A 230686-nucleotide genomic window follows, 5' to 3' on the forward strand; every position below is an offset into this window, starting at 1 on the left:
GATCAGCATGGGGCTTTTTCTCTGCCTGGCAAATACTTCTGCCAGGCTGAGACAAAAATCTTCAAGCCACCCCGGACAACTTGCCGCTTGCCGCTTGCCGCTTGCCGCTGGGGTTATAGCAGCTTACGCCCCTTGCTCGCTGCAATACGCATACGCAATGCATTGAGTTTGATAAAGCCTGCGGCATCGGCCTGGTCGTAGGCGCCAGCGTCGTCTTCGAATGTGGCAATGGCAGCGTCGAACAGGGAATCATCAGACTTGCGGCCGGTAACGATCACGTTGCCCTTGTACAGCTTCAGACGGACTACGCCGTTCACGTTGGCCTGGGATGCATCGATCATCTGCTGCATCATCACCCGCTCGGGGCTCCACCAGAAACCGTTATAGATCAGCTCGGCATACTTGGGCATCAGGCTGTCTTTCAGGTGTGCGACTTCGCGATCCAGGGTAATGGATTCGATGGCGCGGTGGCCCTTGAGCATGATGGTGCCGCCAGGGGTTTCGTAGCAGCCGCGGGACTTCATGCCGACAAAACGGTTCTCGACGATATCCAGACGGCCAATGCCGTTCTCACCGCCGATGCGGTTAAGTTCGGCAAGCACGGTAGCGGGAGACATCTCCTTGCCGTCGATGGCGCTGATATCACCTTTACGATAGGTCAGCTCGATATAGGTTGGGGAGTCGGGAGCGTTCTCTGGCGACTTGGTCCACTTCCACATGTCTTCTTCATGTTCGGTCCAGGTGTCTTCCAACACGCCGCCTTCATAGGAAATGTGCAGCAGGTTGGCATCCATGGAGTAAGGAGACTTTTTCTTGCCGTGACGCTCGATCGGTATGCCGTGCTTTTCCGCGTAATCCATCAGCTTCTCGCGCGACAGCAGGTCCCATTCACGCCAGGGTGCAATCACCTTGACGCCCGGTTTGAGCGCATAGGCGCCCAGTTCGAAACGCACCTGGTCGTTGCCCTTGCCGGTCGCACCATGGGAGATAGCGTCGGCGCCGGTCTCGTTGGCGATCTCGATCAGGCGCTTGGCGATCAGCGGGCGCGCAATGGATGTACCCAGCAGGTACTCGCCTTCATAGACGGTATTGGCGCGGAACATCGGAAACACGAAATCACGCACGAACTCTTCGCGCAGATCGTCGATGTAGATCTCCTTCACGCCCATGGCCTTGGCCTTGGCACGTGCTGGCTCGACCTCTTCGCCCTGCCCCAGGTCAGCGGTGAAGGTCACGACTTCGCAGTCATGGGTATCTTGCAACCACTTGAGAATTACCGAGGTATCCAGACCACCGGAATAGGCCAGGACGACTTTTTTCACATCAGACATTACGCGCTCCCTTGAAAATTGATCAACGCCACGCACGGGGCGACGGGCAAAGCGCTATTCTAGCGCCCAGCCGGGAGGAATCACAGGGGAGATAGATCAGCTCTTTTCGAGTTTCAGGTTTACGCGACGGTTCAGCGCCCGGCCTTCAGCACTGCGGTTGCTGGCAACCGGGTAGCGATCACCGTGGAAACGCAGGCTGAACAGCTCTTCTGCCACTCCGCGCTCTACAAGGTAATTGCGCACAGCCAGAGCTCTCTGGCGAGCCAACTCCCGATTGTCGAGCCGGTTACCGACGTTGTCCGAATGGCCTTCAAGCACGATACCGGTTATTTCCTCGTCGGCCTGGAGATATTCCAGCGCCGTATCAAGCAGCTGTTTGGCGCTGGCTGATAGGTGAGTCCCGCCGCTGGCAAAGCTGACAACACTATTGGAAATCTGATCGAAATTCATTGGCAGCAATCCGGCGCTGCATTTCTGGAAATCAGTCCAGGCCTGCTGATAACCGATACTGGATACCACCACTCGCACTGGCTCCACTGCATTGGCCCAGGCAGCGCGCTGAATTGTCGGGTGCAACCCACTTGCCAGGCCCGCGAGCATCTGACCTGCCTGCTGCTGTGGAACGCGTATGGCAACCTGCTCGTCAGATACAGCCGTGTAGCCCAGCAACCGGGCCCGCGCCTGGGGCTGCCACATGGGCGCGTCATTGTAGAGCTGCGCCTGACCGGGCCGCATGAGGTTGTTCCAAGCCTTGAGCTCGAATACCGGGCGCTCCCCTGCGCGCCTGACGAACACGGCGTCGCCATAACCGCTGACCGGCTGGGTCAGGCGACATTCGAACTTGTCGCCCTCGACCGACCATTCCACCTCTTCCATGCGCGTCTGAAATGTCAGCGCATGGGCAGGCAGGGCCACCGTCAGCAGTAATGCAATACAGGCTCGAGCCACGGGTTTCTCCGAAAGATGAACTCTTCTCAATGGGTTACATCGGCGAGAAGGCGGAAAACTTTACCCCGTCGGTGTGTAAAATCCGGGGCGCTTCCGGTAGCATTAGCCCATTCAAATTCTCTGGAATACCCGCTGATGACCGACCGCATCACCCTGATCAGGCCGGACGACTGGCACATACATCTGCGCGACAATGATGTATTACCTGACACCGTAGCCGATGCCTCTCGCGTATTTGCCAGAGCAATAGTGATGCCAAACCTGGTACCACCAGTGCGCGACGGCCAACAGGCCGACGCCTACAAGGCGCGCATATTGTCCGCTCGTCCTGCTGGCTCTAACTTCACTCCACTGATGGTGCTCTACCTTACTGACCAGACCAGCCCGCAGATTATCCGCGAAGCCTGGGCAGCGGGTCAGGCCGTCGCCGCCAAGCTCTACCCTGCCGGCGCAACCACCAACTCGCAGTCAGGCGTCACTGCGCTGGAGAATATTTATCCAGCCCTGGAAGCCATGGCGGAGGTGGGAATGCCTTTGCTGGTTCATGGTGAGGTAACCCATGCCGACGTTGATATCTTTGATCGCGAAAAGGCTTTCATCGACCAACAACTGGTGGGGGTGGTCGAACGCTATCCGACCCTGAAGGTGGTCTTCGAGCACATAACCACAGCCGATGCAGTGGATTTTGTACAAAGCGCATCAGGCCGCGTTGCCGCCACCATTACTGCGCATCATCTGCAGTACAACCGCAACCACATGCTGGCTGGCGGGATTCGTCCGCATTTCTTCTGCCTGCCGATTCTCAAGCGCCAACGCCATCAGCAAGCGCTGTGTGATGCCGTGGCTTCCGGTTCCAGCAAGTTTTTCCTGGGAACCGATTCCGCGCCCCACGCCCGGCATGCCAAAGAGGCAGCCTGTGGTTGCGCCGGCTGCTATACCGCCTTTGCTGCCATCGAGATGTATGCCGAAACCTTTGACCACCTGGGCATTCTCGACAAGCTCGAGGGTTTTGCCAGCCTGCATGGCCCTGATTTCTACGGTATGCCGCGCAATACAGACCGGATCACCCTGGTGCGCGACTCCTGGACTGCACCTGAAACCCTGCCCCTGGGTGATCAGGTTATCGTTCCGCTGCGCGCTGGCGAGACCCTGCAATGGCGCGTCGCTTGACCGCCAACCATATTAAGGATCGCTTGTGAGCGAGTTTGAGTTCGACACCGAAGACCAGCAACCCGCAAGTAAAGGGCCCAAGTCGCCAATGGCTTATCGCTTCCGTGGTTTTTTACCGGTGGTGGTAGACGTGGAGACCGGCGGCTTCAACAGCGCTACCGATGCGCTGCTGGAAATTGCCGCCACTATTGTCGAGATGGATGAAGAGGGCATGATCTACCCTGGGGATACGCACTTCTTTCGCGTAGAGCCCTTTGCCGGAGCAAATGTAGAAGCAGCCGCACTGGAATTTACCGGAATCAAGCTGGATCATCCCCTGCGCATGGCAGTGACCGAAGAGCACGCCCTGACGGACATCTTCAAACACGTGCGCAAAGCGGTCAAATCCGCCGGCTGTAATCGTGCGGTGCTGGTTGGGCACAATGCATTCTTCGACCTGGGGTTTCTCAATGCCGCTGTTGAGCGCACGCAGATAAAGCGCAATCCCTTTCACCCGTTTTCCTGCTTTGACACCGCCACGCTGGGCGGCCTGGCGTTCGGCCAGACGGTGCTGGCCAAGGCCTGTTCCGCCGCCGACATCGAGTTCGATGGCCGCGAGGCTCATTCCGCACGCTATGACACCGAAAAAACCGCCGAGCTGTTCTGCAGCGTCGTCAATCGGTGGCGCGAAATGGGCGGCTGGCCACTCGACTGATTCACAACTCTACACATCTATCCGAATCAATAACTTGCCCGCCGTACCAGCGGGCGCTATTTTCAGATAGATGCGCAACAGTCCGCTACACTTCAACAATCGTATCCGTTAACGCTGTTGGATGGGCCACCCGGCCCAGCCGCAACGTGATATCGGCGCCGCCTAACGCGGCTGCCGGCGATAAAAAACCAAAAGAAGGAGCTACCCTCTCATGAAGCGACAATCCCTTACACTGCTGTTTTCAGCGGCCATTGGCCTTGCTGCAATATCCTCAGCACCTGCGATAGCCCAGGAGAAATTTCTCACCATCGGTACCGGCGGCCAGACTGGCGTCTATTACGTTGTGGGCCAGTCGGTGTGCCGCCTGATAAACCGCAATGCCAATGAACATGGCATTCGCTGCAACGCTCCATCTAGCGGTGGCTCCGTTGCCAACGTCAACGCAATCCGCAATAACGACATGCAGATGGGTGTAGTGCAGTCAGACGTGCAATACAAGGCTTACGCCGGCGTGGAAGGCTTTGAGGAAGCGGGCGCCTATGAAGAAATGCGTGCCATGTTTGCTCTGCATGGTGAGCCGCTGACGGTCGTTGCCCGTCAAGACGCCAACATCAAGAACGTCAAGGATCTGAAGGGCAAGCGAGTCAATCTGGGCAACCCCGGCTCCGGTCAGCGTGACACCATGGAAGTCGTGATGGAAGCACTCGACTGGACACGTGATGATTTCGCCCTGGTTTCCGAGCTGGACGCAGCAGAGCAGGCCGCAGCGCTGGGCGATAACAACATTGATGCGATGGTCTATGTTGCCGGGCACCCCAATGGCTCGATTCAGGAAGCAACCACCACGGTCGACTCGGTGATTGTGTCAGTCACAGGTGATGAGATCGACGAACTGATCGAAGAACGCCCCTACTATGCCAAGGCCACGATACCCGGCGGCATCTACCGCGGCAATGAGGATGATGTGCAGACCTTTGGCGTACGCGCCACGCTGGTGACGTCAAGCAAGGTGCCTGACGACATGGTGTATCACACGGTCAAGGCTGTATTCGAAAACTTTGATCGCTTCAAGCGACTGCACCCTGCCTTCGCCACATTGAAGGAAGAGGAAATGATCAAGGAAGGCCTATCCATTCCCCTGCATGAGGGAGCCGTGCGTTACTACAAGGAACGCGGCTGGATGTAATGATGTATTGGCCGCCGGTCATACATCCGGCGGCCAAGCCTGTTCCTCTTAGAAGAAGTAAAACGAACAGCAAGGACGATCATGAGCGAACAAACTACCAAGCGCGACAATCTCAGCAGTGAGCTTGAGGAGCTGGTCGCCACCAGTGATACCGGTGCCCGCAAGCCCAAAGGATTCCCTGGCAAACTGATTGTTTCCGTAGCCGCGGCCTGGTCCCTTTTTCAGCTCTGGATTGCCTCTCCATTGCCCTTTATCGTCGGCTTTGGCGTATTCAACAGCACAGAGGCCCGCTCCATTCATTTGGCCTTTGCCGTTTTTCTCGGATTTCTGTCCTTCCCGGCGTTAAAACATTCGCCACGCGATCGCGTACCCATACCAGACTGGATCCTGGCCTTTGCAGCCTCCTTCTGCGCAGCGTACATCTATATTTTCTATACCCAGCTTTCCACCAGACCGGGCAACCCGACAACGATTGACGTGGTCGTTGCGCTTATCGGCCTGGTCCTTCTGCTGGAAGCTACCCGCCGCGCCCTGGGCCCGCCGCTGATGATTGTGGCCCTGGTATTCATCGTCTACTCCGTTGGTGGTCCATATATGCCGGGCATCCTCGCCCACCGCGGGGTGAGTGTCGATGCACTGGCCAACCACCAATGGCTAACCACCCAGGGGGTGTTCGGCATTGCCCTTGGTGTATCGACCAGCTTTGTGTTCCTTTTTGTGCTCTTTGGTGCATTGCTCGACAAGGCTGGCGCAGGCAACTACTTCATCAAGGTGGCCTTCTCCCTGCTCGGCCACTACAAGGGCGGGCCTGCCAAGGCAGCCGTAGTCGCCTCCGCCATGACAGGCCTGATCTCCGGCTCCTCGATTGCCAACGTCGTTACAACGGGCACCTTCACCATACCCATGATGAAACGAGTCGGTTTCTCCTCGGAAAAAGCCGGGGCCGTTGAAGTGGCCTCTTCCGTAAACGGTCAGATCATGCCACCCGTCATGGGCGCAGCGGCGTTTCTGATGGTCGAGTACGTGGGTATTTCCTACGTCGAGGTAATCAAACACGCGTTTCTACCTGCATTGATTTCCTACATAGCCCTGGTTTATATCGTTCACCTGGAAGCAATGAAAGCCGGCATGCAGGGCCTGGAAAGCAGTAATCCGCCACGTCCGCTGGTACGCAAGATGATCGGTTTTCTGACCGGCCTCATCTTGCTCATGGCATTGTCATTTGCCGTGTATTACGGCTTGGGCTGGCTCAAACCCCTGTTGGGCGAGAGCGCCGGCTGGGTAATAGGTGCCGCATTGTTGGTGGTTTACATTGGGCTGTTGAAAGTCGGATCGCAGTACCCCGAACTGGAACTGGACGATCCCAACTCACCCGTGGTCAAGCTCCCGCAGACCCGCCCTACGGTCATGTCCGGCCTGCACTTTATTCTTCCGGTGATCGTGCTGGTCTGGTGCCTGATGGTTGAGCGACTCTCCCCCGGTCTTTCCGCTTTCTGGGCGACAGTGTTGATGATCGTGATCATTCTCACCCAGCGACCCTTGATTGCCATGTTCCGCGGTCAGAGCAAGCTGGCCAATGACCTGCATCACGGACTTGATGATCTGTGGCAGGGATTGGTGTCAGGTGCGCGCAACATGATCGGTATCGGTATCGCCACCGCCACGGCAGGCATTATCGTTGGCGCCGTTGCGCAGACAGGCGTTGGGCTGGTGCTCGCCGACCTGGTCGAGATCATGTCGATGGGCAATCTGATGCTGATGCTGATGCTCACTGCGGTCTTGAGTCTGATACTGGGCATGGGGCTACCCACTACGGCGAACTACATCGTGGTGTCCGCACTACTGGCACCGGTAATCGTGACGCTGGGCCAACAGAACGGTCTGATAGTCCCGCTGATCGCGGTTCACCTGTTCGTGTTCTACTTCGGAATAATGGCTGATGTGACACCACCTGTTGGTCTGGCTTCCTTTGCGGCAGCTGCGGTGTCCAACGGCGACCCGATTCGCACCGGCTTTCAGGCGTTCTATTACAGCTTGCGTACCGCCGCCCTGCCCTTCCTGTTCATCTTCAATACTGATCTGTTGTTGATCGATGTCGGATTGTGGAAAGGCTTATTGATCTTTGTCGTCGCTACTGTGGCCATGCTTATATTCGCGGCCGGCACCCAGGGCTTCATGATCGTGCGCAACCGCTGGTACGAAAACATTCTGCTGCTTCTGGTGGCCTTCACGCTCTTTCGTCCGGGCTTCTGGATGGATATCGTCCACGACCCCTATCAGTCGATACCGCCCGCAGAAATTGCCCAGGCTCTGAACCGGGTAGATGAGGGCAGCAATCTGCGGATGCAGATCGAGGGTCTGGACGATATAGGCACGCCGCGGCAATTCTATCTGCTGGTGCCCGTTCCTGACGGCGAGACAGGCCAGGAGCGACTGGATGAGCTGGGGCTCACCCTCATACAGGATGGCGACCGAACAATAGTCGATATGGTTACCTATGGCAGTCTTGCTGCGGATCTGGGGTTTGATTTCGACCAGGAAATAACCGAGATTCTCGCGCCGGTTGACCGAGTGGCCAAGGAATGGATGTGGATTCCGGCCTTAGTGCTTTTCATGCTGATCATCGGTCTGCAATGGCGACGCAGGCAACCTGATCAACCGGTCCACGCCTGAGGAGGCCAGCCATGTACAAGAAAATCCTGCTACCCATAGATCTCAACCATGATGGCTCCTGGATCAAAGCCTTACCTACCGCCTTGCAACTATGCCGCGATTACGGCGCCTCGCTGCATATCGTGACGGTGATCCCGGATTTTGGGTTACCGCTGGTGGGTGGGTTTTTCCCCCGTGAATATACCGAAAAGGCAGAGCAAGCGGTTTCTCAGCGACTGAAAGAGTTCGTTCTGGAAAAGATTCCACAGGAAGTTCAGGTGCAACGCATTGTCACCGACGGCAAAACCTACGAAGCCATTCTGCGGGTCGCCAAGCAACTCAAGGTTGATCTGATCGTAATGGCCTCGCACAAGCGCAAGCGTGCCGAGGATTATATTCTCGGTACCAACGCAACGCGTGTGGTACAGCAGTCCAAACGCTCGGTGATGGTGGTGCGTTAAACGATCCTTGCTGGCATAAAAATTGCTTTTTTGCTTGAAAACGCCCTTAGTGGGCTGGCATCAAGCGACAACGGCGTCGTGATCCGGATCGAACCAATCGATCCTGAGCACGGCGTTTTTGTTTGTCCCGGCTTTGATCTGGAGAACAATCATGCAAGACAGCAGTGGTCCACGAGCCGACGCTCTGGCCTGGGTGGCTGGCAGCGACGGCCCGGAAAAGGGTCTGCTGAATATCGGCTATCTGCCGCTCACCGACTCGGCATCGTTGATAGTCGCCGCCACCCAGGGGTTTGGCCAACCTTACGGCCTGACACTGGAGTTGCAGCGACAGGCATCATGGTCAGTACTGCGCGACCGGATTCTGTGCGGCGAGCTCGACGCTGCCCAGAGCCCTTATGGCCTGGTATATGACGTACACCTTGGGTTGGGCGCGCAATGTACACCCATGTCGATACTCATGGGGCTAAATCAGAACGGCCAAAGCATCAATCTTTCAGCGCAGATGCAGCGCTGCGGAGTGACCGATGCTGACGCACTGGCGTCCAAAGTGCACCATGGCAGTGCGCGCCTGCGCTTTGCGCAGACTTACCCGACTGGCACCCATGCCATGTGGCTTTACTACTGGCTGGCAGCCAAGGGAATACACCCCCTGCGGGATGTCGAGTCGCTGGTAGTCCCCCCCTCACTAATGGTGCAACACCTGCAGGCCTCCCGCATTGACGGATTCTGCGCCGGTGAACCTTGGGGTGCGCATGCCATCGAAGAGAATCAGGGATTTACGCTGGCGACCAGCCAGTCGATCTGGCCTGATCACCCGGAAAAAGCCCTCACCACTACTGCCGAATTTGTCGATCAGTACCCTAATACCGCAAGAGCTCTGGTGATGGCGGTTCTGGATGCAAGCCGCTTCATCGACCAGAGTGACGAGAACCGGCGCAGTACAGCACAGCTGATCAGCAGTCCGGACTACCTGAACATACCGGCGGATACACTGCTTCCGAGAATGCTCGGTCAATACGCTGACGGTAACGGTCACACCTGGCAGGATAGCCATCCGCTGCGCTTTCATAACGGCGGACAGGTGAATATGCCTTACCTGTCGGACGGCATGTGGTTCATGACTCAGTTCCGTCGCTGGGGCCTGCTGCGCGAAGATCCCGATTATCTGGCTGTGGCATCCCAGGTACAGCAACTGAAGATCTATCGTGAAGCCGCCAGTCTTCTGGGTATCGAAGTGCCCGATGACGATATGCGCAGCAGCACTTTGCTGGACGACGTAGCTTGGGACGGCTCCAAGCCGGCCGAATATGCGGCAAGCTTTGCTCTGCATGCGCGCAACACAACTGGCTGCCTGGAGGGTATACGGTGAGCCACTATCCATATTCCGGAGACAGCGGCGCATGATGCGCATTTTGCTTATCGACGACACGGCCCGAAAACTGGGTCGCTTGCGCGACTCGCTCAGTGAGGCTGGGTTTGAAGTACTCGATGAGTCCGGACTCTCGGTGGATTTGCCCGCCCGGGTCCAGGAGTGCAAGCCCGACGTGGTGTTGATCGATTGTGACTCACCAGGACGCGACGTAATGGAACAGGTTTGTATGGTGACACGCGATCTGCCCCGTCCTATCGTGATGTTCACCGATGAGCACGACCAGGGCGTGATGCGTATGGCTATTCAGTCCGGGGTCAGCGCTTATATTGTCGAGGGCATTCAGAGCACGCGACTGCGCGCAATTCTCGACGTGGCGATGGCCCGATTCGAGACCGATCAGAGGCTGCGCACGGAATTGCAGGAGCGCGAACGACAACTCAATGAACGCAAACGCATCGAAAAGGCCAAGGGCCTGCTCATGAAGATGAAAAACTGCGACGAGGCAGAAGCTCACACCCTGATGCGCCGCCAGGCCATGAGCCGTCAGCAGAAGCTTTGTCAGGTAGCCGAGCAGATCATAGCGATGAGCGAAATGCTCGGCAATTGAACTTTTAACCCAACTGGCATGCATCCTGCTTCATATCACGCAGGTAGCCAATGGCGGTTGCCCCAAGACAACGACGTCATCTCCGTTCAGAACCCCGGTTCTGGAATGGGGATGGCGTTTTTTTTTGCCTACTGACACTGGGCAAGCGCCCTGAAATAGCGATCAGCGCACACATTGAGGACTAATCGATGAACAACAGTTTCTGGAAGGCCGGCCATACCCCCACCCTGTTTGCGGCATTTCTCTATTTCGATCTCAGCTTCATGGTCTGGTATCTACTGGGCCCTCTCGCTGTGCAAATCGCGACAGATCTGAGCCTGACTGCACAGGAACGGGGCATGATGGTCGCAACACCCATTCTGGCTGGCGCCCTGCTGCGACTACTGATGGGCTTTCTCGCAGACCGCATGTCACCCAAGAGCGCGGGCATAATTGGTCAGCTAGTGGTGATCGTAAGCCTCAGTGCAGCATGGCTGATCGGGGTAGACAGTTACCACGACACGCTGCTGCTGGGCCTGGGTCTGGGCTTCGCCGGCGCTGCATTTGCCGTGGCTTTGCCCCTGGCTTCCCAGTGGTATCCGCCAGAGCATCAAGGCAAGGCTCTGGGAATCGCCGGCGCGGGCAATTCCGGCACGGTGCTGGCGGCGCTTTTCGCGCCGGGGCTTGCTTACCTGTTCGGCTGGCAGAATGTATTCGGTCTGGCACTAATTCCATTGGTCGCGACGCTGATTATCTTCACACTGATCGCAAAAAACGCACCTGACCGCCCCAAGCCCAAAACAGGCAGCGATTATCTGATCGCGCTGAACGACAAGGACAGCTGGTGGTTCATGTTTTTCTACAGCATTACCTTTGGCGGCTTTATTGGATTGGCCAGCGCGCTGCCCGGTTATTTCAGTGACCAGTACGGGCTCAATCCGGTGATTGCCGGTTATTACACCGCTGCCTGCGTCATGGCCGGCAGCCTGATGCGTCCGCTTGGTGGCGCACTGGCGGATCGGATCGGCGGTATTCGATCACTACTGTGTATGTACGGGACAGCCTCAGTGTGCATCGCACTGGTGGGTTTCAATTTATCCAGTTCGGTCGCCGCACTAGCGCTTTTTGTCACTGCAATGCTGGGCCTGGGAGCAGGAAACGGCGCGGTATTCCAGCTGGTGCCACAGCGCTTCCACCGCGAAATCGGTGTGATGACCGGTCTTATCGGTATGGCAGGTGGTGTTGGCGGCTTTGTATTGGCCGCAGGCCTGGGCACGATCAAACAGCACACGGGAGACTATCAACTGGGGCTATGGATGTTCGCCGCACTGGGTCTGCTTGCCCTGCTCGGGCTGGTGGGTGTAAAGCGCCGCTGGCGGACCACCTGGGGATCTTCGGCCATGACCACGGCACGGATATAAACAATGACCCTGCAGTTGCGTGTCGGCGAATCCAGCGCCACCGGGCCTCGTCAGGAAAACCAGGATGCTATTCGCATAGTCACGCCGGCGCCCCACCTTGCGGTCAGCAAGGGGCACCTGATGGCTGTTGCCGATGGTGTCAGCCAGTGCCCGGACGGGGGTCTGGCGGCCCGTGCCACATTGCAGGCGTTGGCGCTTGATTATTACTCCACCCCGGAAACCTGGTCGGTAACCCAGGCGCTGGAGCGGCTATTGAAAGCCCACAACCGATGGCTGCGGGCCAACGGTGGCGGGCAGCCGCTACTGACTACCCTGACCGCCCTGGTATTGAGGGGCCAACGCTACACCATTGCACACATAGGTGACTGCCGAGCCTATCTGCTTCGTAACGGCCAATTGCGACGCCTGACCAGCGACCATGTGTGGGAACAGCCTGGCATGCAGCACGTGCTCAAACGAGCGCTTGGCCTGGACGAGCACCTGGTGATGGATTATCTGGAGGGCGAGTTGCGTGCTGGTGATCGTTTGCTGGTGGTCAGTGACGGCGTCTGGTCGACCAGTGACGATACGTGCATTGGTCGCTGCATGATGGCCAACGAAGACCCGGCCACGGCTTGCAGCCAGCTGATACAACTGGCCCACGATGCCGGTAGCCAGGACAACGCCAGTGCCCTGCTGGTTTGCATCGAGGAGTTGCCGCAGACCAGCCTGGCAGACGCATTGGTGCCACTGAACGAACGCGCGCTGCCGCCCAGGCTCAGGTCGGGACAGCAGTTTGAAAGTTGGCATATTGAGGCGGTACTCGCAGAATCTCGCCAATCGATAGTGTATCGGGTGAAAGATCCGCAACAACAGAGCTGGCTGTTGAAAACCCTGCCCGCACAGCATCATGACAACAACTGCGCCCACCGCGATCTGGTGCTGGAGGAATGGTTCATGCGGCGCTGCGCAGCCCAACAGGTACCAGAACTGCATCCGCTGCCCGGCAGGCGTCATCTGTATTACGTGATGCGCGACTACCCTGGCAAAACGCTGGAGAGGCAAAAGCGCGAGCAAGGTCTGCTCAGTCTGGCTCAGATACAGACACTCGCCCCCGAGCTGGTGCGCGCCGTTGGTATGATGCACCGCCGCAATCTGCTGCACCGCGATATCAAACCCGACAACCTGCACCGTGGCGAAGATGGAGTGTTACGACTGCTGGATTATGGCATGGCGTTCTGCCCCGGGCTTTCTACCTGGGAGCCCAATCACCAGCCCCCGGGCACGCCCAGCTACATCGCCCCTGAGCTATTCAGCGGTGCCGAACCCAGCCCGCAACAGGATATCTACAGTACCGGGGTAACCCTTTATTACCTGATCACCGGCCATTACCCCTATGGTGAGATCGAAGCATTCCAGCACCCACGGTTTACCCGACCCACCCCACCAAGCCGCTACCGGCATGATCTCCCCACCTGGCTGGATGCATGCCTGCTCAAAGCCGTTGAACCCGATCCGCACAGACGCTACGAAACTGCCGAGCAGTGGTTGCTGGCATTGGAGCAGGGAGATCGCCACAGCGTGCAGACCGAGCACATGCCGCTGCTTGAACGCGAGCCGTTGCTGGTATGGCGCGCAATCGCCATCGGCGCCCTGATCATGAATCTGGCGCTATTGGGGGTGATGCTTTACTGAAAACGACCATTGCCATTCCCTGACACCACCCATGCGTCACCAGCGCACCGGCCCAGTGCGCAGCGCCACAATCAAGTGCAAAACAGCTATTCCAAATCACATAAGCCTTTGATTTATGGTCTAAAGCCTGATGGCATAGCCTGTGCATATGTACACTCAAAGGTGCTTTGCGAAGTACCGGCACCACTCACATACAGCAGCTGTCAACGGCGACAGCCTGCTACCCGACCGATCGGGGACCGGACAAAGGCGTCCTACCGCATAGCGCGGTGGGACGCCTTTTTGTTTTGCGCTCACGAAAAGGGGCAGAGAATGCAGAAACTCAAATTGGTAATGGTAGGTAACGGCATGGCCGGGGTACGTACCCTGGAAGAGCTGATCAAATTGGCGCCAGACATGTACGACATCACTGTATTCGGCGCCGAGCCACATCCGAATTACAACCGCATCATGCTTTCACCAGTACTAGCCGGAGAGCAGAGCTTCGAAGACATCATTCTCAACGACCTGGACTGGTATCGAGACAATGGCGTGACCCTGCACACAGGCAGACGCGTGGTAAACATCGATCGCCGGCGCCGTCTGGTGACCGCGGACGATGGCACCGAAGCCGGTTATGACCGGTTGCTACTCGCAACCGGCTCCAACCCATTCATGCCACCCATTCCAGGCAACGATCTTGCTGGCGTGATCGGCTATCGCGACATTGCCGACACGCGGATGATGGTGGGCACTGCCAGAACCCGCTCCCATGCGGTAGTCATCGGTGGCGGACTGCTCGGCCTGGAAGCGGCAAACGGTTTGAACATGCGCGGGATGAACGTCACTGTGGTGCACATCGGTAAAGGCCTGCTCGACCGTCAGCTGGATCTGACCGCCGCGCAGCTGCTGCAGAGCAGTCTGGAACAACGCGGTATCCGCTTCCTCCTGCCGCAATTTACCAGCGAGCTGATCGATGACGGTAAGGGCCGGGTTGCTGCGGTTCGTTTCAAGGATGGCAGCGAAATACGCGCCGATCTGGTGGTGATGGCCGCTGGTGTGCGCCCCCGCACAGAACTCGCGCAAAGCGCAGGACTGGCCTGTGAACGGGGGATTCTGGTCAGCGACACAATGCAGACCTACGATCCAAAAATTTACGCTATCGGCGAATGCGCCAATCACCGGGGCATTGCCTATGGACTGGTCGCGCCTTTGTTCGAACAGGCCCGGGTCTGTGCCAACCATCTGGCGATGCTGGGCTACGGTCGTTATCAGGGCTCGGTCACCGCCACCAAACTCAAGGTTACCGGTATCGATCTGTTCTCGACGGGGGATTTCGGCGCAAGTGAGAATTGCGAAGCCATCACGCTTTCAGACCAGCTCACCGGCAGTTACCGGAAACTGGTCATCCAGGATGACATTCTGATCGGCGCCTGCCTGTTCGGAGATACCGCTGATGCGACCTGGTACCTTGAGTTAATAAAGGAGCGCAGGAACATCAGAAAGATTCGTGACGCTCTGATGTTCGGTAAAACGGTCTGTCATAACATCATCAGTGATACCAATTCCCAAGCCACACCGTCTGAAGTAGGGATTGCCGCCTGATGCGCCGCACAACAGCGTCTACCTGCTGCTACTGTGGCGTCGGTTGCGGCGTGCTGATCGAGCATGACGCAGACACCATTCATGGCGTCACCGGCGATCCCGCCCATCCCGCCAATTACGGACGACTATGCAGCAAAGGATCAACACTGCACAAAACCGGCGACCCGGCCGCACGGGCCCTTTATCCGGAACTGCGCCTGGGCAAGGGCATGGCGCGCAGCCGCACCGACTGGGATACCGCCATGCAGCATGCCGCCCGGGTTTTCGGCCAGACGATTACTGACTTCGGCCCCGACAGCGTCGCTTTCTATATCTCGGGCCAGCTTCTCACCGAAGACTACTACGCGTTTAACAAGCTGGCCCGTGCAGTGGTGGGCACCAACAACATCGACAGTAATTCGCGTCTTTGCATGTCCAGTGCGGTGGTGGGCTACAAGCAAAGCCTTGGCGCCGACTCACCGCCCTGCTCCTATGAAGACATCGAGCAGAGCGACTGTCTGCTGATCATTGGCAGCAATATGGCCTATGCGCACCCAGTGCTTTTCCGCCGGCTGGAGCAGGCAAAAAGCCTGGATCCGGCAAAACGCATTATTGTTGTGGATCCGCGGCGCACGGCTACCTGCGAGCTGGCCGACGTGCACCTAGGCATTCAGCCTGGCACCGACGTGGCCCTGCTACATGGGATCCTGAACCTGCTCATCCAGCAAGACTGGATAGATGAAACCTTTATCCAGACACATACCGGCGGGTTCGATGCCCTGCAGTCACTGGTTGGCGAATACACGCCGGAGCACGTTGCGGGTATTTGCGGAATCGACCCGGAAGCCTTGCGTCAAGTAGCGCAGATGATCGGTACGGCACCCAGCTTTCTGTCCCTGTGGTGCATGGGCATGAATCAATCAAGCGCCGGCAGCGCCAAGAACAGCGCATTGATTAACCTGCACCTGGCCACAGGCAAGATAGGCAAGCCCGGGAGCGGACCTTTTTCGCTAACCGGCCAGCCAAATGCAATGGGCGGGCGTGAAACCGGAAGCCTGTCGAATCTACTTCCCGGCCATCGTGATGCGACCAACGCCAAGGACCGTGCGGAGGTTGCCGACTACTGGGGCATTGAGGCCTTACCCGACTCCCCCGGGCTGAGCGCTATCGAGCTCTTCGAGGCGGTGCGTCGGGGCAAGATCAAAGCGCTATGGATCGCCTGTACCAATCCGGCGCAATCAATGCCAGACCAGACTCTGATCCGCGAGGCACTGGCGCTCTGCCCCTTCGTGGTTGTGCAGGAGGCTTTTGCCACTACCGAGACCTGCCAGTTTGCCGACCTGCTCCTGCCTGCCAGCAGTTGGGGCGAGAAGAATGGCACTGTGACCAACTCCGAGAGACGAGTCAGCCGGGTACGATCCGCGATTCCCGCGCCGGGTGAGGCACGTGCAGACTGGGCCATTGCTTGCGACTTTGCACAGCGACTGGAAAAACAGCTAAAGCCAGATCAACCAAGCGTGTTTGGCTTCCATCAGCCACAGACTCTGTTTGATGAGTTTCGCGGCCTGACTGCCAAGCGCGATCTGGATTACAGCGGGCTCAGTTATCAGCTTCTCGATGCCCTTGGCCCCCAGCAGTGGCCTTTTCTACCCGGTGCAGAGCGAGGTACCGCACGGCTTTACGCCGACAAGCTATTCCCGACTATCGACGGCCGCGCTCGATTTATTGCCGATACTTACAAGACAGTGAAGGAACAACAGAGCACAGATTACCCGTTGATCCTCAATACCGGCCGCCTACGCGACCAATGGCACGGCATGAGCCGCACTGGCACCGCCGCGCAACTTTTCGGCCATGTTGATCAAGCACAGATCAGTCTGAATCCTGCGGACATCGATCGACTGGAACTGCATGACGGGCAACTGGTGCGTGTTACCAGCCGCAGAGGCAAACTGGTTTTACCCGTGGTCGCAGATGAACAGCTTCAGGCTGGTCAGGCCTATATTCCCATGCACTGGGGCGATCGCTTTCTGCGTGGCGGTGGGGTCAATGTGCTCACCCAGCCAGCCTTTGATCCGATGTCCGGCCAACCTGAACTCAAACAGGCTGCGATTCGGATCGAACCGGTATCACTCCCCTGGGACGTGTTCATACTGGTGGAAGGCGACATTCAGGCACGCTTCAGTGCTTTGCGTGACCTGTTCGAAGACCTGGCCTACGCCAGCTTCAGTCTGGCCGGACGCGAGGAGCCAGCCCTGCTGATCCGGGCCGCCAATGAACAGCCCCGCAACACCGAGTGGCTGGCGGAGGTGGACCTTCTACTCGGGCTCGATCAGGTACCGGTATTGGCTTATGACGACCCCCACCTGGCTGTGAGCAAACGTATCAAGATCGAGGGAAGCCGTATTCGAGCGGTTCGCCTGTGCGGCGAAACCAAGGCCCGTGACTGGCTGATCAACCTGTGGCGAAACGGTGAGTCAACCGAGAATCTGCAGCGCTGGTTGCTTGCGCCGCTGAGCGCGCCCCCGGGCGCTACTGCCGCTTCGGTGGAAAAGATCATCTGCAACTGCGTTAACGTCAGCCACAGCCGTATTCAGGCAGCTATCAACAGTGGCATGAACCTCGACAGCCTCAAAGCCGAGCTCGGCTGCGGGACTGAATGTGGCTCCTGCCTGCCGGAGATCCGCAGGTTGTTACCCGCACCCAACGCGCCGGCATCAACCATATGAACCTTTATCCAGACAATCTGTTCTGCGAAGAGAAGACGCCATGACCACATTACAGAACCACACAGCGCCTTTAATCCACCTCGTGGGTGCTGGTCCCGGGGACCCTGAATTGCTGACGCTAAAGGCAGCCCGAATTCTGTCCCGGGCTGAAGTAGTCATGGTCGATGATCTGGTCAACCCGGCCATACTCGAGCACTGCCCTCAGGCCCGGATCATTCGTGTGGGCAAGCGTGGCGGATGTCGCTCCACACCTCAGGCATTCATCAACCGGCTGATGTTGCGTTATGCCCGCCAGGGTAAGCGCCTGGTGCGGCTGAAAGGCGGTGATCCGTGCATATTCGGCCGTGCGGGGGAAGAGGCACAATGGCTGGCCGCACGCGGTATAACATCAGAAACGGTCAATGGCATCACCGCCGGACTGGCGGGCGCGACCCAGTGCGGTATCCCCTTGACGCTGCGGGGCTTGAGCCGTGGCGTCACCCTGGTGACTGCTCATACGCGTGATGACAGCGATCTGAACTGGCAAGGGCTGGCCCAGGGCGGCACCACACTGGTGGTTTATATGGGCGTTGCCAGGCTGCCACATATCCAGCATGGCTTGCTGTCTGGCGGACTGCCAGCCTCAACACCGGTAGCGATGATCGAGCGGGCCAGTTTGCCTGACCAGCGTCAGCATGTGTGCACTCTCGATCAGTTGTGCGCACAGGCTGAGGTTTTCAATCTCCAAAGTCCCGCGGTACTGGTAATCGGAGAGGTGGTTAGCGCATCAACCGCATCAACATTGCTCGCTGGAGAAACGCTCCCAGAATCGGAAATAATCCCTAAAAGCGCGAAGCTGCTGACAATCAGCGCCTGAGCACGGATAACCTGGCCGTCTAGATCGTCCAGGCCTAAAGCCGGCCCTCTGGCCTCTGCCGCCACTGACTGATCCATCGAATCAGGTCACCGAAGGGCATAGGCCTGGCAAACAGATAACCCTGTATCTCGTCACAATCGTGTTTGGCCAGGAAAGCCAGCTGTTCATCAGTCTCCACGCCCTCTGCGATCACTGTAAGCTGCAGGTTGTGCGCGAGACTGATGATGGACTGCACTATCGCTGCGTCCCTGCCGTCTTCGTTTACGTCATCAATAAACGCCTTGTCGATCTTCACCTTGTCGATTGGCAGGCGTTTGAGATAGTTGAGACTGGAAAAACCGGTGCCAAAATCATCAATTGCAATCTTGATGCCCTTGTCCTTGAGCTCCTGGAGGGTGTCGATGGCATCCTCGATATTGTTTAACAGCAGGCCTTCGGTAACCTCCAACTCAAGGCACTGAGGGTCCAGCCCGCTGTCATCCAGCATGCGCTGGATAAAGGCAACGAAGCTGCTGCGTTGAAAGTGCAGCGGAGACACATTTATAGCAACGGCAGCGCCCTCCGTCAGCTTTGTGCACAGCATCACCGCATCCCGGCAGGCCCGTTTGAATACCCACTCGCTGAGGGCAATTATCTGGCCTGTCGCTTCAGCCATAGGGATGAAAATGCTTGGCGAAATCATGCCCCGCTCGGGGTGATTCCAGCGCAGCAAGGCTTCGAATCCACACATCTGGCCATTGTGCACAGCCACCTGTGGCTGGTAATACAGCTCGAACTGGCCCAATTCGATGGCCTGCTGCAGGTCTCCCCGAAGGATCAGACGCTCATGCACCCGTTGCGTCAGATCGTCGGTGTACCACTGATAGTCGTTTCTGCCGTGTTGTTTAGCCTTGTACATGGCCAGATCGGCTTGCTGTATCAGCTGCAGAGGATCGTCATTGACCTTGTCGCCAGACAGCGTGATGCCGATGCTGCACGTCAGTTGCAGGGGCACTCCATCGACATCAAAGGGCCTGGCTATCTGGTCCATGATTCGATCAACAACAATAATCACATCTTCCGCATGGGCCAGATCAGGGAGCAACACTATGAACTCGTCACCACCCATGCGCGCAACGGTATCACCGGGGCGCACAGCCGATTCAAGCCTGCGCGCCACCTGAATCAGTACCTGATCACCCGTAGTGTGACCCAGCGAATCGTTGATCGGCTTGAAGCTGTCCAGATCGACAAAAAGGACTGCCATCTTGCGTTTGTAACGCTGAACCATTTCTCCGCTCTGGCGCAGTCGGTCTTCCAGAATCTGACGACTGACCAGGCCGGTCAGACGATCATGACTTGCACTGTGTGCCAGCTCTTGCTCGTAGGTCTTTTGTTCGGTCAGGTCGTTCTGCACACCGATGAAATGCGTGACAACGCCGTTGTCATCCGGCACCGGCGCCACATAGAGCTCATTCCAGAACATGCTGCCGTCCTTGCGATAATTGCGCAGCACTACCTGTACGTCTCGCAGCCCGCCAATCGCACTACGGACTTCGTTTAGGGCTGGCTGCTGCAGGTCGTCGCCCTGCAGGAAACGGCAATTGCGCCCAAGGATCTCCTCCTCGGCATAACCGGTAAGCGTACTGAAAGCTGCATTGGCATAGATGATCGGCATGTCCGGCTGCATCGCATCAACAATGACGACGCCGTCGATGCTCACTTCAAGGCCTCGCTTCAGTAGGCGCAACTGTTCATCCTGGCGTTTGCGACGGCTGATATCACGAAGCGATATCAATTCCATCGATTGTCCATTCCATTCGGTGGGCGAGCGTTGTACCTCGAGTTCGATCTGGTCACCATCAGCCAGCGTCAACCGGCTCTCGAATCTGACAGGGCCATCATGGGGCAACGCAACAGGAGAACAGTCCGGCCGACCAAGGAAAAGTCTCTCGGCTGACTTGTTGGCGTAATGCACGTCACCCCGTGAGTCAACTACCAGTAGGGCATCACGGGAGTCTTCCAGCAATTGATGAAAGGCCTGTTGTTTCTGTTCGAGCGCAGCTTCCGCGCGAAACTTACCGGTGACATCCAGTGCCAATGCCAGATAGGCCGGACCGCCCATATATTCGAAGGGGTGGGCATGTACCTCCGCATGGAACAGTGAGCCGTCCTTGCGAATATAGCTCCAGACTCCCATCCGTCCGGTCAGATCGCCGTCGCGCAAACGCGGATACAGTTCGACGAAGCGTTTCTTCTCCTCCTCAGAGCGTATGTCGAGAATACTCATACCGAGCAGTTCTGCACGGCTGTAACCCAGCAACTTTACCGTGGCATCATTGACCGCAAGAAAGCGGATGTTGTCGCGACCGAACACCCACATCGGCTCGGGGTTGGACTCGAACAACAAACGATAGCGCGCCTCACTGTCGATCAGCCGGTTGTTGATCTGGGCACGATCGCGGGCATAGCGAATGCTACGCGCCAACATCGGACCGCTGAACTCACCCTTGACCAGATAGTCGGAAGCACCCAGCTCAATGGCACGGGCATCAAGCTCACTGTCGGCAAGACCAGTGAGCAATATCATCGGTATCTGCACGCCCCGTGCGTTCAGGTCACCAATCAAAGCAAGACCGGAGTCTGCACCTAGGCGATAATCGACCAGCAACACATCATGCTCGCGGGACAAACCACGAGCCAAGCCGTCTTCGTAGTGGGCAACCCAATCCAGGCGGAAATGCTGATTAGGTACGTCCGCAAGAAGCTCACGAAGAATGAGATAATCATCTTCGTCGTCCTCGATGAGTAGTAGCCTTAAGGTCTCACCCTGAAGCATCAAGCCTCCCTGATCCGTTGCGACGCCGGCAAGGTAACCAGCTCCAGCCAGTAGTCACCCAGCTTCCCTACAAGCCCGGTTAGTTCACTGTAGGTCACCGGTTTGGTAACAAAGGAATTGGCACCGCGATCATAACTGCCATCCACGTCCTCGCAGGCTGAGGACGTTGTCAGAACTACAACCGGTATGCGACGCAGTTGCGCATGCTGTTTGATAGCACCGAGCGCTTCTCGACCGTCCATGCGTGGCATATTCAGGTCGAGCAGAATCAGATCCGGCATCGGATAACGTGTACTGTCGTCATAGGGTGCCTCGCGCAGCAAATAAGCCATCAACTGCTCGCCGTCATGCACAAAACTCATAGGGCTTTGGGGCCGGATTTCTGCGAAAGCCTCACGCACCAGCAGACAATCATCCTGGTCGTCGTCGGCCACGAGGATATGAAGCAGTCGCTGGGCTGTATCTGTAGTGCTCATGGGTTGGCAAGCTCCAAGGCCCGTTAAACTCTTAGTGTAGACGTCCGCTGGCTCAGCCCCGACATTCCTCGCACGGAACTGGTATGCAACGGCGCTCAAGATACCCTTCCTGCATCGGGCGACTGCTCGTCGCCAACATTCAGAACGTCCTCCGACCGGAAACTGACCCGGAAGATACTGCCGACCCCCGGCCGACTATGTGCGGTAATTTCCGCCTGATGTCGCTCGGCGATCTTGCGCACAATTGCCAGACCTATGCCGGTACCACTGAATTGCTGGCGGTCGTGCAGCCGCTGAAAAGGGTTAAAGATCCGATCCAGGTATTTCTCGTCAAAGCCGATGCCATTGTCGGCAACACATAGCGTCCAGCTACCATTGTCCCCGGCTTCGCCATACACCTTGATCCGTGCAGGCTCGCCCTCGCGGTGAAATTTCAAGGCGTTGCTGAGCAGGTTCTGCAGCATTTGTCCGAGCTGCCGACCGTCGCCCTGCACCCGCGCCAGAGGTTGGCGCTCGATGACCCCACCACTACTTTCAATTGCCGCTTCCAGATCGAGCAGAACACCATCGAGGACCCTGTCCAGCGATACCGGCTGCAGGGCTCCGCCCTGAGTCGTCACGCGCGAGTAGCTGAGCAGATCCTGAATCAGGTTTTGCATACGCCCGGATGCCTGTCGCATGCGCTGCAGATAGTCTTTGCCGGTGTCATCAAGCTGCTCGGAACGCTTTTCCAAGCGCTCGCCGAATGCCTGCACCTTGCGCAGAGGCTCTTGCAGATCATGGGAAGCAATAAAGGCAAAATCCTGCAATTCCCGGTTGCTGCGTTCCAACTCAACCATGGCTGCACGCAGTCGTTCTTCACCCTGTTTGCGTTCGCTTATATCGCGAAAGAATACCGACACACCCTCATCGAATGGATAAGCGCTGATTTCGAACCAGCGTTTGAGATACCGATAGTAGATCTCGAAGTGTTGACTCTGGCCGGTTTCAACCGCCTGGTGGTAATACTGATATATGTCCGAGGTACGGGCTTCAGGAAACGTCTCCCATAAATTGTTCCCCAGTAGCTCTTCGGCTGTATGTTCCAACAGGCTTTCGGCGCGCGGATTGACGTAGGTAAACCGCCACGTGAAATCAACTGAGTAGAAGGCATCAGTAATGCTATCGAGGGTGCTGCGCATCCGGGCTGCCAACCGCTTGAGCTCGTTCTCGGCCTGCACTGAATCACTGATGTCCTGCACCGCACCCTGTACGTGGGAAATCTTACCGTCGCTGCCATGCAGAGCCTTGGCCATAAGGCGTACCCAGATGCGCTCGCCAGAGGCGTTAAGCGCCTCACAGCGCAGCTCGTAGGGTATTCCGCTCTGCATGCAGTGCTTGAGCTTTTCACGCAGTGCCCTGTGATATTCGGGTGCGTACAGGTCAACTACTCGCTCTATGTCAATGACGCTGCCAAAAGGCAATTGGTGGATAGCGCACACTTCGTCGGACAATACGACTTTGCTAGTCTGCAGGTCGATTATCCAGCCCCCGATGCGGGCAATGCTGCCAGCAATTTCAAACATGACGCGATGCTGTTCAAACACCCGGTCCATTGCCCGCTGTTCGGTTACATCACGGGCAACCACGTAAATCACCCGGTCATCGCCGAGAGCGGCATTCAGTTCCAGCATCATCACTGCGCCCGAGGCGTTTCTGACCCGCAAGTCCAGATGTGCCACGCGCTCACCTCGAGCCAGCCGGTTTATCGCGACCTCCGCCTTGGGGCGGTCAGCCGCAATCAGAAAATCCATGTACGGCTGATCGATAATTTCGCCCGGGCGGTAACCCAGTGCCTTGATCATCGCCGGATTTAACTGCACGAATAAGCCTTTGAGGCTGATCATGCAGAACATGTCCAGGGACAGACTGAAAAACTGGTCCCTTTCGGCCAGAGCCTGACCGGCCTCGAGTTCGGCCGTGCGGTCGCGAAGTGTGATCACCCAGCCATCACTGTCATCTCGCCCGCGGAGCGGCACGGCGCGGTAGGCAAAATGCCTTATGTCTTGCCCGACTCGCTGTTCGAACTCCCCGTTCAGACCAGCATCTGTCAGTTGCTCCCAACTCTCCGGGTCAAGTGGCGCGACTTCTGACAACAGCGCCATTTCCCTGCCCGCAGAGATTCCCAACAACGCCAGTGCCGCAGGATTGGCAAAACCAATGACGCCCCGTACGTTGATAGCGATCAACCCCTCCTGCAGGCTGTCGGTGACCGCTTGAGTGAATCCCAATTGCCGCTCCAGGTCATATCGAGCGGCCTTGATGTCGCGCAGATCCTTTGCGATACCAAATACACCTACTACTTCGCCGTCAACAACCACCGGCAGCGTGGAAATATCCAACTCGAGCAGTTCTCCACTCTCACTGAGCAGCCGAGTTTCATAACGCAGGGGCTCGCCCGCCAGGCTGCGGTCAAAATACTGCAGCGATGCTGGCAGCTCCTGCGGCGCTACGATGCCACTGAAGTGGACACCCAAGAGGCTCTCCAGATTCATGCCTGTCAGCGCAAGGCCCGCGGCATTCATGCTGGTAAAAGCACCCGTACGATCGAAGGAAAATACCGCATCAGGGTTGTGGGTAAACAGCGAGCGATAGCGTTGCTCGCTAGTCATCAGTCGAGACTGGTCCTGCTCACGCTCAAGAGCAAGAGCTGCCAGTTGCGTGCACGCCAGCATGACTTTTGGATCGACGCCAAGCAGCCCGACTTCATCACTGTAAAGCGATAAGGTCCCCAGCACCGAATTGTCCTTGCTCATCATTGGCATACACCAGCACGAGCGCAATCCAGCCTTCAGAGCCACCTCGCGATAGTTGGCCCAGAGCTCCGATTCTGCGACGTCATCGACGCGTATTGCTTCACCCCTCCAGGCCGCAGTGGCGCAGGCGCAGGATCCTTCCTCCAGGGCAATGCCATCAACGATCAAACGGTATTCATCTGGCAGGCTTGGCGCACTCAGCACTGCAAGAGTGCCGGATTCGGCACGAACCATGGTTACGGACGCACGGCAGCCCGGCAAACGCCTCTCGACCATCTGGCATACTGCGTCGAGAATCTGCGACAGAGGTTGCAGGGCCGAGATCATACCCAGCACTTCTTTCTGATCCTGGGCAAAACGCTCATCTACAACCAGTGTGCTTATATCCCGACCGACACAGAACAAGGTTTCCGACTCGGAATCCCAGGCTGCAGACCACATCATGTCAATCTGACGGCCATCCTTGTGCCAGAAGCGGTTGCGTGAATTACGCAACACTTTGACCTCATGCATCTTGCTGATCATTCTCAGCGTGCGGGCATCATCATCAGAAACAATAAACTCCATGACTGATCGGCCCTGCATCTCCTCGGGTTGATGGCCAATAATCATTCCAGCAGATTCACTGACCCGCAGGAATCGACCCTGGGCATCGAGCGCACAGAGTAGATCCAGAGAATGGCGCATGATCTGTTCGTTGAACGCGTGCAATTCCGCCTGGTGCTGCATATTGCTGCGCAGTGTTCCTGTCAGCCGCCGCAGAAGCTGGTTGCGATACATGGCGAGGCTAGTCATACGCTGGGTAACCATCAGCAACATGCCAACCAGCAACAGGAAAACGAATTCACCCGCGGCCAGACCATCGCTGCCATCCATTGCGAATTTGCGGCTGATCAGGGAGTGCAATTGCCACGACTCGCTTTGCGCCAGCTCGATGGTGCGGGTATGCATACGCATTAACGTGCCATTTTCAGGCGGCCCGAAGAGTTCATGGCCAGCACGTTCGATCTTCAGCGCAAAAGGCTGCAAATGACTGGTAGGAGCGTCTTCGAGCAAAGTGCGCAAAGCAACACCGGCAGTTAGAAGCCAGGCTTGCCCCTCCAGTCTTAGCGGCATTATCAGAACACCATGTTCGGGTTGTCGACCCGTCAGGAATGCTCGATTCTCCACGGTCAACCCGCTGCCATTGAGCTGCCGCGTCAGCGGCCCCGCATCAGCCAGCATCTGTTCAATTGACGGCGCAGAACCGCCGACTGCACTTTTGAGAAACACGGGGCGTAATTGCTGGTCCACGAGAGCGATCTGACTCAGATCCCCATGGTCGCGCAGGTATCCATAGGCCTCCTGCTCCCACACTGCACTTGAAGGCAGCTCACCACGTAGCTCCCAGCGCTCGCCCATACGCTGCAGCAAGCGCATCCGAGCATTGAGGCTACGCTGCAAATGCTGCTCTGCAGCATCGAGCAGATGTTCGCTGCTGGCTTGAAGATGCCGAATACTACTCTGGGATGTCTGATGCCAGGCAACTCCGGCGGCGAGCGCACTGATCAAACCCAAAAACAGGCCCAGACGTGACAACGAAAGCGAAGTATCAGGGGGCAGCAAGCTCTGTCCGAGTAGGCCCAGACCGATCAGCCCAGTCATGAGCACTGCCATCAGGTTGGCAGAGAACTTGAATCCGACCCAGAATGGAATAACTGTGACCCCGAGCATCCCCAGGATCTGAAATGAGCATACCAACAACATCATTGCCGTAGTAACGCGCATGGCCCAGCGGCCCGGATTGCCGCGGACGAGCATAGCCAGTGCAGGCAACAGCATGACCATTGCCAGACCGCTACGCATACGCATGAAACCGCTGAGTACCGAGACTCCCTGGTCCTCCCCCCCAGCAAGCCAGCTGTGAGCGAGCGTGTAAAGGCACAGCGCTGCAACACCTAACGCTGGCAAAGTCTGCAGCCAGACGGACCGGCTGAGACATCCCAGCAGCAGAATACCAATCAATATTGCCAGGAGTGAGCTGTCAGGTAGCAGCATGACACTGGCAAGCCCAGGGTCGGACTGAAGTAGAAAATCACCGCCCGCAAACATACCCAGCACGACAAGACCGCAGCCGAGCATGAAAAGGTATGTCTGGATGAGAATGACGCGGGTGATCACAGCGACTTCCCGATGGGCAGTCCTGTTTCTTTCTCAAGGTGCCGCGCCAAGGGCGAGAGCACGCGTGCGGATATAGTTTTCATTATTGGACTCCGCAGTCTTTGCAACAGTAGCTTTTGGTAGCATGGCAATGACGCCAACCAAATTATGACGCCATATTACCGCCAATGTACCAAAGTGCTATCAAGCGACGCCATCAATGATTCAGGGTTTGCCGATAATTTTCATATCACTGTCCAGAACAGGCTCTATCAGTGTCCGGCCTTGAACGCCTCAAGCATTCGGCCCATTGCTGCATGTATCGCATTCACCGCTTTCAGGGGTCTGACCATGACCTTGAAGTCGGTAATCTGACCAGTGTCATTCCACTCGATCATGTCTACACCGTTGACAGTCACACCGTCAATTTCCGTCTGAAATTCCAGTACCGCATGGTTGTTCTGCACCACTTCACGCAGGTAGACAAAGTGACCCGGCTCGTTAAGCACCTTCATCGCCGCCATCAGGTACAAGCGAGTGATTTTCTTGCCGGTCTGGGGGGTGTGCACCACCGGCGAATGAAATACCACATCATCAGCGAGCAGCGTATCCAGCCCTGCAGCATCCTGTGTTCGCACGATCGCGTGCCACCGATCAATCACCGTATCCATACTCTTCTCCTCTCTATTAACTGTGCCGCATGGCTATCAAGTACCTGTGGGGGAATCATCTTCGACAGATTCACGCTGCTGGTCGGCCCAGAGTCTGGCATAGGCACCCTGAGCCGCGAGTAACTGGGCATGACTGCCCTGCTCTACCACTTGTCCCTGGTCCAGGACCAGTATGCGTTCGGCATGCACAATGGTGGAAAGCCGATGGGCAATAGCCAGGGTCGTGCGTTTACGCGACACCAGATTGAGCGCATCCAGTATCAGTCGTTCGGCGTGGGTATCCAACGATGACGTTGCCTCGTCCAGAATCAGTATTGGTGGATCCTTGAGCAGCACGCGGGCTATCGCAATACGTTGCTTTTCACCTCCAGACAGCTTCAAGCCACGTTCGCCCACCTGCGTATCGAGGCCATCAGGAAGCCTTCGGACAAATTCCTCCAGTTGCGCCATGCGCAATGCTTGCCAGATTTCCTCTGGGCTGGCATCCGGACGCCCGTAGGCTATGTTGTAGCCGATAGTATCGTTAAACAGCACCGTATCCTGAGGGACCACGCCAATTGCGCGGCGCAGGCTGTCCTGAGTAACGTGACGGATATCTTGTCCATCAATCCGAATCGCACCCTCGGAAACATCGTAGAAACGGAACAGCAATCTTGCCAGAGTGGATTTTCCGGCACCGCTGGGACCGACTATGGCTAGAGTATGCCCGGCGGGCACCCGAAGACTCACACCCTGCAAAATGGGTCGTTCGGCATGATAGGCATGACTGACACTATCAAACTCGACCTCTCCCCCGCTCACCTGAAGCTCGGCCGCATCGGGGGCATCGGCCACCTTGACCGGCGCCTCGAGCAACCCGAAAAGCCGCTCGATATTGGTCAGGGCTTCACGAATTTCACGGTAGATAAAACCCAGAAAACCCAGGGGAATGAACAACTGGAGCATGTAGGCATTGATCATGACCAACTCGCCAAGGGTCATGTCTCCGGCAGCCACCTGATTGGCGGCCAACACCATCATCAGCGTTACCGAACCCGCAATTATCAAAGCCTGGCCCGAATTCAAGGCTGCCAGGGACAGGCGGTTTTTCATCCGCGCCGCTTCCCACCCCTCCAGATGGTGATCGTATTCCCGGGCCTCGAAACGCTCGTTGCCGAAATACTTTACGGTCTCGTAGTTGAGCAGGCTGTCCACCGCACGGGTATTGGAACTGTTATCAAGCTTGTTACTTTCGCGAACAAAGCGGTTGCGCCATTCAGTGCACCATATAGAGAAAGCGCCATACAGCAATACCGAGCCCAACACAGTCAATGCGTACATCGGACTGAAATTGATCAACAGGATGACCGCAATCAATCCGATTTCCAGCAATGTCGGCAGAATATTGAAGACCATGAAGCGCAGCAGAAAGCTGATACCACTGGTACCACGCTCGATATCACGGGCCAGGCCGCCGGTGCGCCGAGATAAATGGAAACCCAGATCCAGCCGGTGCAGATGCTCGAACACCCGCAGTGACACTCGACGCATTGCCCGTTCTGCTACCCGGGCAAATACCGCATCGCGCATTTCCGAAAAGAACACCGAACCAAAACGCAGCAAACCGTAGCCTGCCAACAAGGCCACAGGAACAAGCACCAGGGCATCCGAAGCATCTTCGAAATGCTCGACAATCAGCTTGAGCGCCCATGGCACCGCGACACCGGCCAGCTTGGCAAGCAACAGAAAACCCATCGCCAGCGCTACACGGCCCCGGAACTCGGTAAGGTAGGGGATCAGACTGGTAATAATCCGCCAGTTGACTGGCCCACCGGCATATTGGCTATCTGAATTGGGGCGCACAGGGTTTCCTTCGTAAAAGCTGCAAGCCGCAAGCTTCAAGCTTCAAGCTTCAAGCGGCAAGCGGCAAGCTAAAAGCTGGAAGCTGGAAGCTGGAAGCTGGAAGCTGGAAGCTGTCCGAGTGTGGGAGAGTTCAGCTGCTGACACAAAACAGGGGTCTAGCTTCCAGCTTCAAGCCAAGAAAGCCAAACCCATCACACCCAGCACTTCAACAACTCGGACAACTTGCCGCTTGAAGCTTGAAGCTTGCGGCTTGAGTCCTGCCGCTTGCCGCTTGCTGTATCAGTCTTCGTGCGGAATAGGGTCGCGATTAACGTCCCAACCCACCAGCAGAATGGTGGCAAGCACACCGAACAGCAGGCCTATCCAGGGCTCGAAGAACGCCAGCGCTGCGCCGATAAGCACAACCGTACCCCGGGCAGTATTGTTCTGCGGAATAGCCATTGCCACATAGGCACAGGCGAAGCCGGTTAATACCAGGGTCAGCGAGAGCGCGATACCCAGCAATGGCTGCAGACCCGTGAGCAATGGCAACAGGAAGAAGAGAACTGGAATACCCATCAGATAGTAGGAAGCCAGACCGCTGTGGAGACTATTCATGTTCTCCTTGCCCTGCTTCCAGCGCTGCACGATGATCACCTGAACCCCTGTCCACATGGCCCCCTGGGTCGGGAAGAACGGTGCAGTAATACCCATTACCGCATTACGGATAGCTACGGACAAATGCGTACGGGTGGGGTTGATATCAATATGCTCGTCATGCCGGGCGGTCAGGCCATCACGAATGACTTCATTACCCGTGACCATGTCACCAAACAGAATCACATAGGTGATTATGGCCAGGGGGATGCCCTGCAGGAACATTTCCAGGCTCGGCCAGCCAATTGCGAAGGGTGACATTTGCGCCCACGCATCAGCTACCGGTGGGAATAGAATGCCCCACTGGATATCGTAGGTCACTTCACCGACCAACGGACCCACCACCGCTGCAATAATAAAGCCTGGCAACAGGCCAAGCGCACCAATGATGGCGAATGCCTTGTATTTCAACTTGAGTTTCTGCATCGGCAGAGAAAAAGCGAAGATCAGACAAACAGCACAGGCCAGGGTAATCGCGATAGGTTGCTGCAAGAGAAAGCGTTCGGCATCGTCGATAAACACCCTTTTAAGTGCGGCTATCGCAGCGCCCAGAATAATGCCCGCCTTGAGCGTGTCCGGCAGCCATAGTACGAACTTCTTGCCCAGGCCGGTTATACCCAGAAAGAACAACAACACAGCAAAATTGAGCGACAGTGCGGTCATTGCCTGCCAGCGAGAGACCGGATCGTCATAGCCACCCAGCACATAGGCCAGCACCAGAGGCAATGCCGGCGTGATCCAGCCGGGCGCATAGGGCTCACCAAACACAATGATGGCTGAGGCAATAATCGCGGAGTGGATCATCGAGACGGCAACGGCTTCTTCAAATCCCAGCCCAAAGAATTCCATCATCAGCGGAACCAGCGCCAGGCCGGTTGCAGCGGCAACAAATAGCCCCTGCATGGCTTCCTGCCAGTAGAAACGTGTGTGGTAGAACGGCACGCGAAAGGTAAACGGACCCCAGTGCCAACCTGGCTGTTCGGGTTTTGACATTACAGACTCCATGGGCTCGAATTTTATTGTTTTCAACAATCGCCGGCTTGGGCGTTGTCAGTATCGTGCCCATTATGCAGTCACTCCTGCAAAATGGGCATAGCTTCACTCACTACAAAAAAAACCTAACAAATCGCCAGAGTCGGTTGGCTTGCGTTGCGTCTGCCGCTAGAAGGCCCACAGCATGCAGGCTCCAACGTCAGCCTCGAAGTTTGAGTGGCAATTCAAAGAGACTCCCGGGCCTGTTCACGCATCATCACCAGCATGAATATCACAGCGTTACGGGCTCAAGAACGGCCATTCTCGACCACCGCATCAGCTTGCGCCTCCTCCTTTTCCAGTCTCTGGCGCACTGCATCCGGTGAATTGGTGCCGCGGGCCAACAGGCTGTACAGCAAGGGAATCACAAACAGAGTCAACACCGTGGAAACACTTACTCCGGACACGACCACAATCCCGATGACCGAGCGCGTCTCAGCTCCGGCGCCAAAGGCAATAACCAGAGGGATTGCGCCCGCCACGGTAGTCGCGCCGGTCATGAGAATGGGGCGCAAGCGAAGGGTGCTGGCCTCTACCAGGGCATCATCAAAGGAACGACCCGCATCGCGCAATTGATTGGCGAACTCGACAATCAGAATGCCATTCTTGGCGGCCAGGCCGATGAGCATCACCAGTCCTATCTGGCTATACAGATTCAGGCTGTTATCGGTGATCCACAGGCCGAAAAGCGCGCCGCCGATCGCAACTGGAACACCCAACATGATGATCAGAGGATGGACAAAGCTCTCGAACTGGGCGGCAAGCACCAGGAAAACTACCAACAACCCGAGTATGAAGACAAACAACAAGGAGCCGCCTGCCTTGCGCAGATCCAGAGACTGGCCCTTGTAATCGATCACCAGGGTTTCGGGAAGATGTTCACGGGCCAAGGCTTCCACGTGATCCAGGGCGTCCCCTAGTGCAACACCGTCGGCCAGGGATGCCTCGATAGTGATAGCCCGGTTGCGATTGTAGCGATTGAGGGTGGTGGAGCCGGCGTACTCTTCAATGCTCACCAGGTTGGACAAGGGTATCAGCTCCCCAGTGGTATCCGACCTGACATAGATATTGCTCAGTGAACTGACACTGCGCTGTTCGGAGCGCTCGCCCTCAAGTATCACGTCGTACTCTTCACCATCGTCGATGTAGGTCGTAACCCGCCGTGAGCCGAGCATGGTTTCCAGAGTCCGACCTATATTGCTGATATTGACACCCATATCGGCGGCACTGTTGTAATCAATAGCTATTTCAAGCTGGGGCTGAGTCTCTTTGTAGTCGGAATCGATATTGACCAACCCGGGGTTGTCTTCTTCTATTTTCTCCAGGAGCGTGGCGCGCCATTCCGCTAGTTGCTGATAGTCTCCGGCACCACCTATGACCAGCTGGAACGGCTGCGACTGGCCGCCGGCGAAGCCCTGGCGCATGACCGGAAAGGCACGCACTCCGGTGAGGTTGGCGAGGTCCTTTTGCACGTCGCCCATGATCTCCCAGCCGCCCCGTCGCTGCGCCCAGTCCTCGAGAACAACGATAACGATGCCGGTATTGAAGGTGGTAACGGTCCCAAAGGAGCGCGGTGCGCGTACCAGCAGACGGGTGACCTCCCCCGCCTCCACGTACTTCATCATCCGCGATTCGATCTCATCCATGTAATCAGTCATGTACTCGTAGGTCGCCCCTTCAGGGCCATTAACGATAATGAAGAACGCACCGCGGTCTTCGCGGGGTGTGTATTCCGACGGTAACTGACTGAACAACCAGCCACTGAAACCGAACAGCGCCACCACACCCAGCAGAGACAACCAGCGCCAGCGCAACACTACCACCAGAACGCGGGCATACAGGCGTCTGCTGGTCAGCAGCGTATTGTCCACCCAGCGACTCAGCCGATTTTCACTACCACGGGACTTCAATACCTTGGAGGCCAGCATGGGTGACAGGGTCAGTGCTACGAAGCTGGAGAAAGCCACGGCAGCTGCCATGGTCAGCGCAAACTCGGAGAAAAGCCGACCTATATCGCCCTGCAGGAAAGCAATCGGCACAAACACGGCCACCAGAACGAGTGTGGTAGAAACTACTGCAAAAGCTACCTGGCGCGACCCCCGGTAGGCTGCTACCAGGGGCGTTTCACCCTCTTCATCAATGCGCCTGCGCACGTTCTCCAGGACGATGATTGCGTCGTCGACTACCAGGCCGATAGCCAGCACCAGGGCCAGCAACGTCAGCAGGTTGACCGTGAAGCCGAAAAACAACAATGCAATAAAGGTAGCCGTCATTGACACCGGAACTGTGACCGCGGGAATCAGAATGGCCCGTGGGCTACCCAGAAACACGAAAATCGATAGCACCACCAGCACCAGCGCAATGCCCAGCGTGGTGTAAACCTCCTTTACCGCACCCTCGATAAATACCGAGCTGTCGAAGCTGGGCAAAATCTGCATGCCCTCGGGTAGCGTGCCATTGAGCTCTTCTACCAGAGCCGATGAGACACGGGACACCTCCAGGGTGTTGGCCGTGGACTGGCGCTCCAGACCGATACCAACCATAGGTACCGTGTTGCCGCGAAACAGGTTGCGATCCTCTTCGGTGCCGCGCTCAACCCGCGCCACATCGCCCAGACGCACCAGATAATTATCTGGCCCCCGCGCGATGACCAGCCGACCGAAATCCTCGGCGGTCTGAAAGGAGCGCGCCACCCGCGCGGTAAACTGACGTGTACGGGATTCGATCGAACCGGCTGGCAGCTCGACGTTTTCGGCGCGCAACGCGGCCTCTACATCCGAGGCCGTAAGGTCCCTTGCTGCGAGCGCCTGCCGATCCAGCCAGACCCGCATCGCATAGCGCTGTGACCCGCCCACACGCACGCGGGCAACCCCTTCCAGGGTGGAGAAACGGTCTACCAGATAGCGCTCTGCGTAATCGGTGAGTTCCGGCAGGGTCAGGCGCTCACTGGTCAGGTTCCACCAGATAATGACTTCCTGGTTGGCATCCAGCTTCTGCACTTCAGGTGGATCGGCCTCGGCGGGCAAGTCGTCAAGGATGCCCGATACTCGATCACGTATGTCGTTGGCGGCCTCATTGACATCCTTGTTGATGGCAAAACGGATGGTGATCTGTGAACGACCGTCCTGGCTCTGGGACTCGATGTACTCGACACCTTCCACGCCAGCGATTCGCTCTTCAACGATCTGGGTGATCTGTGAATCCACGACACTGGCCGCGGCGCCCCGGTAGTTGGTTTCCACTGTGACGACCGGCGGGTCGATGTCGGGATACTCCCGCAGTGGCAACATGCTGAACGCAACGAGGCCGAAGATTACCAGCAATAGCGCCAGAACACTGGCAAATACCGGCCGCTTGACCGATGTATCAGAAAGAATCATTGCAGGACTCCGGGGAGGATCAGGGGGCGGCCGAAATCACGGCCCGGGGAGATTCGCCAGGCTCAAGCTCGGCTTTGATGCTGATCGCCTGTCCCGGCTGCAGGCGGAAATTGCCATGCGTCACCACGCTCTGACCACCATCAAGACCCTCGACAATCTCAACCAGGCCTGGCTGCCGGAGCCCAGTCTGCACCTGCTGGCGGCGCGCCACGAAACCGTCATCCTGCGCTTCGACAATCATCACGAATTGATCACGCCCCAAGGGCAGCAACGCCTCTTCGGGGATCATGACCGCATCACGCGGGTCACTGCGCAGGTCGACGGTCATCAACATGCCTGGCTTGAGCCGGCCGTCAGCGTTGTCAATCAAGGCCCGCACACGGATAGAACGAGTAACCGGGTCAACCTCGTTATCGAGACTGGCCACTTCACCCCTGAAAGGCTCATCGCCATAGGCACGACTGGTTGCCGCCAATTTCTGACCAGGGGCAATCTGGGCCATCAGCGTCTCCGGAACACTGAAATCGAGCTTCATAACAGAGTCGTCATGCAGTGTTGCGACCTGCATACCCGGGGCCACCAGAGTACCTACACTGACTTGCCGCAGACCAACCACGCTGTCAAAGGGTGCGCGAATCAATCTGTCTGCCAGTCGCGCCTGGACGGCCTGCAGCTGAGCCCGCGCTATATCCACGGTACGAGTGCGATCATCCAGCTCCTGCCGGGACAGTACCCGGCTTTCGACCAGTTGCCTGGCCCGTGCCAATTGACGCTCCGCATCGGCTAGGCTGACTTCGGCCTCCTGCAGTTGGGCGAGTTGCTCACGATTAGTCAGCTCGACCAATACATCGCCTTCCTTGACTCGCTGGCCATCCTCAAAGCGAATGCGTGAGATTGTGGCGGTAATGTTCGCGCTCACCACGGCCGTCTCATTGGCATTGAGTGTTCCAAGCGCCTCGATGGGGTTGGCGATCTGCCGGGTTTCTGCCTTCACCGCTATCACCGGCAAGGGCGCCTGCTGGGCAAAACCGGCCATAGACCAGACGCTGGTCAGAATCGCCAGCACTGTCTGTCTGAGAGTCAACATCCTGTATTTCCTGTCTTAATTGAGTTGCCTGGAGTTTTCGTCTGCGCTTGAACTATTTATCCATGCTCTCGGCTAGAAAACGATGCATTGCGCCGAATGCACGCTCTGCTACAACGGGATTGTACTCGGCCTTGCCAGGCATCTTTGCAGTGGGGTCTGTAAAGGAATGCACTGCACCGCCGTAGCTGTTCAACTGCCAGTCCACGCCAGCATTGCGCATTTCCTCCTGGAAAGCCTGTACCTGCTCTTGCGGCACATAGGGATCATCAGCGCCATGCAGGACCAGCACCGGGGTACGTATAGCCTTGGCATTCTCGGGGTCGGGGGTATCCAGGTTTCCATGGAACGAAACCACACCCTGCACTGGTGTGCCTGAGCGCGCCAACTCCAGTACCGTGCCTCCGCCAAAGCAGAAACCGATCGCCGCGATATTGTCCACATCCAGCGAGACTCCATCTGCCTGAGCCTTGAACACATCCAGAGCAGCATTGACCCGATCACGCATCATTGCCCGGTCAGCCCGAACACTACCGGCAGCCTTTCCGGCCTCATCGGCATTTTGCGGTCGAATGTCTTTGCCGTACATATCGGCAACAAAGACTATGTATTCACTGCCACCCACACGCTGGGCTTTCTCTACGGCGCCTTCGGTCACGCCCATCCAGTTGGGTACCATGAGCAAACCCGGACGTTTGTCATCTACCGAGTCGTCATACACCAGCATACCCTCGTAAGCCTGACCACCGATTTCATAGGCGACAGGCGTGGACACCATTTCGGCGTTGGCGTGTGCTGCCATACCTGCGGCAGAAGCAATCATTAGCGTGCTGAGCGTCTTTTTCATCGGTCAGTTCCTTGGACGGAATATAAGCATCGCAAGAGGATAGCCTGTGAAGGCCGACTGATGGAGGTTTTCACATAATGTCGAAAACTATTTGTTATCCGTCCAGACAGCAAAAAACCCCGTCTGATGTGATCAGACGGGGTTTTTTGACGAGTGCCAAATGCTATTTGCTGAGTTCAACCAGCAGCGCATTCAAGCGACGCACGTAGGCGCCGGGATCCTGCAAGCTCTCTCCGGCAGCAAGAGCTGCCTGGTCAAACAGGATGTGGCTGAGATCGCCAAAGCGCGCCTCATCCTGCTCCTGATCGAGCTTCTCCAACAGCGGGTGCGCCGGATTGATTTCCATGATCGGCTTGCTCTCGGGCGCTTTCTGGCCAGTCGCTTCGAGTATCTTGCGCATCTGCAGGCCCATGCCGTCTTCAGTGACCACCAGAACAGCCGGAGAGTCAGTCAGACGATGGGAGACCTTGACGTCATCAACGCTGTCCTTGAGCACATCCTTGATACGCTGGACCAGATCGGCCTTGGCCTTGGCGGCCTCTTCCTGAGCCTGCTTGTCTTCTTCGGCATCCAGCTTGCCCAGATCCAGGTCGCCACGGGCAATGTCGACAAACTCCTTGCCACTGTACTCGTTGAGATGACTCATCAACCACTCGTCGATGCGGTCAGTCAGGAGCAGCACTTCGATACCCTTTTTGCGGAAGATCTCCAGGTGCGGGCTGTTCTTCACCTGATTGTAGCGCTCTCCGGTCAGGTAGTAGATCTTGTCCTGGCCTTCCTGCATCCGCTCAATATATGCATCCAGGCTGACGACTTCGGAGTCATCGTTCTGCTGCGTCGAGGCGAAGCGCAACAAGCCGGCGATTTTCTCGCGGTTGGAATAGTCCTCAGCCGGGCCTTCCTTCATCACACTGCCGAAGTTCTTCCAGAAAGTGGCGTACTGCTCAGGCTCTTTCTTGGCCAACTTCTCAAGCATGTCGAGTACACGCTTGGTCAGCGCCGACTTCATACTGTCGATGGCCGGATCCTTCTGCAGAATCTCCCGCGATACGTTCAGTGACAGGTCGTTGGAGTCGACAACGCCCTTGATGAAGCGCAGATACAGGGGCAGAAACTGCTCTGCTTCATCCATGATGAAGACACGCTGAACATACAACTTCAGACCGCGGGGCGCTTCACGCTGGTACAGGTCAAAGGGCGCGCGGGCAGGTACATACAGCAGGCTGGTGTACTCCAGCTTGCCTTCGACCTTGTTGTGGCTCCAGCTCAGCGGATTCTCGAAGTCGTGGGCTACGTGCTTGTAGAACTCCTGGTACTCGTCATCCTTGATTTCGGTGCGCGGACGGGTCCAGAGCGCACTGGCACGGTTGACGGTTTCCCATTCCAGCTCGGCCGGTTGGCTCTCGTCCTCACCCTGTTTCTGCTTGGGCAATTCAATCGGCAGGGAGATATGATCGGAGTATTTCTTGACCACATTACGCAAACGGAAACCATCGGCGAATTCGGACTCGGCCGACTTGAGGTGCAGCACAATACGGGTACCGCGTTCGGCTTTCTCTACGGTCTCGATGGTGAACTCGCCCTCACCCGCCGACTCCCAGCGCACGCCCTGGGTCTTGTCGGCACCGGCACGGCGGGTAAAGACTTCAACCTTGTCGGCAACGATAAAGGCACTGTAGAAACCCACACCGAACTGACCAATCAGACTGGCATCTTTCTTCTGGTCACCGGTGAGCTGCTGCATGAACGCAGCGGTGCCCGACTTGGCAATGGTACCCAGATTTTCGATGACTTCGTCACGGGACATGCCGATGCCGTTATCTTCGATTGTCAGCGTATTGGCCGTTTCATCAGAACTGATCCGGATAACGGTGTCTGGCTGTTCTTCGAGCAACTCCGGCTTGGCAATGGCTTCAAAACGCAGTTTGTCCGAAGCGTCGGACGCATTGGAAATCAGCTCCCGGAGAAAAATCTCCTTGTTCGAATACATCGAGTGGATCATCAGATGCAGCAGCTGCTTGACCTCGGTCTGAAATCCAAGCGTTTCCTTCTGGGCTTCCACAGTCATCTTTGGTTGTCTCCCTATAGATCGATTAGAAACCTTACTGGCAAGGCTTCAGGCAAAACGCGCGACGGCAGGGTCGCGCCGATGTGCCTTTAATGGGGACATTGGCGAGGATTTCAAGGTCGGGGCGACTATCGGGAGGATCTGTACTGAACTTGTAATTGGGCAACATCCGTCGGGCGAAAATGATAATCCACCTGGTTGGCGCCACTGTTCTGCGCCAGCACTATCCGTCGGTCATCGCTGACCGCCTTCAAACGCCCTTCGTAGCGACGTCCAGCCTGGGTAGTCAGCCGCAGTTGCTGACCAATGAAGAATTCTGGCTCATCCAGCACCGCCAGTACGCTGACATCCTGCCATTGCGGGCTGTTCTGCACATCCTGAAGCGGCCGCGTAATGGTCAATTCGGGCTGTGAAGCGGGCGCTGGAACCGCTGCAGGCTGCTGCAGACGAGCTAACCAGTCGGGTGTTGCGGTCAGCCTGGCCTCGCCGTTGAGCAGCGTAGCGGGCTTGGTAGGAAGGTGCAGACGTAACCCTAATTGCACTGCTTCTCCAGGCAGAGGTATCAAGTCCAGGCTCAGGGTGTAATCCTCGGTAACCCTGAGCAGGCCCGGCTGGGTCAACGCGCCTGTATGCCACTGCAGCAGTAGTTCGGGCCAGGGGCCTGTATCCCCCGGTAAGCGATCGATGGTTCGCAGACCGGCCTGAAGCGTGGCAGGGTCGAAGCGCACTGTCAGCGCACGACGTATGCGCTGTGGCGGGCCTTCTTCCATGATCAGGTCATTGCCGCGCCAGAAGATCCGTTCGGGGTTGAAAGGCTGGCCCATCAACTCCCCCTCGATACCTGCGCCTTTATTGGTCGGCGTCGCCCACTCGCCTGCCAGCAACTGAGCGAAGCGCTCCGGTTGCTCGCGCTGCAACAAGGCAGCGCCAGCAAGAACCAGTAGCAGCCCCGATAACATGAGCAACCGCGGCGTACGCGCATATCCACGGCCACGCATGATCAATGTTAGCGGAGCGGCCAGTATTGCCAGCAAAAGGCGACCAATGGGGAGCTTTCTGGCAGCCACCGCCACCCATAGCCAGCCAAGCACTATCAAGAGAAGACCGCTGATGATCAACAAGGCTGGCATGAATACGTGACGCTCCGGACCAGAAATTCGAAGACCAGCTACCCGGTCAACCCAGTTTGAAATGCGCCCTTGCAGTCGCAATGGGCTCACTCGATCGGGTTTGCCAAGCCGTTATCGCCACATTACCCACTCGCCGCCCCTGACGCCATACCTGGCAGGTGGCATAAGTGTCCTTGAACAGTCCTGCACGCAGATAATCAATTGAAAAATCAATAATCTTGGGGAAAACAGAACTGTTCATCGCAATCATCAGGTGCAGCATGGCCGACTGCTCCATGAAACCCGCAATTACTCCACCATGCAGCGCAGGCAAGACCGGGTTACCGATATTGTCCTTGCTGATCGGCAGATGAAAAATCACTTCCTCACCGAGGTGCTTGAGCTCCAGGCCAATCATCCGCGCATAGGGAATGGCTTCGATCAAGGGTGCGTAGTCGCCAGAATCATGTCCTTCACGCATCAACTGTTCTATGTGAACCGGCTGGTCGCTCATACCTTTTCTCCATCGATGCTGCGAGCCAGCGTTCCGTCGGAGGCCGGTCTACCCATGCGCATAAAGGTGCCTACCACGTGAGCAATCGGCTGTTCGCGGTCGTCCTGATAAGCTATGCCACGAGTAAAAATAACGGTTGGGCTGAGTCGATAGCACTCTGCAAAGCCGAATATATCCTTTCCCGGCTCAGCCGGATGCATGTAGTCAATGCGCAGATCAAGCGTCGGGCAAATCTCGAAGTCGGGCAAAAAACACACGGTCGAAATCCCGCAACAGGTATCCATGAGGGTAGTAATCGCACCCCCGTGGACAACACCGGTAACGGGATTGCCAATGATCGAGTCGCTATACGGCAACTTGAGAACAAGGCCTTTCTCATCGGCATGTTCGACACTCATACCCAGCAATTGGCAATGCCGCAGTACCGACAGGAAGTTTTGGCAACGTTTTTCGATATCAGTCATCCGGATTCTCAATCTGAGCACAGGGAATGGGCGGCATAGTACCCATAACGCAGCATAGACTCCAGCGCGGGGAATCTTTGTAGCCGCCATACCGCAACGGAACTATTCCCTGACATATGTGACTAATAGTTGGAATAAATTGGAGATTGAGGGGGTACGCGCATAATCGACCCCGCTTCACTCGCTAGCACAGGGGAAAGCCAGGGCTACCAGGCCTTCTCACGCATATGAGGGAGACACTGTAGCTCACAGACTGTACCCCCCAAACCAGAGGTGTGAAATCAATATCACACATTCAAATCAAGGAGATTGTAATGAAGAAGATAGCCATGACAGCGGTTTTGTTGGCGAGCTTGGGTTTACTGGCCGCGTGCGAACAGGAGCCCGAAGACAAGATGGAATCAGCCGCAGACTCAATGGGTGATGCCGCTGAAGAAGCCGGCGAAGCCATTGAACTCAAGGCCCGCGAGGCTACGGGGAATGAGCGTACCACTGGCGAGAAAATGGAAGACGGCATGGAAGACGCTGGCGAGGAAATGGGCGAAGCCTACGATGATGCAGTGAACTGATCACACCTATGACCTTGCGAGGTCACGACCGATCAGGATGCCCGCAGACCTGATCCGCGTTTTTACAGCTTGCACTCTGACGCTGTAGGAGGCGCGCCTGCACTGGCGCGCCTCTCGTCTATGTATCAGCCTTGATTTTTTTTCACGCTTTCGTTGCGTTGCGATTCTTGGCTCTGCCTGCGTTTAGTCCACTTTGTCCTGCTGCAGCAAGCCACCCGTTGGGCTGTACATCATTGCCGCAAGTATCCGCGAATGAAACTCCCGCTTGTATAACACCCATACAACGCCCGCACTGGTGAGCATGAATAGTAGCGGATTGATAAACCAGGTGAGGCCAGCCAAGGCAAAATAGTAGGCCCTTAACCCCAGGTTGAACTCGTTCCCTGCCATCGAAAGAACTGTGGCCGCTCTCGCTGCATAGGCCTTGCGCTCTATCTCGGATACCTGCTTTTCTCCTACCAGAGGCGCCGATCCAAGCAACACCGAGGCAAAGTTGTATTGGCGCATTCCCCACGAGAAGGTAAAAAAGGCATAGACGAAGATGCCTAGCATAACCAGTAGCTTCATCTCGGACATCTGTCGACTGACGTTGGCAACAAAGGGGATATCATGGAGCAGATTCTGAGCCCGATCAGTAGCCCCCATTACCGTAATAATGCCGGCAAGGATTAGTAGGGTACTGGAAGCAAAGAACGCCGTGTTGCGCTCCAGGTTGCCGATTACGCTGGCATCGGCAATGCGCTGCTCACGCATCAACAGCCGTGACATCCAGTCCTGGCGATAAAGATGCAGGACGCTGGCAAGGCAAGCCGTATCCCGGGCCCTGTGACGCGCATAATGGGTATAGCCCACCCAGCACAGCAGAAACCAGACAAAAGCAAGCATGTTGAGCCATGTAGAGCCGGCATCAGGCAGGGAAAGTTGCGAAAGCATTCAGGCACCTTTTCAGAACCAAAGTTATCAGCACGGTACAATAGATTCGCATACCGTGTTTAGCAGTATAGCCAGCATCGCTTGTTCCGGCAGCAGACACAAAAAACCCTGCCGAAGCAGGGTTTCTATTGGACAGCCAGTGAAGCGTTACTTCAGTGGCCAGCCAGTCAGCTCAGCCAGAGCCGAACCGATGTCTGCCAGCGAACGTACGGTTTTGACACCGGCGTCTTCCAGTGCAGCGAACTTCTCGTCCGCAGTACCCTTGCCACCGGAAATGATCGCACCAGCGTGACCCATACGCTTGCCCGCAGGCGCGGTAACACCAGCAATGTAGGACACAACCGGCTTGGTCACGTTGGCCTTGATGTAGGCCGCTGCTTCTTCTTCCGCGCTACCACCGATCTCGCCGATCATGACGATCGCTTCGGTCTTCGGATCGTCCTGGAACATCTGCAGGATATCGATGAAGTTGGAACCCGGAATCGGGTCACCACCGATGCCTACGCAGGTAGACTGACCAAAACCGGAATCAGTGGTCTGCTTGACCGCTTCATAGGTCAGGGTGCCGGAGCGGGAAACGATACCCACCTTGCCAGGCTGGTGAATGTGACCGGGCATGATGCCGATCTTGCATTCGCCGGGGGTGATAACACCCGGGCAGTTGGGGCCGATCAGGCGCACACCCAGCTGATCACAGACGACCTTGCAGTCGAGCATGTCCAGAGTCGGGATGCCTTCGGTGATGCACACGATCAGTTGGATGCCGCCATTGGCCGCTTCCAGGATCGAGTCCTTGCAGAACGGAGCCGGTACATAGATCACGCTGGCGGTGGCGCCAGTCTGCTCGACTGCTTCACGCACGGTGTTGAATACCGGCAGGCCCAGGTGAGTGGTACCACCCTTGCCCGGCGTTACGCCGCCAACCATCTTGGTGCCGTACTCGATCGCTTGCTCAGAGTGGAAAGTACCCTGTGCGCCAGTAAAGCCCTGGCAGATAACCTTGGTGTCTTTGTTGATCAGGATGCTCATTATTTACCCTCCGCGGCCTTGACGACTTGCTGGGCAGCGTCGGTCAGACTGGTTGCTGCGATGATGTTCAGACCACTTTCCTTCAGTACCTTGGCGCCCAGTTCAGCGTTGTTGCCTTCCAGACGGACGACGACAGGTACCTTTACACCGACTTCCTTCACCGCGCCGATGATGCCTTCGGCAATCATGTCGCAACGAACGATGCCGCCAAAAATGTTGACCAGAACGGCCTTCACATTGGTATCGGAAAGAATGATCTTGAAGGCCTCGGTCACGCGCTCTTTGGTCGCGCCGCCGCCCACATCCAGGAAGTTGGCCGGCTTGCCGCCGTGGTGATTGACGATGTCCATGGTGCCCATGGCCAGACCAGCACCGTTGACCATGCAGCCAATGTTACCTTCCAGCGCAACATAGTTGAGCTCGAACTTGGCCGCGTGGGCTTCACGCGGATCGTCCTGGGACGGATCATGCATAGCGCGCAGCTTGGGCTGACGGTACATGGCGTTGCCATCGATACCCAGCTTCGCATCCAGACAATGCAGATTACCGTCTTCCTTGATCACCAGCGGGTTGATTTCCAGCAGAGCCAGATCGTAGTCGGCAAACAGATTGCCAAGACCAACGAAGATCTGGGTAAACTGCTTGATCTGGTCGCCCTTCAGGCCCAACTGGAATGCCAGATCGCGGCCCTGGTAAGGCTGCGGACCGACCAGGGGATCAACGATCGCCTTGATGATTTTCTCAGGGGTCTCTTCCGCCACCTTCTCGATTTCCACGCCACCTTCAGTAGACGCCATGAAAACGATACGACGGCTGGAGCGGTCGACGACCGCCCCCAGGTACAGCTCCTGGGCGATATCGGTGCAGGACTCAACCAGGATCTTCGCGACCGGCTGACCACTGGCATCAGTCTGATAGGTCACCAGACGCTGACCAAGCCATTTTTCGGCGAATGCCTTGGCTTCCTCTTTGCTCTTGATCAGCTTGACGCCACCAGCTTTACCGCGGCCGCCAGCGTGAACCTGGGCTTTTACAACCCACATGTCACCGCCGATCTTGTCGCAGGCTTCAGCTGCTTCTTCGGGAGTGTCTACTGCAAAGCCTTTTGAAACAGGAAGGCCGTACTCAGCGAACAGCTGCTTCCCCTGATATTCGTGAAGATTCATGCGTATCTACCGTTTTGATCGTGTAGGACTTGCGTTCATAACGCGGGACTACCACCGGAAACAATCCGGTCGCCTGCCTGCATTACCCTTATCACCGGTATGGGGGCTCTGAACAGTTGCCTGGGTCGTGGAATCGCGCCGTTGCGTCCGAAACTACCCGCGCCCTGTTCAGAACCGCCACTGGTGACCAGACCGATTACTCGGTCGGTTTTGCCGCTTCGAAATAATGTCCGGGGGACTGACAGGTACAAAGCAGACCTGCCAGTCACGGGGACGCTATATTACCGCTTCTTACGGTTGGCGACATGTATTGCGTGACCATTCACCGCCAGCGCTGCTTCATGCAGAGCTTCGGAAACGGTCGGATGCGAGAACACCATCATGCCCAGATCTTCGGCACTGGTGCCGAACTCCATGCCGATTGCGCCTTGCTGAACCAGTTCGGCTGCGCCGGGACCGATAACGTGTACGCCAAGTACCCGATCGGTCTTGGCATCGGCAATCACCTTGACCATACCGCCGGTCTCGTTGGCTGCGACCGCTCGGCCGTTGGCGGCAAAGGGGAAGACACCGACATTGACTTCAACGCCTTCAGCCTTGAGCTGCTGCTCGTTCTTGCCGACCCAGGCGATTTCCGGATGGGTATAGACAACGGCAGGTACCAGATCGTAGTTCATCGCGGTCTTGTGACCGGCGATACGCTCGGCGACCATGACGCCCTCTTCCGAAGCCTTGTGCGCGAGCATCGAGCCACGTACTACGTCACCAACGGCATATACGCCCGGGACGCTGGTAGTGCAGTAATCGTCAACGAAGATTACGCCACGCTCGTCCATGTCCACGCCCGTGTCGGCTGCCAGCAGATTCTCGGTATAGGCGCGACGACCTACAGCGACAATCAGCTTGTCAAAGGTCAGCTGTTGCTCGCCTTCGGAATCAGTAAAGGACACAGTTACCTGCTTGCGCTTGACCTCGGTACCGGTTACCCGGGCACCCAGGCGCACCTGCAAACCCTGTTTGGTAAAGGTCTTGAAGGCTTCCTTGGCGATCTGATCATCCGCAGCGACCATGAACTTGTCCAGGGCTTCGAATATCACGACCTCGGCACCCAGGCGACGCCAGACCGAGCCCAGCTCCATCCCAATGATACCTGCGCCGATCACGCCGAGTTTCTTCGGCACGCTGGTGAACTCTAGAGCACCAGTGGAATCTACGATGATGTCGTCGGTCAGGGGCGCAGGGGGAATATCGATCGGGCGTGAACCAGACGCCAGAATCACGTTCTCGGCTTCGTACACAGTGGTTTTGCCTTCGGCATCGGTCACTTCGACCTTCTTGCCTGCCAGCAGCTTACCGTGCCCTTCGATGCTGGTTACACCGTTGGCCTTGAACAGCGCGCTAACACCACCGGTAAACTGTTTGACGATCTTGTCCTTGCGCTCGATCATCGTCTTGATGTCGATGCTCAGGCCCTTGGTCTCGATACCGTGAATCTTGAAGCCTTCCTGGGCCTCATGGAATTTCCAGGAGCTGTCCAGCAGAGCCTTGGAGGGTATGCAACCCACGTTCAGACAGGTTCCACCGAGTGCCTGCTTGCCATCCTTTCCTACGTATTTTTCGATACAGGCGGTCTTGAGACCAAGCTGGGCGGCGCGAATAGCGGCAACATAGCCGCCAGGGCCTGCTCCGATGACGATCACATCGTATTTATCACTCATAACCCAATTCCTCTGTTTGCAGCTGTTAGGGTGTCGCTGCCCCAACGCTCGTGACGTTCAGGGGCAGCTCGCCGCGTGCCGTTTGAAGCGTGCAGCTGTTAAATCAGATATCCAGCAGCAAGCGGGCCGGATCTTCCAGCAGTTCCTTGATCGCTACGAGGAAGCTCACCGCTTCCTTGCCGTCAATCAGACGATGATCATAGGACAAGGCCAGATACATCATGGGCAGGATCACGACCTGCCCCTTCTCGGCCATAGGACGCTCTTGAATCTTGTGCATGCCCAGAATGGCCGCCTGGGGCGGATTAACGATGGGTGATGAGAGCAGGGAGCCGAATACGCCACCGTTGGAAATGGTGAAAGTACCGCCGGTCATATCTTCCATCGACAGCTTGCCATCCTTCGCCTTGCGGCCGAAGTCGGCAATGGTGCCTTCAATAGTCGCAAGACTCATGTATTCGGTATTGCGCAGGATCGGCACAACCAGACCGCGATCGCTGGATACAGCCACGCCGATGTCCTGGTATCCATGGTACACAACATCGCCGCCATCGATTGACGCGTTGACAGCTGGATAGCGCTTGAGCGCCTCGGTAGCGGCCTTGACGAAGAAAGACATGAAGCCCAGGCGGACGCCATTGTGCTTCTTCTCGAACAGTTCCTTGTACTTGCTGCGCAAGTCCATGATTGGCTTCATGTTGACTTCGTTGAACGTGGTCAGCATGGCCATGCTCGATTGGGCATCAACCAGGCGCTCAGCGATACGGGCACGCAAACGGGTCATGGGTACGCGCTTCTCGACACGATCACCTTCAGCCAACGCCGCATTGTCAACAGCGCCGGCCTTGGCGGCAGGCTTGGCAGCCTCGGCAGGTGCCTTGGCCGGTGCGTTCTTCTTCGCCTCCACCGCGTTCATCACGTCTTCCTTGGTGACGCGACCACCCTTGCCAGTGCCTTCGATATCAGCTGGAGCCAGGCCGTTTTCCTCTGCAATCTTGCGCGCAGCAGGCGACAGCATCGGCTCTTCGCCACTTGGCTTGGCATCCTGCGCTGCTGATTTCTCTGCATCGGCAGGCTGACTGGCCGCCTTAGGCTCTTCCTTGGCCGACTCTTTCGGAGTAGCACTGGCGCCGTCATTCAACGAGCCCAGCAGCTCTCCGCTGAGCACGGTTTCGCCCTCGCCCTTGACGATATCGCCGAGTACGCCATCAGCCTCGGCCAAAACTTCCATCACAACCTTGTCAGTTTCGATGTCGACGATCAGCTCATCGCGCTTGACCGCGTCGCCAGGTTGCTTGTGCCAGGTTGCTACGGTGCCGTCGGCAACCGATTCGGGAAAAGTGGGGGCCTTGATTTCAATAGCCATTGTCGATCCTTAAATTAATTCTCTGTTATCTGCCAGATGCTCAAGCGGTAAGCGCGTCTTGCAATAGTTTTTCCTGCTGTTCGGCATGCAGGGACGGGTAACCACAAGCAGGTGATGCAGAGGCTTCACGTCCAGCGTAGTCGAGATACAAATTCTTGACCTTATGTTGGGCAACCACCCGACGCATATGGTGCTGGCTGCAGTACCAGGCACCCTGGTTCATCGGCTCTTCCTGACACCAGACGACTTTTTTCAATGCCTTGTAAGGTGCCAGCACTTCAGCAAGATCGTCTTCCGGGAACGGGTACAGCTGCTCGATACGAATAATTGCAGCATCTTCCAAACCATCCTTGCGACGCTTCTCGAGCAAATCGTAATACACCTTGCCACTGCACAGGATGACGCGCTCGACCTTCTTGGGATCCAGGCTGTCGTACTCTGGAATTACCGTCTGGAAGGAGCCATCTGCAAGATCTTCGAGGCTGGATACGGCCAACTTGTGACGCAGAAGCGACTTTGGCGTAAGAGCAATGAGCGGCTTGCGCAGCGGGCGTATCACCTGACGGCGCAGCATGTGGTAGACCTGTGCCGGCGTGGAGGGTACGCATACCTGGATATTGTGCTCGGCGCTAAGTTGCAGAAAGCGCTCAAGACGGGCAGAAGAGTGTTCTGGCCCCTGCCCCTCATAACCGTGTGGCAACAGCATGGTCAGGCCACACAGACGGCCCCACTTGTGCTCGCCACTGGTAATGAACTGGTCGATCACCACCTGGGCGCCATTGGCAAAGTCACCGAACTGGGCTTCCCACAACACCAGCGCATTAGGCGTGGTGGTCGCGTAGCCGTATTCGAATGCCAATACAGCTTCTTCCGATAGCAGGGAGTCGTAGATATCCAGACGCGGCTGGTTCTCTGCCAGGTTGGCCAGCGGAATGTAGGTGGATCCATCCTTCTGGTTATGCAGAACCGCATGGCGGTGCGAGAAGGTACCGCGGCCCACGTCCTGGCCGGTGATACGCACCGGATGGCCTTCATGCAACAGCGTCGCGTAGGCCATTGTCTCGGCAAAGCCCCAGTTCAGCGGCAAAGCGCCGGCAGCCATCTTGCGGCGATCCTCGACGATCTTGCCGACCTGGCGCTGGATAACCAGGCCATCGGGCAGATCATTAAGACGGTTCGCAAGATCCTGCAAAGTCTTCAGATCGGTGCGCGTATCGTGGCGTGCTGTCCAGGTATGGCCAAGGTAAGGAGCCCAGTCTACGAACGAACTGGTATCGGGTTCCTTGACCAGGCTCTTGACCACGTGGTCACCGTTATCCAGAGCTGTCCGGTATTCCTCTACCTGCCCTTGCACCTCATCGGAACTGAGGGTCCCCTCGTTCACCAGACGTTCGGCATAGATCTCACGAGTGGTTGGATGCTTGGTAATCTTGTCATACATCAGCGGCTGGGTGCCGGAAGGCTCGTCAGCTTCGTTGTGGCCACGACGGCGATAGCAAACCAGGTCGATCACCACATCACGCTTGAACTGCATGCGATAGTCGACCGCCAGCTGAGTCACAAACAATACTGCTTCCGGATCATCGCCGTTGACGTGGAAAATCGGCGCCTGAATCATCTTGGCAACGTCAGTGCAGTATTCAGTGGAGCGCGCATCATCCTGGCGGCTGGTCGTGAAGCCTACCTGGTTGTTGATGATGATATGAATAGTGCCGCCGGTCTTGAACGCGCGGGTCTGGGACATCTGGAATGTCTCCATGACCACACCCTGTCCGGCAAAGGCCGCATCGCCATGGATGCTGATGGGTACGACGCGATCACCGGAGCCGTCGCGGCGACGGTCCTGTCGGGCACGCACCGAACCTTCGACCACCGGAGATACGATCTCCAGGTGCGAAGGATTGAATGCCAGCGCCAGGTGCGTCTCCCCACCGGAAGTCATCACGTTGGATGAGAAACCCTGGTGGTATTTGACATCGCCCGAGCTCAGATCAATCTTCTTTTTCCCCTCGAACTCATCGAACAACTCGCGGGGGTTCTTACCCAGAATATTCACAAGCACGTTCAGACGACCACGGTGGGCCATGCCCAGAACGAGTTCCTGGGTGCCGTAGGAGCCGGAACGCTGAATGATTTCGTCGAGCATCGGGATCAGGCTTTCACCGCCTTCGACACCAAAACGCTTCGTACCCGGAAACTTGGTGCCCAGGTATTTTTCCAGGCCTTCAGCCGCTGTCAGGCGTTCGAGCAGATGCCGCTTGGTAGTGGCTGAGTGCTGAGGTTTGCCTCGCACGCTTTCCAGACGTTGCTGGAACCAGCGGCGCTGATCGGAATCGACAATGTGCATGTATTCTGCACCGAAGGTCGAGCAGTAGGTCGACTTCAGAGCGTCAAGAATTTCCCTGAGGGGCGCTTCTTCCTTGCCAATATGCAACTCACCGGTACGAAAGGACGTGTCCAGATCGGCATCGGTAAGACCATAGTCAGCAAGAGTCAGATCAGCAATTTCATCCCGTTTCCATAAGCCCAAAGGATCCAGGTTGGAACCCTGGTGGCCACGCATACGGAAAGCCTGGATCAGACGCAGTACGTCGACCTGTTTCTTTTCGTGAGCGCTGCTGGTTTGTCCGCCAACCGCTGCGACAGGGCGCCGCTGATGTTTGGCTAGAAGCTGGAAGTGTTCGCGGATCGTGGAATGAGAAACATCAGATCCTGCAAAGCCGTTGGATTGTGGCAACTTTTGAAAATAGCTGCGCCATTCGTCGGCGATGCTGTTCGGATCGTGCAGGTAGAGCTCATAGAGCTCTTCAACATAGGAGGCATTCCCGCCCGACAAATGGGAAGTGCTCCACAGCTGCTGCATTTCGCTGTCTGGCATGCTTGGTCACCCTCTATAAGGGGATACCATCTGGCGCAAAGACCATTAACTGGCAAGAAAACTGCCATCCGTGCAAAACATGCGAAGGCCTGGAGGCGTAATCGCTGCCAATTGACCTGAAATGCCATGTCCTGCGAAACCGGAATATTGCCGGCCCCGACAGATAGTTCGGGTGTTACCCGATAGCCCCTGTTGGTTTAGGTACGCAAACCGCGGCTTTGTGAGCTGCGGTTCGATTAAATTATGACCGGCCTCTTGTAGCAGAGACCGGCCTGGGCCCAACGTTATGCAGACTCTGAAGAATCAGGTACCGCTCTGCAGCAGCATGTTGCGGATGTGGCCGATAGCACGGGTCGGATTCAGACCCTTGGGGCACACATTGACGCAGTTCATGATGCCACGGCAGCGGAACACGCTGAAGGGATCATCCATGGTAGCCAGACGGTCTTCGGTATGGGTGTCGCGGCTGTCCGCCAGAAAGCGATAGGCCTGCAACAGTCCCGCTGGACCGATGAACTTGTCCGGATTCCACCAGAATGAAGGGCAGGAAGTTGAACAGCAAGCACAGAGAATACACTCGTACAAACCATCCAGCTTCTCACGTTCTTCAGGCGACTGCAGGCGCTCGATAGCGGGCGCCGGCGTGTCGTTCTGCAAATACGGCTGAACTTTTTCGTATTGCTTGTAGAAGATGCTCATATCCACTACCAAGTCACGTATGACCGGCAAACCAGGCAATGGACGCAACACCAGCTTGTTGTTTTTAACGACATCAGACAACGGCGTGATACAGGCCAGGCCATTCTTGCCGTTGATATTCATCCCATCAGAGCCACAAACACCCTCACGGCAGGAGCGACGATAGGACATACCCACGTCCTTCTCCTTGACCAGTGCCAGCACGTCAAGGACCATGATGTCCTTGCCGCCAGTGTCGATCTGGAAGTCTTCCATGTAGGGAGCGTTGTCGCTCTCGGGGTTATAACGGTAGACGCTTACTTGCAGCATATCGGTCACCCTTAATAAGTCCGGATCTTAGGTTCAAATGTCGGAACTGTCTTCGGTGTGAAGTTCACCGCCCGCTTTTTCAACTCTTTGGTCGCGGGCATGTACAGGCTGTGACACAGCCAGTTTTCATCATCACGATCCTCATAGTCTTCGCGGGCATGCGCACCCCGGCTTTCTGTGCGCAGGTTGGCAGCAACAGCTGTCGCCTCGGCCACTTCCAGAAGATTTTGCAGTTCCAATGCTTCGATACGCGCAGTATTGAACGCCTGGCTCTTGTCATCGATCTTGACGTTGTTGATCCGCTCGCGCAGATCGGCCAGTTGCTTGATGCCTTTTTCCATGAACTCGCCGGTGCGGAACACACCGAAATAGTTCTGCATGCAGTTTTGCAGCTCTTTACGTAGCGGCGCTACTTCTTCGCCGGTGGTACGACCGTTGAGTGCATCAAGGCGCTTGAGTGATGCCTCGATATCAGACTCGGAAGCGGAGCGATGCTCGATGCCTTCCTTCAGGGCGCTTTCCAGGTGCAGACCCGCAGCACGCCCGAACACCACCAGATCCAGCAGCGAGTTACCGCCCAGACGGTTCGCACCGTGTACCGATACGCAGGCCACTTCACCTACCGCAAACAGACCTTCGATGATCTGGTCCTGGCCGTTGGCGTCCTGTGTGATTGCCTGACCATGAATATTGGTGGGAACGCCACCCATCATGTAATGGCAGGTTGGTACAACGGGGATAGGCGCAGTAACCGGATCCACGTGAGCGAAAGTCTTGGACAGTTCGCAGATACCAGGCAGGCGGCTATGCAGCACTTCTTCACCCAGGTGATCAAGCTTGAGCATCACGTGATCGCCGTCTGGACCGCAACCGTTACCGGCGAGGATTTCCTTGACCATGGAACGGGCAACAACGTCACGACCAGCAAGATCCTTGGCGTTGGGCGCATAACGCTCCATGAAACGCTCACCGTGCTTGTTGATCAGATAACCACCTTCACCACGGCAGCCCTCGGTTACCAGCGTACCGGCACCGGCAATACCAGTGGGGTGGAACTGCCACATCTCGATATCCTGAACCGGGACACCTGCGCGCAGCGCCATACCGATACCGTCGCCGGTATTGATCAGAGCATTGGTGGTGGAGGCATAAATACGTCCCGCGCCACCAGTCGCCAGAACAGTGGCCTTGGCTTTGATATAGGCAGTCTCGCCAGTTTCAATACAGATAGCGACCACACCGACAATCACACCGTCCTGATTCTTGACCAGATCGACCGCATACCATTCGTTCAGGAATGTGGTGTTGTGCTTGACGTTATTCTGATAGAGCGTGTGCAGCAAAGCGTGACCAGTACGGTCGGCGGCAGCACATGTCCGGGCAGCCTGAGTGGGATTGTCCGGCCCCTTGGACTGACCACCAAAGGGGCGCTGATAGATACGACCCTGCTCGGTACGTGAGAACGGAAGCCCCATGTGCTCGAGCTCGAAGACTGCTTCCGGACCTACCGAACACATGTACTCGATTGCGTCCTGGTCACCGATATAGTCGGATCCCTTGACGGTATCGTACATGTGCCAGCGCCAGTCATCATTCGGATCGGCTGAGGCAATAGCACAGGTGATGCCGCCCTGGGCGGAAACCGTGTGCGAGCGGGTCGGGAATACCTTGGTAACCACGGCAGTCTTGTGACCGCCCTGAGCCAGTTGCAATGCAGCGCGCATACCGGCGCCACCGCCACCAATGATGATGGCGTCAAAAGTCAGTGTACGAATGTTAGCCATTTAGATACCCCAAAGAATCTGTACGCCCCAGACGAAGAAGACAAACATCGCAAGCCCGCACACTGCCTGAAATAGGAAGCGCACAGTCGTTGCCCATTTGCCCAATGCCATGGGAGTAAGGTAGTCAGTTGAAATGGTCCACATTCCGACCCAGGCATGAGCGCTAAGGGCCACCAGTGTGAGCAGACTGAAGATGCGCATCCAGTTCTGACTGAACAGACCACGCCACTCTTCATAGCCAAGACCCGGATTGAATACAAGATAACCCAGCAAAAACAGCGTGTAGAGCGCGAGCACTACCGCCGAGACGCGTTGCGCCATCCAGTCATACAGACCACTACGCGACAGGTTGGTGACATTGGTTACCATATCCATACCCCCAGAAGAACAATCACGATGACGGAAATCACAATAACTACCTGCGAGCCGCGCTTGCCGCTCTCCAGGCCCTCACCCACGCCCGCATCCATTACCAGGTGACGAACACCGGCAATCAGATGGTAAAGCAGCGCAGACAACACACCCCAGGTCACCAGTTTGGCGAGAGGGTGTTGAAGGATGGACTGGGCTTGCTCAAATCCGCTTTCGGAATCCAGTGACACATCCAGCAACCACAGCATAAATGCAATGGCGATGAACATGATGATTCCCGAAATACGATGAGCAATCGACGTCCAGGCGGTGACAGGCAGTTTGATTGTCCTGAGATCCAGGTTTACAGGTCTTTTGCTATTCACGGCTATATTCACACTCATGGCCCTTTTATAACTCAGGGCTGGATTATAGGAAGGTGCACTATTATGGGTACCCCAGCGGCCTGTTGCATGACTCTCAAGGAGAGCCAATAAGCCACTTTGCCGGTGGTGGAGTATAGAGACTTGACCCCCTGATTACAATGCAACCGCACCCTTGGAAGGCCCTTGTTACAACACTCCCGGCGTTGGGCGCATGTTTCGAGTGCGCAAATAAAACCTTTTTATCCTCCTGATATCCATTCACTATCTGTAGAATTGACAAACCGATTTATCACCTTATAGTGATGCGGGCCCTGCCTAGGGGGGGCGCATCCTTTCGATACCAGCAAACAGGAGGCCGAAATGGCTGACAAGAAGGCGCAGTTGATGATCGAGGGCAATGCCCCAATCGACCTGCCAGTATATTCAGGCACTCTCGGGCCCGATGTTGTGGATGTGCGTGGACTGACCGCCGAAGGGTTCTTCACTTTTGACCCCGGTTTCATGGCTACTTCGTCCTGCGAATCCAAGATTACCTTTATTGATGGTGAGAAAGGTGTGCTGCTACACCGCGGCTACCCCATCGAACAACTGGCTGAAAATGCCGACTTCCTGGAAACCTGTTACCTGCTGCTCAAGGGCGAACTGCCCAACGATGCAGAAAAGGAAGTATTTGTCAGCACCATCAAGAATCACACCATGGTGCACGAGCAGCTCAAGACATTCTTCAATGGCTTTCGCCGCGACGCTCACCCGATGGCCATCATGTGTGGCGTAGTCGGAGCCCTCTCGGCCTTCTATCATGACTCGCTGGACATCAATGATGCGCATCATCGCGAAATCTCCGCGATCCGTCTGATTGCCAAGATGCCCACCCTGGCAGCGATGGTTTACAAGTACTCCATGGGCCAGCCCATGATGTACCCGCGCAACGACCTGTCGTACTCGGAAAACTTCCTGCACATGATGTTCAACACGCCATGTGAGGAAAAGAAGGTTAATCCGATTCTGGCCAAGGCCATGGATCGCATTTTCGTTCTGCACGCCGACCACGAGCAGAATGCTTCGACCTCGACCGTACGCCTGGCCGGCTCCTCCGGTGCCAACCCCTTCGCCTGTATCGCTGCCGGTATCGCGGCACTCTGGGGCCCCGCTCATGGTGGCGCCAACGAAGCAGTTCTGACCATGCTGGACGAAATCGGTGATGTATCGAACATCGAAAAGTTCATCGCCAAGGCTAAGGACAAGGACGATCCGTTCAAGCTGATGGGCTTCGGTCACCGCGTATACAAGAACTTCGATCCGCGCGCCAAGGTCATGAAGGAAACCTGTGACGAGGTGCTGGCCGAGCTGGGCATCAATGATCCGCAGCTGGAGCTGGCCATGAAGCTGGAAGAGATCGCGCGTAACGATCCCTACTTTGTCGAGCGCAACCTGTACCCGAACGTCGACTTCTACTCGGGCATCATCCTCAAGGCCATCGGCATCCCGGCCTCGATGTTCACCGTGATCTTCGCCACCGGCCGCACGCCTGGCTGGATCGCGCACTGGAACGAGATGATCAGCAGCCCCTACAAGATCGGCCGTCCGCGTCAGCTCTACACCGGCGCCACCAAGCGCGACTACCCAAAGAAGTAGGCCGCAGCTAAAAAAACCCGCTCAGGCGGGTTTTTTTAGCTCCAAGCTCCAAGCTCCAAGCTCCAAGCTCCAAGCTCCAAGCTCCAAGCGGCAAGCGGCAAACGGCAAGAAAAAGCATATGTCCGTGGAATAGCCGGGGCTTGCTTTTCTTGAAGCTTGAAGCTTGAGGCTTGCCGCTTGCCGCTGGGATTACCCCGTCTGCGACTCCCACCATCCTATAATACGCAACGCCTCAACCTGCGAATCACCGCAGACCTCTTCATCTGCCTTAAACCCGGAACACACCGCTGGCCGGTCAGGGTGACCGAAGATGCGGCAGCGGTATTGCTCATCCAGCTGAATACAGACGACACCCGCGGGCTTGCCAGCAGGCATACCCGGGATCGGGGAAGTAATCGAGGGCGCAATGCAGCAGGCCCCGCAGCCAGGTCGGCAGAGCATGGACATGAGTCTTACTTTTCCCGATCCAGGCGGGCGATCAAGCTGGAAGTATCCCAACGCCCGCCACCCATCGCCTGCACGTCAGCGTAAAACTGATCAACCAGCGCGGTCACTGGCAGACGTGCGCCGTTATGCCGTGACTCATCGAGCACGATGGAAAGATCCTTGCGCATCCAGTCCACTGCAAAACCGAAATCAAACTCTCCTGCCAACATGGTCTTGTGACGATTTTCCAGCTGCCAGGATTGCGCCGCTCCCTTGCTTATCACTTCCATGGCAGCCTCTCCATCAAGACCAGCACACTGGGCGAAATGCAGCGCTTCGGCGAGGCCCTGCACCAAGCCGGCAATGCATATCTGATTGACCATCTTGGTCAACTGGCCTGAACCGGCAGGCCCCATCAGCTTAAGCATTTTGGCGTAGCTGTTGATCACCGGGCGGGCAAAATCGAACACCGATTCTTCACCCCCTACCATGACCGTCAGCTTGCCGCTCTCGGCGCCCGCCTGCCCGCCGGAAACTGGCGCATCGAGAAACCCCAGACCGCGCTCCCGCGCCAACCCGGCCATCTCTACCGCGACATCTGCAGATGCCGTAGTGTGGTCGACAATCACAGTGCCGCTGCGCGCACCCTGTAAAACGCCCTGCTCCCCCGTCATCACTTCGCGCAGATCATTATCGTTGCCCACACAGAGCATCACGAAGTCCTGCTCGGCAGCCGCTTCGGCGGGGGTCGGAGCAGCTCTACCACCATATTCGGCTACCCAGGCGTCAGCCTTGGAGGCTGTACGATTGTAAACGCAGACCTCATGGCCCGCTCGCTTGAGGTGCCCGGCCATGGGGTAACCCATAACACCGAGCCCGATGAATGCAATGTTGGCCATAAAGCCTCCGGAAATTGCCGCAAGTTTCAGGCCGGAGAAAAGTCACGGCCGCCCCTGCGGGATATTAGGTTGTGTTGCGCATGATAGCAGTCAACAAGAGGGCACCGGCTGTTTTGCTGTTCACTGCAAATGAAATTGCGAAGGTGACATGTCTTGCTAACAATCTGTACGCCAAGGTCGCCCGTTGTTCATATCAACGCCACGATTTGCAGGCTACCATATGAGAATATTTCTCAAAAAAGGCTAGTTCATGCGCCGCCTCTCTCCCTCGCTCCAGGGCATCCTACTAGGCATCGTTGCCTCTAGCCTGATCGCCTGCAGCCCAGAGCCACCGGAGCAGCGAAAGCAGACCGCCACACCCATTGCCGCATTTGAAGTGACCAGGCGTGACCTGTCTCGGCCCCTCCGGTTGGCGGCGACCGTCGAACCTGCCGTAGTGATAAGCCTCGCCGCAAGGACGGAAGGTACCGTGCGGGAGATTCTGGTTGAGGAAGGAGACCGGGTGGAGGCGGGACAACTCATGGCTCAGCTGGACGTCGCCGAAGCCGCAGCCGAGCTCAGTCGCGCTAAAGCTGTGATGGCGTCTGCCCAGCTGGACTTTACCCGAGCCACGGAATTGAAGCGCCGAGGTGTGGCCAGCCAGATCGAGTATCAGGCAGCCGATGTGGCACTGCAGGTTGCTCGCAGCGAACGTGAGCTGTGGCAGAGCCGCGTTGACTACGGACGTATCGAAGCTCCACGCGACAGTACGGTGGTCATGCGACACATCGAACCCGGCGAGGCTGTCGAAGCGCAAGACACCCTATTTGATCTCGCTGACCTAGATCACCTGGTACTCCGGCCGGGTATCTCCGAGCTGGATGTCGTTCACTTGCAGGTGGATCAATTACTGCCCGTCAGCGTGGATGCCCTGCCCGAGCTGGATCTGGAGGGTCGAATACGGCGCATATTTCCCGCTGCAATTGGCGCCAGTCGCCTGATAACAGTGGAGGTCACGTTGCCAGGCAACGCCTGGGATGAGGGCATACGGCCCGGCTTTCTGGCACGCATCGAGAGCGCAATTGACCGTCGCCCAAACACACTTGTGGTTCCTGCAGCGGCACTTGGCAGTGAAGGAATCCAACAATATCTCTACCTCATCGAAAATAACACCCTGGTGAGACGCGAGGTTGAAATCGGCATCACCCGAGACAGGTGGGTCGAGGTCCTTGGCGGGGTTGAGGCAGGCGACATGGTTCTCGCCAGCAGTCCGATCGACATGCTCGATGGGCAACAGGTACAGATAGTGGCGCAGCATGACTGACTCCCCTCGCGGCTCCGGGTTAACCGGCCTGGCTATCAGACGTCCGGTTGGCACCCTGGCTCTCGCTTCAGTGGTACTGGTGATCGGGCTGTACTTTTTACAACGCCTGCCCATTGATCTGCTGCCCGCGATCGACTATCCGCAGATCAGGGTCAGCGTTGAGTATCCTGGGGTCTCGGCGGAAGTGATCGAGCAGCAGGTGACACGGGTATTGGAGCGCAGTCTGGCTTCGACCGAGAATCTGGTGCGCATCAGTAGCGAGGTAGAGGATAGCGAGACGGATCTGGACCTGACATTCGAGTTCGGCACCGACCTGGATCTGGCGCTGCAGGACGTAGCCCGGGGTCTGGAACAGGCAAGAGCGTTGCTGCCCAACATTGATCCGCCACGTGTGCGAAAGTTCGACCCCGGCCAGGAGGCTGTCTGGCAGGGCGGATTCAGTTCGACCGTACGCAATGAAGCAGCCGTGAATGACTGGATCGAAAACACGCTGACGCCGCAACTGATCGGTATTCCGGGAGTTTCCTCAGTGGAAGCAACCGGCGGCATGGTGCGTGAAATAGAGGTCGTGGTAGACCAGCAGCGCCTGCTGTCCTACGGCATATCAATGGCCGACGTCGGTGCCAGTCTGGCGGCGCAGAACAGGGATTCCGCGATTGGCCGGGTGACGTCAGATCTGTTTGACGTTGCAGCCAAGACTGAAGGGCAGTTTACTTCCCTCGAGCAGATCGAGAACCTGTTACTGCCCCTGCCCCGCGAAGTTTCACGTTATGGCAGCAATATTCGTCTTGATGACGTAGCCGACGTGTTTGACGGCAGCCGGCGCCAACGGGTTTTCGCTCGACTGAACGCAAGCCCCGCATCACAAGTCTCCATCTACAAATTACCCGGCGCCAATACTGTAGCCGTTGCGGACTCGGTACGCGATACGCTCGCCCGCCTGGAGCGCGGCGGCTTCGTTCCACCGGACATTCGCTTCCGCGCAACCCAGGACCCGACCTATTTCATCCGTGGCGCACTGGCCAGCGTCAGCGCCGCGGCGCTGATCGGGGGCAGTCTGGCGATGCTTGTTGTTCTGCTTTTCCTCGGTAGCCTGCGCAAGGGATTTGTCATCGGCCTGTCGATTCCAATCGCACTCATGGCCACCTTCAGTCTGATGGGAGTGAGTGGCCTTACGCTCAACATCATCAGCATGGGTGGTCTCGCACTGGGCGTCGGGCTGTTGCTGGATAACGCCATCGTCATGCTGGAAAACATCTACAGACACCGCGATAGCCTTGGCAAGTCACCCGACGACGCGGCCAGCGATGGTGCCAGCGAAGTGGTGTCTGCAATCACCGCGGGCACCCTGACCAACCTCGCCGCCGTACTTCCCTTCCTGCTAGTCAGTGGTATTGCCGCGCTGGTATTCCGGGAGATGATTCTGACTATAGCCTTCGCGATCATTGCTACCTTGCTCGCAGCGCTTTCACTCGTGCCGACCCTCGCTGCACTCATGGGGAAAATCAGTTTCAAGAGCGGCCTGGAGACCAGCGCTCCAGTTCGTCATTTTGGCCGACTGGTCTCGTACCTGCGTTCAGCTTACTCACGGGTACTCCCTGGCGTATTGCGTTGGCGCTGGGGTGTGATGGCTCTGGCAACCGCGTTGTTGGCATTATCGGCATGGACCTTTACGCAGTTGGGCAGCGAATTCCTGCCGCAACTTGACGACGGCAGCGTGCAGATACGTATTACGCTACCTGCCGGTACGCCGCCCGACCGAACCCAGGAGATATCCCGCCAGGTAGAGCAACTACTGCTTGAGCGCGAACACGTGGATACCGTCTTTACGCTGGCAGGGGGCGCCCTTTGGGGAGGCGTGGTCAGCGAACGCGCCGGCTCAGCCATTTTCCTGATCCAGCTTATCCCCGCTGGCGAGCGGCCTGGAGTATCAGCCGGAATCTGGATAACCGAAGCCAGACAGGCTGTAGCCGCATTGAAACTGCCAGGGGCCACTATCAGCGCGCGGCCACCACAGATCCGTGGATTGCGCTTCACCAGCGACGGCAATGACCTGGTGATTGGCGTCAGCGGCCCGGACCTGGACGAGCTGCAGCGGATTTCCAGTGAAATAGGTCAACGCCTGGAGGGTATTCCCGGACTGGTCGGGCTGGAGACTGGCTCTCAGGATCAGGCTCCTCTGCTACGCCTGTTTGTCGACCGGCAACGGGCAGCGCAATATGGCATGCGCGTAACCGAGGTTGGCGAGGCCATACGCCAGGCCGTAGACGGGCTGGTAACTACTCAATACATAGATGGCGACCAGGAGTACGACATCCGGGTCCGGCTACCCTATGACACCATTGAAAACGCCGAGGACCTGGGAAACCTGAGAATCTCCCGCGGCCAGGACGAACCCGTGCTACTGCGTGATGTCGCTACCCTGGAACTGGGCGAAGGGCCTGCTGAAATCTATCGGGAAAACCAGAGCAGGGTCATGCGGGTGGTGGGCGATATCAACACCAGCATCTCTGATGTGGGCACCGTCATGGCTGAGGTGGAGGCCCGTCTGGCGGATCTCGAGCTTCCCGAGCGCTACAGCCTTATTACTGGAGGGCAATGGGAAACCATACAGGAGACCAACCGGGAAATCGCACTGGTCGTCATGTTGTCCATTTTCCTGGTATTTGTAGTGCTGGCGGTGCAATACGAGCGATTGAGTAATCCGCTGGTGATTCTGGCTGCGGCTCCTTTGGCTCTGGTAGGCGTCAGCCTGATCCTCTGGGCCACATCCACGCCCGTGTCATCACCAGTGCTGATAGGCCTGATACTGCTGATTGGTATCGTGGTCAATAATGCGATCCTTCTGGTCGAATATATAGAACAGGGACGCCGCGAGAGCGATCTGACCGTAGTCGATGCCATAGTCAAAGCGGGTAGCGCCCGACTGCGTCCGATTCTGATGACCACCCTGACAACTGTTCTGGGCATGCTGCCACTGGCTATCGGCCTGGGTGAAGGAGCCGAGATCATGCGTCCTCTGGCACTGACCGTAGTGGGTGGCCTGACGCTGTCGATGGTCCTGACGCTGTTCGTCGTACCCTGCCTTTACATGATCGTCAATGCCACGGCAGAGGGTCTCGGACGACGCCTGACGCGCAGCAATTCCATGGCATGAATGCATTGCCGAGTGCACACTGAGGTCGGCATACTACCCGCCCTAACCACGCTCCGGAGGAGCTCAAAGATGTTCAGCGTCAACCAGTACTTTGAAGGCAAGGTTGCATCCATCGGTTTCCAGCAACCCGAAGGCGCGGCGACCGTAGGCGTGATGGCGCCGGGCGAATATGAGTTCGGAACCAGCCAGCTGGAAATCATGCACGTAATCACCGGACAGCTGACGGTAAAATTGCCGGGAAGCGAGCAGTGGGAAGACTTTGCCGGTGGCAGTCAATTCACCGTACCGGCCAACAGCAAATTCAACCTCAAGGTTGAACAGGATACCGCCTACCTGTGCGAGTACCGCTGAGTCTTGCCTGACCAGGAGCGGTCGTCTTCAGCCGACCGCCTCCTCCACCAGAGCCTTGCCATAATTCTCGAGAAAAACGGGTGGCATGCGTCGGGGTTTGCCCGTCGACAATTCAATGCAAGCGAATGTGGTGCGAGCACGCAATAGCGTGGCACCATCTGATTTGCGGCACAGCTGGAAATGCCGCGTCATCCGCAGCTTGCGGTCCCAGTGGATAATCCAGGTAGCCATGACCAATTCGTCGCCCAGGTAACCCGCCGCCAGATAATCAATTTCATGACGCACCACTGCCATCGCCCGATCCAGCTGCCGATACTCGTCCAGACCGAGGCCCAGCGACATGGAATGACGCCAGGCGCAACCTTCGAGCCAACGCACATAGACCGTATTGTTGGCATGGCCCAGGGCATCTATGTCGTCTGCCTGAACAGTAATGTCCAGGGTATAGGGGTTATCCAGGTCCCATTTCACAATTAGCCACTCCAGCCGGTTATTCCGTAAAGCCGCAAGCATAGCATTTTTGCCGGCTCATACTGGCTTGCGGCCTGGCGGTCCAGAGTCGACACTGGGGAGAATATTCGATGGAAGCGCCCAAATGTTCAAGCACCTGCATTTTCCGATTCTGGTCATTAATCCGCATATCGGGCGTACCGATGTAGCCGGCACGCAGCTCGCGGAACTGTTCACCGCCCTGCGCCTTGAAGGTTTCGAAGTACTGGCTACCGCCTCTACCAATGAAGGCCGGCAGATTGCCGAAGCGCATCGGGGCCTTTCCTGCATCCTGTTCACAGCAGACCAGGAAGGCGATCTGGAGCAGGTGCGCGCCCTATTTCAAGCCGCCCACTCGCGCTCACCGGAGTTGCCTATCATGGCACTCAGTACCAGTCAGAATCTGGATAACGACAAGTTGACCGCGCTGCGCGATCTCCATCAGTTGCGTGGCATCATCTATCTTTTCGAAGACACCCTTCCATTTATTGCCGGCCAGATAGCCCGAACCGCACAAGCCTATCTAAGCAATCTGCTGCCACCTTTCTTCAAGGCATTACTGGATTACACCGGCCGCGCAAGCTACTCCTGGCATTCTCCCGGGCACGGGGGCGGCGTTGCATTTCGCAAGAGCCCGGTAGGCCGCGCCTTCCATGATTTTTTCGGCGAAAACACGCTGCGCTCTGACCTTTCGGTCTCCGTACCCGGCCTGGGCTCGCTGCTTGACCACAACGGTCCGATTGCCGCCGCTGAAGCCAACACAGCACGCACATTTGGCGCCGATCACGCTTTCTACGTGGTCAACGGCACCTCGACTTCGAACAAGATCATCTGGCATGCATTCGTCAGCCGGGATGATGTGGTGCTGGTGGACCGTAATTGCCACAAATCGATACTTCACGCGATCATCATGACCGGCGCGATACCCGTATATCTCACCGGTTCGCGCAATGACTACGGCATCATCGGCCCGATTACCTTGGATTCCTTTGCACCCGACAACCTGAAGCGCCGACTAGCCGAGCACCCACTGCTGCAGGGCCGTGAGGCGAAAATCCGTCTGGCGGTGCTGACCAACTCGACCTACGACGGCCTTTGCTACAACGCGGAACTGATCAAGGACGAACTGGAAGACGCGGTAGACGTATTGCATTTTGACGAAGCCTGGTATGGCTACGCAGCGTTTCACGAGTTTTACGCAGGCCGCCATGGCATGGGCAGCAAGCGCGGCTTTGAACGCGCCAGGCACCCCCTGGTGTTTGCCACCCAGTCGCCACACAAGGTGCTGGCAGCCATGTCCCAGGCTTCGATCATTCTGGCCGAAAACAGCATCGACCAGCAGCTCGACCTGGAGCGCTTCAATGAAGCCTTCATGATGCACACCTCGACCTCGCCCCACTACGGCATCATCGCCTCGATCGACGTCTCCACCGGCATGATGGCGGGTGAACCGGGGCGATCCCTGGTACAGGAAACGCTGGACGAGGCTTTGTCCTTCCGCCGCGCGATGCAGCAGACAGCAGAGCGGCTGGATGAAGACCAGTGGTGGTTCGATGTGTGGGAGCCGGAGGACGCGCTGGAATCGGACACGCTCGAACCACGCGACTGGACACTGGATGCCGACGAAGCGTGGCACGGCTTTGGCGATATGGCCGATAACTATGCCCTGCTGGATCCGATCAAGGTCACGCTACTGACCCCGGGGGTCGAGGAGCACGGCCGCCTGGCCAGGAGCGGTATTCCTGCGACTGTGGTCACCCGTTTTCTCGCTGAGCGCGGGCTGGTGGTAGAGAAGACCGGCCTGTACTCCTTTCTCATCCTGTTCTCTCTGGGCATTACCAAGGGCAAGTGGAGCACGCTGGTATCGGAGTTGCAGGAATTCAAGCGCCTGTATGACAGCAATGCGCCCCTGACAGCGACCCTGCCCGGGGTGGCTGCAACCGGCCATTATCGCGGACTGGGTTTGCGCGAGCTGTGCGAGCAACTGCACGGATTTTACAAGGAGCAGCGAATGGTGCGAACGCTGCGGCATATCTACACCGAACTGCCGGAGATGGTGGTGAGACCCGCCGATGCGTACCAGCAAATGGTGCGCGGGCAGGTGGAGATGGTGCCGCTGGAGCAACTGGCGGGACGCATCAGTGCAGTGATGCTGGTGCCCTACCCGCCGGGTATTCCGGTGATCATGCCCGGCGAGCGCTTCCCCGCCGATAGCAGTGCTATTACCGATTTTCTACAGATAGCTCAGCGCCAGGATACACACTTTCCGGGTTTTGAGAGCGACATCCACGGCTTGCGCAGCATCCACGACAAAGAAGGCGGCAAGGTATTCTGCGTGGATTGTTTAACGCAAATGTGAAGCAAAAAAAAGGACCGACAATAAATGTCGGCCCTTGGTAATGGTGGAGCTATGCGGGATCGAACCGCAGACCTCCTGCATGCCATGCAGGCGCTCTCCCAGCTGAGCTATAGCCCCGTGGTCTTGCGACCCCGGCTCACAATGTGTACCGGTCAAACAATGGCGTCCCCTAGGGGACTCGAACCCCTGTTACCGCCGTGAAAGGGCGGTGTCCTAGGCCACTAGACGAAGGGGACGCAAACCCTTCTCACTGGAGCTGAAACCCCGGTGCAGTGATAAAACAGGTCATCGCAGAGCGGTGACCAAAAAATGGTGGAGCTATGCGGGATCGAACCGCAGACCTCCTGCATGCCATGCAGGCGCTCTCCCAGCTGAGCTATAGCCCCGTCTCTAGGACGGGGCGCATATTATGATTCGTGCACCAGACTGTCAACAGAATTTTACGCAAAACAGCGACTTAAGCTTCAAGCTTCAAGCTTCAAGCCGCAAGTTAAAACCAAGCGGGCGAGCCGCGAGCTCCTTGGGCCGTCTCCTGGCAACAATATGTTGTAGCGCTCGGACAGCTTGCGGCTTGAAGCTTGCGGCTTGCCGCTTATCTAGGGCGCCTCAGCGCGCCAGGAGTTTCTCCCAAGCCTTCGCTTCCTTCTTCGACGTCCCACCCAGCAGCTCCAGAGCCTGCCTGAGACGAAAACGCGTAAGATCCGGCCCGAGGTGGGCCATGGCATCCAGAACCGACACTGACGCGGCCTGTCCGGTGATGGCCGGGAACAACAGCGGCATCAGATCGCGCAGCTTGAGCTGCAACAGCTCGGCAATCTGCTGGATGCTTGCGGTAATATTTTCCTTGTCCCACTGGCGGGTGGCTTCCAGCTTCCAGAGCAGCAACTGCAAAGCCTGACGTACCTCGTCAGCATTGAGCTTCTTGTGCTCGAACAGCACGGCATCGGGATTGACCTTGCCGGCCATGAAGAAGCCGGCCAGGGGTACCAGATCGCTGAACGTTTCGACGCGGCTCTGTACCAGTGGGATCATCGGCTTGAGGTACTCGGGGTTCAATGCCCAGGTCTGTACCGCCTCAGCGAATGCTTCAACGGATAATTCCCGTATCCACTGGCCATTGAGCCATGCGAGCTTGTCCACGTCGAAAATCGGTCCGCCCAGGGACACGCGCTGGATATCAAAATGCGCGACCATCTCATCCAGAGAGAACTTCTCGCTTTCATCCGGCATGGACCAGCCCATACGACCGAGATAGTTCAGCAATGCCTGGGGCAGATACCCCATGCGCTCGTAGAATGTGATGCTGGTGGGATTCTTGCGCTTGGACAGCTTGCTCTTGTCCGGGTTGCGCAATAGCGGCATGTGGCAAAGCTGCGGCATATCCCAACCGAAGTACTGATACAGCAGCATGTGCTTGGGCGCAGAGTTGATCCACTCCTCTCCGCGCAGCACGTGGGTAATCCCCATCAAGTGGTCGTCGACCACGTTTGCCAGGTGATAGGTCGGCAGGCCATCGGCCTTCATCAAGACCTGCATATCGACCTGCTCCCAGGGAATCTCGACCTCGCCACGCAGCATATCTTGAACGCTGCAGATACCGGTCTCGGGAACCTTCATGCGCACTACATGGGGCTCGCCGCTGGCAACGCGCTCACTCACTTCAGCCGCAGGCAGGTGCAGGCACAAACCATCATAACCGGGCGTCTGCTTGTTGGCCGTCTGCTCCGCACGCAGGGCATCCAGGCGCTCGGTGGTACAAAAGCAGCGGAATGCATGCCCGGCACTGATCAACTGCTCACTATGTTCCACATAGATAGCACTGCGCTCGCTCTGGCGATACGGGCCGTGGGGGCCACCGACGTCCGGACCTTCATCCCACTCCAGGCCCAGCCAGCGCAGCGAATCGAGAATCTGCTTCTCCGATTCTGCGCTGGAGCGCACCTGATCGGTGTCCTCGATGCGCAAAATGAATTGACCACCGTGCTGGCGCGCGAAGCACTGATTGAACAAGGCGATATAGGCAGTGCCCACATGGGGGTCGCCAGTGGGAGAAGGCGCAATACGGGTACGGACAGTCATGAATTCTCTCGTAATAGTGAATCGCGGGCGGCTCTGCTGTCAGGGCCAGGCTAACCGGGATCAGGGTTGCAAATCGTCTTGCTCGGCTGCAGATAATATCAGCGGCTCGGCCCCGGCCTCTACTTCCTCACTCAGGTATTTCTCCAGACTCTCGATCATGAAATCGATAAACGCTTTGACCTTCATAGCCTGGAAGCGACGCGAGGGATAAAGGGCGTAGAGTTCAGTCGAAGGCAATACAACCTGTTCCAGAACCCGGCATAGCTGGCCCTGTTCAACGTAAGGCTCGGCTATAAAAGCTGGCACATTGATGATGCCTGCTCCGGCGATCGCCACCTCGCGGGCAAAGGTAATATTGTTCGCGGTGAGTACCGGTGTTATCTGGACACTGACATTTGGCTCGTTGAAATGCCACTTGCGACCGCCATCCATGAGGGTATTGATGCAACGATGCTGGGTCAGATCCTCGGGGCGCTTGGGCATGCCGTGCTGAGCAATATAATCGGGGCTGGCAAACAGCTGTCGAGGGCTGGTCATCATCGGTCGGGCAACCAGACTGGAGTCCTGAAGCCGTCCACGGTGAATCACCACGTCAATACCCTCTTCAACCGGATCTATAGTACGCGTGGTCAGCTCCACTTCCACCTGAATCGCCGGATAGCGGCACATGAATTCGCCCACTACCCGCCCGAGAAACAGTTGGCCAAACTCGATGGGCGAACTGACTCGTAACAACCCCGTCGGCTCACTCTGCAACTGCATGATGGCCTGCTCGGCCTCGGCGAACTCCTGCATGATCTGCCTGCAGCGCTCATAGTAGGCCTGGCCTACCTCGGTTAAACGTAACTTGCGGGTAGTTCTGTTCAGTAATCGCACACCCAGGCGCTCTTCCAGCTGGGCTATACGGCGGCTGACTGTCGACTTCTGCATGTTCAACGTCAGCGCAGCACTGGTGAAGCTGTGACATTCCACTACGCGGGTAAAAATAAGTGCGTCATCCAATCCCATTTTCAACTGTTCCTGTAGTGCAACAAAGTGTCCGGATTCTACCCCCTCTCTAGCGAGGTGCAACAGTGCTAGAGTGCTGGCCAAGAATAAAAATGAGGAAAAACCATGTCAGCCCGAGTGCGCACGCGTCTGTTGTTATTCTTCCTCGTCGCAGGGCTCGTTGGTGGCGCCTTTTTTGCCAATTGGTGGCTTGTCGGGCGACATTACCAGAGCACCGACAACGCTTATATTCACGCCGAGATCGCCCGCGTCAGTAGCCAGTTGGATGCCCAGGTAATCGAGGTACTGGTTGCCGACAATCAACTGGTTGCAGCCGGTGATCTGCTAGTCCGCCTGGACCCGCGGGATTTCGAGATTGCGCTTGCCCATGCACAGGCAAATCTCGCCACACGCCAGGCAGAGCAGCGTGAAGCCCAGTCACGACTGGCGCAGCAAGATAGCCTGATCGCCTCCGCGAAGGCCGATATAGAAGCCCGCCAGGCAGAGCAGAAACGCATACAGCTGGATATCGACCGGATCACGCCGCTGCGTCAATCGGGCTTTGCTTCCGAAGAACAGCTGAGCAATTATCGGGCGCAACGGGACGTCGCCAGGGCCCAGGTGCGCAGAGCAATTGCCGATGCTCAGACTCAGACCCTGACCAAGGACAGCCTGAACGCTGATATCGCCCGCCTGGATGCCATGGTGGCGGCCGCTGAAGCGGACATTCGCGGTGCAGAGCTGGACCTGCAACGTACCGAGATCCGCGCCCCCATTGCGGGCCGTATTGGTCAGCGTAGCGTGCGCGTAGGTCTCAATGCCCAACGGGGCGCCCATCTGTTGGCGTTGGTGCCACAGCAGGCTTTATGGGTCCAGGCCAACTTCAAGGAAACCCAGATCGAGGGCATTCGCCCCGGTCAGGAGGCCATACTCACATTCGATGCCTTTCCCGGTCAGGAAGTACCCGGATACATCGATAGCCTGTTCCCGGCATCAGGCGCTCAATTCAGCCTGTTGCCGCCGGACAATGCCACCGGCAACTTCACCAAGGTAGTGCAGCGTATTCCGGTCAAGATCCTGATCGACGATGCGCACCCGCTCAGCACAAATCTGCGTCCTGGCATGTCAGCCGAAGTGAAGGTGTCACTGCGTGACTGAAGCTGTCGTAGAACGGGTCATTCCGCCACCGTCGCGACGTGACTGGATAGCCATTCTCAGCGCAATTCTGGGCGCCTTCATGGCGATTCTGGACATCCAGATAATCAATTCCTCCCTGCGGGATATTCAGGGCGCGCTCTCGGCCACCATCGAGGAAGGGTCCTGGATTTCCACTTCCTATCTGGTAGCAGAAATCATCATCATTCCGCTGGCCGCCTGGCTGACCATGGTGATGTCCGCACGGCGTTTTGCGGTGGTGATCTCTTCATGTTTTGTTCTTGCCTCACTGCTCTGCTCCCTTGCCTGGAGCCTGGAAAGCATGGTGGTGTTCCGGGTCCTGCAGGGTCTGGCCGGCGGGGCATTGATTCCCTTTGCATTCATGCTGGTGTTGACCAAGCTGCCTCCGCCAGACCGTCCCAAGGGCATGGCCATGTTCGCCATTACGGCGACATTCGCCCCCTCGATCGGACCTACGATTGGTGGCTGGCTGACGCAGAATTACGGCTGGGAATACATCTTCTATATCAACATCGTCCCTGGTCTGCTGATGATCGCGGGGCTTCTCTACGGGCTGGAGAAGTCACCACCGCGCTGGGAACTGCTCAAGCAGGGCGATTATCTTGGCATTCTGACCATGGCCTTGGGCCTCGGTTGCCTGCAGGTGTTTCTGGAGGAAGGTCATCGCAAGGACTGGCTGGAATCGAACCTGATGCTGGCGTTGGCCGTCATTGCCTTCATGAGCCTGGTGACCTTCGTGATTCTGCAGCTGTCCCGACCCAACCCGCTGGTCAACCTTCGACTGTTCAAGGACCGCAACTTCCTGTTTGGCAGTCTGGCCAATATCGGTCTCGGCGTAGGCCTATATGGCACAGTGTTCGTGTTACCCGTATATCTCGCACAGATTCAGGATTACAACGCATTGCAAATCGGTCAGGTCCTGATGTGGATGGGACTACCTCAATTAATGATCATCCCCCTGGTGCCAATGTTAATGCGGCATGTGGATGCTCGTCTGATCTGTGCAACCGGCTTCTCGCTATTCGCCTTCGCCAGTTTCTTCAGCGGCTCCCTGAGTCTTGATTTTGCGGGCGAACAATTCATCGGAATCCAGATTTTCCGGGCCATCGGGCAGCCGATGGTACTGGTACCCATGTCCATTCTGGCTACCGCCATGATCCCGCCATCGCAGGCTGGCTCAGCTTCCAGCCTCTACAACATCCTGCGCAACCTGGGCGGGGCCATAGGCATCGCCGCCCTGGCAACTATTCTCGACAGTCGGGCCAAGTACTATTTCGATTTTTTGCGCGAATCAATCGTGCCAGGCAACCCTGCAGTTCAGGAGCGGCTTGACCTCCTGACCCGTCAGCTCGGTGACCCCCAGGCAGCTTTCATGGTTCTCAATAACCAGGTGCATCAACAGGCGCAGATCATGGCCTATAACGATGCATTTCACCTGATCGGCATCATGTTGGCCTGCTCCATGGTGTTTATCCTGATGGTGCGCCCGATACCCCATGCTCCGCAGGATCCCAGCTGAGTATTGTAATTTTTTTTGATCGCCCTATGGCATTACCCCTGCACAGGAGCTAGCATCTGCCAATTGATGTAAAAAATATGCTACATCTGCTGGTAAATATATAGCCTCGCTAAAAGGGTAACCCATGGCTCAGACGAACCATACCTCCTCGTATTACGCCGCTTCCGCCAATCCGACGCCGGAACGTCCCCCTCTGCAGGGCAGCCACGAAACCGATGTGTGTATCATCGGCGCAGGGTACACCGGCGTATCGACAGCCCTTTTTCTGCTCGAAAAAGGCTTCAAGGTAACCATCCTGGAGGCCGCACGCGTCGGCTTCGGCGCATCTGGGCGCAATGGCGGCCAGATCGTCAATAGCTACAGCCGCGACATCGACGTCATCGAACGCAGCGTCGGTGCCAAGCAGGCCAAGCTGCTGGGCGACATGGCCTTCGAGGGTGCCCGCATCATTCGTGAACGCGTGGCCCGATACAACATTGACTGCGACCTGAAAGACGGCGGTGTCTTCGCGGCGGTTACGGCAAAACAGATGCAGCATCTGGAAGCCCAGAAAGCGCTTTGGGAGCGCTATGGCCATACGCAGTTGGAACTGATGGATACCCGGCGCATACGGGAGGTAGTCGACACTGACGCTTATCTGGGCGGCATGCTCGACATGAGCGGTGGCCATATACACCCTCTCAACCTGGTGCTCGGCGAAGCAGCGGCTGTCGAGTCCCTGGGCGGAGTCATCCATGAGCAGTCACGCGTAATTCGAGTCGTTCAGGGTGCCAGGCCTGTGGTACACACCGAACAGGGGCAAGTGACCGCCGATTTTGTGGTTGTGGCCGGCAATGCCTATCTGGGCGGGCTGATTCCGCAACTGGAAGCCAAATCCATGCCTTGCGGTACCCAGGTGATCACGACCGAACCCCTTGGCGATGCGCTGGCCCAATCCCTGCTCCCCCAGGATTATTGCGTGGAAGACTGCAACTATCTGCTCGACTATTACCGATTGTCTGCCGACAAACGATTGATATTCGGCGGCGGCGTTGTGTACGGCGCGCGTGACCCGGCCAACGTTGAGGCCCTGGTGCGACCCAACATGCTGAAAACCTTCCCGCAGCTCAAAGACGTCAAGATCGACTACGCCTGGACCGGTAACTTCCTGCTCACGCTCTCAAGACTGCCGCAGGTTGGCCGCCTGGATAACAACATCTACTATTCCCAGGGCTGCAGCGGGCATGGTGTTACCTACACGCACCTGGCAGGCAAGATTCTTGCTGAAGCCATCCACGGCCAGTCTGAACGTTTCGATGCCTTTGCCACACTGCCCCATTACCCTTTCCCCGGCGGTCGCCTGTTTCGTGTGCCCTTCACTGCGATGGGCGCCTTGTACTACAAGATGCGCGACCGGATGGGCTGGTGAGTACGGCTGTACCTCGTAGACGGGCGTGACATATTTCACGTTTTAAAGAACGCAAAGGAACTTGAGCCGATTTACAGGATCAATCATCACGATAGCAGCTCGGTTTTAAGAGTATGCTGCGGATGAGGGCCGAACTTTCGGCCCTTTCGGGCGAGCGATTTGTGCAAGCGAATACGCGAACTCAATGATAATAACGAGGATCAGGCTATGACTTTTACCGCATCTACCAGACGTTTTCTCTCGATCATGCTTACTGCATTGTTCCTGCTCACTACCGTGACCAGCGTACATGCCCAGGCATCCATGATCGGTACCCATGATGTCATCAACCAGGAACAGGCAAGTGTTGATCGCGAAGCGCTCAAGGGCATGCTGTCCGATGAAGCTGTGCAGGAAAAAATCGCTTCCATGGGTGTTTCTCCCGAACAGGTAGAGCAGCGCATCAACAGCCTCACCGCTGATGAACTGGCCTATTTCAATGCCCAGCTTGACGAAGCTCCAGCTGGTGCAGGCGGCGGCATTCTTGGTGTGATCGTACTGTTCCTCGTCATCTTCATCATTACTGACCTGTTGTGCGCCACCAACGTCTACAAGTTCGTTAACTGCATCAACCGCTGATCCAGTGCCACGTATCAGGCATCTGATCGTACTGCTAGGGCTGACAGCATTGCTGTCAGCCTGTGCAGGGCGACCCATAGCAATACCCCCACCTGAAGCCTTCGCTGATCTACCCGCGAAACGCCTTCTCCAGCAAGTTCCCTTTTATGCCCAGGATGCCTATCAGTGCGGTCCTGCGGCGCTCGCCATGGTTCTCAACCACCGAGGCGAACAAGCAACACCCGAAGCCCTCAAGGATCGGGTTTACATTCCCGAGCGCAAAGGCACCCTACAGGTCGAACTGGTCGCAGCCGGCCGCGAGCGCGATCTGCTGGTCTATCCCCTGGCCGGGAGACTAGAAGACGTAATAGCCGAGATCGATGCTGGCAATCCCGTGCTGGTCATGCAGAACCTAGCCCTCGACTGGCTGCCCCAATGGCACTATGCAGTGGTCATAGGTTACGACCTGACTGAGCGCGAAATGATTGTGCACAGCGGCCTCAATGAAGCACAGCGTGAACCGTTCGAGGTATTCATGCGTACCTGGCAGCGCGCCGACCGCTGGGCCCTTGTCATGGTGCCGCCAGACACACTTCCCGCTACTGCCGAACCCCTGCCCTACCTTCTCGCTGCCAGCGACCTGGAACAGACAGGCAGGCTTGATAGCGCTGCAACCGCTTATCAGCTCGCTCTGCAACGCTGGCCCGACCAGGCCACAGCGCGTTTCGGTCTGGGCAACGTGGCCTGGGCACAGGGACGCAAGCAGGAGGCCGTGGAGCACTTCCGCACGCTGGTGACCGACTTTCCCGAGCTCGCCGCGGGTTGGAACAACCTTGCATTCACGCTGGAAGCCACAGGCTGTAAAAAGGCCGCAGAAGCGGTCAGACGCTGCTCCCAAGCCGCTGACAAAGACAAGTCTGCATTCCCCCTGTCAACAGCGGGTCAACAATGCCCGATACCCGTTTGTAATTGAATGACATGGCTGCGAAGGACGACACAAATTGGTGTCGCCTGATTTATGCGTCAGATAGGCTCTGAGCGCGCGCGATGTAAACAAAAACACCTGCATGAAAACCCCGCTTTTCATATCGCGAAATTGCATTACTTATTAAAAATAAAATGCGGACCTAACAAATGACGTCAAGTGCAACATATAAAATGTGCGGAACGCTTCACAAACACTGCTAGAGAGCATCTCAGATACGTCAATTTTGCGCCGACCCATCACTGAAAAATAGTCACAATAAAAACAATGAGTTACGTATATTTTTGTAGAAAAAATGCAGGGTCGGACTAATAAAACCCAGGTACATCTATTACCAGCCAGTTTTCTGACGTTAATTTTTGCGCTTATCGATATTTGTTCATAAAGCAAAACAGTTCACAGTTTAACGTCTTGCTACCCCTCCCTCCCGAGAATAGGATACACCCCGTTCACCGCACTAATGCGCAACTTATTGCACAGAGAAAGTGCGCAAAAAGTTGCGCATTCAAACTTTAATGTGCAACTACCTGCGCATATTTTGCGGCTCTAGTATTTAAAGAATATATTCGCCTATCAGATACTCAGCCAAGGATTCGTGCTGTCAGGTATGCGAAGTGTCAGGGAACGACTATCTCAACATGCTCGCAAATCAGTACATCGAACTGGCCAAAACCCCTATCAGCGCCGAGCACTTCTGCGGCGAGGACGTGCGCTACTCTGCAGAATTCGAAGCTCTGGAGTTGGAGCTGGCCAAGATCGACTCCCTGCATGCCACCACCGGCCCGGATTGGAGCGCGATACGTGAGGGCAGCGAAAGCCTCCTTCAGCAACATTCAAAGGATCTTCGTGCAGCCGTATGGCTGACCTGGAGCCTTTACCAGAGTGACTCCTACTCCGGCTTGCAGGCAGGTATCGCCGCACTGGCCTACCTGTGCACACAGCATTGGGAAGCACTTTATCCACGCAAGCCGCGTACTCGACAGGCCGCATTCGGCTGGCTTCTACCCAGGCTTGAACAGGCCATAGCTAAAGGCGCAGATGCCCCGGAACGGATCGAGCCGGCGACGATCAGCGCCCTGAGCGCACAACTCAGAGAACTCGACGCGTGCTTGTCAGCACAGATGGCATCCGGGGCACCGCTGCTTCTGCCACTGTGTCGCCGGCTTGACGAGTTGGCTGCGCGGACTGTGCCGGCAGCGGTTGTTCCGGCTCCGACCGCACAGCAAGCCGCCAGCGCCACGGTTACACCGATCCACCGCCAGGTAAATACTGGACCCGCAGAAATCAGCAATGCCCGGGACGCCCAAAAGGTGCTGCGCGCATTGCAGGACCAGGGTCGTAATCTGTGCGATTGGTGGCTGGATCAGTCTGCCACTGACCCACGCGCGATTCGCCTATCCCGGACGCTACTCTGGCTTCCAATCGATTCATTACCCGAGCACGACGCCCACCAGCAAACGCCCCTGCGCGGCCTGCCTGCAGACCGGCTTGCCGCCTATGCCGAGCGGCTAGGACAAAATTTGAGCCCGGATCAGCGCAGCAAGCTGCTGAGCGAACTGGAAACCAGTGTGGCCAAATCTCCGTTCTGGCTAGATGGCCAGCGCATGGTTTGGGAATGCCTGGAAGCTCTGGGCGCTCACGAGGCCCGCAGCGAATTAGAGGCGCAGGTCCGCCTGTTGCTGACGCGCCTGCCCGGGCTGGAACAGCTGCGGTTTCACGACGGCGACGCCTTCGCAGACGAACAAACGCAGGCCTGGCTGGCCGCCTCCGTCACCACGGTTCCGGATCGTCCAGTCAATGCAGCGATCAACGTCCAAGGCAACCAGCAGGCTCCCTGGGATGAGTCACTGAATACCGCTATCACTCTGACCCGCAAGGATCATCTCAAGGCCGGCGTCGCCATGCTCAAGCAGGGCATGCAGACCGCTAGCAATGAGCGCGAGCGCTTCCACTGGCAGTTCGCACAAGCGCGGCTATGCCACATCGCCAAACATTACGAACTGGCCGCTTACCAACTGGAAGCGCTGGCTCAGACCCTGCAGGAGACAAGGCTCGATCGCTGGGAGCCAGAGCTGGCAATCAGTGTTCTGCAATTACTCGCCGACAGTTATCAGCGTCTGCCGCGCAAGCAGGCCGCGGCAGAACGTCGTCAGGAAGTTTACCAACGCCTTTGCCACCTCGACCTCGAGGCAGCACTCGACCAGACCCCAGGGTCATAAACCCCAATGGAGAACAGCATGGCCAAAGAAGGCTCAGTAGCCCCCAAGGAACGCGTCAATGTCACTTTCACCCCGACCCACGGGGGCGCTCAGGAGGAAGTCGAGCTGCCACTGAAACTCATGGTCCTCGGGGATTTCACCCAGCGCCCGGATGATCGCACCATCGAGCAACGCAAGCCGATCGCGATCGACAAGAGCAGCTTCGATGACGTGCTGGCCAAGCAGGAGCTGAGTCTCGGCTTCACCGTGCCCAATCGTTTGCAAGACGACAGCAACAGCGATGCTTCGCTGAATGTCGATCTGCGCATCAACTCCATGAAGGACTTCAGCCCGACCAGTCTGGTGGATCAGGTTCCGGAACTGCAGAAGCTGATGGAGCTGCGCGACGCACTGGTAGCGCTCAAGGGCCCGCTGGGCAACGCTCCGGCTTTCCGCAAGGCGATCGAAAGCGTGCTCAGTGATGACGCTTCCCGCGACCAGGTTCTTGCCGAACTCGGCCTGACTGCCCAGCCCACGCCTGACAATTGATCATCTGACAAGGACGCCACCATGAGCACCCAAGCAGCAGCAGAGAACGGGCAGCAAGCCGAAGAAACCAGCATCCTCGATCGCATCATCGCGGAAACCCGTCTGACTCCGGACGATGAAGCCTACGGCATCGCCCGGCGTGGGGTTTCGGCATTTATCGGCGAACTGCTCAAGCCGCAGAACGACAAGGAGCCGGTCAAGAAGGCCATGGTCGACCGGATGATTGCCGAGATAGACGCCAAGCTCAGCCGGCAAATGGACGAGATTCTGCACCAGCCCGAGTTCCAGGCTCTGGAATCCGCCTGGCGCGGCCTGCAGATCCTGGTTGATCGCACGGATTTTCGCGAGAACATCAAGCTCGAGATCATCAACGCCTCCAAGCAGGACCTGCTCGAAGACTTCGAAGACAGCCCGGAAATCGTCCAGTCCGGCCTCTACAAGCACGTATATACCGCCGAATACGGCCAGTTCGGTGGCCAGCCGGTCGGTGCGCTGATTGCCAACTACTTCTTCGACCCCAGCTCCCAGGACATGAAGACCCTGCAGCATGTGGCTAGCGTGGCAAGCATGTCCCATGCGCCCTTCATCGCCGCTGCCGGCCCCAAATTCTTCGGTCTGGAAAGCTTCACCGGCCTGCCTGACATCAAGGACCTGAAGGACCACTTCGAAGGTCCGCAGTTTGCCAAATGGCAGGGTTTCCGCGAGCGCGAAGATGCCCGTTATGTCGGCCTGACCCTGCCGCGCTTCCTGCTGCGCAACCCCTACGATCCGGAAGACAACCCGGTACGCAGTTTTGTCTACAAGGAAAACGTCGCCGGTAGCCACGAGCATTATCTGTGGGGCAATACCGCGTTCACCTTTGGTACCCGTCTGACTGACAGTTTTGCCAAGTTCCGTTGGTGCCCGAATATCATCGGCCCGCAGAGCGGCGGCGCAGTAGAGGACCTGCCCCTGCACCATTTCGAAAGCATGGGCGAGATCGAGACCAAGATTCCGACCGAAGTGCTGGTGTCCGATCGCCGTGAATACGAGCTGGCCGATGAGGGCTTTATCGCGCTGACCATGCGCAAGGGCAGCGACAACGCTGCTTTCTTCTCGGCCAACAGCACCCAGAAGGCCAAGTTTTTCGGTAACAGCGAAGAAGGCAAGGCAGCGGAACTGAATTTCCGCCTGGGTACGCAGTTGCCCTACATGTTTATCGTCAACCGCCTGGCCCACTACCTCAAGGTGCTGCAGCGCGAGCAGATCGGTTCCTGGAAGGAGCGCACGGATCTGGAGCTGGAACTGAACAAGTGGATCCGCCAGTACGTCGCAGACCAGGACAACCCCAACCCCGAGGTGCGTGGTCGCCGCCCGCTGCGCGCGGCACAGGTCAGCGTCACCGATATCGAAGGCCAGCCGGGGATGTATCGGGTCAACCTCAGCGTGCGCCCGCACTTCAAGTACATGGGCGCCGATTTCACCCTGTCGCTGGTCGGGAAGATGGAAAAGGAATAACCGATGAGCTACGGCAGCCTGTTCGAGCGTCTGGCCGGTGAAACGACTAGACGCGCCGGTTGGAGTCACGACCAGGCGGTAGTCGCCTCGATCGCCGCGCACCTGGCCAAGATGCTCAGTACCCGTGCGGGCAGTGTTCAGGCCCTGCCGGACTACGGGCTGCCCGATCTGAATGATATGCGCCTGTCGCTGCACGACTCGCTGCAGCAGGCGCGTATCGCGATCGAAAGCTTCATCGAGCGGTACGAACCCAGACTGAGTCAGGTGCGTGTGGTCGCGTTACCCCGCGACCACGACCCGCTCAACCTGTCATTCGCGCTGGAAGGCATGGTCGATATGGATGGTCATCGACGGGCCGTCAGTTTCACTGCGCGGCTCAACGGCAGCGGTCAGGTCCAGGTTCGCTAGAAGGCCCATTTCAGGCCGGAAAGACACCATCAGGTAACACATTTATCCGATCGCCGCGGTCAGGCGATCCGCATTCGTGCACGAGGAAGAGCTGTAAATGTCCTTCAATCATTACTACCAGAGCGAGCTGACAGCCCTGCGTCAACTGGGCAAACGCTTTGCCGAACGCAGTCCGGCGCTGGCCCCGTTTCTAGGGCAGAGCGGTCGTGATCCGGACGTCGAGCGGCTGCTGGAGGGCTTTGCGTTTCTCACCGGGCGGCTGCGGCAGAAGCTCGATGATGAGCTACCCGAGCTCACCCATTCATTGATGTACCTGCTGTGGCCCAATTACATGCGGCCCCTGCCGGCATTCAGCATCCTGCAGTTCGAATCCCTGGACAACCCCGGTGCAGCGATCATGGTACCGCGCGGCACACCAGTGGAATCACGGCCGGTCAAGGGCGTGGCATGTCGCTTCCGAACCACCTCGAACATCGAGCTGACCGCGCTGAACATTCGTCAGGTGGACTACTCGGTCAAGGGTCAGGGCGCATTGCTCAGCGTACAGATGGGCATCAATGGCGGCGCGCGTCTGGTCGACCTCAAGCTCGACCGGCTGCGTCTGCACCTTGCCGGCGAGCGCTACGTCAGCCAGACCCTGTACCTGAGCATGATGCGCCACCTGGAGGACATCCGGATCGTGCTGCTCGACACCCAGGGCAAGCCGCTCAAGGACAGTTTCGGCAAGGAGGTTGCGCCGCTGAAAATAGCCGCAGACCAGTTGCAACCGGCGGGTTTTGCCGAAGACGAGGCGCTGGTCCCCTACCCGGTCAACACCTTCCGCGGTTACCGCTACCTGCAGGAGTATTTCGCTTTCCAGGAGAAATTCCTGTTTGTCGACCTGCATGGCCTCGGCGTGCTGCACAGCGTGCACGAGGACCTGCTCAAGCGTGCCGGCGGCTTCGAGCTGCGCTTCGACCTGCGCCAGACCAGCGCGCAGCGCATCCAGCCCAGCGTCGACAACATTCGCCTGCACTGCACGCCGATCGTTAACCTGTTCTCCCACGATGCCACCCCTATCCGGCTCGATGGACGGCAGGACAAGTACATGCTGCGCCCGGCCGAATACGACACTGCCCAGTGCGGCGTGTTTTCGGTAGACCGGGTGACCGGCTGGAAGCCCGGCGGCATGGGCTACGAGGAATACGTACCGTTTGAATCCTTCGAGCATGACGCCAGCTTCGACTTTCCTGAAGCACGGCCCTATTACAGCCTGCGGCAGAACCCCTCGTTGCTGAATGACGGTATGGATACCTACCTGAGCTTCGGCCAGCGCAGCCTGGAGATACACGAAACCTTGTCCGTCGAGCTGACCTGTACCAATCAGAATCTGCCCCTGGAGCTCGCCCTCGGGGACATTTGCCGAGCCAGCGAAGGTACACCCGAGTTCCTGCGCTTTCGCAACATCAGTGCCGTGACCCCCCATTACGCGCCGCCACTACACCAGGATTTTCTCTGGAAGCTGATCAGCAACATGTCGCTCAACTACCTGTCGCTGGCCAATGTCGACGCGCTCAAGGTCATTCTGGAAACCTACGACCTGCCCAGGCACTACGACCAGCACGCCGCCAAGGTCAGCCAACAGCTGCTCAACGGCCTCAAGGCGATCCAGCACAAACCGGTGGACCGCCTCTATCGCGGCCTGCCGATTCGCGGCGTGCGCACCGAACTGCACATGGACAGCGACGGCTATCTGGGCGAAGGCGATCTGTTTCTGTTCGCCTCGATCCTCAATGACTTTTTCGCACTCTACGCCAGCCTCAATTCCTTTCACGAGCTGGTCGTCAAAAGCACCAAGGGAGAGCTTTACCAATGGACACCACGCATGGGGCAACAGCCCCTGCTCTGACCGAGCTGAGCCGCGGCATTCGCGAGTACAGCCTGTTCCAGGGTGTACTGCTGGTGCTCGATCGGCTCCGGGATGCTCATCCGGACCTGGATGACACCCGGCTCTATCAGTTGATCGAATTCCAGGCCAACCCGAGCATGGGGTTTCCCGGCAGCGATATCGAGCGGGTGGAATACTTCCGCGAGGGCGGCAAGCTGCGTGCGCGGCTACGGGTCAACCTGATCAGCCTGTTTGGTGCGGGGTCGCCCTTGCCCGCGTTCTATGGCGAGCAGGCACTGGGTGATACTGCCGATGGCAATCCCACGCGGGACTTCCTGGATCTGTTCAACGACCGGTTGCAACGTCTGCTGCTGCCCATTTGGCAGAAGTATCGCTATTACTCGCGCTTTGCCAGTGGCGCCCGGGACCCCTTTTCCTCGCAGCTGTTCTCATTGATTGGCCTGGGCGGCGACGCCATCCGCGACCAGCCCGAACTGAACTGGAAACGGCTGCTGCCCTACCTGGGCCTGCTTAGCCTGCGGGTGCAATCGGCCGCGCTGATCGAATCGGTATTGCGCTATTACTTCTCCCACGCCTCGATGCATATCGAACAATGCATCGAGCGTCAGGTGAGCATCCATGAGGGTCAGCGCAACCGCCTCGGACTGGCCAATAGTGCCCTGGGCGAAAGTCTGGTGCTGGGTAATGAAGTGCGTGATCGCGGTGGCAAATTTCGCGTGCATATCCAGCAACTGAGCTGGGAACGCTTCCACGAGTTTCTGCCCTCCGGTACCGGCTACAGCTCCCTGTGCGCCCTGGTGCGTTTCACTCTGCGCGATCCGCTCGACTACGACATACGGCTGCAATTGCGCCCCGACGCCATCCGCGAACCCCGTCTGGATGCGACAACCCCCTGCCTGCTCGGCTGGACCAGTTGGCTTGGCTGTGGCAATGCCGACGCCGCGGTCACCCTAAGCAGCACACCCCATCAAGGACCGATAAACCCATGATCAATGTTGATCTACAGCAACTGGTGCAGGCACTTGACCCGGCCACCCGCCAGGATCTGGAAACCGCGGCCCAGCGCTGCGTCACGCGCAATGGCACCCAGGTACTGGTAGAAGACCTGCTGCTGTGCCTTCTGGAGCGCACCGACAGTCTGCTCAACCGGGCCCTGCTGGATGCCGAGCTGGCCCCCGGCGACTTCGCCGAAGCATTGCAGCCGCGCAGTGAAGACAGCGCCTCGCGCAACCCGGCCTTTTCCCTGGAGCTGGTGCAGTGGCTGCAGAATGCGTTGCTGGTAGCCAATCTGGAACTTGGTCGCACGCAGGTCGATCAGGCAGCGCTGATCCTCGCCCTGTTACGCGAGCCGGCCCGCTATGCCGGCAGCCATCTCTATCCGTTCCTCACTGCGCTCAATGCCGAGCGCCTGTTGGGGTTTGCCCGTGCTTCCCACGCTGAAACCCTGGGGGTGCCGTCACCCGCCGGCACCGGCTCGGCGCTCGAGCGCTTTACCCACAACCTGACTCGACAGGCCCGCGAGGGCAAGCTGGATCCGGTGTTGTGCCGCGATGCCGCTATCCGTCAGATGGTTGATATTCTCGCCCGTAGGCGTAAGAACAATCCGATCGTGGTGGGTGAAGCCGGGGTGGGCAAGACTGCAATCGTCGAAGGCCTGGCCCTGCGCATCGTCGCCGGCGAAGTGCCGCACACTCTTCAGGGAGTGGATCTGCGTTGCCTGGACCTGGGCCTGTTGCAAGCCGGCGCCAGCATCAAGGGCGAATTCGAGAAGCGTTTGCAGGGCGTGATCGACGAGGTAAAAGCCTCGGTCACACCGATCATTCTGTTCATCGACGAAGCCCACACGCTGATCGGTGCCGGCGGCCATGCCGGCAGCGGCGATGCGGCAAACCTGCTCAAGCCCGCGTTGGCCCGTGGCGAACTGCGCACGATCGCCGCCACCACCTGGGGCGAGTACAAACGCTACTTCGAGAAAGACCCGGCCCTGGCGCGGCGCTTTCAGCCGGTGCAACTGCATGAACCCACGGTGGATGAGGCCACCACCATCCTCCGCGGTCTGGCCGGCGTGTATGAACAAAGCCACGGCGTCTATCTGCGCGATGACGCGGTGACTGCCGCTGCACAGCTTTCGGCGCGCTATCTCACCGGCCGTCAGCTCCCGGACAAGGCTGTGGATGTACTGGACACCGCCTGCGCGCGGGTGCGCATCAGCCTGGCCGCCGCTCCGGTAAAACTGGACAGGCTGCGCAACCATATCGCCGAGCAGCAGCGCCAGCACCAGGCTCTGTTTCGGGACTACCAATCGGGCCTGGCAGTCGAGAAATCAGCGCTCAATGATCTGGAGGCTTCGCTGGCACAGGCACGTACCGACGAGCAGGCGTTGCAGGAGCGATGGAAGCTGCAGCGCCGGCTGGTCGAGACACTGCTGGAACTGCGCAAGCAGTGCGCAGACGCCCGGCGCGACGAAGCCGAGTCCGCTCCTGCATTGGACGAACTGGAAAACCAGCTCAAGGCTACCCAGCAGGAATTGCATCAGGCGCAGACTGAAGAAAGACTGGTCAGCCATGAGGTGTGTCCGCGTCTGATCGCCGAAGTCATCAGTCACTGGACCGGCGTGCCCTTGAGTCAACTGGCCCGTGAACACAATGCCGGGGTAGCGCACTTCGCCCAAGACTTGGGAGCGCGACTGCGTGGCCAGAATCAAGCCATTGTGGCCCTGGATCGCGCCATGCGCGCCAGCGCTGCCGGGCTTAATCGCAGCGACGCGCCCGTTGGTGTGTTCCTGCTGGTCGGGCCCAGCGGCGTCGGCAAGACCGAAACCGCCCTGGCACTGGCTGACCTGCTTTACGGCGGCGAGCGCTTTCTCACCACTATCAACATGTCCGAGTTCCAGGAAAAGCACAGCGTCTCGCGTCTGATCGGTGCGCCCCCCGGCTACGTCGGTTTCGGCGAGGGCGGCATGCTGACCGAGGCAGTGCGGCAGAAGCCCTATTCCGTGGTGCTGCTTGATGAGGTGGAAAAAGCTGATCCCGACGTGATGAATGTCTTCTATCAGATCTTCGACAAGGGCGTCGCCAATGACGGGGAAGGTCGGGAAATCAACTTTCGCAATACGTTGATCCTGATGACCTCCAACCTGGCCAGCGAGCAGATTCTGCACCTGTGCCAGAACGGCCAGCGACCCGACGCCGAACAACTCGAGCAGGCCATCCAGCCGACCCTCAGCCGGCATTTCAAGCCGGCGCTGCTCGCCCGCATGCAGATAGTGCCCTATTACCCGGTAGCCGACAGGGTGATGCGCGAACTCATCACCCTGAAGCTCGCACGCTTCGCTCAACGCCTGCAAGGCCGCGATGTTGAGTTCACCCATTGCCCCGCTCTGGTCGAGCATTTTGTCGACCGCTGCACCCAGGGGGAAACCGGCGCTCGTCTGATTGACCGGCTGATTGACCAGCAACTGCAGCCACTGGCGGTGGACCGGCTTCTCGCCGCAATGGCCAGCGGCAAAAGTGTGCAACGGGCCCACGCGACCTTGAATGCTGAAGGAGCCGTGACCTGTGAATTCGCCTGATCTGTCGTCTGCTGTTTCGCCGGACTCATCCCGGATGTTTGCACGGATGGCAGACCCGCTGCGTTATGCCCAGGCGCTGCTTGAACGCTACGCCCTATTCGCCGGCATGACCAGCCGGGACCGGCTGCTCGGCGGCCTGGTCGAAGCCGTTGCAGTACTCAGCGAATCCCAGCTCAGCCAGCTGTATCTGCTGGATGAGACCCACACGCGCCTGACCCTGTGCGCGGAGTACTGTGACGGAACGCTGCAACCGGTGAGTTCTGCCAGTGTGCCCAGCGACTACACCGACGCGCATCTGCTGCAATACTGCCTGTGTCAGGACCAGACGCTGAGCCTGGCGTCCCTGGAGAGCAGCCTGTTCGCTACCGATTTTCTGCCGGCAACCAGCAACCCGTGGCGCAGCTTGCTGTGCCTGCCCCTTAAAAATGACCAAGGTCATGTGATCGGGCTGCTGCTCTGGGCAAATCAACGGGCGCTGGACATGCAGCATTACAGCGACTCACTGGGCCACCTGGGCAATTTTGTAGTGGCCCAATTGCAGTTGTTACAGAACCTGCGGGCACGGCCGATCGACGAACCCCAGACCAGTCTTGCCACCAAGGCCATGCCCCGCGGTTATGGTCTGATCGGTGACAGCCCGCCCATGCGCGCGGTCTATCAGTTGATCGGCAAGGTGCTGCATACCCCAGTCAGCGTGCTGCTCACCGGCGAAACCGGTACCGGCAAGGAATTAGTCGCACGGGCCATCCATGATTGCGGGTCGCGGCGCAGTCAGAACTTTGTAGTACAGAACTGTGCGTCTATCCCCGACAACCTGCTTGAATCCGAACTCTTCGGTTACCGCAAGGGCGCCTTCAGCGGGGCCGATAGCGACCGGCCCGGTCTGTTCGATGCGGCCGACGGGGGTACCTTGTTCCTCGACGAGATCGGCGACATGCCGCTGTCGTTGCAGGCCAAGTTGTTGCGGGTCCTGCAGGAAGGCGAAGTACGACCCCTGGGCAGCATGCAGACGCACAAAGTGAATGTGCGGATTATCGCCGCCACCCATTGTGACCTCAGGGCCCAGGCTGAGCGGGGTCTGTTCCGCGAAGATCTGTTCTACCGCCTGGCCAGTTTCCCGATCGAACTGCCGCCCCTGCGCGACCGCGGCGACGACATCCTGCACCTGGCCCGCCATTTCGCCGCCAACGCCTGCGCATTCCTCGACCGGCCTGCCTGCCGCTGGACCGACCCAGCGCTGGAGCAACTGGCCGGATACGGCTTCCCGGGCAACGTGCGCGAGCTCAAGGGCCTGGTCGAGCGCGCCGTGCTGCTCTGCGAAGGCAACGAGCTGCTCGCCGAACATTTCAATCTCGAAGCCAGCCCCACCAGCAATGTCCGGTTGAGCCTGCGCGAGCGCATGGAGCGGGTCGAGCGCAACCTGCTGGTCGACTGCCTGCGCAAGAACCTCGGCAACCAGACCAGCGCAGCCAATGAGCTCGGTCTGCCTCGCCGCACCCTGTTGTACCGCATGCAGCGGCTGAACATCAGTCCTGCCGAGCTGAAACTCGCAAGGGAGAAGCTGCATGCCCAGTCTGCCACCTGATCGCCGAAACCTGGCGGAAGCCGCCACCCAGTACCCGAGGAAACCGATATGAAGTACGCAACTCTGTGGTCCGCCGCCCTACTGATGCTCGCGATAAGCCTTGCCGGCTGTTCGGCGAATCACAAATTCAATGACGACGAGTACCGCCCCCTGGGCGACCCCAAAGCGACGCGTGACGAATGAACGCAAGGAGCACTGCAGCATGGAACTGATAATGGACCTGGTCGGTAACCAGCAATTCGTCACCGACACGCCCGTAAGCAAGACCTTCAGACAGGCCGGAGGCATGATCGGCCGGGCCGAGGAATGCGACTGGGTCATCCCCGACCGCAAGCGCGTGGTGTCCAGCCGGCACGCCGAGGTGAGTTTTCACGAGGGCTCCTTCTACCTGACCGACACCAGCAGCAACGGCATACTGCTCAAGGCGACCAACACCCTGCTCCCCAAAGGCCAACCCCAGCGTATTGAACATGGCGCGCTGTATGCCTTCGGTGACTTCGACATCCGCGCGAGGATCATTCAGGATCCCGCGGTGTTCAGTCAGGACTTCGGCAAGCCGCAGCCCGCCGGGAGCATCATCCCGGACGACGCCTTCCTGGACCTTGACCCCCTGGCCGCGCTGGACCAGCAGGAGCAGCTCTACGCCGAGTCCGAAGAGCTGGACCTGCTCAACCAACATGCCGGGAGTGACACACAACAGGCTCAGGACCACGCGCGCATCGACATGGTCAACCTGACCGTGCCCGAGCTGGTCGAGCCGCCAGCACCTCCGGTGCAGCAGCGCCCTGCCCCGGCACCCGCGGCCACGCCACTCGCCGACGGGTTCTGGACTCAGTTCAGCGAGGCTCTGGGGATGCCCCTGGACGATATGGACGAGACACAACGTCAGGCCGTCGCTCTGCGCAGCGCCAGGCTGCTGCGCCAGAGCGTCGGCAACCTGCAGCAGAGCCTGCGCAACCGCAACGAACTCAAGGCAGAACTCAAACTGGCTACCACCAGCATCGAGGGCGGCAGCAGCAACCCGCTGAAATTCTGCGCCAGCGCCAATCAGGCGCTGAACGCCATGCTGCGTCCGGGCGTTACCGGGCAGATGCCTGCGGAACAGGCAGTAAACCGCGCGTACCGCGATCTCCAGGCCCACCAGGTAGCCCTGATTGCTGCCAGCCGTGCCGCGGTCAAAGGCATTCTCGAACATCTTTCGCCAGAACAACTGACCCTGCGATTCGAGCGCGAAAATAAATCCAGGCTGAGCACCGCGGGAAGCCGCTGGCGGGCGTATACCCACCTCTATCAGGCTCTGCAGCGCGAAGAGGACTGGAGCCAGAAGCTATTTGCCCGCGACTTCGTGATGGCCTACGAAGAGCAGATTCGACTGATTGCCACCCTGAACACCGACCTCCAAGGATGATATCCATGAAACGCTTGAACACCCTCGCGTTCTGCCTTTGCCTGCTTGCCCTGGCCGGCTGCTCGACCCTGTCGCCGTACTCTGATCTGACCAAGCTGGACCTGACGCTTGAAGGCAGCGCCGAACTCAACCCGGACTTGAATGGACGCCCGTCGCCCATCGTATTGCGTCTTATGGCGCTCAAGCATCCGGTCGCCTTCGAGAACGCAGACTTTTTCTCCCTTTATCAACGTCCACGCGAGGCCCTGTCCCCCGACCTGATTACTGTGGAAGAACTGGAACTGCGTCCTGGCGAGACACGCAAACTGAAACTCTCCGTGGAAGAAGGCACGCGCTATGTCGGCCTCGTTGCCGCCTACCGCAATCTGCCGGAAACCAGTTGGCGCTACGTCATACCCGTGGACGAACAAGAGACAACACAGATCGACCTGGCGCTGGACGCTGAAGGCATCCGGGAACTGCGCACCGACGAGCAAGACAAGCGCAAGGACAGGGACTGAACCATGAGTAACCAGAAAGTTGTCTGGCAGGAAGGGATGCTCCTGCGCCCGCAGCATTTCCAGCAGAACGATCGCTATCATGATCATCAGTTGAAAGCCCGCACCTGCCGCCTTAACCGTTTTGGCTGGGGCTTCTTCCATCTGGAAATCGATACCCAGTTTCTCGGCATGGGCAAACTGGTTATCAGTGAAGCCAGTGGTGTCCTGCCCGACGGCAGTCTGTTCGAGATCGGCAATGGCCGCGAGCCCCTGGCCATGGATGTGCCCGCCAATACCAGCAACACACCGGTTTACCTGGCGCTCCCACTGGTGACCGGCAACCACGTCGAGACCCGGCGTATAGAACAGCGCGACGTGCTTGCCCGCTTCACCAGCCAGGAGGTTCAGGTCGCCGACTCCAATGCAGGAGATAGCAGCAGCAGCCAGGTCAGCTGCGGGCTGCCGGATTTCCGGCTTCTATTAGGCGAGCAGCACAATGAGAATGCCTATGTGAAGCTCAAGGTCTGTGATGTGCTGGACACTACGCCCGACGGCGTTACCAGCCTGGATCCGGACTATGTGCCAGCCTGGCTGTATTTCCATTCCAGCGCCTTTCTCGAATCCTGCCTGACCGAAGTGATCAGCATGCTGGCTCACCGCGGCGATATTCTGGCCGAACGCATCCGCGCCACCGGCAAGGTCAGCGGCGCCGAAGTGGGCGACTTCATGATGTTGCAACTGATCAACCGCTTCGAGCCGGTGCTTCGGCATCTTCAGGGGGTCGAGCAGTTGCATCCTGAACAGGTCTATCGCGAGTTTCTTGGCCTGCTCGGAGAGCTGTCGACCTTTGCCAGCGAGAGCAAGCGCCCGCGTCTGGATAGCCGCTACCAGCACAACGACCTAGGACAGAGCTTCCGCAAGCTGATGGATGCGATCCGCCAGGTGTTGTCGATGGTGCTGGAACAGCACGCCGTCGAGTTGGCGTTGCAGCAGCGCCAATATGGCATTCAGGTGTCGCCGTTGCAGGACCACAAGCTGCTCGGCAGTGCGTCCTTTGTGCTGGCGGCGAGCGCCGATTGCGACTCAGAAGAGCTGCGCCGGCGTCTGCCATCGCACCTGAAGATCGGGCCGGTGGAACGCATCCGGCAACTGGTCAATCTGCATCTGCCGGGGATCAAGGTCAAGCCGCTGCCCGTAGCGCCGCGGCAGATCCCTTTCCACTCAGGCAAAACGTATTTTGCGCTGGAACTCAGTGCCGAAGAGCTATCCCAGCTGGAGCGCTCGGGTGGTTTCGCCTTCCACGTGTCCGGAGATTTCTCCGGACTTGAGCTGACTTTCTGGGCCATCAGGAGCTGAACGCATGATCAGGGAAATGGACTACAGCCAGGATGACCACACCGTCATCCTCAATCGCCAGGGAAGCGCAGCGGCCCAGAGCACGTTGACCGACTTCGCGCCTCCACCGCAGAAATTCGACAAGCTTGAGGAGCGGATGGTCTATGCCGCCCGCCTGCGCCCCACCGAGGACGTGAACCTGGGGATCAACCCTCTGGTGGCGGTGGCATCGGCGCTCCTGTCAGAAATCGTGCGGCTGCAACAGAGTTACGAGCGCGAGGATCTGTACATCCTCAAGGATCGCCTGACCTCCGAAATCAAACGCTTCGAACACCGCGCCCTGCAGGAAGGTGCCGAAAGCAGCCAGGTCATGGCAGCCCGTTACGTGCTCTGTACCGCACTGGATGAAGCTGTGGTCACCACCCCTTGGGGGAACGAGAGCGAGTGGTCGCAGATGAGTCTGCTGAGTAGTTTCCATAACGAGACATTCGGCGGTGAGAAGTTCTTTCAGCTGTTGGAGCGACTCTCGCGAGACCCGGTGAAGCACCTGCCCATGCTCGAGCTGATGTACATCTGCATGTCCCTGGGTTTCGAGGGCAAATACCGGGTGCTGCCACGGGGCATGCTGGAGCTGGACAACATCCGCGACAGTTTGTATCGCCAGATCCGCCAGCTGCGGGGTGACGTGCCACGGGACATCTCGCCCCACTGGGAAGGGCTGCGTGAAACCCGGCGGCGGCTGGTGCGCATCGTCCCCTGGTGGCTGATCACCCTGTTCACCCTGATCTGCCTCGGGGTGATCTACGGGGTATTCACCTGGATGCTCAATGAAGAGCGCGCCGGTGCCATCGCGCCATTCGAAGACAGTCTGCAAATCGAACAGAGCATCGACAGCACTGCACCAGCGGCTGATGCCAACGCCTTGTCAGGGATGAATTGAAATGAAGAACTTTCTTATCAATGTCGGTCGTTTCTTCCGACGCAACTGGGTATGGAGCTTGTGCCTGGTGCTCCTGTTGACCTTGCTGGTGTGGTTTGTCGGCCCGCTATTGGCGGTCAATGATCATCGCTTCTGGGCTTCATCGAGCAGCCGTTTGCTGACTATCAGCTTGCTGTTTCTGGCCTGGGGCCTGGCGATGGTATTCGTCAGTTGGCGCGGTAATGTACGCAAGAAAGCCAACGAAGAGGACGCCGATTACCAGGCGCGGCAGCAGCGGGAGCAACTGGTCATAGAAGAACACATGGCGCTGCACAGCCGTTTCCGCGAGGCCCTGCGTACTCTGCGTCGCTCCAGCCTGTACAGCGGCCACAGCGATCGCCGCCGACGCGAACTGCCCTGGTACCTGGTAATGGGCCCGGAAGGCGCCGGCAAGACCAGTCTGCTGGATTTCTCCGGCCTGGAGTTCCCGCTCAACAAGGGCGACAAACAGCGCCTCACCCGGGATGTCAGCAGTACGCGCTATGCGGACTGGTATTTCGCCGAGCACGCCATCCTGATCGATACCGCGGGCCGCTATCTGACCCACGACGACCCCGAGGTGGATGCCGCCGGCTGGCAAAGCCTGCTGGGCCTGCTACGCAAACGCCGCCCACGTTCGCTCAACGGGGTGTTGATCAGCGTACCGGTCGGCCTGTTGATGAGTGGCTCGGAACTGGAGCTGGAGACCCTGGCACGCCAGACCCGCCAGCGCCTGCACGATATCAATCAGCGTCTGGGCGCCGATGTGCCGGTCTACCTGGTCGTCAGCAAGGCAGACGAACTGGTGGGTTTTGATGAATTTTTCGATCAGCTGTCCCGCGAGGAAAGCGACCAGGTGCTGGGAGTCAGTTTCCGCAAGGGCCAGAACAGCACCGACATTCAGGTGGTGCGTCAGGAGTTCGAAGAGCTGATGCGCCGTCTGAACAGCCAGGTGGTCATGCGCATGCACCAGGAGCGCGACAGCCAGCGCCGTGGTCGCATTCTCGATTTCCCCCTCCGCCTGGGGCAGATCGAAGAGCGCCTGGGGCTGTTTATCGAGCTGGCCTTTTCCGGTAACCGCTACCAGCGCGCCAGCCAGTTACGTGGTTTCTATCTGACCAGCGCTCCGCAGGTGATTGCCGCAGCCCGCGCTCAGCACGGCTCCCTGGGTCAGACGCCGAGTAAAGCACGTGGCAGCCTACCCACCTTCCATGCCAGCCACGGTCGCTTCATCAACAATCTGCTTAGCCGGGTCATTTTCCCCGAGTCAGATCTGACCGGACTCGACCAGCGCGAGGTACGCCGCATCAACTGGGGTCAGCGGGCTCTGTATACGGCCGCCCTCGGCTGTCTGATCGTATTCGGCGTGGTCTGGGGCAACAGCTTTTCGAGTAACCATCAGGGCCTTGAACGCTTGCAGAGCGTAGGCCAGGCGCTGAACCGCCACAAGGCGCTGCTCAGCGATGAGGACGACGCCCTGGGGATATTGCAAGCGCTGGATATCAGTTACGCCGCAACCAGAGTCTTCCCCTCAGAGGATCAGGTCGTGTGGACACAACGCGGCGGACTCTACCAGGGCGAAAAGGTTGCCCCCGCCTTGCACGCGGCCTATCGAGCCGACCTGGAACGCCTGCTACTGACCCGGGTCGGCCAGCAACTCGAGCAGCAGATCAACGACAACCTGACCAATCGCGAGAGTTTGCTCGGCAGCCTGCGGGCCTATTTGATGCTGAATCTGGAAGATCGCCGCGATCCGGTTTTCCTGCAGGACTGGATGGCCAGGGCCTGGTCCTTGGGCTACCCCGGAAACACCGAGGCGCAAAAAGGCCTCAACCGACATTTTGCTCGACTGCTCGGCGACGATTTCACGCCCTATGCGCTGAATGATCGCCTGGTAGCCGACGCCCGGGCGGAACTGCGCAGTGAGTCACTCGCCACGGTGGTCTACCGGATGCTGCGCGAACAGGCCGCCAGCCTCCCTGATTACCGGCTTGCCCAGCATCTGGGTCCACAGGCAGCCTTGCTCACCAGCAATGACAATATCATCCCGGGCTTTTTCACCCGTGATGGTTACAGCCAGACGTTCATGGCCGAAGGTGGTGATCTCGTACGCGAGATCCTGCGCGACAACTGGGTCCTTGGAGAGAGTGATGAGCTCAGTGTGGCTGACCTCAACCGGCTCATGGTCGAGATGGAGCAACTGTACTTCGAAGACTATGCCGGACAATGGGCTGACGCCCTTTCCCGCTTGCATATCGAACCACTAGGCAGTGCGACCGCGGGGGCCAATCAACTGGCGGGCCTCACCGCAGCCAACTCGCCTCTGCTGATGCTCCTGACCGAAGTGCGAGAAAACACCCTGCTGGCGGGCATGCTAGATGCCGATGTGTCGGCCAAGGACCTCACCGGCGCAGCGCAGTCTGCCGGCGTATCCCTGGGACGAAAAGGCCGCCTGGCGGCCATCGCCGCCGAGGAAGCTCAGTCGGTAGCAGCCCAGAGCTTGCCGGCGACCGCACGCAAGAACCTGCAGCGTCAGTTCGAGCCACTGCACCGCCTGCTCGATGAACAGGGGGCTCCCGGTTCCGAGCTCACCAGCACAATGCAGGCGCTCGACGGCTTGAAATTACAGCTGACGACACTCGCCCAGGCCAGCGTGCCGGAGCAGGCTGCATTCAACATGGCCAAGGCGCGAATGCAGGGTCGCCGTGACGCTATCAACCAGCTACGAAACAGTTCCAGCAATCTGCCGCAGCCTCTGGGCGCCTGGATGGAGAACCTCGCTGAGGACAGCTGGATGCTGGTGTTGGGCGATGCCTACACCTATCTCAACCAGCGCTATCGCAGTGAGCTGTTCAACTCCTACACCAGCTCCCTGGGGAAGCGTTATCCGTTTGTCATCGAAAGCGAAAGCGATGTCGTACTGGCGGACTTCCGCGAATTTTTCAAGGAACAAGGCACCGCCGATGTGTTTTTCGACAACTACCTTAAAGCCTTTGTCACCGATAGCAGCGGCGCTTTCAATCTCCGCTGGGTGGATGGCCGCGCCCTGCCGCTATCACGGGAGTTTCTCGCGCAGATGAGCAAGTTGCAGACCATCCGTCGCAGCTTCTTTGCAGAGAACCCCAACGAGCCGCAGATCCTGTTCAAGCTGGAACCGCACTCACTGGACTCCAGCTTGGGACGAGCCAACTTCCGGTTTGGCGCCCAGAACATGGAATACCGGCACGGCCCGATCATCCAGACCGCTTTCCGCTGGCCCGCCAATGATGGTGAAAGTCGCACCAGTTTGACCGTGGAGGACCTGGGTGGCCGGCGTGTGGGAATCGAACAGAATACGGGTCCCTGGTCATTGTTCCGCCTGCTCGACATGATGGAAGTCGCCCACCATACCGACCGCGATGTGCTGATGCTCAAGGCCAACCTGGGGGGCCTGCGGGCCAATTACCTGCTACACAGCCAGCGCTCGCCGAACCCCTTCGATCTGAGTCTGCTGCGCGACTTTTCGCTGCCGGCTCGCCTGTGATGGCCGAGGTGGGAACACGCTGGAAAAGTGCAGCACGCACCGATCGCGGTAAAGTGCGTGCCCGCAACGAGGACGCCGTGCTGGCTCTTCCCGAGCGAGGCCTCTGGCTGGTCGCCGACGGCATGGGCGGCCACCAGAATGGCGCGCTGGCCAGCAGGCTGATCGTAGAGGAAATCGTCGAGTTGCCCGAGGGTGGCAGCCTCGATGACCGGCTGCTGGATGTGCGTGATTGCCTGTATCGCGTCAACCGGTTGCTCGGTCATGAGATCACCATGACCGCAGACAAACCTGACAGCATCATGGGTAGTACCGTGGTCATGCTATTGGCCCAGGGTGAGCGCGCCATATGCGTCTGGGCGGGAGACAGCCGCGGCTACCTCTGGCGCAGCGGCAAGCTCTACCAGTTGTCGCGGGACCACTGCCTGATGCAGGAGTTGATCCAGGAGCAGCAGCTCAGTCCCGCCGAAGCGGCCAGCCATCCCTCAGCCAGGGCGCTGACCAGGGCCGTAGGCGCCAGTGATGATCTGCTGCTGGATATCGTCGACTTTACCATCTACCCCGGTGACACCTTGATGCTCTGCAGTGACGGGCTCTATCAGGACCTGTCGCGTGATGACATCAGCGACGCTCTCAGCCTGGAGTCCACCGAACGGGCCCTGCATAGATTGTTTCGCCAGGCCCTGAGCGGCCCCGCGCGGGACAACATCAGCGCCGTGGTAATCCGCCCATGAGTATTTCGGAGTCCCCCATGATCGAATCTGCCCAGCAACCGTCTTCTGTCCTGACTCGATTGGCCGACAGTCCGCAGCATCGGGTGGCGAACGAGAAAACCCACCGGGTCTGCGAACTGCCGGAGCTGCTCTGCAAGCGTTACAAGATTGAGCGTCTGCTCGGCGTGGGCGGCATGGGCGCGGTCTACCGCGCGCGGGATCTGCTACGCGAACAGTATGGCGATCCCGACCCCTATATCGCCATCAAGACACTGAATGAAGAGTTTGCCGAGTATCCCGACGCCAGCGCCCTGCTCTATACCGAGTTTGCACTGACCAGCCGGCTGCGCCATGGCAATGTGATTCGCCTGCATGCCTTTGATATCGATCCCGCCAGCCAGCGCGCCTTCTTCACCATGGAAGAATTGAAGGGGCCTACGCTGGACCAGTTGCTGGAGCAGCACCCTGACGGGTTGCCCTGGCTCGAATTTCGCAGTGTTGCCCTGCCGTTACTTGAAGCACTGACCTGTGCACACGAGATGGGCGTCCTGCACGGTGACCTCAAGCCCAGCAACGTCATGCTCGCGCGCGATGGGTTGAGGCTATTTGATTTCGGTTTGGGCCAGCCACTCAAGGGGCTGCTCAATAGCCTGCCCCGCCTGAGCCGCAAGCGTATTGCTGCCTGGACGCCACGCTATGCAGCCCTGGAATTGCTTAATGGTGAGCCACTGACCACGGTTTCGGATATCTACGGCATGGCGTGCATTCTTTATGAGCTGTCCAGTGGCATACACCCCTACAGCCGCCTGACCGCCAAGCAGGCGAAAGCCATGGAGCAGGACAAAACCCTGCAAAAACCGGCAAAGCTGCCCGCCCACTGCTGGCCAGCCCTGCGCACCGCCCTGGCCTTCGACAAGGAAAACCGGGAGATAGATGCGCAGAGGTTGCTTGATGCTTTTACTGCGCCCCGACCGAGTTTGCTCCGGCGAATCTGCAGCCGCAGGCCAGGATGAATGATTGGACTTGTGCGCCACAGTGGCGATGGCTGGTGTTGATTCAATAGCCGATTCAGGCACAATACCCGGCCACGTCACAACCCGATTGCCGTCATGACCACTGTCCCCTCCACACCTGTTCTCCGTCGCCCCGGCCCGTCCAGGCGCTTCTGCGTGGCGCCGATGATGGATTGGACGGACAGGCACTACCGGTTCTTTGCCCGGTTGATAAGCCAGCACGCGTTGCTCTACACCGAGATGGTCACCACCGGTGCCGTCATCCACGGCGATCGTTCACGCTTTCTCGGCTTCAACACCGCGGAGCAGCCGCTAGCCTTGCAGTTGGGCGGAAGCAACCCGGCTGAGCTGGCGACCTGCGCAGCCCTGGCCGAAGAGGCCGGTTTTGCCGAGGTAAACCTGAATGTGGGCTGCCCCAGCGATCGGGTGCAAAACAATATGATCGGCGCCTGTCTGATGGCCCATCCCGGTCTGGTGGCCGAAGGTGTGAAGGCCATGTACGACGCCTGCAGCATTCCGGTCACGGTCAAACACCGGATCGGTATCAATGGCCACGACAGTTACGAACAGCTGCGCGATTTTGTCGGCCAGGTCCATGAGGCTGGTTGCGATACTTTTATCGTGCATGCCCGTATTGCGATTCTCGAAGGGCTTTCCCCCAAGGAAAACAGAGACATACCGCCGCTGCGTTATGAAGTAGTGCACCAGCTCAAGGCTGAGTTCCCGCATCTGGAGATTATCCTCAACGGTGGACTGACCGATCTGGACGTGATGCAGCAGCATATGACCGCGCTTGATGGCGTGATGGTGGGCCGTGAGGCCTATCACAATCCCTATCTTATGGCTGACGTAGATCGACGTTTTTACCGCGACGCCAACGCTCGCCCAAGCCGTATCGAGGTACTGCAGTTACTGCGTCCCTATATAGTCGCTCACTTGGAACAGGGCGGGGTAATGAACCACGTAACCCGTCACATTCTGGGCCTTTTCCAGGGCCTTCCAGGGGCACGACATTTCCGTCGTCAATTGAGCAGCGCCCTGCACCAGACAGATGATCCATTGGCGCTTTACGATGAGTTGCTGGCCGACATGACGCAACGGCTGGAGCCTCGGGATTGCCCGCGCCAGCAGGCTTGAGTTAAGGTCAGAGGATATATCCAGAGGGTCTGTCCACAATGCCAAGCAAACTCGAAAGCCTGCGAAAACATACGCAGATCGTTGCCGACACCGGCGACATAGAAGCCATCCGCAAGTTACAACCGGTGGACGCCACCACCAACCCCTCACTTATGCTCAAAGCGGCCCAGCAGGAGACCTACAGTGCCATGCTTGATCAGGCACTCAAGGCTTCGGCCGGCAGTTTTGACCCGGTCGCCGATGCCTGCGACGCCTTTGCTGTTGCCCTGGGCGCGGAAATCACCAAGCTGGTTCCAGGTAGAGTGTCGACCGAAGTCGATGCCCGTCTGTCCTTTGACCGCGCCGCCACTCTGGACAAGGCGCGCCGTCTGATAGAGCGCTACGAAGAAGCAGGCATCACCCGTGACCGCGTACTGATCAAGATCGCTTCTACCTGGGAGGGCATTCAGGCTGCTGCCGAACTGGAAAAGGAAGGCATCCAGTGCAATCTCACGTTGCTCTTCTCATTTGCTCAAGCACAGGCTTGCGCAGATGCCGGCGTCTATCTGATTTCGCCCTTTGTCGGGCGCATCTACGACTGGTATAAAAAGAGTGAAGGTCGCGATTTCCAGGGGATGGAAGATCCTGGCGTGCAATCAGTAGCGCGTATTTACCGCTATTACAAGCAGCACCAGTTCGTCACCGTTGTCATGGGCGCCAGCTTCCGCAACAGCGGGCAGATTGAAGCCTTGGCCGGCTGCGACCGCTTGACTATCAGCCCCGCCCTGCTGCAGCAATTGGCGGAGGATGAGGGTGAATTGCAACCCTCGCCAATCCTCACACAGCCGTCTCAGGACCCACTCAACGCGTTGACTGAAAGCACCTTCCGCTGGGCACACAACGAAGATGCCATGGCCACGGAAAAACTGGCCGAAGGCATCAGGGCTTTTGCGGCAGATCAGGTCAAGCTCGAGCAATTGTTGCGTCTGCGTATGGTGCAGGCCTAGGCAGAAAAATCCAGCACCATATCAGTTGGATTCCAGCGCGCTGACCAGGTCGCGGAAAGCTTCGCGGTTATGGTCGTTGAGGTCCATCAGAATGCGATGGGCCTCAAGCACTTTATCCTTTACCAGGTCCTCCGAAAGCTCCTGACCCGGCAGATCGGCCAGCTCGGTCTCGGTGGGAGTTATTTCGGACACGATATTGAATACCTGATCGAATCCCATGCTTTGCAAAAGCCGGTTCATGTCATCCTGGGTAGACACCAGGGTAGGCAGAAACCCGACCTTCTCTCGAGACAGGATCGATAGCTTGGCCAGTAGGCCCAGGGAGGTACTGTCTATGCCGTCGGTTTCGGTCAGATCAATGATGATGGCGTTAAACGTCAGAACACTGAATATCTTTTCGATATAAGCATCCAATGCGGCGCACAGGGTCAACCGCACATCACCGATGAACTTGAGAACGAACGTGCCTTCGGACTCTGCAAACTGGATCTTGCCAGTAGTCATCATTAGCGGTTCCTGCTCAGTACCATGAGTGAAATGTCATCCGGCATTACCTTGCCCGGCTGCAAGCCGAAACTACCCAGCAGCGCCTGCATGTTGCCTTCGCACTTTTCTACCATCGCTGGCAGATGTGCTTCCTTGTTTCTCAGGGTAGTCCCTTCCACGCAATCGAGCACGCCGTCAGAGCATAAAACCAGACTGAAGGCAGTTGGTAGATCAATCTTGTGGTTTTCATACTGCGCGTCGACGAACAAGCCCACCGGCTTACCTTTACCCTGCAGGTAGGTGGCCTGACCGTTGGCATAGAGCAGCGGTAATGGCAGATGCCCGCCGATGCTATAGGTCAGGGTGTTATCGGTTTCGTCAATTACTCCGCCAAGCATGGTCACGTGTTTGCCAAGTTTGCAGCTGATCAGGCCACGATTGATGTGCCCAAGCACATCAGACGGCAAGAACGCGATGGGGCTGCTGTCACCCTGGCGTCGCTGTTCATAAAGCAGCCGGGTTGTCATGAACTTGAGCAGGACGGTAGCGAACGCGGAGGACGCCCCGTGGCCCGAAACATCAGCCAGATAAAATGCGAGCTGCGTGTCGGATATCCGGAAATAGTCGACAAAATCTCCAGAAAGATACAAGGACGGTATGATTCGCCGCTCGAAGGTGTACTCCCCGCTGACCCAGGGTGATTGGGGCAACATGTTCAGCTGCACCTGATGCCCGGCGGCCTGATCATCCTTGAGCTCCTGCAGACGATTCTCAAGCTCGCTGTTGGCCGCCTCGAGCCGCTCGCGAATACGGCGATTTTCAATACGCAGGCGACTCTGATCCAATGTCCGCTTGACCACGAGTTCGACCATTGCGATATCGAGCATCGGCTTGATCAGGTAGTCCTGGGCGCCGGCACGCAACGCCTCGACTGCCTGGGGCATCTGAGTAGAGGGAGCAATCACGACCAGCGATGCATCCGCGGCTGCCGAAACGGCCTGCAGCACGGATGCAAAACCCTCGGGTTCGGCCAGATGCAGATTGCACAGAACCAGCTCGGGCCGTTGGGCGGAGAACTGCTGCAAGCCGTCGGCCGCGCTCGCGGCCTGCAATACTTCAAAGCCGCAGTTCTGCAATCGAGTGGCGATATTCTGCCGGAAAGCGCTGTCATCATCGATAACCAGCAAGGTCGTGCCAGTAAGCTGCATAGAGTCCCTACGTCAATGCGCGACAGCTCAGCGGGCTGCGGGCCACAGGGTGTGTGTCGAAGCCAGATAACCTGACGTTTTCAAGGGCCAAACAGTACTCCCATCCGCCTGCCCAGGCAACCGTCATGGCATGGTGCCAGAACGCTTGTGCGCAACAGAGCGTAGAACTAGGATAGGGTGGACAGGCGAAACCGGTAAGCACGCTCTCAGGATTCGCTACAGCATAGCCAGCAAGGGAGTTATCGCATGTCGTTCCATGACCAGCAATACAGAGAAAAACGCGATTTCATCCGCATGAAAGTTGAAGCACGGGCAACCCTGACGCTGCAGGAGGGTGGCGAGGTAATTCAGGCAGATTGTCAGGATCTTTCAAGTCAGGGTGTGCAGATCGTACTTGATCGCCCCTTGCCGGAGAACACTCATCTGAGCCTGTCCATCCCCTCCCCGACCCCCGGCCTCCAGGGGCTGGAAGCAGAAGGTCAGGTGATGCGGTGCGAACCGATAGATAGTGGACAGTTCATTGTAGGTGTCTATTTCAACAGCCTTAAATGAGCAATCAGGGGCTTAGAACGGATCTTCGACTTCGCCGTCCTTGACCTGGAATTCGCGATTCTGCAGAAAGGCATTGCGAACGAAACGGTAACGATCGCCCCTGATCAACTTCTCACGTGACAGCAGGCTGGCCCGTGTATCGACCAGAGCGGTACCTATAGCGGTATTCCGGGTTGGTACGTGATCGACCTGTTCGACATAGGTATATCTGGCAAAGCTTTCCGGAATCCTCGAGCCACCATCGCGCACAGTGCTTGGTCCGAGCAGTGGCAATACGATGTATGGACCGCTAGGCACACCCCAGGCTCCCAGAGTCTGACCAAAATCTTCGTCATTGCGTTGCAGGCCCATCTTCGTGGCCACATCGAAAACACCCAGAACACCTACAGTCGAGTTGAGCAGGAAGCGTGCTGTGTCGATACCTGCAGCATGAAACTTGCCCTGCAGGGTGTCGTTTACCAAATTACGGGGCTCACCCAGGTTACTGAACACGTTACTGATGCTGTTGCTTACAGGCTCGGGCACAACACGGTCATAGACTTTCGCTACGGGCTTGAGAGTAAAACGATCAACGGTATCATTGAAGCTGAAGATAGCTCGATTGACTGGCTCCCATGGATCCGGCTCAACAGACTCCGCTGCGTAGTCGTCATAGTCTTCCTGAGCCATGACCCCACCTGCGCCGGCAACGGATACCAATCCGGCAAACACAATAGATACTGTAAATGGCAACACCTTCATTGGGACTCTCCCTGATTCTGGATTCGGCGCGCACGCTTCCCACCTATACCTCTAGCGCTCGCAGAGGGTCAGTGTAATGCAAAAGTCATCGTCCTATCACCGGTTTAACCTGTAACTTCATTTCCCCGCGAGAGCACCAAGCAACAAGACGCCAACGACACAGGCAGCTATAGTGACTTCAGACCATCAATCAAAACAGGAGCAGACAATGCCCGCGCAACAACTGAAGAATCAGCTGGAAGATCTGCAGCGCCTGCTGGCGGAGACCGATCAACCGCTCTCCCCGCAAGAGCGTCAATCGTTACAGCAATTGCATGACCGAATCGAAGCGCGGCTTCTGGCTACCCAGGGCGAGTCCAACCCCGAGGATGCCAATCTGGTTGACAGCGTAAATCTGTCAATCGAGCATTTCTACGCCCGCCATCCGACCGTGGCAGGAACGCTTCAGCGAGTTGTGCAGGCACTGTCGGACATGGGTATCTGAAGCACAACAAGACTCTTTACTGGCGGGCCAACCTCAGATTTTCGGGGAAGCTCGCCGCCGTTGACCTGTATGGGTTGATATCCAACCCTCCGCGACGCACATAGCGCGCATAGACCGACAGCTCGGCCCCCTCACCCAGCAACGGCAACAGATCGGTAAAAATACGCTCCACGCACTGTTCATGAAAATCCGCGTGCTGGCGGAAAGACACCAGATAACGCAGCAGCGAAGCGTGATCCAACCGTTTACCCGCATAGGTAATGGCGACACTGGCCCAGTCCGGCTGGCCGGTTACCGGGCAGTTGGACTTGAGCAGATGGCTGTGCAGCATTTCACGGGCGTAACCGCCAGCATCAGCCAATGCCAGCAATGACGCATCGTACTCGTAGCAGTCGATCCGCACGTCGGCATCATCAATGCACTCCCCGGGCAAATGTGCCATGCCCGTCGCGTGTAACTGCCCCATGGTAAACATGCGCACCATTACAGGCCCCTGCGCCGCCACGCTCAGATCGGACTCCAAGGTGCGTAATACCTCCGCACGGTCCCGAAAGACGGTCTGGTTGAAGGAGTTGAGATACAGCTTGAACGACTTCGACTCGACAATACGTCGGGCCTTGAGAGGAAAAATGAATTCAGCGGCGGCAACTGCCGGCTTGCCCGAGGGGGTTAACCAAGATAACTCATAGCAGTTCCAGATATCCGCGCCATGGAACGGCAGATTATCAGCCTCCAGCCCCAACTCCTGCCATTTCGGTTCGCGCGCAATGGGAAACAGCAAAGATGGCGTGTAAACGCTTACATAGGCACTACTCTTGCCCAGAGGCGACTGCTCAGCGGGGTGCTGGTTCATGATGAATCTCCTTGCAGACAGGCGCAAATCATACTCCGCGCCTTCCCTGCAGGCCACTACTGTCAGTGCCTGTGGCTATTGACGCATACCAATACCACGTGACAGCAGCCAGTAGCTGATCGAATAGAGCAGGACGATGAACACACCCATCAGGGTCAGAGCCACACCTATGGGGATATCCGAAACACCCAGAATACCGTAGCGGAAGGCATTGACCATGTGCAGAATCGGATTGACCATCGACACCTTCTGCCAGAACTCCGGCAGCATGCTGATGCTGTAGAAAACACCGCCCAGATAGGTCAGCGGCGTCAGTACAAAGGTCGGAATGATCGAAATGTCATCGAAGGTCTTGGCGAATACGGCGTTAATGAAACCGCCAAGTGCAAAAACCAGAGAGGTAAGAAAGACCACAGCTACTGTCAGCCCCAGATGCTGAACCTGCAGGCGGGTGAAAAACAGGGACATGATAGTCACGATCAGACCCACCGCCAGCCCGCGTGCAACACCGCCGAACACATACCCCAGCAGGATGGTATGTGGCGAGACCGGAGCAACCATCAACTCCTCGATCGAGCGCTGGAACTTGGTGCTGAAGAAGCTCGACACCACGTTGGAGTAGCTATTGGTAATCACTGACATCATGATCAGACCGGGCACGATGTAATCGATATAGGCGTACCCGTCCATGGTGCCGATACGGCTGCCGATCAGATTGCCGAAAATGACAAAGTACAGGGCCATGGTAATGCCCGGGGGCAGCAGGGTCTGTGGCCAGATCCGGGTAAATCGGCGTATTTCCTTGAACAGGATGGTCTTGAAAGCCACCCAGGTTGTGCGCCAGTGATTCATCGGGCGGCCCCTTTTGCTTTTTCGGTATTTTCATCAACCAGAGCCAGAAACAGTTCTTCCAGCCGATTACTGCGGTTGCGCATGCTGAGTACGTGCAAACCCATCTCGTTCAGCTGGGCAAAAAGAGCGTTGAGCCCCTGACTCTTTTCAACCTGAACCGCCAGCGTATGCTCATCCAGCAGACTGCAGGGATAACCTTTCAGCTCAGGAGGCTCGTCCATGATTGTCTGACAGTCGAGCAGAAAGGTTTCGGTATGCAGCTCGAGCAAGAGTTCGCGCATGCTGGTGTTATGAATGATCTGACCCTGATCAATGATCGCGATGTTCTTGCACAGCTGCTCAGCTTCCTCCAGATAATGGGTGGTAAGCACGATGGTGATGCCACGACCGTTTATTTCCTGAAGAAATTGCCACATCGACCGACGGATCTCGATATCCACACCCGCTGTGGGCTCATCAAGAATCAGGAGTTTTGGCTCATGGATCAACGCGCGCGCGATCATCAATCGGCGCTTCATGCCGCCAGACAGCATCCGCGAAGGCTCGTCGCGCTTGTCCCATAGACCCAGGCGTTTGAGATACCGTTCGGCTCGCTCCCTGGCTTCGCGCAAGGGTATACCGTAATAACCCGCCTGATTGACCAGAATATCCATGGTCTTTTCAAACTGACTGAAATTGAATTCCTGCGGCACAACGCCAATGCAACGCTTGGCATTCATCAGATCGGTATCCAGGTCATGCCCGAATACGCTCACTTGGCCCGAAGACTTGTTGACCAGTGAAGAAAGAATACCGATGGTGGTCGACTTGCCGGCCCCATTGGGCCCCAGCAAAGCAAAAAAATCACCCTGCTGTACCTCCAGATCAACTCCCTTGAGCGCCTGAAAGTCGTTACCGTAGGTTTTGTGCAGGCCTCGAATACTGATTGCTGACGTCATGCATACTTCCCGTCTAGGCATTGGAATGAGCCTATATGGGGTCGCAGCCCCGCAAAATCAAGAGCCCTGTACACAGGTACGCCCCGACAGGCGGGAAACCCCCGAAACCGCGGGTCCCTTCCGCCCTCTTCAAGCACCGCTCTTACCTCCTGCGCTCATTCAGTTACATCAGCCGATTACCCTTGATGGGCTCTAGCGTCTATGCTGGAATCTGAATTTACGTAATCAAGGAGTGTTGAATGATGATCCTGCTATGGCTCGTCGGCCTGGTGCTGGGCATAGCCGTGCTGGCTTACATGCGCGCCGGCCTGCTCAACAGCTGTATCGCTGTTGGCGTCTACTTGCTGGCGATGACGGTATTTTCCTCCGCGCACTGGCTGGTCTACCTGGTGCTATGGGCACTGTTCCTGGGCATCGCAATCCCCCTCAACATGCCAGACTGGCGGCGCTCGGCAATAAGCAAGCCGCTGTTCAAATGGTTCAAGAAGGTGCTGCCACCGATTTCAGATACCGAGCAGGAAGCCCTCGAGGCCGGCACGGTATGGTGGGATGGTGAGCTTTTCACCGGCCGCCCTGATTGGAACAAGCTGCACAGCTTCCCCAAGCCGGTGCTGACCGAGGAAGAAAAGGCGTTTCTTGATGGCCCGGTAGAAGAAGTTTGCCGCATGACAGATGAGTGGGAAGTCACCACTGAATTGCAGGACCTCCCCGAGCCAGTCTGGCAGTACATTCGCAGCAACGGTTTTTTCGGCCTGATCATTCCCAAGGAGTATGGCGGCAAGGGCTTCTCCGCCTATGCACACTCGCAGATTGCCATGAAACTGGCCAGCCGCAGTGGCGACCTGGGCTCCACCGTGATGGTGCCCAATTCACTGGGGCCAGCGGAACTGCTGATGCAGTTCGGCACCGAGGAGCAGAAGAATCACTATCTGCCCCGACTGTCTGACGGGACAGACATTCCCTGCTTTGCATTGACCTCTGCCGACGCCGGCTCGGATGCAGGCGCCATGCCTGACCGCGCAGTAGTATGCAAAGGCCAGTGGGAAGGCAAAGAGGTTATCGGTCTCAGTGTTACCTGGGACAAGCGTTACATCACCCTGGGTCCGGTGGCGACGATTCTGGGCCTGGCGTTCAAGGTTTACGATCCCGAAAAGCTGCTGGGTGACGAGGAAGAACGTGGGGTCAGCCTCGCATTGATCCCCACCGAAACACCCGGCGTGGAAATTGGCAACCGCCATTTCCCGCTGAACGCCGCCTTCATGAACGGACCCAACTCGGGCAAGGACGTCTTCATCCCGCTCAGCTATCTGATCGGCGGCGAGGAGATGATCGGCAAGGGCTGGATCATGTTGATGAACTGCCTGTCCGTAGGACGCTCCATCTCCCTGCCGGCCGGCAGCACCGGCGGAGCCAAGATGGCGAGCATGACGACCGGAGCCTACGCGCGCATCCGTCGCCAGTTCGGCATGCCGATCGGTGAATTCGAGGGCATTCAGGAAGCACTCGGACGCATCGGCGGCAATACCTACGTGATGAATGCCGCACGTACCATGACCGCCGGCGCAGTAGACCTGGGCGAGAAGCCATCGGTGCTGTCAGCTGTGGTCAAGTATCATCTGACCGAGCGGATGCGTCAGTGCATCAACGATGCCATGGACATCCACGGCGGCAAGGGTATCTGCATGGGGCCCAAGAACTACCTGGGGCGTGCGTATCAGGCCGTGCCGATCTCGATAACCGTGGAAGGCGCGAACATCCTCACGCGCAACATGATGATCTTCGGCCAGGGCGCCATACGCTGCCATCCGTTTGTGCTCAAGGAAATGCAGGCCACCCAGGATGAGGATGAGAGCCGCGCACTCAAGCGCTTTGACAACCTGTTGTTCGAGCACATCGGGTTCGCCGTGGGCAATGCCTCTGGGAGCTTCCTGCTGGCCCTTACCGGCGCCCGCTTCGTCAAAACGCCAGGTAACAAGCATACCCGCCGTTATTACCAGCAGCTGTCGCGCCTGGCGGCCTCGTTCGCGACCCTCACTGATGTCACCATGATGATTCTGGGCGGCGAGCTCAAACGCCGTGAGCGCATCTCGGCTCGCCTGGGCGATGTCCTGAGCAATCTGTATATGGCCAGCGCCACGCTCAAGCAGTACCAGGATCAGGGTTGCCCTGAGGAAGACCTGCCGTTTGTACAATGGGGCGTGGAAGATCTGCTGGCCAAGACAGAACAGGCCATGCACGAGATTATTCATAACTTCCCGGATACCCGCATGGGCGTCCTGCTGAGGGTACTGGTGTTCCCGCTTGGACGGCACATGTCGCCACCTGCAGACAGCGTTACCGCCGAAGTGGCCAAAAGGCTGATGACGCCCGGCGCGGCCAGGGATCGTCTCCTCGATGGCTGCTATCAGAGCCAGGACCCTGACGATGTCACGGGCCTGGTCAACGACACCCTGTACAAGGTCATCGCTGCCGATCCGCTGGAAGCGCGTATTGGCAAGGCGATCCACAAGAAGGAACTGGAGATTGCTCCAGGAGCCGATGAAGTGGATGCCGCGGTGGAAGCAGGTGTAATCACTGCCGACGACGCCAAGGTGATCCGCGATGCCAGGGTGGCCCGCGATGCGGTTATTGCCGTGGATGACTTCACCAAGGAAGAGATGACTCCCAAACCCAGGAAACGCAAAGCTACTAGCGCCAAACCGGCGTAAGCAATACTCACCGGCCATCAGCGCCGGTGGGTCCTTTTGCCAGCGCCAGTGCAAGCCAGCACTGGCGCTTTTTGTTAGACTCCGCGGCATAGCCTCAGGAGTCCCACTATGAATCCCGATCTACCCTATCACCGCTATCACATGGCCTTGCTCAAGAGCCTGTTCGACACCCTGCGCGCCCAATCCGTGCTCATGGAGCAGGTGCCCGAAGAGAGTAATATTCTATTTCTGGAGCGCTTTGACGAGATGATCGGCCAACTCGAGGCCGGGGATCACGACGCGATGTATAGCGGACAGGAAATCCTCTGCCAGATCATCAGCCGCTACCCTCAGATCGCACACCTTATACCCCGTGACCTGCTTTGGTATTTCGGGGGCGACTGTCTGCATTTCATGCCCGACGAAGAAATAGCCCAATACCAGTTGATTGACGAACACCGTGCCGCAGCGGAAGAGCGCGGTGAAGAATTCAACTGGGAGCAGGCAAGGCAACTGATTCAGAGCCCCTAAATTCGGATTGCCGGTTTCCCGGGAATGTCGAACTCCATCTCGACGGGTTTGATTTGCTGAACCCTTTGATCGAGGTGGAGCCACGCCCTCACGGGCCGAATAACAGGCACAAAAAAACCGCCTTTCGGGCGGTTTATTTGTTACATATGGAGCGGGAAACGAGACTCGAACTCGCGACCCCGACCTTGGCAAGGTCGTGCTCTACCAACTGAGCTATTCCCGCAAATCTGACGCCGAATGGCGTCCCCTAGGGGACTCGAACCCCTGTTACCGCCGTGAAAGGGCGGTGTCCTAGGCCACTAGACGAAGGGGACATTACCCGGTCTTTCATCATCAGGGCGTTAACCCCGACTTTCTTGCTGAACATTGTTCGCTGCAAGTGGCGCGCATTTTAGGCATGCACTGAATTGTCGTCAACCCCTAAGTCCATCTTTTTCCGGTTTATTTCCCAACCCCTGTGCAAACCTGCTCTGCAACTGCCAACCATCACGGATAGACATTTCTTGTTGCAACTTGACGCCAGTTGGATGACGCCGTGCCACTATTGGGTTAATGTTGACTGATACTAATGTATATCGACTGATTTGCACGCAGCACAGGGACCTGCTGCACAACCAACCGGCAACCCCAGGCATGGGTTTACACCGGGGCACCGCCGGCATCATGCCCGGTGCCAGTTTCCAAGAAGAGAGATTGATCATGTCTCCGTTAGTTATAGGTTTGCTCGTTGCAGGCGGCGTGCTGATTCTGTTGAGCATTGGTTTTATCAGCCACGGCCTTGAGCGCGCACGTATCGAGCGTGCCCGTAGCATTGCCGAACTGGCCTCCCGCCTCAAAGTCTGTCGCAACATAAACGCACATCTTCCCGGCCAATACATGAGCCCGGAACTCAAGGTCCTGCTCACCGGCATCGAAATCAGCCTGCTGGAAAAGCTAACCCGCCTTGACCGCAAGGATGAGCGGGCCAGACAGATGCTCGAGAGTGCGCGCCAGGAACTGAAAAAGCCAGAGGTGAGCGTGGACAACCCGCCACTTAAAATGGAGAGTGAGATTCAGGCCAAGGAAGCGCGGTTAATGCTTGAAAACCTGCTCAGTCTGCTCAAGCAGGCCCAGAAGGACAGCATGATTGATCAACTCACGCTGCAGCAATGGTCTGCCCAGGTTCGTAAGCACCTGCTGAGCACCTCCCTCGAAGTATTCGAAGTGCTGGCCAGACAGGGCATGCGCCAGGGCAAGCCTCGCGTAGCCAAATTGCAATACGAGCGCGCTATAGCCTACCTGCATCAGCAAAATGATCCAGCCCTGGCCGCTCAGGTATTGCGTTTCAAGGAGCTACTCAAACAGGCCTCCGATACCACTGCCCGTAGTGAACAGGCAACGGGAACCGAATCCAGCGAACTGAGTGCCGGTCTACAGGAACTTGAGAAGAACGACGAAGAATGGAAAAAGAAAGCCGTCTACGACGACTGAGCCTACCGATTCCAAAATAGCCTGGGGCTGCTAATACAGTCCAGCTGTGCTCTGCCTATAACCTCAACGGAAGCCTCCCCGCATGGCCCTGACCCTGTACGGCGCAATACTCTCGCCATTTGTTCGCAAGATCCGCATTCAACTCGCTGAACAGGCGATTGCCCATGATCATGTAATCGTTGCACCCATGAGACAGCCCGACTGGTACTTTGACATCAGCCCTCTCGGGCGCATTCCGGCTATCCAGGACGGCGATCTGAAACTGGCGGACTCTGCAGTGATCGCGCAATACCTGGAGGAGGCCTATGGCGGACCCTCCTTATATGGAGAGACAGCTGCCGAAGCCGCGCGGGTCCGCTGGCTGGAAAAATACGCCGATTACGAACTGGCCGCCCACGCCACCTTCACGGTATTTGCAGAGCGGTTCCTCGAACCACTCAAGGGCAACCGGACAAATGAGCAGGCCGTAGCCACAGCTCTGAGTGATCACCTGCCACCGCTGCTTGACTACCTCACCAGGGAATTGAACGGCAAGGCGTTCTTTCTTGGCGATCGCATGAGCATCGCTGATATCGCAGTCACCTCTCAATTGATCAACATGGCCCACGTTGGAGAGTTGATTGATGAGGATCGCTGGCCTTGTCTCTCTTCCCTGCTGGCAAGAATGACCGCACGCTCGAGCCTGAGCAGCCTGCTGCCGGCCGAGCATCAGTTGATTGCCAAACTGGGCAACCGCTAGAGCTGTTGCTCCAGCAACTGACTACCTACCCAGGAACGGGCAAATTGGTAGGCGCAGCGGCCATTGCGATTCCCACGCGATAACGCCCACCGCAAGGCCTGCTTCTGCAAAGACTCGGACCATTCCCATTCAAGATGATGCTCCTTGGCGAGCTGGTCTAACCAATGCTGCACTACCAGCAGGTAATGTTCCTGGGTAAACGGGTAGAAAGACACCCAGAGACCGAACCGGTCAGACAACGCAATCTTCTCCTCGATCGCCTCACCCGGATGCAGCTCTCCGTCCACCATGCTCGCACCGAGATTGTCGCTGCGCTGCTCGGGTAGCAGATGGCGCCGGTTCGATGTGGCGTACAGCAGCAGATTGTCAGGTGCAGCCTCAACCGTTCCATCAAGCACCGTTTTCAGGGACTTGTAGGCACTGTCATCCGCCTCGAATGCCAGGTCGTCGCAGAACAGCAGAAACCGCCAGGGCCTGCCCTCGATCTCGCGCACCAGGGCGGGCAGGTGAAGTAGATCAGTCTTGTCAATTTCGATGAGACGCAAGCCCTTGTCCGCGTACTCGGCCAGGAGCGCACGGATCAGTGACGACTTTCCAGTTCCGCGGGCGCCCCAGAGCAGCGCGTTATTGGCAGGAACACCACGCACGAACTGTCTGGTATTGGCCTCCAGCAAAGCCTTCTGGCGTTCCACCCCCAGCAGGTCGTCAAGGCGCATGTCCTGACTGACAGCCAGCGGCCGCAGCCAGCCTGCGTCACCTTGCGACACCCAGCGCGCAGCGGTCACCGTGTCCCAGTCGACAGACTGATGAACATCATTGACACTCGCTTCCAGCCGATCGACCAGACCCAGAATGCGCTGCATGAATTGCTGCGGAGTAATTTCTGACATACTGGTCTCCAAATAACCGAAGAATGCCACGCATGGAGCGGACTCTCCAGCCAGAGTTGGGCTACCATGAACGGCAGACGACAGTGGCAGGACGCTAATGAACATCCGCTTCACCGACCGCCTCTCCTTCAAGCAGACACGCCTAGGGGTTTTGGCTGCCTTCATCCTCGGCACCCTGCTGGGGCTTGTGCAGGTAATAGTGGACTATCGGGCGCAGAACACAGCTATCGACGAGGAAGTTCGCGCACAGATCAACGTCAGCCTCGGTCCAGCTTCACGAATCGCCTACAACATCGACACCGAGCTGGCCCTGGAATTGGTCAACGGCCTGCTAAAGGCTCCCCCCGTGGTGCGCGCGGAAATCATCGACAACAACGCCATTGCTCTTGCCAGCGTCAGCCGTCCGATGGCGAGCAGCCCCTATCGGGCGGTAAGTGATGCCCTTTTCGACCGCCGCCGTACCTACTCCCGCCCCTTGTATGTCGATCATGCACCGAACGAGCTGCTTGGTTATCTGGTTATTGAAGTCGACACCTTTCATCAGGGTGCCAACTTCCTGCGCCGCGCCGGCCTCACCATGCTGTCAGGATTCATCCTCAGCCTGATCCTCTCCCTGGTGCTGATGGTGCTGTTCTACGGCATGCTGACCAAACCGCTGGTGCATCTGATCGACGATCTGCTGAACATGAAAACCGGCGATGATGACCGCAGCCGGTTACCCTGCCCCGCCCACCACGAGCGTGACGAAATCGGCGCCCTGGTTGAAGTGATCAACCGCCAGCTACAGAGTATCGACGTCAATATGCGCCAGAAGCTGCGTGCCGAGGAGCGTCTGCGTCAGTACCTGGAAGAACTGGAGATCATTGTCGAGGCGCGCACCACCGAGCTGCAGGAAACCAACGCCCAATTGCGCCGCTCCAATCGCGACCTCGAAAGCTCAAGGGAAGAAGCCCTGAGCATGGCCCGCGCACGCTCCTCCTTCCTGGCCAGCATGAGCCACGAGATCCGCACCCCGATCAACGGCCTGCTGGGCATGATTGGACTGACGCTCGACAGCCCATTGAGTAACGAGCAGCGCCAACAACTGACTATCGCCTACGATTCCGGCAAGGTTCTGGTGGAGCTGCTCAACGATATTCTCGATCTGTCCAAATTCGAGGCGGGCAAACTGCAGCTTGAGCAGATTCCTTTTGATCTTGGTGCGTTGCTGGAAGACACTGCCAGCCTGCTATCCCAGAACGCCGGCAAGCGGGAGGTCGAACTCACCTGTAGAATCGACCCCCTTATGCCCGGCCTGGTACTGGGCGATCCGACCCGCATCCGCCAGATCGTCAGCAACCTGCTATCCAACGCGCTGAAGTTCACCGAGCAGGGTCACGTCAACCTGCGGCTCGACCTGGAGCCCACGCTCGCGAGCGGCCATCAGGTACGCATTACCGTGCGCGATACCGGTATAGGTATTGCGCAAAACGCACTGACCAGTATTTTTTCGCCCTTTACCCAGGCTGACGCTCAGATATCGCGTCGTTTCGGTGGCACCGGGTTGGGGCTGGCCCTGTGCAAGAGCATGACTGATGCCATGCATGGCAAACTGGAAGTCGAGTCACGCTACGGCGAGGGCAGCACTTTTACCGTCACCCTGCCGATAACCCTGCACCAGCACGAAGCCAGTTACGATTACCCCAGGCATTGTCGGATAATTATCTGGAGTCACGAAGGCCGCCTGCAGGGCCAGATAATGCTGGAGTTACTGCGCCACTGGAAGATTGACTGCACCTTGCAGGAGTATTCCGATGCGCTGGCGCCCTGTGGGAGCAAAGGCGATGCCGATCTGTGGATTCTGGACCACCCCGACCTGGCCCGATCGCTGGCAAACCAGCAAGCCGGGCTGCCTCGTATCCTGGTCTGCCCCTACCCGGAGCAACTCAGTGGAGCAGATAGCCAGGAGATGGGGATTTGCGCGCAGGTTGCCAGCCCGCCATCGCGAGTGCGCCTGGCGCGAGCGATAGATCGCTGCATGGGCGTTGCAGACCAGGTTCAGGAAACACATTCAAGCCAATCAAAGCCAACCGGTCAGCGGATTCTTCTGGTTGAGGATAATAGTGTGAACCAGCTGGTTGCCCGCGGCATGCTGACGCGCCTGGGCTATGAAGTGGACATTGCCGAGCATGGCGAAGCTGCCCTGGCGCGCCTGGAGCGGGAAGACTTCGACCTGGTACTGATGGATTGCAATATGCCGGTGATGGACGGTTATGAAACCAGTCGACGTATGCGCGAAGACCCCCGCTGGCAGAACATACCCATCATCGCACTGACCGCCAATGCCCTTCATGAAGATCGCCAGCGTTGCGAAGAAGCCGGCATGAACGATTATCTGGCCAAACCTTTCAAGCGCGAGGACCTGCAGGCGTTAATGATCAAATGGCTGGAGGCTCCCGCGGCCGACTGATCCCAGCGACCACGGAACCTGAACCTATCTCAATCGAGCAGGGGCTCAATGTCCCTGGCAATGTCAGCGGGCGCTGTTGAGGGTGCATATCGGGCAATTATCTTGCCCTGGCCGTCTACCAGAAACTTGGTGAAGTTCCATTTGATGCCCTTGCTGCCTAGTAAACCAGGCGCATCGGACTTGAGCTTGCGAAACAACGGATGAGCCTCGCTGCCATTGACTTCCACCTTGGCAAACATGGGAAAGCTGACTCCGTAGTTTTTCTCGCAGAATGCTGCAATCTGCTCTTCATTGCCCGGCTCCTGCCCGCCAAACTGATTACAAGGAAAACCGGCAATCTGCAGGCCCCTTTCACGATAGCTCTGCCATAACTCCTCAAGCCCCTTGTATTGAGGCGTGAAGCCACACTTGCTGGCAGTATTGACTACCAGATAGGCCTTACCACCCAGCTCTCCCAGGGTAATCTCCCGGTTATCGATTGTGGTAATGGGAATCTGCAGCACTTCGTTCTGCTGGGCGTCGCCCGGTGTGTCAGTCATGGTTCGCACTCCTGTCAAAGTTCTGTGACGCTATCAAGCCCGTGGATCCAGCCTGAGAGCAACGGAATTGATGCAGTACCGCAAGCCGGTAGGTGGAGGTCCATCAGGGAATACATGCCCCAGGTGTGAGTCGCAGCGGCTACAGAGCACCTCGGTACGGTGCATGCCGTGGCTGAAATCCTCCACCTCGGTCACTACCTCCTCGCTTACGGGTGCGTAATAGCTCGGCCAGCCACAGCCGGCATCAAATTGAGTCTCGGTATCAAACAGTTCGGCGTCACAGGCAACGCAGTGATAGCGCCCCGGCGTGGTATTGGCATAGTAGGCACCGGTAAACGGCCTTTCGGTGCCCTTGAGCCGGCACACCTGGTATTGCTCGGGGTCAAGCTGCTCGCGCCAGTCCTGCTCGCTCTTCGTGATCTTGTTCATATCTACTCCTCAAGGGGTCGATTCAGACTTTCCCAGTCAGGGCCGCACAACGTATGATGAGGGTTTTACGCCCATTCGCACAGCCCCAGGAAAGCACCATGCAGGTTAGCAAATCGCACAAGTTGGCCAATGTCTGTTACGACATCCGCGGGCCCGTTCTGCGCCATGCCAAGCGCCTTGAAGAAGAAGGCCACCGGATTCTCAAGCTGAACATCGGCAACCCTGCTCCGTTCGGCTTCGAGGCGCCTGAGGAAATCCTGCAGGACGTTATTCTCAACCTGTCCACAGCCCAGGGTTACAGCGATTCCAAAGGGCTGTTTTCCGCACGCAAGGCAGTGATGCACTACACCCAGACCAAAAACATCCCCAATGTAAGCATTGAGGATATTTACCTGGGCAACGGTGTGTCAGAGCTTATCGTGATGGCGATGCAGGCGCTGCTCAATAATGGTGACGAAGTATTGATTCCGGCACCCGATTACCCGCTATGGACCGCCGCCGTGAGCCTGTCAGGCGGTAAAGCTGTTCATTATCTGTGTGATGAGCAGGCCGACTGGTATCCAGACATCGACGATATTCGCAGCAAGATCACCCCAAACACCCGCGCGATCGTGGTGATCAATCCAAACAACCCCACCGGGGCAGTGTATTCCCGTGACATGCTGGAACAACTCGCTCAGGTTGCGCGCGAAAATGACCTGATCATGTTTGCCGATGAAATCTACGACAAGATTCTCTACGACGGCGTCGAGCACGACTCGGTGGCTGCAGTGGCCCCGGACCTGTTCTGCCTGACCTTCAACGGCCTGTCCAAATCCTACCGTATCGCTGGCTTCCGCTCCGGCTGGATGATTATCAGTGGTCCCAAACACAAGGCACAAAGTTATATAGAAGGCCTGGATATTCTCTCTTCAATGCGTTTGTGCGCCAACGTGCCCGCGCAGCATGCAATACAGACAGCACTGGGTGGCTACCAGAGCATCAACGACCTGATTCTGCCCGGTGGCCGCCTGCTGGAGCAGCGCGACACTGCCTGGGAACTGCTGAACGAAATCCCCGGCGTCAGTTGCACCAAGCCCCAGGGCGCGCTTTATCTTTTCCCGAAACTGGATCCCAAGGTCTACCCGATCCATAACGATGAAAAGATGGTGCTGGATCTGCTGTTACAGGAAAAGATCCTCGTCGTGCAGGGTACCGCCTTCAACTGGCCCTGGCCGGACCATTTCCGCATCGTCTCTCTCCCCCGCAAGGACGACCTGGAAATGGCGATCGGCAGGATCGGCAAGTTCCTCAAGCACTACCGCCAGTAGCAACACTACCCAACGCGGAGACAGATGTGGCTGACCTGCATATCGATGACTTCTATCATGATGTTGCCGGCATCCTGCTGGGGCTCTACAACAGCTTCCCGCGGCCAACCACGCTGTTTGTGGCAGACCTGATTGGCGAGCACGAACCAGACGCCTTTGGCGTTCCGGCGCCACGGCACCAGGCCTGCTTCAGCGCCATGCTCTGGCTGGCAGAAGAGGGCTTCCTGCGTTACACCGACGTCATTCGTCAGGAAGCGATAGACCAGTGCTGCCTGACGGAGCGGGCCTTCGTGCTGCTCAGTACCCCGGCCAAGCACATGCTCGATACCAACCTGCCCGCCAGCATAGCCCGCCAACGGGCAACACTGGCGCAACAGTTACGCGACGCCAAGGCAAGCGGCTCGTCTGTTCGCATGGCGGAAACGGCTCATCTTTGCTTCCTTCGATCGCCCGCGCAGGGCCTGCCCAGGGACTCGGTCTAGCACGCAAGTCAGCGCTTTACATGGCCACACGATTTGCAACAGACGGCCTATTGAAAGCCGCCAGAAAACACCCATTATTACCGCTTGAATACTTGGGTAATTGCCGTCGTGGGAAGACGTCGGCAAATACCTCTTTGATCCTTTGAGGAGACTGTAGTCCATGATGCGCATTGTTCTTTTTCTGGCCACCAACATGGCCATTTTGCTGGTAGCCAGCGTAACCCTCAGCTTGCTGGGTATAGGTACACGCGACGCCGCAGGCGGCATCGATCTGACCGGCATGCTTATCTTTTGCGCCCTGTTCGGCTTTGGCGGTGCTTTCGTATCTCTTTTTCTATCCAAATGGATGGCCAAACGCGGCACCGGTGCCCGTGTCATTGAAACGCCGCAGAATCGTCAGGAGCAGTGGCTGGTTGATACCGTCGCCATGCTGGCCAAGCAGGCCAACATCGGCATGCCGGAAGTGGCTATCTTTCCTTCCCGCGCGCCGAACGCCTTCGCTACTGGCTGGAACCGCAACTCCTCCCTTGTAGCGGTTTCGGAAGGCATGTTGCAACGCTTCAGCCCCAATGAAGTCAAGGCCGTGATGGCCCACGAAATTGGACACGTGGCGAATGGAGATATGGTCACGCTTACGCTGATTCAGGGTGTGGTAAACACCTTCGTCATGTTTTTTGCACGCATCATCGGCAGCTTTGTGGACCGGGTGATCTTCAAGAACGAAGACGGTCCCGGATTCGGCTTTATCATTGCTACTATTTTTGCCGAGATCATCCTGGGTATTCTGGCCAGCATCATCGTCATGTGGTTCTCCCGCCAACGGGAATTTCGCGCTGACGCCGCGGCCGCTCAGCTGGCAGGCGCAGGCAACATGATTGCTGCACTTGAGCACCTGCGCTCCGAGCAAGGCGTGCCGGTCGAGTTACCCGGCGAAATGACTGCATTCGGCATCAACGGTGGTCTGCGCAAGGGCCTGGCAGCCCTGTTCATGACCCACCCTCCTCTGGAAGAGCGTATTGCCGCACTGAAAACGGCGGGGTTCAGGTAACACCCCAGCTGCAAGCCTCAAGCTGCAAGTTAAAACCAAAAACCCCCGAAGTCTGAAGCTACGGGGGTTTTTCTTTTGGGTTCGCTTGTAGCTTGCGGCTTGCAGCTTGCGGCTTGCGGCTTGCGGCTTGCAGCTTGCAGCTTGCCGCTGCCTTCAGGCCCGCCAACTCGCCGGATACAACATCTCTTCCCGATACCCGCTCAACACCCTTCGCAGTCCCGTAAGCTCCTGATCGAGTTCAGCGTCGCCACTGTCCAGCAGAAAAGGCCGGCCAGCCAGGGTTTTGAGTTTGGTCTTGGTCGCTACTACCAGCAGGTTATCTGTGCCGACAGCACGCACAACGCGCGGAGATATCTGCTGATTGCCGCGACCCAGGATGTGGCCCTGTCCGCCGATGGCGGTAACCAGAATCCGCCATTCGCCGCCGTTCTGAAGCAGCTCCCACAGCGTCTGCTCAGTCGCATCCACCGCGAGCAATTGGCCGTCCCGCAAAACATCCACACCCAGCAGAGTACCTTCCAGACCCATGGCTTCCAGCAGACCAAGATTGGTCGAGCCGGGACCCATGATCCAGCCGATGTCCGCATCCTCTTCCTGCAACCAGCCGGCGATATCGTCAAGCACCAGGGTCTCGGTCTCACGGCCGCCCTGCTTGACCTGCTGTACGAACCGTCCCTCCTCCGGGATCGCCAGTTCGCCGAAATGACGAGTACGTACCCTTCCCTGACGAAAGGCCTCTTCGTCAATATCTCGCACCTCCGCCTCGCCGAGACGCACAAGCTCGCCACAGACCAGCAGCGACACCAGTTCACCGGCAGCGCGGGGATTGACGGCATAGACTCCGGAGTGAATCTTTACCCCCGCCGGAATACCCAGCGCCAGCTGCCCCGCCGGCACGCTGCTGCAGATGTCCCGTGCGGTGCCGTCACCGCCCGCGAACAGCAGCAAATCAACCCCTTGTGTGACCAGTTCTTCCGCAAGGCGCATGGTGTCCTGAGCGCTTGTGACCCCGTCGCTCAGACTGCCGACCACCTGATGCTCAAAGCCCATTCCGGCGACCAACTCCGCACCCATGGCACCGGGTGCCACCATAAATTCAATACGCTCGGCGTGGGGCAGCACGACTTCCAAAGCCTTGCGAACCCGCTCTATGGCAAGAGGTTTGACGCCCATCGCCAGAGCCTGAGCTGCAACATTATCTGACCCCTTGAGAGCCGCCTGCCCGCCCAGACCGGCGAGCGGATTGATGATCAATCCAATGCGAAAACGTTGTTTGGGTTGTTCTGTCATGACAGTGTAAACCCCGCTGCCAGCAACACATTCTGCACATTCACAGGTAAAACATCCGAGCCAGCAAAAGCCAGCAAACCGGTTTCCCTGCGCAGCGGATACATCTTGCGTAACTGATCAAACCCGGCGCGGCGCTGTGACTCGTCTGCAGCAGTGCGCAGCATATGGCGCATACGGGCGTCATCATCTCGTACGTCATATACCCAGCGTAACGCTCGCGCCAGCAACCAGTCGGCGCAGACCTCAGGATTTACCTGCCACGTCGCCTCACCGGCATTGGGAGCAAGAGCCTCCAGCCGCACCGCAACAGGCTCGCCCGCGAAATCACAGAGTGCAGCATAGATCTGGGCAGTGCCTCGCAGCTTGCCATCCAGGCTGTAACCCGCAATGTGCGGCGTGGCCAGCGCGCAGAGGGCTGCAAGGGCTGGGCTCACCTCTGGCTCGTACTCCCATACATCCAGTGCCACCTGCAAATCAGGACGCTGGGACAGAACCCTGGCCAGCGCCAGGTTATCGATAACCGGCCCGCGGCTACTGTTGATGAACCAGGCGCCCTTTTTCAGCGCCTGCAAACGTTGCTCATCGAACAGATGGCTGGTCGGATACGCACCTTCGCTCGTCAAAGGCACATGGCAACTGATGACGTCCGCTTCAGCAAGCAGCTGATCGATATCGATCAATCCTCTCTCACCGGCATCAGCCCGCGGCGGATCGCAACGCAGACAGCGCACGCCGAGCGCCTCAAGGGTAGTAATCAGGCGGTTTCCCACCTCTCCAACACCTACCACACCTACGGTCTTGCCCCACCACGACTCACCCGTGCGTTCAGCGAGGGTCAGCAAACAACTCAAGACATACTCGACTACACCGCGCGCGTTGCAGCCCGGCGCGCTGGCGACCCGAACCCCCGCAGCAGCCAGACCGGCAAGATCCAGGTGATCTGTACCTATCGTGCAGGTGCCAACGAAGCGCACCGGCGTGCCGGCCAGAAGCTCGGCTGACACCCGCGTCACCGAGCGCACCAGCAATACATCAGCATCAGACACGGCTGCCCTGTCTATGGCCCGACCTGGCATCCGGATGATGTCGCCGAAGGAGGCAAAGAAACCATCAAGCAGAGGAATGTTTTCGTCAGCCACTATGCGCATGAAACGTACCCTGTATCGAAAGCGACAGCAGATGAGCAGTCCGGGAAATAATAGTCCCGTAGCGCAGCAATAAAGCGTGCCGGCCGCTCCGGCAAACCCTCAACCAGATATTGCGTTCGCTGCCGCTGCACTGCGTCAATGAAGGGCTGCGGATCAGTCCGTTCGCCGCCCAGGTTATCCATACTCACACTGAACCGGTGCCCCGCCGCCTCACAAAAAAGCAGCTCAAGGGCCTGGGGTTTGACCTCTACCTGCTCAAATGCCTTTTGCTGATCAGCGTTGCGGCCATCGGGCGCATACCAGTAACCGAAATCCACCAACAAGCGACGCTGCGCGCCAGCGACGCACCAGTGGGCCACCTCATGTAGCGCACTGCGAAAGTAGTCCCGGGTAAAGAGAATACGGTGCTGCAGGTGATGCTCGTCCGCCGGAAGGTATTCGGGCTCCGCACTTCCACCCACCAGCACAGTGTTGTAATCGCCGGAAAAACAGGCGTTGAAGAGGCGGATCAGATCCTGGCAATCGTGAGTCATGGACGGCTGGACAATGTTCGGCAAGTTGTTAGGATGGGTCGCTTTTCCTCGGACTAACCGGCTATGACCACCCGCGAATCCGGCACCTACAGGCGCCGCAGTGTAACAGAATTGCGCTCTCTGATCTGGCTGGCTTTGCCGATCATCGCCGCCCAGATGTCGCATACCCTGCTCGGTTTTGTCGACGCTGCCATGGCCGGCAGGGTCAGCGCCGTGGACCTGGCAGCCGTGGCATTGGGAAACGCATTCTGGATACCCACCTTTTTGTTTCTGACCGGCGTATTGATGATCGTCACCTCCAAGGTGGCAGCCGCCAACGGCAGTGGCCACCTGGCCGATGCCGGCAGTCTGGTACGCCAGGGTGCCTGGCTGGGCCTGATTATCGGTTGTCTCAGCGCAGTCTTTCTCAGCTCGGTTGAACCCATCATGCACTGGATGGATGTCGAGCCACAGCTGATCCCGATTACAGTAGAGTATCTGATAGCAGTAGCGATCGGCTTTCCCGCAGTGGCCCTGTTCCAGGCCCTGCGTGGCCTGACCGATGGGATGTCACAAACCAAACCCACCATGTTGATCGGCTTTCTCGGCCTGGCTCTTAACGTGCCCGCCAACTACGTACTGGTATACGGCAAGCTGGGGCTGCCAGCGATGGGCGCCGTAGGCTGCGGCGTCGCAACGGCGCTGGTGATGTGGTTCATGTTGGGCTGCATGTTGATCTATCTGAAACGCTCGAAACTCTACGCGGTGACCGGACTGTTCGAGCACTTTGACTGGCCGCGCTGGAGTGAGCAGCGCCACCTGTTGGGGCTCGGGCTACCAATCGGTATGGCGCTCTTTGCCGAAACCAGCATGTTCTGCGTGATCGCGCTACTGATCGGCGGTTTGGGGGCGATCGTCGTCGCCGGCCACCAGATCGCCATGAACTTCTCCTCGCTGACCTTCATGGTGCCTTTCAGTCTGGGCCTGGCGATTACCGTACGCGTTGGCCATAACCTGGGCCTCAACGGAGCCCGGGCCGGGCTTTTTGCCGCGAAGATGGGCCTGGGCGTGGCGCTGGTATTTGCCTTCATCGCTGCGGCCATCATGCTCGGCCTGGCCGACTGGATACCCCTGCTCTACACCACCAACCCCGAGGTTATCCAACTCGCCTCGCTGCTGTTTTTCTATGCGGCCCTCTATCAGTTTTCAGATGCGATACAGGTGGCCTGTGCCGGCGCGCTGCGCGGTTACCAGGACACTCGCCTGCCGATGGTGCTGACCATGACCGCCTACTGGGCGATCGGTCTGCCAAGCGGTTACATTCTGGGCCTGACCGACATGGTCGGGCCGGCGCGTGGTCCGGTCGGATTCTGGCAGGGGCTGATTATCGGCCTGACAGCTGCCGCTGTTTTTTTGTCGCTGCGCCTCTACTGGGTCAGCGCAGCGCGCAAACGGCGCCAGCCCTGGGGCAGTGCCGGAAAACTTCGGTAACGGGTGGCTGCTATATGGTTCGGCGCTGCGTGCCATACTCGCGCCATACCAGTTCGAGGAACCTCGATGCGTACGTCGTTGACACTCATAGCCTTGTGCCTGTTATTTGCCGGTTGCGAGCGTTCGCCCCCTGCTGTGCAGCAAATGGACAATTATCTTGAGCGTTTGGGCCGTGTGCTCGAGCAGGAGCACGCTCAGTACGATACCGCGAAGCTGAGCGAGTACCGATTGCCCGAGCGCCGCGAGCGGGTGATCGCCATCGAGCCCCTGCGCATCAGTCTGATTGAACTTCTTGTCGACACACGCAGCTGCAAGGCGCTCCAGCAAAGGGTCAGTGAACGCAACAGCATTCTCGGCAAGGTTATGCCCTGGTCTCACAGGCTGGCCTTTGAAGGTGAATTGATCCGTGCCATAGAGGACTGTGTCGTCGTTCTCTCGGATGACCCCGACCGTGAAGAGCTGATCGCCGAACTGCAGCAACTGGCTGCACAAAAGCGCGCGCAGTTGTCTGCTGTTTTCTGGAATGCCCTGAATGCCAGCGAAGAGTTCGAGTACTACCTACGGTTCGCAGGCGAGCCATTACCCGTTCAGGAACACGCACTGGAAGACCGACAGGGCATTGTGGCTCTGGGGGAACTGGCCCAAATCGGCATGGATTTGCCAGACCAGCTCCCTCCTTCCCAGCCTGAGCTGGAAGCCCATTTTCAGGCCCTGCACCTGAGCGAGCGTAGTAGCCAGTTGATCCACAGCCTGAGCCGAATGACCCATACCCTGGAGCAGGCGACCACCATGCTCGACAGCCCCGCGGCCCTGCGACTATGCCCCATGGGCCAACCAACCTCGCGCTCGCGTATTCTGCTGAACGTCTTCGTGCTGTTTTACGCCGGTGAGATTCAGCCATACATGGCGCAGATCCAACGCCTCGGCCAACCCTGGCAGGAAAACATCACGCATTTGCAAAAAGTACCCGCCATTCCCGTTGCTACCGCGCAGTACCTTGGCACGCTGGTGGGTGAGAATACGGCCTTGTGGGAGCGCTACCAACGCCAACTGACAGCTCACAGTGAAGCCTGGCAGGAGGTGCTGGGGGCATGTCAGTCGCGGCCCGGTCAATCAGGCTGGCAATCAACCGCTGAGGGCTGAAGTCTGTTTACGAATCAGATAGCGGAAAATACCCTCTTCTTCGCTTGTTTCCACCAGTTCGTGGCCAAGAAAGCTGCAAAATCGGGGAATATCCCGTTGGGTGGAGGGGTCTGTGGCCAACACCTCAAGGAGCTCACCATTGTCGATGTCGCGCACTGCGTTGTGCAGCAACATGACCGGTTCAGGGCACATAAGCCCGCGTGTATCGAGTTGTCTGGGGGAAATTGCGTCGTTCATGATCAGCCTGCTGGATAAAAAAGCATTATCCGCAAAAGTGCGCCCCCTTGCCAGCGGCGCCGGGAGCGCCGAAACTATGACTTCTAACATATGACAGAAGCGCCAACCAAGACGCCATTGACACTCGTATCAAGGAATATTTGATGATCAAAGTACTGATCGAACGCGTAATTGCCGAAGGTCTCGAACAGCCCTACGAACAAGCCGCCCGCAAGGTTATCCAACAGGCGATCCAGTCTCCGGGGTTCATTTCCGGCGAGTCATTTCGTGATCTGGAGCGTCCCAACCATCGCATTGTCATGGTTACCTGGCAAAATCGTCATTCATGGGAACGCTGGGAAAACTCCCAGGCCCGCTTCGACAGCATCAGCGCCTTCGCGCCCATGCTGGAGAAGGAAGAACGGGTAACCTTGCTGGAACCCCTGTAAGACTCAGCCAAGCGCCTGAATCTTGAAACTGCCCGCGTGCAACACACGCACGTGGCAGGTCACTTCTTCACGATCGCTATACAGCTGCTTACAGGCAACCGACGCTTTGATCCCCGCCGCGTCCAGGTCCGCTTGCACGTGCTCCATGCACTGCATGACTTCCTGGTAGCGCTGTTTCATCGGCAGCTTGAAGTTGATGATCGCTTCCCGGCACCAGCCCCGGCCTATCCAGCGACCCAGCAGGGCGCTGGATCGAGCGGGCTTGTCGACGATGTCACAGACCATCCAGTGCACCGTTCTCTTGGGTTTGAACATATAGCCATCAGCCTGAATATGTTCAACCTGACCACTGTCCATAAGACTCGGCGCCATGGGGCCGTTGTCGACCGCAATCACGTTCATGTGTCGATTGACCAGCTGCCAGGTCCAGCCACCGGGTGCAGCACCCAGATCGACTGCGGTCATACCCGGCGCCATGCGGCTATCCCACTCATCGCGGGGAACAAAGTGATGCCAGGCTTCCTCAAGCTTGAGGGTGGACCGGCTCGGTGCGTCGCGGGGTACCTTCAAACGCGGGATGCCCATGGGCCAGGGCGCGGCATTGCTGGCCCAGGACCAGCCAACAAACACCCGCTGACCGCTTTCAAAACACAGGTGCAGACGCGGCGCATCGGTTTTCGCCGGCCGCACGAAGCGGGTCTTGGTCAGCGCTGTTTCCAGCGGCCGTGACAGCTTCTTGGTCAGTGCCGCCATCGCCTTGCCATCGTTGGTGTCGGCGGTTTCCAGCCAGACACAAGATGCAATCGGCCCCTTCGAGCAGGCGGTAATGATCGGTGAAATACGGTCTTCCACCGGCACATCCAACCACTCACCCAGAGCCCACTGGCGGGCGAAGATCAGGTCGCGAAAACGCAGTTTGGTCATCAGCCGCTCGGCATCGCCCTCCTGCGGACATACGAAGCGCACCAGCGCGGAGTTGTCCTTGGTAACCGCGTAGCCGGCTATCCCCTTGGCACCCGATAGCTCCTGCATCTCAGCAGCCGTTTCGCCCTCGAATCCGGGGCGGCAGTGCAACAACAACTCGCGCATGTAAGGCTCCAGCAAAATGACCGGTCGCCACTTTACAGGCTACCCGGCAGACTGCGCCAGTTGCTTGGCCACTGTTTGCGACCGGACGTCGGCTAGATTCTTCGAATCGCCCTCACGCAACTGTCGAGCAGCTTCGACCATCGCTGCCAAAGCGGCCTGCGTTTCGGGCCAGGCACGGGTCTTGAGTCCGCAATCGGGATTTACCCACAAGCGCTCTACCGGAATCACCCGCGCGGCCTTGCGGAGCAGTCTGACCACTTCAGCCACCTCGGGAATGCGCGGGGAATGGATGTCGTAGACGCCAGGCCCGATCGCATTGGGATAGGCGTATCCGGAAAAGGCTTCAAGCAGCTCCATGTCCGAACGCGACGTCTCGATGGTGATCACGTCGGCGTCCATGTCGGCAATGGAGTCAAGAATGCCATTGAACTCGCTATAGCACATGTGGGTATGAATCTGCGTGGTATCCGCCACCCCGCTGGCACTAAGCCGAAAAACCTTCGCTGCCCATTGCAGATATCTGGCCTGATCGGCCCCACGCAGCGGCAAACCCTCACGAAACGCCGGCTCATCGATCTGGATGATCGAGATGCCCGCCCGTTCCAGATCCGCTACTTCATCACGAATCGCCAGCGCCAGTTGCCGAGCACTCAGCTCACGGCTGACGTCTTCGCGTGGAAACGACCACATCAACATGGTTACCGGCCCGGTCAACATACCCTTGACCGGCTTATCGGTCAGGCTCTGGGCGTAACGCGCCCACTCCACAGTCATAGGGGCCGGTCGGCTGATATCACCATAGATTATCGGTGGCTTTACGCAGCGCGAGCCGTAACTCTGAACCCAACCAAATCGGGAAAAGGCGTATCCGGCCAGTTGCTCACCAAAATACTCGACCATGTCGTTGCGCTCCGCCTCGCCATGCACCAGCACATCCAGACCCAAGGCTTCCTGCGCATGAATGACGTGGGCGATCTCTGCGCGCATATCGGCGGTGTAATCCTTCCTGTCGATGCGGCCCTGCTTGTACGCCTGGCGGCTGGCGCGAATCTCGCTTGTCTGCGGAAAGGATCCGATAGTTGTGGTTGGCCAGGCGGGCAAGGCCAACAGCTGCTGTTGCAGCGTAGCCCGGGTCACGTAGGGAGTGGCTCTCTGACTATGCTGGGTCCTCACTCGGGTCAATCGCTCGCCAACCGCGGGATCATGAATACGTCTTGATGACTGCCGGGCTCGCTGAACTACAGTGGATTCTGCCAGCGCAAGGCGAATATCGTCATCCTCCGGGCTGACCAGTGCTCGCGCCAGGAGCGCGACCTCGCCCACTTTTTGCGTGGCAAACGCCAACCAACTACGTAACTCATCGTCCAGACGGTCCTCGCGTTGCAGGTCCACCGGGCTGTGCAGCAGAGAGCAACTCGGCGCCACCCAGAGCCGATCGCCCCAGCGTTCCTGAACCTGACGGAGGATATCCAGCGTTGCGTTCAGATCACAGCGCCAGATGTTGCGTCCATTCACCACGCCCACTGAGAGCACTTTGTAGGTAGGCAAACGATCGAGCACGTAGGGAAGTTGCTCCGGCGCGCGCACCAGATCCACGTGCAGACCGTCCACCGGCAAGCTACAAGCCAATCCCAGATTGTCTTCCAGGCCACCGAAATAGCTGGTCAACAGTTTTTTCAGTGGTGCGTACTGCAGTCGGTTATAGACGCTCTCATAGGCAGCCTTCCAGTCGGCCGGCAGATCCAGTACCAGCGCCGGCTCGTCTATCTGTACCCACTCGACCCCCTGCTCCGCCAGGCGGTTGAAGATCTCGACATACACCGGCAGCAATGTGTCGAGCAGTTCCAGCTTGTCGAACACTTCACCCTTGGTCTTACCCAACCATAGATAACTCAGCGGACCCAGCACCACGGGCTTGACCAGATGACCGAGCGCGATCGCTTCGTCGACTTCCTCGAACAATTGGGTCCACTGCAGGCTGAACTTCTGGCCACGAGTGAATTCGGGGACCAGATAGTGGTAATTGGTATCAAACCACTTGGTCATCTCGCAGGCGAAGGTCTGTTTGCCAGTGCGGCTGACGCCGCGGGCCATATGAAACAGGGTATCCAGATCCGGCTCGACATCAGTGGCAAAGCGCTCGGGTACAGCACCCACCATCAGACTGTGAGTAAGCACCTGATCGTACCAGGCGAAATCGCCCACCGGCACCAGGCTCAGACCGGCTTCACCCTGCAGTTGCCAGTGCCGCGCGCGCAATTGGCGGCCGGCTTGCAACAGCTCTTCCTGCTCTAAGTCGCCAGCCCAGAATGCTTCCAGTGCCTTTTTCAGTTCCCGGTCTCGTCCGATACGGGGGAACCCGAGATTGTGTGCCAATGCCATAACGCTCTCCATCCTGTTCATGTGTGGCGACTATGGTCTGCGTTGACGGGAGCTGAATCAAACTCATCCTGTTAATGCTAAACTTCGATTTCACTCATGTTTGAGAGTCCTTCCATGCTCGAAATCCGCCATCTGCGCACGCTGGCAACGCTGCGTGAAGCCGAAAGTCTTGTAGAAGCCGCCGAGCGCCTGCACCTGACCCAGTCCGCGCTTTCGCACCAGATCAAGGATCTCGAAGACCGCCTGGGCTTGCCGCTGTTTGCGCGCAAGAGCAAACCTGTGCGTTTCACCAGTGCGGGTTTGCGCCTGCTGCGGCTGGCAGATAATCTTCTGCCGCAACTTCGTCAGGCCGAGCGCGACCTGCAACGGCTCGCCGGAGGTCAGGCCGGCCGGCTGCACATGGCGATTGAGTGCCATAGCTGCTTTCAGTGGCTGATGCCCACGATTGATCAGTTTCGTAATGCATGGCCGGAAGTAGAAGTGGATTTCGCTTCTGGATTCTTCTTTGCTCCCCTGCCAGCCCTGGCTCGGGGAGAACTGGATCTGGTAGTCACTTCCGATCCAAAGGACATCCCCGGCATCAGCTACGTGCCCCTGTTCGCCTACGAAGCCATGCTGGCAATCAGCAACCAGCACCCATTGATCAGCCGCAGCCATGTCGAAGCGACAGATTTGCGTGAGGAGACGCTGATCTGCTACCCCGTGGATCGCGACAGGCTGGATATCTTCACTCAGTTTCTCGACCCCGCAGGCGTCGAGCCTGTCGCAATTCGCAACGCGGAACTCACAGTGATGATGATGCAGCTGGTCGCATCGGGGCGCGGCGTCTGTTGCCTGCCAAACTGGGCAATGGCCGAATACCTACAGCGTGGTTATGTCAGCGCCAGACCCCTGGGGCAGGAAGGGCTGTTTGGTACCCTCTACGCTGCAGTGAGAGAAGATATGCTGGAAATGTCCTATCTGCAGGACTTTCTCCTGACCGCCAAGGACATCTCCTTCGCCACGCTGGAGGGCGTGAGTGCGAAAATAAGTAAAAGGCCATGAACGATATATTCACTGCTTATGTCTCGTCCTGAGAAGCTTTTTGCCGCTATCCTGACTCAGTCCGGCGGATGACCGGACTATTGGGCCGCAAGAAGCCCTACTAACAACAATAATGAATCAGGAGAGATTCCATGCGTTCCCGCACCCGAACGACCAATATTCCCACCGCTGTTTTGTCCCGCCCCTCTATGTCTACCCTCGCTCTTGCCGTTGTCGGATCCCTGACGTTATCCGGCTGTCTGGGCGGCGGCGGTGGCGCCAGCAGCAATATCATGCCGGCCGGCCAGTTGAGCCTGGCCAACGGCGTGGTGCAGGGCATCGTCGAAGACGATGTACTGGTGTGGCACGGCCTACCCTACGCCCAGCCCCCAGTCGGCGACCTGCGCTGGCGTGCACCTCAGCCAATGGAGAACTGGACAGGGGTTAGGGACGCAACCGAACGGCACGCCGAATGCGTGCAGGCAGAGACCACCACCCAATGGCAGCGCACATCCAATATGGTCGGCAGTGAAGACTGTCTGATTGTCGATGTCTATCGCCCTAACCGCGCTGACTACCAGAACGAGAAATTGCCGGTTTACGTCTGGATCCATGGTGGTTCGAACAACTTTGGTACTGCCAAACAATACGACGGTCGCAACCTCGTCGAAAACTCTGACGTGGTAATGGTCGTGTTGCAGTACCGTCTAGGGCCGCTGGGCTGGTTTTTCCATCCGGACGTCCAGACCGGTGGCGCCGACCCCATCTCCGATTCAGGTAATTTCGGGACCATGGACACGGTTCAGGCTTTGAAGTGGATTCAGGAAAACATCGCCGAGTTTGGCGGTGATCCCGGCAACGTCACTATCACTGGCGAATCTGCAGGCGCGCACAACGTACTTAATCTGATGGTATCGCCCCAGGCCGATAGCGGATTGTTCCATCAGGCCGTTTCACAAAGCGGCGCGATGACCACCCGCAGCACCAACAGTGCGCGCACATCTGCCAACAGCCATATCGAATGGTTGATTCGCCTGCAGGAAGACCGCAAGACACCCAATTCGCCCATCAGCCCCGCCCAGGCCACACAAATGCGCCTGGATATGGAGGCTGCTGGCACACTGAATAACTACCTGCGGGCAGCTGAAGGCCGAGACCTCTATCAGGCGGTATTCAATTACAGTCAGTTGGGCTCTTATGGCGCTATCGAGGATGGTGCTGTGATTCCCGCGGGAGGCTGGATACCGGCCTTCACCAGTGGCAATTTCAACAAGGTTCCCGTTGTGCTCGGTGCCAACGAATACGAGCAGAAGTCCTTCATGCCGCTCTACGGCGGCGCACTTAAAGCATCCCAGTTCGGCGGCAATATTCCCTCCGCGGCCGGCAAGACCTGGCTGGACCTGCTGGATGTGGCCTTCACCGGCAACCAGACCCTCGATGAGGTACTGCCCACCCAGAAGGACAAGGACACCTATGAAATTACCGGTTATCACGGTGGCCGTGCATGGCGCGCCAAATATGTGGATGAACTGGCGCGATTGATAACCAAGCACCAGCCCAAGACCTATGCCTATGATTTCCGCTGGGGCACCCAATCAGGGCCATCACCGTTCAATTTCATCTACGGTGCCGGCCATGCTGCGGAAATATCCTTCTTCCATGGCGCCGGCGAGGGTCTGTTCAATCTGCCCTTCACCGAACAGAACGCGCCTGGTCGCATGGCCCTGCAAAACGCCATGATGGATTACCTGGCGGACTTCGCCCGGGGCGGCAATCCCAATGGTGAGTTCAGTAAGGACGAGCTGGCCTGGCAGCCCTGGTCAAGCACACCAGGGGCAGACAAGGTCATCGTCTTCGACGCAACCAACACCGAAACCGATATCAGCATGTCCAACGAAGGGCTGACCCTTGAAGGCGTCAATACTGCCTGGACAGCAGCCATGACGGCCGCCGGTATCAATGGATTCGAGCAAGCCACCCTGCAAGGCTTCTTTGGCCAGTCTGCAGCGTACTCCACCCCCTGAAGTACGCCGCCAAGCGGCTAGTGACCCACTAAACGGGACCTTCGGGTCCCGTTTTTCATGACGCAATTGTAAAAAATGACTCTTTCACCCGATTGGGCGAGTTTCAATCTCACTGGCGAGGCATACATTCGATTGCGTCAGAGCGCTGTTTTGGGCATTCAGTCATTGGGCTCTGTCAATAAAACCAACAACAATCGAACTCCACAGGTAACTCCATGAACGCATCCTTTGCTTTCAAACTGACCGGTCTCGCCCTTGGCATGCTGCTCTCTGTCAACGCCCTGGCCAGCAACCCTACGCCCACCCCTACGCCAACACCCACCCCCGATCCGGGTACTGGCACTGCCTTTCCTTCAGTATCCGACTTCAGCCGTTCGGGCTCCTTCTCAACCACCAGCGGCAACGCTGGTCCAAGCTGCACCATTTTCCGGCCACGCACCCTGGGCGAGTCAGGTCGTCGCCACCCGATCATCCTTTGGGGCAACGGCACAGGCAGCTCGCCGAGCACCTACAGCGCCCTGCTCACCCACTGGGCAAGCCATGGTTTTGTCGTCGCTGCAGCGCGCACCTCCAATGCAGGGTCCGGTGATGAGATGATCGACTGCCTGGATTACCTGGTGCAGGAAAACGGCCGCAGCAGCGGCACTTACGCGGGTAAGCTGAACGTCAACCGCGTTGCTACCGCAGGTCACTCCCAGGGTGGTGGTGGCTCAATCATGGCTGGTCGTGATGGTCGCGTTACAGTCACTGCACCCTTCCAACCCTACACCATCGGCCTGGGTCATCGCTCCAGCTCGCAGAGCCAGCAAAATGGGCCCATGTTCCTGATGACCGGCAGCAGCGATACCATCGCATCACCTCGCCTCAACGCCTTGCCAGTGTTCAACAATGCCAACGTCCCGGTGTTCTGGGGTGAACTGCGCGGTGCCAGCCACTTCGAGCCAGTTGGCAATGCGGGCGGGTTCCGTGGCCCATCGACTGCCTGGTTCCGTTTCCACCTGATGGGTGACAACAGCGCCCAAAGCACGTTCTACGGCAGCAACTGCCGTCTGTGTGGCGACCGCAACTGGGAAGTTCGCCGCAAGGGTATCAACTGATAGCCCAGCGTTAGGCAGGAACCGGAGGCCAGCCCCATGGGCTGGCCTTTTTTTGCCCAACTGTCATTGATCTGTAAAACGCATTAATTAGACACATTATTTTTATCTGTCTCAATTTTCACCCGAATAGGCGAGTGTTATCCGGGGGTACCGGGCCTATATTCAACCTCGCTAAGAGCCTGACAGTCGGTTGGATGCCAGAGGCTCAGTGTCTTGAACAACAACAAACCGAAGAGAGATCACTATGAAAATGGCAAACTTGAAATTGACCGGCCTTGCCGCTGCCCTCTTGATGTCGACCAGCGTCATGGCTTACACCCCCACGCCTGACCCAACACCCACTCCGCCCCCTTCCGGCGGTGGATCTGACTTTCCTTCCGTTTCTGATTTCAGCCGCTCCGGCCCCTTTGCCACTACCAGCGGTAACGAAGGTCCTCGTTGCACCGTCTATCGTCCCCGCACCCTGGGCGCCGAAGGCCGCCGCCACCCGATCATCATCTGGGGCAACGGTACGGGCAGCTCACCGGGTACCTACGGCAGCCTGCTCAACCATTGGGCAAGTCACGGGTTCGTGGTTGCCGCGGCCCGCACTTCCAATGCCGGCTCTGGCGAGGACATGATTGATTGTCTGGACTACCTCGTACAGGAAAACGGCCGTAGCTTTGGTACCTATGCAGGCAACCTGAACGTGAACAAAGTGGCTACCACAGGCCATTCGCAGGGTGGTGGTGGCTCGATCATGGCTGGCCGTGATGGTCGTGTAACCGTCACAGCGCCATTCCAGCCCTACACCATTGGACTGGGACACCGTTCAAGTTCGCAGAGCCGCCAGAACGGGCCGATGTTTCTGATGACCGGTGGCCGCGACTCCATCGCATCCCCTGGCCTGAACGCATCACCGGTATTCCGCAACGCTAACGTACCGGTCTTCTGGGGCGAGCGCACCAGCGCCAGCCACTTCGAGCCTGTAGGTAATGGTGGTGATTACCGCGGCCCCTCCACTGCCTGGTTCCGGTATCACCTGATGAACGATGGTAGCGCCGAGAGCACTTTCTACGGCAGCCGTTGCGGTCTGTGTACTGACCGTGGATGGGATGTAGAGCGCAAGGGCATCAACTGATCAACTGCATCTGATCAGCAAATAAAAGCCGGTTACCTTGGGGTAACCGGCTTTTTTGCATCTGCGCTATGCTGCAGCATCGCTAACCGCCAGGAAAAATCATGTCAGATATTACCCCCGTTGCACTGGTGACCGGTGCAGGCAGCGGCATAGGCCGCGCTGCCGCTCTCGCTCTTCTCAAGGCTGGATATCATGTGGTACTCGCCGGCCGCCGTGAAGAGCAGCTAAAAATCACGCTTCAAGCAGCTGATGGCCTGGAAAGCCATGCCCTTGCCGTAGTGACGGATGTGCGCAAGCCGGAATCGGTGGAAGCCTTGTTTGCAGCAACTCACGAACATTTCGGTCGGCTGGACCTCTTGTTCAACAATGCTGGCACCGGCGCCCCGCCGGTCCCGCTTGAAGACGTCAGCTTCGATCACTGGCAGGCCACAGTCGAAACCAATCTGACCGGCGCTTTTCTCTGCACGCAGCAGGCGTTCAAGATAATGAAAAGCCAGCAACCCATGGGTGGCCGCATCATCAATAACGGCTCGATATCGGCACATGCACCCCGACCCAACTCTGCGCCCTACACCTCGACCAAACACGCGATGACCGGCCTGACAAAATCCACATCACTGGATGGCCGGCGCTACAACATTGCCTGTGGGCAGATTGACATCGGTAACGCTGCGACCGATATGGCTGTGCCGATGCAGCGCGGCGTCCCCCAGGCCAATGGCGAAATAGCCGTTGAACCGGTAATGGACGTAGATCACGTAGCCCAGGCCGTGGTCCAGATGGCCAGCCTGCCCCTGGAAAGCAATATCCAGTTCATGACCATCATGGCCACAAAAATGCCTTTCATTGGACGCGGTTGATGCTTCTGCCATAACCAGAAAGGCCACCTCCCGTGCAACCGGGAGATGGCCTGATTTGTTACTGATGCAAGTCTTTACTGCGCGTTACGCTCCATGAATGCGAGCAGCGGGTCGATCACATTGTTGGTGTCATCGTCATCAGCCGCCAGCACATCGTTGTGCGAATAACCTTCGCTCATATGCACTTCAAAACCGCCCTCCGCTCCACCAAAGGTGGGGAAGGCGCTTAGGTCATTGGCACCGGACAGCATTCTCGCCGTACCGTCGCAACTCAGAGAGGCACAGGGTGCGATTGCATTGGCAAAGCTACGCCAGATACCGGGTACCGGGGTCAGACCATTGGTACCGCCAAACCCGATGACCGGCACATCGATCTGCTGCGCTTGGGTCTGGTTGACGATATCCGAGCGCCCGCGGCCACCCTCCGCTACCGGTAGAGACAAGGCACTGGTGTCCAGGCCCAGGTTTGCGCCCCCGACTGTCGCATTGTTGCCAATCAGAAGGCCCGTGGTCGGGTAGTACCAGTCGCTGTAATTAGTCTCGCCTACGAACAAGGATGGTACCAAACGCGCCATATTGACGGGCTCAGCCTCCACTCCCCAAAACAATTGCGGCGTCAGCAGCGTAATCGGCGCCGGGCCATTGTCGGTATAAGCCGAAGCCGGCAACGTCTGGTCGTTATCCAGCCACTCGACCAGACCGTCAGCATTCATAGAGCCCAGGGCACCCATTGAAAGATGGAAAAACTGTGGTGTAGGCTGATTGTCATCGTCCTGAAAAGTCGCAAGGGCTGCGCCGGCAGTTACCGGAAAGGGGCGGTCGTTATAGCCTGCCACCTGCTGATAAACACTGTTGGTCGCACCATTACGATCTGCTCCGAAAGCCTGTTGAAGAACTGCCTGCTCCCCATTAATGGTGCCTTCGAATGCCATCTGCATGCCCAGCACCTCGCTGGAGACCAACTGCTGGGGCCCCAACCCGGGTGCATTGATATAGGAGCTGACTGCGCCGGTCCGGGCGGCGGTATACAGGCCCCCGTCTGCGGCGGCTTCGACGGCATCCAATTCCGCAGCGGTCGGCGCCGCTGCACGCAACGAGCCGCCCTGCCCCTCAAACAGCACCAAGCCACGAACTTTGGCATAGCCTGGCTGCGGCGCTCCCGTACCGCTCAGGTTGAAATCGGTTGCAGCATAACGCGCGACGAAACCGGTTCCAGCTGAATGCCCGCCCAGAAAGACGTTACCGTTGCGTGCGGCATCTCGCGCCAGCTCCACAACCACGTCAATGTCACGGGAAAACACCTGGGGTGTCCAGTTGGCCATGAAGGGAACATCAATCTGATCGTAAAACACCGCACGGCGGTCGAGCTCAGGACTCAGCGGCAGATCCAATTCGTCGCCAAAAAGGAAATTCACCGCAATACCCGCGTCCTTCTCATCCTCCGCAATATTCAGACCCACGGTGTCCTGCAGCAAAACAGAACGACGTTCGAAGGCCCAGACCTCCACCACCGACCCAGCCGCCTGCGCCTTGGCCATCAAATTTTCCGCCAGGCGAAAATAATTGTGCGCGCCACCCAGGGTGCCAGGCACAGCGACCAGGATGGCATCGGGCTGCAGATCAGCCTGGGTGGCCAGCGCGTAGCGGGTATAGCGCGCCTGGTTCAGATCGGCATCGGCGCCCAGATGGGTAACCAGTTTGGTGTTGGTTACGGTCACGCCGGCGGTGCCGGGTGTCTGCGCCGCCTTGGCCGGACTGGCGACGACGGTGGTTTGCACGCACATATCATTTACCTGCACAGCACCGGCAATCGAGGAGCAGGGTTCCGTGGACGGAATCGAACTGGAGGCTCCGCCGCCTCCACCGGGCAAGCATCCTGCCAGCACGGCGCCGGCGGAGAGCAGCACCGCTACTCGGATAGATGCCGAAAGTCTGTTTATTCGCATTGTGATCTCCTGACCCGGCCTGACCGGGCATATTATTTTTGTATTTGTTCCAACCTAGGACGATCAAGCTAACAGTCTCTTTAACACCTGGCTTGAATCTATTTGCAGATTCAGTCGTACATACATCTGAAGTCGATAAAGAATCGCTTGCACAGACGAAAAATGCGCTGATTCATGGCCGGGACACTTCTAATCTTGGTATCGATGTTGCTACTATATGACACGCCATACATTTTCTGGATTCGAAACCATGAGCAGCCAACCTACCCCCCTGTCGCTGGCATTGTCACAGCGCAAATCCGACGAACGCGCCACCCCGATGAGCGCCTTCCGCATGGCCCGACGCTGGTGGCTGGAGGGTCGTCGGCTGAATCTGTCGTTGCTGGCAGAGGAGCTGGGGGTTGGTCGTGCGACGCTGATGCGCTGGGTCGGCAACAAGGACCTGCTGATGGGCGAGATTCTCTGGTCCCAGTACAAGAACCTTTACGACGAAGCCATCGAGCGAGCTGAGGCCAACCCGAAGCTCAAGGGCATCGATTTTCTTGCGCAGATTTATACCGATATAAACATCGCGCTGATCAACGGCAAGGCGATGCATGACTTTTTGCGGGCCGAGCCACAGTGGGGCCTGCAGTTATTGACCTCAAATATCTCCGGCCTGCAAAGCCGGCTGATCGAGACCTGGCGCAAGCTGTTTGAAGAGCAGATCCAGGCGGGCAACATCAATCCGGAAATGGATGCCGAGAGCCTGGCCTACTTCATTATTCGCATCGGTGAAGGGGCAATCTATTGTGATTTGATCTGTGGCCGAACACCCGATCCAGAGCCCGCCAGCACCGCCTTCCGCCTACTGGTGAACGGGCACAGCCGGTAGACCGGCCACCTGATGCAGCGCTAGCCGCGCCGCAGGGGCCACTCAATAATGAAATCCGCGCCACCGAGGGCGGTGGAGCTGCCGGCACGGGCCGTACCGCCATGCCAGAACATTACCCGGCGTACAATAGAAAGGCCCAGACCATAGCCGCCCGAAGCGCGGGTACGGCTATCGTCCAGGCGCAGAAAGGGTGTGAATACCTTTTCCCGTAGCGGTTCATCAATGCCTGGGCCATCATCCTCGATGCTTACCACACAGCGCCCATAGACCACCTGGCAGGATACCCGCACGCGGCTGCTGGCATGACGCATGGCGTTGGTAATCAGGTTACTGATAGCCCGGGTCAGATAGCGCTGCTCAGCCTCGACCGCAATGGCTCTCCCGTAACTGTTGTCCTCAACCTCCATGGTGATTGCCTGATTCAAAGGTGCCAATTCCTGCACTACACGGTCAATCAAAGCAGGCACATCGAGGAGCACCATACCTAGTGCAGGAGCACCCTGCTCCAGGCGTGCGTAGGTGAGAATCTCGTCAACCAGCATGTCCAGCTCACTGAGGTCTGCATCCATGCCGTGCACGTAATGGGCAATATCCTTTTCCGCCTTCGAGGTTTCCACCATTTCCAGACCAAAGCGCAGCCGTGCGATAGGCGTGCGTAACTCGTGGGACACCGCGCCGATCATCTCCTGCTGAATCTTCATCAAGCGTTGCAGGTGGCTCGCCATATCGTTGAAGGCCCGGGCAACACGGCCCACCGAGTCCTGCCCCACGGCGTCAACCCGAGCGTCCAGGTTGCCATGACTGAGCAGCATTGCCGCAGCTTCCAGGGTGATCAGACGGCGCTCGAGTTGCCGTACCAGCAAGTAGATCAACAAACCGCTGAGCGTCAGTACCAGCAAGCCGGTGATCAACAACAGCTCCCTGGGATAGTCTTCCATCTGGAATAGCGGGCCGAGACGCAGCACCCAGTCGGTATCGGTCACCTTCATATACAGCAAAACCGAATCGCCATCGGGACCCAGCGTCATGACGGTATCAAACTCTTCCAGACGGCGACGCTGGTCTGCATCCAGGTCCGCTTCGCGCATTCGCGTAAGCATCAGCGTGTAGCCAAAATCCTTGTCCCTACGCAGACGCTGTAATCGTTCAGGCATGTCCGATTCCGGGTGCCGCACCAGCTCGTCAACCAGCAGAAACAAGGTTGCCCTGCCTAGTTGCTCGGTGATGCGCTGAATTTCGGTAGTCAACACCGTATGCTCATCGACCCGGCTGAACACCCTCACCTGACTTTGCGCCGAAGGCTTGACCAACACCCGGCCACGGGCCAGATGTGCGATCTGACGCGAGTCCAGCTTCAGTTGATCGATGGTACTTAACTGCAGCGGCACACCTATCAGGCGCGTCCAGGCGGCCAGCGCCCTCAGCCGCTCGGCACCTTCCATGGGCGCAAGATTGTCAGCCATCAGGCGAAAGGTGCCGGTGGCTATGTCCTCCCGGTAAGTTTCGGCGCGGAACTCGTTCACCTGGCGGATTCCCAGCAGTGCCAGGAGTGACACCACAACAAGAATCAGTAGCATGCCGCCGTATATGCGCAGAAAGATGGAGTTCACGGGGCGTCCGTATCAGGGTTGCACGGCAACAAACAGGTAGCCCTTGCTACGCACCGTCTTGATGATGCGCGGTAGCTCGGGGTCATCGCCGATCTTGGGGCGTATACGCGATATGCGCACATCAATGGAGCGATCCTGACCGTCATATTCGATTCCGCGCAGGGCGTTGAATATTTCCTCACGGCTTAGCGTGCGACCAGCATTACTGGCCAGCAACCATAAAAGATCCAGTTCCGCACCGGTCAGATCGATCAGTTCGTTACGCAGCCAGGCCTCGCGCCGGGCGTTGTCGATGACCAGAGGGCCGAAGGTCAGCCGAGTGACCGGCGCATCGCTGGCCGGCTCTGAATCATGGCTGCGGCGTAACAACGCTCGGATACGGGCAAGCAAGACCTGTGGTCTAACCGGCTTATTGACGTAATCATCAGCTCCAAGCTCCAGCCCGCGAATATGATCCTCGTCATCACTGCGCGCGGTCAGCATCAACACCGGCCGCGCATAACCGGCCCCCCGCAGGCGCTTGCAGATCGACAGACCATCCTCGCCCGGCAACATCAGATCCAGTACCACCAGGTCGGGATTGCTGGCCAGAATGTGCTCCACCGCGCTGGCACCATCGGTTAGCAGATCAATCTCCAGACCCTGCGAGCGCAGGAATGCCTGAATCAGCTCGGCCAATTTGAGATCGTCTTCGACTATGAGGATGCGTTCGTTATCGACTGCCATTCGCCTGCCAACCTGCCTGTCTCATTGCGGAGCAGCGATTGTAACAACCCCCCGGCAAAAGACCTATCAGGTAAGGGAGCACATATTCGGGCTAATACAGAAAACACTACATGTAGTGTCGATACATATTTTTTTCAGCTGAAAATCAGCCAAAATTCACAGTGAAAAGCCCGTTTTTCCTGAGCCAAGGCGAAATTATTGGCGAATAGCCATCACAGCCGTCTTCAATTTCAAGCTTGCACGACGGCATATTCCACTCTATCTTGTGCCAAGATTAACAAAGCGCACTACATATGGGATGAGTATTGAGCAAGCCGATCGAATACGGCACTGCTCTACTGACCCAGAACGTCAAAACACTACATATTGTATTAACGGCTTCGCCAAGGAGATCACCATGCAGCCCAACATGCCGCCAGTTACCCCAATCACCGAATCGCAACAGGGCCGCAATCCTCAGGGCGACCATAATTCTGATCTGCAGATGACTGCTCCCGGCCAGATGCGCGTCATCAAGCGCAACGGCAAGCTGGTCAGCTATACCGATGACAAGATCAAAGTCGCCATCACCAAGGCGTTTCTCGCTGTCGAAGGCGGACAGGCCGCCGCCTCCAGCCGTATTCACCAGACTGTGAATCAACTGGCTGAAACCATCACCACCACCTTCAAACGTCGTATGCCTTCCGGCGGTACGCTGCATATAGAAGAGATCCAGGATCAGGTCGAACTGGCCCTGATGCGCTCGGGCGAGCAGAAGGTCGCCCGCGCCTATGTACTCTACCGTGAAGAGCACTCGCGCCAGCGCCAGGCCCGTCAGCCGGTCGAAGCGCACCCCACGCTGAACATCACCCTGCCCGACGGCAGCCGCCAGCCACTGGATCTGGGCCGCCTGCACACCATCATCGACGAGGCCTGCGAAGGCCTGGCCGAAGTGGATGCCAAGTTGATCGAACGCGAAACCCTTAAGAACCTGTACGACGGTGTCACCCAACAGGATGTGAACACCGCCCTGGTAATGACCGCCCGCACCCTGGTCGAGCGCGAGCCGAATTACAGCCACGTCACCGCTCGGCTGCTGCTGGACAACCTGCGCGCCGAAGCTTTGAGCTTTCTCAAGGTCGCTGAAAGCGCGACCCACGGCGATATGGCCGAACTGTATGCCCGCACCCTGCCCGCCTACATCGATTTTGGCGTCGAGCACGAGCTGCTGGATCCGCGCCTGAAGGAATTTGATCTGGACGCACTGGGTAAGGCGCTGGATCACAGCCGCGACAAGCAGTTCTCCTATCTCGGCCTGCAGACTCTGTACGACCGTTACTTCATCCATAGTGACGGCGTGCGCTTCGAGCTGCCACAGATTTTCTTCATGCGCGTCGCCATGGGCCTGGCCATAGAAGAAGCCGATCGCAATGCCCGCGCGGTGGAGTTCTACAAGCTGCTGTCGTCCTTCGACTATATGGCCTCCACGCCCACGCTGTTCAACGCCGGCACCCTGCGTCCGCAGCTGTCGAGCTGCTATCTGACCACCGTGCCAGATGAGTTGTCCGGCATCTATCACGCGATCCACGACAACGCAATGCTGAGCAAATTCGCCGGCGGTCTGGGCAACGACTGGACGCCCGTGCGTGCGTTGGGGGCCTACATCAAGGGCACCAACGGCAAGAGCCAGGGCGTTGTGCCCTTCCTCAAGGTGGTGAACGATACAGCCGTGGCCGTGAACCAGGGCGGCAAGCGCAAGGGCGCCGTCTGCGCTTACCTGGAAACCTGGCACCTGGACATCGAGGAATTCCTCGAGCTGCGCAAGAACACCGGTGACGACCGCCGCCGCACCCACGACATGAACACCGCCAACTGGATTCCGGATTTGTTCATGAAGCGCGTGTTCGACGACGGCATGTGGACACTGTTCTCCCCCTCCGATACGCCCGACCTGCACGATCTGACCGGCAAGGCCTTCGAGGAGCGTTACGAGTACTACGAAGCGCTGATCGAGTACGGCAAGCTCAAGCTGCACAAAACCATCAAGGCCCGCGACCTGTGGCGCAAGATGCTCAGCATGCTGTTCGAAACCGGCCACCCGTGGCTCACCTTCAAGGACGCCTGCAACCTACGCAGCCCGCAGCAGCACGCTGGCGTTGTCCACAGCTCCAACCTGTGCACCGAGATTACCCTCAACACCTCGGCCGACGAGATCGCCGTATGCAACCTCGGCTCGATCAACCTGCCGCAGCATATCGTCGACGGCAAACTGGACACTGCCAAGCTCGCTGCTACGGTCAAGACCGCCGTGCGCATGCTGGATAACGTGATCGACATCAACTACTACTCGGTGCCCCAGGCGCGCAATTCGAACCTCAAGCACCGCCCGGTCGGCCTGGGCATCATGGGCTTTCAGGATGCGCTCTACCTGCAGCACATCGCCTACGGCTCCGACGCTGCGGTCGAGTTCGCCGACAACTCCATGGAAGCGGTCAGCTACTACGCCATCCAGGCCTCCTGCGATCTGGCCGAAGAGCGCGGCAGCTACTCCAGCTTCGACGGCTCGCTGTGGAACCAGGGCATTCTGCCGCTGGACTCGCTGGACATCCTTACCGAGCAGCGTGGCGCCAAGTACATCGAAGTCGACCGCAGCCAGACCCTGGACTGGGAACCCCTGCGCCAGCGCGCGAAAAAAGGCATCCGCAACTCCAACATCATGGCCATCGCACCGACCGCGACCATCGCCAACATCACCGGCGTATCCCAGTCGATCGAACCGACCTACCAGAACTTGTATGTGAAATCGAACCTCTCCGGCGAGTTCACCGTGATCAATCCCTACCTAGTACGCGACCTCAAGGCCCGCAACCTGTGGGATCCGGTCATGGTCAACGATCTGAAGTTCTACGACGGCTCGGTCCAGCAGATCGAACGCATCCCGGCGGACCTCAAAGCCCTGTACGCCACCGCGTTCGAAGTGGAAACCAAGTGGATAGTCGAAGCCGCCAGCCGTCGCCAGAAGTGGATCGACCAGGCCCAATCCCTCAACCTGTACATCGCCGGCGCCTCGGGCAAGGCACTGGACGTGACCTACCGCATGGCCTGGTACCGCGGCCTGAAAACCACCTACTACCTCCGCGCCCTGGCTGCGACCAGCACCGAGAAATCGACAGTGGAAACCGGCAAGCTCAACGCCGTATCGTCGGGCGGCAACGGCGTATCAGCCGCCCCTGCAGGCCCCGCACCCGTGCCGAAAGCCTGCGCGATTGACGAGCCTGATTGCGAGGCATGCCAATAAAAAGCGACAAGCTGCAAGCTGCAAGCGACAAGCAGCTCGGAGTTTGCGCCCCCGGGTAGCAGGAACACTCACTACCCCTGGCGTCATTCCCGCGAACGCGGGAACCCATTTTGACCTTCGGGGTTCGGCATGAGGCACAGCGCTTACAGCCACCCCCGAATGGATCCCCGCGTTCGCGAGGATGACGGGGAGAGACCGAGGATGACCGCGCGAGAGCTCGCGCCACCCAAATTAACCAACTTGCAGCTTGCCGCTTGAAGCTTGCAGCTGCGACTGAAAGGAGCCAACCATGCTCAGCTGGGACGAACTAGACACACCCGAAACCTCCGCAGCCCCGCATCTGGGAATGTCGAGTTCCACCTCGACAAAAGCGGACCACGCCGAACCCGCAGTCGAAACCGCGGAGAGCACCCCAGCCAACGTCGCCGACGCCCGCCAGGTCAGCGATGACGACTCAGCCGCCATCGCCCGCGCCAAGGCGGCACTGGATGCCCTCGATGTGCAGGAAGGCCTCGACGAACTGGAAGGCTCGGCCGCCCGGGTCAGCGTCGACACCAAGCGCATGATCAACTGCCGCGCCGACCTCAACCAGCTCGTGCCCTTCAAGTACGACTGGGCCTGGCAGAAGTACCTCGATGGCTGCTCAAACCACTGGATGCCGCAGGAGGTCAACATGACCGCCGACATCGCCCTGTGGAAAAATCCTGAAGGCCTCACCGACGACGAGCGCCGTATCGTCAAGCGCAACCTGGGCTTCTTCTCCACCGCCGATTCGCTGGTCGCCAACAACCTGGTGCTAGCCGTCTACCGCCTGATCACCAATCCCGAGTGCCGCCAGTACATCCTGCGCCAGGCCTTCGAAGAGGCAATCCACACCCACGCCTACCAGTACTGCATCGAGTCCCTGGGCATGGATGAAGGCGAGATCTTCAACATGTACCACGAGATTCCAAGCGTGGCGAAAAAGGCCGCCTGGGGCCTCAAGTACACCCGTTCGATCTCCGACCCGACCTTCAACACCGGCACCGTCGAGACCGACAAGGAACTGCTGCGTAACCTGATCGCCTACTACTGCGTGCTTGAAGGTGTGTTCTTCTACTGCGGCTTTACCCAGATCCTGTCCATGGGTCGCCGTAACAAGATGACCGGCGTTGCCGAGCAGTTCCAGTACATCCTGCGCGACGAGTCCATGCACCTGAACTTCGGCATCGACGTGATCAATCAGATCAAGATCGAGAACCCGCACCTGTGGGATGCCAGCATGAAGGACGAAGCCACGCAGATGATTCTGCAGGGCACCCAGCTGGAAATAGAATACGCCCGGGACACCATGCCCCGCGGCGTGCTCGGCATGAACGCAGCGATGATGGAGGACTACCTCAAGTTCATCGCCAACCGCCGCCTGACCCAGATCGGTCTCAAGGAAGAGTACCCGGGCACCGTTAACCCCTTCCCGTGGATGAGCGAGATCATGGACCTGAAGAAAGAGAAGAATTTCTTCGAAACGCGGGTCATCGAGTACCAGACCGGTGGCGCGTTGAGCTGGGATTGATCGTCTGCGTTTTCGACTGAGGTGATGATGCACCGCGCGATGGAGCCGGTGCCATCACTTGCGCCCGAAAAATCTGTATCGCGCTCTACAGCCTAATTTAGAGCCCTATTCAGCACTTTTCCGAATCAAGAAAATGGGCAGTCTGCCGATAGATAAAGGCACGAAAATTCAACTGCGTTGAGGTATCCATGTTCGGATCACGTGTTCGCGATGCACTTCAAGTAAGCAAACAGCAACTGGCCATTCAAAATCAGATCCTGGACGCCATTGCTCATACCATGGCAATGATCGAGTTCTCTCCAAGGGGGGAAATCCTCAACGCAAACCCCCTATTTCTTAAAGTTGTCGGGTATGACCTCGAAGAAGTCCTGGGCAAACAACACAGTGTGTTCTGTACCCCCGAACTAGCGCGCAGCAACGAATATCAGCGTTTCTGGCAGCGACTGGCCAAGGGTGACAGTTTCAGTGACAGATTCATGCGGTTGGCCAAGGGCGAACGTCCAATCTGGCTTGAGGCAAGCTATATCCCGGTCATGGACCAGCAAGGCAATGTGACCAAGGTCATCAAACTCGCAACGGACATCACCCGGGCGATGAAGGCTGAGCAAGAACATAAGAGCCTGCTCAACGCCATCAACCGTTCAATGGCGGTAATCGAATTCACTCTGGACGGCCATATCGTCAGCGCCAACGACAACTTTCTGCAAAGCATGGGCTACCGGCTGGAAGATGTAAAAGGCAAACACCACCGGATCTTCTGCGATGCAGAAACGGCTGCCAGCAACCAATACCAGCAAGCCTGGCAGCGCTTGAACAAAGGTGAGTACCTTTCAGATCGATTCAAACGCATAAACCGCAGCGGCCAGACAATCTGGCTGCGCGCGACCTACAACCCCCTGTATGACTCCAATGGCAAACTCTACGGTGTAGTGAAGTTTGCCAGTGACATCACCAACCAGGTCGAAAGACGACATGCAGAGTCTTCTGCAGCCAAGCTGGCGTTCGACATTGCTGCGGAAACAGACGAGAGTGCCCGCGAGGGTACTGAAACTGTTCAGGCAACAGTTGAGGTCGTGCGATCAATTGCGTCGGAGTTGGAACAGGTTTCAGAGCACATCAATGCCCTCGGTAACCAGTCGGAACGGATCAACAGCATAGTTCAGGTGATTCGTGGCATAGCCGAGCAGACCAACCTCTTGGCCCTTAACGCCGCCATCGAAGCCGCACGAGCCGGCGAACAAGGCCGCGGATTTGCCGTAGTAGCAGACGAAGTACGCAACCTGGCAGCCCGAACCAGCCAGGCCACCCTCGAAATCAACGACGTGGTCCTGAAAAACATGGAGCTGGCGCAGCAGGCAGTGAGCGGTATGGGTGAAAGCAAAACCAAGTCAGAACAGGGTGTCCAACTGGCCAACCAGGCAGGTGCAGTCATGCTGAAGATTCGTGACGAGGCGCAGCGTGTAGTTGATGCTATTGGCCAATTTTCCAATGCTATTGAGGAATGACCGGCAAAGACACAGAAAATCTTGAGTGGGCGCAGTAATATCGCGCCCCAGGGCCTATCTTTTCACACAAACAAACAGCGCATTCCCCGACATTCCATCCCAGGGCTTGATTGTCCCGTAGTCATGCTCGAGCACGTGCACCTCGAAGTAAGGCTGCAACAGCGCAGTCAGCTCATCGAAAGTCACAGCCACCATGGGATGCTGATCCCGCCAGATCTGGGTCACATTGGCTGCCGTTCTTTCAATACGCAGTTTCAGCGACTGCTGCTCACCCTCCCCCGAATAGTGCCACCCGGAACTGAAGTTGAAATGGCCCTCTCCATTCAGAACCGAATGCGACATATAGGAGTCATTGTCGATCCTGTATTTGTCGACCGCGTTGAAGCAGAACAGCCCACCGCTGACCAACGCGCCATGCACACTGGCAATGCACGCCTTGAGCCGCTCGATTTCGGCGCTGTAGTGTATGGAATACAGAAAACAGGTAATCAGATCAACCGGCTGCTCGACCGCAAACTGACACATATCCTGCAGAGAGAACTGCGCCTCGGGACAGCGAATCAGCGCCCGGTCCAGCATGGGCTGGTTGATGTCGAGCCCACTGCTCTGATACCCCGCATCCAGTAGATGCCGCACATGCGGCCCCGTCCCGCAGGCCAGATCCAGATGCCGCTTTCCGCCATTGCCCAGCAGCTGCTGCAATCGATGAATACATTGGCTTTGCGCGAGGTAGTCGATATCCGCACACATCAGATCGTAGTAACCCGAGAGGTCGGTATAAATGGCGTTGCTGGGCATGATGGTCTGATGCTGACGTGGTCGCCGAAATTGGCGCGCGCATCATATAACGGCTCAGGAGCAGGCGCCCACCCTTAATCGCCTCACCTGCACAGCCTCGGCCTTTGGCGCCTAACGGTTCGTTTCAAGACTGATTCTGAGTCCGCTTACAGGCACTTCCGGCTGCCCGGGGCTGGGCAGTCCGTCCATGAAATTGACCTGCATGCTCACTCCAAGCGGGCCCGCATCAAAACGGGAGACATACTTGAAGTGAGATGTACCGACCGATAGGTCGTCGGGCAGATTGATCCTCTGCTGTCCGATGAATCGGCCCTCGAGAGTTAACCGGTCTACCTCTATGTGGCGGCCAGACATGGCATAAATGAGGTAGGTGCTGTCACCTGTACAAAACACCTGATCGATAGGCAGACGGGCCGAAAAACGCCAGTCGGGGCTGGCAGACTGCAGATGGCCAAATTTTTCGCCTTCTCCCATAGTTATTCCCGCCTCACATCCTGCAACCCGTTTTGCCATATCCGCGTGGCTGACGGGGCGAATAATTGACGTCGGCTCCACGCGCAACCTCGCCTCCGGATACAGCTCATCCGGAACAGCCATACGCCCGAGCGGCGTGAGCACCCTGCGGAAAAAGTCCGCCGCGTTCTGGCCCTGCCAGCCGCTGGGTGTATCTGCAGACCAGTAAGATGTGCTCCGCTGCCAGAGCTCACGCCGCGCCATGAGTCGACCGCTTTTGTCATGCAGGGCCCACACCACTCTGACCGGCCAGCGCGAGCTCGCGGGATTGGGCTGCACCAGCTCCCGGATCACGTACTGCGACCTGTGCGTCTCCCGGGGAAATGAAATCACTCTGCCAGCGCCCAAGGGTGTGTAGGTCCTGTCCTGATAGTGAATTCGCGCATAGGGCACCTTGCTCAGCGAGGCCAGCCCCATCACCGGATGCCCCTCCTGCGTACTGTTCTCCACGATCAGCGTCACCTCGCGTGCCTCGGCGGTGTCATATACCACTGCCTCAGGCGGCGTGGGACGCTGCAGGTACCACAACAAAGGAGCCATCACCAACAGCAGCGATACCATGGATAAAAACCAGCGCTCGCGCACATTCGAAAGCCTGAACACCTGCCAGCAGTAATGCAGTGCCACCAATGCCGGCCCGATGAAGATGGCCTTCAGCGCCAGATTGCGAAAATCAATTGCCATCAGCGCCAACGGCGATATGGCTACCAAGCCGAACGTCAGCAGAATGACAACAATCATCCTCAAACGCGATTCGGCTCCATTCGGCGGAAACATCGTCGCCATTATCAAACCGACCGTTCCAAGCCAGGCCAGCAGCACAAGCAAAACACTCCACCACAAGCTGCTCACCAGAAAAACCAGACTGAGTCCGGCCAACAGCGTGGCAGGCAGGACGCCAGCACAGATATAGACGAGCGCTCTTGTCACCTTGAGCAATGCACCGCTCAGCTCCATGCCCACACCCCGTGCAGCAAGTATCTGTGCAAAGGCATAGCCGTCATCAACACAGCCCCAACCAACGGCCCAGTTTGGAATTCGGATGACGGCTAACCATCCAGGGCAGCCAGACCATGGCCGCGAGAACTGCTGCGCCCGCCAATACAGTCAGGGCCGGATGCATGCTGAAGCTGTGACCCAATCCGGCAAAAACCACGGTCATGGGCAGCATGCCGATCAAGGTTGCGACGGCAAAACGCCAAGCGTGAATCGATGTTACTCCTGCGGCGTAACTGATCAGCGCAAATGAGAACACCGGTATCAGCCGGGTAACCACAATGGTGAGGGTTAGAAAGCGCTGTGAGCCGTCGCGGTTCAATACGGGGTTATTCGGGAAGCGGCGGCAGATCGCCTCCCGCCCGAGCAGACGTGCAATCCAGAACGCCGCCATCGCGCCAATCAGCGCACCTGTGGCGGCGATAGCCGTGCCTTCAACTACGCCAAAGGCCAGACCCGCGGTGGCGCTGACCGGTAGCGTCGGAATAGGCCCGACGATCACGGCAATAATCATCAACAGCATGAGTAAGAGTGGGCCGACTCCGGCCTGACTGGTCAGCCAGTCAGACAGTGCCTGCGGAGACAGGCTGGCCGGCATGCCGAGTATCTGCAGCAGCCACCAGGCACCCAGCAGGCCCGCCAGCACTGCTCCCACCACCGCTATTCTGAGCGCCATCACCCCCCCTCTTGCCGAAGACTTTCCTTGAAACACCTGGGATCCATTATGGGCCAAAGGCTGCGTTATTCTGAATTGATACGGGGCTGTCGCCCCTACCCAACCAGACCGAGGCACAGTATGACTGCACAGCATGTTACCGCCAGAGCCACCGCAGCGCTGCAGAACCTGTTTATCGGCGACGCTCTGGCCATGCCGGTACACTGGTTCTACCGAGTCAGTGATATTGACAAGGCCTTTCCCGAGGGCATCAGACACTTCCATCCGGCGCCGGAGGTCCACCCCTCCTCCATCATGTCATTACACTCGACCAGTGGCGGTGGCCGCAAGAACGCCAGCAGTAGCAACAAGGCCAACGTAGTGGGCGACGTAATACTCAAGGGCAAAGCCCAATACTGGGACCGCCCCAATATTCACTACCACCAGGGCATGCGCGCCGGGGACAACACGCTCAACGCCCATTGCGCACTTGCGCTGATGAACGTCATGCACGCGGCAAACGGGCACTATGATCGAGATGCTTTTCTTCAGGCCTACATACAGCTGCTGACAGCGGACGAGCCAGCGCATCCGGACACCTATGCCGAGTCCTATCACCGCGGATTCTTTGCCAAACTCGCCAGCGGGTTGCCACCGGAAAAGTGCGCCGCTATCACCCATGACACGCCCTCGGTTGGCGGGCTGGTCACCATCGCGCCGCTGGTCATTGGAGAGCGCTTGCGTGGTACATCACTGGCAGATACTCGCAAACTGTGCCGCGAGCACCTGGCGCTTACACACCCGGACGCCTCCCTGGCAGAGGTGTGCGACGCTTTTGTTAACCTGATTGATGGATTGCTGTTTCGCGATACTGATACTTCGGTGGAAGACTTACTGCTCAACGCAACCCGAAGCCTGCCGCGCCGCGATCTGGTCAAGCTGGTAGAAGGCAACAAACCGGATAGGGAAGTGGTTGGTCGGGTGCTGTCGCCCGCCTGCTATATAAGCGATGCATGGCCGGCGGTGTTGTACTTCGCTCTCAAACACCAGCTAGATCCTTTAAAGGCCCTGCAAGCCAACACAGAGGTCGGTGGTGATAACGTGCACCGCGGTGCTGTGTTGGGCGTATTGCTGGGCCTGATTCACGGCGAGGCCACAGGGGGTCTGTTTGACCAGCTCACCAGGCAAAACGATATCAATCAAGCGATTGATCGACTCGTTGGCGCTGATACAACCAGCGCTCGATGACCGGAGCCTCTAGTCTTTATCGAGCCGAATGGTAGAGCTCATCGAGAAGTTGGTTTCATTAATCTTGTCGACCTTCTTGCACAGCCGACGACGATGTAGAAAGGAAATACCCTGATGGGTTTGCCAGGAGGTGGGCGTCAGGGTCCCTCCCGACTCGTTGCTTTCGATTTTGAAGCTTCGCTTGGCGCTGACGGGTTTGGGCTCCGGGCCATACAGAGCTATAAGCTCGATGGTAAGCCGCTCCAGCAGAATATTTCCTACCGGGCGATACCCCTGCATGGGAATATCAGCCCGCCGCGCCAAACGCCGAACCACATCGTTGAAGGTCCCGATATGCATGAACTCGCCTGATAGCAGCGGGCCCTGGCGGGTATTCTCGCGGATGTCCTCGGGTGTTACTGATACCCTCTGCTTGTCGCCCTCTTCGTTCTCGCGCTCCTCTGTAGGATCGCGTTCAAAGTCCGTGACATCCATCATCACCGTGCCATGGGATGTCTCCAGAGTGGCAATAATGTATTCCACATAAATTGCCTCCTGGCTCATATTGCTGATGATGCACAGGGCGTCCAGATCCCGCTTCCTGCCCCGATTGATGATCACCCTGGGCGTGCGCTGGCGGCGAAATCCGAAATACAGCAACTGGGCGTAAACCACCCAGACAAGCAAAGTGGCTATGCTCATGCCAGCGTTAAATAGCGCCTGGTTTTCCTGAATCCACTCAATCATGGCCTTAACGATATCTCCTTTGAAACAAGTGCTGGGCGGTGCGTTGTCATCGACTTGTGACAATAAAAAAGCGATTTTGATTCACAGGATATTTCAGCGCCTCTCAAGAACACCCGTCGGAAAACCGGATACACTCACATCACTGTCATAAACAAGAACAAGAGAACCCCATGACCAAGTCCCTTGCCGATCCTCTAAGCCTCCCATGCGGCGCCATCATCCCCAATCGCCTATCTAAAGCCGCCATGACCGAAGGCCTGGCCACGCCCGACGGCCTGCCGACCCCGGAACTCGAACGCCTCTACGGCCTGTGGAGCGATGGCGGCGCGGGCATGTTGCTATCCGGCAATATCCAGATTGACCGCGACCACCTGGAACGCCCCGGCAACGTAGTCATAGACTGTGAACCCGATGCAGCCATGCACGCCGCGCTGAGTAGCTGGGCCAAGGCCGCTACACGCAACGGCAACCATTTCTGGGCGCAGATCAGCCATGCAGGCCGCCAGACCATGAAGATGGTCAACCCACACCCAAAGGCGCCATCGCCAGTCAAACTGGGCCTACCAGGAGGCCAGTTCGGTGAGCCGGTAGCCCTGGAAAAAGACGAAATAAACGAGATTGTCCGCCGCTTTGCCCAGTGCGCCGCAGCGGTGCAGGCAGCCGGCTTTACCGGAGTGCAGATCCACGCCGCTCACGGCTACCTGCTGTCGCAGTTCCTCAGCCCCCGCAGCAACCAGCGCAAAGACGAATACGGTGGCTCTCTGGAGAACCGCGCCCGCGTGCTGATGGACAGTGTCGCGGCCGTGCGTGCAGCAGTTGGTCCCGAGTTCCCGATCTCGGTGAAACTCAACAGCGCCGACTTCCAGAAAGGCGGATTCGACTTCGAAGACAGTCTGCAGGTAGTCGAATGGCTGGAGCAGGCCAGCGTCGATCTCATCGAAATATCCGGCGGTACCTATGAACAACCCAAGCTGCTCGGCGTCGAAGGTATTGAAGCGGAAGAGCCACAAACCGTGGCCCAATCCACTCAAGAGCGCGAAGCCTATTTTGTGGACTTCGCCCTGGCCATGCGCGCCAAGGTGTCGGTGCCCTTGATGGTCACAGGCGGTTTCCGTCAGAAAAAGGCCATGCAGCAGGCCCTGGATAGCGGCGCTGCTGACCTCATCGGCCTGGGCCGCCCCATGTGTGTGATGACTGACGCGCCTGCGCAACTGCTAGCCGGGCTCGAAGAATTGCCCCGCTATGAAAAACAGCTAGCCCTGTTCCCCAGCTGGCTGGCGTTTCTGGGCAAACTCAACGCCCTGAAAGCCATGGCTACATTTGCGGTGCAATACTGGTACTACGCCCAGATCGACCGCCTGGGGCGCAATGGCAAGGCCGATCCGGCGCTATCCGTATTGCAGGCAAGCAAGGACGTCACAGCCCTGCAAAAACAACTTATCAAAGGTCGCAGCCGGTAATCCACCCGGCATACATCAATCAGAGGGAGTTCCCGGTATGCAGACAATCAAACTGGGCGGAGCAAAGGTTCCGCGTATTGGCCAGGGCACCTGGCATATGGGCGAGGATGCCGGCCAACGGCAGGCTGAAGTCAGGGCCCTGCGCGCGGGGCTGGATCTGGGCATGACGCTGATCGACACTGCAGAAATGTATGCCGAGGGCGGTGCTGAAGAAATTGTCGGCGAAGCCATGCGTGGCCGGCGAGACGAGGTCTATCTGGTCAGCAAGGTCTACCCACATAACGCCAGTACCAGAGGCGTGCAGGCGGCATGCGAGCGCAGCCTTCAACGTCTGGATACCGACACCATTGATCTGTACCTGCTGCACTGGCGCGGTGATTATCCACTGAGCGAAACAGTGGACGCCTTTGAACGCCTGCGCGCACAGGGCAAGATCCTCCGCTGGGGTGTTTCCAACTTTGATGTTGCTGACCTGCAAGAACTTGCCAACTCTGCTTGCGCAACCAATCAGGTGCTCTACAACCCAGAAGCCCGCGGCATTGAGTACGACCTGCTGGACTGGCAGGCAAAGCAGCAAATGCCGCTTATGGCTTACTGCCCCATCGGGCAAGGCGGAGTGCTTTTGCATGACGCTGTGCTACAGCGCATAGCCGACAAGCATGGCGCCACAACTGCCCAGGTAGCACTCGCCTGGGTCATGCGCCACCCCGGCGTGATCGCCATTCCCAAAGCGGTCAACCTGGATCACCTCAGACAGAACGCCGGGGCTGACAGCCTGCACCTCGACGAAGACGATCTGTCCCAGATCGATGCCGCTTACCCGCCGCCGGCAAGCAAGCAGCCGCTGGAAATGGTGTGACGTCGGGGACATGCTTTTTGGATAACTGCTAACCTATGCGGCTGCCAAGTGTCCGATAACAAGCGAGTCACGATGTCCCAGAATAGCAACCGCCCGAACATGGTCATTACCGTGCTTTGCGGCACCCTTACGTCCCTGGTCGTTATCGGGTTTGCCCGCCTGGCCTACGGCATCATTCTGCCAGCCATGCGTGCAGACCTCGGATTGTCTTACCAGCAGGCGGGTATTCTCAGCACAGTGACTGCCCTGTGCTACGTTTGCTCCGTGCTGGCCGGGGGCCTTGCGGCTGCCCGCTGGGGCGCCAAAGCTTCCATCATGTTTGGCATGCTCACGGTGACCGCAGGTTTCGTGGGCCTCGCCATTGCTGCCAACTTCTGGCTGGTGATGCTTCTGATGGGCCTACTGGGCTTTGGTACTGCCTTCGCATTTGCACCTATGGTCGCCCTTCTGGCCACCTGGTTCCCGGAGAAACGCGGTCTGGTGATTGGCTGCATGACCAGCGGTGTAGGTATCAGCATCCTGGTGTCCGGCATGCTGGTGCCCTTTTTGTTCAAGGTATTCGGTGAGTATGGCTGGCGGGTCAGCTGGGGTGTTTTTGCCGCAACCGCACTCTTTGTAACCGTCATGATCGGCCTGTTCGTGCGCAACCCACCCAAAGCGAGATCCACGGCCGCCGGGCATCTGCCGACAGACGAAAAATGGCGGATCTACCGCAACCCCCGGATACTCATAGTAGCCGCCACCTACGGCATCATTGGCCTTGGCTACATCGTTCAGGCGGTATTTATAGTCAGTTTCATGGTCGAATCAGGCCATAGCGAAGCAATCGCTGGTCGCTATATGGCTATGACAGGGCTGATGTCCATCGCCGCCGGCCCCCTGTGGGGCTGGGTGTCTGACTTCTGGGGCCGGGGCAACGCACTGGCGACGTGCATCTTTCTGGTAATCGTGGCCATGGGGCTACCGCTCATCGAGCAGACCCAGCACTACTTCTTTTTTCATTTTCTGGTAATGGGTGCATCGGTCAACGGCTTGTTTACGCTGATTCAAACCAGCGCGACCGATCAGGTGGCACCGCGCTATATCCCCATCGCCTTCAGTTTTTCGACCTTATTCTTTGCCTTCGGCCAATTCCTCGGGCCCGCCATCGCCGGTTGGTTGATCGAAAACACCGGAGGCTTCACCGCCGCCTTCGGTTTTACCCTCGCTGTGTTGTCAGTGGGCTTTGGACTGACACTACTGATCCGCCGCTTTCCCAAGGAGTGGGCGGTCGGGGAGCCGGCAGCTGTTTCGTCCTCGGATAAACCTTACACAGCAGGCTGAATCTCGGCAGAGTGTTGCCAATGGTGTCCGCGGATCGTCGGTTTTGCAGTGGGCATGGCATAGTGTCTCCTGATCCGGACCGACCCAAGGAGCCCCTGTGTCCACCAGCGTGCAAATGAGCGGTATTCACCTGACCTACCCCACAGAATCGGGTTCCGTCGCGGTACTCAACGATGCCTCGCTCACAGTGCCGCCCGGTGAATCCCTGGCGATTACCGGCCCCTCGGGCAGCGGCAAGACCTCCCTTCTATTGCTGCTCTCCGGCCTCGAACGCCCGGACCAGGGCGAGATACTGGTCGGCAGCCAGAAACTGAGCGATATGGACTCCAACGCCCTGGCTGACTGGCGCAGTGCGCACCTGGGAATCATTTTTCAGTCTTTCCATTTGCTGCCCGGCCTCAGCGCCCTGGGCAACGTCAGCCTGCCACTGGAAATCGCCGGCCAGGCTAATGCCCGCGAACGCGCCCTGGCGATGCTGGAGGCAGTCGGGCTAAGCCACCGCTTGCAACACTACCCCAGCCAGATGTCCGGGGGTGAGCAGCAGCGCGTGGCGATTGCCCGGGCACTGGTTCATCAACCCAGCCTGCTGCTGGGCGATGAGCCCACCGGAAACCTGGATCAGCAAACCGGCGAAAAGGTACTGTCACTGCTGTTCGATTTGCACAAGCAAAGCAAATCAACGCTGGTGCTGGTCACCCACGACGAGCGCGTAGCCGAACGTTGCCAGCACCGGGTCAGAATGGATGCAGGGCGTTTGCATGCGCTCTGATATGTTCACTAGATTGTCCTGGATGTGTCGGTTTGCTGTGACAGATCTGCGCTCGCGCCTCTCTGTGCTCAAGGTTTTTCTGGCATGTCTGATTCTCGGCGTCACTCTGGTAGCTGCCACGGCGAGCCTTTATCGGGTGGTCGAACAGAGCCTGCTGGCGGATACCCGAGCGCTGCTGGGCGGCGACGTCGAGCTGGATGCAAGTCAGCCGCTGCCCGATGAGGTGCTGGAATGGATTCGCACCACCGGCACTGTTTCCCTGGTGCGCGAACTCGACACCATGGTCAGCGATCAGGCTGGCGACAACTTTCTCAGGGCCGCGATCCTTACGCCGGATGCTGCCTATCCGCTGTACGGCGAGCTGCGCCTCTCTCCAGACCAACCGCTGGCCGAACTCACCGCTCAAAAGAATGATCTTTGGGGTGCTGTTATCGATCCCGTGCTGGCCGAGCGCCTGGGTCAGAACGTGGGTGATGAAATCCAGATCGGCGCCGCCACCTTCCGCATCGGTGGGCTGATTCAGGCGCAGCCCGATCGCAGTCTGAATGCCAACTGGCGCGGTCTGCCAATCATGATTTCCGACGAGGCGTTGCAGGCAGCGCAACTCATAGGTCCCGGCGCACGCGTCGACTACGAATACCGGGTGAAGACCGACCGCGACCTGGATCTGTGGCTGGATGAATTCGAACAGGCTTTCCCCGAAACCCAGTGGGACACCACCACCTTCGCCGAGCGCAGTGAACGCCTGGCCGAGCGCCTGGACCAGATCGCCACCGCGCTGATTCTGATCGCCTTCACCACGCTGTTTATTGGTGGCCTGGGCGTTGCCAACAGCATCCATGCCTACCTGGATGAGAAGCTCGGCACCATCGCCACACTGCAAACCCTGGGTTTACGGCGCAGGCCGCTAGTAGGCATCTATCTGCTACAAATCGGCATACTTGGCAGCATTGCCGGTCTTGTCGGCGGCGCCTTGGGCGTTGGGTTATCTACGGTAGCTCTGAGTCTGGCCGACAATACCTTTGCCGCGACCGAATCTAGCGGAGCTGGCCAGTGGATCTCGGTCTGGATCCTGCCCCTGTTACTCAGCTGGCTTTTCGCCGTGCTGACCGCCTATGTATTCGCGCTGCCGGCATTGGCCAAGGCGCTTGCTGCCTCACCGGCTGGACTGTTTCGCGGCAAGGTACAGGCCGCCAGCCATGAACCGCGCAGTTGGCGCCTCGCCAGTTATGGCCTGCTGGCTGTATACATCGCCACCCTGCTGATCTGGCTGCCCTCCTCGCTGCTTGGCTTCCTGTTTCTGCTTGCGTTAGTCGTGCTCTGGGGGCTGCTGGAAACGCTGATCAAAGGCTTGCAGTATTCCGCCCGCGCGCTGGAAAACAGCGGTTTTGCCGATCGCAACTTCGCCCGTCGTTTGGCCCTGGCCAACTTGCATCGGCCCGACTCGCCACTGCGTGCGACCCTGCTCTCACTGGGTACCGCACTCACACTGGTCGTCGCCTGCACGCTGCTGGTCAGCACCTTGCTCCGCGCACTGGAGTCCACAATACCCGCCGAAGCGCCCGCATTGATTCTGTATGAAGTGCTGCCAGACCAGATCGAACCCCTGCAAACCGGTCTGCAAAGTCTGGACCCAGACGCCGAAACCGAACTCCTGCCACTGGTGCGTGGCCGACTGAACGCCATCAACCAGGAGCCCATTGCCGAAGTGCTGGCAGACAACTCCCAAGCCAGACGCGAAGCCATGGGCGATGAATACAAACTCAGCTACCTGTCAGGCAACCCGGAAGACCTGGAGCTGATTGCCGGCGAATGGTGGACCGCGCCTGCGCCAGAAGGCCGGCCCGCCTTCATGGCCATGGAAGATCGCGAAGCCAACCAACTCGGCCTGACCGTGGGCGACCAGGTGGAGTTTCAGGTCGAAGGTCAGACCGTCCCCGCCGAAATCAAGGCCCTCTACCGCCAGAAAGGTCTGCAAACGCGCTTCTGGTTTGAAGGCGTACTACAGGACGGCGCCCTGGATGAACTGATCGGCCGCTACGTAGGCGTGGTTTACCAAAGTGATCCCGGCGCCAAGGCGTCACAACAATGGCTGGCCAGAAACATACCCAACGTCATCACTCTGCGCACCGCCGACTGGCTGGAAACTGCCGGCGACCTGCTCGGCAAAGCCACCGCGGGCCTTGCCGCAGTGGCTCTGGTCAGTCTTACCGCAAGCCTGCTGGTGCTTTCCAGCGTCGTCAGCGTCAGCCGCAGGCGGCAGCTCTATGAAGCCAACCTGCTGCATATTCTCGGCGCCAGGCACCGGGCGATTCGTTTGGCGATGCTGTTGGAAACGGGGTTGCTGACGTTTATCGCCACGCTGTTTGCTACTGCCCTGGGCGCGCTGATCGCCCTGCCCCTGGCCGCCACATTGCTGAAGTTACCCGCCGGCGATCTCTGGTGGCTTGGTGCGTTGGTCGCAGCTGCAGTCAGCTCCCTAGCCATGCTCGGCGGCCTCATTCCCACTTTGCAGGCATTACGGCTCAACCAGGCCATGCTGCTGCGCGAAGGATAAACACAAGTGCGCAGTACCACTCCTGATGCCCCTGGATCGAAACCCTCAAATTATTTTGTAGTGGATTACTCGCATATTTGCATGCTCGCCTATTGGTAGAGAGATGGCCAAGGGCTATGATTATAAAGTCAAAGCCTGGTTACTCTTAGCCGGGACAAGCACGGAGGCTTTTACGTTAATCAGCCAGTATCGTGATATTGGTCAGCTGGTATCCTCCATGTTGAAGAAAATCCCCCTCAGCCAAGTATGCATGGGTATGTATGTGCATAAATTCTGCGGCTCCTGGCTAGAACACCCCTTCTGGACCAGCAAATTGTTGATTGAAGACTCAGCTACCCTGGCCAAAATCCGTCAATCTTCAGTTAACGAACTTATCATCGATCTGGCGCGTGGCTGTGATGTTGCGCCTCATCACCCAGCAGCGCCGATTGAATCAGTCGCACTCGGCAAAGATGCTGAGGTTGGTGCAGACAACAGCCAGGCAAAAACGCCAGTAATAACGAGCTCATTCAAAGATGAAGTGCGTCAAGCACGTGAAATCTTTCGTAGTGGCAAAGAAGCCGTGGTAAGCATGTTTGCCGATGCGCGAATGGGCCGGACGCTGGAAACAGCGGGGCTGAACGAGTTGCTCGATGAAATGAGCGCCTCGGTCTCGCGTAATTCCCATGCGTTGATTAGCGTTGCACGGATCAAAAGCAAGGATGAATACACCTATTTGCACTCTGTCGCTGTTGCTGCGTTGATGATTGGCATGGCGCGGCAACTTCAGTTGGATGAAGAAGCAACGCGTCAAGCGGGCTTGGCAGGGCTGCTGCATGATCTGGGTAAAGCGCTTACCCCAGAAGATATTCTCAACAAGCCAGGCAAGCTAACGGAGGATGAGTTTGCTGTGATGCGTGAGCATCCGGTCATGGGGTATCAGCTATTGCAATCCTGGACGGACGTGCCCGAAGCGGTGCTTGATGTGTGCCTGCATCACCATGAAAAGTTCGATGGTACCGGCTATCCTCAGCAACAAGCCGGAGCACAGATCAGCCTGCTCGCACGCATTGGGGCAATCTGTGATGTGTACGATGCCATCACCTCAAATCGACCATACAAAGCGGGCTGGGACCCAGCGATTTCGGTCAGCCGGATGGTTGCATGGAAGGGGCATTTTGATCCGGAGCTGCTGCGGATCTTCGTGCGTATGCTCGGCATTTATCCGGTAGGGTCATTGGTAAAGCTCACTTCAAAGCAACTGGCAGTGGTGATCGAGCAGAATCCGGAATCGCTGCTGAAACCGAAGGTAGAGGTATTCTACTCAATAACCTTGCGGCAAAAGATTGCTACCAGAACCCTGGATTTGTCAGATACACGCGTAAAAGAGCAAATTGTAAGCAGAGAAGATCCGGAACAATGGAACTTTCAGCAACTGGAAAAAATCTGGCTGCCTGAGTAACGCAACCCGAAGGTAAGTCTCCCAACTCTCACGCTTCGCCATTCATCACACAAATCGGGCATCTTCTCCAACCGGCATCTTTGCCCAGTTGTGTTGACAGCAAAGCCGCCTCGACCTTAGCTTGGCCTTGCGGGTGTCAGCGCCCAGCACAGCGACGTTATCACGATAAAAATAACAAGCCTGGAGCCAGCTCTCATGAGAATCACATCGCTGAAGCCCATGGTGGGTGCTTGCCTGTCTCTGGCGGGCGGGCTTGCGTTTGGCCTTGCCAGCCTGGCCCACGCGGAAGAATTCACTATGCCGCACCTGCTGGTCATCGGCACCCCCGGCACCTCCAGCGGCAGCTTTGCTTCCACCAATGGCTGGGGCCCTATCCTGCAGAAGGATCTGGGAACCAACGTCCGCGTTGTGCCGGAGGACAGCGAAGTCCAGCGGCACCGCCGGCTGACTGAACGTCGCGACCTGGCGCTGAGTTCGGTCTCCACCGCCGAGCTGCGTTTCCAGATCCAGGGCATTGGCCACTACGCCACCATGACCCCGGTACCCCAGCGCGTCATCTGGCACCACAACGACACCCCCTGGTCGTTCGTGGTCTCCGGCGACTCGGACCTACACACGATGGACGACCTGAAAAAAGGCGGCGTTCGGGTTGCACGGGGGCAGTTCTCCCCTCCCATGATTGCCGCCGTGACCGATGCCCTGCCTGCCTATTTAGGCATGACAAGCGCCGAAGGCGCTGAAAACCTCCGATTTGTGCCGGCCAGCAGCTATGTCGAGAACTGCCGCGCCGTTGTGGAAGGCAAGGCCGATGTGGCCTACTGCGCCACCATCAGTTCGGTGATGGCCGAGATGGAAGGCGCGCCCGGCGGCATCCGCTGGCTGTCCATGGATCTAGATAGTAGTCAGGCATGGGAAGGATTCCTCGAGCATCGCCCCATGGTCGTGCCCGGCACCATCAGCATGGGTGTGTCGTCAGCCAAAGGCGTTGACGGTCTTGTCTCGAACTTTCTCTACGCCGCCCCGGCGGATGCCGACGAAGCCTTCGCCTACACCATGGCCAAGTGGTTCCACCAATCCTACGACACCTACAAAGGCTCTCATCCCCTGTCCACCCGCATGAGCCTGGAGGTGTTCCGCGAGTATCTGAATCGCTCGCCGCTGCCTGTCCACGAAGGCACCGTGCGTTACCTGAAAGAGGTCAACGTCTGGACCGAGGAAGACGACAAACTGAACCAGGAGGCTATCAAAAAAATGGATAGCTGGATGGTCGCCCGGCGGGCAGCCCTGGCCGAAGCCAAGGAAAGCGGTATCGAGCCAAACATGAACAACGACAGGTTCATGGCCATTGTGGATAAGCATACGCAAGGCCTGGAAGGCTTCCGCACACGTCTTTAACAACAAGGGGCTCCATGAAAACTGAAACCGTCGTTGCTGAAGTCGTTGAACCAGGCGCCGAGGTCACTCGGCTGGGTGAGCCGTTCTCCTGGCAGAGCATCGCCTTTGTCGTGCTGAGCGTCTGCGGGCTGATAGCGGGGATAGCCTATATCTTCGGCTTCACCTGGAACGGCCGGCGCCTGCTGGAAGGCGAGTACTACTGGATCTTTATCGGCTTCTTCGCCGCCGCTGCCTTTCTGGCGCTCCCGGCCAAAGCCGGCCAGTCGAAGGTGCCCTGGTACGACATAGTGGCCGCCGTCCTCGTGCTGGGCGTGAGCTTTTACTTCGCCAACAACGCCTGGGACATGATCCAGGCCGGCTGGAGCAATCTGTACCTGGGCATCGTCATCTGGCTGTTGATGATGGAGCTGGCCCGACGCAGCGGGGGTACGCCTTTTCTGCTGGTCGTGGTGCTGATCGGGCTGTATCCGCTAGTCGCGGACCTGTTCCCCGGGCTTATCATGGGGGTGCCCTATCAGTTTGATCACATGATCGAGTCCTACGTCTTCCGCGCCGAAGGCATGATGGGCATCACCACCAAAATCGTCGCCGAAATCATCCTGGGCTTCCTGGTGTTCGCCGGCATATTGCTGGCTACCGGCGCGGGTGCCTTCTTCATAGACCTGGCCAACGCCGGTTTTGGACGTTATCGCGGCGGCCCGGCCAAGGTCGCGGTGGTCGCCAGTGCCTTTATGGGCAGCCTGTCCGGCTCGATCTTCTCCAACATCGCCGGCACCGGCTCCATCACCATCCCGACCATGAAAAAAGCCGGCTATCCGGCCCACTACGCCGGCGCCATCGAAGCCTGCGCCTCGACCGGGGGCGTGGTAATGCCGCCGGTGATGGGCGCAATCGCGTTTGTCATGGCAATTACCATCGGCGTGGACTACGCCACCATCATGATCGCCGCCATCCTGCCCTCGCTCCTGTTCTACTTCGGCTTGCTGCTGCAGGTAGACGGTTATGCCGCGCGCACCGGTATCAAGGGCATGCTGGAAGAGGATCTGCCCTCCACACGCAAGGTACTGATGCGCGGTTGGCCATTCCTGTTCGTCATGGCATTCCTCATGTGGGGCCTGCTGTACATGCGCTGGGAGTACTACACGCCCTGGTACGCCTGCATCCTGATGATCGGGCTGTCGTTCCTGCGCAAGGAGACTCGCCTGACGCCCGCCCGGCTGTATGACGCCATCCGCCAGATCGGCGTACTCATCACCCAAACCGCCGCCATCATCCTGCCGATCGCCTTTGTGGTCGGCGCCCTGACCATTACCGGCGTTACCGGCTCGGTCACCTCCGGCCTGGTGGGCTTGGGCGGTGACAACCTGTTCCTGGTGATCCTGTTTGGCATTGCTGCCTGCTTCATCATGGGCATGGCGGGTCTGGCCATCGTCGCCTACATCTTCCTGGCGGTCACACTGGCCCCGGCGATCATTGAGGTGGGCGGGCTGAACACCATCGCCGTGCATTTCTTTATCGTCTATTACGCCATGCTCTCGGTGATTACGCCGCCAGTGGGTGCTGCTGCATTCCTGGCAGGCACCATAGCCGGGGCCAAGCCGATGAAGACCTCCTTCACCGCCATGCGCCTGGGCATCGTGATCTACTTCGTGCCGCTGTTTTTCCTGTTCCAGCCTGCCCTGCTGCTGCAGGGCGACCTGACCCCGCTGTTCTACGTCCTGCCCTCGATCATTGCCGGCATCATGCTGATCTCTGGCGGGCTGGAGGGTTACCTGCTCGGGGCGGGCCTGGTCAAACACTGGCAACGCCTGCCACTGATTGCCGCAGGCTTTGCCTTCAGCTTTCCGGGGCCGATGACGACCCTGGTCGGCGGTCTGGCATCGGCCGTGCTGGTCGCGATGGTGTGGCAACAGAACCGGGGAGTGAAACAAACATGAGCACACTGAAAAGCGGTAAATAAATCTGTCCCCTTTTTCTGTCGGATAAACGCTAGAATCAACGAAAGCGGACCTGTAATGGCTCGTTACTTCAGGTTTATTAGGCCTGGTCTCTCTCTAGGAGTTTTCATGAAGATTCGCTCTGTAATCCTTGCTGCTGGTCTGGTTGGTTTTTCTGCAATGGCTTCCGCTTCCAGCTTTATTGGTACCACCAATGCGGTGGGCAACGTTCTAGTCAACATGGCTGAAGCCTTGGGTGACAGCACTGCCTCTACCTTTGGCTCGAACAAGGTCGTGTTGGATGCCCGGGATGACGCTGCCAGCTTCGTCGGCAGTGACGGTCAAGTGCGCGGCGTTAACCTGGAGGCGGCGCTGGGTCATATTCGCCACCAGATGCCAGAGCTACAAGCCACTGATATGCAACTGGCAGAAGCTATTCTGGCTCTGTGATAGCAGTCCTGAACGCCCAGTCTTTTCAGGGCGTCATTCCCATTGCGCCTTGACATACGCCCCGCTCTCGAGCGGGGCGTAGCCGTGATCGCCATTGTTCTGGGTCTAACATCGCTACTGTGGGTTCTTCCTGCTCATTCAGCCTTGACTGTGAAACTGGAACAGGCCGAGCTGAGCAATGAGCAGCGACAGGCCAGCCAGAAGCTGCTTGAAGCGGCGCTCAAGGCCCTGCCTCCCCGGTTGGTTTCACAACTCGACCATGAAATCCTTTTACGTTGGTCTCCCAAACTGGCGCATAGCGTCATGGGGCGGGCCCGCTATGATGGTCAAATACTCCTCAATCAGCGTTGGCTCGATGCGCTGGTGCAGGGGGACGATCAAACCCTGCCCGCCGGACGCCAGCACGCCACACTGCAACGGGAGCTGCAAGCAACACTGATCCACGAGCTTGCGCATTTTTACGACCGAGGCCAGTTCTGGCCTGCTGACGAGCGTGGGTTGTTACGCTCATGTGCCCGGCAGCACAAGAGTCTTGGCCCGGTTGGCTTGCCTGTTGAATGCCGGGGCCAGTCGCAGCGACGCTTTACCCTGAGTGACAATCCCCGATTGCTTGAGCTCGCCGGTTGGCCCGCGCGTATCGGTGGCCGTGGCGAGGTAGAACGGCACAATGACCAATACCTGCGCACGCCGGATGCCTATGAACTGAGCAATCCACGCGAGTTTGTTGCAGTCAATCTTGAGTACTTCCTGCTTGACCCCGAATACCGGTGCCGCCGGCCGGGATTACATGACTATTTTTCGGAGCACTTTGGCTGGGCGCCCAGCGTTGCGGCCGACTGTGCTCCGGGTTTGCCCTATGTCAATGGTGGGCTGGATGTCGACAAACAGGTCCTGGGGCAACTCGACGAGGGGCGTATCTATCAGGTGCATTACTTGCTCGCCGAGCCTGAGGGAGCACTGGTTAGCCGCTGGGGTCACAGCATGCTTCGGGTTGTCATGTGTGCGCCTGGCCGGCCGTTGGGGCCTGAGTGTCTGATGGATCTTGAACATCATCTGGTATTGTCGTTCCGCGCCTTCGTCGATGACCTTCAGATATCCAGTTGGGATGGGCTGACCGGCGTCTATCCATCTCGTTTGTTCATGCTGCCACTGAGTCAGGTGGTCGACGAATACACCAAGGTTGAGTTCAGATCCCTGCAGTCGCTGCCACTGAAACTGACCACTGAGCAACAGATCAGCCTGGTGCGGCGCGCAGCCGAGATGCACTGGAACTACGACGGCACCTACTACTTCGTCAGCAACAACTGCGCGGTTGAAACCCTGAAGCTGTTACGTAGCGGTACCGATCGCCTGGATATTCGCGGTATGGAGACGGTCACGCCAACCGGACTGAGGGCGCTGCTCAGGCATGCTGACCTGCTCGACGAGTCGGTCTTGCAGGATCATTCCGAAGCCTTGCGCCAGGGCTACTATTTCGACTCCTACCGTGAACGCTATCAGTTGATGTTCGATATAGCGCGCGAGCGCTTGAATTTACCCCAGCAGAACGTAGAGGCGTGGCTCGCATTGGCGCCAGAAGAACGAAGTGACTGGTTCGAACGAGCCGACTATCGCGTTGCGGCGGCCCTACTGCTCCTTGAGCAAGCTGCATTCAGACGCCAGATTATATTGATTCAGCATGAGCTCAAGGACCGCTATGTATCCGGGCGGCGCATGGATGATGTCGCCCTGAACGAAACTGGTGAACTCATGAGCCAGCTATTGCGCGAAAGCGGCTTTCTCAGCCGTCCCGCAGAATTGTTGAAGACCGGGTATGGGTTGCCGCAGAAGCAGGAAAGACAGCAGCTGAAGCAGCTCACTGATGAGCGTCAGCAAAAATTGCACGGACTGGCCGTGTTGGTGGATGAACGGGCGCTTGAGATGATCAGCACTGAGCACCGCAGGGCGGTGGAGGCAAACCAGCGCAATATTACCGAACTGGGTGCGCGGTTGCGTCATTTGCACCGCGAGTCCGGGAGGCTCGTGCTGCCGTGAGCCGAGCCTGAAGCCTTGCCCCCAAAGCGGCAGACACAGAATACCAACATTAATGCCCCTGCTTCCCCAAACCCAATAGATCGCCATCATCCTTCCTGAAATCCGCTTACCCACTTTGCGTTATACTATAACATTATGTATTCTCCCCGCCGGGCCTCACCGAGGCCCGCCCAACCCTTCTATCGCCTAGGAAGGCAGTTGTCCCACTTCTGGAGAATGACAGTGAATCGCAAACTCAACCCCCTCGCCGCAGCCATTGGCTTCGTGTTGCTACCCGCACTCGCCACGGCGGAAACAATCGAACTCGAACCTGGTGTTGTCAGCGCCAGCGCTCTGGCACGGCAGAGTCATGAAATGGTGGTACCAGCAGAGGTCCTGGACGGTACACAGTTGGTCCTGAGCCGCGAAGCCACCCTGGGGGAAACACTCGAACATTTACCCGGTCTGCGCTCGAACAGCTTTGGAGCCGGTGCCGGACGCCCGGTAATTCGAGGTCTGGACGGTGCCCGGGTGAAAGTTCTCAGCGACGGCGTAGGTGTGCTCGACGCGTCCACTATCAGCCCCGACCACGCCGTCACCAGCGAGCCGATGCTGGCCGAGCGGATCGAGGTCCTCAAGGGTCCGGCTGCCCTGCTCTATGGCGGCGGTGCGATCGGCGGGGTAATCAACGTAATCGACCGAAAGGTACCAACCTACGTTCCAGAGAATGGCTATGAAGCGGACCTGGAACTGAGAGGTAACAGCGTAGCCAATGAGCGTTCCGGCGCATTCGGCATTACCGTTGGCGCAGACCAGTTCGCATTCAGGGCAGAAGGCAACAAACGCAGGACCGATGATTATGAAATTCCCGATTCGCCGGGAGAGCAGCACGGCTCCTACAACGACACCGATTCGTTCACCCTGGGGGCCAGCTTCATCGGTGAGCGCGGCTTTATCGGGCTGGCCTACGGTGAGCAGACCCGTGAGTACGGACTGCCCTTCCACGAACATGCCGATTGCCATACCCATGGCCCACGCGACTGGCATTGCGCCGGTCATGATGCGCATGACGACCACGAAGAAGACGAAGATCATGACGATCATGCCCATGAGCATGAACACGAAGCGGCCCCCTATGTTGATATGACGCAGAAACGCTGGGATCTGCGGGCACAGGCAAGCGATCCACTGCCTGGCTTTGAAACCCTGCGCGTCAGAATCGGGCACAGCCAGTACGAACACGACGAGATAGAAGATGGCGAGGTGGGCACTCGGTTCGAGAACAACGCCACCGATGCACGCTTCGAGCTGACCCACCAACCCGTATCAGGCTGGCGCGGCGTGGTCGGCGCCCAAACTCTGCATCGCGACTTTGAGACCACTGGCGAAGAAGCCTACGTACCACCCACGGTGACCCGCAACCACGGCATCTTTCTACTTGAGGAATACGCCACGGCTAACTGGCGATACGAATTGGGGTTGCGCCAGGAGTGGCAGACCATCGACGCCAAGGGTGCAGCCGATAGTCGCCACAGCGGCACATCAGCCTCGGCCGGCGCCATCTGGTCCTTCGTGCCTGACTACTCTCTGGGGCTCACCCTGTCCCGATCCCAGCGCCTGCCCACCGCTGAAGAGCTGTACGCCAACGGGCCACATGCGGCAACCAGTACAGTGGAGCTGGGCAATCCTGATCTAGATGAAGAAACCTCCTACAACGCAGAGCTGACGCTGCGCAAACTGGCAGGCCCTACCACCTTCACCTTTAGTCTGTTCCGCAATGCGATAGACGACTTTATCTACGCAGCTGACACAGGCCGGGACGTGGGCGGAGAACTGCGCGAAATCGAGTACCGCCAGCGCGATGCAGTATTCACCGGCATCGAGGGCCAGGTGCGATTCCAGGCGACTGGCCGCACAGCGCTAACCCTGTTCGGAGATCACGTACGGGGCGAGCTCAAGAGCGGCGGTGAAGACCTGCCGCGCATCCCTGCGGACCGCTTGGGGGTTCGCCTCAACCAGAGCTTCAGTCCCGCGATAGACGGCCAGCTGCAGCTCTACCGTGTGCGTCAGCAGGATCGCGTCGCGTCATTTGAAAGCGAGACCGAAGCCTACAACATGCTGAGTGCGGGGTTGAGCTATACCGGGTTTTTCAACCAGACCCAGTATCTGTTGTATGTAAAAGCCAACAACCTGCTGGACGAGAAAGCACGGGAACATACTTCCTTCATCAAGGATGAAGTCTTGCTTCCCGGCCGCAACCTGACCGTCGGAGCGCGCCTGGCATTCTGATAAACCCATGCAAGGGCGCCCCTTGGGCGCCCTTCACCGGAGCGCTCACACCCGCCAGGTGCCCTCCCCTCACGCCTGCCGCATCGCACCCGGAACCAAATCCGAGAAGCTTCGGTCACAGTTACCGTATTGTTTTCAAAGAGGTTATACATGCGATTCAAAATGCTGGTGTTATGTTCTGCGTTGATGACGGTTTGGGGTAGTGCTACAGCCAACCAGCCGAATGTGTACGGAGTCAGTGAAAAGGCAAGCTTGCCTGACCTGAATCTGGAAGTACCCGCCAAGCTGGACACCGGCGCCGTAACCGCCTCGCTCAGCGCGCAGAATATCAAGCTGTTCAAGCGCGACGGAGAAGACTGGGTTCGCTTCCAATTGGCTGTTGAAGGCGAGCAGCAAGGCAAGGAACTGGAACTACCCGTTGTACGTATCAGCAAGATCAAACGGCGCGCAGCAGATGTACCCGAAGGTGAAAGCAAAGACTACACCTCCCGCCCGGTAATCGAGATGGCCGTGTGTCTCGGCGGGAAGGAACAGGATGTTGAAATCAATCTGACGGACCGCACCTCTTTCTCATATCCGTTTCTGATCGGCTCTACCGCGCTACAGCAGTTTGACGCGATGGTCGATCCAAGCCTGGAATACTCCGCCGGCAGCCCCTCCTGCACCACATGAGGCCTAGTGCTTCATGATTCAAAACCTGGTTGGGGATAATTCGGGTGGGAGGTAACTATTGCCTTTGCGCGATCAGGAAGGCCGCACTGCAAGCCAGTCGCGCAACATGCCAGGCAGCATCGGCCGGGCGATATGGTACCCCTGACCTTCATGGCAACCCCAGCTCTGCAATAACTCAAGTGTCGCGGCGTCTTCGATACCTTCGGCTACCACCCGGTAGCCGAGGCGTGACGCCAGCTCGATGACTGCCTGCACCAGCGGTATGTTCTTTTCATTGGTGTGCAGATTGTGCATGAAAGTCTGATCAATTTTGACCGTGGTCGCGGGGAGGTCCCGCAGGTAGGTCCAGTTGCTATAGCCGCTGCCAAAATCGTCGATCGCGATCTTGATGCCCAACTCGCTGATCCTGTCGAGCTGCTCACGCACAGCCTGGGGTTTGTTTATCAGTGCCGTTTCAGTAAATTCCAGTTCCAGGCTGGATGGGTTGAGGCCCTTCTGATCAATCAGCGCAGCAAGCTCGTCGGTGAAAGCACTGCTCTCCAGGTCAGTAGCCGAAATGTTGATTCCAACCTTGAGGCTGATCCCTTGCGATTGCCAGACGGCAGCTTGAGCTACGGCCGCGTGCATGACTTTCAAGCTGATGGGGCCGATCAGAGCTGTTTTTTCTGCCAGCGGAATGAATTCCGCCGGACCAATAGGGCCGAAGACGGGGTGCGTCCAACGCAACAGCGCTTCGACTGACTCACAGCGCCCTGAATTCAGGTCAATGCGCGGCTGGTACACCAGATAAAGCTGATCATCAGACTGCAGCGCCGCGGTCATGGCCGAGAGCAACATGAATGCCCTTTGCTGTGCATCATCCAGGCGCTTGTCATACCACTGCCAGCCTATCTGACGATCCCTTGCATCGTCAGCAGAACTTATGACCAGCCTCAGCCAGTCCTGATCTGCGGCCTGGTCGCGGTCGATAGGCAGGACACCAATCCCTGCCTGCATCTGTATCGGAATGCCCTTGCTGATTACCGGCTTGGCCAGGTCATCCAGAATGGACTGATACAGGGAGGGCCCAGCCTGGGCCTGCACTTCATCCAGAAGAAAGGCGAAACGCGTGGGGCTTATCTTGTACAGGGTGCATCCTTGAGGTAGCTGGGCCTGCAGTCGTTCTTTGATGGTCAGTATCAGCTCATCGGAGAAACGGTAACCGAGCGCCTTGACAATGTCGTTGAGAAACAGCGGCGGTATGACGTCAACCGCCGCCACAGTGCAGCCTTCGCCACCGAATACTGTCGAGCGGATCCTCTGCTCCAGCATTACCCGATTGAACAACCCGGTCTGCTGATCCACGATAGCGGCATCGCGCAGGGTCAATATGCGCTGCATGACCAGTCCGGCCAGGTGCTTGAGCATTGCCAGCTCGCGATCGTCGAGCGCCGGGCGCGGCTTGGTGTCGATGATGCACACGCTACCCAGACCTAACCCATCAGTGGTGGTCAGCGGCACACCAGCATAGAAACGTACGTTTGGCTCACCAGTCACGATGGGGTTGTTGGCAAACCGCGAATCAGACAGAGCATCAGAAATCTGGAAAGGCTCGTCGGCAAGAATCGTGTACGCGCAGAACGAATCCAGGCGCGGCATCTCGCGTACGTCGAGCCCGACACTCGCACGAAAGAACTGGCGCTTCTCTTCAACCGTGGAAATCAGTGCGATCGGCACCTGAAAGGCAGCTGCGGCCAACTCGACAACCCGCTCGAACACCGGATCCAGGGAGCTCTCCAGAAGGGATAGCTCACTGATCCTTAAAAGCCGTTGCGGCTCGTTGCCTGGAACGGGAGGTCTTTGAGTCATAAGACACTCTAATTAAAAGCCGAAGAAGCATCGACGATTTGACAGGCGTTCGAGCACGGCCCGACAGTTTTTATAATAATTAACTACTGAATAAAACAGTGGCAAATGGCCCTGAAGCAACACCCACTGTGTTTCTTGATGTGTTGTAACCTCGACCCACTAGCGGTGTCTGATTGTTATTTCTGGGCTATCAGTTTTCCGGCGCGGCCAGAGCCTAATCACGCGTCAGCGCCGCCAGCCGGGCCAGCAGGCGTGCCTCATCCACGGCATCGCATTGCTCCGCCTGTAGAAACTGCTCTGCGTACTGGCGGTAGATACCCGCGTCAATGAACAAGTGCAACAGGTCGGCATCCACATGTTGCTGTTCGGCCATGCTGACCAGAATATCCAGTGACACCGACAGAGGCTTGGGTTCCTTGTAGGGGCGATCGGCGGCGGTGAGCGCTTCGAAAATATCGGCAATGGCCATGATCCGCTCGGGCACTCCCAGATCTTCAGCCGTGAGCCGACAGGGATAGCCCCTACCGTCCAGCGTTTCGTGGTGCGTCGCAGCCATGTTCGGCACCCGCTCCAGGTGGCGCGGGAACGGCAAGGCTTCCAGCATGATCAAGGTCTGCACGATGTGGTCATTGATCTTGAAGCGCTCCTCCGGCGTCAGCGTGCCGCGGCTGATGCGCAGGTTATACAACTCGCCCAGATGCATGGCGTGTTCGGGCAACGTCATATCGAAGTTCCAGCGGTTGGCCGGATTGTCGCGCTCGACCGGTGGTTTCCTGTCGCCCCAGGGATAAATATGCTCTGGGCGGTCAGCCAACAGGTATTCGTTGGCAGGCAATTCCTGCGTGGGGAAGTTCTCCATACGCGCCTGCTCCGCTCGCGACAACCCCAGGCGATTATCAAAGTGGCGCGCCCAGCGCCGCTGCGCAATCTGCTCGAGTTCGGCCACCCGTTCATCCGACATCGATTCACCGCCCATATTGGCCTGGGCGACGAGGGCAAACTCTGCCTGCAGGCGTTGCTGTTCGGCGCGACAGGCCTGACGCAACTGCTCGGCGTCTCGCCCCTTCAACTCGGCCCGCAGGCACTCCAACTCGGCATCACGCCAGAGCACTTCGAAGCGGGTACGAATTTCATGGATGCGGTTATAGATGGTTTCCAGCTTGGTCGCCTTGTCGACAACGTATTCCGGGCTGGTGATCTTGCCGCAATCATGCAGCCAGGACGCCAGATGAAACGCGTAGCGCTGATCCACGTCCATGGCGAAATCCGCCAGTACGCCCGACTGGGCCGCTTCCGCCTGCTGCAGCAGCATAGCCGCCAATTGTGGTACGCGCTCGCAGTGCCCGCCCGTGTAGGGTGACTTGGCATCAATCGCATCGGCCAGCAAACGAATGATCGCATCCAGCAGCCGCTGCTGGCCGGCAAACAGCAGGCGCGTTTCAATCGCCACCGACAGCGTGCCGGACAGGTCCCGCACAAAGCGTTGCAGACGCTGATGGAAGTCGCTTTCCAGCTGAATCGACAGCTCCACCACGAGAAAGCCGAGCAGCGCCCGGTAGCGGTCATGCAAGGTCACCACCAGATAGTTGTGGTTGGCATCCAGGCGCTGCAGCATCTGCTCCTCGGGCTCATTGCGGAATGCATCATCCAGGTCAAAGGTGTCGGGGTAATGGGGACCCTGAAAGCGACTAATGCAATCAAGCTGTGTGCCCGCTTCATTGCACAGATACACGGCACCGCTACGCCCTTCCGCCGTCGCCACCAGATGCTCCATAACATCGTCGAGCATTCGCTCCAGGTGCGGCTCATGACTCAACGCCAGGGTAATCTGCTGAAAATGGTCAATCGCCGAACCCATGCGCCCCATCAGAATACTCAGGTGGTTGACCTCCCTGATCCGTGAGCGCACACGCGGGGGCTGGGTAAAGTCGAAATCACTGAAGGCCTGCACCTGGTCTGCCAGTTCGCTCAAGGGTTCACCCAAACGTTGCCCGAACGCCCAGCCAATGGGCAGGATGACCAGCATGAGGGCCAGCGCCCAGATCGCCTGATCCACCAGGATGGCTCGCGCACCGGCCAGCAACTCCCAGCCAGGAATGGCTATCAGGATATGTACGCCCGTGTCGGCGAAGGAGGCCAACGGAAAACCGATGCCATACCAGATATCGCTATTCAGGTTGAAGGTAACGGGCTCATTCTGCTCTTCACCCAAGGTGACCCGACCCGCCAGCTGAAACAACGCTCCGTTGCTCAGTTCCGACAAGCTGGCAAGCCGAAAATTGCCGTTCTGCTGCTTGAGAATCTGCTCCAGATCCGGATAGGCCAGCACGCGCCCATCGGCGTCTACCACGGCGACCTCGCTACGCGCCGTCATGCGCATATCAGCCAGCTCACTGGCCAGATCACCGAGGGCGGCGTCCAGGCCGATCACCGCGTTACCCGTCTTGCTCGGCAAGGCCATGGTCAGGCCAACTTCACCGGTGGTAAAAAACACGTAGGGTTCGGTCAACACCAGCTCAGCGCTAGCAGTGGCGCGCTGATACCAGACCCTGGTACGGGGATCAAACTGGTAGTCCGGCACCGCCTGCCGCGAGAGCAGTTTCAGGTCGGCATCATGGAATTGCCAGTAACCGCTAATCTGTTGATCCGGCCCATAGTGCATGCTCTGCACCAGGTAGGCGGCCTGCTCGGGGGCAGGGTATTCCAACGTGGCCTGGCGGCCTTTCAGCGGACGCACCAGCAGAAATTCACCGTTGGCATAGCCGACAAAGACGGCGCTCAGGGTGGCATTGGCACTCAGTACCTCGACCAGCAGCGGCAACCGTGCCAGGCGCTGCTCAATGTCAGGTGCGCCCCCCAGTGGATCATGTGCCAGGGCGCGCAGGGTGCTTTCCGCCGGGCTGATCAGACGGCCCGCCCGTTCATCCATGATGACCGCCAGCTGCCGCGCCGAATCCTCGGCCGCTGCCAACATGGCTGCACTGGTTCCACGATAACCCTGAACCACAGTCACCAGCATGACGGCCAGCAAGCTGAGAACGATCCCGCTCGCCAGTATCCATTGCAGCGGCAAGCCGCTATTGCGCCCCTTTTTCATTCCTTGAACCACCCGATCGCGATATGGCTCTTACACAATAGGCCAGTTTGGGGCGACCGGTGGTAGCAGATACAATTCTGGAGCGAGATCGCTGGCCCGCTCAGGCAGGCTGGTGAGCGCCCAGCCTACTGATCCACAACGCAAAAACGATCAGGCTGCCGCCGATAAAGAGCGGCAACAAAGCGGTGTCCGTGCGCCAAACCAGCAGATTGAGCAGCAGGCCGACGGGTACGGCAAGATTGTTCATCACCGCAAGCGTGCCCGCAGGGACCAGCGTCGCGCCCTTGTTCCAGCAAAATTGACCCACCGCGGTGGCGAGCAACCCCATCCACAACAACACGCCCCACTGCGTGGAAGTGCTGGGTAACTGCTCGGTATTGCCAAACAGCAGCCACGCCGGCAATACCACCAGCAACGCGCCCACGAAGAAGTAGCCGAAGCGTCGGTACAACGGCACCTCGGATGGAAAGTGCTGCGCCAGATGCTTGTAGCCGATCTGCCCGCTGGCAAAGGTGAAGTTAGCCAGTTGCATCAACAGAAAGCCGCCAAGAAAGTCCGCGGAGATGCCGTCATATCGAATGATGCCCGCTCCGATCACCGCGACGGCCGCAGCCAGCAAGGCCCAGGGGTTGAATCGTCGCTGCATTGCATCGTCGATGAGCGTGACATGCAGCGGGGTAAGCACGGTGAACAGCAGAATCTCTGCCACGCTGAGCAGGTTGAAACTCAGATACAGGCAGATATAAGTCACGCCAAACTGCAACGCGCCCACCAAGGTCACCCCACCGATGAAGCGGGGATCGACGCCGCGCCAGCGGGTCAACGGCAGAAACACCAGGCCAGCCAGCACAACGCGGGTCAGCACCGAAAAGTAAGGATCGACCTGGCCCGCCAGATGGGCACCGATCAGGTTGAAGGACACGGCCCAGAGCACCGTGACGAAGAGCAGATAGGTCATGTCGCCTCCATTTCAGGAGCGCAACCTTACCGGCTTGCCAGCAAATCGGCTACACCAATCCGCCAGGGTGAATCAGGCTTACCGCAGCGCGTACCCACCCAGCAAAACGGCAGCCACAAGCCTGGTTACCGGTCCAAACTCAAAGCCTGGCGCTGAAGGAATCGCACTGGCTGATATCGCCACTGTCGAACCCGCGCTTGAACCAGGTCATACGTTGCTGCGAGCTGCCATGGGTAAAGCTGTCCGGCACCACCTCACCACCAGATCGGCGCTGCAGGCGGTCGTCGCCAATCGCAGAGGCAGCGGCGAGCGCCTCGGCCAGATCACCCTCATCCAGCAATTGCTGGTTATTCGCATTGTGGCCCCACACACCAGCGAAGCAATCGGCCTGCAACTCCTGGCGCACCGACAGGGCATTGACCTCCGCCTTGCTCTTGCCCGCCCCCGCAGTTCGCACTTTCTGGCTGATACCCATCAGATTCTGCACGTGATGCCCCACCTCATGGGCAACCACATAGGCCTGGGCAAAATCCCCAGGCGCGCCCAGTTGCAAATTGAGATCACGAAAAAAGGCCAAGTCGAGATACACCTGATTATCCGCCGGGCAATAGAACGGGCCGACAGCCGAACTTGCCGTACCGCACGCTGAATTGACCCGGTCGGAAAACAGCACCAATCGCGGTTCCTGATAGCGTTGGCCAGAAGCGGCAAAGATCGCGTTCCAGGTATCTTCCGTATCCGCCAGCACCACAGAGACAAACTCGGCCAACTCCTGCTCTTGTGTACTGAACTGCCGGGTGGACTGATGAGTAGACTGCGACGCGACCTGCGGACCGCCATCGACCACCTGCAGCAAATCAATACCCAGCATCCGGGCACCAAAGAACAGCACCACACCCAGCACCAGCACGACGCGACCGATCTTGCTGCGCAGCATCATCGGCAGAAACCGCAGCAACAACAGCCCGGCCCCGCCCCCGGCACCCCGCACCGACTGCCCCCGACGATCATCCACATTGCGGCTCTGCCGTCTGCCACGCCAATCCATTGAACCATCCTCATTCAAGCCATCGACCCGCCAGACAACAGCGAGCACTTTTACCAGAGAACGATCATCGCATGAGACTGTTCAAAGGTATCCGCATTTCGCCTGAGTAATACCCCCTTATAAGCAGGCTGCAAACGTAGCTTCCAGCGTATTCAAGGCCCGTCCGTCTGGCATAGGATGGAGCTCAAATTCTGGCTGATCGACCCAAGCCGACTCCAGCCTAAATAAGGGAGCGCCGAACATGATCACGTTGCACCACCTCAACCAGTCCCGGTCCAAACGTATTATCTGGATGCTGGAGGAACTCGGTGTGGAATATCAGTTGGTGAGTTACCAACGGGACAAGGTCACTCGCCGCGCACCCGAAGCGCTAAAAGCCATCAATCCCCTGGGCAGATCGCCCGTGATCGAGGATGGCGACCTGGTGATATGTGAATCTGGCGCCATCATCGACTACCTGGTCAGCCGCTACGGCGCAGACATTTTCGCCCCGCCAGCGAACACACCCGCACACGCCCGCTACGTGCAATGGCTGCACTTCGCCGAAGGCACCGCCGCCTTCCCCTTGATCGCCCTGTATCTGTTAAGCGCAGACAACAGCCAGAAGTGCTTTCTGGGCGGATTTTGCAAGGAACAAATGACCGACGTACTGACGCTGGCCAACACCGAACTGACCGACAAAACCTATCTGATGGGCGATCAGTTTACCGGTGCGGATGTGCTGAATTCGTTTGTATTCGAAAAGATCGGCGAGACGCGGGGGCTTGGTGAATATCCGAATCTTGAGGTGTATATGCAGCGGATTATGGCGCGGCCGGCGGCGCAGAAGGCCGAGGCGTTGGAGCGGGAGTATGATGCGGAGGTGAGCTGACCGGGGCAAAAGGCAGGGCCCTCGACTTGGCTTGGGCTTGCCTTGTGAACAGCAGGCCGTTTGGCTCGGTAGCCGCCTAAAAAGTTCTAATATCACCGATAGTAATATCAAATAGCCATACATCAAGCAGCTCTCTATAATAGCGCTTATCCCTTCCCCTCTTTTTCCATTCCTGGATCATTCTATGATGGCAGTTACTAAGGCAGCCCTCAGCAAGCTTCTCGCCATCATAGTACTGACTTTTGTCACTATTTGGCTGTCGCGCTTCACCTCAATTTCCGGCGAACTCTCACTCATCTGGCCAGTTACCGGGATGTCGGTTGCGGTCGCTCTGGTGTGGGGTCGACTGGCGACTGTAGCTGTTGGTATGGGCATGCTTCTCTGGGCCGCTTATCAGTGGCTCTCGCCATCTATTTGGCCACTTTTATTCGCGGAAGCCACCGTACCCGGATTACTGGCCTATTATTGGCCGAGCCGCTGGACCCTGAGCAGCAACCGCGCCTTGAGTAGCCTGGCTAATTTTTTTCTCCGGGGCCTACTACCTGGCGCCGCCAGTGCGGCCTTGTTCGGTACCTTGGCGATTGCTGCCAGCGATAGATATCCTGATTTTCACGTACTCGATATCGCCGCTTTTTATTGGGTTACAAGTGCAATTGGGGTCCTACTAATTGCCCCTTTGTTGATGAGTGTTTGCCTACAGGGTCTGCACCTAGAACAGAATGATCGGCGTTTTCTTTTGCAATGGTTCGGCTGCCTTTTACCCGTGCTTTTGCTTTCTGTCTTTGCAAGCCCGGAATACCGCTGGATTGCCCACTACCTATTTGTGCCCATGATGGTCTGGGCCAGCCTGATCGCCTCACCGTTACTGCTAAATCTGTTGTTGCTTGGCGTGAGTGTGCTGGTGATCTCGGTTGTGCGAACGGATTTCAATTCTGAAGTTGCCGACAATGCAGCCATGGCTGAGGTCATTGTGCAGTTGGTGATTATGGTGCTGACCATGCAGGTGCTTTCGGCAGTCTCACGCGAACGTCAGAATATGCTGCGGGTGTTAAAGCGCCAGGCCCATTATGATCAGCTCAGTGGTCTGTATAACGAAATGGGGTTGGCAAGCTGGCTGGACCAGCAAAGCAGCGGCAATGGCACGCTGGTTATTTTGCGTCTCGAGCAGATCAACAATCTGGCTGATCTGCTGGGTCTTGAAGCCTGCGAACGCATCGAGAAAACAGTAGCTGAAGAGTTTTCGAACTGGGTACCTGGTCACTACGCGCGACTTTGGCGTGGTCTTTACGCTGCAGCCCTGGACATGCCCATCCAGCAGGCTGAAAGCACTCTGCTCCGTTTTTACCAGCAGCTTGATGGCCGTGCGGTCTGCAATGACCACTCAAACCTGCTGATGCGCCCGAGCATGGTTCTGACGTCACGTAGCAGTGCAGGCAGCGTCGAGCTACGGCTCGCGGTGGATGGTCTGGCCACGGCAGCGAATATGACCGGTAATCGCTTCAGTCGATTAAGTCATCCTGAATATGCCGCAGGCAACCGACTTGAAAATAAGGCATTGCAGGAAGCCATCAAGGTCGGGCTGCGTGACCGCGAATTCGTCCTCTATGCGCAACCTATAGTGCCGTTGCAAGGCCACTCCCGGGAGCCGCATTGCGAAATACTCTTACGCTGGCAAAACAGTGCCGGTGAGCTGGTATCTCCTGGTGATTTTCTTCCAGCTGCCGAGCAGGCAGGCTTGATGGGCTCGATTGACTGCTACGTAATCGATAATCTGCTACTTATGTTGCAGCGAGAACCGATGCTAGCGCTCCAATTCAGCAAATTTGGCATCAACCTTTCCGGTTCATCACTGACCGACCCGCAGCTCCCCGAATGGATCTGTCAGCGCGTAAAGGCCGCGCAGATTGACCCCACGCTACTGTGTTTTGAAATTACTGAATCCCAAGTCATTAGCAACCGCCCCCAGGCGGTGCGCTTACTCGATACCTTGCGTGAACTGGGTGCCAGCGTAGCTCTGGACGATTTTGGTACCGGGTTGGCTACCTTTGAATACCTGAAGCAGTTCCGTTTCGACTATCTAAAAATTGATGGCAGCTTCATCAAAGAACTGTCCTCATCAGCAGTCGACCAGTCCATTGTCCGTTCCATGGTCAGTGTCGCCGCGACCCTTGAATTGAAAACCATTGCCGAATTCGTTGAGGACCAGGCCACCCAGGATTTGCTGGAAAACTTCAAAGTCGACTTTGCTCAGGGCTATCATCTGGGCCGCCCGGCGCCCCTTAGTTCCTGGCTCAAGCTGACGCAAGTCAATCATAAACAATCAGCTGGTGGTTAATCCGAGCCTTGGCGATCGCTGGGAAAACCGGGTTTCTCAAAACTCCAGCTAGGCTAGATGAACATTTCATACTGAGCAGATCACCCGTGATCGAGGATGGCGACCTGGTGATATGTGAATCCGGCGCCATCATCGACTACCTGGTCAGCCGCTACGGCGCAGTAACATTTGCCCCACCTGCCAACACCCCCGCACACGCCCGCTACGTGCAACGGCTGCACTTCGCCGAAGGCTACGTACCCTCCCGGACTAGAGCTTTCGGTGCATCAACCAGTGCTCCTTACCCCAAGCGTGGAAAAGCTCCACATATTCCCATCCGCGCTTGGCGTAGTAGTCACCACGATCATGGGTATGCAAGTACAGTCGTTCATAGCCCTTGGCACTAGCTTGGGAGTAGACGCCCTCAATCAGCTGTTCCGCCAATCCGCGCTGCCGTGCCTGCGGGGTAACAAAAACGCACGCAAGCCAGGGCCCCAAGTCCGGACGCTCGGGCAAATCGTTTTTAGCTAGTGCAGCCCCGCCTAAAAGCTCGCCGTCCTCCAGGGCAACAAGGGTGTGCCACTCCCCGTTGCTCTGGCCGTCCCTGAACTCCCGCTGCCAATCAACCAGTGGCTGCTCACTGTATTCGTATGCAAACTGTTGATGTACCCACAGCGCAAAGGTATCGCTGTAATCCAAGTGATCACGTAATGAAACTAACCGGGGCATGTGAATGGCCTTACCGCTTTATTAGGGGCGAGATCTTAGCAAATGACGGAGTTGTTCGCTGCGGTTCGCGGGTAGGCAGGTCCACGCCAGATTGACGTATTCACTGAGGAAGCTTAGGCAAAAAACAAGACCTGACTCTCGGCTGCTGCCTGCCTATTTCTAGTGCTGACTGCCAGCCAATACGTGAGATATGATCATATGGCCCCCATTTTCGTGATGAGCTCGTGAGTGTATTGGGATAACATATCGGTTCGAATAAAGCTATTGAACAGAATCGCCAGATAGTCGAAACATGAACTTTTTTAAGCTTCGCGCCCTAACAACAGGAGTTCAGCTTGATGACTGACACAAATTTAATACTTTCTTATCCTGAAAATGGAAAAAACATAAGGACCATTTATCGTAACGAAGAAGTATTCTTTTGCTTAGCTGACGTTGTACAGATACTAGCCGAGCAGAATACAAAACTAGCCGCCGACGAAAAGAAACAAGGCTTAGGCGGTTTAACCAAAGCACTCCTCGACTCGCTTGATCCGGACGAAAAGTATTTTGTACCAGAAATAAATTTAACTCACTTACAGGATTCTCAATTCGTCTCTCAACCGGGCCTATTCCGCATAATCTTGCGAGACAACAGCCCTGCTTGCAAAAAATTTCAAAGATGGGTTTTTCATGACGTTTTGCCTTCATTACAAAAATTCGGAACTTACCCGCCACCAAGCGTGCCACAGGGCTCCGACGTAAAAAAAGCAGTAATGCTACTTCTTGATGAAATTGAGGAGAGAGAACGATTAGAACGGGAGACAAGGGAGCGCTTTCTCGTGACTGAGAGAAAGCTTAATGAACTCAGTGAACGCTTATCTGAAACTGAATCACAGCCTGCTTACGGCATTGTCTACATGTCAGTTGAGCGGCACAGTGAAGGAGAGTTACGAGATGCCAGGGAACTACAGCACATACAGGGATGGTGTATTAAAATTTGCGCTGAAGAGGGCTACTCAAGCAGAAAGGTTATTGTTGATGGAAAAGAATGCATCACCTTTCCAGAAATAGTTCTCACAAAAGCAAAAAAACAAATTGCGGAAATATAAAATCGGGGCTCGAAAAACAACGGCAGGCCTACCTACCCAACCGTTAACTTAAAAATCGAGCCCATAATTTCTACCTTTTAAAAAAATCTCGGTCCCAAAAAAATCTGGCTTCACGAGCAGCAACTCTTTCCTTAATAGAGTGATTTCCGATCTCGAAAAATATATTTTCCCCTTGCCCTCAACCTGTGCATCATAAATCTCCTCTGGTGTCCTTTTTTCCAACTGATCTTGCAAAAATGCCAAAGCCTTTGGCATTAGGTAACGCGCCCTGCCGTCGTGAATTGATCGGAGCAACCGCATCAGCACACCGAGCTCACTTGGATTCTCAGCTAAAACTAATTCTAATTTTCCGTGCTTTAGCTCCTCAAAATAGCCACTATTTACAAAAATCTTCCTACTCTTGAAAGAATATAAGATAGCATCCCAATTAGAAACTGTAGTTTTCAACAGACTTCTTCGATCAATAAAATTTACTAATCCTTTCTTGAAGGCCCAAGTTTCACGAACAGACCATACGTCGACATCCCAGCCACCTATCTGAAAACGGTAGCCACCAAATTTATTTCTATACGCATTAGGAATCGACTGAAAAAACACATCCAAACTTTCTTGCTCGCACTCGACCACAAGATCTACGTCAGAGTAAAATTCTTTAATACCAAACATCGCCACATCACGCAACAAACCGCCAAATACAAGCACCTCCCCCACATGGGACAACTCGCCAATAAAGCAGCTAACCTCGGTGAATCTTGATGATTCAAATATCCGCTGGACGCGCTTCCGCAGTATCTCCGAACTCGTAGCAATGTCGATCATATAAAGGTTTAAGCTCCGAATGTAATGCAATTAGGTAGCTATCAGTCATACCCGAAATAGCATCAGCTAAGAGCTGCGCCTCCTTGTAATTAACAGAAAATGAATTATTACAATCCAAAAAAACACGTCGATAGCTTTCAGAAATTCTAGAAAAAGCGTAACGCCCAAATGGCGTAATGGAATAACCCGTAGAATTTAGATTACCTCTTATACCAACCCAAAGCATATCCATAGCTTCATGTATATAATTATGCCCTTTTAGCTCAAGCTCTAAAACGCTTTTATGTCTAAAACCATACTCTAGATCAAATTTTTTAAGCGTTTGACATAATATTTTAGAATCAGATACACCAATAAGCCCTTTGTAAAGGGGCTCACCAACCATTAAATCGCCAATATTTTCCGAAAAGCCTTTAACGACGGAACCAACCATACTCGTTATTGCATTTACCCTAAACATCTGCATTGAGCAATCATTGAGCTCCTGCGGACTTAATGAACTATCTTCGAACTCTTTATTCTTCCGCCTCGAGTGTTCGATAACGCTTGCGACTGTTTCATCAGCAGCGCAATTTTTTTCCAAATACCGAATCAGGTCGTAGTATGATGCTAGCCCTTTTTTAACCGTATCTTCAGCATCAAGCACAGAGTATGCGATATCGTCACAAGCCTCCATTATATATGTCAGAGGATGCCTGACCCCCTCCGACAGGCCCGTAGCCTCCCATACTTCCTGCACCATATCTTTTTCTGAATCGAAATAGCCTTGTTTTTTCCACCTTTCGGAGTCGGTCGAGGTGGCTGGCACTGGATATTTTATTAAAGCACCCAACGTAGCATAAGTTAGATTCAAACCGTATTCATCATTTAAAATTTGTAACTTAGTAACCAAACGCACGGTTTGAGCATTGCCATCAAACTTTAGAAAGTCCAAAGCCTCCGATTCGGTATCGAAAATTTTTCCCTTATTTTTTGAAAACCAGCTCTGAATTGAATATTCGCCTTGGTGCCCAAAAGGCGGATTGCCCAGATCGTGTACTAACCCTATTGCAGCCAAAATAGCGGGCACGCTTCTTTGAACAAACTCTGGGCAACCAGCGTCTCTGAAGTGGTCGTATTGCTCGTACGCCAACCGTAGCCCAATGCTCCGAGCCAAAGTCGAAACTTCGTGAGAATGAGTAAGCCGTGTCCTCACGCTGTCATTTTTATCTAAGGGGAAAACCTGAGTTTTGTCAGCCAAACGCCTAATAGGGGCAGAGAACAGGATCCGATCATAATCCCTTTCTATTTCATACCTACCATTGGGAGAAGCCAGCCCCCTGCTAGGCACTTCTTTGAGTCGATCTTTTCGACGGCCTTGATTTAACAATTCTTTCCAATTAAGCATAAACACATCCTTTTTAATATTAGCGCTTGTATGGGGTGCTTTGACTGCCTCAACACAAACAAGCTTTGTCCATTTCCTTATAATCCAATAAATAGCTTTATTAAAACTCTCTCATCCCACTCTTATCTAGAAAGTGCGTGGGATAAATTTCTGAATCAACTCAGGTATGCCAACTTGCCTTGCATAATTCTCGGAACAAAAACATGACCCACATTCTCTCGCTATAACTGGACACCTTCCAAGACCCCAAGTTTGCACCGCTTCATTCATAGCCTTTAATGACTCCTGCCCCAAGTTGAGATTGGTGTCAATCGATAAACGGGGATCATCTACAGTTATATCTCTTAGGTAATCAAATGACAGGGGGCGCCCAAGCCGCCTAATTGTTACCATTTTTCGATGTCTTTCATACTTGTCCCACTCTAGCGCCAACTCTTCTACATCTCCAAAATATTTTTGAGCATTATCTGTAAGACCACTCCAATAAACTGGGTTATTTTTAGTAACCCATACTTGCAGCTCTTCATCTAACAACAGATCCAGATCAAGTCTAAATAAAGAAGGACCGTAGTGATTCTGCCGCCCGAAGTGCCGATGCAGGTCTACTGTATCTAAAAAAATATCATCGAATACATCATGCTTTTTGTCTATATTGTCGGATTCTTGTGGTGTCTGATATAGGCCTTTTTCTTCAACGTATTTCCTCGAAAGCAAGCCATTTTTTGCAATATAGGTCAGGGAGGTTGCTATCGTGTTCGCGTGGAATAGGCTTGAAATACCCTTTTCCAGAAATAGTTCATACAACCCAAGGTTATTTAGCCGCATAAAATTCTACTCATCAATTGCAATGTCATCTAATTTCTGTACAGCATAGCCATGGCTTTTATATTCTACATAATTTGCGCGTAATTGGGGTCAGATGAGAATTAGATATTCCGCTCATTTGCTGACCTAGCTGATTTTCCGTCTCGAACTGAAGTCCGGCCCGTTAAAGCCGACATCGAAGCTGGATCTCACTCCGCCGGGTTATAAGCAGCAGCCCTCCGGCACGCCGGTGAGTTCCAGTTACTACTGCTATGGCAGAGTCGGTTATGAGCCTTTTTCATCAGTGCCTTGAACCGCCTGCATTCGATACTACCTGCCGGGGCGTAACACGTAGGCGTTTCATGCTTGATCCCACCAAAATGGATTTTTCCCTCCTCCTTAGGAGCCTCGTAGGCGATGGGTTTGCGCATAGCGATGGTATTCACCTGCGTGGCAGGAACGTAGTTCGAATCGTTGAAAACCGTCTGCTTTGAATTCAGCGGGGCCTCAGCATTTTCATCGAGGCTGTCGCGGTACATCTGCTCTACCTGCCGATCGTAGTCGTCGTCGGTCCACTCAATAGATGCTTGTGGCGCGCTGGTTTGCTGAGTGGTGACCGGAGGTGGATTCACCAACCGGGTTTGACGGGTGTCGATCGATGCAGCGGAGGGCGCGGTTGCAGTCTGCACGGTTGTTTGCGGCGGAGTGGGCTTGAACGCTGCATACGCAACACCAGCGGCCAGCACGGCCATAACCATGAACCACAAAGCGATACGTGGGGGCTTATCTCCCCTGCGCCGTCTAATGCGATCCGGTGCGTCATCCCAATCAGAGTACATAGCTGCCCTCCTTCACTCGCACGTCAGACATCAACCGCTTACCGTACCTGTACACCGTGGATACTTTGAACAGCCCCAAAAGGCGTTACCCGCATTTGCTCCCCGCTTGGCCAGTCGCCTAACCATGGCCGCGCTGCACACTGGGCACAATGGCTCTGTGTTGGTGACGGGTGTCATGGCAGGCGCTACTGGCGGGGGCTTTATTTCTACGGTTGGTGTTCTGATCGTGTGCTGCTGCGCTATCCAGCTCTTGAGCGCTACGCCGTCAATCAACTCGATATTCCGGCCGCTAGCGAAGGCTTTGGCTTCTTTGGTGAACTGGCCTGAGGTCACCACATAGCCACCGGCTGCGCCTTCGGCTGCCATGGCGCCGAAGAATTCGCGCACCACGGGCAAGCCCACCTTAAGCGCGCGCCAGTGCTTGCACTGCACCAGGTACTTTTCGCCATCCTTGCGCAAGATCAGATCAATACCACCGTCCGCACCTTTGCCGCCGGTTTCGGTAATGCTGTAACCCTTGCGCCGAAAGGCCTCGCCTATCAGCAGCTCGAACTGCGGCCAGCTGAGGCCATCAATGGTCTTGCCGGGCTGGGTAGCGGATTTGACGTCGTTAAGGAGTTTCTTGCGCCGCTGGCGGCCGAATACGGAGCCGATGGCGCCGAACACGCATACCAGGGGAATCAGGTATTGGCCGAACATGGCGAAGGTGTGCCATAGCTGGCTGATCATCACGCCGGACATGTCGCTGATCTGCACGCCGGCAGGGACAACTACGGGGCTGCTGGCCACGGGATTCAGGATCAGCCAGCTAACGAACCCGATGAGCAGGCTGGCCCACCAGGGCAGACGGGAAAGAGCGACAACAACATCTTCAAACGATGAACTACGTTTACGCGCCATCCATGGGCTCCTGAGAGTGGCTTAATGCCTTATCTCAAAGGTAAACCTTCCGGTGTACAAAAACCACCTTGTCTTGGCCTGAAATGAAGCGATACCGGCCGGAGAATCGCCTGCGACCCTGGCCTAAATCAGTTGATCATCACCGTAGATTGTATCCTGGTATTAAGCCGCGATTGTGTCCCTACCATATCGGCTATAGTTTTTGAGGATAGCTCTGTCAATACCAGGCAAGGTGATTCTGGTGTAGAGACTGAGGCCCACCCAGATGAGCCACGCCGAGCTAGTTACGGGTTTGCTGACTGCCGATATCCTGGCTAGGTATGCCGCGCTGTAATTGAACTGTAACGAGCACTCGTATGATTCAGGTGAAAGGAATCAAAAGGTTCAAGTAATGAAAACCAAACTCGTACAGCTCATTGCCGCTTCTGTATTTTCGGCTCTTTCATCAAGTGCAGTCGCTGATACCCTCAAACTGACTTCTCTGCATTGGCCTCCTTATGCCGGTCCCGAGTTACAAGGCCAAGGCGCCTCGGTTGCAGTCGCAAAAGCGGCGCTTGAAGCTATGGGGCACACCCTGGAAGTTGATTTCTTTCCGTGGTCCAGGGCCGTTGCCTTGACTAAAAAAGATGACAGCTACATAGGTTACTTTCCCGAATACCTTTATGAGTCAATTGAGTTTGTTTTCTCCGACCCGCTGGGTACAGGTCCCTTGGGCCTGGTTGAGCGTTCGTCAAATCCGGTCGAGTGGGAAAATCCCGGAGATCTTAAAGGCTACAGACTCGGCGTGGTTCAGGACTACGTAAATACCGAGCAGATCGACGCCATGATCGCGTCCGGAGATATCGAAGCATCAACGGTTACTGCCGATACGCAAAATATTCTGAAAGTAGCAGCCGGGCGGATTGACGTCGCGGTCATCGACAGCAACGTGTTTGACTACCTTCTGGCAAACAATCCGCAGGTGTCGAGGGTCAGGAATACTGTCCAGATGAACGACAGACTGCTTGTGGAAAAAAACCTGCACATTGCCTTCAAAAATAATGCCGAGGGCCGGAAGTGGAAGGCGATCTTTGACGAAGGACTGCAGAAGATCGATGTTCAAGGCATTTTGGAAGCCAGTATGTAGCGGGTTGAGACTCGAGCTTCCAGGGTGGCGCCTGTGTATGAACGGGGGCTGATGCTTAAGGTTAGACCCGGGAATGGCGGAGTCCTTCCCGGGGTAGTTACTGCAGTTGCCCTTTCTTAAATGGCCTTGAGCGGTATGGTGTTTTGCCGCTGATCTGGCGTGATCGTTCCGACAATATTGGCGGCGCTGCCGGGCAGGGGTTGGCGCAGGATATTGCCTTTGATCTTGCCGATCACGTGCATTTCGCAGGGTTTGCAGTCAAACTTCAGGGTCAGGGTTTCGTTGTCGTGCACTAGCTGCATGGGCTTGGCGTTGCTGCGCACGCCGGTCACGCCCTTGGCCTGTTTCGGGCACATGTTGAAGGAGAAGCGCAGACAGTGCTTGGTGATCATCACCGGTACTTCGCCCAGTTCCTCGTGGGCCTCAAAAGCTGCGTCAATCAGCTCAACGCCGAAACGCTGATAAAAGGCCCTCGCCTTGTGGTTGTAGACGTTGGCCAGAAAGCTGAGGTGCGAGTCCGGATAAACCGGCGGCGGGTTGCTGACTGCCTTGCGGCTGCCATGCGGGTGGGCGGCGAGACGCGCGCTGTCCAGCTCCTCGACGACCGCACGGCGTAGGGCCTTGAGACGTGAGATCGGCACGAAGGGGATGTTCTCCAGCGCTACGTCTGTGCCTTCGCAGTGGTACTGGGTATTACCCAGTTGGGTCAGCAGGTCGGCGATCTGGCTGCGGGCGCGTTCGATGTTCTGGGCGGCTTCGAATGGGCCATCCAGGATCTGGCTGACTGTTACGCCCTCTTCACTGCGTGCGCTGAGCGTCAGCGCCTGGGCATCGCCGCCAAGCGTCCAGTGCAGGCCGACACGGCGCTCGGCGGAGGTTTTCTGCAGCGCCTGCTGCCAGTTGTGGTCAAGGTTGCGGCTGAGTGTCTGCCCGGCGCGAGCGCGGCGCAGGGCTTCAGGCAGTTCGTTGGGTTCGATGCGGTAATGCCAGCGTGGTTGCCCTTCTTCGTCCTCGTGCTGGCTTAACAGCTCGGCCACGTTGGCCCGAAAGCCGACGACCTCACGCTTGACCAACACATTCAGCCCGTCGCCATTGCTCAGTGGCTCATGACTGCTGACCAGCAGATCATTCTTGCGTACCTGTTGCAGCTCCCCTACCGGTAGCCCGGTGAAGGTCGGCGTGTCGAAGGCGCCGATGTCCAGCTTGCGGTCATTGACGAAGTAATCCGTGCTGCCGCGGTGAAAGGTCTTGTCCGGGTCGGGTACGAAAAAATGGGCGCTGCGCCCGCTGGAGGCGCGTGCCAGGTGCGGACGTTCGGCGAGCACCGCGTCCAGTTGCTGGCGATACCAGGCGGTGATGTTTTTCACATAACCCACATCCTTGTAGCGGCCCTCGATCTTGAACGAACGAATGCCGGCATCAACCAGCGCGCCCAGGTTGGCGGTCTGGTTGTTGTCCTTCATCGACAGCAGATGCTTTTCATAGGCGATCACCCCGCCGTGCTCGTCGGTCAGGGTGTAGGGCAAACGGCAGGCTTGCGAGCAGTCGCCGCGGTTGGCGCTGCGTCCGTTCTGGGCGTGGGAAATATTGCATTGGCCGGAGAAGGCCACGCACAGCGCACCGTGCACAAAGAACTCCAGCGGTGTGTCCACCTCCTGGTGAATGGCCTGGATCTGCTGCAGGCTCAGTTCGCGCGCCAGCACCAGTTGGGAGAATCCGGCCTGCCCGAGAAAACGCGCTTTCTCCAGGGTGCGGATATCGCACTGGGTGCTGGCGTGTATCTCGATCGGGGGAATATCCATTTCCATGATGCCCATGTCCTGCACGATCAGCGCATCGACTCCGGCATCGTAAAGCTCATGAATCAGCTGGCGCGCCGGCTCGAGTTCGTTGTCATGCAGGATGGTGTTCAGCGTGACGAAGACCCGCGCGTGGTAGCGATGGGCAAAGGGCACCAGCGCTGCGATGTCTGCCACGCTGTTGGCTGCGTTGTGCCGCGCGCCAAAACCGGGGCCGCCGATATACACCGCGTCGGCGCCATGCAGGATGGCCTCACGGGCGATGTCGGCATCACGCGCCGGGCTGAGCAGTTCGATGTGGTGGGCAGGCAGGGACATGGCGGCAACCGTTTGGGGCAAAGAGCGAATTGTAACGGCATGAGGCCAAGGGTGCACCTTGTGGCGACAATGACCGGGAAGCTAGAGCCCCCTTTCAACCTTATGCCTGGCCGTTGGCGCCTTGGCCGAGGTGGAGGCGAGGGATTACGCCATCTGTATCAGGCGTATGGCTTCAAAGGCGCATTCTGGAGCCTTTAGTTTGCTTTTAAAGTGGAACGATTGTCAGAAGGCAGTGTCTACACCTTTGCCAGAAATCCCTGTATGTCCGGCCCGGAAGCAGATGATCGGCTATGAATCAAAAGAATCAAAAAAATGCTTGCGGCCGCTGTTCTGATCCGTCAGGCGAGATTTCCATTGGAGACTGATCATGAACATGAACACCATCAAAAACCCCCTATCGCATTTCCGACTGCCCATGCTGGCAGCTGTGGCTTTGGGTGGTCTGCTGCTAGTGGGTTGCGCGGGCAATCCCCCCACTGCCCAGTTCGCCCTGACCGAATCAGCGGTGAATAGCGCAGTCAGTGCCGAGGCTACTGAATATTCAGCGGTAGAGATGCGTTCCGCACGGGAAAAGTGGAAGCAGGCCGAAATGGCAATGCAGGAAAAGGACTATGACAAGGCTCGCGTACTCGCCGAACAGGCCGAGTGGGATGCACGGGTTGCCGAGCGCAAGGCACGGGCCGCCAAGACCCAAAAGGCCCTGAAGGACGCCAACCAGGGGATAGAGGATCTGCGCGAAGAGGGTATGCGCAGCGCCGAGTGATCAAGACGTCCATTTCCCAATCGCCTTCAGCCAAGGATTACCCACTATGAACAAATTAATGACTATTTCCACCGTGCTCGCTGCGGCCATCGGCCTGTCTGCCTGTGCTTCACAGCCCAACAGCAATCTGGAGCAGGCTCAGGCGCAATATGCCCAACTGCAAAGCGACCCCCGCGCCAGCCAGATGGCCGCACTGGAAACCGAAGACGCTGGCCAGGCTGTCGATCAGGCCAGCCAGGCCTTTGAGAAAGGTGACAAGGAGCGCGTCGACCAACTCTCTTATGTAGCCAAGCGCCGCATTGAGCTGGCCGAGCAGACCATCGCTTTGCGGTCTGCCGAGGTAGAGCTGGAGCAATCCGCTGCCAAGCGCGCCGAAGCTCAATTGTCTTCACGTGAGCAGCAACTGCAATCAAGCAAGCAACAGCTGAAGTCAAGTGAGCAGCAACTGGCATCACGTGAGGAGCAGATCCGCAGGTTACAGGACGAGCTAGAGGCTAAGCAGACCGCACGCGGTACGCTGGTTACCCTGGGTGACGTGCTGTTTGACGTCGACAAGTCTGATCTCAAGCCGTCGGGCCAGCGCGACGTGCAGAAGCTTGCCAGTTTTCTGAATGACAATCCCGAGCGCCAGCTGGTGGTTGAGGGCTATACCGACAGTACCGGTGCCGATTCCTACAACCAGCAGCTGTCGCAGCGCCGTGCCGAGTCGGTGCACCGTGCGCTGACCCGTGCAGGTGTTGATTCCCAGCGGGTGCAGGTTGTCGGCTACGGCGAGCAATACCCCGTCGCCAGCAACGGTTCGGCATCCGGTCGGGCCCAGAACCGCCGCGTGGAAGTAACCATCTCCAATAATGACCAGCGTGTAGCACCGCGTTCGTCGATGGAGTAAAGCGCACCAGGGCATCGCTGGTCGATGCCCATGCGTTGGTAATAAAGCCCGCCTCCCGGCGGGCTTTTTTGTTTTCCTGGGAAGGCTTCCCGGCTTAGCCCTGGTCTGGTGAGCGTATCTGGTCCCAGTTGAAATGGGTAAGCGATAGCGCATCACCGACATGCAGGTGCACTTCCCTCGCCCCTGCGCCCATCGCAAGTTCACGAAATACGCGGCACTCGATGTCGGTCAGCCCACCGTCGAGCTTTTCCAGCGGATGCATTATGACGACGGGGCTGGGGGTGATGAATTGTGCCTGGTGTACCTCGCGTATCGCGTGGGTAAGTACCCGCTCGGCGTTACCGAAGTTACTCACCAGCAATCGGGGATGGGAGAAGGGATTAGTGACGGTGAATCGACTATCTGCCTGCAGGGCATGGGCCTCGTCTCCGATCGCCTTGATGGTCACCTTGCGTGGATTGGTGGTATCCAATGCGATGAACGGCGGCTGATCAAACACGGCGCCGTCTTCCAGATGGTGTACACGCAAGCGGTCCGCGCAGATGCGCACATATACAGTGCCTGAGAACAACTTCTTTATCGTTTTGAGGATCATTCCTGTCTTCCTTTGACGTTTTGCGCGGCGTCAGCCTTGCGCCTGATCAGAACCATCAACACCAGCATACCCAATACGCTGTACTGCAGGTATTGCAGCACCAGTGGGTTACGACTGTAAAAACTGCCGCCATGTTTCTCTGAGAATGGCATGGAGGCCACGATTTCCGATTTTGCAAAAGCCTGCGTACGTGCGGTGATACGCCCATTGGGTGCGGCAACCACGGAGGGTCCGTTATTGATCAGGTGGACGATCGGTACGCGGTTTTCGACGCCCCGCACCACGGACATGGCGGCATGCTGAAACGGCTGGGCTGTCTCACCAAACCAGTTGTCCTGGGAGACGAACAGCAATACCTTGCCCGCTGCGTCCGTGCCTACCGCCTCGGCGATAAAGCGAGGGAATGCCGCTTCGTAGCAGATCTTCGGCTGAATACGCATGCCGTTGATTTCAAATTCTTCGTGTACCGTGCCTGGCTGCAATGGGCGCACGAACTCTCCAAAAAAGCGCCGCGTCACCCAACCAATGCCCGGCAGCCTGAAGAAGTCCGGCAAATACTCACCCAGGGGCATCCTCAGCATCTTGCGATACACGCCTGCCTGCGCGCCTTGGGCATCCAGGTGCACCAGAGAGTTGTAATCGGCGTAGTCATCATCGGCCCAGGCGCGCTCGGCATCATGCAGTACCAGAGGTATGCCCAGCCTGGTGAGTACTTCGGCGTAGCCCAGACGCACGGAGGGCTTATCAAAATACCCCTTGTATCGTGCCTCCGGCCAGACCACCCACTCTGCCCCGGCGGCTGCCAGGCGTTGGGTGGCGGCGAGCTCTGGCGGGTATTCGCGGGTAAATCCCCTGGGCGGCTCTGGCACATCGAGAGTAACTGCGTCGTTGGGCTGCACGAGTCCGATCTTGCGGGTTTCCCAAGCGAGGATGCGTTGGTCCCACACATACAGGGTAATAAAGCCGTAGGCGAACCAGGCTACCAATACGCTGGTCGCCAACAGGACTCCCGTGCGCTGTGTGCGGCCATGGCCGGTCAATAGCGTGAACACCAGGACTCCCACGAGCATCATGAGCATATCCATACTCTGAATGCCCAACAGCGAAACGCCCTGCAGGCCCGGTAAAAACTGGGCCTGGGCCTCGGCGTAATAGGTGCCGAACAGCAGCGGGTAGATTTCCATGAGTACGACCATGCAAACCGGAAAGCTCAGCAGCTCCCAACGGGGTAAATGGCGAGCCACCCAGCGAAACAGCAAACAGGACAGACCGATCGACAGACCGGCGTAACACCAGAAGACCATGCCCAGCAAAACGGCAACAGCCCAGCTGAAGCCGCGCAAATTGATAACGAAATCGACAATCCAGTACGTGGCTATGGCGTAATAAACTGTGCCTGCGAGCCATCCGAGCCACAATGCCGAGCGCAGGCGAACGTCCCGCAGTGCAAACAGGAGCGGTACGGCGCCGAGCCAGGCGGTCCAGTAAAGCCCCTGGTCAAACCAGGGGGCACCCAACAAAACCCCGGCTACCATCGCCATTAGGGCGCGAGCGCTCATACCCAGGGACAGAGATGCGCGATCTGCTGCCGCCGCGAAGGCTACAGTGGCGGGTTCATGCCGTGACATGCAGAATCTCCAGGGGGGACTGGGCAAGAAGGTCGGAATTAGGTTGTGACAGCGCAAAGTAGTGATTCAGCAGAGTGAGGACGCACTCCTTTTGGCGCTGAGCAAGGCTCCCATACCGACCTGCGCTTTCCAACGACAATATGTTCAGGCTGTGATGTAATCCGCCAAAACTGCACCGCAGAGAGGTTCCGGTTTTGACACCCTAAGCAACGAGTTCACTCTTGGTGTACACCTCAACCTCGTTTATGGTGTTGGTTGATCAGAATTTTCAAGCTTCCCGGTATCAGATACCAAGGAGACAATCATGAGCACTGCAGCAAGTCGTAGCGCTGAAATTCGCGGCGCATTGCAGGTAAATCCTGACCTCAAGGGGTCCGTCGCTCTCCAGCAGGAGATTGAGCGACGTGTTGATTTCATCAAGAACACCTTGCGCGGCGCTGGTGTGCGATCACTGGTGCTCGGGATCAGCGGCGGTGTCGACTCAACCACCTGCGGCAGGCTTTGCCAGTTGGCTGTCGAGTCGCTGCGTGCCGATGGCTATGACGCCACTTTCTATGCCATGCGCTTGCCATACGGCGTACAGGCTGATGAACACGACGCCCAGTCTGCGCTGGACTTTATCAAGCCCGATCAGCTGCGTAAGGTCGATATCAAAGGCGCTGTGGATGCAATGATGGCGTGCTTTACCGACGAGCCGACCGAGTCTGCCAAGCATGATTTTGTGAAAGGTAACGTCAAGGCCCGCTCGCGCATGATCGCGCAGTACACTTTGGCCAACTTCACCAATGGTCTGGTGGTGGGTACCGACCATGCAGCCGAGGCGGTAATGGGCTTTTTCACCAAGTTTGGCGACGGCGCCTGTGACCTGGCACCGCTGACCGGGCTGACCAAGGGTCAGGTGCGCAACATGGCGGCAGAACTGGGTGCGCCGGCACAACTGGTCGGAAAAGTGCCCACCGCCGACCTGGAGGAGCTGCAGCCTGGGAGGCCGGATGAGGAGGCCCACGGGGTGCCCTACGAACAGATAGATGCGTTTTTGCTTGGCGAGCCGGTTGATGAAGCGGCGGCGAAGATAATCGTCAGGTATTACGATGCCACCGAGCACAAGCGTCAGGTACCCCCAGGCCCGTGAAAACACAATCAGATCTGCACGGATGACGATCTTGACGACGACCGCAGCGATTCGCTCAGCACGCCCCCGCCACCACGTGGTAATCGCCCTGCTGCTGGCCTGCTGGACCGGGCTGGCCTCCGCCCAGTGTGAAAAGACCCTGCGCTGGGATGATGATCCGCCGTTCAGCATGCAGATGCCCGACGGAGAAATTACCGGCATCTATGTCGAGATCAACCGCATCGCCCTGGAACGCCTGGGCTGCAGCGTCACGATGCGCAAGTTGCCGTGGGCCAGAGCGCTCAGGGAGTTGGAGCTGGGCCGGCTGGATGTTCTGCCGGGGACTTTTCCTCGTCCGGAGCGTGAAGAATATGCGTATTTTTCCGGTCCCGTGATACCTGTGTCGCACAACATTCTTTTTATGCACGAGCGAGCGCTGGCGAAGTGGCCAGTAACACGGCTCACAGATCTTATGAATACCGATTTTCGACTTGGGGCTCAGATCCGGGTGTATTACGGGTCGGACTTCCAGCAAGTCATGGACGACCCCCACTTCGCTGCACGAGTAACCGTTCTGGCCAAACGTGAGAATCTGTGGCGCATGCTGGAAAGAGGTCGAATCGACGGGGTGATTGCCGACGAGCGCACCGGGGCCTACGAAGTTCAGAATCTGGGGCTGAGTGGGCGCATCAAGGCTACTAACGTGATCGTCTCCGATGATGCCGCAGAGGTGGCTTTCAGCAAAAGATCAAACGACTTGGCCTTTGTTCAGGCCTACGCGGATGTATTACAACAACTGGTTACCGATGGCAGCTATGGCCGCGTCGTACAGCGCTATATATCGGCAGAACAATCAGGCGAGCTGAAGTGTCAGCTCACCCGGCAGACCTACCCGACTGATGATCGGACAACTGACAACGGCACCGGTCTTGCCTCGCGCTGCGTCAGATAGCGGGTGCAACTGACACGCAGGAACGAGGCGAAGTTCACCACTTCGCCGCGCAGCTCCATTATCTCGTCGTACAGCTTGGTAATCAGCTGGTTGGTGGTCATGCCATCAACCTCGGCAATCTCCTGCAAAATCTGCCAGAACTGGTTTTCCAGTCGCAGGGTGGTGACTACGCCGCGGATGCGCAGTGAGCGGGAGCGTGATTCATACAGAATCGGATCAGCTTTGACGTAGAGCTCACACATGGGGCCACCACCTGTTGATTAATTATCCCGATTACAGCGTTATCTGAGCGCCCAGCAGTTTGACAAACGCTGCCAGCCAGGCTGGGTGCGAGGGCCATGCCGGGGCTGTGACCAGATTGCCCTGAGTGTGAGCTTGATCCACCGGAATATCCATATAGGTACCGCCGGCCATTTTCACATCAGGACCACAGGCTGGGTAGGCGCTGCATTCACGGCCTTTGAGAATACCCGCTGCGGCGAGGATTTGCGCGCCATGGCAAACGGCGGCGATTGGCTTCTGCGCCTTGTCGAACTGCTGAACAATCTCGATAACCCGGTCATTCAGGCGCAGGTATTCCGGGGCACGTCCGCCGGGTACTACGAGGCCGACATAGTCCTCGACCTTCACCTGGTCGAAATCGTAGTTCAACGCGAAGTTGTGGCCCGGCTTCTCGGTGTAGGTCTGATCGCCCTCGAAATCATGAATCGCGGTACGCACCGTATCCCCTGACTTTTTATCCGGGCAGACGGTATGCACTTCATATCCAAGCATGGTAAGGGCCTGAAACGGCACCATGGTTTCGTAATCTTCGGTGTAATCACCGGCCAGCAGCAATAATTTCTTGGCGGACATGTTTCGCTCTCCTCTATTGGTGAGACCAGCATGCACTTCTATGCCGGCCTGCGGGTAACAGGTGGCTACTACATTGGGAAACGCTGTTCACAGTAAAGCTCAGTTGGCATCCGTGCTCCAGTGGATGCCTTTGCAGAGAAAGCAGAAACGATTCAAGAAACACCGAGTCACAGAGGGATAGATCCCCAAAAGAAGGCTATTCCGTGATTATTGAAACCATCAAAACCGAAGGCCTGTCGCAGCTGTCGTATCTGGTCGGCAGCAACGGCGCGGCGGTGGTAATCGACCCCCAGCGTGACTGCGACACCTATATCCAGCGTGCCCGAGCCCGCGGCATGCAGATTACCCATATTTTCGAGACCCACCGTAACGAAGACTTCATATCGGGTGCACCAGTACTGGCCGAGCTGACCGGCGCAAAGGTATGGCACGGCCCGAATCCTGCCGCACCGGTGCGCTATGCCGAGACGACCCGTGAGGGTGATAGCTTCGACATAGGCGCGGCACGGATCTGTGTACTGGAAACACCCGGCCATACCGACGACCACCTGGCCTTTGCACTCTTCGACTCCGAGTTTGATCAGGGAGCGGTAGGCGTATTCACTGGCGATGCTCTGTTTGTGGGTGATGTAGGCCGGACTGATTTCTACCCCGACCGTGCGCGTGAGGTATCCGGGCTGCTGTTCGACAGCCTGCGCAAATTGGAGAAACTGGGTGACCAGACCATCATATATCCAGCGCATGGGGCCGGATCGGTCTGCGGCGCGGGCATGGCCGATCGCGAGTTTTCTACCATAGGCCATGAGCGCACGAATAATCCATCGATGAAAATCACCGATCGTGACGAGTTCATCGCCACTAAAGTGGCCGAAAACCACTACCTACCGCCCTACTTCAGCACCATGGAGCGCTTGAATGTGGAGGGTGGGAGCGCCATGCCACACATTGCAATGCCGGTACCCTTGGACCTTGCCGGGCTGAAAAAGGCAGGTGCGGATTACGTTATCGATACGCGCAGTGTTGCCGCGTTTGCCGGGGCACACTGGCCGGGCGCCCTGTGCATTCCTGCTGGCATGATCACTGCCTTTGCCGGCTGGTTTCTGCAGGAAACCGACCGCATCGCACTGGTATCGGAATCGATGGATGAAGCTTGCGTGGCGGCTACCCATCTGCGCCGCACCGGCTTTGACCATATTGTCGGGGCCTTTACCAATATGGTTGGATCAGTTGCCAACGGACAGGATTTTGCATCGATGTCTTTGGTAGATGTCGCCTGCGTCAAGGCACGCATGACCGAGCAATCAGGCGACTGGACACTGCTGGATGTGCGGGCTGCCGACGAGGTAGACGCCTACCCAATCGAAGCTGCGCGACACATCTACGTTGGGCACCTGAATAAACATTGGCGCGATCTCGATCCCACCCGCGCCTACACGGTGATGTGCGCCAGCGGCGCCCGTGCCAGTGTGGCGGCGGGCTGGCTGAAGACGCAGGGTTTTGACAGGGTAGATGTGTTCCTTGGGTCAGTAGGCGCCTGGAAAGCGGACGCCGATTGATCCGGCAACATCACTACCTACTCAACGACGGATGCCCGCGCTTGGTGTAATTTCTTGTAGCTCTCCACCAGGCGCTGGTGTCGCTCGAGTCCTTCCAGCTTCATGCTGGTGGGCTCAAGGCCATAGAAGCGTACGCTACCGTACATAGAGCCAAGCACCGCCTCCATTCGCTCATTGCCGAACATGCGGCGGAAGTTTATTTCGTAATCGCCCAGGTCCAGTTCGTCGTCCAGCTCCACTTCCAGCACCACGTTCAGTGCTTGGTAGAACAGGCCCCGCTCGACGGTGTTGTCGTTGAACTGCAGGAAGGCTTCGACCAGCTCTTTGGCCTCTTCAAATTGCTCAAGGGCCAGGTGAATCAGCAGTTTCAGCTCGAGAATGGTCAACTGGCCCCAGGCGGTGTTGTCGTCAAACTCGATGCCGATCAGAGTTTTGATGTCGGTGTAGTCATCCAGCTCGCTTTCATCCAGACGCTCGATCAGCGCCTGCAGGCTGTCGTCGTCCAGGCTGTGCAGGTTGAGAATGTCGGAGCGGAACAGCAGCGCCTTGTTGGTGTTGTCCCAGATCAGGTCATCGACCGGATACACCTCGGAATAGCCGGGCACCAGGATGCGGCAGGCGTTGGCGCCGAGAGTGTCGTACACGGCCATGTAGACCTCCTTGCCCAGCTCTTCGAGGATGCCGAACAGGGTGGCGGCCTCTTCTGCGTTGGCTTGCTCGCCCTCGGCAGTAAAATCCCATTCGACAAACTCGAAGTCTGCCTTGGCGCTGAAGAAGCGCCAGGAGACCACGCCGCTGGAATCGATAAAGTGTTCAACGAAGTTGTTCGGCTCGGTAACCGCCTGGCTTTCAAAGGTCGGCTGGGGCAGGTCGTTCAGGCCCTCAAAGCTGCGACCCTGGAGCAATTCGGTAAGGCTGCGCTCCAGCGCGACTTCAAAGCTGGGATGGGCACCAAAGGAGGCGAACACACCACCGGTGCGCGGGTTCATCAGGGTCACGCACATGACCGGGAACTGGCCGCCCAGGGACGCATCCTTGACCAGCACCGGAAAGCCCTGCTCTTCCAGGCCTTGAATGCCGGCTAGGATGCCGGGGTATTTCGCCAGCACCTCCTGCGGCACATCCGGCAGAGCCATCTCGCCTTCGAGGATTTCGCGTTTGACCGCGCGCTCGAAGATTTCCGACAGGCATTGCACCTGGGCCTCTGCCAGGGTGTTGCCGGCGCTCATGCCGTTGCTGAGAAACAGGTTCTCGATCAGGTTGGAGGGGAAATACACCACCTCCCCGTCTGATTGGCGCACATAGGGCAGCGAGCAGATGCCTCGCTCGGTGTTGCCGGAATTGGTGTCGATCAGATGTGAGCCACGCAGCTCGCCGTCAGGGTTGTAGATCTCCAGACAGTGGTCGTCGAGTATCTCGGCGGGCAGTGCATCCTTGCGACCGGGCTTGAACCAGCGCTCGTTGGGGTAATGCACGAAGGGCGCATTGGCAATCTCTTCACCCCAGAACTGGTCGTTGTAGAAGAAGTTGCAGTTCAGCCGTTCGATAAACTCGCCCAGCGCCGAGGCCAACGCGGCCTCCTTGGTCGCGCCCTTGCCGTTGGTAAAGCACATGGGCGACTGGGCGTCACGGATATGCAGCGACCAGACGTTGGGGACGATATTGCGCCACGAGGCAATTTCGATCTTCATGCCCAGATCGGCCAGAATTCCGGACATGTTGGCGATGGTCTGCTCCAGCGGCAGGTCCTTGCCTAACACTCGGGTGCCCTCGCCTTCGGCGGTCAGGGGCATCAGCAGCGCCTGGGCGTCGGCGTCCAGGTTCTCGACTTCCTCTATCACGAACTCGGGGCCGGTCTGCACGACCTTCTTCACTGTGCAGCGGTCGATGGAGCGCAGGATGCCCTGGCGGTCCTTGGGCGAAATATCGGCGGGCAGCTCGACCTGGATCTTGAAGATCTGGTTGTAGCGATTTTCCGGATCGACGATGTTGTTCTGCGACAGGCGGATGTTGTCGGTGGGAATGTTGCGGGTGTCGCAGTACAGCTTTACAAAATAGGCGGCACACAGGGCCGATGAGGCCAGAAAGTAATCAAAAGGCCCTGGCGCTGAGCCGTCACCTTTATAACGGATGGGTTGATCGGCCACCACCGTGAAGTCATCGAACTTGGCTTCAAGTCGAAGGTTGTCGAGAAAGTTGACCTTGATTTCCATGGGGGGCACCAGAATGACGAGCGAAACGAATTGGCCGCCATTATCCTGCTTTTGCCTGGGAAGTCATGTGTTGCCGGTCGGGAGCTCAGGTTACATCTGTAATAGTCGAGCTCCATATTGACCAGCTGCGTTAGCTGCAGCCCCCCTGGTCAAGGCAAAGCCCGGCCCTCCCGCGGGCTGCGAACGCTCAAAAAAGCGCCTTTGCGCTAGCGAACCGTCCAAGAGTCCCAGTATAGTAATGGCCATGACGACAACCCCTCCCCTACCTCACGACAAGCTGCTCGACCTTCTACTCGATGTTGTCTGCGTGGTAGATATCGAGGGTCGGTTTCTTTCAGTCAGCGCAGCCAGCGAACAGGTGTTCGGCTACCGGCCCGAGGAGATGATCGGCCGCACGGCTTTCGAGCTGATGCACCCCGAGGACCGCGATCATTCGCTGAAGATGGTCGAGCAGATCAATTCGGGTAGCCCCTCCCAGGACCATGAAAATCGTTACGTCCACAAAGATGGGCGCATCGTGCACGTGATGTGGTCCGCGCGCTGGCTTGATGCCGAGCAGGTAAGGGTTGGCGTTGCACGGGACATAACCGGCCGCAAACGCGCCGAAGCAGTCCAGGCAGCGCTGTATGCGATATCAGAAGTTGCTCACGCGGCGGGGGATCTGCGCATGCTCTATGCGCGAGTGCATCAGGTCATCGGGAAATTGCTACCCGCCGACAATTTCTTTGTGGCGCTGTACGATGCCCCCAGCAATCAACTCAGTTTCCCATACTACGTTGACCAGTTCGATCCACCGCCGCCATCCCAGCCACTGGATTCGGGAACTCTGAGCGCTGAGGTTATCCGCTCAGGCAAGGCCCTGTTGCTCACACCCGAAACGGCCGAGCAACTGCTGGCAAAGATAGGCACGGTGGCGGGCAAGCATTCCCTGGACTGGCTGGGCGTGCCTCTGATAGCCGGAACCGAGATCATCGGAGCCCTGGTACTGCAGAGTTATTCGGGTGACGTGCGTTACAACGATCAGGACCTGGAACTGCTTCAGTTCGTTTCCAGCCAGGTGGCGACCGCAATTGAGCGCAAGCGCACACACTCCCGCCTGGAGTTTCTTGCCCAATACGACCAACTGACCGAACTGCCCAACCGGGCGCTATTCCTGGATCGCTTGCAGGCGTCCCTGACAAGGGCGCAGCGCGGCACTTTGCGTCTTGCCGTGCTTTATCTGGATATGGATAACTTCAAGCTGATCAACGACACCTATGGCCATTCCACAGGCGATCTCTTGCTGAAGGAGGTTGCTGGGCGCCTCAGAAAATGTGTCCGTGATTCAGACACGATCGGCCGTCTTGGCGGTGACGAATTTGCCATCTTGCTGGACAACATCGCCAAGCCAGGAGATGCAGCTATGGTCGCCGACAAGATAATCGCGGCCCTGAGCAACCCCTATCAACTGGAGGGCCAGACCTTGATCAGCAGCCCGAGCCTGGGTATTGCCATTTATCCAGAGCACGGCCAGAGCGAACAGCAACTGGTGCGGCTCGCCGACGAGGCCATGTATGTAGCCAAGCGCAGCGGCGGCAATTGCTACAGGACAGCCGCAAATTCAACCGCGACCCGGTAAATCCGCGATTTATAGTGATTATCAGGTTGAGCTTGGGCAAGCGATTCGAAAGCTGTCATTCAGAGCGACCGGCAAAACCAGCGTGCTGAACCTGAACTCCTCAGCGGCGGCGCACAGGGCTCCGATCGATGGATCATCCCGGGACAAATCGTTATCTTCTGCCGGGTATTCCGCATTCAACACAGGCTTGCCAGCTTGGATAAATGCCAGCAGTTTGTGGCACTCGTTGTACTGGAAGCACTGCTCGTTGATTGAAAAATCAAAGTAATCAACCAGGGCTTCAATCTGTTCAAGGCCGTTCTTCAAGCCAACCCCAAGCCCACGGCGACGCGCCTCGTTGGCTATAAAGCGGTTATAGGCCAGTTGATCCTCGGCGGTTAAAGCAAAGCCGGTGCCCTCCAGATAACCCTGCACGTTATCGGGCTCTACGGCATCACAGCCCTTGTGCGCTGCCAGGTCCAGTCGTTCAGTCATGATCCGGCGCACGTTGTTTGAGCGGATATCCAGCCAACGCTCGGCAGGCCAGCCCCGCACGCCATCACCCAGGTCGCTATTGTTGAACTGATAGCGGTCTGCACGGTAATTCTCGTAAGTACCTGCGGAAAAATAGCAGATGACCTTGCGGCCTTCCGCCTGCAGGGAGTCGATAGTTGATTCGGGCGTGTTGAACAGGTCGATATTGTAGATATCGGCATCGTAGTCAGTATTCAACGGATGCTCATCGCTGACATACAGCTGCCACTGCCAGGTCACGCCCAAGGGCGGTCTGTACCAGTCAGCTTCCTTGACCGCGGCCATCTCGGTAGCCTCTGGTATCACCGCTTCCGGTGCGGGGCCGTTGGTCCCATAACAGCCGAAACTTGCCAGGGCCAAACCCGCTACAAACCACTTGAGCTTTTGCATTCGCCATCCTCTGCAGGTGGACAAATACAGTAGCACGCGTAGTACTTACCGCCGCAAGTCCGCCGCAGTTCCTGACGAGGGAATGGGTCAGCCGCCTGGGTGCTAGAGCATCAGCTATGGAGTCAGTTGCGACCCCGCAGCTTGTTGACCAGATCCTGAACCCGGCCTTTGACTTCGTCGACTGTCTGGCTTTCCTTGAGCGTAGTTCGAAGGCTCTGAAGCTGACTTTCGAACAACCCGGGCTTGTGCAGATCGCTGGCATCCTCGTTCCGGCCCAGTGGGAGAACGTGTTCGAAATAAGTGCCACTGAGAATACGCCGCAGAATACCCTCCCCCACAAATGCCTCGTCACTGTTCAGCGTGCGAGTAGCGCGTAACAGGCGACGCAAATCGTATTGCCCGGGGTAGATGTCGGGGACCTGCTTCTTGATACCAAGAAGACTGTAAACACCGATACGGGCCGTCCTTACCGAGCTTTCCAGGGTGAAAACCACGTCGTTATGGGTTTCCACAAACTGCCCCATGCATGCCAAATTGGTGCAGCCTGCGGGTATCACCTGTGGGCGGTCGCCCCTGGCCCTTGGCATGAATTGAGACGTAATGAAGGGCATCAGTGCGATACGTGATCTGGTTGCGGCAACTATAGCCTCAAGCTGGTCAATCAGGCCAAGGTGATAACACATCTCGGCCAGCACTTCCTTGCCGGTGCACTCGGGCATTGGCTTTTTCACATAATCGCCGGGCTTGTCCATCAACAGGGCATAGGTCCAGAGCACTATTACGTCGTCAGGCTGATCGGGAAAGTGCGGTTGGCGATTACAGGTAAAACTCATCAGCCAGGCGGAGTCGGTAAAGGTAATAATCCCGCCCGAAGCCGTGAAACCCGAATAGGGGTCGTTGACCGACAGCTCCTTGAGCTTGTCCATCAATGGCGAGGGCCTGCAAGTGAGCGTTACCGACTCCCATGTTGAGCGTGGAATGTCGCCACAAAACTTTTCCGGCCTGCCGAATATGTCCGATTGTGCTGCAAGATTCTTCCAGAGTTGCCAGCCGGATCCGGTACCGGCACGGCTTCTGTCATTCAGCTGTGGGGCAGTGTCGTCATCCGCGTAGACGGTGTCTTCGGTCATCGAGCCGGTGGTGACCAAAACCAGATCACTGGGCGCGACATTAACTATCTTGTTGCCATCACTGCTACGGCACTGAATGCTGTTGACGGTTCTGATGCCATTCTGGGTAACCATTCCCAGGTTTTCGACAATGGTATCGTACTCGATATTCACGCCCTGGTCCTTGAGCCAACTCATAAGCGGCCGGACAAAGCTGTCGTACTGGTTGTACTTCGGGAAGACCAGTGACGTCATGTCGTTAAGGCCATCCATCAGGTGCAGGAAACGGTGCATGTACAGCTTCATTTCCAGTGCCGAATGCCAGTTCTGGAAGGCGAACATGGTGCGCCACAGGGTGTAGAAGTTGGTTTCCAGAAAGCCTGCGCTAAACCATTGCTCGACGGTGACATCATCGAGATCCTCCTTGCGTGCCAGCAACAGCTTGATGATCTCCAGCTGCTGGCGTTTGCTGAGGTTCATGGTCGAGAAATCCTTGATTTTTCCCTGTTTCTCCATCAGGCGCGCTTTTGACCAGTTCTTGTCGGCATCATTGACGATGCGGTACTCGTCCAGCACGGTAAATGGCGCTGGCAGCTCCAGGGCTGGTATCTCGGAGAAAACGTCCCAGAAGTTCTGGTAGGTCATCTCCATTTCACGGCCGCCGCGCACGATGTAGCCGTCCGTTGGATTGCCGGCGCCATCCAGCGAGCCACCTTCTATGCCCTGCTCCTCGAGAAAGGTGATATTGGCGGCGGGCATGTGACCGTCACGAATCAGGAAGAAGGCAGCAGACAGGCCTGCGATACCGCCACCGACGATCCAGGCGCGACGCTCCGCAACACCCGGTGTCGGAAGGGGCCGGTGATTGGTGTAGCTTCCGTGCAGGTCAGCCGGTGGCAACGGCGTGTCGGTACCATTGTGCAATCGTTTTGCCGAGGCATCTGGCGCGGTATCAATGCTCTGTTTTTCGAGGGCATCAATGTGGGCTTTCAGCTTTGAATCAGACGCTTTTTCGGGGGCGGGGCTGTTCATTCAAACATTTCCTTGTCTGGTTGGTGAATTGATCTAGCAGATAGACCCAGATTGTTCAGCAGCGGTTCAATGAATTCGGGAGGCAAACTGAGCCGCGGCCAAATACACCAACATCAGCAGTCTGGATGTTGCTGCACCTGTGTGCTGCGAAGAGAATCAAGCGGGTAAGATGAGGCATTACACGTACACCGGAGAGAACATGACCAGCACAACACTGCATATTGCCCGGCGTTTCTGCGGGCCGCCGAACAGCGGCAACGGGGGCTACGTTTCCGGCCTTGTCGCCAGGCACATGGAGCAGCCTTGCCAGGTGACCCTGCACGCGCCGCCGCCCCTGGATACCGATCTGCAACTGCACCAGCATGAGGACGGACTACAGTTGAAGCACGGCGAGCAACTGCTGGCCAGTGCTCGTCCATACACCTTTGATATGGAAATCCCGGCTGCGCCATCCTTGCAGGAGGCCGAAGAAGCTCAGCAACGCTTTGTCGGCGTGCGCCATGACTTGCCAGGCTGCTTTGTATGCGGTACCAACCGTGACGCCGGGGACGGCCTGCGCATCTTCGCCGGCGAAGTATGCGAGCATCAGGAGCGGGTCGCTGCACTCTGGCAGCCCGCGGCGGATCTGGCTGACGCCGATGGCAATGTTGCCAGCGAGTATCTCTGGGCCGCCCTGGATTGCCCGGGCTTCTTCGCGGTCAAACCGGTCTCCGACATGGCCTTGCTGGGGCGCTACAGCGCCCGGCTAGAGCAGTCCGTACAAGCCGGGGAAACCCTGATCGTATCGGCCTGGGCAATCAGCCACGATGGCCGCAAACATAATGCCGGCAGCGCCCTGTTTCGCAGTGACGGCCAGCGTGTAGCCTGCGCTGAAGCAACGTGGATCAGCCTCAAACGTTGAGCAACTCATCGCCGGCTGCCCGCCAGCCGGTTTCTATTTCTGCCAGCCGGCAACCGCTCGGAACCAACCGGAACTTTCAACCGCTCCATCCTCTCCTATCCCGTGTACTGCACTGTTTTGCGCCAAGCACTCCCCCGCCTGCTGCCATCAAAGGACACGATATGGATCTGAAAAGTGGTTATCCCTTCTGGGCTGTCAAAAATGGCCTTATGTGTGAATTTCCCCAGCTCAAGGCTGATACCAGCTGCGATGTAGTAGTAGTGGGCGCGGGAATTACAGGATCACTGATCGCGGATGAGCTGGGTAAGAATGGCCTGGATGTAGTGGTGGTCGAGCAACGGGATGTTGCCTGGGGCAGCTCTGCGGCCAGCACCGCACTGCTGCAGTACGAGATCGATACCCACATGGTCGAGCTGGCTAAGATGTACGGTGAATTCCATGCACTGCAAGCCTATCAGGCGTGCGCAGACGCCATCATTGATCTGCGCGCTCTTGCCGAAGAGTTGGGCGATGTGGATTTTGCCATGCAGGAGAGTCTGTACTACGCCAGCAAACGCGGTCACAAATCGGTTCTACGTGAAGAATATGAGCTGCGCGTCAAACACGGTTTCGATGCGCAGTGGCTGGATGCCAAGGAGCTGAAGGAGCGCTTTGGTATCAAGGCACCCTGCGCCATCCTGACCAAACTGGCTGCGCGTGTAGACCCCTACCGCATGGCATCCAAGCTCTTGCTGCGGCTGGCGGAACGCGGTGGCAGAGTCTTTGATCGCACGGTAATCGACACCATCGACCCTTCCGAGAATGGCGTGACCCTGCGCACGCCCGCCGGCCTGCAGATTCAGGCTCAGCATGTGGTGATTGCAGCGGGTTATGCGTCCCAGAACTGGTTGAAAAAGTCGGTGGCCAAAAACCGCAGTAGCTACGCCTTTATTACCGACCCCATCGATGAATCGGACCTGGGTCTGTTGGCCTCGACCATGGCATGGGAGTCTGCCAGGCCCTATCTGTATATGCGTACCACAGGCGATGGCAGGCTTCTGGTTGGTGGCGACGATGACGATATGGACATTCCGGCGCGGCGCGACGCTCGGGTGCAGAGCAAGGCCAAGGGCCTGTGCAAGAAAGTGCAAAAGCTGTTGCCTGACCTTGAGATACAACCGGCCTTCAGTTGGGGCGGTACCTTCGCCGAAACCGAAGACGGACTGCCCTTTTTCGGCGCACACCCTCAGTACGGCCCGCGGGTACAATTTGCGATGGCTTACGGCGGCAATGGAATCAGTTACAGCATGATTGGGGCGGGCTTGTTGAGAGCCCATATTGAAGGTCGCTCACATCCCCTCACAGAGCTATTCGGCTTTGCGCGTACGGGTTAACTGTTGGGCGGGAGTAGCGCTAATCAGGCGACCGGATCGAACTGCTCAACCAGCTCGCGGGCAATCTTCTCCAGCATGAAGGTTTCCCGCTGGATCGACTGACCCATGGATTTCTCCTGGCGGGTCATTACCTGGCGGTTGTGGCTCACAGCCTCATTGACAGAAATCCACATGGGCCGCATGCCGTTGGCAATCTCATAGCTCTCCATCCGCGAGTCCACCAGATCCGCCGCGACGTCACACACAAAGAAATGTGAGGTCATGTGCATCAGATCGTAATCAGGCTTCCAGTGCGGGCGGTATTCCTCGATAAATCCGAAATGCTCCTTGACCTGCACGTCACGGGCGCCGGTTTCTTCTTCCAGTTCGCGAACCAGCGCTACGGCTATATCCTCGCCCTCGTCTATACCGCCGCCAGGCAAGCTGAAATCGTTATAGCGCTCGGTAAACAGCAGCAGAATCCGGTCTTCACGCAACACGATGCCACGCGCAGCATGCCGCCTGAGAATACGGCCCTCACGGCTGGTGAGCTCGGGGTGGATCAGTTCGTGGAGAAGCTTCATACGTACATCCGGTAGTCGGGGTTCGGAAAACCCGCGATTCTACCGGTGCAGGAGATAAATTTCACTGTTCAGCGCAAGTGATCAGGCATCCCGGGGGTAAGGCCGCAGCCCCAGCAACATCTCGGACTTGTCGGTAAGCGGCTCGTCCATCAGTTGCTGCTCGGTGTAAGCGGCGAGTTCGCCACGCAAAAGGGCATAGACCGCCTCGCGATCCTGGCTGGTGTCGAGTTCCACGCATTTGCCCTTCGACCTGAACAGCTCGACGGTTGGCAGGGTTTCTTCCTTGAAGGTATCGAACCGCAGCTTCATTGCCTCGACGTTGTCATCGGCGCGGCCCGAGTATTTGGCACGGCCCAGAATGCGCTGTTCAAGTACCGGGAACGGGCATTCGAAATACAGCATGACGGGCAGCTCGGCTTCGCGACCAAAGACCTCGTACCAGGCTTCCAGATTGGAGAGCGAGCGGGGAAAGCCATCGATCAGGAAATTGACCTTGCCGGTGGTGCGGGTGGTGCGCTCCATGGCGTCCTTGAGCAGACGCACAACAATCTCGTTGGGCACCAGTTTACCGGCGGCGATGTATTCCTTGATGATCTCGGTTGTTGGCCCCCCGGCTTGCTGCTCTGCACGCAGCAAATCGCCGGTGGACAGGTGGGTCCAGCCAAGCTGAATTTCCGCCAACTCGCACATGGTGCCCTTGCCTGCACCGGGGCCGCCAAGCACAAAGACCACATTGGGCTTCGGGCAAGGCTCACGCGGATCACAGTGATGAATCACGACCTTGGGCGCGGGCGCTACGCCCATCTTGTAGACATTCCACTCCCGGTCGGTTGGGGGTAACTCGTCTTCACAGGTGATCTCGTAAGCCAAATGGCCATCCAGACGGCTGATGCGCCAGGACTTGTAGCTGTTGGAGTAGGAAATCGCCGGACTTCTCGCTGCCTTGCCGTCGGCCCGGTCCCAGGCCATCTTGCCATTCCAGTAGCCCTGGCTGGAAACAACACCGGACTCGGATGTGGTGGGTGGCGCCTCGGACGGTACGTAGAGACCATCGACCTCCGGCAGGCCAGATCCGGATACTTCAATAAACAGGGTGTTGGGGACATCTTTGGATGTTTCGGTCATGTGTACTCTCATGTTCGGTTGACGACATATGAGGGAGCGTTTGCCTGCAAAAGCGACCTCGACGGGTTGGCGCCGATCACGGCGCGGCAAAGCGCGCCGGTTGCAACAGTCGGCAGCGGGGCCGAGATGGGGCGTTGGAGCCAGAAAGGAAGCAAGATTGTACCCTGAATTCCCCGGCTTTGCCCTCCCTTGGCATGGTTACTAGGCTAAGACCTAAAAGAGAAAGAGGAACTGATCGTGGAAGACAATTCCGCAGCTGAAATCGTTGTCATAGGCGCACTGGTAACTGCCACGAGCGTCGATCATCGGTATCGCCAACCTGACGTTGGCGGCCGTACTCGGCTATGTGACCGCCCGCTATGCGCTTGGGCTCGAGCTGATCGCCTCTCTGGCTGTCGGCGTGGCAATGACCGCAACCAGTGTAGGGGTATCCCTTGCTTCCTGGGAGGAGCAAGGTCTGGTGGATACCCACAACGGCCGGCTGCTTCTTGATGTGGCTGAATTGGATGATATTGCCGGCGTGGTGCTGATGGGGTTATTGCTGGCGATCATCCCGACGCTGCAACAGGCCAACGGCCAGGTGTGGAGTATCCTGGGGAGCACAGCATGGAATTACGCCATCAAGTTCACGCTGTTCGCCGCAGGCTGCCTGCTGTTCAGCCAATATATGGAGAAGCCAATTACCCACTGGAGTCGACGCCTGGAAACCGACTCCGGCGTTATGCAAACCATGCTTGGCCTTGCCGTGCTGATCGCAGCCATTTCCGGCTGGCTGGGTTTCTCGATGGCGGTGGGCGCGCTGTTTGCTGGCCTGGTATTCAGCCGCGATCCCGAAGCGGTCAATCGCGAAGCCAATTATGAAGACATCTACGCACTTCTGGCGCCCTTCTTCTTTATCGGTATTGGCCGCGAGATAGAACTGCAGGCATTGGCAGACAGCTGGACCTGGGGGCTGATCCTGGCTGCAGTGGCCATTGGCACCAAACTGGTCGGCGTAGGCCTCTCGGCCTGGCCTTTGATCGGGCGCAGTAGCGCCATGCTGCTGGCCGTAAGCATGGTGCCCCGCGCTGAAATCACCATGGTGGTGGCCCAGCAGGGCAAGCAGTTGGAGGTGCTGAGCGAGCAGCTCTACGCAGCATTAGTGGTGGTGACCGCGATCACCAGCCTGTTAGCACCTCTGGTGTTACGGCCGATGCTGCGTCGCGAGGCAGATCGCCCAAAAGCCTTTGACTGATGAGCATTCAGATCTGCGCCGCTTCAGCGGCATCGAGCAGCGCACTCTCGGTGCCAGCCCAGCCAATACAGGCGTCAGTGACTGATACTCCGTATTTCAGATCAGCTCCCATCGGCTGATTACCATCAAACAGATGACTTTCGAGCATGACGCCCCGCAGGCTTCTGTCCCCGGCCTTGCGCTGATCAATAACCGACTGCAACACCGCCGGCTGAAGCATCGGGTTCTTGTTGCTGTTCGCATGGCTGCAATCGACGATTATTCGCGGTGCCAGCCCCTGTTTTTCCAACGTTTGCCTGGCTGCTGCAACTGCCGAGGGCTGGTAGTTTGGCCCACCATGTCCGCCACGCAACACCAGGTGGGTATCAGCATTGCCCTGTGTGTGGATCAGGGCAGGCTGGCCGTGATTGTCCATACCGAAGTGCTGGTGCGGATGCGCTGCAGAGCGCATGGCGTCACAGGCAATACCCAGGCTGCCATCAGTGCCGTTCTTGAAGCCAACCGGCAGCGCCAGCCCACTGACCATTTCCCGATGAACCTGCGACTCACTGGTGCGCGCACCAATGGCTGCCCAACCCAGCAGATCATCCAGGTAGCCTGCCGCCATCGGCTGCAGCAGTTCGGTCGCTACCGGCAGTCCCAACTCTGCAATGGAGAGCATAAGACGGCGTGAGAGGGCCAGACCCTCGGCCATATCGCTGCTGTTATCCAGGTGCGGATCGTACATCAGCCCCTTCCAGCCAATGGTCGTGCGCGGCTTCTCCACGTAGGTGCGCATCACCAGCAGCAGGTGATCGCCGACTCTATGGGCTAGTTCAGCGAGCCGCTGCGCGTATTCGACGGCTGAATCCGGATCATGCAGGGAACAGGGGCCGACAATGACCAATAGGCGATCATCAATACCGTTGAGCACGGCGCGGATAGCCTCACGTTGCTGGTTGATCTGGTGGGCCAAGGCCGGGTGGCAAGGCAAACGTTCCCGCAACTGTGCTGGCGTAGGCAGAGGGACAGTGCGGCGCAGAGCTGGAGTGCGGGCGGGGTCGACCAGAGTATTGTCAATCAGCGTCAGGTCGCTGGGGGTGCTGGTGTGAAGCGTAGCGAGATTGGCGTTCATGCTAGGTTCCTTGCGTGGCGTTGTTTCGCCACGATTTTTCAATGTCTGTTTGGCGTTCGGTCTGGATGTCGGATTGCAGCGCGCAAGGCGCCGCTAAATCGCCAGTTACGATAGGAATAAGCGTTACAGCTGCAATAAATCGACATGATGTGAGCCTCGTTGGCAGTAGATGAATATCAATAATCAACCAATAAAAAACCCCGGGCGGGAAGCCGACCGGGGTTATGAAACTGCTGGTGGCGACCCTTGAACCGGGCGCCTGTGGGGTATCAGGCGCGCATGCGGCTAAACCAATACCCAAAATAGAAATATCCAACTACAGCTACAGATGTCACGCGCGAAAACTCGCTACCGATGCTCGGGGCACGGCAGGCAGTAACACGATGTACAGGCAGCATTGACATGGAAATCTCCGTTGAATTGGCTCGACTCTAGCCGATTGAGAAAAAGGCATCAAGCACGAAAAACCCACATACAGCCCTGCTGCCTGCCAAAGCAGGTTCATCGAGCGCGCGATACAGTAGAATGCTGTGCACAAGGAACCCAGGGGAGATGTATGGCAAGCGCCGATAGGCAGCTGCATCAGCTAGACAGGCAATTGATATGGGATGGCTTTAAACAGCTGGCTCCAATCTCCATATTTGTGGTCGCCTTCGGTGCCGCTTTTGGCCTGGCGGCGACCCAGGCCGGCCTCAGTGATCCGATGATCATGGCGATGAGCACGCTGGTCTTCGCCGGTGCCTCGCAGTTCGCAGCCCTTGATCTGTGGGGCCCCCAGGTACCCTTGTTCACGCTACTGATCACGGTGTTTGCAATTAATGCGCGGCACCTGCTAATGGGGGCAACGCTCTACCCCTGGCTTAGCCAACTGCCGCCAGCAAAGCGCTATGGCGTGATGTTGATCGCTTCCGATGCCAACTGGGCGATGTCGATGCAGGCCTTCACCCGCGGGCAACCGGGACTGGGCCTGTTATTCGGCGGAGGTTTGGCACTCTGGAGCTTCTGGATATTCGGCACCTGGCTCGGAGCGTCTTTTGGCAATCTTGTCAGCGACCCCAAGAGCTTTGGTCTGGACATGGTCATGGGCTGCTTTTTGCTTGCTATGGTAGTTGGCGGCGAGAAGAACCTGCGGATGCTGGTTATCTGGTCCGTCGCCGCCGGCTGCTCGCTGCTGGCCTACTGGTACCTGCCCGAGAACAGTCATGTTGTGGTCGGCGCGTTGGCCGGTGGCCTGGTGGGCACCTTCTGGGTGAGGCAAGCATGAGTGTCGAAACGGGCGGAATGGGCGCCTTGCTGGTCATTCTGGCAATGGCATTGGTGACCCTGGCCACGCGCTGGGGCGGCGTGTACGTCATGTCATTCGTGCCTATCGGCTACCGGGTAAAGCAATTTATTCACGCGGTGTCCGGCTCCGTACTGGTCGCACTCCTGGCTCCGTTGGCGGTGGAAGGCGATAACGCTGCCCGGCTGGCGCTGCTGACCACCGCAATCATGATGCTGCTGGTAAAAAAGCCGCTCCCCGCCATTGCAGCGGGCATTCTGGCCGCAGCCTTATTCCGGCAATTTGCCGCCTAGGGCAAAGCTGACAGCCTGCCGGGCATGAATCGCGGTGGTATCGAACAGTGGAACGGCTGTGTCCGCAGCCTGAATAAGCAGGCCTATCTCTGTGCAGCCCAGAATGACGCCCTGGGCGCCGCGGTCCGCCAAGGAGCCCACTACTTCAAGATAGGTCTTTTTCGAATCATCCCTGATCTGGCCCAGGCACAACTCGTTATAAATCACCGAATGCACCCGTTCCCGCTGGGGCTCGTCCGGTACCAGTACCTGAATACCCTGATTTTCAAGGCGCTCGCGATAGAAAGCCTGCTCCATGGTGAATCGCGTACCGAGCAAGCCGACCGACGTGATCCCTTCATGCCTGAGCACGGCGGCAGTGGCATCCGCTATATGCACAAGGGGGATATTTACGGCCTGTTCGATTTGCGCAGCGACCTTGTGCATAGTGTTGGTACACAGCACCAGAAAGTCTGCACCTGCCCCCTCCAGCGCCCTGGCCGCCTCGCCCAGCATCTTTGCTGTGGCGTCCCAGTCACCCTGGTGTTGCAGTGTTTCAATCTCGGCAAAGTCAACGCTGTAAAGCACCAATCGGGCCGAATGCAGCCCACCCAACTGGTCCCTGACACCCTGGTTAATCAGCCGATAATACGTCTGGCTGGACTCCCAGCTCATGCCCCCGATCAGACCTATGGTTTTCATTGGCAACCTCCCTGTTGTTTGAGATGCCCCCCAGTTTAGCGAGCGGGCCTGAGCTCGCAAGGAACCTCTTAGCGCTTGGCTTGCCAGATGAAGTAGGCCCAGATCGAAAAGGAGAGGCACATGTCATCGGAACCCGTAATACCAGAACCCACCACTGAAGAATCGGCAAGACCTGATTCGTCCCCTGATGCGACGGCAAAGGCAACCGACTCGACAGACAAAGCCAAGGCCACTGTGTATCGAATGGTCATGAAAAAGCATCTGTGTCCCTTCGGTCTGAAGTCGGTCGATATGCTCGAACGTGCTGGTTATAACGTTGAAGACAAATGGCTGACCACCCGCGAAGAGACTGATGCATTCAAGGAGCGGCATGATGTGGACACCACGCCGCAGACCTTCATCGGCAAAAACCGTGTCGGTGGGTACGACGAGCTTCGCCGCCATTTTGGCAAAAAAGTGAAAGCGCCAGACGAGACCAGCTACCAGCCAGTCCTGGCCGTATTCGGCGTGTCTGCCTTGTTGGCTCTGGCAGTAGGATGGATGCTGGGCGGGATGTTCAGCATTCGCTCAGCGGAGCTGTTCATTGCATTCAGCATGTCTATTCTGGCGCTGTTGAAACTGCAGGACATCGAAAGCTTTTCAACCATGTTCCTCAATTATGATCTTCTCGCCCAGCGCAAGGTGCCCTACTCCTACGTGTATCCATTTGCCGAGCTGTTCGCGGGGGTCTTGATGGTAGCCGGTGCCATGCTATGGCTAGCGATACCAGTCGCTCTGTTTATCGGGACCATCGGCGCGGCGTCCGTGCTCAAAGCGGTGTATATAGATCGTCGTGAACTCAAGTGCGCCTGCGTAGGCGGCGGCAGCAATGTGCCGCTCGGCTTCGTATCACTCACCGAGAACCTGATGATGATGGGTATGGGTGTGTGGATGCTCAGATACTATTTTGGCTGATTCGCCGCACAGCCACATCTTTCGGCCCGGCCGCCGGGCCGGGCCCTGAAACATTTTCACACGAACAATTACCTATTTATTAACGCCTGCACATCCGCGTGCTCTCTTCGCGGGTATAGCCTGCATGATCAAGACAGCGACGGAGTACGAAACGGAGCATGGAAGACAGCAACTTCGATTACGAAGGCACACTGGAAGCCTGCGCGCGCGGGGACCAGGCCGCCTTCAAGCGGTTGTATCAACAGGAAGCAGGGCAACTGCTCGGACTGGCGATTACACTTCTGGGGCGTCGCGACCAGGCGGAGGATTGTGTGCATGATGCACTGGTCAAGGTCTGGAGCAATGCCCATCGTTTCGATCGTACACTGGGCCAAGGGCGTGCCTGGATCTACAGCATCTTGCGCTATCGCGCACTCAATCAACTGCGGGGACGCGGCCGACTGGTCCAGACTGATGATAGCTTTATCGAACAGATGGCCGATGACAGCCCTCAGGCGGAACAGCACGCAAGCGATCAATCCGATGGTCGTCAGTTGCGTCATTGTCTTGGCCAATTGGAGCGTCCCAGGCGTCACCCGATTCTTCTGGCCTTCTACCGCGGCCTTACCCACGAACAGATAGCCAGCCGGCTGACTACGCCGCTGGGCACCATCAAGGGACGTATTCGCGCGGGGCTTCGCGCATTGCAGGAGTGTTTGCAAGCATGATTCCACACGACCTTGAGCCGCGTCGGGCTCTGATCGGCGAGTACGTGCTGGGCCTGCTTGATGAGCCGCAAGCCAGTGAAGTGCGCGATCTTATCGAGAGCGACCGTGAGGCAGCTCGCATGACGCTGGAGTGGGAGCGACATCTTCTGGACCTGACGGATCAGCTATCCCCGCAAGCGCCTTCGCCAGTTCTGTGGGAACGTATTCAGCAGACTCTGGGCTGGTCGGCAAATGCAGTCGCCGTTACCCCAAAGGGTTTCGTTCGCTGGTGGCAAAGCCTGGGACTCTGGCGCCTGACCAGCGGCGCGCTGGCCCTGCTGGTGCTACTGAGCTGGCTGCCCGGCGTGATGAAGCCAGAGGCCCCAGGACCCAGTTACACCGCGGTATTGCAGCAGCCGGGCGAAAGCGCTCAACCCGGCTGGGTGGTTACCATCGATGGGGATGGCGCGTTGCGCCTCAAATCACTTGTCGATGATCAGATACCCGAGGACCGCAGCGTGCAGTTCTGGACGCTGATTGATCCACAGGACGGCCCTCGCTCCTTGGGCCTGATCGAGCCGGGACAGGAAACCATGTTGAGCGCGGAACAGATCGGCGCGGTACAAGCAGGACAGTTGTTCGAGCTCACCCTCGAACCCACTGGTGGCTCGCCGCTGGATCGACCCACCGGCCCGGTGTTGTATATCGGTCGAGCGGTACTGATCGCCAGCAATTGAGCTACCGGAAAATTTATTTTCGATTGACGACATCCAGAACGGTTCCTCGCGGGTATTACCTGGCAGGTGGCTTGTAAAGCACCTTGCCGGGTGGGCTGAGCCCATCGTTCACGAATGCGAGGAACCACAGATGAATACTTTCAACAAACTGATCCTGACAACGTCACTGACATTGGCCGCAGGCACCGCCAGCGCAGCGCAGCTGCTCGCCCTGGATGCGGACGGCATGTTGCACAAGGTAGATACCGATGCGCTCGAGGTTACCGCCAGCATGGCCGTAGACGGCGCGAGCGATCTGCGCGGCATTGATGTGCGTCCAGCCAACGGCACTCTCTATGCCCTGGGCGGGGCTGACCAGCTCTACACGCTGGACATGGCGACGGGTAAAGCCACCTCTGGGGCAAAGTTGCAGAAAGCGCTTCCCGGCAGCGATCACGCCGTGGTGGATTTCAATCCGGTTGCCGACCGCTTGCGCTTGCTCGCCGCTGACGGCACCAATTTCCGCGTCAACGTCGAAACCGGTGAAGTGGCTACTGACGGTACCGTGGCCTATGCCAGTGATTTTGCGCATGGAGATATGACGGAACAGGTCGTGGCCGGCGCCTATACCAATTCATACGCAGGCACCGAGAAAACGGAGCTGTATACCGTCGATCTCACCAGCGGCATGCTGATGTTGCAGAATCCGCCAAACGACGGCGTGCAGCAGCCCGTTGGTGAACTGGCCAAAGGCCTGGATGGCGCCGCAATGGATATCCTCAGTGACGGCAAAGGCGGCAACACCGCCTATGTGCTCACCGGCAAGACATTGCATACGGTCGACCTGAAAACTGGAGCGCCAACGCCACTGGGTGATGTGAACGGGCTGCCCGAAGGTATTGTTGATATTGCTGTGTTGCCGACTATGTAGGTTGTAGCTTTTACAGGCATCAGCCCTGAGCGCTTGCTCAGGGTTTCCTCAAACCGTAACCAAAAAATCACTGTCAGGTCACACTACCCGCCCAAGCTGAACGCCTCGTAGTATCACGTAGTAAGAGGATAGTTCATGCGACCTTTGATTTTCCGGAGTGCCTTGCTGGTCTCCGCCCTGACCCTCGCAGCCTGCAATGGCTCTGATTCCGACGACAACACTCCGGACAATTCCACCAGCCCCTTCACCCTCCAGCTGCTGCATTTTGCTGACGTGGACGGCGGTGGCACGGCAGCCATGTTCAATGTCGATAACTTTTCAGCGCTGGTTGACCATTTTAGGGGAGAAATGCCGGACAACACCCTGCTGGTAAGCTCTGGCGATAATTACATCCCCGGCCCGATCTTCCAGGCCAGCGGTGATCCGCGCATGGACGCTGTCGTAGGCGTAGCAGATGAGGGGCGCGGCGAAACACAGATCCAGAACCAGCTTGGTGTACAAGTATCCGCTGTCGGAAACCACGACCTGGATACCGGACCTGCAGGTTTTGCCGGCATCATCGCACCGGACGGCGCTTACAGCGGTGCCGAATTTCCGTACATATCGTCCAATATTGATTTTGCTGCCGATCCCGCCACCGCAGGCCTCTTGGTCGCGGGAGGCCAGGAAGCAAGCAGCATTGGCGGCAAGGTTGCACCCTCGGCGGTAATTACCGTGAACGGGGAGCGTATCGGCCTGGTGGGAGCCGTTACCCCTACCCTTCCATCCATTACCTCAACGGGTAACCTGACCATTGCGCCTGCAGGCTTTCAGAGCAATAACGAAGGCAGTCTCGATGATCTGGCCGCGGTGATTCAGGCTGAGGTAGATGCGCTGCGAAATGATGAAATCAACAAGATCATTCTGCTTTCGCACATGCAGGTCCTTGATGTAGAACGTGCACTGGCAACTCGCCTGGAAGGCGTTGATATCATTGTAGGTGGCGGCTCCAACACCATTCTGGCCAACAACAATGATGTCCTGCGTGACGGCGATAGTGCCGGCGATGATTATCCACTGATGTTTACCAGCCCGGCCAACGAGCCGGTGCTGCTGGTCAATACCGATGCGGATTACAAGTATCTGGGCCGTTTGCTGGTCGACTTCGACGATCAGGGCGTGATCATTACCGACAGCATCGACAACAGTGAAAGCGGTGCCTGGGCGAGCATCGACAGCATCGTGACCCAGCAAAACGCCACGCCCATCGCAGATGTGACTGACGTTGCGGATGTCATTCGGGTCATTCTCGGCGAACTGGATGGGACCGCCTTTGGTGTAACCGAGGTCTTCCTGGATGGTCGCCGCGAGTTTGTACGTAGCCGCGAGACTAACCTGGGTAATCTGTCAGCCGATGCCAACCTCTGGTACGCGTCGGAAATGACCCTCACCGCACCACCCCTGGTATCAGTGAAGAACGGCGGCGGTATTCGCGCACCAATTGGACGTATTGTCAGCCCTGCCGGCTCTACCTCCGCTGATGATCTGCAGCTACTGCCACCGGCAGGCAATGACTTCGGCAAGCCCGAGGGCGGCATTTCACAGCTGGATATCCAGACCGCCTTTGCCTTCAACAATGGCCTGGCCCTGGTAACCATGACTGCTGCCGAGCTGCACGATCTGACCGAGGAGATGATCAAGGGCAACTTTACCCATACGTCTGGTCTGCGTCTGAGCTTTGATCCAACGGCACCCGCGCGCTCCAACGGCGACACCAACCTGGGACTGGCTACTGATGGGCAGCGGGTAATCGACCTCGACGTGCTGGTTGACCCGACCGCCACCACCGAAGCTGCTCGCTGGGACCGCATCGTTGAAGATGGCGTCGTAGTCGGCAATCCTAATCGCAGCTTCCGTGTAGTGGCTCTGGACTTTCTGGCCAACTGCGCAGCGCCGGCCGGCTCACCCTTTGCTACCGCCAACTGCGGCAGCTCCTGGCCATTCAAGGGTTTGCTCAACGCCGAGCATAAATCCCTGCTGGAGGCCGACGTAGCGAATAACGATCCAGGCCAGGTGAGCTTTTCCAGCACCGGCGGTGAACAGGATGCACTTGCCGAGTATCTGCTGGAGTTTCACGGCGATAGTACCAAGGCTTACGATGTACCCTTCAATGTCAACGAACGCCTGATACCTGTAGCACCCTGACAAATAACAAGCGTAACGCGCTAGACATTACCCCGGCTTGCCGGGGTTTTTTATTCGTGTGGGGAAAGATACCCTGGCTCAGGCCGTTTTACAGCAAGCCAGTTTGCCAACGAAATCTTTTGCCGGCAGCGGATGACCCAGTAGGTAACCCTGGAGCACATCACAATTCATAGCGGCCAGATAGGATCGCTGTTCTGCCGTTTCGATGCCTTCTGCAACGATACGCAGGCCGAGGGCCTGACCAAATTGCACCACCGCCGAGATAACCGCCCGGTCACGCGGGCCATGCTGCACACCGTTGACAAAACCGCGCGCTGTTTTCAACTCTTTGACTGGCAGGTCCTTGAGGTGCAGCAAGCTCGAATGACCAGAACCGAAGGCATCCAGTGAGACATCAACCCCCAGGTCGGCCAGAGCATGCAGAACTTGCATGCTGGCGCCAAGCTCACCCATGACAACGGTTTCAGTGATTTCGATGATCAGGGTACCGGCCGGAAGAGCGTTAGTTTCCAGGGCAGATTTCACGCTATCGACAAACCCGACGTGTGAAAGCTGCATAGCGGACACGTTGACGGCGACACACCATTGCGTATGACCTTCTGAGCGCCAAATACCCATTTGCCGGCATGCTTGCTGCAATACCCATTTGTCGATCTCGACAATCAGGCCCGACTGCTCGGCCAGGCCGATAAATGCACTTGGAGCAAGTAGACCCTGAGTTGGATGGTGCCAACGCACCAAGGCCTCTGCGCCCACAACGTGCCCGCCACTAGCGGAAAACTTAGGTTGGTAGTAAAGCTCGAACTCCTCTTTCTGCAGCGCACGCCGCAAATCCTGCAGCAGATCAAGTTGATCGACTGCTTCGGCATTCATGGAAGAATCAAAAAAGCTGAATGCATTCTTGCCATGAAATTTGGCGTGATACATCGCCGCGTCAGCATTGGTCAGCAGCGTTTGTTGATCCGAACCGTCGCAGGGGTAAATCGCGACGCCGAGGCTGGTTGAGAGACGCAATTCGTGATCGCCGACATGGAAGGGATCCCTGATCAACCTGATGATCAATTCCGCTATGCTTGCTGCATCTTCCAGACCATCGACTTGTGCGAGCACCACGAACTCATCGCCTCCCACCCTTGCGACGGTATCAGAGGCGCGGAGCCTTTCGGTCAAGCGCCGGCCAACCTGATTGAGAAGCTCGTCGCCAACCGGATGGCCAAAGCTATCATTAATTGACTTGAAGCCGTCCAGATCAAGGAACATCAGGGTAAACATGCCACTCTGACGTTTGTTTTTACCGATACTTTGCTCAATCCGGTCTTCCAGCAACAGGCGATTCGGCAATTTGGTGAGCGTGTCATGCAACGCCAGTTGCGTCAGCTCCTTGTTGGATCTCACACCACCGCCGAGAAGCACCGTGTCTCTACCGACACGTCTATCTAGTAACGTGGTAACTACCGCGATGCCAAGCGTAAGCAAGGCCAGAACCAGCAATGCTGTGGTCAGGTCATAGCTACCAATCAAAAGGATTCCTCGTTTGATGTAAAGCCTGGATGAACATGCAGGTCACTTTAATGCGCCCGATCAGCAAGTCGCCGAGCCCCCAATCGCGTCTAGGCAATAAACTCCACGATGGCATTCTGGAAACTCGCCCTGATCAAGACAGTGGTGTGATCACCAGAGACAACTTTTAGTTCCGCTCCGTTTATCGCCTTTTGCAGCTTTCCCGGTTGTCTGGAAAATGGATCCCTGTTGCCGGCGATAATGAGCGTGGGTGCGGATATCATCTCCAGGGGTATACGCTTGGAATGGAAGGCAAGAGCCTGTGCTGCCATAGCCTTGCGATCTGCCCACACCACGTCGGCAAGCAATCGGAAGCCAGCCAGAGTGGGGTTGCGAATCGCCCAACGGCTGCCCAACATGGCTTCTGCCAAGGCTTTTTTTCCTTGGGTGCGATATCGACTGTTCAGGTGGAGAACATCACCTCCAACGCCACCGACTACCAGTCGACGGATGCGCGACTCTCCGGTCGCGGCCAGCAGGGCTACAGTTGCTCCCATAGAGTAACCAACCAGATCGACCTCATGCAGATCGAGCTCGTCAAGGAGACACGACAGATCCCTGACCATTCGTGACTCACCATAACCCGTCTGGTCCTGTGGCTTGCCAGAGCGTCCATGACCTCGGGCGTCAAAGGTGATCACGTAGCGGCCCGCCGCGGTCAGCCGGCGCACAATACCGGGAATGACCCAGTTGAACCGCGCGTTGGCTACGTAGCCATGATGCAGCACGACAGGTGGTTGATCAGATTGGCGACCCCATGTCTGGTAAAAAATCTCCACTCCATCAAATGACTTGAACCGACTCATAAAAACCCCCAGGGTTGACCGCGATAACGATTCGAGCTCCCCATTATGATCATGTTAAGCCTTTTTAGTTTTATGTATTTTTTATGATACACATAATCCTTTAGCTCCAAGAACCCCACAACCGGATACGCACGTGCCGCTATTACCCTTGGTGCACACCAGCCCCTGAGAACGCCCCCCTTCACGAACGATCTTCTGAACTATTGATGGCTAGCCCGTTCTATTTTTCTGATGAAGTTAATCAGCCTCAAGGTCTCCGGCTCCCCAGGGATAAACCGAGCAGACCCCAACCAGCGGACGCATTCATCGCATTCAAGGCTTTACCACAAGCCGTTTTTACCGTGACTCAAGCTAAAATGAGGACTACCCCATGAACGCTATCGAATTGCTCAAGGAAGACCATCAGAAAGTACTGAAAATGCTGGACGAAATTGCCGGCACTACCGAGCGCGCAGTCAAGACACGTACCGACTTGCTAGGCAAGATCGAGGCCGAGTTGAAAGTGCATACAGCCCTGGAAGAGGAAGACTTCTATCCGGCCTACAAGGCTGCCGGGGGCAAGGATGAGGCAAGGATGTATCACGAAGCGGTAGAAGAGCATCGTGCAGTGGAAAAGCTGGTTCTGCCTGACCTGCTCAAGACCAAGCCTGACTCACTCCAGTTTTCCGGCCGGGTCAAGGTCCTCAAGGAGCTGCTCGAGCATCACATCGAGGAGGAAGAAACCGAGATGTTTGTGGATGCAGAAAAATTGCTCTCCAAGGAACAACTGAACACGCTGGGCGAGAAGATGGCTGCCAAACAGAAGAAGCTCAAGGCACAAGGCTGAGTCCAAGTTACCAGCAGCCGGCAGAATCGCATTCTGCCGGCTCTATCTGAACGCATTTCCAACGTTGCTATTCCTTCGCCCCGTCCGCTTCACCGCCCAGTTTGTAAGCCAGGACGTAGTCACCAATAGTAGTTCCGACCGATCCGTGTCCACCTGCAACCAGAACCACCATTTGCTCACCCCGGCTGTTGAGATAGGTCATCGGAGTGGCCTGGCCGCCAGCAGGAATGCGCTGCTCCCATAGTTGTTCACCATCGGTAACCCGGTAGGCGCGGAAGTAGTCGTCCACGGTTGCGGCCAGGAAGGCTACGCCACCACCAGTGATGATCGGGCCACCAATCCCCGGTACGCCGAGTTTCAGCTTCAGTGGTAACGGAGTCATATCCTGCACCGTGCCATTCTTGTGCTGCCAATGGACTTTCCCGGTACGCAGATCGGCACCGGCCACGTATCCCCATGGCGGCTGCTGACAGGGAATGCCGAGCGGTGACAGGAAGGGCTGCATCTCGACAGCATAATCGGCGCCGGCATTGGAGTTGATACCCTGCTCTCCGCTGTTGCTCGCCTTGGCAGCGTCACTGTCGTCCCTGGGAATCAACCTGGCGGTGAATGCCAGGTACAGGGGCATCCCGAACATCACCTGACGCTCGGGATCGACGGCGATGCCGCCCCAGTTGAAGACGCCGAAGTTGCCCGGATACACCAGTGTGCCCTGCACTGAAGGGGGCGTGTACCGCCCCTCGTAGCGCAACGACTGAAAACGGATACGGCAGACCATCTGGTCAAGCAGGCTGGCGCCCCACATGTCCGCAGACCGCATGGGAGAAGGGGCAAAGCTCAAAGCGGAAACCGGCTGGGTTGGCGCCGCGTAGTCCCCTTCGATAGTTCCCTGTGGGGCGGGCTCCTCGCCGATCGGCAGTATAGGTTCGCCGGTAGCGCGATTGAGCACGTAAACATCACCCTGCTTGGTCGGAACCACGAGCCCTGGTTGCAGGCCCTGTTCGGTCTCGATATCCACCAGGCTCGGCTGTGCTGGTGTATCCATATCCCAGAGATCATGGTGAACAAACTGTTGCACCCATTCAGCCTGACCGGTTTCCAGGTTCAGCGCGACCACAGAGCTGGCGTACTTTTCTTCCGCAGGCGAGCGATATACGCCGATCTGATCTGGCGTGCGATTGCCCATCGGGAAGTACACCAGACCCAGGTCCTCGTCGGCGCTGGCAATCGCCCAGCTGTTGGGCGAGCTGGTAGCGTAGGTGTCGCCTTCGGCAATCGGAGCGGTATCCTCGGGATTACCCGAATCCCAGTTCCAGCGCAATTCGCCGGACCGGGCGTCGTAAGCGCGAATCACACCAGACGGCGCATTGATGGCGTAATTGTCATTGACCGAGCCGGCGACAATGACCAGACCGGCGATCACAATCGGTGGTGAAGTGGAGTAATAAAAACCAGACTGGGTGTAAGGCATGTTATGCATCAGATCCAGCTCGCCATCATCTGCGAAATTACTGCAGCGCGCCCCGGTAGCTGGATCTAGCGCCAGCAAGCGCGCATCTGAGGTGGGCAGGAACAGCTGAGCGTCGCATGTCTTGCTGGCCAGCTCGTGCGCAGGTCCGGCTGGCTCGCGCGATACCGTCCGCAGCGAGGAGGATCCAACAGGCGCATCCGAGGTACCGGCACCAGGTGCGAGGTAGGAGACCCCGCGGCAGGTCTGATGCTGCCGCTGACTATCGAGCGGCACCTGCGCGTTGTAAACCCATAACTCTTCGCCAGTGTCGGCATGCAGCGCCACCAGCCAGTTATGGGGCGTGCACAGATACAGGCTGTCAGCGATTTTCAGGGGCGTAGCTTCGTAGGTGGTTTCACCGATGTCCTGGGGCCCTTTCAGATCGCCGGTCTGGTACTGCCAGGCCAGCTCCAGCTCGCCAACGTTATCCGGTGTTATCTGGTCTATAGGCGAATAACGCTGACCATGATTGCTACGACCATAGCTGGTCCAGTTATTGGCTGGGGTGTCTCCCAGGTCGGGGTCGCTGACGATCGATTCGGTGTTGAGCTGACCTTCAATCCGGTGAGCGTCATAGGCCAGACTTGATAGGAGTATGACGCCGGTAACCGCCCAAACCGCAAATAGCGCCAGCGCTGGCTTGCGCCTCAAGGTATTACCGGGCAGCAACAGGGGGATTGCCAACAGCAACAGCAGACCCAGGCGGGTTGCCAGCGGCCACCAATCGTAGCCGGACTCCCATAGCGCCCAAAGTGCGGTAGACAGCAGCAACAAGGCGTAGAGCAGTTGTGCGGCCGCGCGACGGGTTCTGATCAAAACGCCGGTCGCGATCAGTGCCGCACCTGCCAGAAGGTAGTACAGGCTGCCGCCCAATACAGCGAGCCAGATACCGCCACCGAGCAGAAACAGCCCAATTAAGAGAAAAATGACTGATAAAGCCAGCATGGTAAGCACCTTGTAGCGGGTGAAGTATCGGGGTTGTCTCAGTCAGGTTAGTCGATGCAGCAGCTTTTGTTTCCCATTATCAAGCGCGGGCCGGGAGTTTGTTGCTTGGTCTACGACTGCTTCTTGGTTAACATGTTTGTGCTTCCAACGTATAAGTGGCTCGTAGATGGATCTACATTACAAGCAACTCTTTTTCCTACTGCTGTTCTTGTTCCACGCGCCCAGCGTGCTTGCAGAGCCGCGTGCCCTCATCCACCAGCCCGAAGTCAGCCTTACCGAGTTCCGGATGGGCTACCACGTGGATGACTCCCAGTCTCTGACATATGCCGATGTGCGCGATCTGCCGTTCATCGAAACAGGCAACAAGACCACACTAGGGACCAGTGCCCGCGTCACATGGTTCAAGGTCATTCTGGAGAACACCTCGAGCGTCCGACAGGAGCTGTATGTTCATCTGCCCCATGCCTATCACCTCAAATCCGTCGGCTTCTTTGAAGAACGCGATAACGAGCTGGCAAGCAGTCAGAATCTCGACATGGATCAGGCTGCAGATGACAGCCTGATGTACCGTGGCACTGCGGTGTACCCCTTAACCCTTTCAGCAGGTGAAGAAGCTACGCTTTATCTGCGAAGTCACTCCTTCTCCCACCAATGGTTTGCGGTGGACGTGTTTGACCATGAGGCATCCAGGCGAGCCCTGATCGGCATCAACACCGACATCGCACTGTTGGTCGGCATGATGCTTGCCTTGGTGTTCTACAACGGCCTCCTGTATTTCGCTTCAAGCAAGAAAGAGAACATTTTTTATTCCTTTTACCTGATTTCAGGGCTGGTCTGGATTGCGCTGTCCTATGGCCTGATTGCGAGCGCCTTCAACCTGTACGGCACTGCCGTTTTCAAGCTGAACATCTCGCTGATTACCATGCCAATTTTTCTCATGCTGTTCATGATGGCGATATTTGAAACCCGCAAGTTCTACCCCACTGAACATCGAGTTCTACAGGGTCTGCTGGCTGTGTTGATCGGTGTGCTGGCCTGGGGCTTGTTTGATATCTCCGCGGCATTGAAGCCAGCCAGTACTCTGGCTGCGATAATGATGGTGGTCACCTTTTCGGTCAGCATTTCGCTGTACCGCAAGGGTAATCCGCTGGTGAAGTACTTCCTCGTCGGGCACACCTTCTTCGTGGTGTTCAACGGTTTTGCAGTGCTTTTTTACAAGGGGCTTGTCGAACCGAGTTATCTGAACAGCCATGGCGTTGGCATCGGCATCATGCTTGAAGCCCTCACCCTGGCGTTCATCATCTCCTACCGGATCAAGATTCTTGAAGACATTAGAGCATCCCAGGATGAGCTAAAGAAACAAGCCGCAACCGATCCATTGACTCGCTTGTACAACCGCCGGTTTTTCTTCTCCGAGGCAGACTACCTGTTGGAGCTGGCCAGGAACAGCCATACGCCCCTCACGGTCGTGGTCATTGATATAGACCATTTCAAGCAAGTGAATGACACCCATGGTCACGGCGTTGGGGATCAGGTCATTGTCAGCATCGCCCAGGCGCTGAAAAAATTCAGTCGCTCCAAGGATCTGATTGCCCGTTTTGGCGGCGAGGAATTCGTCATGCTTTTACCGGAAACAGCTCTGGAGGAAGCAACTGGGTGTGCAGAACGCATCCGCGCGGCAATCGAGAACCTTCGCACGACGGTTGAAGATAGCGACATCAAGTGCACTATCAGTCTGGGTATTGCGGCGGTTGACGTTAGCAACGAGAGCATCGAATCTGCCCTCAACCGAGCGGACAAGGCGCTTTACGAAGCGAAAAATACCGGACGAAATCGCATTTGTACCCACCAGTCTTACGCTGGCAACCGCACCGCACCGATCGTGTCAACGTAACATCAGGCACAAGTGACAGCATCAGAAAGTATCTCGCAATCGCCCAAAAAGGTGGAATGACTCTTTTTGTGGGCGAGTTCTTATTTTGAGTACAGAAGGGTTCCAAGCGTGACCGGCGCGTATTAAAACATTGCCGGTCGGCAGTGCTGCCCTGCAAGCAAGCCGCTGCTCCCTAGCTCTTAATAAGAACTCACCCTCTGGAGTCACAATGAAGACAAAAACCTTCTCCCAGTCCGCCCTGTCGCTACTGGCGGCCGGCGCCTTGATGTTTTCCGCCAGCGCGTTTGCGATGAATCCGACCCCACCTCCACCAACCGACCCAGGCCCAACGCCTGGCGAGCCAAGCCCTTTCCAGCGCGGCCCGAACCCCAGCGTCTCCTTCCTTGAGGCCTCTACGGGTCCCTACTCGGTTCGCACCAGTAACGTATCAAGCTGGTCCACCGGGTTTGGTGGTGGAACCATCCACTACCCCACAGGCACCACGGGCACCATGGCGGCGATCGTTGTGATCCCAGGTTTTGTTTCAGCTGAATCGTCCATCGAGTGGTGGGGCCCGAAACTCGCCTCCCACGGTTTTGTTGTCATGACCATCGATACCAACAGCGGTTTTGATCAGCCGCCAAGTCGTGCACGTCAGATCAACAGTGCACTGGACTATCTGATCGACCGTAATACTTCGCGCTTCAGCCCGGTAAACGGCATGATCGATGAAACCCGCCTGGGCGTTGTCGGTTGGTCCATGGGGGGTGGCGGCAGCCTGCGTGTGGCTGAAGAAGGGCGTCTGGGTGCGGTTATTCCGCTGGCGCCATGGGATACCACTAACTTCCGTGATGTGCACACCCCTGCGCTGATCTTCGCTTGCCAATCGGACATCATTGCGCCTGTCTGGCAGCACGCCTCGCCGTTCTACAACGAGATTCCCGACAGCACGCCGAAGGCCTTTGTCGAGATCGATGGCGGTAGCCATTACTGTGCCAACGGCGGTGGCGTGAATAACGATGTGCTGAGCCGCTTTGGTGTTTCCTGGATGAAGCTGCACCTGGATCAGGACGAGCGCTACAGACAGTTCCTGTGTGGCCCGGATCACGAGTCGGATCGCGACATCTCCGAGTATCGTGGCAACTGCTCCTATTAAGTAGCAGGCAACAGCCTCTAAATGCCGGGCCCGATAACGGGCCCGGCATTTTGTTGTCTGACGTCCGGGCGGCAGACATAACCACCGCCAAGGTTCTCTGATCAGCATCTGTGACTGTAGCGGACAACAAGACACCAACACGCTAGCCTGCTGACTTCACTAACGAATAGCAGGTTGCGACATGACTAAGGCAGCGGGCAGACAATCAATCTTTATCACAGGTGCAGCATCGGGCATGGGCCGCGAGACTGCACGGCTTTTCAACCAGCAGGGCTGGTTTGTTGGCGCTTTCGATGTCGACAAGAATGGTCTTGATGCCTTGCAAGCCGAGCTAGGCGCTGCCAACTGCCTGGTACATGCGCTTGATGTGAGTGACAAGGGCCAGTTTGAATCAGCGGTAACCGCGTTTTCGGATGCAACAGACGGACGCATGGATATCCTGTTCAATAACGCCGGTATCGCAATGCGTGGCTTCTTCGACGAGATGCCCCTGGAAGACCAGCTGCGCATGATTCAGGTCAATCTGGTCGGAGTACTCAATGGCATCTACACCGCATTGCCGTTGCTGAAAGCGACACCCAACGCACTCTGCTTCACCACCTCCTCCTCTTCCGCCACCATGGGCATGCCGCTGATCGCGGTGTACGCAGCGACAAAGCACGCCGTCAAGGGGCTTACCGAGGCCCTATCCAACGAATTCCGGCGCTTCGACGTACGCTGTGCCGACGTGCTGCCGGGGTTGATTCGCACCGGCATGCCATCGGATGAACTGCTGCGGGACGCGCCAACCACCGGGCCCTTTCGCGTGGTCGAAGCCGTCGAAGTCGCTCGCGCGGTAATGGACGCCTACAGTTCGGAGACCCTGCACTGGTTTGTGCCGAGCGAACTGGCAGATCTGGACAAGGCTGCCGGCAACACCCCCGAGATTTTGCGCGACAAGCTAGGCAAGCACATGAAGGCCTGACCTGACGATCAGGGTGCGTCGGGAAGCTCCTCCGGCATGCTTTGGTAGCGCATATCCCCATCAAGGGACAACAGGAATGCCTTTAGATCAGCCAGCTCGCCCTGGTCAAGCTCCAGTGGCTTGATCAGTGGTGAGAGTTGCGCCAAGGGCACATCATCGCTTTTGTCCACCGTTGGTGCGTTCTGCCACCAACCCATGTTGTAAAGCGGCAGCAGCATATCCAGATTTGCGACGAAGCCGTTGTGCATATAAGGCACCGTAGCGCTGTGCCCACGCAAGGGTGGCGTGCGAAAAGCCCCAACATGCTCCGGCTTGCCTGTCTCGCGGTAACGACCCTCGAAATTGCCCATCTCGTGGAATGAGGTGCCCAAATGATGGAACTGGCCGTCGCTGAGCAGCGGCCCATTGTGGCAGTTCATGCACCGGGCCTTGGTTCTGAACAGGTGTAGTCCACGAATTTCCTGATCATTCAGCGCTTGCTTGTCACCGCGCATAAACCGGTCGAAGGGGGTGTCGGGCATGGTCATGGACCGCACGAAGGTGGCGATAGCCTGGGTTATGCGCTCGGGGTTTACCTCCGGCGTACCAAAGGCTGCCTCGAAAAGGGGCTGATAACCTGGCACCTCCCCCAGTTTGCGCGACGCCTTTTGCGGATCCCCTGCCATTTCTATCGGGTTGGTCCAACTGGCTAGCGCCTGTTGTTCCAGGGTCTGCGCCCGGCCGTCCCAGAACAGGTGCTCAAGGAATCCAGCATTGAGAATACCGGGAGAGTTCATCTCACCCTGTATGCGGTTGTGACCGATAGCCACTCGCCGTCCATCGGCCCAGCCGAGGTCTGGATCATGACAGTTCGCACAGGCAATCTGCCCCGACGCTGACAGGCGTCGCTCGAAAAACAGCTGCTTGCCCAGAGACTGCCGGGCCGCCGAAAACGGATTGCCCTGCGGATGGACCACCTTTTGTGGCTGCGCAGCCAGGGGCTGCGCCTGAACACCCGGATCGATCAGTGCGGGAGGCCAGTGCGCCTGTTCCTGACGATAGGCATCGACCAGCTTTGGGTCGCCATAGGCCAGCGTTGTCAGCGCCGACAGCAGACAGACTAGAGAAAGAAACCTGATCAGAATCGATACCCCACTTCCAGCCAGTACTGACGGCCAACGCCAAACAGTTGCACGCCGGACTCGGCCCGCACCACGTTGTCGTTGTCGGTCACATTCACCAGGTCAACGCGAACGTAGGGCGACGCCTCACGCATCAACTGATACTCCACACTCATATCCCAGCGCAGCGCACTGCCCTGCTCTTCAACTTCGTATCGATAGAGCCCGGTAGCAGGTTCACGGCTAAGGCGGCGCAGGGACTGATAGCCATCGGTAAACGCCAAGCTATTGCGTACAAACAGGCGGTCATCGAGGGCATGGCTGATCAGATCGAGATTGATACTGATCGGGGTGGCAAAATCATCTGCCGGGAGGTCTCGGCGCTTGATACGCGATCCCTCGAAAATAACCTCTTCATTTCCATCATCGGTGGACAGGTACCCGCCTGAACCATCGCCATAGGTGGAGTCGGTTTCCTTGTCCATCCAGGACGCGGTGCTGTGAACTGCCCAGTTGATGCCCATCCAGTGCATCGGCCTGGAGCGCCAGAACAGATCCACCTGATGGGTCAGACTGGAGCCGGAATTCTCGAACCACTCGATATCGCGATCGTTGTCACGCTCTGTTCTGATCTGGTCTTCACCACGGCGTTGTACCAGTTGGATCCCCGCCTGACCTGTCAGCAAGGGACCGGAAAGACCCAGGCTGTACTCGTCGTCATAGGGGGTATTCAGGTCCAGGTATTGCCATCTACGTGCTGAATCAACCAGTTCAAAGGGATCATCCGGCGAGGTGCGTTCGCGGACGATCAGCAGGCTGCGCTCTTTCTCCCGTAACCGATAGGATAGAAAGGATTTGCCGTAATAGCGGTTGGCACCAGCAGCCAGGCGGTACTGATGGTCTGCACCCAGATTAATCCCTGCGAGCAGCCGCGGCGCAAAGTTGGTGTTGCCCAGCCAGCCGTCCCGTTCAAGACGTGTGCCGGTGCGCCAGAACAATCTGTCATGCTCGCCTGCCAGCTCGGTAAATAGAGCAGAATTGATGTTGGAAAAATCCAGCTTGCCGGCCTGATAAATGATTTCCGAGGTTTGATATTGGTCTTCAGGAGCCCAGGAGCCGGGGCTGGTCTGTGGGGGCAGCGGCTGGGTAAAGTCCAGCTTGTATTCGTTCACGATAAAATCGATGCCGCGGTCCTGCTGGTAGTCGATCCAGGAGGCTTCGGCGCCGTAGGCAAGGTTCAGGCTGCGGGTCAGAGGGGTATTGAACTTCGCAGATGCACCAAGAGTCCGCTGTTCGTTGGCCAGGTCACCGAAACCGCCGACCATGCCGGAATCGTAAATACTGGTGTTCTTGTACTGGTTCAGCACGTTGTTGGCGTATTCGCGCTCGTCCGCTGTGATACCAGCATTGACGTTCAGGTCCATTCGCGTGGCGCCCAGATCGGTAGCGAAATTCACACTCAGATTAAGCCCGTTGTGCTGACTCTCGAAATCCGAGTCGCGATAATTGATCAGAAAGCTGTCTTCGCTGAAATCACTGTAGGCGAGCGAGGCATTCAGTTCATAGTCACGCTCCAGCAGATCCATACGTACCACTCCAAAGCGCGACCGGCTATCAAGGGAGGTTTCCTCGCCAGGTTTGAAAATGCGGCCCGTCTCGGCGAAATAATCCCAGTCCAAAGCTGCAACCTGTTTCTGCCTGATGGTCGAGCGCTTTTCACTGAAGCCGGCAAAAACGCCAATATCACCAAAGCGGGTTGCACCATTGACCGAGCCCTCGCTCTTGGAGAAGTTCGGCTGGAATTCGCCCGGTACCCCAGTGACAGCCTGTGCCGCGCCATCACTGAATTCACCCTCCTGGGATTTATCAACATGGAACGAGGTCCAGCTGTCACGGGTGCCTCGAACGTTGATATCAAAGCTGTCCCGGCCGTCGTAGGCGCGAGTTTCGGCCTTGACCACCCCGCCGCTAAAGCCGCCCTCACTGGCAGATGCGTTGACGTCGATCACCTCTATCCGGCCGAGGAAGTCGGTATCAACAAACAGCCCCTGGGAGTGGCCAGCCACGCTGGTGTAGTTGTCGGCGCTTTCCTTCAAAGCCGGGTCGAGCAGATTGTCGATCGACCCTCCGTCGAGCATGATCTTGTTCTGATAGGCCGCAGCACCTCGAATGGATAGCTCGGCAGGCTTAAGATCGCCCTGCTGCAAGCTTGAGCTGGCGGTATTGTCGACCCGTACCGAGGGCAGCAGACTAAGCGTTTCAGCCAGGTCCGAGCGCATCGCGTCGCGCATTTCGTCACTTTCAATGACCTTCACGTCGGCATCTGTCTGGTGTCCGACTACCAGCATCTGTGGCAGCGCCGCAGGCGCCAAGCGGTCGGCAGGCCCTGTCGAACGCTTGATCCAGTAGGCATTCTCCGACTGGGCCACCGCTTCCATACGGGTGCCATATAGCAATCGCTCAAGCGCTTGGGTAACAGAGTAATTGCCATCAAGCCCGGCGCTTTGCAGACCTTCGGTAAGAGCTGCGGGAAATGACAGCAGCAGATCCGCCTGCTGTCCGAAGTCTGTCAGCGCACGCTCCAGGTCACCAGCCGGAACTTTGAAGTACCGCTGCCCAACTTCGCTAGCTGGCTGTGAGGCCTCACCCTGCGTCTGGGCGCCCGCCTGCAGGGGCAGCGCCGCGCAAAGGCTGATCATGCCGATCAGCAGACCTTTGCGTGCATCTAATGGATGGCCGGTACGGGGACAAAAAACAGGCGCCATGCGCTGATCCTCTCAAGTGATAAACAGGGTTTCTATTGAACCTGTCGCATGAGAATGAGAATCAGCTCATCTAAAATGATTTTTATTCTCTTGTCAGAGACTCTTTGGGGCAGGCACCAGCGTTGTCCACAAGGGGCCAACGCGCCTGATCTGTAGAGGAAGGTTCGCTGCCAGCGCGTCGAGCACCGGATTGAGTTCGGCAATGGGATAGGTGCCCGACACCTTCAGATTTCTTAAGACGGGCGCGGATCGAATCACGCCCGGGTGGTATCGACTCAACTCCTCAAGAAACGCGGGCAGTAACATGCTGCGCGCCACAATCATGCCGCGTGCCCAGGCCGCATCGGTCTCGTCGGCAGCCAGGGTCAGCAGCGCACCGTGCCGATTGAACATCAATGCCTGACCGCTCTCGACCAGGCTGCCGTGCCCGCTCTCGAACGGCTGGACTCGGACTCGACCACGATAGACACCAACACGGGTTTTGTCCGCCAACTGCCTGACCGAAAATCGCGTCCCTATCGGCGTGATCTGTCCCTGGTCGGTAGTCACGCGCACCTGCATGCCGGGCAGCTCCGCGTTGGTGGTGTCCCGATCACTACCGGTGCTTATCAGAATCTCCCCACGCAGTATCTCTATACCGAGCTCACCGGTGGTCGGTACTACCCGCACCGCCGTTTCGCTGTTCAGTGTCAGTTCGGTACCGTCAGAGAGTATTACCCTGTGACGCTCGCCCATGCCGGTACGATAATCCGCAGTCCATGCCTCCCACGGCCGCTCCTGCTGCGAGTAGATACCTCCACCCGCCAGCAGCAGGACCATTGCCATGCCTTTGAGCACGCTGCGGCGGGGCACTCCCGCATCAATCAAAGCCCGCTGCGCGGCACTGCCCACCGACCCGGTACCGACTTGCTGGAATCGGAGATTGACCCGCTCGATCTGTTGCCACGCACGCTCGTGCTCCGGGTGCTCATTACGCCACCGCGCGATTGCTATTGTGCAGGAACCAGGCTGGTCGGCGTCCTGCCAGGCGAGGAAGAGCTCGACTGCACGTTCGGCTACCGCAGGCGCAATCGGCCTGTAATCTGCTGCAGAACTAGGCGAGTCTGGCGGAGTCATCGCTCGTCATCCTCGAGAAATAGCACTGCGTGGCAGCCATCACCAGATAGCGTTTGACCGTACTGATCGATATACCCAGCAGAGCTGCGATGTCCCGTTGCTTCATCCCGTCGAGTTGCACCAACAGAAAGGCTCGCTTGGCCAAAGGAGGAAGTCCGTCAAGCATGCTGTCGATCTCGACCAGTGTTTCAATCAGAACAAGCTGCTCCTGGGGGTCCGGGGCGTAAGCTTCCGGTATTTGCGCCAGAGCATCCAGATAGGCCTGTTCGATGCGTGACCGGCGCCAATGATCAATCAAAACCCGCTTTGCCACTGTCATCAGGTAGGCACGCGGCTCAAGAGCATCGATTACCTCGTTTCGGCCGAGCAGCCGCAAAAAGGTATCCTGCAACAGATCAGAGGCCCGCTGCGAGCAGCCGATTTTCTGATAGAGCCAGCGTTGCAGCCATCTCTGGTTATCGGCATATAAATGCTCGATCTCTTCATGTGTGCTGGCTTTGGTGGAGGGCATGGCGTCACTCGATCTACAGGGTGCCGGCAAGGATGTACTCACCAGCGCCCGACAGCAGTCTCTATGACGCGAACTCTAAATGGTTTTGATTCTCATTTCAATAACTGATCAATTGTTGCCCGACAGACGATCTGCGCGAGCCTCATTACCCATCTGGGTTGCATCCGGCATGGTGGCAGAATCGCTCTCGAAGTCCGGACTGTGCACTTCGGAGTCCATCGGCATGTGGCTATAGCGCTCAATATCCTGGTTATGACTCTGCCCGCTATGTTTCGTCTCCAGCTCGCTCATCGCTCTTTTGAGCTCACATTGCCCGCTGGCGCCCCTGGCAAGAACCATCCCGCCGATGGCAAATTCGACTATCCCCATCAGCCCTCCACGGCGTATGCCCTTGCCGAGCAATAGGAGACCGCCGGCGACTGATGCGAAACGTTCAAACCCTTGTACATTCGGTGCCTGATTGACTTTTGGTGTCTGCTGCATGGTTGTTCTCCGCTTGAGTGGTTACTGTAGATGGACTCTGCGGCGCGTCGGGTGTTCCCGGTGCAGAACTGTCATTCCAGACCACCGGTCACCTATTCAGGCGACCACACGATAACAGGGCACATATTCGGCAGCGCCGGGCAGCTTCATGCGGTGCTGCGCTACGAAGGCTTCCAGTAATTTGCCGAGCGGCTCGGTAATCGATTCATCACCATGAATCTCGTAAACGCCATGCTTCTCGATCCGGCGAATCCCCTTATCCTTGACGTTGCCCGCGACGATGCCGGAGAACGCACGACGCAAGTTGGCAGCAAGCTCATGGGCGGGTAAATCGCGGCGCAACTGCAGGCTGGCCATGTTGGCATGTGTGGGGTCGAACGGCAGTTGGAATCCTTCCTCGATCTTCAGTAGCCAATTGAAGTGGTAGGCATCATTGTGCGCACGCCTGAAGTCGGTAACCTCACGCAGGCCCTGGGCCATGGCGCGGGCGACGGCCGCCGGATCATCAATAATAACCTCATAGCGTTGCTGTGCCTGGTCCCCCAGGGTAGCCCCGACAAACGCATGCAGTTGGTGCAGGTATGCCTCGGCGCTTTTTGGCCCGGTAAGAACAACCGGAAATGGCAGCGACTGGTTGTCCGGATGCAACAGAATACCCAGCAGGTAGAGAAACTCCTCTGCGGTACCCACGCCACCCGGGAAGATGATGATGCCGTGACCAACGCGCACGAAGGCTTCAAGACGCTTCTCAATGTCCGGCAGAATAACCAGCTCGTTGACGATCGGATTGGGCGCTTCGGCGGCGATGATGCCGGGTTCGGTCAACCCCAGGTAGCGACCGTTGTTGATCCGCTGTTTGGCGTGGGCAATCGCGGCGCCCTTCATGGGACCTTTCATGACACCCGGACCGCACCCGGTGCAGATATCCAGACTGCGCAGACCCAGCTCATGCCCTACCTTCTTGGTGTACTTGTATTCCTCGGTATTGATTGAGTGCCCACCCCAGCAAACGACCATTTTTGGCTCCAGACCCGGCTGCAAAGTCCGCGCATTGCGCAGCAGGTGAAAAACATAGTCGGTGATGCCCTGTGAATTGGTCAGGTCAATGCGCGGACTACCCAGCTCACTTTCGGTATAAACCACATCGCGCAGTGCGCTGAACAGCATCTCGCGGGTGCTTGCAATCATCTCGCCATCGACAAAGGCATCCGCCGGTGCGTTGATCAATTCAAGCCGAACCCCGCGCTCCTGCTGGTGAATCCTGACATCGAAATCTTCGTAGGCTTCGAGAATGGCCTTGGCATTGTCGATCTGGACGCCGGTATTGAGAATCGCTAACGCGCACTGCCGGAACAAACGGTAAGTACTACCTGAACCCGCTGCGCTCAATTGCTGAACTTCGATCTGGGAAAGGGTTT

Annotated in this window: 183 protein-coding genes, 5 tRNA genes and 2 pseudogenes (1 of these 190 cut by a window edge); 101 read left to right on the top strand and 89 right to left on the bottom strand. The window is 57.5% G+C overall.

Going from position 1 to position 230686, the window contains the following annotated elements; all coding sequences use genetic code 11:
- Positions 1-113 precede the first annotated feature (113 nt).
- Both FZF01_RS05520 and FZF01_RS05525 read right to left on the bottom strand, forming a co-directional pair.
- Positions 114-1331 (bottom strand): argininosuccinate synthase, encoded by a 1218-nt coding sequence (locus FZF01_RS05520; protein WP_150277158.1) that lies wholly within the window; start codon positions 1329-1331, stop codon positions 114-116.
- A 96-nt stretch (positions 1332-1427) separates the two neighbouring features.
- Positions 1428-2279, bottom strand: a complete 852-nt coding sequence (locus tag FZF01_RS05525) for a flagellar protein MotY (protein WP_150277159.1) — start codon at positions 2277-2279, stop codon at positions 1428-1430.
- Between the two features lie 135 nt (positions 2280-2414).
- On the opposite strand from FZF01_RS05525, the gene pyrC reads away from it, so the two are divergent.
- The 12 genes and pseudogenes from pyrC to cobA all read left to right on the top strand — a co-directional run bounded on the left by pyrC (position 2415) and on the right by cobA (position 18643).
- Positions 2415-3449, top strand: coding sequence for a dihydroorotase (gene pyrC, locus FZF01_RS05530; protein ID WP_150277160.1), 1035 nt, complete (start codon positions 2415-2417; stop codon positions 3447-3449).
- Between the two features lie 25 nt (positions 3450-3474).
- Positions 3475-4143, top strand: coding sequence for a ribonuclease T (gene rnt, locus FZF01_RS05535; RefSeq protein ID WP_223825413.1), 669 nt, complete (start codon positions 3475-3477; stop codon positions 4141-4143).
- Positions 4144-4354: 211 nt separating this feature from the next.
- On the top strand, positions 4355-5329 hold the full coding sequence (locus tag FZF01_RS05540) for a TAXI family TRAP transporter solute-binding subunit (protein WP_150277161.1): 975 nt from the start codon (positions 4355-4357) through the stop codon (positions 5327-5329).
- Positions 5330-5410: 81 nt separating this feature from the next.
- Positions 5411-8002: a TRAP transporter permease gene (locus FZF01_RS05545; protein WP_150277162.1), complete on the top strand. Its 2592-nt coding sequence runs from the start codon at positions 5411-5413 to the stop codon at positions 8000-8002.
- 11 nt (positions 8003-8013) lie between these two features.
- Positions 8014-8442 (top strand): universal stress protein, encoded by a 429-nt coding sequence (locus tag FZF01_RS05550; protein WP_150277163.1) that lies wholly within the window; start codon positions 8014-8016, stop codon positions 8440-8442.
- A gap of 151 nt (positions 8443-8593) precedes the next feature.
- Positions 8594-9811, top strand: a complete 1218-nt coding sequence (locus tag FZF01_RS05555) for a CmpA/NrtA family ABC transporter substrate-binding protein (protein WP_150277164.1) — start codon at positions 8594-8596, stop codon at positions 9809-9811.
- A gap of 31 nt (positions 9812-9842) precedes the next feature.
- Entirely contained in the window at positions 9843-10421 is a 579-nt protein-coding gene (locus tag FZF01_RS05560; RefSeq protein WP_150277165.1) for an ANTAR domain-containing response regulator, read from the top strand.
- A 188-nt stretch (positions 10422-10609) separates the two neighbouring features.
- Positions 10610-11821, top strand: coding sequence for a nitrate/nitrite transporter (locus FZF01_RS05565; RefSeq protein ID WP_150277166.1), 1212 nt, complete (start codon positions 10610-10612; stop codon positions 11819-11821).
- A 3-nt stretch (positions 11822-11824) separates the two neighbouring features.
- Positions 11825-13495 carry a bifunctional protein-serine/threonine kinase/phosphatase gene (locus FZF01_RS05570; RefSeq protein ID WP_150277167.1) on the top strand — a complete coding sequence of 557 codons (1671 nt, stop codon included), beginning with the start codon at positions 11825-11827 and terminating at the stop codon, positions 13493-13495.
- A 312-nt stretch (positions 13496-13807) separates the two neighbouring features.
- Positions 13808-15007: pseudogene (locus tag FZF01_RS05575) on the top strand (NAD(P)/FAD-dependent oxidoreductase); the annotation flags it as partial.
- Between the two features lie 71 nt (positions 15008-15078).
- Positions 15079-17787, top strand: coding sequence for a nitrate reductase (locus FZF01_RS05580; protein WP_150277169.1), 2709 nt, complete (start codon positions 15079-15081; stop codon positions 17785-17787).
- A 40-nt stretch (positions 17788-17827) separates the two neighbouring features.
- Positions 17828-18643 carry a uroporphyrinogen-III C-methyltransferase gene (gene cobA / locus FZF01_RS05585; protein WP_150277170.1) on the top strand — a complete coding sequence of 272 codons (816 nt, stop codon included), beginning with the start codon at positions 17828-17830 and terminating at the stop codon, positions 18641-18643.
- Between the two features lie 34 nt (positions 18644-18677).
- On the opposite strand, the gene FZF01_RS05590 is transcribed toward cobA, so the two are convergent.
- From FZF01_RS05590 to FZF01_RS05650, 13 genes are all read right to left on the bottom strand, one after another.
- The gene (locus FZF01_RS05590) at positions 18678-21461 is read right to left on the bottom strand and encodes an EAL domain-containing protein (RefSeq protein WP_150277171.1); all 2784 of its coding nucleotides are present in this window, start codon (positions 21459-21461) and stop codon (positions 18678-18680) included.
- Positions 21461-21937, bottom strand: coding sequence for a response regulator (locus FZF01_RS05595; RefSeq protein WP_150277172.1), 477 nt, complete (start codon positions 21935-21937; stop codon positions 21461-21463). The genes FZF01_RS05590 and FZF01_RS05595 overlap by 1 nt, the downstream gene beginning before the upstream one ends.
- Positions 21938-22032: 95 nt before the next feature.
- Entirely contained in the window at positions 22033-26892 is a 4860-nt protein-coding gene (locus FZF01_RS05600) for a PAS domain S-box protein (protein ID WP_150277173.1), read from the bottom strand.
- Between the two features lie 251 nt (positions 26893-27143).
- Entirely contained in the window at positions 27144-27542 is a 399-nt protein-coding gene (locus FZF01_RS05605) for a nuclear transport factor 2 family protein (RefSeq protein ID WP_150277174.1), read from the bottom strand.
- 36 nt (positions 27543-27578) lie between these two features.
- A complete protein-coding gene (locus FZF01_RS05610) occupies positions 27579-29384 on the bottom strand; it encodes an ABCB family ABC transporter ATP-binding protein/permease (protein ID WP_150277175.1) in 1806 nt (601 codons plus the stop codon).
- Between the two features lie 279 nt (positions 29385-29663).
- Positions 29664-31013 carry a hypothetical protein gene (locus tag FZF01_RS05615; RefSeq protein ID WP_150277176.1) on the bottom strand — a complete coding sequence of 450 codons (1350 nt, stop codon included), beginning with the start codon at positions 31011-31013 and terminating at the stop codon, positions 29664-29666.
- 287 nt (positions 31014-31300) lie between these two features.
- On the bottom strand, positions 31301-34432 hold the full coding sequence (locus FZF01_RS05620; RefSeq protein WP_150277177.1) for an efflux RND transporter permease subunit: 3132 nt from the start codon (positions 34430-34432) through the stop codon (positions 31301-31303).
- A 19-nt stretch (positions 34433-34451) separates the two neighbouring features.
- Complete coding sequence (locus FZF01_RS05625; protein ID WP_150277178.1) at positions 34452-35519, bottom strand: efflux RND transporter periplasmic adaptor subunit; 1068 nt, start codon at positions 35517-35519, stop codon at positions 34452-34454.
- A gap of 52 nt (positions 35520-35571) precedes the next feature.
- The gene (locus FZF01_RS05630) at positions 35572-36339 is read right to left on the bottom strand and encodes a dienelactone hydrolase family protein (protein WP_373286419.1); all 768 of its coding nucleotides are present in this window, start codon (positions 36337-36339) and stop codon (positions 35572-35574) included.
- A gap of 187 nt (positions 36340-36526) precedes the next feature.
- Entirely contained in the window at positions 36527-38431 is a 1905-nt protein-coding gene (gene htpG / locus FZF01_RS05635) for a molecular chaperone HtpG (RefSeq protein ID WP_150277180.1), read from the bottom strand.
- Between the two features lie 128 nt (positions 38432-38559).
- Positions 38560-39561: a hypothetical protein gene (locus FZF01_RS05640; protein WP_150277181.1), complete on the bottom strand. Its 1002-nt coding sequence runs from the start codon at positions 39559-39561 to the stop codon at positions 38560-38562.
- Between the two features lie 46 nt (positions 39562-39607).
- Positions 39608-40054: a PaaI family thioesterase gene (locus tag FZF01_RS05645; RefSeq protein ID WP_150277182.1), complete on the bottom strand. Its 447-nt coding sequence runs from the start codon at positions 40052-40054 to the stop codon at positions 39608-39610.
- Positions 40051-40518, bottom strand: coding sequence for a PaaI family thioesterase (locus FZF01_RS05650; protein WP_150277183.1), 468 nt, complete (start codon positions 40516-40518; stop codon positions 40051-40053). Before FZF01_RS05650 ends, FZF01_RS05645 begins: the two co-directional genes overlap by 4 nt.
- A gap of 314 nt (positions 40519-40832) precedes the next feature.
- Between FZF01_RS05650 and FZF01_RS05655 the strand changes: the two genes are divergently transcribed.
- A complete protein-coding gene (locus FZF01_RS05655; RefSeq protein ID WP_150277184.1) occupies positions 40833-41087 on the top strand; it encodes a hypothetical protein in 255 nt (84 codons plus the stop codon).
- 183 nt (positions 41088-41270) lie between these two features.
- Here FZF01_RS05655 and FZF01_RS05660 read toward each other — a convergent pair whose 3' ends face one another.
- The 10 genes from FZF01_RS05660 to sdhC all read right to left on the bottom strand — a co-directional run bounded on the left by FZF01_RS05660 (position 41271) and on the right by sdhC (position 53706).
- Entirely contained in the window at positions 41271-42020 is a 750-nt protein-coding gene (locus FZF01_RS05660) for a DUF599 domain-containing protein (protein ID WP_150277185.1), read from the bottom strand.
- Positions 42021-42167: 147 nt separating this feature from the next.
- Positions 42168-43049 carry a succinate--CoA ligase subunit alpha gene (gene sucD, locus FZF01_RS05665; protein ID WP_150277186.1) on the bottom strand — a complete coding sequence of 294 codons (882 nt, stop codon included), beginning with the start codon at positions 43047-43049 and terminating at the stop codon, positions 42168-42170.
- On the bottom strand, positions 43049-44215 hold the full coding sequence (gene sucC, locus FZF01_RS05670; protein ID WP_150277187.1) for an ADP-forming succinate--CoA ligase subunit beta: 1167 nt from the start codon (positions 44213-44215) through the stop codon (positions 43049-43051). The genes sucD and sucC overlap by 1 nt, the downstream gene beginning before the upstream one ends.
- Positions 44216-44496: 281 nt before the next feature.
- A complete protein-coding gene (gene lpdA / locus FZF01_RS05675; protein ID WP_150277188.1) occupies positions 44497-45933 on the bottom strand; it encodes a dihydrolipoyl dehydrogenase in 1437 nt (478 codons plus the stop codon).
- Between the two features lie 103 nt (positions 45934-46036).
- The gene (odhB, locus tag FZF01_RS05680) at positions 46037-47299 is read right to left on the bottom strand and encodes a 2-oxoglutarate dehydrogenase complex dihydrolipoyllysine-residue succinyltransferase (RefSeq protein WP_150277189.1); all 1263 of its coding nucleotides are present in this window, start codon (positions 47297-47299) and stop codon (positions 46037-46039) included.
- Between the two features lie 40 nt (positions 47300-47339).
- Entirely contained in the window at positions 47340-50177 is a 2838-nt protein-coding gene (locus FZF01_RS05685; RefSeq protein ID WP_150277190.1) for a 2-oxoglutarate dehydrogenase E1 component, read from the bottom strand.
- Between the two features lie 303 nt (positions 50178-50480).
- Positions 50481-51185 (bottom strand): succinate dehydrogenase iron-sulfur subunit, encoded by a 705-nt coding sequence (locus FZF01_RS05690; protein ID WP_150277191.1) that lies wholly within the window; start codon positions 51183-51185, stop codon positions 50481-50483.
- 11 nt (positions 51186-51196) lie between these two features.
- A complete protein-coding gene (gene sdhA, locus FZF01_RS05695; protein ID WP_150277192.1) occupies positions 51197-52969 on the bottom strand; it encodes a succinate dehydrogenase flavoprotein subunit in 1773 nt (590 codons plus the stop codon).
- Positions 52970-53338, bottom strand: coding sequence for a succinate dehydrogenase, hydrophobic membrane anchor protein (gene sdhD / locus FZF01_RS05700; RefSeq protein ID WP_150277193.1), 369 nt, complete (start codon positions 53336-53338; stop codon positions 52970-52972).
- A complete protein-coding gene (sdhC, locus tag FZF01_RS05705) occupies positions 53332-53706 on the bottom strand; it encodes a succinate dehydrogenase, cytochrome b556 subunit (RefSeq protein WP_150277194.1) in 375 nt (124 codons plus the stop codon). The genes sdhD and sdhC overlap by 7 nt, the downstream gene beginning before the upstream one ends.
- Before the next feature lie 360 nt (positions 53707-54066).
- On the opposite strand from sdhC, the gene gltA reads away from it, so the two are divergent.
- Positions 54067-55341: a citrate synthase gene (gene gltA / locus FZF01_RS05710; RefSeq protein WP_150277195.1), complete on the top strand. Its 1275-nt coding sequence runs from the start codon at positions 54067-54069 to the stop codon at positions 55339-55341.
- A gap of 189 nt (positions 55342-55530) precedes the next feature.
- Here the strand turns inward: gltA and FZF01_RS05715 are convergent, their stop codons facing one another.
- Positions 55531-55782, bottom strand: coding sequence for a YkgJ family cysteine cluster protein (locus tag FZF01_RS05715; RefSeq protein WP_150277479.1), 252 nt, complete (start codon positions 55780-55782; stop codon positions 55531-55533).
- 11 nt (positions 55783-55793) lie between these two features.
- A complete protein-coding gene (locus tag FZF01_RS05720) occupies positions 55794-56666 on the bottom strand; it encodes an NAD(P)-dependent oxidoreductase (RefSeq protein ID WP_150277196.1) in 873 nt (290 codons plus the stop codon).
- Positions 56667-56916: 250 nt separating this feature from the next.
- On the opposite strand from FZF01_RS05720, the gene FZF01_RS05725 reads away from it, so the two are divergent.
- The 3 genes from FZF01_RS05725 to ppnP all read left to right on the top strand — a co-directional run bounded on the left by FZF01_RS05725 (position 56917) and on the right by ppnP (position 61477).
- Positions 56917-57969, top strand: a complete 1053-nt coding sequence (locus FZF01_RS05725; protein ID WP_150277197.1) for an efflux RND transporter periplasmic adaptor subunit — start codon at positions 56917-56919, stop codon at positions 57967-57969.
- Positions 57962-61126: an efflux RND transporter permease subunit gene (locus FZF01_RS05730; RefSeq protein WP_150277198.1), complete on the top strand. Its 3165-nt coding sequence runs from the start codon at positions 57962-57964 to the stop codon at positions 61124-61126. Before FZF01_RS05725 ends, FZF01_RS05730 begins: the two co-directional genes overlap by 8 nt.
- Before the next feature lie 69 nt (positions 61127-61195).
- The gene (ppnP, locus tag FZF01_RS05735) at positions 61196-61477 is read left to right on the top strand and encodes a pyrimidine/purine nucleoside phosphorylase (protein ID WP_150277199.1); all 282 of its coding nucleotides are present in this window, start codon (positions 61196-61198) and stop codon (positions 61475-61477) included.
- Positions 61478-61504: 27 nt separating this feature from the next.
- Here ppnP and FZF01_RS05740 read toward each other — a convergent pair whose 3' ends face one another.
- Complete coding sequence (locus tag FZF01_RS05740) at positions 61505-61948, bottom strand: acyl-CoA thioesterase (RefSeq protein ID WP_150277200.1); 444 nt, start codon at positions 61946-61948, stop codon at positions 61505-61507.
- Between the two features lie 124 nt (positions 61949-62072).
- On the opposite strand from FZF01_RS05740, the gene FZF01_RS05745 reads away from it, so the two are divergent.
- On the top strand, positions 62073-64325 hold the full coding sequence (locus FZF01_RS05745; RefSeq protein WP_150277201.1) for an Orn/Lys/Arg family decarboxylase: 2253 nt from the start codon (positions 62073-62075) through the stop codon (positions 64323-64325).
- Between the two features lie 41 nt (positions 64326-64366).
- On the opposite strand, the gene FZF01_RS05750 is transcribed toward FZF01_RS05745, so the two are convergent.
- From FZF01_RS05750 to FZF01_RS05770, 5 genes are all read right to left on the bottom strand, one after another.
- Positions 64367-64442: transfer RNA gene (locus FZF01_RS05750), tRNA-Ala, on the bottom strand.
- 43 nt (positions 64443-64485) lie between these two features.
- Positions 64486-64561 (bottom strand) — tRNA-Glu (locus tag FZF01_RS05755).
- Between the two features lie 74 nt (positions 64562-64635).
- Positions 64636-64711 (bottom strand) — tRNA-Ala (locus FZF01_RS05760).
- A gap of 220 nt (positions 64712-64931) precedes the next feature.
- Entirely contained in the window at positions 64932-66404 is a 1473-nt protein-coding gene (gene gltX / locus FZF01_RS05765) for a glutamate--tRNA ligase (protein ID WP_150277202.1), read from the bottom strand.
- Positions 66405-66464: 60 nt separating this feature from the next.
- The gene (locus tag FZF01_RS05770; protein WP_150277203.1) at positions 66465-67412 is read right to left on the bottom strand and encodes a LysR family transcriptional regulator; all 948 of its coding nucleotides are present in this window, start codon (positions 67410-67412) and stop codon (positions 66465-66467) included.
- A 105-nt stretch (positions 67413-67517) separates the two neighbouring features.
- Between FZF01_RS05770 and FZF01_RS05775 the strand changes: the two genes are divergently transcribed.
- From FZF01_RS05775 to tal, 23 genes are all read left to right on the top strand, one after another.
- Positions 67518-68549 (top strand): HlyD family secretion protein, encoded by a 1032-nt coding sequence (locus FZF01_RS05775; RefSeq protein ID WP_150277204.1) that lies wholly within the window; start codon positions 67518-67520, stop codon positions 68547-68549.
- Entirely contained in the window at positions 68542-70086 is a 1545-nt protein-coding gene (locus tag FZF01_RS05780) for a DHA2 family efflux MFS transporter permease subunit (protein ID WP_223825414.1), read from the top strand. The genes FZF01_RS05775 and FZF01_RS05780 overlap by 8 nt, the downstream gene beginning before the upstream one ends.
- Before the next feature lie 124 nt (positions 70087-70210).
- Entirely contained in the window at positions 70211-71494 is a 1284-nt protein-coding gene (locus FZF01_RS05785) for an NAD(P)/FAD-dependent oxidoreductase (protein WP_150277205.1), read from the top strand.
- A gap of 207 nt (positions 71495-71701) precedes the next feature.
- Complete coding sequence (locus FZF01_RS05790; RefSeq protein ID WP_150277206.1) at positions 71702-72112, top strand: PA2779 family protein; 411 nt, start codon at positions 71702-71704, stop codon at positions 72110-72112.
- 4 nt (positions 72113-72116) lie between these two features.
- Positions 72117-73064: a PA2778 family cysteine peptidase gene (locus FZF01_RS05795; protein WP_188434306.1), complete on the top strand. Its 948-nt coding sequence runs from the start codon at positions 72117-72119 to the stop codon at positions 73062-73064.
- A gap of 650 nt (positions 73065-73714) precedes the next feature.
- Positions 73715-75295: a type VI secretion system protein TssA gene (tssA, locus tag FZF01_RS05800; RefSeq protein ID WP_150277481.1), complete on the top strand. Its 1581-nt coding sequence runs from the start codon at positions 73715-73717 to the stop codon at positions 75293-75295.
- Positions 75296-75313: 18 nt separating this feature from the next.
- Positions 75314-75823 carry a type VI secretion system contractile sheath small subunit gene (gene tssB, locus FZF01_RS05805; RefSeq protein ID WP_150277208.1) on the top strand — a complete coding sequence of 170 codons (510 nt, stop codon included), beginning with the start codon at positions 75314-75316 and terminating at the stop codon, positions 75821-75823.
- Positions 75824-75844: 21 nt separating this feature from the next.
- Complete coding sequence (gene tssC, locus FZF01_RS05810; RefSeq protein WP_150277209.1) at positions 75845-77320, top strand: type VI secretion system contractile sheath large subunit; 1476 nt, start codon at positions 75845-75847, stop codon at positions 77318-77320.
- 3 nt (positions 77321-77323) lie between these two features.
- A complete protein-coding gene (gene tssE / locus FZF01_RS05815) occupies positions 77324-77728 on the top strand; it encodes a type VI secretion system baseplate subunit TssE (RefSeq protein ID WP_150277210.1) in 405 nt (134 codons plus the stop codon).
- 97 nt (positions 77729-77825) lie between these two features.
- Positions 77826-79616: a type VI secretion system baseplate subunit TssF gene (tssF, locus tag FZF01_RS05820; protein WP_150277211.1), complete on the top strand. Its 1791-nt coding sequence runs from the start codon at positions 77826-77828 to the stop codon at positions 79614-79616.
- Positions 79580-80605 carry a type VI secretion system baseplate subunit TssG gene (tssG, locus tag FZF01_RS05825; protein WP_150277212.1) on the top strand — a complete coding sequence of 342 codons (1026 nt, stop codon included), beginning with the start codon at positions 79580-79582 and terminating at the stop codon, positions 80603-80605. The genes tssF and tssG overlap by 37 nt, the downstream gene beginning before the upstream one ends.
- Positions 80602-83187, top strand: coding sequence for a type VI secretion system ATPase TssH (tssH, locus tag FZF01_RS05830; protein WP_150277213.1), 2586 nt, complete (start codon positions 80602-80604; stop codon positions 83185-83187). The genes tssG and tssH overlap by 4 nt, the downstream gene beginning before the upstream one ends.
- Before the next feature lie 34 nt (positions 83188-83221).
- Positions 83222-84772: a sigma-54 interaction domain-containing protein gene (locus FZF01_RS05835; RefSeq protein ID WP_150277482.1), complete on the top strand. Its 1551-nt coding sequence runs from the start codon at positions 83222-83224 to the stop codon at positions 84770-84772.
- A gap of 48 nt (positions 84773-84820) precedes the next feature.
- On the top strand, positions 84821-84955 hold the full coding sequence (locus FZF01_RS05840; RefSeq protein WP_150277214.1) for a type VI secretion protein: 135 nt from the start codon (positions 84821-84823) through the stop codon (positions 84953-84955).
- Between the two features lie 19 nt (positions 84956-84974).
- Complete coding sequence (tagH, locus tag FZF01_RS05845; protein ID WP_150277215.1) at positions 84975-86180, top strand: type VI secretion system-associated FHA domain protein TagH; 1206 nt, start codon at positions 84975-84977, stop codon at positions 86178-86180.
- Between the two features lie 5 nt (positions 86181-86185).
- Complete coding sequence (tssJ, locus tag FZF01_RS05850) at positions 86186-86680, top strand: type VI secretion system lipoprotein TssJ (RefSeq protein ID WP_150277216.1); 495 nt, start codon at positions 86186-86188, stop codon at positions 86678-86680.
- 3 nt (positions 86681-86683) lie between these two features.
- Positions 86684-88015: a type VI secretion system baseplate subunit TssK gene (gene tssK / locus FZF01_RS05855; RefSeq protein ID WP_150277217.1), complete on the top strand. Its 1332-nt coding sequence runs from the start codon at positions 86684-86686 to the stop codon at positions 88013-88015.
- A 4-nt stretch (positions 88016-88019) separates the two neighbouring features.
- Positions 88020-88934 (top strand): type IVB secretion system protein IcmH/DotU, encoded by a 915-nt coding sequence (gene icmH / locus FZF01_RS05860; RefSeq protein WP_150277218.1) that lies wholly within the window; start codon positions 88020-88022, stop codon positions 88932-88934.
- A 1-nt stretch (position 88935) separates the two neighbouring features.
- Positions 88936-92475: a type VI secretion system membrane subunit TssM gene (gene tssM, locus FZF01_RS05865; RefSeq protein WP_150277219.1), complete on the top strand. Its 3540-nt coding sequence runs from the start codon at positions 88936-88938 to the stop codon at positions 92473-92475.
- Entirely contained in the window at positions 92475-93206 is a 732-nt protein-coding gene (locus FZF01_RS05870) for a PP2C family protein-serine/threonine phosphatase (protein ID WP_150277220.1), read from the top strand. Before tssM ends, FZF01_RS05870 begins: the two co-directional genes overlap by 1 nt.
- 17 nt (positions 93207-93223) lie before the next feature.
- Positions 93224-94198 carry a serine/threonine-protein kinase gene (locus FZF01_RS05875; protein ID WP_150277221.1) on the top strand — a complete coding sequence of 325 codons (975 nt, stop codon included), beginning with the start codon at positions 93224-93226 and terminating at the stop codon, positions 94196-94198.
- Positions 94199-94294: 96 nt separating this feature from the next.
- Positions 94295-95335, top strand: coding sequence for a tRNA dihydrouridine(20/20a) synthase DusA (gene dusA / locus FZF01_RS05880; RefSeq protein ID WP_150277222.1), 1041 nt, complete (start codon positions 94295-94297; stop codon positions 95333-95335).
- A gap of 38 nt (positions 95336-95373) precedes the next feature.
- Positions 95374-96321: a transaldolase gene (gene tal, locus FZF01_RS05885; RefSeq protein ID WP_150277223.1), complete on the top strand. Its 948-nt coding sequence runs from the start codon at positions 95374-95376 to the stop codon at positions 96319-96321.
- Positions 96322-96342: 21 nt separating this feature from the next.
- Here the strand turns inward: tal and rssC are convergent, their stop codons facing one another.
- Positions 96343-96825 (bottom strand): anti-sigma factor antagonist RssC, encoded by a 483-nt coding sequence (rssC, locus tag FZF01_RS05890; RefSeq protein ID WP_150277483.1) that lies wholly within the window; start codon positions 96823-96825, stop codon positions 96343-96345.
- Between the two features lie 2 nt (positions 96826-96827).
- Positions 96828-98015 (bottom strand): PP2C family protein-serine/threonine phosphatase, encoded by a 1188-nt coding sequence (locus tag FZF01_RS05895; RefSeq protein WP_150277224.1) that lies wholly within the window; start codon positions 98013-98015, stop codon positions 96828-96830.
- 246 nt (positions 98016-98261) lie between these two features.
- On the opposite strand from FZF01_RS05895, the gene FZF01_RS05900 reads away from it, so the two are divergent.
- A complete protein-coding gene (locus FZF01_RS05900; RefSeq protein WP_150277225.1) occupies positions 98262-98567 on the top strand; it encodes a PilZ domain-containing protein in 306 nt (101 codons plus the stop codon).
- Between the two features lie 12 nt (positions 98568-98579).
- Here FZF01_RS05900 and FZF01_RS05905 read toward each other — a convergent pair whose 3' ends face one another.
- Entirely contained in the window at positions 98580-99236 is a 657-nt protein-coding gene (locus FZF01_RS05905) for an MlaA family lipoprotein (protein WP_150277484.1), read from the bottom strand.
- A 280-nt stretch (positions 99237-99516) separates the two neighbouring features.
- Between FZF01_RS05905 and FZF01_RS05910 the strand changes: the two genes are divergently transcribed.
- Positions 99517-99792 carry a DUF4404 family protein gene (locus tag FZF01_RS05910; RefSeq protein ID WP_150277226.1) on the top strand — a complete coding sequence of 92 codons (276 nt, stop codon included), beginning with the start codon at positions 99517-99519 and terminating at the stop codon, positions 99790-99792.
- A gap of 16 nt (positions 99793-99808) precedes the next feature.
- On the opposite strand, the gene queF is transcribed toward FZF01_RS05910, so the two are convergent.
- The 3 genes from queF to FZF01_RS05925 all read right to left on the bottom strand — a co-directional run bounded on the left by queF (position 99809) and on the right by FZF01_RS05925 (position 102435).
- Positions 99809-100645: an NADPH-dependent 7-cyano-7-deazaguanine reductase QueF gene (gene queF / locus FZF01_RS05915; protein ID WP_150277227.1), complete on the bottom strand. Its 837-nt coding sequence runs from the start codon at positions 100643-100645 to the stop codon at positions 99809-99811.
- A gap of 75 nt (positions 100646-100720) precedes the next feature.
- Entirely contained in the window at positions 100721-101497 is a 777-nt protein-coding gene (locus tag FZF01_RS05920; protein ID WP_150277228.1) for an ABC transporter permease, read from the bottom strand.
- Positions 101494-102435 carry an ABC transporter ATP-binding protein gene (locus FZF01_RS05925; protein WP_150277229.1) on the bottom strand — a complete coding sequence of 314 codons (942 nt, stop codon included), beginning with the start codon at positions 102433-102435 and terminating at the stop codon, positions 101494-101496. Before FZF01_RS05925 ends, FZF01_RS05920 begins: the two co-directional genes overlap by 4 nt.
- Positions 102436-102677: 242 nt before the next feature.
- Between FZF01_RS05925 and FZF01_RS05930 the strand changes: the two genes are divergently transcribed.
- Positions 102678-105143 carry an acyl-CoA dehydrogenase gene (locus tag FZF01_RS05930; RefSeq protein WP_150277485.1) on the top strand — a complete coding sequence of 822 codons (2466 nt, stop codon included), beginning with the start codon at positions 102678-102680 and terminating at the stop codon, positions 105141-105143.
- 108 nt (positions 105144-105251) lie between these two features.
- Positions 105252-105653, top strand: a complete 402-nt coding sequence (locus FZF01_RS05935; RefSeq protein ID WP_150277230.1) for a PA2817 family protein — start codon at positions 105252-105254, stop codon at positions 105651-105653.
- A gap of 147 nt (positions 105654-105800) precedes the next feature.
- Here FZF01_RS05935 and FZF01_RS05940 read toward each other — a convergent pair.
- Both FZF01_RS05940 and FZF01_RS05945 read right to left on the bottom strand, forming a co-directional pair.
- Positions 105801-105876, bottom strand: a tRNA-Gly gene (locus FZF01_RS05940).
- A gap of 15 nt (positions 105877-105891) precedes the next feature.
- Positions 105892-105967: transfer RNA gene (locus tag FZF01_RS05945), tRNA-Glu, on the bottom strand.
- A gap of 385 nt (positions 105968-106352) precedes the next feature.
- Here FZF01_RS05945 and FZF01_RS05950 point away from each other — a divergent pair.
- On the top strand, positions 106353-107123 hold the full coding sequence (locus FZF01_RS05950) for a hypothetical protein (RefSeq protein ID WP_150277231.1): 771 nt from the start codon (positions 106353-106355) through the stop codon (positions 107121-107123).
- A gap of 82 nt (positions 107124-107205) precedes the next feature.
- Positions 107206-107862: a glutathione S-transferase family protein gene (locus tag FZF01_RS05955; protein ID WP_150277232.1), complete on the top strand. Its 657-nt coding sequence runs from the start codon at positions 107206-107208 to the stop codon at positions 107860-107862.
- Here FZF01_RS05955 and FZF01_RS05960 read toward each other — a convergent pair.
- Complete coding sequence (locus tag FZF01_RS05960; RefSeq protein WP_223825415.1) at positions 107859-108752, bottom strand: ATP-binding protein; 894 nt, start codon at positions 108750-108752, stop codon at positions 107859-107861. The two genes, FZF01_RS05955 and FZF01_RS05960, sit on opposite strands and share 4 nt — an antisense overlap.
- A gap of 97 nt (positions 108753-108849) precedes the next feature.
- On the opposite strand from FZF01_RS05960, the gene FZF01_RS05965 reads away from it, so the two are divergent.
- A complete protein-coding gene (locus FZF01_RS05965) occupies positions 108850-111201 on the top strand; it encodes an ATP-binding protein (protein WP_150277233.1) in 2352 nt (783 codons plus the stop codon).
- A 29-nt stretch (positions 111202-111230) separates the two neighbouring features.
- On the opposite strand, the gene FZF01_RS05970 is transcribed toward FZF01_RS05965, so the two are convergent.
- Complete coding sequence (locus tag FZF01_RS05970; protein ID WP_150277234.1) at positions 111231-111740, bottom strand: glutathione peroxidase; 510 nt, start codon at positions 111738-111740, stop codon at positions 111231-111233.
- Positions 111741-111773: 33 nt separating this feature from the next.
- Complete coding sequence (msrB, locus tag FZF01_RS05975; RefSeq protein WP_150277235.1) at positions 111774-112169, bottom strand: peptide-methionine (R)-S-oxide reductase MsrB; 396 nt, start codon at positions 112167-112169, stop codon at positions 111774-111776.
- 98 nt (positions 112170-112267) lie between these two features.
- Here msrB and FZF01_RS05980 point away from each other — a divergent pair, with 98 nt between their 5' ends.
- The 3 genes from FZF01_RS05980 to htpX all read left to right on the top strand — a co-directional run bounded on the left by FZF01_RS05980 (position 112268) and on the right by htpX (position 115009).
- Complete coding sequence (locus tag FZF01_RS05980; RefSeq protein WP_150277236.1) at positions 112268-113479, top strand: pyridoxal phosphate-dependent aminotransferase; 1212 nt, start codon at positions 112268-112270, stop codon at positions 113477-113479.
- Positions 113480-113505: 26 nt separating this feature from the next.
- Entirely contained in the window at positions 113506-113961 is a 456-nt protein-coding gene (locus tag FZF01_RS05985; RefSeq protein ID WP_150277237.1) for a hypothetical protein, read from the top strand.
- 160 nt (positions 113962-114121) lie between these two features.
- Positions 114122-115009 carry a protease HtpX gene (gene htpX, locus FZF01_RS05990; RefSeq protein ID WP_150277238.1) on the top strand — a complete coding sequence of 296 codons (888 nt, stop codon included), beginning with the start codon at positions 114122-114124 and terminating at the stop codon, positions 115007-115009.
- A 153-nt stretch (positions 115010-115162) separates the two neighbouring features.
- Here htpX and FZF01_RS05995 read toward each other — a convergent pair whose 3' ends face one another.
- From FZF01_RS05995 to FZF01_RS06005, 3 genes are read right to left on the bottom strand one after another with little or no spacing between them, the layout of a single operon-like run.
- Positions 115163-116299 (bottom strand): ATP-NAD kinase family protein, encoded by a 1137-nt coding sequence (locus FZF01_RS05995; protein ID WP_150277239.1) that lies wholly within the window; start codon positions 116297-116299, stop codon positions 115163-115165.
- The gene (gene pdxB / locus FZF01_RS06000) at positions 116296-117447 is read right to left on the bottom strand and encodes a 4-phosphoerythronate dehydrogenase PdxB (protein WP_150277240.1); all 1152 of its coding nucleotides are present in this window, start codon (positions 117445-117447) and stop codon (positions 116296-116298) included. Before pdxB ends, FZF01_RS05995 begins: the two co-directional genes overlap by 4 nt.
- Entirely contained in the window at positions 117438-117980 is a 543-nt protein-coding gene (locus FZF01_RS06005; RefSeq protein WP_150277241.1) for an elongation factor P hydroxylase, read from the bottom strand. The genes pdxB and FZF01_RS06005 overlap by 10 nt, the downstream gene beginning before the upstream one ends.
- Before the next feature lie 63 nt (positions 117981-118043).
- On the opposite strand from FZF01_RS06005, the gene FZF01_RS06010 reads away from it, so the two are divergent.
- Together FZF01_RS06010 and FZF01_RS06015 are read left to right on the top strand one after the other, a co-directional pair.
- Positions 118044-119450 carry an MATE family efflux transporter gene (locus FZF01_RS06010; protein WP_150277242.1) on the top strand — a complete coding sequence of 469 codons (1407 nt, stop codon included), beginning with the start codon at positions 118044-118046 and terminating at the stop codon, positions 119448-119450.
- A 66-nt stretch (positions 119451-119516) separates the two neighbouring features.
- Positions 119517-120593, top strand: a complete 1077-nt coding sequence (locus FZF01_RS06015) for a DUF3080 family protein (RefSeq protein WP_150277243.1) — start codon at positions 119517-119519, stop codon at positions 120591-120593.
- Here the strand turns inward: FZF01_RS06015 and tusA are convergent.
- The gene (gene tusA / locus FZF01_RS06020) at positions 120576-120830 is read right to left on the bottom strand and encodes a sulfurtransferase TusA (RefSeq protein ID WP_150277244.1); all 255 of its coding nucleotides are present in this window, start codon (positions 120828-120830) and stop codon (positions 120576-120578) included. The genes FZF01_RS06015 and tusA overlap by 18 nt on opposite strands.
- A gap of 143 nt (positions 120831-120973) precedes the next feature.
- On the opposite strand from tusA, the gene FZF01_RS06025 reads away from it, so the two are divergent.
- Positions 120974-121258, top strand: coding sequence for an antibiotic biosynthesis monooxygenase family protein (locus FZF01_RS06025; protein WP_150277245.1), 285 nt, complete (start codon positions 120974-120976; stop codon positions 121256-121258).
- 3 nt (positions 121259-121261) lie between these two features.
- Here FZF01_RS06025 and rlmM read toward each other — a convergent pair whose 3' ends face one another.
- Both rlmM and metE read right to left on the bottom strand, forming a co-directional pair.
- Positions 121262-122347: a 23S rRNA (cytidine(2498)-2'-O)-methyltransferase RlmM gene (rlmM, locus tag FZF01_RS06030; RefSeq protein ID WP_150277246.1), complete on the bottom strand. Its 1086-nt coding sequence runs from the start codon at positions 122345-122347 to the stop codon at positions 121262-121264.
- A 39-nt stretch (positions 122348-122386) separates the two neighbouring features.
- Entirely contained in the window at positions 122387-124729 is a 2343-nt protein-coding gene (gene metE, locus FZF01_RS06035) for a 5-methyltetrahydropteroyltriglutamate--homocysteine S-methyltransferase (RefSeq protein WP_150277247.1), read from the bottom strand.
- 114 nt (positions 124730-124843) lie between these two features.
- Here metE and FZF01_RS06040 point away from each other — a divergent pair, with 114 nt between their 5' ends.
- The 5 genes from FZF01_RS06040 (at position 124844) to FZF01_RS06060 (ending at position 130853) form a co-directional block, all read left to right on the top strand.
- Positions 124844-125773 (top strand): LysR family transcriptional regulator, encoded by a 930-nt coding sequence (locus FZF01_RS06040; RefSeq protein WP_150277248.1) that lies wholly within the window; start codon positions 124844-124846, stop codon positions 125771-125773.
- 131 nt (positions 125774-125904) lie between these two features.
- Positions 125905-127776 (top strand): carboxylesterase/lipase family protein, encoded by a 1872-nt coding sequence (locus FZF01_RS06045; RefSeq protein WP_150277249.1) that lies wholly within the window; start codon positions 125905-125907, stop codon positions 127774-127776.
- Positions 127777-127991: 215 nt separating this feature from the next.
- Positions 127992-128873: an alpha/beta hydrolase family protein gene (locus FZF01_RS06050; protein WP_223825416.1), complete on the top strand. Its 882-nt coding sequence runs from the start codon at positions 127992-127994 to the stop codon at positions 128871-128873.
- Between the two features lie 250 nt (positions 128874-129123).
- Entirely contained in the window at positions 129124-129993 is an 870-nt protein-coding gene (locus tag FZF01_RS06055) for a poly(ethylene terephthalate) hydrolase family protein (RefSeq protein ID WP_373286418.1), read from the top strand.
- 101 nt (positions 129994-130094) lie between these two features.
- The gene (locus FZF01_RS06060; protein WP_150277251.1) at positions 130095-130853 is read left to right on the top strand and encodes an SDR family oxidoreductase; all 759 of its coding nucleotides are present in this window, start codon (positions 130095-130097) and stop codon (positions 130851-130853) included.
- Positions 130854-130927: 74 nt separating this feature from the next.
- Here FZF01_RS06060 and FZF01_RS06065 read toward each other — a convergent pair whose 3' ends face one another.
- Positions 130928-132799 (bottom strand): hypothetical protein, encoded by a 1872-nt coding sequence (locus FZF01_RS06065; RefSeq protein ID WP_150277252.1) that lies wholly within the window; start codon positions 132797-132799, stop codon positions 130928-130930.
- A 250-nt stretch (positions 132800-133049) separates the two neighbouring features.
- Here FZF01_RS06065 and FZF01_RS06070 point away from each other — a divergent pair, with 250 nt between their 5' ends.
- Complete coding sequence (locus FZF01_RS06070) at positions 133050-133673, top strand: QsdR family transcriptional regulator (protein ID WP_150277253.1); 624 nt, start codon at positions 133050-133052, stop codon at positions 133671-133673.
- Between the two features lie 20 nt (positions 133674-133693).
- Here the strand turns inward: FZF01_RS06070 and FZF01_RS06075 are convergent, their stop codons facing one another.
- Both FZF01_RS06075 and FZF01_RS06080 read right to left on the bottom strand, forming a co-directional pair.
- Positions 133694-135283: an ATP-binding protein gene (locus tag FZF01_RS06075; protein ID WP_150277254.1), complete on the bottom strand. Its 1590-nt coding sequence runs from the start codon at positions 135281-135283 to the stop codon at positions 133694-133696.
- A gap of 12 nt (positions 135284-135295) precedes the next feature.
- The gene (locus FZF01_RS06080) at positions 135296-136009 is read right to left on the bottom strand and encodes a response regulator transcription factor (RefSeq protein ID WP_150277255.1); all 714 of its coding nucleotides are present in this window, start codon (positions 136007-136009) and stop codon (positions 135296-135298) included.
- Between the two features lie 409 nt (positions 136010-136418).
- Between FZF01_RS06080 and FZF01_RS06085 the strand changes: the two genes are divergently transcribed.
- From FZF01_RS06085 to FZF01_RS06095, 3 genes are all read left to right on the top strand, one after another.
- Positions 136419-139286 carry a ribonucleoside-diphosphate reductase subunit alpha gene (locus FZF01_RS06085; RefSeq protein ID WP_150277488.1) on the top strand — a complete coding sequence of 956 codons (2868 nt, stop codon included), beginning with the start codon at positions 136419-136421 and terminating at the stop codon, positions 139284-139286.
- 289 nt (positions 139287-139575) lie between these two features.
- Positions 139576-140838, top strand: coding sequence for a ribonucleotide-diphosphate reductase subunit beta (locus FZF01_RS06090; RefSeq protein WP_150277256.1), 1263 nt, complete (start codon positions 139576-139578; stop codon positions 140836-140838).
- Positions 140839-141026: 188 nt separating this feature from the next.
- Entirely contained in the window at positions 141027-142343 is a 1317-nt protein-coding gene (locus FZF01_RS06095) for a methyl-accepting chemotaxis protein (protein ID WP_150277257.1), read from the top strand.
- Between the two features lie 54 nt (positions 142344-142397).
- On the opposite strand, the gene FZF01_RS06100 is transcribed toward FZF01_RS06095, so the two are convergent.
- The 3 genes from FZF01_RS06100 to FZF01_RS06110 all read right to left on the bottom strand — a co-directional run bounded on the left by FZF01_RS06100 (position 142398) and on the right by FZF01_RS06110 (position 145326).
- A complete protein-coding gene (locus tag FZF01_RS06100) occupies positions 142398-143141 on the bottom strand; it encodes a class I SAM-dependent DNA methyltransferase (protein WP_150277258.1) in 744 nt (247 codons plus the stop codon).
- A 111-nt stretch (positions 143142-143252) separates the two neighbouring features.
- On the bottom strand, positions 143253-144476 hold the full coding sequence (locus tag FZF01_RS06105; RefSeq protein ID WP_150277259.1) for a hypothetical protein: 1224 nt from the start codon (positions 144474-144476) through the stop codon (positions 143253-143255).
- A gap of 181 nt (positions 144477-144657) precedes the next feature.
- Positions 144658-145326 (bottom strand): TVP38/TMEM64 family protein, encoded by a 669-nt coding sequence (locus tag FZF01_RS06110; protein ID WP_150277260.1) that lies wholly within the window; start codon positions 145324-145326, stop codon positions 144658-144660.
- A gap of 120 nt (positions 145327-145446) precedes the next feature.
- Between FZF01_RS06110 and FZF01_RS06115 the strand changes: the two genes are divergently transcribed.
- Positions 145447-146553, top strand: a complete 1107-nt coding sequence (locus FZF01_RS06115; protein WP_150277261.1) for an ADP-ribosylglycohydrolase family protein — start codon at positions 145447-145449, stop codon at positions 146551-146553.
- 9 nt (positions 146554-146562) lie between these two features.
- Here the strand turns inward: FZF01_RS06115 and FZF01_RS06120 are convergent, their stop codons facing one another.
- Entirely contained in the window at positions 146563-147279 is a 717-nt protein-coding gene (locus FZF01_RS06120; protein ID WP_150277262.1) for a hypothetical protein, read from the bottom strand.
- Positions 147280-147449: 170 nt separating this feature from the next.
- On the opposite strand from FZF01_RS06120, the gene FZF01_RS06125 reads away from it, so the two are divergent.
- The 12 genes from FZF01_RS06125 to FZF01_RS06180 all read left to right on the top strand — a co-directional run bounded on the left by FZF01_RS06125 (position 147450) and on the right by FZF01_RS06180 (position 164444).
- Complete coding sequence (locus tag FZF01_RS06125) at positions 147450-148739, top strand: NADH:flavin oxidoreductase/NADH oxidase family protein (protein WP_150277263.1); 1290 nt, start codon at positions 147450-147452, stop codon at positions 148737-148739.
- A 37-nt stretch (positions 148740-148776) separates the two neighbouring features.
- Positions 148777-149598: an aldo/keto reductase gene (locus FZF01_RS06130; RefSeq protein ID WP_150277264.1), complete on the top strand. Its 822-nt coding sequence runs from the start codon at positions 148777-148779 to the stop codon at positions 149596-149598.
- Between the two features lie 72 nt (positions 149599-149670).
- On the top strand, positions 149671-150921 hold the full coding sequence (locus FZF01_RS06135) for an MFS transporter (RefSeq protein WP_150277265.1): 1251 nt from the start codon (positions 149671-149673) through the stop codon (positions 150919-150921).
- Positions 150922-151036: 115 nt separating this feature from the next.
- Positions 151037-151690, top strand: a complete 654-nt coding sequence (locus FZF01_RS06140; RefSeq protein ID WP_150277489.1) for an ABC transporter ATP-binding protein — start codon at positions 151037-151039, stop codon at positions 151688-151690.
- Between the two features lies 1 nt (position 151691).
- Positions 151692-154247 (top strand): ABC transporter permease, encoded by a 2556-nt coding sequence (locus tag FZF01_RS06145; protein WP_223825417.1) that lies wholly within the window; start codon positions 151692-151694, stop codon positions 154245-154247.
- Positions 154248-154350: 103 nt separating this feature from the next.
- Positions 154351-155688 (top strand): HD-GYP domain-containing protein, encoded by a 1338-nt coding sequence (locus FZF01_RS06150; RefSeq protein ID WP_308420789.1) that lies wholly within the window; start codon positions 154351-154353, stop codon positions 155686-155688.
- A gap of 195 nt (positions 155689-155883) precedes the next feature.
- Positions 155884-157083, top strand: a complete 1200-nt coding sequence (locus FZF01_RS06155) for a TAXI family TRAP transporter solute-binding subunit (RefSeq protein ID WP_150277267.1) — start codon at positions 155884-155886, stop codon at positions 157081-157083.
- A gap of 14 nt (positions 157084-157097) precedes the next feature.
- Positions 157098-159020, top strand: coding sequence for a TRAP transporter permease (locus FZF01_RS06160; RefSeq protein ID WP_150277268.1), 1923 nt, complete (start codon positions 157098-157100; stop codon positions 159018-159020).
- A 129-nt stretch (positions 159021-159149) separates the two neighbouring features.
- Positions 159150-159470, top strand: coding sequence for a DUF2388 domain-containing protein (locus FZF01_RS06165; protein ID WP_150277269.1), 321 nt, complete (start codon positions 159150-159152; stop codon positions 159468-159470).
- Positions 159471-159554: 84 nt separating this feature from the next.
- Entirely contained in the window at positions 159555-161504 is a 1950-nt protein-coding gene (locus FZF01_RS06170; RefSeq protein ID WP_150277491.1) for a DUF7844 domain-containing protein, read from the top strand.
- Between the two features lie 216 nt (positions 161505-161720).
- Positions 161721-163772, top strand: coding sequence for a TonB-dependent receptor (locus FZF01_RS06175; protein ID WP_396253991.1), 2052 nt, complete (start codon positions 161721-161723; stop codon positions 163770-163772).
- Positions 163773-163922: 150 nt separating this feature from the next.
- Positions 163923-164444, top strand: a complete 522-nt coding sequence (locus tag FZF01_RS06180; RefSeq protein ID WP_150277271.1) for an ATP-dependent zinc protease family protein — start codon at positions 163923-163925, stop codon at positions 164442-164444.
- A 72-nt stretch (positions 164445-164516) separates the two neighbouring features.
- Here the strand turns inward: FZF01_RS06180 and FZF01_RS06185 are convergent, their stop codons facing one another.
- From FZF01_RS06185 to ypfJ, 4 genes are all read right to left on the bottom strand, one after another.
- On the bottom strand, positions 164517-166292 hold the full coding sequence (locus FZF01_RS06185; RefSeq protein ID WP_150277272.1) for a sensor domain-containing phosphodiesterase: 1776 nt from the start codon (positions 166290-166292) through the stop codon (positions 164517-164519).
- A 214-nt stretch (positions 166293-166506) separates the two neighbouring features.
- Complete coding sequence (locus FZF01_RS06190; RefSeq protein ID WP_150277273.1) at positions 166507-169389, bottom strand: HD domain-containing phosphohydrolase; 2883 nt, start codon at positions 169387-169389, stop codon at positions 166507-166509.
- Between the two features lie 100 nt (positions 169390-169489).
- Positions 169490-170347: a carboxylate/amino acid/amine transporter gene (locus FZF01_RS06195; protein WP_150277274.1), complete on the bottom strand. Its 858-nt coding sequence runs from the start codon at positions 170345-170347 to the stop codon at positions 169490-169492.
- A 139-nt stretch (positions 170348-170486) separates the two neighbouring features.
- Positions 170487-171395 carry a KPN_02809 family neutral zinc metallopeptidase gene (ypfJ, locus tag FZF01_RS06200; RefSeq protein WP_150277275.1) on the bottom strand — a complete coding sequence of 303 codons (909 nt, stop codon included), beginning with the start codon at positions 171393-171395 and terminating at the stop codon, positions 170487-170489.
- A gap of 241 nt (positions 171396-171636) precedes the next feature.
- Here ypfJ and FZF01_RS06205 point away from each other — a divergent pair, with 241 nt between their 5' ends.
- The 3 genes and pseudogenes from FZF01_RS06205 to FZF01_RS19540 all read left to right on the top strand — a co-directional run.
- Positions 171637-172266: a glutathione S-transferase family protein gene (locus FZF01_RS06205; protein ID WP_150277276.1), complete on the top strand. Its 630-nt coding sequence runs from the start codon at positions 171637-171639 to the stop codon at positions 172264-172266.
- A 184-nt stretch (positions 172267-172450) separates the two neighbouring features.
- A complete protein-coding gene (locus tag FZF01_RS06210) occupies positions 172451-174601 on the top strand; it encodes a sensor domain-containing phosphodiesterase (protein ID WP_150277277.1) in 2151 nt (716 codons plus the stop codon).
- Between the two features lie 8 nt (positions 174602-174609).
- Positions 174610-174747, top strand: a pseudogene (locus FZF01_RS19540) (glutathione S-transferase N-terminal domain-containing protein); the annotation flags it as partial.
- Positions 174748-174850: 103 nt separating this feature from the next.
- Here FZF01_RS19540 and FZF01_RS06220 read toward each other — a convergent pair.
- Positions 174851-175309 carry a GNAT family N-acetyltransferase gene (locus tag FZF01_RS06220; RefSeq protein ID WP_150277278.1) on the bottom strand — a complete coding sequence of 153 codons (459 nt, stop codon included), beginning with the start codon at positions 175307-175309 and terminating at the stop codon, positions 174851-174853.
- Between the two features lie 338 nt (positions 175310-175647).
- Here FZF01_RS06220 and FZF01_RS06225 point away from each other — a divergent pair, with 338 nt between their 5' ends.
- Positions 175648-176400, top strand: coding sequence for a BRO-N domain-containing protein (locus tag FZF01_RS06225; protein ID WP_150277279.1), 753 nt, complete (start codon positions 175648-175650; stop codon positions 176398-176400).
- A 48-nt stretch (positions 176401-176448) separates the two neighbouring features.
- On the opposite strand, the gene FZF01_RS06230 is transcribed toward FZF01_RS06225, so the two are convergent.
- The 5 genes from FZF01_RS06230 to FZF01_RS06250 all read right to left on the bottom strand — a co-directional run bounded on the left by FZF01_RS06230 (position 176449) and on the right by FZF01_RS06250 (position 181149).
- A complete protein-coding gene (locus FZF01_RS06230; RefSeq protein WP_150277280.1) occupies positions 176449-177219 on the bottom strand; it encodes a hypothetical protein in 771 nt (256 codons plus the stop codon).
- Positions 177161-178606, bottom strand: coding sequence for a dGTP triphosphohydrolase (gene dgt, locus FZF01_RS06235; RefSeq protein ID WP_150277281.1), 1446 nt, complete (start codon positions 178604-178606; stop codon positions 177161-177163). The genes FZF01_RS06230 and dgt overlap by 59 nt, the downstream gene beginning before the upstream one ends.
- 126 nt (positions 178607-178732) lie before the next feature.
- On the bottom strand, positions 178733-179431 hold the full coding sequence (locus FZF01_RS06240) for a hypothetical protein (protein ID WP_150277282.1): 699 nt from the start codon (positions 179429-179431) through the stop codon (positions 178733-178735).
- 188 nt (positions 179432-179619) lie between these two features.
- On the bottom strand, positions 179620-180249 hold the full coding sequence (locus FZF01_RS06245; RefSeq protein ID WP_150277283.1) for a hypothetical protein: 630 nt from the start codon (positions 180247-180249) through the stop codon (positions 179620-179622).
- Between the two features lie 30 nt (positions 180250-180279).
- Positions 180280-181149, bottom strand: coding sequence for a restriction endonuclease (locus tag FZF01_RS06250; protein WP_150277284.1), 870 nt, complete (start codon positions 181147-181149; stop codon positions 180280-180282).
- A gap of 391 nt (positions 181150-181540) precedes the next feature.
- Between FZF01_RS06250 and FZF01_RS06255 the strand changes: the two genes are divergently transcribed.
- Complete coding sequence (locus FZF01_RS06255) at positions 181541-182275, top strand: substrate-binding periplasmic protein (RefSeq protein WP_150277285.1); 735 nt, start codon at positions 181541-181543, stop codon at positions 182273-182275.
- A gap of 116 nt (positions 182276-182391) precedes the next feature.
- On the opposite strand, the gene FZF01_RS06260 is transcribed toward FZF01_RS06255, so the two are convergent.
- The gene (locus FZF01_RS06260; protein WP_150277286.1) at positions 182392-184392 is read right to left on the bottom strand and encodes a peptidase U32 family protein; all 2001 of its coding nucleotides are present in this window, start codon (positions 184390-184392) and stop codon (positions 182392-182394) included.
- A gap of 367 nt (positions 184393-184759) precedes the next feature.
- Here FZF01_RS06260 and FZF01_RS06265 point away from each other — a divergent pair, with 367 nt between their 5' ends.
- Positions 184760-185155: a DUF4398 domain-containing protein gene (locus FZF01_RS06265; RefSeq protein ID WP_150277287.1), complete on the top strand. Its 396-nt coding sequence runs from the start codon at positions 184760-184762 to the stop codon at positions 185153-185155.
- 46 nt (positions 185156-185201) lie between these two features.
- Positions 185202-186044: an OmpA family protein gene (locus FZF01_RS06270; protein WP_150277288.1), complete on the top strand. Its 843-nt coding sequence runs from the start codon at positions 185202-185204 to the stop codon at positions 186042-186044.
- Positions 186045-186138: 94 nt separating this feature from the next.
- On the opposite strand, the gene FZF01_RS06275 is transcribed toward FZF01_RS06270, so the two are convergent.
- Positions 186139-186639 (bottom strand): rod shape-determining protein, encoded by a 501-nt coding sequence (locus FZF01_RS06275; RefSeq protein ID WP_150277289.1) that lies wholly within the window; start codon positions 186637-186639, stop codon positions 186139-186141.
- Positions 186636-188267: an apolipoprotein N-acyltransferase gene (lnt, locus tag FZF01_RS06280; protein ID WP_150277290.1), complete on the bottom strand. Its 1632-nt coding sequence runs from the start codon at positions 188265-188267 to the stop codon at positions 186636-186638. Before lnt ends, FZF01_RS06275 begins: the two co-directional genes overlap by 4 nt.
- Before the next feature lie 304 nt (positions 188268-188571).
- Between lnt and nadE the strand changes: the two genes are divergently transcribed.
- A complete protein-coding gene (gene nadE / locus FZF01_RS06285) occupies positions 188572-189399 on the top strand; it encodes an ammonia-dependent NAD(+) synthetase (RefSeq protein ID WP_150277291.1) in 828 nt (275 codons plus the stop codon).
- 31 nt (positions 189400-189430) lie between these two features.
- Positions 189431-190330, top strand: coding sequence for a substrate-binding periplasmic protein (locus tag FZF01_RS06290; protein WP_223825419.1), 900 nt, complete (start codon positions 189431-189433; stop codon positions 190328-190330).
- Here the strand turns inward: FZF01_RS06290 and FZF01_RS06295 are convergent.
- The gene (locus FZF01_RS06295) at positions 190267-190572 is read right to left on the bottom strand and encodes a ribbon-helix-helix domain-containing protein (protein ID WP_150277293.1); all 306 of its coding nucleotides are present in this window, start codon (positions 190570-190572) and stop codon (positions 190267-190269) included. The genes FZF01_RS06290 and FZF01_RS06295 overlap by 64 nt on opposite strands.
- A 31-nt stretch (positions 190573-190603) precedes the next feature.
- Positions 190604-191185: a DJ-1/PfpI family protein gene (locus FZF01_RS06300; RefSeq protein ID WP_150277294.1), complete on the bottom strand. Its 582-nt coding sequence runs from the start codon at positions 191183-191185 to the stop codon at positions 190604-190606.
- Positions 191186-191388: 203 nt separating this feature from the next.
- Between FZF01_RS06300 and FZF01_RS06305 the strand changes: the two genes are divergently transcribed.
- The gene (locus FZF01_RS06305; RefSeq protein WP_150277295.1) at positions 191389-192741 is read left to right on the top strand and encodes an MBL fold metallo-hydrolase; all 1353 of its coding nucleotides are present in this window, start codon (positions 191389-191391) and stop codon (positions 192739-192741) included.
- Between the two features lie 17 nt (positions 192742-192758).
- Here the strand turns inward: FZF01_RS06305 and FZF01_RS06310 are convergent, their stop codons facing one another.
- Positions 192759-194954, bottom strand: a complete 2196-nt coding sequence (locus FZF01_RS06310; RefSeq protein ID WP_150277296.1) for an OsmC domain/YcaO domain-containing protein — start codon at positions 194952-194954, stop codon at positions 192759-192761.
- Positions 194955-195198: 244 nt separating this feature from the next.
- Between FZF01_RS06310 and FZF01_RS06315 the strand changes: the two genes are divergently transcribed.
- Positions 195199-196572 (top strand): sensor domain-containing protein, encoded by a 1374-nt coding sequence (locus FZF01_RS06315; RefSeq protein WP_150277297.1) that lies wholly within the window; start codon positions 195199-195201, stop codon positions 196570-196572.
- A gap of 21 nt (positions 196573-196593) precedes the next feature.
- Here the strand turns inward: FZF01_RS06315 and FZF01_RS06320 are convergent, their stop codons facing one another.
- Positions 196594-197475, bottom strand: a complete 882-nt coding sequence (locus FZF01_RS06320) for an endo alpha-1,4 polygalactosaminidase (protein WP_150277298.1) — start codon at positions 197473-197475, stop codon at positions 196594-196596.
- A 122-nt stretch (positions 197476-197597) separates the two neighbouring features.
- A complete protein-coding gene (locus FZF01_RS06325) occupies positions 197598-199616 on the bottom strand; it encodes an oleate hydratase (protein WP_150277299.1) in 2019 nt (672 codons plus the stop codon).
- A 199-nt stretch (positions 199617-199815) separates the two neighbouring features.
- On the opposite strand from FZF01_RS06325, the gene FZF01_RS06330 reads away from it, so the two are divergent.
- Both FZF01_RS06330 and FZF01_RS06335 read left to right on the top strand, forming a co-directional pair.
- A complete protein-coding gene (locus tag FZF01_RS06330; RefSeq protein ID WP_223825420.1) occupies positions 199816-200517 on the top strand; it encodes a hypothetical protein in 702 nt (233 codons plus the stop codon).
- A gap of 161 nt (positions 200518-200678) precedes the next feature.
- On the top strand, positions 200679-201890 hold the full coding sequence (locus tag FZF01_RS06335; RefSeq protein WP_150277300.1) for an NAD(P)/FAD-dependent oxidoreductase: 1212 nt from the start codon (positions 200679-200681) through the stop codon (positions 201888-201890).
- 23 nt (positions 201891-201913) lie between these two features.
- On the opposite strand, the gene FZF01_RS06340 is transcribed toward FZF01_RS06335, so the two are convergent.
- Both FZF01_RS06340 and FZF01_RS06345 read right to left on the bottom strand, forming a co-directional pair.
- Positions 201914-202453, bottom strand: coding sequence for an NUDIX hydrolase (locus FZF01_RS06340; protein ID WP_150277301.1), 540 nt, complete (start codon positions 202451-202453; stop codon positions 201914-201916).
- An 81-nt stretch (positions 202454-202534) separates the two neighbouring features.
- A complete protein-coding gene (locus FZF01_RS06345) occupies positions 202535-203578 on the bottom strand; it encodes a nucleoside monophosphate kinase (RefSeq protein WP_150277302.1) in 1044 nt (347 codons plus the stop codon).
- Positions 203579-203888: 310 nt separating this feature from the next.
- On the opposite strand from FZF01_RS06345, the gene FZF01_RS06350 reads away from it, so the two are divergent.
- Complete coding sequence (locus FZF01_RS06350; protein ID WP_396254062.1) at positions 203889-204812, top strand: cation:proton antiporter; 924 nt, start codon at positions 203889-203891, stop codon at positions 204810-204812.
- Positions 204813-204819: 7 nt separating this feature from the next.
- Here FZF01_RS06350 and FZF01_RS06355 read toward each other — a convergent pair whose 3' ends face one another.
- Both FZF01_RS06355 and FZF01_RS19395 read right to left on the bottom strand, forming a co-directional pair.
- Positions 204820-205926, bottom strand: coding sequence for a 3-deoxy-7-phosphoheptulonate synthase (locus tag FZF01_RS06355; protein WP_150277304.1), 1107 nt, complete (start codon positions 205924-205926; stop codon positions 204820-204822).
- Position 205927: 1 nt separating this feature from the next.
- Complete coding sequence (locus FZF01_RS19395) at positions 205928-206242, bottom strand: hypothetical protein (protein ID WP_188434304.1); 315 nt, start codon at positions 206240-206242, stop codon at positions 205928-205930.
- Between the two features lie 240 nt (positions 206243-206482).
- Between FZF01_RS19395 and FZF01_RS06360 the strand changes: the two genes are divergently transcribed.
- Together FZF01_RS06360 and FZF01_RS06365 are read left to right on the top strand one after the other, a co-directional pair.
- Positions 206483-207190, top strand: coding sequence for an AzlC family ABC transporter permease (locus FZF01_RS06360; protein WP_150277305.1), 708 nt, complete (start codon positions 206483-206485; stop codon positions 207188-207190).
- The gene (locus FZF01_RS06365) at positions 207187-207501 is read left to right on the top strand and encodes an AzlD family protein (RefSeq protein ID WP_150277306.1); all 315 of its coding nucleotides are present in this window, start codon (positions 207187-207189) and stop codon (positions 207499-207501) included. The genes FZF01_RS06360 and FZF01_RS06365 overlap by 4 nt, the downstream gene beginning before the upstream one ends.
- Here FZF01_RS06365 and FZF01_RS06370 read toward each other — a convergent pair.
- The gene (locus tag FZF01_RS06370; RefSeq protein ID WP_150277307.1) at positions 207478-208182 is read right to left on the bottom strand and encodes an aspartate/glutamate racemase family protein; all 705 of its coding nucleotides are present in this window, start codon (positions 208180-208182) and stop codon (positions 207478-207480) included. The genes FZF01_RS06365 and FZF01_RS06370 overlap by 24 nt on opposite strands.
- Before the next feature lie 120 nt (positions 208183-208302).
- Between FZF01_RS06370 and FZF01_RS06375 the strand changes: the two genes are divergently transcribed.
- The 5 genes from FZF01_RS06375 to FZF01_RS06395 all read left to right on the top strand — a co-directional run bounded on the left by FZF01_RS06375 (position 208303) and on the right by FZF01_RS06395 (position 213653).
- Entirely contained in the window at positions 208303-209136 is an 834-nt protein-coding gene (locus FZF01_RS06375) for a MauE/DoxX family redox-associated membrane protein (RefSeq protein ID WP_150277308.1), read from the top strand.
- Between the two features lie 158 nt (positions 209137-209294).
- The gene (locus FZF01_RS06380) at positions 209295-209843 is read left to right on the top strand and encodes a sigma-70 family RNA polymerase sigma factor (RefSeq protein WP_150277309.1); all 549 of its coding nucleotides are present in this window, start codon (positions 209295-209297) and stop codon (positions 209841-209843) included.
- Complete coding sequence (locus tag FZF01_RS06385; protein WP_150277310.1) at positions 209840-210559, top strand: anti-sigma factor; 720 nt, start codon at positions 209840-209842, stop codon at positions 210557-210559. Before FZF01_RS06380 ends, FZF01_RS06385 begins: the two co-directional genes overlap by 4 nt.
- Positions 210560-210689: 130 nt before the next feature.
- Complete coding sequence (locus FZF01_RS06390) at positions 210690-211469, top strand: DUF4394 domain-containing protein (protein WP_150277311.1); 780 nt, start codon at positions 210690-210692, stop codon at positions 211467-211469.
- A 135-nt stretch (positions 211470-211604) separates the two neighbouring features.
- Positions 211605-213653 carry a bifunctional metallophosphatase/5'-nucleotidase gene (locus FZF01_RS06395; RefSeq protein ID WP_150277312.1) on the top strand — a complete coding sequence of 683 codons (2049 nt, stop codon included), beginning with the start codon at positions 211605-211607 and terminating at the stop codon, positions 213651-213653.
- 78 nt (positions 213654-213731) lie between these two features.
- Here FZF01_RS06395 and FZF01_RS06400 read toward each other — a convergent pair whose 3' ends face one another.
- A complete protein-coding gene (locus tag FZF01_RS06400) occupies positions 213732-215174 on the bottom strand; it encodes a putative bifunctional diguanylate cyclase/phosphodiesterase (protein ID WP_150277313.1) in 1443 nt (480 codons plus the stop codon).
- 89 nt (positions 215175-215263) lie between these two features.
- Positions 215264-216019, bottom strand: coding sequence for an alpha/beta fold hydrolase (locus tag FZF01_RS06405; RefSeq protein ID WP_150277314.1), 756 nt, complete (start codon positions 216017-216019; stop codon positions 215264-215266).
- 370 nt (positions 216020-216389) lie between these two features.
- Between FZF01_RS06405 and FZF01_RS06410 the strand changes: the two genes are divergently transcribed.
- Entirely contained in the window at positions 216390-216845 is a 456-nt protein-coding gene (locus FZF01_RS06410) for a hemerythrin domain-containing protein (RefSeq protein ID WP_150277315.1), read from the top strand.
- A 67-nt stretch (positions 216846-216912) separates the two neighbouring features.
- Here FZF01_RS06410 and FZF01_RS06415 read toward each other — a convergent pair whose 3' ends face one another.
- Positions 216913-219300: a membrane-bound PQQ-dependent dehydrogenase, glucose/quinate/shikimate family gene (locus FZF01_RS06415; RefSeq protein WP_150277316.1), complete on the bottom strand. Its 2388-nt coding sequence runs from the start codon at positions 219298-219300 to the stop codon at positions 216913-216915.
- A gap of 166 nt (positions 219301-219466) precedes the next feature.
- Between FZF01_RS06415 and FZF01_RS06420 the strand changes: the two genes are divergently transcribed.
- The 3 genes from FZF01_RS06420 (at position 219467) to FZF01_RS06430 (ending at position 223293) form a co-directional block, all read left to right on the top strand.
- Positions 219467-221194, top strand: a complete 1728-nt coding sequence (locus FZF01_RS06420; protein WP_150277317.1) for a sensor domain-containing diguanylate cyclase — start codon at positions 219467-219469, stop codon at positions 221192-221194.
- Positions 221195-221402: 208 nt separating this feature from the next.
- Positions 221403-222329, top strand: a complete 927-nt coding sequence (locus FZF01_RS06425; protein WP_150277318.1) for an alpha/beta hydrolase family protein — start codon at positions 221403-221405, stop codon at positions 222327-222329.
- A 181-nt stretch (positions 222330-222510) separates the two neighbouring features.
- Entirely contained in the window at positions 222511-223293 is a 783-nt protein-coding gene (locus FZF01_RS06430) for an SDR family oxidoreductase (protein ID WP_150277319.1), read from the top strand.
- Positions 223294-223301: 8 nt separating this feature from the next.
- On the opposite strand, the gene FZF01_RS06435 is transcribed toward FZF01_RS06430, so the two are convergent.
- The 6 genes from FZF01_RS06435 to ppnN form a co-directional block, all read right to left on the bottom strand.
- On the bottom strand, positions 223302-224249 hold the full coding sequence (locus FZF01_RS06435) for a cytochrome-c peroxidase (RefSeq protein WP_188434303.1): 948 nt from the start codon (positions 224247-224249) through the stop codon (positions 223302-223304).
- A 161-nt stretch (positions 224250-224410) separates the two neighbouring features.
- Positions 224411-227158: a TonB-dependent receptor gene (locus FZF01_RS06440; RefSeq protein WP_150277321.1), complete on the bottom strand. Its 2748-nt coding sequence runs from the start codon at positions 227156-227158 to the stop codon at positions 224411-224413.
- Between the two features lie 93 nt (positions 227159-227251).
- Positions 227252-228274, bottom strand: a complete 1023-nt coding sequence (locus tag FZF01_RS06445) for a FecR domain-containing protein (protein ID WP_150277322.1) — start codon at positions 228272-228274, stop codon at positions 227252-227254.
- Positions 228252-228785 (bottom strand): sigma-70 family RNA polymerase sigma factor, encoded by a 534-nt coding sequence (locus FZF01_RS06450; RefSeq protein ID WP_150277323.1) that lies wholly within the window; start codon positions 228783-228785, stop codon positions 228252-228254. The genes FZF01_RS06445 and FZF01_RS06450 overlap by 23 nt, the downstream gene beginning before the upstream one ends.
- A 108-nt stretch (positions 228786-228893) precedes the next feature.
- Positions 228894-229268, bottom strand: coding sequence for a YgaP-like transmembrane domain (locus FZF01_RS06455; RefSeq protein ID WP_150277324.1), 375 nt, complete (start codon positions 229266-229268; stop codon positions 228894-228896).
- Positions 229269-229364: 96 nt separating this feature from the next.
- Positions 229365-230686 carry the 3' portion of a nucleotide 5'-monophosphate nucleosidase PpnN gene (ppnN, locus tag FZF01_RS06460; RefSeq protein ID WP_150277325.1) on the bottom strand. Its footprint extends 46 nt past the window's final position, so 1322 of the gene's 1368 nt are visible here — the last part of the coding sequence; its start codon lies off the right edge, out of view; the stop codon is at positions 229365-229367.

Source organism: Halopseudomonas salina, assembly GCF_008641105.1.

Coding starts and splice junctions, on each gene's coding strand:
- odhB (WP_150277189.1), bottom strand. CDS start 47,299: ATGGCTATTGAAATCAAGGCCCCCACTTTTCCCGAATCGGTTGCCGAC.
- FZF01_RS05590 (WP_150277171.1), bottom strand. CDS start 21,461: ATGCTTCAGGGTGAGACCTTAAGGCTACTACTCATCGAGGACGACGAA.
- FZF01_RS06385 (WP_150277310.1), top strand. CDS start 209,840: ATGATTCCACACGACCTTGAGCCGCGTCGGGCTCTGATCGGCGAGTAC.
- htpG (WP_150277180.1), bottom strand. CDS start 38,431: ATGACTGTGGAAGCCCAGAAGGAAACGCTTGGATTTCAGACCGAGGTC.
- FZF01_RS06205 (WP_150277276.1), top strand. CDS start 171,637: ATGATCACGTTGCACCACCTCAACCAGTCCCGGTCCAAACGTATTATC.
- rssC (WP_150277483.1), bottom strand. CDS start 96,825: ATGACTACTGGCAAGATCCAGTTTGCAGAGTCCGAAGGCACGTTCGTT.
- FZF01_RS05605 (WP_150277174.1), bottom strand. CDS start 27,542: ATGGATACGGTGATTGATCGGTGGCACGCGATCGTGCGAACACAGGAT.
- FZF01_RS05730 (WP_150277198.1), top strand. CDS start 57,962: ATGACTGACTCCCCTCGCGGCTCCGGGTTAACCGGCCTGGCTATCAGA.
- FZF01_RS06240 (WP_150277282.1), bottom strand. CDS start 179,431: ATGCGGCTAAATAACCTTGGGTTGTATGAACTATTTCTGGAAAAGGGT.
- FZF01_RS05690 (WP_150277191.1), bottom strand. CDS start 51,185: ATGCTGCAAGTAAGCGTCTACCGTTATAACCCCGAGAGCGACAACGCT.
- FZF01_RS05920 (WP_150277228.1), bottom strand. CDS start 101,497: ATGAATCACTGGCGCACAACCTGGGTGGCTTTCAAGACCATCCTGTTC.
- FZF01_RS05725 (WP_150277197.1), top strand. CDS start 56,917: ATGCGCCGCCTCTCTCCCTCGCTCCAGGGCATCCTACTAGGCATCGTT.
- FZF01_RS06375 (WP_150277308.1), top strand. CDS start 208,303: ATGTCATCGGAACCCGTAATACCAGAACCCACCACTGAAGAATCGGCA.
- metE (WP_150277247.1), bottom strand. CDS start 124,729: ATGGCATTGGCACACAATCTCGGGTTCCCCCGTATCGGACGAGACCGG.
- FZF01_RS05625 (WP_150277178.1), bottom strand. CDS start 35,519: ATGTTGACTCTCAGACAGACAGTGCTGGCGATTCTGACCAGCGTCTGG.
- FZF01_RS06145 (WP_223825417.1), top strand. CDS start 151,692: ATGTTCACTAGATTGTCCTGGATGTGTCGGTTTGCTGTGACAGATCTG.
- FZF01_RS05555 (WP_150277164.1), top strand. CDS start 8,594: ATGCAAGACAGCAGTGGTCCACGAGCCGACGCTCTGGCCTGGGTGGCT.
- FZF01_RS06110 (WP_150277260.1), bottom strand. CDS start 145,326: ATGGCGCTCAGAATAGCGGTGGTGGGAGCAGTGCTGGCGGGCCTGCTG.
- FZF01_RS06365 (WP_150277306.1), top strand. CDS start 207,187: ATGAGTGTCGAAACGGGCGGAATGGGCGCCTTGCTGGTCATTCTGGCA.
- FZF01_RS05965 (WP_150277233.1), top strand. CDS start 108,850: ATGAACATCCGCTTCACCGACCGCCTCTCCTTCAAGCAGACACGCCTA.
- FZF01_RS06370 (WP_150277307.1), bottom strand. CDS start 208,182: ATGAAAACCATAGGTCTGATCGGGGGCATGAGCTGGGAGTCCAGCCAG.
- lpdA (WP_150277188.1), bottom strand. CDS start 45,933: ATGAGTGATAAATACGATGTGATCGTCATCGGAGCAGGCCCTGGCGGC.
- FZF01_RS06070 (WP_150277253.1), top strand. CDS start 133,050: ATGAGCAGCCAACCTACCCCCCTGTCGCTGGCATTGTCACAGCGCAAA.
- FZF01_RS05925 (WP_150277229.1), bottom strand. CDS start 102,435: ATGACGTCAGCAATCAGTATTCGAGGCCTGCACAAAACCTACGGTAAC.
- FZF01_RS06440 (WP_150277321.1), bottom strand. CDS start 227,158: ATGGCGCCTGTTTTTTGTCCCCGTACCGGCCATCCATTAGATGCACGC.
- FZF01_RS05785 (WP_150277205.1), top strand. CDS start 70,211: ATGGCTCAGACGAACCATACCTCCTCGTATTACGCCGCTTCCGCCAAT.
- FZF01_RS06330 (WP_223825420.1), top strand. CDS start 199,816: ATGACCAGCACAACACTGCATATTGCCCGGCGTTTCTGCGGGCCGCCG.
- FZF01_RS06255 (WP_150277285.1), top strand. CDS start 181,541: ATGAAAACCAAACTCGTACAGCTCATTGCCGCTTCTGTATTTTCGGCT.
- FZF01_RS06125 (WP_150277263.1), top strand. CDS start 147,450: ATGACCAAGTCCCTTGCCGATCCTCTAAGCCTCCCATGCGGCGCCATC.
- FZF01_RS06085 (WP_150277488.1), top strand. CDS start 136,419: ATGCCGCCAGTTACCCCAATCACCGAATCGCAACAGGGCCGCAATCCT.
- FZF01_RS05745 (WP_150277201.1), top strand. CDS start 62,073: ATGTTCAAGCACCTGCATTTTCCGATTCTGGTCATTAATCCGCATATC.
- FZF01_RS05645 (WP_150277182.1), bottom strand. CDS start 40,054: ATGAGCGACCAGCCGGTTCACATAGAACAGTTGATGCGTGAAGGACAT.
- cobA (WP_150277170.1), top strand. CDS start 17,828: ATGACCACATTACAGAACCACACAGCGCCTTTAATCCACCTCGTGGGT.
- FZF01_RS06045 (WP_150277249.1), top strand. CDS start 125,905: ATGCGTTCCCGCACCCGAACGACCAATATTCCCACCGCTGTTTTGTCC.
- FZF01_RS05720 (WP_150277196.1), bottom strand. CDS start 56,666: ATGGCCAACATTGCATTCATCGGGCTCGGTGTTATGGGTTACCCCATG.
- FZF01_RS05545 (WP_150277162.1), top strand. CDS start 5,411: ATGAGCGAACAAACTACCAAGCGCGACAATCTCAGCAGTGAGCTTGAG.
- FZF01_RS06390 (WP_150277311.1), top strand. CDS start 210,690: ATGAATACTTTCAACAAACTGATCCTGACAACGTCACTGACATTGGCC.
- FZF01_RS06445 (WP_150277322.1), bottom strand. CDS start 228,274: ATGACTCCGCCAGACTCGCCTAGTTCTGCAGCAGATTACAGGCCGATT.
- FZF01_RS06430 (WP_150277319.1), top strand. CDS start 222,511: ATGACTAAGGCAGCGGGCAGACAATCAATCTTTATCACAGGTGCAGCA.
- FZF01_RS05520 (WP_150277158.1), bottom strand. CDS start 1,331: ATGTCTGATGTGAAAAAAGTCGTCCTGGCCTATTCCGGTGGTCTGGAT.
- nadE (WP_150277291.1), top strand. CDS start 188,572: ATGAGCACTGCAGCAAGTCGTAGCGCTGAAATTCGCGGCGCATTGCAG.
- FZF01_RS05620 (WP_150277177.1), bottom strand. CDS start 34,432: ATGATTCTTTCTGATACATCGGTCAAGCGGCCGGTATTTGCCAGTGTT.
- FZF01_RS05655 (WP_150277184.1), top strand. CDS start 40,833: ATGAAGAAGATAGCCATGACAGCGGTTTTGTTGGCGAGCTTGGGTTTA.
- FZF01_RS06010 (WP_150277242.1), top strand. CDS start 118,044: ATGACCACCCGCGAATCCGGCACCTACAGGCGCCGCAGTGTAACAGAA.
- icmH (WP_150277218.1), top strand. CDS start 88,020: ATGATCAGGGAAATGGACTACAGCCAGGATGACCACACCGTCATCCTC.
- FZF01_RS05630 (WP_373286419.1), bottom strand. CDS start 36,339: ATGATTGCTTCTGCCGCAGGTATGGCAGCACACGCCAACGCCGAAATG.
- FZF01_RS05550 (WP_150277163.1), top strand. CDS start 8,014: ATGTACAAGAAAATCCTGCTACCCATAGATCTCAACCATGATGGCTCC.
- FZF01_RS06175 (WP_396253991.1), top strand. CDS start 161,721: ATGACAGTGAATCGCAAACTCAACCCCCTCGCCGCAGCCATTGGCTTC.
- tal (WP_150277223.1), top strand. CDS start 95,374: ATGCCAAGCAAACTCGAAAGCCTGCGAAAACATACGCAGATCGTTGCC.
- FZF01_RS05615 (WP_150277176.1), bottom strand. CDS start 31,013: ATGTCAAAACCCGAACAGCCAGGTTGGCACTGGGGTCCGTTTACCTTT.
- lnt (WP_150277290.1), bottom strand. CDS start 188,267: ATGTCACGGCATGAACCCGCCACTGTAGCCTTCGCGGCGGCAGCAGAT.
- FZF01_RS06245 (WP_150277283.1), bottom strand. CDS start 180,249: ATGTACTCTGATTGGGATGACGCACCGGATCGCATTAGACGGCGCAGG.
- FZF01_RS06415 (WP_150277316.1), bottom strand. CDS start 219,300: ATGCTGGCTTTATCAGTCATTTTTCTCTTAATTGGGCTGTTTCTGCTC.
- FZF01_RS06155 (WP_150277267.1), top strand. CDS start 155,884: ATGAGAATCACATCGCTGAAGCCCATGGTGGGTGCTTGCCTGTCTCTG.
- FZF01_RS05640 (WP_150277181.1), bottom strand. CDS start 39,561: ATGCCAGCCTTGTTGATCATCAGCGGTCTTCTCTTGATAGTGCTTGGC.
- FZF01_RS06015 (WP_150277243.1), top strand. CDS start 119,517: ATGCGTACGTCGTTGACACTCATAGCCTTGTGCCTGTTATTTGCCGGT.
- FZF01_RS06165 (WP_150277269.1), top strand. CDS start 159,150: ATGAAGATTCGCTCTGTAATCCTTGCTGCTGGTCTGGTTGGTTTTTCT.
- FZF01_RS06455 (WP_150277324.1), bottom strand. CDS start 229,268: ATGCAGCAGACACCAAAAGTCAATCAGGCACCGAATGTACAAGGGTTT.
- FZF01_RS06380 (WP_150277309.1), top strand. CDS start 209,295: ATGGAAGACAGCAACTTCGATTACGAAGGCACACTGGAAGCCTGCGCG.
- FZF01_RS06230 (WP_150277280.1), bottom strand. CDS start 177,219: ATGATCGACATTGCTACGAGTTCGGAGATACTGCGGAAGCGCGTCCAG.
- FZF01_RS05950 (WP_150277231.1), top strand. CDS start 106,353: ATGTCTCCGTTAGTTATAGGTTTGCTCGTTGCAGGCGGCGTGCTGATT.
- FZF01_RS06160 (WP_150277268.1), top strand. CDS start 157,098: ATGAAAACTGAAACCGTCGTTGCTGAAGTCGTTGAACCAGGCGCCGAG.
- FZF01_RS05565 (WP_150277166.1), top strand. CDS start 10,610: ATGAACAACAGTTTCTGGAAGGCCGGCCATACCCCCACCCTGTTTGCG.
- dgt (WP_150277281.1), bottom strand. CDS start 178,606: ATGCTTAATTGGAAAGAATTGTTAAATCAAGGCCGTCGAAAAGATCGA.
- FZF01_RS06345 (WP_150277302.1), bottom strand. CDS start 203,578: ATGACCGAAACATCCAAAGATGTCCCCAACACCCTGTTTATTGAAGTA.
- FZF01_RS06210 (WP_150277277.1), top strand. CDS start 172,451: ATGATGGCAGTTACTAAGGCAGCCCTCAGCAAGCTTCTCGCCATCATA.
- FZF01_RS06355 (WP_150277304.1), bottom strand. CDS start 205,926: ATGAACGCCAATCTCGCTACGCTTCACACCAGCACCCCCAGCGACCTG.
- FZF01_RS05835 (WP_150277482.1), top strand. CDS start 83,222: ATGTTTGCACGGATGGCAGACCCGCTGCGTTATGCCCAGGCGCTGCTT.
- FZF01_RS06315 (WP_150277297.1), top strand. CDS start 195,199: ATGACGACAACCCCTCCCCTACCTCACGACAAGCTGCTCGACCTTCTA.
- tusA (WP_150277244.1), bottom strand. CDS start 120,830: ATGAACGACGCAATTTCCCCCAGACAACTCGATACACGCGGGCTTATG.
- FZF01_RS05895 (WP_150277224.1), bottom strand. CDS start 98,015: ATGCAGCTTACTGGCACGACCTTGCTGGTTATCGATGATGACAGCGCT.
- FZF01_RS05540 (WP_150277161.1), top strand. CDS start 4,355: ATGAAGCGACAATCCCTTACACTGCTGTTTTCAGCGGCCATTGGCCTT.
- FZF01_RS06405 (WP_150277314.1), bottom strand. CDS start 216,019: ATGAGTCGGTTCAAGTCATTTGATGGAGTGGAGATTTTTTACCAGACA.
- FZF01_RS06055 (WP_373286418.1), top strand. CDS start 129,124: ATGGCAAACTTGAAATTGACCGGCCTTGCCGCTGCCCTCTTGATGTCG.
- FZF01_RS06040 (WP_150277248.1), top strand. CDS start 124,844: ATGCTCGAAATCCGCCATCTGCGCACGCTGGCAACGCTGCGTGAAGCC.
- gltX (WP_150277202.1), bottom strand. CDS start 66,404: ATGACTGTCCGTACCCGTATTGCGCCTTCTCCCACTGGCGACCCCCAT.
- FZF01_RS05875 (WP_150277221.1), top strand. CDS start 93,224: ATGATCGAATCTGCCCAGCAACCGTCTTCTGTCCTGACTCGATTGGCC.
- FZF01_RS06310 (WP_150277296.1), bottom strand. CDS start 194,954: ATGGAAATCAAGGTCAACTTTCTCGACAACCTTCGACTTGAAGCCAAG.
- sdhA (WP_150277192.1), bottom strand. CDS start 52,969: ATGGCTAACATTCGTACACTGACTTTTGACGCCATCATCATTGGTGGC.
- FZF01_RS06270 (WP_150277288.1), top strand. CDS start 185,202: ATGAACAAATTAATGACTATTTCCACCGTGCTCGCTGCGGCCATCGGC.
- FZF01_RS06340 (WP_150277301.1), bottom strand. CDS start 202,453: ATGAAGCTTCTCCACGAACTGATCCACCCCGAGCTCACCAGCCGTGAG.
- ypfJ (WP_150277275.1), bottom strand. CDS start 171,395: ATGGATTGGCGTGGCAGACGGCAGAGCCGCAATGTGGATGATCGTCGG.
- sucD (WP_150277186.1), bottom strand. CDS start 43,049: ATGAGCATCCTGATCAACAAAGACACCAAGGTTATCTGCCAGGGCTTT.
- FZF01_RS05650 (WP_150277183.1), bottom strand. CDS start 40,518: ATGACTGATATCGAAAAACGTTGCCAAAACTTCCTGTCGGTACTGCGG.
- tssB (WP_150277208.1), top strand. CDS start 75,314: ATGGCCAAAGAAGGCTCAGTAGCCCCCAAGGAACGCGTCAATGTCACT.
- sucC (WP_150277187.1), bottom strand. CDS start 44,215: ATGAATCTTCACGAATATCAGGGGAAGCAGCTGTTCGCTGAGTACGGC.
- FZF01_RS06180 (WP_150277271.1), top strand. CDS start 163,923: ATGCGATTCAAAATGCTGGTGTTATGTTCTGCGTTGATGACGGTTTGG.
- FZF01_RS05570 (WP_150277167.1), top strand. CDS start 11,825: ATGACCCTGCAGTTGCGTGTCGGCGAATCCAGCGCCACCGGGCCTCGT.
- FZF01_RS06275 (WP_150277289.1), bottom strand. CDS start 186,639: ATGATCCTCAAAACGATAAAGAAGTTGTTCTCAGGCACTGTATATGTG.
- FZF01_RS06335 (WP_150277300.1), top strand. CDS start 200,679: ATGGATCTGAAAAGTGGTTATCCCTTCTGGGCTGTCAAAAATGGCCTT.
- tssA (WP_150277481.1), top strand. CDS start 73,715: ATGCTCGCAAATCAGTACATCGAACTGGCCAAAACCCCTATCAGCGCC.
- FZF01_RS06265 (WP_150277287.1), top strand. CDS start 184,760: ATGAACATGAACACCATCAAAAACCCCCTATCGCATTTCCGACTGCCC.
- FZF01_RS05930 (WP_150277485.1), top strand. CDS start 102,678: ATGATCCTGCTATGGCTCGTCGGCCTGGTGCTGGGCATAGCCGTGCTG.
- FZF01_RS05960 (WP_223825415.1), bottom strand. CDS start 108,752: ATGTCAGAAATTACTCCGCAGCAATTCATGCAGCGCATTCTGGGTCTG.
- FZF01_RS06080 (WP_150277255.1), bottom strand. CDS start 136,009: ATGGCAGTCGATAACGAACGCATCCTCATAGTCGAAGACGATCTCAAA.
- FZF01_RS05715 (WP_150277479.1), bottom strand. CDS start 55,782: ATGCTCTGCCGACCTGGCTGCGGGGCCTGCTGCATTGCGCCCTCGATT.
- FZF01_RS06065 (WP_150277252.1), bottom strand. CDS start 132,799: ATGCGAATAAACAGACTTTCGGCATCTATCCGAGTAGCGGTGCTGCTC.
- FZF01_RS05980 (WP_150277236.1), top strand. CDS start 112,268: ATGCAGGTTAGCAAATCGCACAAGTTGGCCAATGTCTGTTACGACATC.
- FZF01_RS06395 (WP_150277312.1), top strand. CDS start 211,605: ATGCGACCTTTGATTTTCCGGAGTGCCTTGCTGGTCTCCGCCCTGACC.
- ppnP (WP_150277199.1), top strand. CDS start 61,196: ATGTTCAGCGTCAACCAGTACTTTGAAGGCAAGGTTGCATCCATCGGT.
- FZF01_RS06115 (WP_150277261.1), top strand. CDS start 145,447: ATGACTGCACAGCATGTTACCGCCAGAGCCACCGCAGCGCTGCAGAAC.
- FZF01_RS06300 (WP_150277294.1), bottom strand. CDS start 191,185: ATGTCCGCCAAGAAATTATTGCTGCTGGCCGGTGATTACACCGAAGAT.
- FZF01_RS06025 (WP_150277245.1), top strand. CDS start 120,974: ATGATCAAAGTACTGATCGAACGCGTAATTGCCGAAGGTCTCGAACAG.
- FZF01_RS05790 (WP_150277206.1), top strand. CDS start 71,702: ATGACTTTTACCGCATCTACCAGACGTTTTCTCTCGATCATGCTTACT.
- FZF01_RS06140 (WP_150277489.1), top strand. CDS start 151,037: ATGAGCGGTATTCACCTGACCTACCCCACAGAATCGGGTTCCGTCGCG.
- FZF01_RS06250 (WP_150277284.1), bottom strand. CDS start 181,149: ATGGCGCGTAAACGTAGTTCATCGTTTGAAGATGTTGTTGTCGCTCTT.
- FZF01_RS05970 (WP_150277234.1), bottom strand. CDS start 111,740: ATGACTGACACACCGGGCGACGCCCAGCAGAACGAAGTGCTGCAGATT.
- FZF01_RS05935 (WP_150277230.1), top strand. CDS start 105,252: ATGAATCCCGATCTACCCTATCACCGCTATCACATGGCCTTGCTCAAG.
- queF (WP_150277227.1), bottom strand. CDS start 100,645: ATGAACCAGCACCCCGCTGAGCAGTCGCCTCTGGGCAAGAGTAGTGCC.
- rlmM (WP_150277246.1), bottom strand. CDS start 122,347: ATGCGCGAGTTGTTGTTGCACTGCCGCCCCGGATTCGAGGGCGAAACG.
- FZF01_RS06090 (WP_150277256.1), top strand. CDS start 139,576: ATGCTCAGCTGGGACGAACTAGACACACCCGAAACCTCCGCAGCCCCG.
- FZF01_RS06095 (WP_150277257.1), top strand. CDS start 141,027: ATGTTCGGATCACGTGTTCGCGATGCACTTCAAGTAAGCAAACAGCAA.
- FZF01_RS06120 (WP_150277262.1), bottom strand. CDS start 147,279: ATGATTGAGTGGATTCAGGAAAACCAGGCGCTATTTAACGCTGGCATG.
- FZF01_RS06135 (WP_150277265.1), top strand. CDS start 149,671: ATGTCCCAGAATAGCAACCGCCCGAACATGGTCATTACCGTGCTTTGC.
- FZF01_RS06320 (WP_150277298.1), bottom strand. CDS start 197,475: ATGCAAAAGCTCAAGTGGTTTGTAGCGGGTTTGGCCCTGGCAAGTTTC.
- tssJ (WP_150277216.1), top strand. CDS start 86,186: ATGAAACGCTTGAACACCCTCGCGTTCTGCCTTTGCCTGCTTGCCCTG.
- FZF01_RS06130 (WP_150277264.1), top strand. CDS start 148,777: ATGCAGACAATCAAACTGGGCGGAGCAAAGGTTCCGCGTATTGGCCAG.
- msrB (WP_150277235.1), bottom strand. CDS start 112,169: ATGAACAAGATCACGAAGAGCGAGCAGGACTGGCGCGAGCAGCTTGAC.
- pyrC (WP_150277160.1), top strand. CDS start 2,415: ATGACCGACCGCATCACCCTGATCAGGCCGGACGACTGGCACATACAT.
- FZF01_RS05660 (WP_150277185.1), bottom strand. CDS start 42,020: ATGCTTTCGCAACTTTCCCTGCCTGATGCCGGCTCTACATGGCTCAAC.
- FZF01_RS05910 (WP_150277226.1), top strand. CDS start 99,517: ATGCCCGCGCAACAACTGAAGAATCAGCTGGAAGATCTGCAGCGCCTG.
- gltA (WP_150277195.1), top strand. CDS start 54,067: ATGGCTGACAAGAAGGCGCAGTTGATGATCGAGGGCAATGCCCCAATC.
- FZF01_RS06150 (WP_308420789.1), top strand. CDS start 154,351: ATGGCCAAGGGCTATGATTATAAAGTCAAAGCCTGGTTACTCTTAGCC.
- FZF01_RS05595 (WP_150277172.1), bottom strand. CDS start 21,937: ATGAGCACTACAGATACAGCCCAGCGACTGCTTCATATCCTCGTGGCC.
- FZF01_RS05900 (WP_150277225.1), top strand. CDS start 98,262: ATGTCGTTCCATGACCAGCAATACAGAGAAAAACGCGATTTCATCCGC.
- tssE (WP_150277210.1), top strand. CDS start 77,324: ATGAGCTACGGCAGCCTGTTCGAGCGTCTGGCCGGTGAAACGACTAGA.
- FZF01_RS06050 (WP_223825416.1), top strand. CDS start 127,992: ATGAACGCATCCTTTGCTTTCAAACTGACCGGTCTCGCCCTTGGCATG.
- dusA (WP_150277222.1), top strand. CDS start 94,295: ATGACCACTGTCCCCTCCACACCTGTTCTCCGTCGCCCCGGCCCGTCC.
- FZF01_RS05770 (WP_150277203.1), bottom strand. CDS start 67,412: ATGGGATTGGATGACGCACTTATTTTTACCCGCGTAGTGGAATGTCAC.
- FZF01_RS06190 (WP_150277273.1), bottom strand. CDS start 169,389: ATGAAAAAGGGGCGCAATAGCGGCTTGCCGCTGCAATGGATACTGGCG.
- tssF (WP_150277211.1), top strand. CDS start 77,826: ATGTCCTTCAATCATTACTACCAGAGCGAGCTGACAGCCCTGCGTCAA.
- tssH (WP_150277213.1), top strand. CDS start 80,602: ATGATCAATGTTGATCTACAGCAACTGGTGCAGGCACTTGACCCGGCC.
- FZF01_RS06420 (WP_150277317.1), top strand. CDS start 219,467: ATGGATCTACATTACAAGCAACTCTTTTTCCTACTGCTGTTCTTGTTC.
- tssM (WP_150277219.1), top strand. CDS start 88,936: ATGAAGAACTTTCTTATCAATGTCGGTCGTTTCTTCCGACGCAACTGG.
- tssG (WP_150277212.1), top strand. CDS start 79,580: ATGGACACCACGCATGGGGCAACAGCCCCTGCTCTGACCGAGCTGAGC.
- tagH (WP_150277215.1), top strand. CDS start 84,975: ATGGAACTGATAATGGACCTGGTCGGTAACCAGCAATTCGTCACCGAC.
- FZF01_RS06410 (WP_150277315.1), top strand. CDS start 216,390: ATGAACGCTATCGAATTGCTCAAGGAAGACCATCAGAAAGTACTGAAA.
- FZF01_RS06425 (WP_150277318.1), top strand. CDS start 221,403: ATGAAGACAAAAACCTTCTCCCAGTCCGCCCTGTCGCTACTGGCGGCC.
- tssC (WP_150277209.1), top strand. CDS start 75,845: ATGAGCACCCAAGCAGCAGCAGAGAACGGGCAGCAAGCCGAAGAAACC.
- tssK (WP_150277217.1), top strand. CDS start 86,684: ATGAGTAACCAGAAAGTTGTCTGGCAGGAAGGGATGCTCCTGCGCCCG.
- FZF01_RS06100 (WP_150277258.1), bottom strand. CDS start 143,141: ATGCCCAGCAACGCCATTTATACCGACCTCTCGGGTTACTACGATCTG.
- FZF01_RS05870 (WP_150277220.1), top strand. CDS start 92,475: ATGGCCGAGGTGGGAACACGCTGGAAAAGTGCAGCACGCACCGATCGC.
- FZF01_RS05580 (WP_150277169.1), top strand. CDS start 15,079: ATGCGCCGCACAACAGCGTCTACCTGCTGCTACTGTGGCGTCGGTTGC.
- FZF01_RS05560 (WP_150277165.1), top strand. CDS start 9,843: ATGATGCGCATTTTGCTTATCGACGACACGGCCCGAAAACTGGGTCGC.
- FZF01_RS05775 (WP_150277204.1), top strand. CDS start 67,518: ATGTCAGCCCGAGTGCGCACGCGTCTGTTGTTATTCTTCCTCGTCGCA.
- FZF01_RS06220 (WP_150277278.1), bottom strand. CDS start 175,309: ATGCCCCGGTTAGTTTCATTACGTGATCACTTGGATTACAGCGATACC.
- FZF01_RS06450 (WP_150277323.1), bottom strand. CDS start 228,785: ATGCCCTCCACCAAAGCCAGCACACATGAAGAGATCGAGCATTTATAT.
- FZF01_RS06185 (WP_150277272.1), bottom strand. CDS start 166,292: ATGACTCAAAGACCTCCCGTTCCAGGCAACGAGCCGCAACGGCTTTTA.
- sdhD (WP_150277193.1), bottom strand. CDS start 53,338: ATGGTAACCAATGTCACCAACCTGTCGCGTAGTGGTCTGTATGACTGG.
- FZF01_RS05995 (WP_150277239.1), bottom strand. CDS start 116,299: ATGACAGAACAACCCAAACAACGTTTTCGCATTGGATTGATCATCAAT.
- FZF01_RS05955 (WP_150277232.1), top strand. CDS start 107,206: ATGGCCCTGACCCTGTACGGCGCAATACTCTCGCCATTTGTTCGCAAG.
- FZF01_RS06325 (WP_150277299.1), bottom strand. CDS start 199,616: ATGAACAGCCCCGCCCCCGAAAAAGCGTCTGATTCAAAGCTGAAAGCC.
- FZF01_RS06060 (WP_150277251.1), top strand. CDS start 130,095: ATGTCAGATATTACCCCCGTTGCACTGGTGACCGGTGCAGGCAGCGGC.
- FZF01_RS06005 (WP_150277241.1), bottom strand. CDS start 117,980: ATGACTCACGATTGCCAGGATCTGATCCGCCTCTTCAACGCCTGTTTT.
- htpX (WP_150277238.1), top strand. CDS start 114,122: ATGATGCGCATTGTTCTTTTTCTGGCCACCAACATGGCCATTTTGCTG.
- FZF01_RS05840 (WP_150277214.1), top strand. CDS start 84,821: ATGAAGTACGCAACTCTGTGGTCCGCCGCCCTACTGATGCTCGCGATA.
- FZF01_RS06260 (WP_150277286.1), bottom strand. CDS start 184,392: ATGTCCCTGCCTGCCCACCACATCGAACTGCTCAGCCCGGCGCGTGAT.
- FZF01_RS06225 (WP_150277279.1), top strand. CDS start 175,648: ATGACTGACACAAATTTAATACTTTCTTATCCTGAAAATGGAAAAAAC.
- FZF01_RS05905 (WP_150277484.1), bottom strand. CDS start 99,236: ATGGCTCAGGAAGACTATGACGACTACGCAGCGGAGTCTGTTGAGCCG.
- pdxB (WP_150277240.1), bottom strand. CDS start 117,447: ATGCGCATAGTGGCTGACGAAAACATTCCTCTGCTTGATGGTTTCTTT.
- FZF01_RS06195 (WP_150277274.1), bottom strand. CDS start 170,347: ATGACCTATCTGCTCTTCGTCACGGTGCTCTGGGCCGTGTCCTTCAAC.
- FZF01_RS06295 (WP_150277293.1), bottom strand. CDS start 190,572: ATGTGTGAGCTCTACGTCAAAGCTGATCCGATTCTGTATGAATCACGC.
- FZF01_RS05685 (WP_150277190.1), bottom strand. CDS start 50,177: ATGCCAGACAGCGAAATGCAGCAGCTGTGGAGCACTTCCCATTTGTCG.
- FZF01_RS06360 (WP_150277305.1), top strand. CDS start 206,483: ATGGCAAGCGCCGATAGGCAGCTGCATCAGCTAGACAGGCAATTGATA.